The organism is Lactobacillus kullabergensis, assembly GCF_003151025.1.
GTDB classification, from domain to species: domain Bacteria; phylum Bacillota; class Bacilli; order Lactobacillales; family Lactobacillaceae; genus Lactobacillus; species Lactobacillus kullabergensis.
The window spans coordinates 1-230686 of record NZ_CP029477.1 but is presented as its reverse complement, the minus strand read 5'-3'; the positions used below and the strand labels follow the sequence as shown (position 1 = coordinate 230686).

General features: G+C 36.4%; 209 protein-coding genes, 4 tRNA genes, 3 rRNA genes, 3 pseudogenes, 2 riboswitches and 1 other annotated feature (1 of these 222 cut by a window edge). Of the genes and pseudogenes, 81 read left to right on the top strand and 138 right to left on the bottom strand.

Annotated elements, in window-relative coordinates; genetic code table 11:
- A protein-coding gene (gene helD, locus DKL58_RS01090) for an RNA polymerase recycling motor HelD (protein ID WP_109585784.1) crosses the window boundary here: on the bottom strand, positions 1–1798 show its 5' portion. Its footprint begins 497 nt before the window's first position; 1798 of the gene's 2295 nt are visible here — the first part of the coding sequence; the start codon lies at positions 1796–1798; its stop codon lies beyond the left edge, outside the window.
- 203 nt (positions 1799–2001) lie between these two features.
- Here helD and DKL58_RS01085 point away from each other — a divergent pair, with 203 nt between their 5' ends.
- Genes DKL58_RS01085 through DKL58_RS01075 form a run of 3 tightly spaced genes read left to right on the top strand, consistent with a single transcriptional unit; the run spans position 2002 to position 4220 of the window.
- Complete coding sequence (locus tag DKL58_RS01085; RefSeq protein WP_109585783.1) at positions 2002–2670, top strand: M57 family metalloprotease; 669 nt, start codon at positions 2002–2004, stop codon at positions 2668–2670.
- A 24-nt stretch (positions 2671–2694) separates the two neighbouring features.
- The gene (locus DKL58_RS01080; protein ID WP_109585782.1) at positions 2695–3339 is read left to right on the top strand and encodes a histidine phosphatase family protein; all 645 of its coding nucleotides are present in this window, start codon (positions 2695–2697) and stop codon (positions 3337–3339) included.
- A gap of 26 nt (positions 3340–3365) precedes the next feature.
- Positions 3366–4220, top strand: coding sequence for a class I SAM-dependent methyltransferase (locus DKL58_RS01075; protein ID WP_239386398.1), 855 nt, complete (start codon positions 3366–3368; stop codon positions 4218–4220).
- 73 nt (positions 4221–4293) lie between these two features.
- Here DKL58_RS01075 and DKL58_RS01070 read toward each other — a convergent pair whose 3' ends face one another.
- From DKL58_RS01070 to DKL58_RS01030, 9 genes are all read right to left on the bottom strand, one after another.
- A complete protein-coding gene (locus DKL58_RS01070; RefSeq protein ID WP_109586979.1) occupies positions 4294–5466 on the bottom strand; it encodes an ABC transporter substrate-binding protein in 1173 nt (390 codons plus the stop codon).
- 388 nt (positions 5467–5854) lie between these two features.
- Positions 5855–6565, bottom strand: a complete 711-nt coding sequence (locus tag DKL58_RS01065; protein WP_034979002.1) for an ABC transporter ATP-binding protein — start codon at positions 6563–6565, stop codon at positions 5855–5857.
- On the bottom strand, positions 6566–7348 hold the full coding sequence (locus tag DKL58_RS01060) for an ABC transporter ATP-binding protein (protein ID WP_109585781.1): 783 nt from the start codon (positions 7346–7348) through the stop codon (positions 6566–6568). It abuts the gene before it with no gap.
- 2 nt (positions 7349–7350) lie between these two features.
- Positions 7351–8307 (bottom strand): branched-chain amino acid ABC transporter permease, encoded by a 957-nt coding sequence (locus DKL58_RS01055; RefSeq protein WP_109585780.1) that lies wholly within the window; start codon positions 8305–8307, stop codon positions 7351–7353.
- Positions 8308–8315: 8 nt separating this feature from the next.
- On the bottom strand, positions 8316–9194 hold the full coding sequence (locus tag DKL58_RS01050; RefSeq protein WP_034979008.1) for a branched-chain amino acid ABC transporter permease: 879 nt from the start codon (positions 9192–9194) through the stop codon (positions 8316–8318).
- Positions 9195–9221: 27 nt separating this feature from the next.
- Positions 9222–10424, bottom strand: a complete 1203-nt coding sequence (locus tag DKL58_RS01045) for an ABC transporter substrate-binding protein (protein WP_109585779.1) — start codon at positions 10422–10424, stop codon at positions 9222–9224.
- Between the two features lie 413 nt (positions 10425–10837).
- Complete coding sequence (locus DKL58_RS01040) at positions 10838–12304, bottom strand: hypothetical protein (protein ID WP_109585778.1); 1467 nt, start codon at positions 12302–12304, stop codon at positions 10838–10840.
- 504 nt (positions 12305–12808) lie between these two features.
- Complete coding sequence (locus DKL58_RS01035; RefSeq protein WP_109585777.1) at positions 12809–13336, bottom strand: Rgg family transcriptional regulator; 528 nt, start codon at positions 13334–13336, stop codon at positions 12809–12811.
- 1095 nt (positions 13337–14431) lie between these two features.
- On the bottom strand, positions 14432–15286 hold the full coding sequence (locus DKL58_RS01030) for a helix-turn-helix domain-containing protein (RefSeq protein ID WP_109585776.1): 855 nt from the start codon (positions 15284–15286) through the stop codon (positions 14432–14434).
- A 126-nt stretch (positions 15287–15412) separates the two neighbouring features.
- Between DKL58_RS01030 and DKL58_RS01025 the strand changes: the two genes are divergently transcribed.
- The 4 genes from DKL58_RS01025 (at position 15413) to DKL58_RS01015 (ending at position 17993) form a co-directional block, all read left to right on the top strand.
- Entirely contained in the window at positions 15413–16669 is a 1257-nt protein-coding gene (locus DKL58_RS01025; RefSeq protein WP_109585775.1) for an MFS transporter, read from the top strand.
- 539 nt (positions 16670–17208) lie between these two features.
- Positions 17209–17382 (top strand): hypothetical protein, encoded by a 174-nt coding sequence (locus DKL58_RS09505; protein WP_162542308.1) that lies wholly within the window; start codon positions 17209–17211, stop codon positions 17380–17382.
- The gene (locus DKL58_RS01020; RefSeq protein WP_109585774.1) at positions 17366–17641 is read left to right on the top strand and encodes a hypothetical protein; all 276 of its coding nucleotides are present in this window, start codon (positions 17366–17368) and stop codon (positions 17639–17641) included. The genes DKL58_RS09505 and DKL58_RS01020 overlap by 17 nt, the downstream gene beginning before the upstream one ends.
- A 97-nt stretch (positions 17642–17738) precedes the next feature.
- Positions 17739–17993 carry a hypothetical protein gene (locus DKL58_RS01015; protein ID WP_109585773.1) on the top strand — a complete coding sequence of 85 codons (255 nt, stop codon included), beginning with the start codon at positions 17739–17741 and terminating at the stop codon, positions 17991–17993.
- Positions 17994–18116: 123 nt separating this feature from the next.
- On the opposite strand, the gene DKL58_RS01010 is transcribed toward DKL58_RS01015, so the two are convergent.
- Positions 18117–18965, bottom strand: a complete 849-nt coding sequence (locus DKL58_RS01010; protein ID WP_109585772.1) for a helix-turn-helix domain-containing protein — start codon at positions 18963–18965, stop codon at positions 18117–18119.
- A gap of 96 nt (positions 18966–19061) precedes the next feature.
- On the opposite strand from DKL58_RS01010, the gene DKL58_RS09500 reads away from it, so the two are divergent.
- The gene (locus tag DKL58_RS09500; protein WP_162542307.1) at positions 19062–19232 is read left to right on the top strand and encodes a hypothetical protein; all 171 of its coding nucleotides are present in this window, start codon (positions 19062–19064) and stop codon (positions 19230–19232) included.
- A 324-nt stretch (positions 19233–19556) separates the two neighbouring features.
- On the opposite strand, the gene DKL58_RS01005 is transcribed toward DKL58_RS09500, so the two are convergent.
- The 5 genes from DKL58_RS01005 to DKL58_RS00985 form a co-directional block, all read right to left on the bottom strand.
- Entirely contained in the window at positions 19557–21371 is a 1815-nt protein-coding gene (locus DKL58_RS01005) for an FtsX-like permease family protein (RefSeq protein WP_109585771.1), read from the bottom strand.
- Positions 21372–21423: 52 nt separating this feature from the next.
- Positions 21424–23229, bottom strand: a complete 1806-nt coding sequence (locus DKL58_RS01000; RefSeq protein ID WP_109585770.1) for an FtsX-like permease family protein — start codon at positions 23227–23229, stop codon at positions 21424–21426.
- Positions 23230–23240: 11 nt separating this feature from the next.
- On the bottom strand, positions 23241–23990 hold the full coding sequence (locus DKL58_RS00995; protein ID WP_045927439.1) for an ABC transporter ATP-binding protein: 750 nt from the start codon (positions 23988–23990) through the stop codon (positions 23241–23243).
- Positions 23991–24170: 180 nt separating this feature from the next.
- On the bottom strand, positions 24171–24785 hold the full coding sequence (locus DKL58_RS00990) for an ECF transporter S component (protein ID WP_109585769.1): 615 nt from the start codon (positions 24783–24785) through the stop codon (positions 24171–24173).
- Between the two features lie 109 nt (positions 24786–24894).
- Positions 24895–25704, bottom strand: a complete 810-nt coding sequence (locus DKL58_RS00985; protein WP_109585768.1) for a DUF4931 domain-containing protein — start codon at positions 25702–25704, stop codon at positions 24895–24897.
- Positions 25705–25816: 112 nt separating this feature from the next.
- Here DKL58_RS00985 and DKL58_RS00980 point away from each other — a divergent pair, with 112 nt between their 5' ends.
- Positions 25817–27028, top strand: coding sequence for a L,D-transpeptidase family protein (locus tag DKL58_RS00980; RefSeq protein ID WP_109586977.1), 1212 nt, complete (start codon positions 25817–25819; stop codon positions 27026–27028).
- Between the two features lie 139 nt (positions 27029–27167).
- Here DKL58_RS00980 and DKL58_RS00975 read toward each other — a convergent pair whose 3' ends face one another.
- Positions 27168–29699: a M1 family metallopeptidase gene (locus DKL58_RS00975; RefSeq protein WP_109585767.1), complete on the bottom strand. Its 2532-nt coding sequence runs from the start codon at positions 29697–29699 to the stop codon at positions 27168–27170.
- A 219-nt stretch (positions 29700–29918) separates the two neighbouring features.
- Here DKL58_RS00975 and DKL58_RS09590 point away from each other — a divergent pair, with 219 nt between their 5' ends.
- The 3 genes from DKL58_RS09590 to DKL58_RS00960 all read left to right on the top strand — a co-directional run bounded on the left by DKL58_RS09590 (position 29919) and on the right by DKL58_RS00960 (position 32460).
- Complete coding sequence (locus DKL58_RS09590) at positions 29919–30914, top strand: SLAP domain-containing protein (protein ID WP_239386396.1); 996 nt, start codon at positions 29919–29921, stop codon at positions 30912–30914.
- Positions 30915–30934: 20 nt separating this feature from the next.
- On the top strand, positions 30935–31915 hold the full coding sequence (locus DKL58_RS00965; RefSeq protein ID WP_109585766.1) for an SLAP domain-containing protein: 981 nt from the start codon (positions 30935–30937) through the stop codon (positions 31913–31915).
- 179 nt (positions 31916–32094) lie between these two features.
- Positions 32095–32460 (top strand): aggregation-promoting factor C-terminal-like domain-containing protein, encoded by a 366-nt coding sequence (locus DKL58_RS00960; protein WP_034980791.1) that lies wholly within the window; start codon positions 32095–32097, stop codon positions 32458–32460.
- A 105-nt stretch (positions 32461–32565) separates the two neighbouring features.
- On the opposite strand, the gene DKL58_RS00955 is transcribed toward DKL58_RS00960, so the two are convergent.
- From DKL58_RS00955 to DKL58_RS00885, 15 genes are all read right to left on the bottom strand, one after another.
- The gene (locus DKL58_RS00955; RefSeq protein ID WP_239386394.1) at positions 32566–33051 is read right to left on the bottom strand and encodes a PTS sugar transporter subunit IIB; all 486 of its coding nucleotides are present in this window, start codon (positions 33049–33051) and stop codon (positions 32566–32568) included.
- 106 nt (positions 33052–33157) lie between these two features.
- The gene (locus tag DKL58_RS00950; protein WP_109585764.1) at positions 33158–34063 is read right to left on the bottom strand and encodes a serine hydrolase domain-containing protein; all 906 of its coding nucleotides are present in this window, start codon (positions 34061–34063) and stop codon (positions 33158–33160) included.
- Positions 34064–34074: 11 nt separating this feature from the next.
- Complete coding sequence (locus tag DKL58_RS00945; protein WP_420812272.1) at positions 34075–34902, bottom strand: PTS system mannose/fructose/sorbose family transporter subunit IID; 828 nt, start codon at positions 34900–34902, stop codon at positions 34075–34077.
- Positions 34889–35656 carry a PTS mannose/fructose/sorbose/N-acetylgalactosamine transporter subunit IIC gene (locus DKL58_RS00940; protein ID WP_109585762.1) on the bottom strand — a complete coding sequence of 256 codons (768 nt, stop codon included), beginning with the start codon at positions 35654–35656 and terminating at the stop codon, positions 34889–34891. Before DKL58_RS00940 ends, DKL58_RS00945 begins: the two co-directional genes overlap by 14 nt.
- Before the next feature lie 12 nt (positions 35657–35668).
- Entirely contained in the window at positions 35669–36133 is a 465-nt protein-coding gene (locus tag DKL58_RS00935; protein WP_109585761.1) for a PTS sugar transporter subunit IIB, read from the bottom strand.
- 15 nt (positions 36134–36148) lie between these two features.
- A complete protein-coding gene (locus DKL58_RS00930; protein WP_109585760.1) occupies positions 36149–36556 on the bottom strand; it encodes a PTS sugar transporter subunit IIA in 408 nt (135 codons plus the stop codon).
- A 191-nt stretch (positions 36557–36747) separates the two neighbouring features.
- Complete coding sequence (locus DKL58_RS00925; protein ID WP_109585759.1) at positions 36748–39297, bottom strand: sigma 54-interacting transcriptional regulator; 2550 nt, start codon at positions 39295–39297, stop codon at positions 36748–36750.
- 125 nt (positions 39298–39422) lie between these two features.
- On the bottom strand, positions 39423–39956 hold the full coding sequence (locus DKL58_RS00920; protein ID WP_109585758.1) for a hypothetical protein: 534 nt from the start codon (positions 39954–39956) through the stop codon (positions 39423–39425).
- Positions 39957–40138: 182 nt separating this feature from the next.
- Complete coding sequence (locus tag DKL58_RS00915) at positions 40139–40402, bottom strand: hypothetical protein (RefSeq protein ID WP_045927426.1); 264 nt, start codon at positions 40400–40402, stop codon at positions 40139–40141.
- A gap of 176 nt (positions 40403–40578) precedes the next feature.
- Positions 40579–41397, bottom strand: coding sequence for an alpha/beta hydrolase (locus DKL58_RS00910; protein WP_109585757.1), 819 nt, complete (start codon positions 41395–41397; stop codon positions 40579–40581).
- Entirely contained in the window at positions 41384–42154 is a 771-nt protein-coding gene (locus tag DKL58_RS00905) for a YibE/F family protein (protein WP_109585756.1), read from the bottom strand. The genes DKL58_RS00910 and DKL58_RS00905 overlap by 14 nt, the downstream gene beginning before the upstream one ends.
- Positions 42151–43266 carry a YibE/F family protein gene (locus DKL58_RS00900; protein WP_109585755.1) on the bottom strand — a complete coding sequence of 372 codons (1116 nt, stop codon included), beginning with the start codon at positions 43264–43266 and terminating at the stop codon, positions 42151–42153. Before DKL58_RS00900 ends, DKL58_RS00905 begins: the two co-directional genes overlap by 4 nt.
- A gap of 133 nt (positions 43267–43399) precedes the next feature.
- A complete protein-coding gene (locus tag DKL58_RS00895; RefSeq protein ID WP_034980808.1) occupies positions 43400–44179 on the bottom strand; it encodes a MerR family transcriptional regulator in 780 nt (259 codons plus the stop codon).
- A gap of 26 nt (positions 44180–44205) precedes the next feature.
- A complete protein-coding gene (locus DKL58_RS00890) occupies positions 44206–45291 on the bottom strand; it encodes a D-alanine--D-alanine ligase family protein (protein WP_045927421.1) in 1086 nt (361 codons plus the stop codon).
- A 153-nt stretch (positions 45292–45444) separates the two neighbouring features.
- Positions 45445–46482, bottom strand: a complete 1038-nt coding sequence (locus DKL58_RS00885; RefSeq protein ID WP_109585754.1) for a helveticin J family class III bacteriocin — start codon at positions 46480–46482, stop codon at positions 45445–45447.
- A gap of 133 nt (positions 46483–46615) precedes the next feature.
- Between DKL58_RS00885 and DKL58_RS00880 the strand changes: the two genes are divergently transcribed.
- Positions 46616–47614 carry a CAP domain-containing protein gene (locus tag DKL58_RS00880; protein WP_109585753.1) on the top strand — a complete coding sequence of 333 codons (999 nt, stop codon included), beginning with the start codon at positions 46616–46618 and terminating at the stop codon, positions 47612–47614.
- Positions 47615–47680: 66 nt separating this feature from the next.
- Here the strand turns inward: DKL58_RS00880 and DKL58_RS00875 are convergent, their stop codons facing one another.
- The 7 genes from DKL58_RS00875 to DKL58_RS00850 all read right to left on the bottom strand — a co-directional run bounded on the left by DKL58_RS00875 (position 47681) and on the right by DKL58_RS00850 (position 52503).
- Positions 47681–48154 carry a nucleoside 2-deoxyribosyltransferase gene (locus DKL58_RS00875; RefSeq protein ID WP_045927419.1) on the bottom strand — a complete coding sequence of 158 codons (474 nt, stop codon included), beginning with the start codon at positions 48152–48154 and terminating at the stop codon, positions 47681–47683.
- Positions 48155–48200: 46 nt separating this feature from the next.
- Positions 48201–48881: a hypothetical protein gene (locus DKL58_RS00870; RefSeq protein ID WP_239386392.1), complete on the bottom strand. Its 681-nt coding sequence runs from the start codon at positions 48879–48881 to the stop codon at positions 48201–48203.
- A 22-nt stretch (positions 48882–48903) separates the two neighbouring features.
- A complete protein-coding gene (locus DKL58_RS09585; protein WP_239386390.1) occupies positions 48904–49053 on the bottom strand; it encodes a hypothetical protein in 150 nt (49 codons plus the stop codon).
- A complete protein-coding gene (locus DKL58_RS00865; RefSeq protein ID WP_109585751.1) occupies positions 49043–49726 on the bottom strand; it encodes a TetR/AcrR family transcriptional regulator in 684 nt (227 codons plus the stop codon). The genes DKL58_RS09585 and DKL58_RS00865 overlap by 11 nt, the downstream gene beginning before the upstream one ends.
- Before the next feature lie 140 nt (positions 49727–49866).
- Positions 49867–50847, bottom strand: a complete 981-nt coding sequence (locus DKL58_RS00860; RefSeq protein WP_045927416.1) for a ribose-phosphate diphosphokinase — start codon at positions 50845–50847, stop codon at positions 49867–49869.
- 157 nt (positions 50848–51004) lie between these two features.
- On the bottom strand, positions 51005–51661 hold the full coding sequence (locus DKL58_RS00855; RefSeq protein WP_109585750.1) for an alpha/beta fold hydrolase: 657 nt from the start codon (positions 51659–51661) through the stop codon (positions 51005–51007).
- Positions 51658–52503: a glycosyltransferase family A protein gene (locus DKL58_RS00850; protein WP_109585749.1), complete on the bottom strand. Its 846-nt coding sequence runs from the start codon at positions 52501–52503 to the stop codon at positions 51658–51660. The genes DKL58_RS00855 and DKL58_RS00850 overlap by 4 nt, the downstream gene beginning before the upstream one ends.
- 138 nt (positions 52504–52641) lie before the next feature.
- On the opposite strand from DKL58_RS00850, the gene DKL58_RS00845 reads away from it, so the two are divergent.
- Positions 52642–53610, top strand: a complete 969-nt coding sequence (locus DKL58_RS00845; RefSeq protein WP_109585748.1) for a DUF1002 domain-containing protein — start codon at positions 52642–52644, stop codon at positions 53608–53610.
- Between the two features lie 5 nt (positions 53611–53615).
- Here the strand turns inward: DKL58_RS00845 and DKL58_RS00840 are convergent, their stop codons facing one another.
- Positions 53616–54416 (bottom strand): ribonuclease H family protein, encoded by an 801-nt coding sequence (locus tag DKL58_RS00840; protein ID WP_109585747.1) that lies wholly within the window; start codon positions 54414–54416, stop codon positions 53616–53618.
- Between the two features lie 69 nt (positions 54417–54485).
- Here DKL58_RS00840 and DKL58_RS00835 point away from each other — a divergent pair, with 69 nt between their 5' ends.
- Both DKL58_RS00835 and cls read left to right on the top strand, forming a co-directional pair.
- Positions 54486–55418 carry an alpha/beta hydrolase gene (locus tag DKL58_RS00835; RefSeq protein WP_109585746.1) on the top strand — a complete coding sequence of 311 codons (933 nt, stop codon included), beginning with the start codon at positions 54486–54488 and terminating at the stop codon, positions 55416–55418.
- Between the two features lie 17 nt (positions 55419–55435).
- Positions 55436–56899, top strand: coding sequence for a cardiolipin synthase (cls, locus tag DKL58_RS00830; RefSeq protein ID WP_420812273.1), 1464 nt, complete (start codon positions 55436–55438; stop codon positions 56897–56899).
- 51 nt (positions 56900–56950) lie between these two features.
- On the opposite strand, the gene DKL58_RS00825 is transcribed toward cls, so the two are convergent.
- Entirely contained in the window at positions 56951–57592 is a 642-nt protein-coding gene (locus DKL58_RS00825) for a nitroreductase family protein (RefSeq protein ID WP_034980832.1), read from the bottom strand.
- A gap of 134 nt (positions 57593–57726) precedes the next feature.
- Here DKL58_RS00825 and DKL58_RS00820 point away from each other — a divergent pair, with 134 nt between their 5' ends.
- Positions 57727–58029 (top strand): nucleoside triphosphate pyrophosphohydrolase, encoded by a 303-nt coding sequence (locus DKL58_RS00820; RefSeq protein WP_034980833.1) that lies wholly within the window; start codon positions 57727–57729, stop codon positions 58027–58029.
- 31 nt (positions 58030–58060) lie between these two features.
- Here the strand turns inward: DKL58_RS00820 and DKL58_RS00815 are convergent, their stop codons facing one another.
- The gene (locus DKL58_RS00815) at positions 58061–58537 is read right to left on the bottom strand and encodes a hypothetical protein (protein ID WP_045927409.1); all 477 of its coding nucleotides are present in this window, start codon (positions 58535–58537) and stop codon (positions 58061–58063) included.
- Between the two features lie 122 nt (positions 58538–58659).
- Positions 58660–58901: a binding site (T-box leader), on the top strand.
- A 60-nt stretch (positions 58902–58961) separates the two neighbouring features.
- On the opposite strand from DKL58_RS00815, the gene asnA reads away from it, so the two are divergent.
- From asnA to DKL58_RS00800, 3 genes are all read left to right on the top strand, one after another.
- Complete coding sequence (gene asnA / locus DKL58_RS00810) at positions 58962–59975, top strand: aspartate--ammonia ligase (RefSeq protein WP_109585744.1); 1014 nt, start codon at positions 58962–58964, stop codon at positions 59973–59975.
- A 125-nt stretch (positions 59976–60100) separates the two neighbouring features.
- On the top strand, positions 60101–60805 hold the full coding sequence (locus DKL58_RS00805; protein ID WP_109585743.1) for an NAD-dependent protein deacylase: 705 nt from the start codon (positions 60101–60103) through the stop codon (positions 60803–60805).
- Between the two features lie 130 nt (positions 60806–60935).
- Positions 60936–61715 (top strand): TerC family protein, encoded by a 780-nt coding sequence (locus tag DKL58_RS00800; RefSeq protein WP_109585742.1) that lies wholly within the window; start codon positions 60936–60938, stop codon positions 61713–61715.
- Here DKL58_RS00800 and DKL58_RS00795 read toward each other — a convergent pair.
- Positions 61710–62069 (bottom strand): DUF488 domain-containing protein, encoded by a 360-nt coding sequence (locus DKL58_RS00795; RefSeq protein ID WP_109585741.1) that lies wholly within the window; start codon positions 62067–62069, stop codon positions 61710–61712. The two genes, DKL58_RS00800 and DKL58_RS00795, sit on opposite strands and share 6 nt — an antisense overlap.
- A gap of 44 nt (positions 62070–62113) precedes the next feature.
- Between DKL58_RS00795 and DKL58_RS00790 the strand changes: the two genes are divergently transcribed.
- From DKL58_RS00790 to DKL58_RS00780, 3 genes are all read left to right on the top strand, one after another.
- Positions 62114–62746, top strand: coding sequence for a DNA-3-methyladenine glycosylase (locus tag DKL58_RS00790; RefSeq protein ID WP_109585740.1), 633 nt, complete (start codon positions 62114–62116; stop codon positions 62744–62746).
- Positions 62747–62875: 129 nt separating this feature from the next.
- A riboswitch (Lysine riboswitch) is annotated at positions 62876–63052 on the top strand.
- A gap of 108 nt (positions 63053–63160) precedes the next feature.
- Positions 63161–64786, top strand: a complete 1626-nt coding sequence (locus DKL58_RS00785; RefSeq protein ID WP_109585739.1) for an ABC transporter substrate-binding protein/permease — start codon at positions 63161–63163, stop codon at positions 64784–64786.
- Entirely contained in the window at positions 64786–65535 is a 750-nt protein-coding gene (locus DKL58_RS00780) for an amino acid ABC transporter ATP-binding protein (protein WP_109585738.1), read from the top strand. Before DKL58_RS00785 ends, DKL58_RS00780 begins: the two co-directional genes overlap by 1 nt.
- A gap of 63 nt (positions 65536–65598) precedes the next feature.
- On the opposite strand, the gene DKL58_RS00775 is transcribed toward DKL58_RS00780, so the two are convergent.
- Both DKL58_RS00775 and DKL58_RS00770 read right to left on the bottom strand, forming a co-directional pair.
- A complete protein-coding gene (locus DKL58_RS00775; RefSeq protein ID WP_109585737.1) occupies positions 65599–66516 on the bottom strand; it encodes an alpha/beta fold hydrolase in 918 nt (305 codons plus the stop codon).
- A 266-nt stretch (positions 66517–66782) separates the two neighbouring features.
- Positions 66783–67154 carry a hypothetical protein gene (locus DKL58_RS00770; RefSeq protein ID WP_109585736.1) on the bottom strand — a complete coding sequence of 124 codons (372 nt, stop codon included), beginning with the start codon at positions 67152–67154 and terminating at the stop codon, positions 66783–66785.
- Positions 67155–67534: 380 nt separating this feature from the next.
- Between DKL58_RS00770 and DKL58_RS00765 the strand changes: the two genes are divergently transcribed.
- Positions 67535–67846 (top strand): hypothetical protein, encoded by a 312-nt coding sequence (locus DKL58_RS00765; protein ID WP_109585735.1) that lies wholly within the window; start codon positions 67535–67537, stop codon positions 67844–67846.
- 148 nt (positions 67847–67994) lie between these two features.
- Here the strand turns inward: DKL58_RS00765 and DKL58_RS00760 are convergent, their stop codons facing one another.
- A complete protein-coding gene (locus DKL58_RS00760) occupies positions 67995–69317 on the bottom strand; it encodes a replication-associated recombination protein A (protein WP_109585734.1) in 1323 nt (440 codons plus the stop codon).
- Between the two features lie 160 nt (positions 69318–69477).
- Here DKL58_RS00760 and DKL58_RS00755 point away from each other — a divergent pair, with 160 nt between their 5' ends.
- The 3 genes from DKL58_RS00755 (at position 69478) to DKL58_RS00745 (ending at position 73769) form a co-directional block, all read left to right on the top strand.
- Positions 69478–71001, top strand: coding sequence for an SLAP domain-containing protein (locus DKL58_RS00755; RefSeq protein ID WP_109585733.1), 1524 nt, complete (start codon positions 69478–69480; stop codon positions 70999–71001).
- 196 nt (positions 71002–71197) lie between these two features.
- Positions 71198–72721: an SLAP domain-containing protein gene (locus DKL58_RS00750; RefSeq protein ID WP_109585732.1), complete on the top strand. Its 1524-nt coding sequence runs from the start codon at positions 71198–71200 to the stop codon at positions 72719–72721.
- Positions 72722–72923: 202 nt separating this feature from the next.
- Positions 72924–73769 carry a hypothetical protein gene (locus DKL58_RS00745; protein WP_109585731.1) on the top strand — a complete coding sequence of 282 codons (846 nt, stop codon included), beginning with the start codon at positions 72924–72926 and terminating at the stop codon, positions 73767–73769.
- 67 nt (positions 73770–73836) lie between these two features.
- Here the strand turns inward: DKL58_RS00745 and DKL58_RS00740 are convergent, their stop codons facing one another.
- Positions 73837–75843 carry a BspA family leucine-rich repeat surface protein gene (locus DKL58_RS00740; protein WP_162542306.1) on the bottom strand — a complete coding sequence of 669 codons (2007 nt, stop codon included), beginning with the start codon at positions 75841–75843 and terminating at the stop codon, positions 73837–73839.
- 210 nt (positions 75844–76053) lie between these two features.
- On the opposite strand from DKL58_RS00740, the gene DKL58_RS00735 reads away from it, so the two are divergent.
- On the top strand, positions 76054–77574 hold the full coding sequence (locus DKL58_RS00735) for an SLAP domain-containing protein (protein WP_109585729.1): 1521 nt from the start codon (positions 76054–76056) through the stop codon (positions 77572–77574).
- A 65-nt stretch (positions 77575–77639) separates the two neighbouring features.
- On the opposite strand, the gene DKL58_RS00730 is transcribed toward DKL58_RS00735, so the two are convergent.
- Entirely contained in the window at positions 77640–79481 is a 1842-nt protein-coding gene (locus tag DKL58_RS00730) for a BspA family leucine-rich repeat surface protein (protein WP_109585728.1), read from the bottom strand.
- 178 nt (positions 79482–79659) lie between these two features.
- Between DKL58_RS00730 and DKL58_RS00725 the strand changes: the two genes are divergently transcribed.
- Positions 79660–81183 (top strand): SLAP domain-containing protein, encoded by a 1524-nt coding sequence (locus DKL58_RS00725; RefSeq protein WP_109585727.1) that lies wholly within the window; start codon positions 79660–79662, stop codon positions 81181–81183.
- Between the two features lie 69 nt (positions 81184–81252).
- On the opposite strand, the gene DKL58_RS00720 is transcribed toward DKL58_RS00725, so the two are convergent.
- The 4 genes from DKL58_RS00720 to DKL58_RS00705 form a co-directional block, all read right to left on the bottom strand.
- Positions 81253–83211 carry a BspA family leucine-rich repeat surface protein gene (locus DKL58_RS00720; RefSeq protein ID WP_162542305.1) on the bottom strand — a complete coding sequence of 653 codons (1959 nt, stop codon included), beginning with the start codon at positions 83209–83211 and terminating at the stop codon, positions 81253–81255.
- A gap of 47 nt (positions 83212–83258) precedes the next feature.
- Positions 83259–84176: an HNH endonuclease gene (locus DKL58_RS00715; RefSeq protein WP_109585725.1), complete on the bottom strand. Its 918-nt coding sequence runs from the start codon at positions 84174–84176 to the stop codon at positions 83259–83261.
- Positions 84177–84296: 120 nt separating this feature from the next.
- Entirely contained in the window at positions 84297–84437 is a 141-nt protein-coding gene (locus DKL58_RS09550) for a hypothetical protein (protein WP_090094091.1), read from the bottom strand.
- Between the two features lie 178 nt (positions 84438–84615).
- A complete protein-coding gene (locus DKL58_RS00705) occupies positions 84616–84975 on the bottom strand; it encodes an iron-sulfur cluster biosynthesis family protein (RefSeq protein WP_045927390.1) in 360 nt (119 codons plus the stop codon).
- A 189-nt stretch (positions 84976–85164) separates the two neighbouring features.
- Here DKL58_RS00705 and DKL58_RS00700 point away from each other — a divergent pair, with 189 nt between their 5' ends.
- The 3 genes from DKL58_RS00700 (at position 85165) to htpX (ending at position 87849) form a co-directional block, all read left to right on the top strand.
- Positions 85165–86265 carry an SLC13 family permease gene (locus DKL58_RS00700; RefSeq protein ID WP_109585724.1) on the top strand — a complete coding sequence of 367 codons (1101 nt, stop codon included), beginning with the start codon at positions 85165–85167 and terminating at the stop codon, positions 86263–86265.
- Between the two features lie 109 nt (positions 86266–86374).
- Complete coding sequence (locus DKL58_RS00695) at positions 86375–86935, top strand: LemA family protein (RefSeq protein ID WP_034980895.1); 561 nt, start codon at positions 86375–86377, stop codon at positions 86933–86935.
- Positions 86936–86952: 17 nt separating this feature from the next.
- The gene (gene htpX, locus DKL58_RS00690; RefSeq protein ID WP_109585723.1) at positions 86953–87849 is read left to right on the top strand and encodes a zinc metalloprotease HtpX; all 897 of its coding nucleotides are present in this window, start codon (positions 86953–86955) and stop codon (positions 87847–87849) included.
- 35 nt (positions 87850–87884) lie between these two features.
- On the opposite strand, the gene DKL58_RS00685 is transcribed toward htpX, so the two are convergent.
- Positions 87885–88823, bottom strand: coding sequence for an AraC family transcriptional regulator (locus DKL58_RS00685; RefSeq protein WP_109585722.1), 939 nt, complete (start codon positions 88821–88823; stop codon positions 87885–87887).
- A 141-nt stretch (positions 88824–88964) separates the two neighbouring features.
- A riboswitch (TPP riboswitch) is annotated at positions 88965–89055 on the top strand.
- 39 nt (positions 89056–89094) lie between these two features.
- Here DKL58_RS00685 and DKL58_RS00680 point away from each other — a divergent pair.
- Together DKL58_RS00680 and DKL58_RS00675 are read left to right on the top strand one after the other, a co-directional pair.
- The gene (locus DKL58_RS00680) at positions 89095–90453 is read left to right on the top strand and encodes an ATP-binding cassette domain-containing protein (RefSeq protein WP_109586975.1); all 1359 of its coding nucleotides are present in this window, start codon (positions 89095–89097) and stop codon (positions 90451–90453) included.
- A 9-nt stretch (positions 90454–90462) separates the two neighbouring features.
- Positions 90463–91116: an energy-coupling factor transporter transmembrane component T family protein gene (locus DKL58_RS00675; RefSeq protein WP_109585721.1), complete on the top strand. Its 654-nt coding sequence runs from the start codon at positions 90463–90465 to the stop codon at positions 91114–91116.
- A gap of 39 nt (positions 91117–91155) precedes the next feature.
- Here DKL58_RS00675 and DKL58_RS00670 read toward each other — a convergent pair whose 3' ends face one another.
- From DKL58_RS00670 to yycF, 8 genes are all read right to left on the bottom strand, one after another.
- Positions 91156–92571, bottom strand: coding sequence for a glycoside hydrolase family 32 protein (locus DKL58_RS00670; protein WP_109585720.1), 1416 nt, complete (start codon positions 92569–92571; stop codon positions 91156–91158).
- A gap of 358 nt (positions 92572–92929) precedes the next feature.
- Positions 92930–93409: a 23S rRNA (pseudouridine(1915)-N(3))-methyltransferase RlmH gene (gene rlmH / locus DKL58_RS00665; RefSeq protein WP_046331446.1), complete on the bottom strand. Its 480-nt coding sequence runs from the start codon at positions 93407–93409 to the stop codon at positions 92930–92932.
- Between the two features lie 491 nt (positions 93410–93900).
- A complete protein-coding gene (locus tag DKL58_RS00660; protein WP_046331445.1) occupies positions 93901–95109 on the bottom strand; it encodes a S1C family serine protease in 1209 nt (402 codons plus the stop codon).
- Positions 95110–95172: 63 nt separating this feature from the next.
- Positions 95173–95970, bottom strand: a complete 798-nt coding sequence (locus DKL58_RS00655) for an MBL fold metallo-hydrolase (protein ID WP_109585719.1) — start codon at positions 95968–95970, stop codon at positions 95173–95175.
- A 14-nt stretch (positions 95971–95984) separates the two neighbouring features.
- Positions 95985–96812, bottom strand: a complete 828-nt coding sequence (locus DKL58_RS00650) for a two-component system regulatory protein YycI (RefSeq protein ID WP_109585718.1) — start codon at positions 96810–96812, stop codon at positions 95985–95987.
- Between the two features lies 1 nt (position 96813).
- On the bottom strand, positions 96814–98148 hold the full coding sequence (locus DKL58_RS00645; protein ID WP_109585717.1) for a hypothetical protein: 1335 nt from the start codon (positions 98146–98148) through the stop codon (positions 96814–96816).
- Positions 98138–99991, bottom strand: coding sequence for a cell wall metabolism sensor histidine kinase WalK (gene walK, locus DKL58_RS00640; protein WP_045927378.1), 1854 nt, complete (start codon positions 99989–99991; stop codon positions 98138–98140). The genes DKL58_RS00645 and walK overlap by 11 nt, the downstream gene beginning before the upstream one ends.
- Before the next feature lie 61 nt (positions 99992–100052).
- On the bottom strand, positions 100053–100769 hold the full coding sequence (gene yycF / locus DKL58_RS00635) for a response regulator YycF (protein ID WP_109585716.1): 717 nt from the start codon (positions 100767–100769) through the stop codon (positions 100053–100055).
- A 140-nt stretch (positions 100770–100909) separates the two neighbouring features.
- Here yycF and DKL58_RS00630 point away from each other — a divergent pair.
- Positions 100910–100982 (top strand) — tRNA-Lys (locus DKL58_RS00630).
- A gap of 360 nt (positions 100983–101342) precedes the next feature.
- A tRNA-Lys gene (locus DKL58_RS00625) sits at positions 101343–101418 on the top strand.
- A 73-nt stretch (positions 101419–101491) separates the two neighbouring features.
- On the opposite strand, the gene DKL58_RS00620 is transcribed toward DKL58_RS00625, so the two are convergent.
- Positions 101492–102001: a zeta toxin family protein gene (locus DKL58_RS00620; RefSeq protein ID WP_109585715.1), complete on the bottom strand. Its 510-nt coding sequence runs from the start codon at positions 101999–102001 to the stop codon at positions 101492–101494.
- Positions 102002–102130: 129 nt separating this feature from the next.
- On the opposite strand from DKL58_RS00620, the gene DKL58_RS00615 reads away from it, so the two are divergent.
- The 8 genes from DKL58_RS00615 to DKL58_RS00580 all read left to right on the top strand — a co-directional run bounded on the left by DKL58_RS00615 (position 102131) and on the right by DKL58_RS00580 (position 109511).
- Positions 102131–103006 (top strand): alpha/beta hydrolase, encoded by an 876-nt coding sequence (locus tag DKL58_RS00615; RefSeq protein WP_109585714.1) that lies wholly within the window; start codon positions 102131–102133, stop codon positions 103004–103006.
- A gap of 88 nt (positions 103007–103094) precedes the next feature.
- Complete coding sequence (locus tag DKL58_RS00610; protein ID WP_109585713.1) at positions 103095–104180, top strand: DUF4097 family beta strand repeat-containing protein; 1086 nt, start codon at positions 103095–103097, stop codon at positions 104178–104180.
- Positions 104181–104266: 86 nt separating this feature from the next.
- Positions 104267–105672, top strand: a protein-coding gene (locus tag DKL58_RS00605) for an IS3 family transposase (protein ID WP_369792500.1) whose coding sequence is annotated in 2 segments (ribosomal slippage) — positions 104267–104750 and positions 104750–105672 — 1407 coding nt in all. Because the reading frame shifts where the segments join, the coding sequence is not laid out codon by codon here.
- A 157-nt stretch (positions 105673–105829) separates the two neighbouring features.
- Positions 105830–106153 carry a PadR family transcriptional regulator gene (locus DKL58_RS00600; RefSeq protein WP_034980930.1) on the top strand — a complete coding sequence of 108 codons (324 nt, stop codon included), beginning with the start codon at positions 105830–105832 and terminating at the stop codon, positions 106151–106153.
- On the top strand, positions 106137–106781 hold the full coding sequence (locus DKL58_RS00595; RefSeq protein WP_109585712.1) for a DUF1700 domain-containing protein: 645 nt from the start codon (positions 106137–106139) through the stop codon (positions 106779–106781). The genes DKL58_RS00600 and DKL58_RS00595 overlap by 17 nt, the downstream gene beginning before the upstream one ends.
- A 2-nt stretch (positions 106782–106783) precedes the next feature.
- Positions 106784–107593, top strand: a complete 810-nt coding sequence (locus DKL58_RS00590) for a DUF4097 family beta strand repeat-containing protein (protein WP_034980931.1) — start codon at positions 106784–106786, stop codon at positions 107591–107593.
- An 87-nt stretch (positions 107594–107680) separates the two neighbouring features.
- Positions 107681–108571, top strand: a complete 891-nt coding sequence (locus tag DKL58_RS00585; RefSeq protein WP_109585711.1) for a DUF4097 family beta strand repeat-containing protein — start codon at positions 107681–107683, stop codon at positions 108569–108571.
- A gap of 205 nt (positions 108572–108776) precedes the next feature.
- Positions 108777–109511, top strand: a complete 735-nt coding sequence (locus tag DKL58_RS00580; RefSeq protein WP_045927372.1) for a DUF4097 family beta strand repeat-containing protein — start codon at positions 108777–108779, stop codon at positions 109509–109511.
- 53 nt (positions 109512–109564) lie between these two features.
- Here DKL58_RS00580 and DKL58_RS00575 read toward each other — a convergent pair whose 3' ends face one another.
- Positions 109565–110284 carry a GntR family transcriptional regulator gene (locus DKL58_RS00575; protein WP_045927371.1) on the bottom strand — a complete coding sequence of 240 codons (720 nt, stop codon included), beginning with the start codon at positions 110282–110284 and terminating at the stop codon, positions 109565–109567.
- Between the two features lie 128 nt (positions 110285–110412).
- Positions 110413–111120, bottom strand: coding sequence for a deoxyribose-phosphate aldolase (deoC, locus tag DKL58_RS00570; RefSeq protein WP_045927370.1), 708 nt, complete (start codon positions 111118–111120; stop codon positions 110413–110415).
- Between the two features lie 160 nt (positions 111121–111280).
- Between deoC and DKL58_RS00565 the strand changes: the two genes are divergently transcribed.
- The 11 genes from DKL58_RS00565 to DKL58_RS09580 all read left to right on the top strand — a co-directional run bounded on the left by DKL58_RS00565 (position 111281) and on the right by DKL58_RS09580 (position 118463).
- A complete protein-coding gene (locus tag DKL58_RS00565; RefSeq protein ID WP_045927369.1) occupies positions 111281–111694 on the top strand; it encodes a PTS sugar transporter subunit IIA in 414 nt (137 codons plus the stop codon).
- 24 nt (positions 111695–111718) lie between these two features.
- Positions 111719–112213: a PTS sugar transporter subunit IIB gene (locus DKL58_RS00560; protein WP_045927368.1), complete on the top strand. Its 495-nt coding sequence runs from the start codon at positions 111719–111721 to the stop codon at positions 112211–112213.
- An 18-nt stretch (positions 112214–112231) separates the two neighbouring features.
- Positions 112232–113077 carry a PTS mannose/fructose/sorbose/N-acetylgalactosamine transporter subunit IIC gene (locus tag DKL58_RS00555; RefSeq protein WP_109585710.1) on the top strand — a complete coding sequence of 282 codons (846 nt, stop codon included), beginning with the start codon at positions 112232–112234 and terminating at the stop codon, positions 113075–113077.
- Positions 113078–113092: 15 nt separating this feature from the next.
- On the top strand, positions 113093–113929 hold the full coding sequence (locus DKL58_RS00550; RefSeq protein WP_045927366.1) for a PTS system mannose/fructose/sorbose family transporter subunit IID: 837 nt from the start codon (positions 113093–113095) through the stop codon (positions 113927–113929).
- A gap of 229 nt (positions 113930–114158) precedes the next feature.
- On the top strand, positions 114159–114923 hold the full coding sequence (locus DKL58_RS00545; protein WP_109585709.1) for a lysophospholipid acyltransferase family protein: 765 nt from the start codon (positions 114159–114161) through the stop codon (positions 114921–114923).
- A 10-nt stretch (positions 114924–114933) separates the two neighbouring features.
- Positions 114934–115773: a glycosyltransferase gene (locus tag DKL58_RS00540; RefSeq protein ID WP_109585708.1), complete on the top strand. Its 840-nt coding sequence runs from the start codon at positions 114934–114936 to the stop codon at positions 115771–115773.
- Positions 115774–115793: 20 nt separating this feature from the next.
- Positions 115794–116741, top strand: coding sequence for a glycosyltransferase family 8 protein (locus DKL58_RS00535; protein ID WP_109585707.1), 948 nt, complete (start codon positions 115794–115796; stop codon positions 116739–116741).
- Entirely contained in the window at positions 116738–117619 is an 882-nt protein-coding gene (locus tag DKL58_RS00530; RefSeq protein WP_109585706.1) for a lysophospholipid acyltransferase family protein, read from the top strand. Before DKL58_RS00535 ends, DKL58_RS00530 begins: the two co-directional genes overlap by 4 nt.
- 76 nt (positions 117620–117695) lie before the next feature.
- On the top strand, positions 117696–117926 hold the full coding sequence (locus tag DKL58_RS00525) for a cytochrome b5 domain-containing protein (RefSeq protein ID WP_034981697.1): 231 nt from the start codon (positions 117696–117698) through the stop codon (positions 117924–117926).
- Between the two features lie 166 nt (positions 117927–118092).
- Positions 118093–118326 (top strand): type II toxin-antitoxin system prevent-host-death family antitoxin, encoded by a 234-nt coding sequence (locus DKL58_RS00520; protein WP_109585705.1) that lies wholly within the window; start codon positions 118093–118095, stop codon positions 118324–118326.
- Complete coding sequence (locus DKL58_RS09580; RefSeq protein ID WP_239386387.1) at positions 118326–118463, top strand: hypothetical protein; 138 nt, start codon at positions 118326–118328, stop codon at positions 118461–118463. Before DKL58_RS00520 ends, DKL58_RS09580 begins: the two co-directional genes overlap by 1 nt.
- 291 nt (positions 118464–118754) lie before the next feature.
- On the opposite strand, the gene DKL58_RS00510 is transcribed toward DKL58_RS09580, so the two are convergent.
- From DKL58_RS00510 to DKL58_RS00455, 12 genes are all read right to left on the bottom strand, one after another.
- Positions 118755–119780 (bottom strand): alpha-L-fucosidase, encoded by a 1026-nt coding sequence (locus DKL58_RS00510; protein WP_109585704.1) that lies wholly within the window; start codon positions 119778–119780, stop codon positions 118755–118757.
- Positions 119781–119930: 150 nt separating this feature from the next.
- Positions 119931–120689 (bottom strand): type I 3-dehydroquinate dehydratase, encoded by a 759-nt coding sequence (aroD, locus tag DKL58_RS00505; RefSeq protein ID WP_109585703.1) that lies wholly within the window; start codon positions 120687–120689, stop codon positions 119931–119933.
- A gap of 15 nt (positions 120690–120704) precedes the next feature.
- Positions 120705–121619 (bottom strand): shikimate dehydrogenase, encoded by a 915-nt coding sequence (locus DKL58_RS00500; protein WP_109585702.1) that lies wholly within the window; start codon positions 121617–121619, stop codon positions 120705–120707.
- A 46-nt stretch (positions 121620–121665) separates the two neighbouring features.
- On the bottom strand, positions 121666–123435 hold the full coding sequence (locus tag DKL58_RS00495) for an FAD-dependent oxidoreductase (RefSeq protein WP_109585701.1): 1770 nt from the start codon (positions 123433–123435) through the stop codon (positions 121666–121668).
- 21 nt (positions 123436–123456) lie between these two features.
- Positions 123457–124656 (bottom strand): MFS transporter, encoded by a 1200-nt coding sequence (locus tag DKL58_RS00490; protein WP_109585700.1) that lies wholly within the window; start codon positions 124654–124656, stop codon positions 123457–123459.
- A 300-nt stretch (positions 124657–124956) separates the two neighbouring features.
- Positions 124957–125406: a hotdog domain-containing protein gene (locus DKL58_RS00485; protein ID WP_109585699.1), complete on the bottom strand. Its 450-nt coding sequence runs from the start codon at positions 125404–125406 to the stop codon at positions 124957–124959.
- Positions 125396–126925 (bottom strand): AMP-binding protein, encoded by a 1530-nt coding sequence (locus tag DKL58_RS00480; protein WP_109585698.1) that lies wholly within the window; start codon positions 126923–126925, stop codon positions 125396–125398. Before DKL58_RS00480 ends, DKL58_RS00485 begins: the two co-directional genes overlap by 11 nt.
- Before the next feature lie 9 nt (positions 126926–126934).
- Positions 126935–127858: an electron transfer flavoprotein subunit alpha/FixB family protein gene (locus DKL58_RS00475; protein ID WP_109585697.1), complete on the bottom strand. Its 924-nt coding sequence runs from the start codon at positions 127856–127858 to the stop codon at positions 126935–126937.
- Positions 127859–127862: 4 nt separating this feature from the next.
- Positions 127863–128603 carry an adenine nucleotide alpha hydrolase family protein gene (locus DKL58_RS00470; RefSeq protein WP_109585696.1) on the bottom strand — a complete coding sequence of 247 codons (741 nt, stop codon included), beginning with the start codon at positions 128601–128603 and terminating at the stop codon, positions 127863–127865.
- A gap of 12 nt (positions 128604–128615) precedes the next feature.
- On the bottom strand, positions 128616–129761 hold the full coding sequence (locus DKL58_RS00465) for an acyl-CoA dehydrogenase family protein (protein WP_109585695.1): 1146 nt from the start codon (positions 129759–129761) through the stop codon (positions 128616–128618).
- An 8-nt stretch (positions 129762–129769) separates the two neighbouring features.
- Positions 129770–131014, bottom strand: a complete 1245-nt coding sequence (locus tag DKL58_RS00460; RefSeq protein WP_109585694.1) for a CaiB/BaiF CoA transferase family protein — start codon at positions 131012–131014, stop codon at positions 129770–129772.
- Positions 131015–131116: 102 nt separating this feature from the next.
- On the bottom strand, positions 131117–132367 hold the full coding sequence (locus DKL58_RS00455; protein ID WP_199699932.1) for an acyl-CoA dehydrogenase family protein: 1251 nt from the start codon (positions 132365–132367) through the stop codon (positions 131117–131119).
- Between the two features lie 361 nt (positions 132368–132728).
- On the opposite strand from DKL58_RS00455, the gene DKL58_RS00450 reads away from it, so the two are divergent.
- From DKL58_RS00450 to DKL58_RS00440, 3 genes are read left to right on the top strand one after another with little or no spacing between them, the layout of a single operon-like run.
- The gene (locus DKL58_RS00450) at positions 132729–133643 is read left to right on the top strand and encodes a LysR family transcriptional regulator (protein ID WP_109585693.1); all 915 of its coding nucleotides are present in this window, start codon (positions 132729–132731) and stop codon (positions 133641–133643) included.
- 23 nt (positions 133644–133666) lie between these two features.
- A complete protein-coding gene (locus DKL58_RS00445; protein WP_109585692.1) occupies positions 133667–134662 on the top strand; it encodes a nitronate monooxygenase in 996 nt (331 codons plus the stop codon).
- 10 nt (positions 134663–134672) lie between these two features.
- On the top strand, positions 134673–135494 hold the full coding sequence (locus DKL58_RS00440; protein ID WP_109585691.1) for a triphosphoribosyl-dephospho-CoA synthase: 822 nt from the start codon (positions 134673–134675) through the stop codon (positions 135492–135494).
- Between the two features lie 43 nt (positions 135495–135537).
- Here DKL58_RS00440 and DKL58_RS00435 read toward each other — a convergent pair whose 3' ends face one another.
- Entirely contained in the window at positions 135538–137418 is a 1881-nt protein-coding gene (locus DKL58_RS00435; RefSeq protein ID WP_109586974.1) for a flavocytochrome c, read from the bottom strand.
- A 118-nt stretch (positions 137419–137536) separates the two neighbouring features.
- Between DKL58_RS00435 and DKL58_RS00430 the strand changes: the two genes are divergently transcribed.
- Positions 137537–138463 carry a LysR family transcriptional regulator gene (locus tag DKL58_RS00430; protein ID WP_109585690.1) on the top strand — a complete coding sequence of 309 codons (927 nt, stop codon included), beginning with the start codon at positions 137537–137539 and terminating at the stop codon, positions 138461–138463.
- 59 nt (positions 138464–138522) lie between these two features.
- Here DKL58_RS00430 and DKL58_RS00425 read toward each other — a convergent pair.
- The 4 genes from DKL58_RS00425 to DKL58_RS00410 form a co-directional block, all read right to left on the bottom strand.
- Positions 138523–138595, bottom strand: a tRNA-Asn gene (locus tag DKL58_RS00425).
- A 10-nt stretch (positions 138596–138605) separates the two neighbouring features.
- Positions 138606–138722, bottom strand: a 5S ribosomal RNA gene (gene rrf / locus DKL58_RS00420).
- A 78-nt stretch (positions 138723–138800) separates the two neighbouring features.
- Positions 138801–141709: ribosomal RNA gene (locus tag DKL58_RS00415) — 23S ribosomal RNA — on the bottom strand.
- 216 nt (positions 141710–141925) lie between these two features.
- A 16S ribosomal RNA gene (locus DKL58_RS00410) occupies positions 141926–143491 on the bottom strand.
- Together the 16S, 23S and 5S rRNA genes with 1 tRNA gene alongside form the textbook arrangement of a ribosomal RNA operon.
- 664 nt (positions 143492–144155) lie before the next feature.
- Here DKL58_RS00410 and DKL58_RS00405 point away from each other — a divergent pair.
- Positions 144156–145283 (top strand): serine hydrolase domain-containing protein, encoded by a 1128-nt coding sequence (locus DKL58_RS00405; protein WP_045927334.1) that lies wholly within the window; start codon positions 144156–144158, stop codon positions 145281–145283.
- Positions 145284–145463: 180 nt separating this feature from the next.
- On the opposite strand, the gene DKL58_RS00400 is transcribed toward DKL58_RS00405, so the two are convergent.
- Both DKL58_RS00400 and DKL58_RS00395 read right to left on the bottom strand, forming a co-directional pair.
- Positions 145464–148304, bottom strand: coding sequence for a DEAD/DEAH box helicase (locus DKL58_RS00400; protein ID WP_109585689.1), 2841 nt, complete (start codon positions 148302–148304; stop codon positions 145464–145466).
- A 73-nt stretch (positions 148305–148377) separates the two neighbouring features.
- A complete protein-coding gene (locus DKL58_RS00395; protein ID WP_109585688.1) occupies positions 148378–149205 on the bottom strand; it encodes an exodeoxyribonuclease III in 828 nt (275 codons plus the stop codon).
- 326 nt (positions 149206–149531) lie between these two features.
- On the opposite strand from DKL58_RS00395, the gene DKL58_RS00390 reads away from it, so the two are divergent.
- Together DKL58_RS00390 and DKL58_RS00385 are read left to right on the top strand one after the other, a co-directional pair.
- Complete coding sequence (locus DKL58_RS00390) at positions 149532–150542, top strand: D-2-hydroxyacid dehydrogenase (RefSeq protein ID WP_034978727.1); 1011 nt, start codon at positions 149532–149534, stop codon at positions 150540–150542.
- A gap of 107 nt (positions 150543–150649) precedes the next feature.
- On the top strand, positions 150650–152044 hold the full coding sequence (locus DKL58_RS00385; RefSeq protein ID WP_338034133.1) for an IS3 family transposase: 1395 nt from the start codon (positions 150650–150652) through the stop codon (positions 152042–152044).
- 67 nt (positions 152045–152111) lie between these two features.
- On the opposite strand, the gene proC is transcribed toward DKL58_RS00385, so the two are convergent.
- The 3 genes from proC to DKL58_RS00370 form a co-directional block, all read right to left on the bottom strand.
- The gene (gene proC, locus DKL58_RS00380) at positions 152112–152879 is read right to left on the bottom strand and encodes a pyrroline-5-carboxylate reductase (RefSeq protein WP_162542304.1); all 768 of its coding nucleotides are present in this window, start codon (positions 152877–152879) and stop codon (positions 152112–152114) included.
- Between the two features lie 13 nt (positions 152880–152892).
- Positions 152893–153756, bottom strand: coding sequence for an aldo/keto reductase (locus DKL58_RS00375; RefSeq protein ID WP_109585686.1), 864 nt, complete (start codon positions 153754–153756; stop codon positions 152893–152895).
- Positions 153757–153820: 64 nt separating this feature from the next.
- Positions 153821–154531, bottom strand: coding sequence for a YjjG family noncanonical pyrimidine nucleotidase (locus DKL58_RS00370; protein WP_109585685.1), 711 nt, complete (start codon positions 154529–154531; stop codon positions 153821–153823).
- Between the two features lie 638 nt (positions 154532–155169).
- On the opposite strand from DKL58_RS00370, the gene nrdJ reads away from it, so the two are divergent.
- From nrdJ to DKL58_RS00340, 5 genes are all read left to right on the top strand, one after another.
- A complete protein-coding gene (nrdJ, locus tag DKL58_RS00360; protein WP_109585683.1) occupies positions 155170–157404 on the top strand; it encodes a ribonucleoside-triphosphate reductase, adenosylcobalamin-dependent in 2235 nt (744 codons plus the stop codon).
- Positions 157405–157427: 23 nt separating this feature from the next.
- Positions 157428–157814, top strand: coding sequence for a DUF4430 domain-containing protein (locus tag DKL58_RS00355; RefSeq protein ID WP_109585682.1), 387 nt, complete (start codon positions 157428–157430; stop codon positions 157812–157814).
- 75 nt (positions 157815–157889) lie between these two features.
- Positions 157890–158282: a DUF4430 domain-containing protein gene (locus DKL58_RS00350; protein ID WP_109585681.1), complete on the top strand. Its 393-nt coding sequence runs from the start codon at positions 157890–157892 to the stop codon at positions 158280–158282.
- Between the two features lie 8 nt (positions 158283–158290).
- On the top strand, positions 158291–158809 hold the full coding sequence (locus tag DKL58_RS00345) for an ECF transporter S component (protein WP_045927323.1): 519 nt from the start codon (positions 158291–158293) through the stop codon (positions 158807–158809).
- The gene (locus DKL58_RS00340) at positions 158806–159348 is read left to right on the top strand and encodes a cob(I)yrinic acid a,c-diamide adenosyltransferase (protein ID WP_046331384.1); all 543 of its coding nucleotides are present in this window, start codon (positions 158806–158808) and stop codon (positions 159346–159348) included. Before DKL58_RS00345 ends, DKL58_RS00340 begins: the two co-directional genes overlap by 4 nt.
- 76 nt (positions 159349–159424) lie before the next feature.
- Here the strand turns inward: DKL58_RS00340 and DKL58_RS00335 are convergent, their stop codons facing one another.
- Complete coding sequence (locus DKL58_RS00335) at positions 159425–160288, bottom strand: NAD(P)-dependent oxidoreductase (protein WP_109585680.1); 864 nt, start codon at positions 160286–160288, stop codon at positions 159425–159427.
- A gap of 446 nt (positions 160289–160734) precedes the next feature.
- On the opposite strand from DKL58_RS00335, the gene DKL58_RS00330 reads away from it, so the two are divergent.
- Positions 160735–162480: a 1-deoxy-D-xylulose-5-phosphate synthase gene (locus DKL58_RS00330; RefSeq protein WP_109585679.1), complete on the top strand. Its 1746-nt coding sequence runs from the start codon at positions 160735–160737 to the stop codon at positions 162478–162480.
- 36 nt (positions 162481–162516) lie between these two features.
- A complete protein-coding gene (locus DKL58_RS00325; protein ID WP_109585678.1) occupies positions 162517–163383 on the top strand; it encodes an alpha/beta hydrolase in 867 nt (288 codons plus the stop codon).
- A gap of 5 nt (positions 163384–163388) precedes the next feature.
- On the opposite strand, the gene DKL58_RS00320 is transcribed toward DKL58_RS00325, so the two are convergent.
- Positions 163389–163742 (bottom strand): MerR family transcriptional regulator, encoded by a 354-nt coding sequence (locus DKL58_RS00320; RefSeq protein WP_045927319.1) that lies wholly within the window; start codon positions 163740–163742, stop codon positions 163389–163391.
- Positions 163743–164032: 290 nt separating this feature from the next.
- On the opposite strand from DKL58_RS00320, the gene DKL58_RS00315 reads away from it, so the two are divergent.
- A complete protein-coding gene (locus DKL58_RS00315; RefSeq protein WP_109585677.1) occupies positions 164033–164911 on the top strand; it encodes a LysR family transcriptional regulator in 879 nt (292 codons plus the stop codon).
- A gap of 87 nt (positions 164912–164998) precedes the next feature.
- Here the strand turns inward: DKL58_RS00315 and DKL58_RS00310 are convergent, their stop codons facing one another.
- The 8 genes from DKL58_RS00310 to DKL58_RS00275 form a co-directional block, all read right to left on the bottom strand.
- Entirely contained in the window at positions 164999–165778 is a 780-nt protein-coding gene (locus DKL58_RS00310; RefSeq protein WP_162542361.1) for an ABC-2 family transporter protein, read from the bottom strand.
- The gene (locus tag DKL58_RS00305) at positions 165778–166548 is read right to left on the bottom strand and encodes an ABC transporter permease (RefSeq protein ID WP_109585675.1); all 771 of its coding nucleotides are present in this window, start codon (positions 166546–166548) and stop codon (positions 165778–165780) included. Before DKL58_RS00305 ends, DKL58_RS00310 begins: the two co-directional genes overlap by 1 nt.
- Positions 166545–167492: an ABC transporter ATP-binding protein gene (locus DKL58_RS00300; RefSeq protein WP_109585674.1), complete on the bottom strand. Its 948-nt coding sequence runs from the start codon at positions 167490–167492 to the stop codon at positions 166545–166547. Before DKL58_RS00300 ends, DKL58_RS00305 begins: the two co-directional genes overlap by 4 nt.
- Before the next feature lie 132 nt (positions 167493–167624).
- Positions 167625–168518, bottom strand: a complete 894-nt coding sequence (locus tag DKL58_RS00295) for an EamA family transporter (RefSeq protein ID WP_109585673.1) — start codon at positions 168516–168518, stop codon at positions 167625–167627.
- 280 nt (positions 168519–168798) lie between these two features.
- Positions 168799–170022 carry an ABC transporter permease gene (locus DKL58_RS00290; RefSeq protein ID WP_109585672.1) on the bottom strand — a complete coding sequence of 408 codons (1224 nt, stop codon included), beginning with the start codon at positions 170020–170022 and terminating at the stop codon, positions 168799–168801.
- Complete coding sequence (locus tag DKL58_RS00285; protein ID WP_109585671.1) at positions 170015–170911, bottom strand: ABC transporter ATP-binding protein; 897 nt, start codon at positions 170909–170911, stop codon at positions 170015–170017. Before DKL58_RS00285 ends, DKL58_RS00290 begins: the two co-directional genes overlap by 8 nt.
- A 211-nt stretch (positions 170912–171122) precedes the next feature.
- Positions 171123–171800 carry an NAD(P)H-binding protein gene (locus tag DKL58_RS00280; RefSeq protein ID WP_109585670.1) on the bottom strand — a complete coding sequence of 226 codons (678 nt, stop codon included), beginning with the start codon at positions 171798–171800 and terminating at the stop codon, positions 171123–171125.
- A gap of 159 nt (positions 171801–171959) precedes the next feature.
- Positions 171960–173939 carry a PTS sugar transporter subunit IIABC gene (locus tag DKL58_RS00275; RefSeq protein WP_109585669.1) on the bottom strand — a complete coding sequence of 660 codons (1980 nt, stop codon included), beginning with the start codon at positions 173937–173939 and terminating at the stop codon, positions 171960–171962.
- 207 nt (positions 173940–174146) lie between these two features.
- Between DKL58_RS00275 and treR the strand changes: the two genes are divergently transcribed.
- Together treR and treC are read left to right on the top strand one after the other, a co-directional pair.
- On the top strand, positions 174147–174878 hold the full coding sequence (treR, locus tag DKL58_RS00270; RefSeq protein ID WP_162542303.1) for a trehalose operon repressor: 732 nt from the start codon (positions 174147–174149) through the stop codon (positions 174876–174878).
- Positions 174875–176527, top strand: coding sequence for an alpha,alpha-phosphotrehalase (gene treC, locus DKL58_RS00265; RefSeq protein ID WP_109585667.1), 1653 nt, complete (start codon positions 174875–174877; stop codon positions 176525–176527). The genes treR and treC overlap by 4 nt, the downstream gene beginning before the upstream one ends.
- A 54-nt stretch (positions 176528–176581) precedes the next feature.
- On the opposite strand, the gene DKL58_RS00260 is transcribed toward treC, so the two are convergent.
- A complete protein-coding gene (locus DKL58_RS00260; RefSeq protein WP_109585666.1) occupies positions 176582–177475 on the bottom strand; it encodes a LysR family transcriptional regulator in 894 nt (297 codons plus the stop codon).
- Positions 177476–177590: 115 nt separating this feature from the next.
- Here DKL58_RS00260 and DKL58_RS00255 point away from each other — a divergent pair, with 115 nt between their 5' ends.
- On the top strand, positions 177591–178133 hold the full coding sequence (locus DKL58_RS00255) for a PAS domain-containing protein (protein WP_109585665.1): 543 nt from the start codon (positions 177591–177593) through the stop codon (positions 178131–178133).
- Between the two features lie 72 nt (positions 178134–178205).
- Here the strand turns inward: DKL58_RS00255 and DKL58_RS00250 are convergent, their stop codons facing one another.
- Positions 178206–179051: a LysR family transcriptional regulator gene (locus tag DKL58_RS00250; RefSeq protein ID WP_109585664.1), complete on the bottom strand. Its 846-nt coding sequence runs from the start codon at positions 179049–179051 to the stop codon at positions 178206–178208.
- Between the two features lie 115 nt (positions 179052–179166).
- On the opposite strand from DKL58_RS00250, the gene DKL58_RS00245 reads away from it, so the two are divergent.
- The 4 genes and pseudogenes from DKL58_RS00245 to DKL58_RS09570 all read left to right on the top strand — a co-directional run bounded on the left by DKL58_RS00245 (position 179167) and on the right by DKL58_RS09570 (position 183601).
- Positions 179167–179952, top strand: a complete 786-nt coding sequence (locus DKL58_RS00245) for an SDR family NAD(P)-dependent oxidoreductase (protein ID WP_109585663.1) — start codon at positions 179167–179169, stop codon at positions 179950–179952.
- Positions 179953–179970: 18 nt separating this feature from the next.
- Entirely contained in the window at positions 179971–181776 is a 1806-nt protein-coding gene (locus DKL58_RS00240) for an FAD-dependent oxidoreductase (protein ID WP_109585662.1), read from the top strand.
- 13 nt (positions 181777–181789) lie between these two features.
- Positions 181790–183154, top strand: a pseudogene (locus tag DKL58_RS09575) (FAD-binding protein); the annotation flags it as partial.
- Positions 183155–183367: 213 nt separating this feature from the next.
- Positions 183368–183601: an FMN-binding protein gene (locus DKL58_RS09570; protein WP_275425098.1), complete on the top strand. Its 234-nt coding sequence runs from the start codon at positions 183368–183370 to the stop codon at positions 183599–183601.
- Positions 183602–184353: 752 nt separating this feature from the next.
- Here the strand turns inward: DKL58_RS09570 and DKL58_RS00225 are convergent.
- Both DKL58_RS00225 and DKL58_RS00220 read right to left on the bottom strand, forming a co-directional pair.
- The gene (locus DKL58_RS00225) at positions 184354–184620 is read right to left on the bottom strand and encodes a DUF2087 domain-containing protein (RefSeq protein WP_162542302.1); all 267 of its coding nucleotides are present in this window, start codon (positions 184618–184620) and stop codon (positions 184354–184356) included.
- On the bottom strand, positions 184610–186208 hold the full coding sequence (locus DKL58_RS00220) for an ABC transporter ATP-binding protein (RefSeq protein WP_109585658.1): 1599 nt from the start codon (positions 186206–186208) through the stop codon (positions 184610–184612). The genes DKL58_RS00225 and DKL58_RS00220 overlap by 11 nt, the downstream gene beginning before the upstream one ends.
- Positions 186209–186347: 139 nt before the next feature.
- On the opposite strand from DKL58_RS00220, the gene DKL58_RS00215 reads away from it, so the two are divergent.
- On the top strand, positions 186348–187193 hold the full coding sequence (locus DKL58_RS00215) for a helix-turn-helix domain-containing protein (protein WP_109585657.1): 846 nt from the start codon (positions 186348–186350) through the stop codon (positions 187191–187193).
- Here DKL58_RS00215 and DKL58_RS00210 read toward each other — a convergent pair.
- From DKL58_RS00210 to DKL58_RS00150, 13 genes and pseudogenes are all read right to left on the bottom strand, one after another.
- Complete coding sequence (locus DKL58_RS00210; protein ID WP_109585656.1) at positions 187190–188059, bottom strand: ABC transporter ATP-binding protein; 870 nt, start codon at positions 188057–188059, stop codon at positions 187190–187192. The two genes, DKL58_RS00215 and DKL58_RS00210, sit on opposite strands and share 4 nt — an antisense overlap.
- A 1-nt stretch (position 188060) precedes the next feature.
- A complete protein-coding gene (locus tag DKL58_RS00205; RefSeq protein ID WP_109585655.1) occupies positions 188061–189323 on the bottom strand; it encodes a tellurium resistance protein TerC in 1263 nt (420 codons plus the stop codon).
- Positions 189320–190438, bottom strand: coding sequence for an ABC transporter permease (locus tag DKL58_RS00200; protein WP_109585654.1), 1119 nt, complete (start codon positions 190436–190438; stop codon positions 189320–189322). Before DKL58_RS00200 ends, DKL58_RS00205 begins: the two co-directional genes overlap by 4 nt.
- A 410-nt stretch (positions 190439–190848) precedes the next feature.
- A pseudogene (locus DKL58_RS00195) lies at positions 190849–192335 on the bottom strand (glycoside hydrolase family 1 protein).
- A 17-nt stretch (positions 192336–192352) separates the two neighbouring features.
- Positions 192353–193786 (bottom strand): PTS transporter subunit EIIC, encoded by a 1434-nt coding sequence (locus DKL58_RS00190; RefSeq protein WP_109585653.1) that lies wholly within the window; start codon positions 193784–193786, stop codon positions 192353–192355.
- Positions 193787–193895: 109 nt separating this feature from the next.
- Positions 193896–194705, bottom strand: coding sequence for a PRD domain-containing protein (locus tag DKL58_RS00185; protein ID WP_109585652.1), 810 nt, complete (start codon positions 194703–194705; stop codon positions 193896–193898).
- Between the two features lie 8 nt (positions 194706–194713).
- Positions 194714–195193: a PTS sugar transporter subunit IIA gene (locus DKL58_RS00180; RefSeq protein ID WP_109585651.1), complete on the bottom strand. Its 480-nt coding sequence runs from the start codon at positions 195191–195193 to the stop codon at positions 194714–194716.
- A gap of 50 nt (positions 195194–195243) precedes the next feature.
- Complete coding sequence (locus DKL58_RS00175) at positions 195244–195954, bottom strand: SDR family NAD(P)-dependent oxidoreductase (RefSeq protein WP_109585650.1); 711 nt, start codon at positions 195952–195954, stop codon at positions 195244–195246.
- 180 nt (positions 195955–196134) lie between these two features.
- Positions 196135–197715 (bottom strand): ATP-binding cassette domain-containing protein, encoded by a 1581-nt coding sequence (locus DKL58_RS00170; protein WP_109585649.1) that lies wholly within the window; start codon positions 197713–197715, stop codon positions 196135–196137.
- A gap of 187 nt (positions 197716–197902) precedes the next feature.
- Positions 197903–198361, bottom strand: a complete 459-nt coding sequence (locus tag DKL58_RS00165) for a hypothetical protein (RefSeq protein ID WP_109585648.1) — start codon at positions 198359–198361, stop codon at positions 197903–197905.
- Positions 198348–198563, bottom strand: a complete 216-nt coding sequence (locus DKL58_RS00160; RefSeq protein WP_109585647.1) for a helix-turn-helix transcriptional regulator — start codon at positions 198561–198563, stop codon at positions 198348–198350. Before DKL58_RS00160 ends, DKL58_RS00165 begins: the two co-directional genes overlap by 14 nt.
- A gap of 125 nt (positions 198564–198688) precedes the next feature.
- Positions 198689–199645, bottom strand: a complete 957-nt coding sequence (locus DKL58_RS00155; RefSeq protein ID WP_109585646.1) for an NAD(P)-dependent oxidoreductase — start codon at positions 199643–199645, stop codon at positions 198689–198691.
- Between the two features lie 292 nt (positions 199646–199937).
- Positions 199938–200156: a hypothetical protein gene (locus tag DKL58_RS00150; RefSeq protein WP_162542301.1), complete on the bottom strand. Its 219-nt coding sequence runs from the start codon at positions 200154–200156 to the stop codon at positions 199938–199940.
- A 281-nt stretch (positions 200157–200437) separates the two neighbouring features.
- Between DKL58_RS00150 and DKL58_RS00145 the strand changes: the two genes are divergently transcribed.
- Positions 200438–200986 (top strand): hypothetical protein, encoded by a 549-nt coding sequence (locus DKL58_RS00145; RefSeq protein WP_109585645.1) that lies wholly within the window; start codon positions 200438–200440, stop codon positions 200984–200986.
- An 83-nt stretch (positions 200987–201069) separates the two neighbouring features.
- On the opposite strand, the gene DKL58_RS00140 is transcribed toward DKL58_RS00145, so the two are convergent.
- From DKL58_RS00140 to DKL58_RS00080, 12 genes and pseudogenes are all read right to left on the bottom strand, one after another.
- On the bottom strand, positions 201070–201789 hold the full coding sequence (locus DKL58_RS00140) for a MurR/RpiR family transcriptional regulator (RefSeq protein WP_109585644.1): 720 nt from the start codon (positions 201787–201789) through the stop codon (positions 201070–201072).
- A gap of 27 nt (positions 201790–201816) precedes the next feature.
- The gene (celB, locus tag DKL58_RS00135; RefSeq protein ID WP_034978658.1) at positions 201817–203121 is read right to left on the bottom strand and encodes a PTS cellobiose transporter subunit IIC; all 1305 of its coding nucleotides are present in this window, start codon (positions 203119–203121) and stop codon (positions 201817–201819) included.
- A gap of 537 nt (positions 203122–203658) precedes the next feature.
- Positions 203659–204582, bottom strand: coding sequence for a type II toxin-antitoxin system antitoxin SocA domain-containing protein (locus DKL58_RS00130; protein WP_109585643.1), 924 nt, complete (start codon positions 204580–204582; stop codon positions 203659–203661).
- 13 nt (positions 204583–204595) lie between these two features.
- Entirely contained in the window at positions 204596–204886 is a 291-nt protein-coding gene (locus DKL58_RS00125) for a type II toxin-antitoxin system MqsR family toxin (protein ID WP_109585642.1), read from the bottom strand.
- Positions 204887–205168: 282 nt separating this feature from the next.
- The gene (locus DKL58_RS00120; RefSeq protein ID WP_109585641.1) at positions 205169–205441 is read right to left on the bottom strand and encodes a hypothetical protein; all 273 of its coding nucleotides are present in this window, start codon (positions 205439–205441) and stop codon (positions 205169–205171) included.
- 140 nt (positions 205442–205581) lie between these two features.
- A pseudogene (locus tag DKL58_RS00115) lies at positions 205582–206088 on the bottom strand (ATP-binding cassette domain-containing protein); the annotation flags it as partial.
- Between the two features lie 64 nt (positions 206089–206152).
- Positions 206153–207205, bottom strand: coding sequence for a Fic family protein (locus DKL58_RS00110; protein ID WP_233560877.1), 1053 nt, complete (start codon positions 207203–207205; stop codon positions 206153–206155).
- Positions 207206–207688: 483 nt separating this feature from the next.
- Positions 207689–208105, bottom strand: coding sequence for a very short patch repair endonuclease (locus DKL58_RS00105; protein WP_109585640.1), 417 nt, complete (start codon positions 208103–208105; stop codon positions 207689–207691).
- Between the two features lie 121 nt (positions 208106–208226).
- Complete coding sequence (locus DKL58_RS00100; protein ID WP_109585639.1) at positions 208227–209366, bottom strand: DNA cytosine methyltransferase; 1140 nt, start codon at positions 209364–209366, stop codon at positions 208227–208229.
- A gap of 95 nt (positions 209367–209461) precedes the next feature.
- Complete coding sequence (locus tag DKL58_RS00095; RefSeq protein WP_109585638.1) at positions 209462–211318, bottom strand: Z1 domain-containing protein; 1857 nt, start codon at positions 211316–211318, stop codon at positions 209462–209464.
- A 2-nt stretch (positions 211319–211320) separates the two neighbouring features.
- Positions 211321–212526 carry a restriction endonuclease PLD domain-containing protein gene (locus tag DKL58_RS00090; RefSeq protein WP_109585637.1) on the bottom strand — a complete coding sequence of 402 codons (1206 nt, stop codon included), beginning with the start codon at positions 212524–212526 and terminating at the stop codon, positions 211321–211323.
- A gap of 965 nt (positions 212527–213491) precedes the next feature.
- Positions 213492–213564 (bottom strand) — tRNA-Thr (locus DKL58_RS00080).
- Between the two features lie 154 nt (positions 213565–213718).
- Between DKL58_RS00080 and DKL58_RS00075 the strand changes: the two genes are divergently transcribed.
- Together DKL58_RS00075 and DKL58_RS00070 are read left to right on the top strand one after the other, a co-directional pair.
- Complete coding sequence (locus DKL58_RS00075; protein WP_109585636.1) at positions 213719–214420, top strand: MgtC/SapB family protein; 702 nt, start codon at positions 213719–213721, stop codon at positions 214418–214420.
- A gap of 117 nt (positions 214421–214537) precedes the next feature.
- Positions 214538–215737 carry a DUF2974 domain-containing protein gene (locus tag DKL58_RS00070; protein ID WP_109585635.1) on the top strand — a complete coding sequence of 400 codons (1200 nt, stop codon included), beginning with the start codon at positions 214538–214540 and terminating at the stop codon, positions 215735–215737.
- A gap of 77 nt (positions 215738–215814) precedes the next feature.
- Here the strand turns inward: DKL58_RS00070 and DKL58_RS00065 are convergent, their stop codons facing one another.
- The 13 genes from DKL58_RS00065 to dnaA all read right to left on the bottom strand — a co-directional run bounded on the left by DKL58_RS00065 (position 215815) and on the right by dnaA (position 230336).
- Positions 215815–215973: a CsbD family protein gene (locus tag DKL58_RS00065; RefSeq protein WP_109585634.1), complete on the bottom strand. Its 159-nt coding sequence runs from the start codon at positions 215971–215973 to the stop codon at positions 215815–215817.
- A gap of 167 nt (positions 215974–216140) precedes the next feature.
- A complete protein-coding gene (gene dnaB / locus DKL58_RS00060; RefSeq protein WP_109585633.1) occupies positions 216141–217520 on the bottom strand; it encodes a replicative DNA helicase in 1380 nt (459 codons plus the stop codon).
- A 36-nt stretch (positions 217521–217556) separates the two neighbouring features.
- Positions 217557–218012: a 50S ribosomal protein L9 gene (gene rplI / locus DKL58_RS00055; protein WP_034978644.1), complete on the bottom strand. Its 456-nt coding sequence runs from the start codon at positions 218010–218012 to the stop codon at positions 217557–217559.
- A 12-nt stretch (positions 218013–218024) separates the two neighbouring features.
- Positions 218025–220046, bottom strand: a complete 2022-nt coding sequence (locus DKL58_RS00050; RefSeq protein ID WP_109585632.1) for a DHH family phosphoesterase — start codon at positions 220044–220046, stop codon at positions 218025–218027.
- 251 nt (positions 220047–220297) lie between these two features.
- Positions 220298–220540, bottom strand: coding sequence for a 30S ribosomal protein S18 (gene rpsR / locus DKL58_RS00045; protein ID WP_034978630.1), 243 nt, complete (start codon positions 220538–220540; stop codon positions 220298–220300).
- A 22-nt stretch (positions 220541–220562) separates the two neighbouring features.
- Positions 220563–221084, bottom strand: a complete 522-nt coding sequence (gene ssb, locus DKL58_RS00040; protein WP_045927255.1) for a single-stranded DNA-binding protein — start codon at positions 221082–221084, stop codon at positions 220563–220565.
- A gap of 54 nt (positions 221085–221138) precedes the next feature.
- Positions 221139–221432 carry a 30S ribosomal protein S6 gene (rpsF, locus tag DKL58_RS00035; protein WP_034978626.1) on the bottom strand — a complete coding sequence of 98 codons (294 nt, stop codon included), beginning with the start codon at positions 221430–221432 and terminating at the stop codon, positions 221139–221141.
- A 201-nt stretch (positions 221433–221633) separates the two neighbouring features.
- Positions 221634–224120: a DNA gyrase subunit A gene (gene gyrA / locus DKL58_RS00030; RefSeq protein ID WP_109585631.1), complete on the bottom strand. Its 2487-nt coding sequence runs from the start codon at positions 224118–224120 to the stop codon at positions 221634–221636.
- A 9-nt stretch (positions 224121–224129) separates the two neighbouring features.
- On the bottom strand, positions 224130–226094 hold the full coding sequence (gene gyrB / locus DKL58_RS00025) for a DNA topoisomerase (ATP-hydrolyzing) subunit B (protein ID WP_045927253.1): 1965 nt from the start codon (positions 226092–226094) through the stop codon (positions 224130–224132).
- Entirely contained in the window at positions 226084–227223 is a 1140-nt protein-coding gene (gene recF, locus DKL58_RS00020; RefSeq protein WP_109585630.1) for a DNA replication/repair protein RecF, read from the bottom strand. Before recF ends, gyrB begins: the two co-directional genes overlap by 11 nt.
- Positions 227224–227228: 5 nt before the next feature.
- Positions 227229–227438 (bottom strand): S4 domain-containing protein YaaA, encoded by a 210-nt coding sequence (gene yaaA / locus DKL58_RS00015; protein ID WP_109585629.1) that lies wholly within the window; start codon positions 227436–227438, stop codon positions 227229–227231.
- A 227-nt stretch (positions 227439–227665) separates the two neighbouring features.
- The gene (gene dnaN / locus DKL58_RS00010; RefSeq protein ID WP_109585628.1) at positions 227666–228796 is read right to left on the bottom strand and encodes a DNA polymerase III subunit beta; all 1131 of its coding nucleotides are present in this window, start codon (positions 228794–228796) and stop codon (positions 227666–227668) included.
- A 172-nt stretch (positions 228797–228968) separates the two neighbouring features.
- Positions 228969–230336, bottom strand: coding sequence for a chromosomal replication initiator protein DnaA (dnaA, locus tag DKL58_RS00005; protein WP_109585627.1), 1368 nt, complete (start codon positions 230334–230336; stop codon positions 228969–228971).
- Between the last annotated feature and the right edge of the window lie 350 nt (positions 230337–230686).

Here is a 230686-nt window from a genome sequence, read left to right as displayed (position 1 = left end):
GATAAGATTTGGTTAACTGTACAACATCAGTTTTTTCAGGATCAAATAAACCACTGATCTGCTTAAGCAGACTTCTACTTTCATCTTTGGTAAAAATAGCCTGGTTTAAATCACCCAACATCGTGAATTTAGCCCGAGGAAAATTATATTTCAGATAGCACAGCTGAAACGGCGTATAATCTTGAATCTCGTCAATAAAAGCGTAACGCATTTCAAAATCTACATGACGACCTGTGATCAGATCATAAAGGTACAAGTAGGCCGAAACATCATTCATATGAATATAATGCTTCATAAAACTTTGCTTAACTTCTTCGATGTGTTTTTGCCAATTTGCTTCTTCAATTCGCCATTTACTTAGGTCAGTCATTTTAGGAACAGCACGTAAAAAGTTCAAATATTGTGCACGCATATTAATAAAATTATTCCGTCTAATTTGCTGGAAAACTTTATCAAGTGCCTTCACGACAATTTTACGGCTGAGGAATTTTTCTTCTTTTTCCTCTGATTCAAACTCCTGGTCTGGACGATCATATAAAGCATTCAGCTGCTCTTGACTGAGATTTTGGATGGCATCAGACACCCAGGCCTTTTTAGTTTCGCTGTTAATCTTGCGATTGAGTGATTTTATTAATCCTTCTCGCGTAGCATCAATTCTATTGCTCAAATTATAATTGGAATTAAATGAATAATAGAGTTCACTGATTTTTTCTTTTGTAAAAAATGGTTTCTTTTTATTGCGGAAGTAAATATTTTTAAAAATTACACCTCGATTATTGAGGTGTTTAGCATAATGGTGCAGCAAATTAAAGAAATTTGTAGAATCTTTAAATTGACTAATTGCAGAATCAGCTTTGCTGTCTTCAAATTGATCAAATAAATTTTCAACAGTCATTCCAGGCAATCGTCTTGCTACAAATTGCCAGTATGTCATTTGTACCATATTTTGTTCACCCATCTCGGGCAAAACATTTTTGATATAATCATTAAACAATTGATTAGGACTAAACATGATGACATCACTACTGGTAAGGTTGCCGCGATAGCGATATAGCAGATAGGCAATCCTCTGTAATATTGCAGAAGTTTTACCAGAGCCTGCCGCTCCTTGAACAAACAATAAGTCTGCACTGGTGTTCCTAATGATTTTGTTCTGCTCACGCTGAATCGTTGTCACAATTGATTTCATTTGCGTGCCGGATTTTTCACCTAAAACTTCCAGCAGCATCTGATCACCAATAGACTCATTGGTGTCAAACATGTTAATAATCTTGCCATTTTCAATTATGAACTGCCGCTTTTTGGTCATATCAACGGTAATTTCACCTTCAGGCGACATATAAGAAACCTTACCAATCTTGCCATCATAATAAATTGATGAAATTGGTGCACGCCAATCATAAATTAAAAAATGATTATTTTTGTCTGCAAAAGAACCCAGACCAATATAAATAGTTTCCGGTTTTTCATTGGTTTCTTTAAAATCTACTCTGGCAAAATATGGCTTTTGCTCTAATTTTTGAACAGTGCTTAGTTGCTTTGCGGCATGCTGCCAAGCATTTTGACGTTCATCAAGCAACTGCTGTTGCTGGTGAATAGACAAAGCAGTTTCCATAGATGTTGAATAGCCGTCATAATCTAATTTTACATCATCAAAAAAGTGTGAATTAAGATCTTGGGCCTCTCCTTCAGCGGACTTAATTGACGAGGACAACTCGGCTTTTTTAGCCCGTATCATTTTTAAAATCTTATCAAGATGCTTTTGCTCAAATTCTCTATCATCCATCGCTTTTGTCATAAACTCACCTAATTTTCCAAAACTTGCATTCTATTTTACCATGAAATCGGTTTATATTAAAACCTTGGATTCGTTTTTTGCTAAACAGTGAAATATGTCAAAATTTCCAGATAACGATTATAATTTTATGTGTTAAAGTCAGTAAATTATGAAACTTTTTCTACTTTTCCTTTATAATGTAAAGTAATGGAGTTGATTAAGGTATGAAAAGATTTTGTCATTTTTTATCAAAATTAGCATGTGCGCTGGTTGTAACTTTTACAATTGAAAGTACAGTTGCTCCGATTGCTGAAAATTCAGTATTCAGTTGGCCTTCTCAGACTGTTTATGCCAAGAAAACTGCTAAAAAGGCAAAAAAAGCTAAAAAGAAAACAAAGAAAACTAAAAAGACCAAGAAAAAGAATACAGCTGCTATAGCTTCTTCTTGGCACTGGAAAAAGCCTAAAGCTTCTGTTTATATAGATCTTGATAATAATGAAGAATTAATTTCAGCTACTAAAGACGCAATTGATGCATGGAATGATACCAAAGCCTTTACTTTTACTGAAACCAAAAGCAAGAAAAAAGCTAATATTGTAATTGAACAGGTTTACAGCCCAAATACTAATTATGCGGGGTATACTACTTTTCATTATTACGTGAAAACCGGAATCATGTATTCCGCAGTTACCAGGTTAAATATTTATTATTTACAGAATTTTTCACCATATAGTTATACTTACCAACGTATTTTAAATACTGTCGAACATGAATTGGGACATGCAATCGGTTTAAAACATAATAATGGAGTGTCTGTAATGTATCCTACCGGTTCTTTGTATCCAATTGAGCCTGTCGACGTTGAAAATGTTCAAAAATTATACAAAGAATAAAATATTAGATTTGTGAGGAGTAAAATGAAAAGAATATATATAGTGCGTCACGGTGAAACCTTTATTAACCGCTATAACAAGATGCAAGGCTGGTGTGATACGCCACTAACAGAAAAAGGAATAGCAGGTGCTGACCAAGTTGGTGAAGCTTTAAAAAATGTGCCTTTTGATATTGCATTATCAAGTGATATGAAAAGAGCCAGCGACACTTGTGACATCATTATTAAACACAATGTTAACCGTGATGAAATTCAACATATCGCAACTCCTTTTTTCCGTGAACATTTTTACGGCTATTTTGAGGGTATGGATTCAGATGCTGCTTGGCAAATGATCAGTGGTCCTCACGGTTATAAAAGCCATGCTGAAATGCTCAAAAATGAATCATTAGACACAGTGAAAGACTGGATTAAAGAAGCTGATCCTTTTCATGACGCAGAAAATGCAAAAGAGTATTGGGATAGAATAAATAAGGGATTTAAATTAATCGGTCAATTAGATGGGGCTGAAAATATTTTGCTCGTAACTCACGGTTTTACCATTCATAGTATTGCCGATCGTTACAGCGATTTTGATATTAAAGAGCGACCTCGTAATGCTTCAATTACAGTGATGAATATGACAGAGCAAGAGAAGAAAATTGTTTCTTATGACAAATTAAAGCTCTGATGCCTCAATTAACAGGAGAATATTTTATGAAATCAAAAAATGATATGTCTGACGTTGCTGACAACTTAAATAACTGGAATGATCGCGCTGTTGTACATGCAAATGGTGGCTATGGCGATCTTACTCAGTTTGCTAAAAACCAAAATGCTATCACTACAACTGTTAAACGTGATTTGGACGTACTCAAACCATTTTTGACTCATAATTCAGTTGAAAATAAGCGGCTACTTCATTTGCAATGCCATATTGGAGATGATACGCTCAGTTGGGCGCGCTTAGGAGCTAAAGACGTTTACGGTCTGGACTTTTCACCTGCTGCCCTAAAGTATGCACGCAAGTTGGCTCAAGAGGCTAACACATCAATTACTTACGTTGAAGGTGATGCTCGCTATGCCGCAGAAGCTATCCCGGAAAAATTAGGACAATTTGACATAATTGTGACTAGTGCAGGTACAATTACTTGGCTGCCAGAATTAAAATCATGGGCAAAATCTATTGGTCAACTCCTTGCTCCTGGTGGAATATTCATGATTCGTGACAATCACCCTTTGTTATTTGCACTTGATAATGCCGGGTTAGAAATTAAGCTGGGTTACTTTAGCGGCACTGAGATTACTTATCAATCAGATGCTTCATATACACCAAACTCTAATGGGAAAATAAAGCATCAGACAAACCATAATTGGGCTCATGATTTTGCAGAAATTATTAATTCATTAATTGCTGCTGGTTTAACTATTAAAAACGTAGGAGAGCATAAAATTAGTGATTGGAAGTCTTTGCCATCACTAATCTATGATAAAAGCCAAGAAGGTTGGACACTTCCAGCTGATTCACCACAGATTCCATTGACTTTTTCAGTAGTTGCACAAAAATTGTAAAATCAGTATTAATACAATCAAAAAGGTTAGCTTTGCTAGCAAAGCTAACCTTTTTATTCCCTAAAAATAAGTCTTATTCAATTTTAAAAGTTTTACCCACTTTACCATTAATTAATTCTTCTACAGCAATTGGTTTTTCAGGATTATGATCTTTATCTACAGTGATTTTCCCAGTTACGCCAGTAAAATCTTTAATTTGTTCCAGACCCTTCGTGATTTTTGCAGAATCATCAGATTTTTCATTTTCAATTGCTTCTTTAATCATATATACCGCATCATACGCTAAAGCAGAAAAAGTTGGTGCTTCTTCATGGTAACGGTTCTTGAAATCACGCATAAATTTAGAAGCAGTTGGATCCTTGGCAGCTACCTGTGTTGAAAAGGGCGTGGTATAGTAGATTTTACTTGCATTTTTAGCACCAGCAATCTGTACTAGCTTCGGATCAGCCATACCATCACTACCGACAATGGGTGCCTTAATTCCAATTTGACGCGCTTGCTTAATTATTAAGCCAACTTCAGTGTAGTAGCCGGGAACGTAGATAGCATCGACTTTCTTAGCTTTAAACGAAGTTAATACAGCGTTAAAATCTTTGTCACCCTCTGAAAATGTCTGACTATCAACTATCTTGCCTTTATATGTTTTCTTAAATGCTTTAGCAAGACCGTTACCATAGTCACTTGAATTGTCAGTATAGACAGCCACTCTTTTTGCCTTAATGTTATTCATTACGAATTTGGCTGCACTACCACCTTGAAAATTATTTTGGTAACATGCTCTAAAAACAAATGGCTGAACTTTACCGTTCTTTTGTAAAGTGTAATTTGGATCTGTCGCTGAAGGACTGACACTTGGTACCTTAGCTTTAGTAATATTAGGAATTTCAGCTGTGCCGGCATTAGTAGTTGCTGGTCCTACAATAGCCGCTACCTTTTCTTTTGTAGCTAATTGAGCTGCAACTGAGGCAGAAGTAGAAATAGCAGTTTTATTGTCACGCATAATTAGTTTGATTTTTTTCTTACGACCATTAACATCAATGCCGCCTTTTTTATTAATTTCACTAACTGCTAATTGAATACCTTGCTTTTGAGCGTTGCCATAACCAGCTGCAGCTCCAGACAACTCCATGTTGACGCCAATTTTGACTGAATCTTTATCTTGCTTAGTTCCATCCCCACTACTGCTTTTAGCAACAGTACAGCCTGCCAGCATAAAAACTGCCATGCCAGTGATTACAACATTCATTACCTTTTTAATACCGCTAATATTATCCATCATCTTGTTCCTTCTAACTATTCTTTCTATTCTTTAACTAAAATTGACCACAAAAAAGCCTCATTCAAATCAATGAATGAGGCTTAAATTATCAATTAGTTAAACCCCAATCATTGGCACGCAAACTAGGGCTTAACTACTTTAAATTACATCACGTAATTCATGTATGTTAAGTCCTGCGTTCCAACAACAAGGCAACTAAATCCTGAGTTTGAAAAATATTCATATTATTTTTTTGATTAACATATTTCGTTTCCATCGTAATTACCTCCTCAGAATTTTATGTAAACCCTACAGTTTTCACTATGTGACTCAACAATGAATTAACATCATTGCCATTACAACAACTTGATTACCACTAACCACCAAAATATACTTTCTGTACTTCTGGGTTTGCCAACAATTCTTGACCAGTACCACTTAATTGCACTACTCCTGTCGCCAATACATAACCACGATCGGCAATAGATAGAGCTTGTTTAGCATTTTGTTCTATCAACAAAATAGTTGTACCTTTTTCGTTTAGTTCTTTAATAATTTTAAATATTTCTTGAATATACAGGGGTGACAAACCCATTGATGGTTCATCAAGCAGCAACAATTTTGGCTTTGCCATTAAGGCACGACCCATGGCCAACATTTGCTGCTCACCACCTGACAAGGTAGCTGCATCCTGATTACGTCTTTTTTGCAAAATTGGAAAGCGTTCAAAAATATCTTTGTAGGTTTTTGAAACTTCATCATGATTCTTTTGCAAAAACGCACCCATCTGCAGATTCTCCATTACGGTCATCCCGGCAAAAATATGCCGACCTTCTGCTACTTGGGAGATACCCGCGCTGACAATTTGCGGAGCACTTTTGTGATCTATTTCTTCACCAAGGTAAAAAATTTGACCACTTTTGGGTTTCAACAAGCCAGAAATTGTCTTAACAATAGTTGACTTACCAGCTCCATTAGCTCCGATTAGGGTTACGATTTCACCTTGGTTAATTTCAAAACTGACATTCTTAACAGCTTGAATAACACCATAATTTACAGACAGGTCACGAACTTCTAACATTGCCATCTAGTCATCACCCTCTCCTAGATATGCTTCAACAACTTTAGGATTTGCCTTAATTTCTTCAGGAGATCCGGTAGCCAATATCTCGCCTTGATCAAGTACATAAATTCTTTCAGCCAGGTTCATAACTAAAGACATGTCATGCTCAATTAACAAAACTGTGATCTGAAATTCTTTTTGAATATATTTAATAAGATTAGTCAAATCCGCTGTTTCTTCTGGGTTCATACCAGCAGCAGGTTCATCAAGGAAAAGAATCTGCGGGTGAGTAGCCAAAGCACGTACTATTTCCAAGCGTCTTTGCGTTCCGTAGGGCAAATTCTTAGCCAAAGTTTGTTCATTATCCGTTAAATCAAAGATTGCTAATAGCTTTTGCGCAGCTTCCTTCATTTCCTTTTCCGTTTTATAAAAACTGGGTAAACGAAAAACTGTTGTTAAAAAGTTTTCTTTATATTCATTTGTCATTGCAGTTAGGACATTATCCATAACAGTTAAGTCTTTAAATAAGCGAATATTTTGAAATGTACGGGATAAACCTAAGTCTGCAATTTGTACAGCACTTTTATGCGTTAAATCATAATTTTGATCATCAACTTGCAAGTTGATCTTTCCACTAGTGACTTGCACCATTCCAGTTAGCAAGTTGAACAAAGTAGTTTTACCGGCACCATTAGGACCAATCAAGGCAACTAGTTCGTGCTTATCAAGATGAAGTGAAACATCATTAACAGCAGTCAACCCACCAAACTTGCGCACTACGTGGTCAACATCTAATAAGTGTGACATATCTAGCTCCTTTCCTTTTTGCCAAAATGGCGGGTTAAATTTTTAAGGGAGACTTCCCAGTTACCTAAAAGTCCTGATGGTTTGAAAATCATGATTAGTATCAGGACTATAGCATAGATCACCATTCTTAACGCACCGAAACTTTGTAAAACGGTATCTAAAACGCCTAAAACAATTGCTGCAACAAACGTGCCAGTCATACTGCCAACACCACCCAAAACAACAATGACTAAGATAGAGATAGATTCCATAATACCAAAGTTTGAAGGTGATATTGTTTGCAAGAATGAAGCATGAAGACTGCCAGCTATTGCAGCAGTTGCGCCACCTAGAACGAAAGCTGCCAGCTTCCATTTAGTAGTATTAATTCCCATTGCTTCAGCAGCAATTTCGTCTTCACGAACTGCTTTAATTGCCCGACCATTTTTTGAACGAATGAAGTTGGTCAAAATGATTGTGGTCACACAAACCAAGATATAAACAGTTGGCCATGAGCATAACTGAGGAATATTGTATAACCCTGCCGCTCCACCAGTAATTTTCAAATTATTAATGACATTGCGGATAATTTCAGCTGCTCCTAGAGTTGCGATTGCTAAATAGTCACCCTTTAAACGAATGAAAGTTGCCGTACCAATAACTGCAGCAATTACAATTGCTATCAGCACACCTACGAGCATTGAGATTAAAAAGCCAGCTTCGCTACTCATGCGTTGAGTAATAATCGCGGTAGCGTATGCGCCAATTGCCATGAAACCGGCATGACCCAGAGAAAATTGACCACTAAAACCGATAATCAGGTTCAAGCCGGTAGCTAAGATAATATTTATTCCAATCGTGACCAGCATATTTTCAATAAAATCATCTATCACGCCAACCATAATCAACGCATTGATTAAGTAAAAGCCGCCTACCATTAATAACAGCCACGACAAAATGTATTTCCAATTAGATTTCATTTTGCCACCTACACCTTCTCTTTAGCATTTTTGCCAAAAATACCAGCAGGTAAGAAAAGCAAAATGACTATTAATACTAGATAAACAACTGAGTCTTTATATGCCGACAAACCGATAGACTGGAAAAATGTTTCCAAGATACCGATTAAGAAGCCACCAATAGAAGCTCCTGGCACTGAGCCGATTCCACCAAGCACAGCAGCCACAAAGGCTTTAATTCCTGGTGTCATCCCCATTAAAGGATCAATTTGGTTATAATACATTCCAATTAATATACCTGCGGCACCGGCTAAAGCCGAACCTAAAGCAAAGGTAAATGAAATCGTATGATTAACATTAACACCAACTAGTTCAGCCGCAGCAGGATCTACGGATACTGCACGCATTGCCCGACCCATTTTGGTCTTTTGAATAATGACCTGCAATGAAACCATCAAGATTAAAGCAGTAGCCAAAATCAAAATCTGAACATTTGAAATTTGCACTCCACCGATATTGTAATTAACCTGTTCAATTACTTGGGGGAAGCTGCGAGCATTTGATCCTACAAAGTATGACATGCCATTTTCCAGTAAAAACGATACGCCGATAGCCGTAATCAGTACAGCTATACGAGGCGACTTACGTAGTGGCCGGTAAGCAAAATACTCAATCACTACGCCTGAAACTGCACCAATAATCATTGCAGAAAGCAGTGCTGTAATAAAGTTAAAATGCCAAGCATTAATCACATAGTAGGCAAAGAATGCACCTAGCATATAAATATCGCCGTGAGCAAAGTTAATTAAATTAATAATGCCATAAACCATGCTGTAGCCTAAAGCCAACAGGGCATAAATCGAACCCAGTGACAAGGCGTTAATGATTTGCTGTAAAACTGTTTGCAAATTTAAGCACTCCTTTCATTTTCTTATTTACTCAACACGGAATGAGTCGTTTACTTTACCGTTAGTCAATTTTTCAATAGCAATTGGCATTTCTGGATTGTGGAATTTGTCCATGGTAATTCTGCCAGTAACACCGTCAAAGTCTTTAATCTTAGCTAGACCTTCAGTAATTTTAACCGAATCATCTGATTTTTGTTCTTCAATAGCAGTTTTTACTAAGTAAACTGCATCGTATGCTAATGCTGAAAATGTAGGTGCATCTGCATGGTAGCGAGCTTTATATGCTTTGATAAACTTAGCAGCTTTTGAATCTGGATTCTTGGCAGCTACATTAGTTGAAAATGGTGTAGTGTAGTAAATATTGGTTGCATTTTTAGCACCTGATATTTGAACAAGTTTAGGGTCACACATACCGTCACCACCAACGATTGGAGCTTTAATACCCATTTGCCGTGCTTGTTTGATGATCAAACCCAACTCTGTGTAGTAGCCCGGTACATAAATAGCATCGATTTTCTTAGATTTAAATGAAGTTAAAACAGCATTGAAATCTTTATCACCTGCAGAATAAGTTTGACTATCAACTATCTTGCCTTTATAAGTATCTTTGAAGGCTTTTGCTAAACCAGTACCATAATCACTGGAGTTATCAGCATAAACTGCTACTCGTTTGGCTTTCAATTTGTCGGTGACAAATTTAGCAGCGCTCTTTCCTTGGAAAGTATCCTGGAAACAAGCTCTAAAGACGTAAGGCTGAACCTTGCCATTTTTCTGTCTGGTATAGTTTGGATCTGTTGCAGATGGACTAATGCCAGGAACAGAAGCCTTGGTAATATTAGGAATTTCGGCTGTTCCACAATTAGTAGTAGCTGGCCCAATAACTGCAGCCACTTTATCCTTAGTTGCCAGTTGTGCAGCAACCGAAGCCGAGGTAGCAATTGCGGATTTATTATCACGGATAAGCAATTTAAGCTTCTTTTTATGCCCGTTGACGTTAATTCCACCGGCTTTATTAATTTCAGAAGCTGCTAATACTATACCTTGCTTTTCAGCACTGCCATATCCAGCAGCAGTACCAGACAGCTCAATGTTAATACCAACCTTGACAACATCTTTATCTTGGTGTGTACCCTTGCTCCCCCCACTTTTTGCAACTGAACAACCAGCTAGTGCCAAGCCGGCCATTCCCACTGTCAGAACACGCAACAATCTTTTTGAAAATTTACCCATCATTTTCTCCTTTTCAATAGTCTGGTAACTAAAAACCTCATTCATTTAATGAATGAGGCTTAGATCAGTTATTAGATAAGCCCCATTCATTAAGACGCAAACAAGGGCTTTTCATGTAAAATCACTAAAAGTAATTTAATCATGCTAAGTCCTAGACGACAACAACAAGGCAATTAAACTCTGGGCAATAATATTTTTAATGTTAGTTCGTTTACTTAAATATTTAGCTTTCATTAAAATCGCCTCCCAAAATTTAATTTAATACTTAGAATTATAAAAAAATAACATTAGCATGTCAAGAAATTTTTGTAATTATTTTTATCAAAGTTCTAAGTATTTTTTATTAATTCTATTGTTTTCACAGGAAAAACAAACGCACGCTGTTAAAGCGTGCGTTTTACTAATTAGATTTTTTAAAATACTGCTTTTTTCCGCCAAAATGCAACAATGAAGTATAAAACGAAATAACTTATAATCATGAGCACCATTGGCAGCCAAACTTCATAATATGCTGTTGGCAAAACCTGATTAAAAAATCTCAAGCCAAACAAAACATCAAAGACCCCAAATATTGCGGGAATAAAGAATAAAAGTCCGGTTTTGCTCTGCCATGTTCTTTGAGCCAGCCTCTCATTTACTAATTTCTGATCTCGTTTAGCAGCTTTGACTACTATCATCAAAACGGCAATCATGCTTGCACCAAACACAAATGCCAGTGAGTAGCCCAAGATCTTCATTTCTTTACTCATCCCCAGTGCCAGCTGATAAGAAGCAGCCTTCGAGCTGCTGTAGAGGCGACTATAGACGACACTACTTTGAGCCCGTTTATGTTCAATTTTTAGTAAAAATGGCCAGTCTCTATCAAAACTGTTTAGCTGCACCAAAGTCAGATATTTAGTTTTACCTTTAACATTATTTAATTCTGCAGCTGAACGAAGTGCAATTGTTTTATTTGTTTGACTGCTATTAGGAACGAGTTCGCGGAAACTGTCATCTGCTAGAGAATTTTTATTCAATTGGTCTAACTTAATAGATTTGACTTGAAAATTGCGTCGGCCGGTGCTTTTCACGTACTTAATTGGATTATCTGCCAATTCATTATGAACAAAATAAAAGTGTCTTTTTGTTTCTTTATAATGATAAGTTTGTTGCTTCTTAATTTTTAGTTGCGCCACATCGTTTTTAATATTGGCGGTGTTGCTGGCAATTACACCATCATAATAAGTTCCCCTTTTAATATCTTGGGGAAAAGCATTAACGTCATGGCCTAAAGCAAGAGCGCCCATAGTCAAGGCAAAGAGTATGGAAATGATAGTAAAAACGCTGGCATAATGGTAAAGTCCCTGCTGCGTTTTTCCTTTAGTTAACTTAATTTTGTTAAACCAATTTGCTGGCACCAAGCTTAATAACGAGTGACAAAGCAAATAAGTACCTGACACAATTGTGATAAATGCCGGCAATAAAGGATTAAACAGATTTTGGACGGGAAAATTCAATATGAAATAGCCGCCACCTATTAGAGCTAGTCCAGCTGCCAGTGCAATTATTTCTAGCCACTTCTGTTTATGAAAAGCAGGAATATCTTCTTTTTCTAAACTGTTTAAAATAGTTCTGGTTAAATTATAAGTTACTATTATGCCACCAACAATTATTAGAACCGCCAGTAACATAGCCACTTGCATGCCTGAATTTATCCGCAGAAAACTGTTAATGACGTTAAAATTCGGCACATTTGGTTTTATTAAACCGCTAAATAACTTAATAATTAAGGAAGCTAAATCCAAGCCTAAAATAGTGCCGGCGATTATCATCAAACCGCCAATAATAAGTGTCACACAAAGTTCTATTAGTCCAATGCGCATATTTTTTAATTTTTGCATCAAGATCACCAAACTTCCTGTTTAGCTCCTTCAAGCAGACCACCTTTTAACTTAATTATAGTTAGCGCTGTCATTTTTTAAATGCCCTGAACAGTTTCTTGAACATATTTTAATATTTGCTTTTTAAACCATTATTCTTTTTTAAATATTGTTTTTTGTTAGTGTCGATTCCCTCCAGCTTGATTGCCATTTTTAAAACATTTTTCCTATCATCTTCCTTTATAATTTTTTTCCGGTCTAAACTTTATAAATAATCCATCTACAAATGCTTCATAAATATGATCATCTACTTTAGACATAATTTTTAAATCTTCGCTTAACTTACAAAACATTTTTCCCATGTTTCTAATTAATCTAAATTGAGCCCAATAAGAATTAATTTATGTAATAAATTTTCAATTTTCTTACTCCTTTCTATTTACTTCTAGTTTATTACGATTTTATATAAGCATATAAAAAATGTCATATTTAACTCTTACTGGTTTAATATGACATTTAAAAATTTTATTTATTAGCAATCATTAGTTCTTCAAGTTCTTTACCATAACTGGGCATACCAGCAATTTTCACACTTGCAGTTATTGTTTGTACTTTATCAAGATACTTGGGATCTTGGTCATAATGATATTTGATTATATTCTCATAAGCTGGAGCAATAGTCTTATAAAAAAATATATCTGGTTTTGTTTTGATTTGTTTTTCACTACTAATATAAAATTCTGTTTCTTCAAATCTTTTGTTACGAATACACAAAATCATCATATTAATAATTATAGACAAAACTAACTTTTGAATATCTATGCTACTTGAACCAATAAACTGACGTATTACTCTTTTTGAAATCAATAAATTACTATCTAAATCATAAAAACTCATAAGGTTGCAGTACAATCTTAAACTATCAGAATTAAAATGAGAAACATCAAACGTTCTTTCTTTCAATCTATCTATAACGCCACTATCAATACTGGAAATTAATCCAAAAATATTTAAACAAAAAAACTTAAAGTGCGAATAATATTTATAAACCATGATTTTCTTTTCCTTTCAAAAAACCTTCGTTATTTATATAAATAATATAATTGCCTTTTTATTTTTATTAATAAAACTGTCATATTTGACGCAAATAAGGTGGATATGACAAATCCAAAAGCTAACAGAATTTATTTCCTATCGACTTTCACCTATACCAAAGCAACTTAACATAATGCCATTATTATTATCAGCATCGTGTCTACATATGAATTAAGCAAGCAAAAAGGCAAGAAATTTTCATGAAATTTCTTGCCTTTTATTAAAAGTTAAAACTTTAAAACTATTTATTCGGCTCCGATAATTTCGGCCCAGCTAGATACTTGATATCTGAGGCTTTAAAGAAACATCTAGGATTATCTGCCTGCTGATAATATAGCTCCTCTTTTTTGCTATCTGGATTAATTATTTTAACAGCCGTACTTACTGATATGCTTGTTCCTTTTCGAAGGAGTGTACCCGTAAATGCTTTGCCATCTTTATCATAATATTTTACTACAACATTAGCATGTCTATAACAAGGTACGGGCTTGATTACATGATTAATAGAAGGATAGCCTATAGCAACTAATAGATAATCAATCTAATAAAAAAGCGACAGCCACTATCTGACTATTACTCCTTCTTATCTTGATTTTATATTCTCTTTGGCACGTAACAAATAAAACATTGCCGTGCATGGCAATGTTTTTAATACTATTGGTTATCACACAATTATTTACTTTCGTGTGATTTTTTACAGGAAATTAGTTCTTTTCTAAATAAAGTTATATTTGAAAAAACCATAGTGGGCTGGTTCTAAATAATTTCGTTATATCGATATGTCGATTTCTCCTTTCTAACGTTTTTTAATTGTATTACTTTATAAAGTGATGATTTTAAATTCTATCAGCACTCCATTTGTAATTACCTGATGTTTATTTTTCGTCGTTTTTTTTTCATCCTTGTTACTCAGCTGTGAATGATAACGACCCAACCAAAAGTTGATGTACTTCATCTCCTCTGTTTTAAACTTTGTAGCTTAAGTATATTTTCAATTTAACAGAAGATAATAAAAAAGTCGTATTTGAATTTTAAATATCAAATACGACTTTTTTAATTTTTACCATATTTATCAAGAATATCTTTCATATCTTTACTATACTCCGGCATGCCTAACGAACTAATGTGATCAATTGCCATTCGAGCTTTATTTAAATACTCATCTTTTCTTCCATAGTGATAATTCACTATATTTTTAAGTATAAAAATGCAGTTTTTATAAAAAAACAAGTTCGGTTTAGTACTAATTTGATCAGCTGCCTGAATAAAGAATTTTGTTTCTTCATATCTACTTTTCTCAATACACATAATTAACATGTTTATCGCTATTCCTAATATTGTTTCTTGAACATTCGAACTTCCAGAATGGCGAAACTGTGTGATCACTCGCCGACTTATTAACAAGTTGCTATCGAGATCATAAAATGGCATCAAGTTACAATACAAATCTAATTTATTTTCGTCAAAATTAGAAATATTAAAAATCTTTTCTTTCAACTTAATTCGTTCTTTTTCATCAAGATCTTCTACGTGATTACCAACTAACGCTATTAGTGCATCTATAAATAGCAACTGATCTTCTTTATCAACTATTTCGCTATTTGCAATGACATTTTTAATATCCTTAAGCTGATCCTTATCATTATGATAAAACGCTTCATTAATTGCCTCGCCAATGTCTCTGTTTTCGTCATATTTTACTTTATCTTCTTGACTAAGCTTGCCAAAAAATTCCCACAATTTAATGTTATTAGCACGCAGTAATGCAATCAAATCCTCAGCTGTAATTCTGTGCTGATCTTTTTCAACTTTTGAATAATATGATGTACTAATCGTATTACCAGCCCATTCTTTTTGAGTTTTCAAACTCTCAATTCGATATTGCTTTAGCAATTGTCCTATTGTCATTAGTGATCCTCCTTAATTTCATTCAAATTTGGCGTTTAACATTCAAATACGACATTTTTGATATTCCTTATTATAACCACGTTATAACTTAATATATAAATTATTTAATTTAGGAGTTATAAAATTATGGACATTTTTATAAAGAACAAGGATTATAGAAAATTTACAATCGCCAGTTTTTTATCTGGTGCAGGCAATATTTTGTTTTACTTAGCACTTATTACTTATGCAAGTAAATTAAGAAATTACGCCTTGGCTATTTCATTGATTTCAATTTCAGAATCAGTACCTCAAATTTTTCAAGTTTTTAGTGGATATTTAGCTGATCGTACAAAAAACAAATTCAAGCTAATGGTTTGGTTAGCTGCTATACGCTTTGGACTCTATCTAATCGTCGGATTACTTTTCGCTAGTGGATTTGCTGGCTGGAACCTTGTTTTAACTGTTATTGGCATTAACTTAGTATCGGATATTGCTGGCTCATACTCTGGTGGCCTTCAAACGCCTCTAATTGTTAACATTGTCGGAAATGATGAAGTTGCTGAAGCCGAAGGATTTGTTAGTGGAATCAACGGTATTATCAATATGATTGCACAATTCATTGGTTCTGGTTTATTACTTTTCATGTCTTATTCCAGCCTAGCAATCTTCAATGCCTTAACATTTCTAGCGGCAGGTGCCCTTTTTGCCAGCGTCGGTCGTAATTATTACAAAACTCGTCCCCAAGAAGAAACTACTTCAGTTAATGAAGAAGGGTTCTTTAAAACAATTGCTTTATCATTCAAACAAGTAAAAAAAGCAAGGGGATTGTTATCAGTCGTTCTAGTAATTGCTTTATTAAATGGAGTTTTAGGAACAATTGAACCTTTAATTTCAATCGTAATCGCCGGCAATAAGTCTTCTATGGTCATTGGAACATACAGTTTTACGATTGCCCTAATAGGAGCTGTAATGACTGCTGGTATGGCACTTGGTAGCATTGTAGGCACAAAATTATTCAAGAACATGTCATTATTCACTATCGCAATTATTTCAACAGCTTTAAGTATCGCAGTTATTGGTACAATGCTTATTAAAAATATTTTCATTTGTCTGCCTGTCATGGCAAGCCTTGCAATATTTATTGGTACGGCTAGCCCTAAATTAACACAGTGGCTTGTTGAAGCAGTCGATCAAAACATTTTGTCATCAACTATGGGAATGCTTAACACGATTTTAATAGTGACTGCGCCAGTTATGACAACTATTTTTACTACAATTACTGCTTCGTTCGGCATTACTATCGCATTAACACTATTATGTATAACTTGTTTAATTATTTTAGTAGCAATAGTTGGGGTAGCCTATTCTACTAATAAAAATGCAGCTATTAATGAGGCATAACTGGAAACAAATTTATTACATTTACCTGTCCTTAATTTATGCCAAAGTAAAATAATTCCATATATATCAAAGCAACTTAATATAATGCAATAAAAGAGCCAGTTAAAAAAATGAACACTGGTGGCCAAAAACCTTTAAATAATTGGGCATAAGATCTCCAGACATGTTAAAATCGCCTCTAACTGGTTTATAATTATTCGCTAACAATAGAGAGCTTAACGTTTAAAAGTAATGTATTCAAAATTATTTTGACAATAATTGCACCTACTATAATGATGATTTCTACTGTATTTTTAAAATAGCAATCAATATTTCAAATGACTTGTAAGAGTCATTTTTATTTTGTCTTTTAGTTATTAATCTTTGAAAAATTTGATAATTTTATATTATCAAGCACAAATTAACTGGATATTTAACGAACTATATGTTTATATATACATGATTTTTTTAATATTATTTATTGACAAATCTTAATACCGAACTATGGTTTTAATATCAATGTCGATATTGACCAAAAATATTATGAAAGGCGTACTATTATGAAAAGTACCATTAAAAAATTGGGAATTTCTCATGCAGCAGCAAGTTTTACAGGAACGACTATGGCAACAACTGTAGTAAATACATTTGCTGCTACGGATAACTCCGTAAGTACTTCCAATGAAAATCAAAATGACAGTTTATATGCGGCATTGTATGGGTTCATTAACTAAAGATCAACAAGATGAGTTTGATCAAATTGTTAATGGTACTGGACTTAATGAGGAGCAACAGAATACTCTCTTACAAGACAAAATTACTGAACAAAACAATAATCTGACGCGTAGTTTAAAGTTAGAAACAATTAAAAAAATTGCCAAATATGTTGCTAAAATTACTGGTAACAGTTTAAAAGCTAAATCACTAAAAGCTTTTATAAACTTTCTAACTAATTATGAAGGTAAAGCTGAAGACGGTTACGGTATGCACTAATTCATTATCTTCACTTTAACAGCACAGTCGCTTACTGGACTGCACGAACAATCGTATTTATTTATCTTTAAAATAATTTAAAAGGTGTGACTATAACATGAATACTACTTTAGTAATAATAATTATTTTAGCTTTAGAGCTTCTGCCAATTGATACTTGGCTTATTAAATATAATATGGTGATTGCTAAACCTATATTTTTTAGTTTAGCGTTGATTGCCGTGTTTGTTCTCTCTCTAGTAGGCTTTTCAAAAGCTTTTCATTGGTATGATTATCTAATAGCGGTTATTGCATGTATTTATGAGTGGATAATATTCTTCAGAAATGCCAAAAAATCAGCAAAAGCAAACTAATTAGTTGTGCTAAAGATGATAGATTTCAATTTTATCTTGTTTAGATAAATTAAACATAAAAATACTCCCAAATTTGTCCTAAATTTGGGGGTTACTTCAAAATCAAACATGACTTTTTTAAGTTTATTTATTTGCAACTAAAAGCTCTTCTAACTCCTTACCATAATCTGGCATTCCCGCTAATTTGATACTTTCAATTATTATCTCTGTTTCATCCAGATATTTTTGATCATGATTATCTTGATATTTAACTATATTATAAAATGCTGGTATCAGCAGCTTATAAAAGAATACCTCCGGTTTTGTTTTTATTTGATCCGCATAATTAACAAATGACTCAGTTTCTTCAAATCGCTTATTTCTAATGCAAAAAATCAGCATATTGATAATGATAGCCAAAATTTTTTCTTGTATTCTGACACTGCTTGATCCAACAAGCTGTTTTATTATCCTTTTAGATAGCAATAAGTTGCTATTCAAATCATAAAAGCTCATGAAATTACAGTACATAATTAATCCATCTTCATCAAAATTAGAAATATTAAAAATTTTTTCTTTCATTCTGTCTATAACTTCTTTATCTAGCATTGTAAGGTCTTTACTAATTACCGCAATATAGGCATCAATAAGAAGTAATTCATCATCTTTATTAGGCAATTCACCTTCAGCAACTACATCTCGTATTTGTTGCAACTCTTTTTTGGAATTTTGGTAATATGCTTCATTAATAAGTCGATTTATTTCTAATTCTTGTTGATTAATCGACTTATCTTTTTGATTTAATTTACTGAAAAAATCAATCACTGGAATTTGATTAGAATGTAGCAGTTCAATTAAATCTTCGGCAGAAATTCGACTTAAATTTTTCTCTACTTTCGCATAGAATGAAGGGCTTATCACATCTTTTGCCCATTGTTTCTGTGTTTTTCTTTGATTTATCCGATAATCTTTTAGCAACTCCCCAATTGTCATTTTTATTCCTTCTAACTTTAAACTGTCAAATATGACATTCCTCTCTTTTTCATTATAACCAAAATATATCGTTAAGTTATGAAGAGAGTTAAAAATGTGACCATCTTTTTAAAGAATAAAAACTACAGAAAATTTACCACCATAGCTGGTACAATCAACGTTAATTATGCCCTGTACGGTGTTTTAGGATTTAGTGCAATCGTCTTCACTGTTACTTTAACTGTAATGATAAAAGTCAACAAAACAAAACAAGCCGAAATTGCATAAAAATTTACTGATGTTTTTACCTAAAAAATCCAGATCAATCCAACATTAAATAATGGAACCTATACCAATTTTTTGCATACTAGGGATAAAAGCGTCTCCCCAATTAAGATTTTGTGAAATTAAAGTCTTTTTTACCGGGTAATTTTGCACAATTTGAACAATTAAAAAAATCGTATCCAAAAGGACACGACTAGACGAAAAAAATAAGCATTAGTCCAAGCGACTTCTGCTTATTTTTTCATGAGATGTTGCGTGAATTCCCACCAATTAAAGAGTTACTATTTTGATTTTGAAAATTTATTTCAAAATCCAGTTTTTTTATAATTATTTATTTGTGAGTACAATTTTTTCATATAACGTAATTGTTAACAAGTAATAACCCAGATAAAGCACAATAAATATTGTGAATGGAATCCAGATATTATGGTATGGAGATATCAGCAATGTTTTAAACAGTTGTAAGCCACAAAGGACATCTACTATGCCTAAAGTAGCAGGCATGGTGAACAAAGTACCAATTTCTTTTCTGATTGAACTGCGCAATAATTGTGGCCTAACTCCAATTTCATGTAGCATCTGGTAGCGCATTTTGTCACTAGCGGCACCACTTAAAACTTTAAACATTAACGTTGAAGCGAGCATAGTCAGAAATGCTATTCCTAAGAAAAAGCCCATAAATTCAAACGCACTGGTAAAGCCAATCATATTATTATAGTTATATGATTTTGAAGAAAGGTAAATATCCTGGTAATTGCGATTTTCCTTCAGTTGCTCTTTTTGAATTTGTTTAATCACTGGAAAATCATGGGCAAAGTCTTTGACATTAATATAACTGACGAATTTTTTCTGACCATTAAGTGTATTCCATCTTTGCTGTGAAACTAGTTTAATTTTCTTAGGAATGCCGTTAGGCACCATTTGGCTAAAAATGCTGTTGGCAGCTGTTTCCGGTTTATCCAGTTCGGCAGTAACCAGTGTTTTCACTTTATATGTAGGTAAATTGTCTTGATTGTTATGAAAATAGATTTCTATTTCTTTCAGCGGCTGTTTTTCAAATTCCGCGCGGTTAAAGTAAAGATGCATCCCCTTTTCTTTGTAGTGATAAGTCTGCTTATTAGTAATAGTTAATTTTGCTTCTGCTTTTTTAACTGCTGGCGCCTGACTAACAATTGTAGCATCATAATAAAAGCTTTTTTGCGTCTCATCCTTCATGGAGCCAAAATTAAGTCCCACGGTAATTGCACCTAAAGCCAAGGCAAACAGAATTGAAATCATAGTTAATATCTTGGTGTAGCTTTGCAAACGAAATTTCAACTGACCAAGAGTAAATTCATTAATACCACGATATGAAAAAGATTTTTTATTAAGTAAATAATTAATTATAGCTGTAAAGACGCCATTAAAGACGAAGAAAGAGCCAGCAATAATTGTTACTAAGGCGGTGGGAATAAGAAAGTAAATATATCTGGTGGACAGAGTCATTACATAGTAACCGACTGCCAGCAAAAGCACACCGCAAATTGCTTCAATTCCCCGCAAAAGTGGATGATGATTAAGATTAATTGGAGTTTGATCTTCGTGTAAAAGATCAATTACTGGAGTATGTGTAAGTTTGTGCACATTGCTCAGTGCACCCAAGAGAAAAATAATAACAAAGAAAAGCAAAGTCCCTATTATTGCGCTGGGTAATATTGCCTTAAAGTGAATAATTTCCAGCCCTAGTTTACCTATCAGCACCTTGGTAACTATAGTGGTCAACCCAAGCCCCAGTAGTATTCCCAGCAGAACTGCTAAAAAGCCGGTTAGCAGAGTTTCAGAAAAAATTAGTAAACCAATCCGCGTGCTTTTGGCTCCAAGCATCATATACATGCCATAGTCATGCTTACGCATACTTAACAAAAACGAATTGGCATAAACAAGATAAACCGATGTAATGATTACTAACAAAATAATGCCAAAGGTAAAAATATAAGTCAGGTATGCCGTTCTACCGTAGACATCTTTACTAATAAATACAGGGTTAGTAGCAATTGACAAGAACATGTAGAAAATCATGCTGGCAACAATTAAACCAGAAAATAATACCAGATAATCTTTTAGCCTATTTTTAATCCCCGTCACAGACAGTTTCCAAATCATTACTGCTCCTTTTCTTTAATTAAAAACAAGAATCTATTTACTGCTCCCAATTTTACTCACGTTCCAGAACAATTTTTTCATATAGTTTTACGGTTAATAAGTAATAAATCAGGTATAGCACGATAAAAATTGTAAAAGGAATCCATAAGTTCTGGTATGGGTGTGGCAAGAGCAATTTAAACAGCCTCAAGCCAAAGAGCACATCGATTACGCCTAATACGCCGGGCAGAAGAAACAGCACTCCAATCTCATTTTTAATAGATTGACGCAAAACTTTTGCCCTTGTGCCAATTTCAAATAACATTTGGTAGCGCACCTTGTCACTAGCTGCACCACTTAACACCTTGAACATCAGGGTTGAAGCCAGCATGGTTAGAAAGGCAATACCTAAAAAGAAGCCCATAAATTCAAAACCGCTGCTGAAATTCTTGATTAACTGGAAACTGCCCGCCTTGCTGGAAGTATAAATATACGAATAAGCAGGATTTTCCTTCAGTTGTTGTTTCTGCAATTTTAAGATGGTGGGGAAATCCTGATCAAAGTTTTTCACTTTTACAAAGCTGACAAACTTGTCTTGTCCTTTTTTTTCGGTCCATTTTTTTGGTGAAACCAGGCGAATGATTTTAGCAATACCATCAGGAACCATAGCACCAAAGGCATTATTAGCGTATGTTGCTGGGACGTCCAATTTCTCAGTGGGCAAATTGACCTTCTTGTATGCCGGTTTACCATTTTTCATGTAAAACTTGACGTTTTTGACCGGGTTATTGTTAAATTCACTGCGGTTAAAATACAAATATTTACCCTGCTCTTTATAATGATAGGTTTGCTCACGGGTAATAGTCAGCTTATTTTTAGCCTGCTCAACTTTGGGAGAGTCACTGATAATAGTAGTGTCGTAATAAAAATTGTCTTCAAGCTGCTCACTGAGCGTGCTGAAGTTAAGCCCTACAGTAATCGCTCCAAGTGCCAGGGCAAAAAGCAGTGAAACAACTGTCAAAATTCGCGTATAATCATGCAATCGAAATTTCAACTGGCCTAGAGTAAATACCCGGATGCCATGATAGGAAAAGCTTCTGCGGTTAAGCAAAAATCCGATTAAGGCGCCGAAAAAAGCGTTAAATGTGAAATAGGAACCAGCGACTATTGTCACCAACGCTGCTGGAATAATAAATAAAATAGCACCGCCTGGAAGACCCAAAATAAAGTAGCCTGCAGCTAAAAGTAACAGACCCAGTATTCCTTGAATCCAGTGCAAGACCGGCCGGTGTTTGTAAGCAACTGGCTTTTGGTCATCGCGTAATAGTTCAATTACTGGCGTCTTGGTTAATTTACGGACATTTTTCAAAGCTCCGAATAAGAACATGATAATGAAGAAGATAATCGTCCAAATGATAGCGTTTGGTAAAACAACAGCAAAATGTTTTACCGTCAAGCCTAAGCGAGATATCAACAGCTGTGACACTATTGCAGTCAGGCCAAACCCGAGCACAATACCCACTAGTGTAGCTAAAATGCCAGTTATTAGAGTTTCCAAAAAAATTAATAACCCAATTTTGGTACTCTTAGCTCCCAGCATCATATACATGCCGTAATCGTGTTTGCGCATGCTCAACAAAAAAGAATTGGCATAAACAAGGTAAACCATAGTAATGATTATCAGCAAGATAATACCAAAGGCAAAAGTGAACCGAACATAGTTACTTGGTGCTGAAATATCATTTTTGATAAAAGTGGGGTTAATTGTGATTGTAAGGAACATGTAAAAGATCATGCTGGCAACAACCAAGCCGGAAAATAAAACCGCATAATCTTTAAAACGACTTTTGATTCCCGTTAAGGACAACTTCCAAACCATTTTAGTTCTCCTTATTCGTCAGTATCTAAGTGGTCGATTAATAGATGGTAAAATTCTTGTCTGGACTGACCGTTTTTCAACATTTGCTCACCAATCTTGCCGTCTTTAATAAATAAAATGCGACTGGCAAAGCTGGCAGCAAACGGATCGTGCGTAACCATCAGAGTGGTAATACCATCGTTATGATTCAAATCTGCCATAGTATAGAGCAATTCGCGAGCGCTCTTTGAATCTAAGGCACCCGTCGGCTCATCGGCAAGCAAAATTGCAGGTTCATGTACTAATGCTCTGGCAGCTGCCACTCTCTGTTTTTGCCCACCTGATACTTCAGCGGGATACTTCGGCAGGATTTCTTTGATGCCTAGTCTAGTTGCAATTTTATCAACCAGGGGATCAATTTTTCTGGGAGAAATACCCCTTAAACTTAAAGGCAAGGCAATATTCTCCCGATTAGTTAAATTTTCCAGCAAATTAAAGTCCTGAAAAATAAAGCCGATTTGCTTACTTCTAAAGTCAGCTAATTGATTGGCATTTAAAGTGCTGTTATCCTCATGGTTAATAAAAACATTGCCTGTTGTCGGTTTGTCCAAAGTTGACAAAATGTTAAGCAAAGTTGTTTTACCGGAACCAGAGGCGCCCATAATGGCTACAAATTCACCTGAATTAACCGCGAAATTAATGCCTTTGAGAGCTTGGTACTGCTTTTCGCCCCGCTTGCCGTATGTCTTAGTAACTTGATCTACTCGTAAAATTTCAGTCATTTGTAAGATCCTCTTCGCAATACTTCTGTACTATTTATCTAATACACTAATTGTATTTCTAACTTTTGTCAATAAAAAAATAAGCCTTTCCGAGTTAGAAAGACTTATCTGCATACTTTTTCCTTGTTTTTAGCGATCAATTAAGAATATTAAGTTTTTCTTAAAAACACTTCTATTCTCTTAGCCCACTCTGCGCAGCACCTTGTTGAGTGGCGTCACAATAATTGGCGTCACAATTGCAGTAAATACTGCCTCAACCAGACCATTCAGACCTAGGGCAATTATTAACGCTGTAATTAAAGGCGTCCCCTGAGCAAAGCTGCCCAAATGGCCTAGCAGTTTGGCAGAGTTGCCCATGAAAACTAGACTGGTTAATAGAATTACAAAAACAGTGTTAGTTAAAGAAGTCACTGCACCTGCAAATGTGTAGCTTAATTCTTTAATGCTATTTTTCTTTTTAGCAGTTAGTTTCCCAATCAGTCCTGGAAAAAGACCCGCCAAAACACTAGGAATTACGGCAATCGCAAAGTTTTGAAAGAGCATTAAGCTGACAATATCCCCAGGTTGCGTATATGCCTGTACCATACGGGCAATACCCCAGAAAATACCAAAAAATGTGCCGGCAATTGGTCCCATAAGCAAAGAATAAATGGAAACAGTCAAAGGAATAGTAGTTATAGCCGGCAAAGTTGGCAATATGCGAATATAACCGATATTAGGAATGAAAGTTTGCAATAAAAAGATTGCGACAAATATGGCAGTAATAGCCAGGTTCTTAGTTTCTTTTCTGCGCATTTGCGTCCTCCTTAAAAAAAACACCTTGCTATTATATTGCTTAGAATTATTTGTCGCAAATATTATCTCTGCTAAGTATTAGTTTTAACAATAATTACTTCAATAAAAGCTATATTTTAAATCCTTTCTCTAAAACTGATCCAGACTCAAAAAAGCGCTTGAATTTTTCAGCTTCTGTAAGTAATTTTTCCCGATTATCTACCTGTGAAAGCTTATAGCCGACAAAATATGGCGAAGCTGTGTAGCGCAAAATCAATTTCGCACAAATACCCTGATCAAAACGCGGATAAAAGAACAAATTGTAGGAGTCACAGCGACCATTGGACAAAACTTCCAGCATGTATTTAGCACCACTTTGAATCCAGTCAGACCAGTCATCAATACTTTTTTCGTCAAGCAGATTAAAATCTAATTCGATATAGCCTTGAATCGGATGGGTGCCAACGTTAACCTCTAGCCCGCTTTTGTTAAAAATACTAATGCCTTCAAAATTATTGGGCTGAAGATACTTATAACCGTTCATCTTTTTCAAGCCAACGATTTGCATGTGCGGGTGCTCAAGTGAACCTCCAGAATTTTTGCCAAAATTCTTGTACCATAATACCGATCCGAACTCAGGTGAATCATTCATTTGCTTAAAACATGACAGTGAAAAGCGCATCAAAGCCCGATTATATTCAGGTGAATAGGTAGTGATATCTCCCGCATGTTTATTAGATTCAATCAAAACTGTTTGAACAGTATCCAGCAATGTCGGATATTTATTAGCTAGCCAGATCATCCCTCCCTGCCTTTTTATAATATTAGTCAATTCCGCCACATTACAAAAGGGACAACCAGAATTGTTTTTCACTTTACGGTAAGAATTAGGCTTTTCTTTAGCTATGTTAACATCAAACACTAATGGGTCATTTTCCATTGGGCAATCCCTCCTAAAAAATTTTCTTAAATCTTGCATTTTACTAGAGCCGCAATAGATGGTAAACTGTAACCGCAATTATTTTTTAAAAAATTACAACGGTGGTAGAACTATGCAATCAAAAAGAAATTTAAAAAAATACAATAACCGCAATAATATGTTTCTGATTATTATCGGAATAGTTCTGATTTTAGCAGTTATATTTGGCGTGGTTCTATATAATAATCACGTTGAATCGCAAAAGCAGGCTAAAGCATTCGCTATTAATCATTTTAACCCTAATGTTAATATTTATGGAGTCGAAGTTGGAAACTTAACAATTAATAAAGCAACAACCAAGATTAATCGGAAAGCCAACAATATCGTTTCCTTGGAAAATGGTAAAGTTGCAATTGAACGCGATCCAAGCATTGATACGATTAAGAAAAAGGAAGTTGCGAATTACTTCAAAAAGCAACATACTACAATGCCAGATAAACAAAATTATGAATACCGCAATACTGACTTAGACGCTGCCAATAAAAAAATGCAGGCTGTGAGTCACGCTGTGGTCAATTACCATGTAGCCGGCAAAGATTATCAGCTTAAAGCTCAAAGTCTGATTAATCAGGCAATTTACAAAAAAGGCAAATATTCATTTCTTAATTCAGAAAATTTAACGGCGAAACTCAATAAAATTGATCAGGAAGTTGCAACCATCCACCAAAACTACAAGTTCGCTGTGCCTAAGGGCAACAAAGTTGCAGGTAAGAAAATCACAATCAAAAACCAAAGCTACGGCTGGGGCGTTCACGTCAAAAAGGCCCAAGCTGCTGTTGAACAAGCATTTTTAAACGGGACTAAAAATCTTGATGGTAAAGATTACATCTATGGTCTGGGTTATAGTACTTATGGTTTAGGCTATGGTAAAAACAATCATGGCATAGGAAATAACTATATTGTTGTTTCACTTAAAAAGCAGGAAATGTGGATTGTAAAAAATGGCAAATTAGTCGTACATTTGAATGACATTGTCACTGGTACGAGAGATGGCGTTAAGGGTAACAGTACCCCTCAAGGTGTTTGGTATATTCACTATAAGCAAGGTCATGCTGTATTGCGCGGACGCAATAACGACGGGTCTAAATATGCTTCACCAGTCAGATACTGGATGCCGTTTACTTTAAGTGGTTGCGGCTTCCATGATGCCAGCTGGCGCGGCGATTGGAGTAAAAAAGCATATTTACGTGGGGGTTCTCACGGCTGCGTTAATATTAAGCCTAGAGAAATAAAACAAGTTTGGCATAATGTAAGCAAGCATGAACCGGTAATTGTATATGATTAAGTAATTTAATAAGAAATTAAAGGACAAAAATTTAAAAAACTTGTCCTTTTTGTTATGCAAAAACCTGTTAACTTAATATCAAGTTCACACTCGCTTTAGTTAACAGGTTTTGCAATTTTAAATATTAAATAATTTTTACTTATAAAGCTTCCTTAACAGCCTGATTGACAGCATCCTTTTCAGCATTAATCACGTCAACCTTGGACTCGATATTCTTGGTATCCATTCTGATCTCACGACCAAGACCCGGCTGATCAACCTTTGGCTCAAAGAATTCTTTGAATTCTTCCAGTCTCTTTTCAGTATGGAAAATGTTTGAAGCCACAGTAATATAAGTGGTAAATTCCATATCACCACCGACTGTTTTTTCCAGCCATGACCATTGGTCCCGTAACCAGTCCCAAGCAAATTGTTCGCCTTTTGGATTAGCCAAGACATTCGCAAACCAAGAACGCAAATCTTGTGGCTTAACGACTGCAGCATTCTCAAAATTCTCAATAAGTTTCTTGATTTCAGATGGATTCTTGGTGTTGGTAATAGCATCAGTAAGATCGTCCTTATAGTTAGGATCGATGGCAGCTTGATATTCTTTCAGCAAACGATCAACTAATCCTGGTTCATTATAATTCCTAACTTCATTCATTAAAACATACGGCCGAACTGAAGCATCAATTTCGTTTAAGTTTTGATCGTGCTCAACAAAAATTTGGTGACCATCTTTTATCACAGCAGGATTTTCGGCATACAAAGCTAAGGCTATTTCTAGTGGTCGAATCCTCTTATCATCATCTGTATTAGAATCTTTTTCTTGCCAGCCTAAACGTTCAACTTGCTTTTGGGCTAATTTATTAACAAATGCCTTCAAATCTTTTTCTTGAGCTGAATCAGGTGTAACAAATTTAAATAATGAACGGATACTAGATAACAAGGCACTAATGACAATGTATGATTTAGAATCCGCAAATTTCGGCAGCAACGGTACAATTTCAGCGTATGAAATTTGCTTACCTTCTGCTAAAAGTCCCAAATCTTGCAATAATTGCAACTGATCTACCGGTTTAAGCTGCTTAAATTCAGCCATAATATCGTTCATCAAGGTTTCATCATAATTGACAATAAAGTGTGAACTATTGCCTACGTTTACACGCAAAGCGTGACCAGCTGCACTGCGTAATTCTTGGTAATCTCCCAGATCCAGTTCTCGTTCAGACATAATCTGCGGTGCCTCAAAGTTTGCGTTCAAAGGAATAGCCCACTTGCGCCCAACTTCTTTGCCTTCACCAACGAAGAACTGCTTTTGGCTCAAAACCAGATGACCAGCTGAATTCACTTTTGCGGAAACTACAGGGTAACCAGGTTGATCAAGCCAAGTATGCATGATTTTACCAATATCTAAATCGGTGGCAGTCGAAAGAGCATTCCATAAGTCATCACCCGTAGCGTTGCCATATTGGTGTTGCTCGAAGTAGTACTTAAGGCCCTTACGCAAAGCATCATCTCCTAAGAGTGCTCGTACCATAACCAGCATCCTTGAACCTTTAGCGTAAACAATTGCACTATCAAAAATCGAATCAATATCAGCTGGATGTTCCACATCAACGTGAACGGATTGGACACCATCAGTGGCATCACGTTTTAAAGCTGCTGGCACTTCCGAAATTTGGTAAAGATTATCCCAAACATGCCAACTCGGCTCCAAAGCATCAACTGAAACATATTCCATCATATTGGCAAAACTCTCATTGAGCCATAAGTCGTCCCACCACTTCATAGTAACCAAATCACCAAACCATTGGTGCGCTAATTCGTGAGTGATGACAGTTGCTACATACGCCTTTTGATAAGGAGTAGCATTATCAGGATCAAGCAAAATTGCGACTTCACGGTATGTGACTAAGCCCCAGTTTTCCATTGCTCCGGCAGAAAAGTCAGGCAGCGCCAATTGCCAAGAATGTGGCAGCGGGTACTTGGTTTGGTAAAATTCTTCGTAAAATTCAATTGCCCTTTTTGCGATATCCAAAGCAAAGTCTAATTCCTTAGCTTGATGTGCTTTAGTCGCAAAAACTCCTACTTTAACGCCGTCTTTGGTTTCGGTGATCTTTGATTGTAATTCACCAAAAGCAAAGGCAATCAAGTAGCTGGACATTCTAACGGTTTGCTCGAAGTAGTGCACACCATCTTCAACTTTAACTTCTGGCATGTTGGCAATCGTAGTTTCACCTTCATGCTCATCATACTTAAGTGCTAAAGAAAAAGTGGCCTTGGCTTCCGGCTCATCAACACAGGGGAAAGCCTGACGTGCAGCAGTTGTTTCAAATTGAGTACCGATAATCTGTTTTTGAACACCATCAACTTGATAGTATGACGGATAAATTCCCATCATAGAATCAGTCAGCGGTGCAGAATACTTAATCTCAACTGTGACTTTGCCGGTTTGACCCAGTTCAATAGCAATTGCTTCTTTGTCCTCATTGACAGTGAATGGCACATCCTTGCCTGCACTGGTAACAGAAGCAATTTTCATATACTTCTGATTAATTAAAATAGTATTTTCAAGTGCCTCACCTGTCATTGTTGAAGTACCGTTAATAGTTTTCTGTGCCCGATTAATGTCTATGAACAAATCATAGTGTTCAGGGTGAAAAGTTTCATAAAAATGTTTAGCAGCCATATTTACCTCCTAAAATAATAGTTATTATCAATTTTAACAGACATATATGGAAATAACATTAAAATTTAATTGCAGCTAAGACTTGCTTTTCACATAATAATTACCATTACGGTACTTTTGTGTAGTATACTGATTGAAAAAGATAGCATTTTACTCCCAGTTCGGTTAGGTGCCTTTCTGCCTGTGAAACAATTAATTTTTTATTATAAGGAGTAAAGAATGAAAAAGAATAAACGCATAATCTTTGCGACAATTGCCGCGTTAAGTCTGGCTGCACCAATGGCAGCAGTCTTTAATTTTGACAATGTTCAAACTGTTTCTGCTAATCATCAAGGAACCAAAGTTTGGTTGCAATACGGTACTTTAAAGTACGCTTTAAAAGGACCATCTGGTCGAGTTTATCCTGCTGGTACTAAAGTAGTACGTGAACTCAGTAACGACAATATTCCACCAACTTCTCTTCCAAGTGAACCATTCTATTTAACACTTGTTATTGGTGGTATTCCTGGCAACCAACTGTTACAAGACGTTGGTGGCGGACAAATTGCTGAGGCTTATGTTAATTATGAAGATTGGCATGAAATTGATTATCCATCAGATTATACTGTATTAGTACAAAATACCGAAGATTATACTGATTTGAAATCGAGTGATTTTCACCCTGTTGATAGTAGCAATCCTGATGTTCCATGTGCAAATACTGATAGCCTTGAAGTAGCATATCATGAGTTAACAAAGGTTTCTAGCAAGTTACCTTCTTCAGGTAAAGATCGTAATGTTGTCTATAACTTTACAGATCGCTATTTGGCAGCTAAAGCTATGGAGGTTTCACAATCAACTGTTGATGCTTTAACTAAAGAAATCAATGATGCTCTTGCTAACTACAAAAAGACTGGTCACCTCGTAAGTGGTAATTCAGATTCTGGCAATAACAGCAACTCTGGCTCATCTAATTCTTCTAACAGTAATGGCGGATCAACTAGTGGCAACACTAATTCATCTGGCTCATCTACTTCCAAGAAATCTAAGTCACGAGTAGTAAGATTGCGTAAAGCATCTTACCGCTATACTCACAAGGGTAAACGTGTATCTAAGAAACTGCTCAAGAAAGGTTCATATGTCAAGATTAACGGCAAGACCTACCGCATTAAAGGCAAAAAATACTACCGTATTGGCAAAAACCGGTACATCCGTAAGGTCAACGTTGCTAAATAATAATTATAAGGAGTGAAAAAATGAAGAAGAATAAACTATGCCAAAAATTAGCAATTGCTTTTTGCGGTGTGGCTCTAACTACCGTTGGCGCAGCTGTTATCGTTAGTGACACTGTCCACACTATCAATGCTACACCCAACCATAAAGGCTTTAATAACTGGATTCAATACGGCACGCTCAAATATGCTTTAAAAGGACCTTCCGGTAGGGTCTATCCTGCTGGCACCAAAGTTGCAAGATACATGGGGAACCTTACTAAGCCTAGTAAGCTTTCCTACCCTGCGCTACCATTTGCACTATCATTAAGTATCACCTCATCCCCAATAGGTATTACCCAATTTGGCGGCGGTGATATTGCCGAGGCTTATGTTAATTTAGAGGATTGGCAAGAAATTGACGACCCTGACGTAGATAGTTTTGGCACTGATATCGTTGAAAGTACTTTCGACAAGACAGACCTTGCATCTCGTGATTTTCATCCTGTAGATAGTAATAATCCTGATGTGCCAGTGGCAAATGTTGACGAATTAAATAAAGCATTCGACAAATATATAGGCAATCATTATGATTGGAAACATATGTCAGCTCAAGATAATAAATGGGGTGACACAATCAATAATAGATATTTTGCAGCTAAAGCCATGGGTGTTCCACAATCAACTGTCGATGCTCTTGCCAAAGAGATTAATGATGCAGTTGCTAATTACAAGAAAACCGGTCACCTCGTAAGTGGTGATACAAGTTCTAATAATGCAGGTAATTCTAATTCATCAAATAGCACCGCTAAACCTTCCACTTCAAGCACTTCTAAGTCACGAGTAGTAAGATTGCGTAAGGCATCTTACCGCTATACTCACAAGGGTAAACGTGTATCCAAGAAGTTAATTAAGAAAGGCTCATATGTCAAGATTAACGGCAAGACCTACCGCATTAAAGACAAAAAATACTACCGCATTGCTAAAAATCGCTATATTCGCGCCGTCAATGTTGTAAAAAAGTAAAATTTAAATAAAGCAGACTACTACTATAGTTAGGCTGCTTTTATTTTTCAATAGTGGCAAAATTATTAAATTTTTAAAAAATATTGTAAGAGTTGCGTGTTCTTTCTGTAACAACAATGACACATTGACTGTGTATTATTATCCATAGAATTAATATAGTTAATTGTGGGGATTGAAATATATTGAAGAACAGTAAAAGTTTAATACTTAAGTTAATTACAGCACTGGCGCTTTCATTTAGTTTTGTCACTGCTATAAATATAGAAACAAACAATAATAATTCGTGTACACAAACAGTACAAGCCGCTCGTAAGAAGTCAAAAGCTGAACGCGCAGCTAAGAGATGGATTGCCATGCGTGAATCAGGTGGTAATTATTACGCACGCAATGGTGTTTGTTATGGTAAATACCAACTTAACATTGCTTACCTAAACGGTAATTACTCTAAAAAGAACCAAGAAAGAACTGCTGACACATACGTTTACGGTCGTTATGGTTCATGGGTTAACGCCAAGAACTTTTGGTTAGCCCACCACTGGTATTAATAAATATCTCTTTAATGCATTATCCCATTAAAAAACGCAACCTAACTAATTGCTAGGTTGCGTTTTTATTTGTGGTAATTCAATGATTTAAGTTTTACACAGTTGTTAATTTATTTTCATTTTTTTGATATCTTTTTTGGATGAGTTGGGAGTTAACTGAGAAACAAATTGAAATGGCAATTTTATTATTTGCTTGATATATTCAAGATCTATATCATCCACTTTGACACAAGTATCCAGTTGCTTTTGCTTATTATTGTGCTTATTTACTGATAAAAGACCATAATTACCAATATTAATTACATCAATTTTTGGTACATTTTGAGCAATGCTTAGTGCATCTTTAAAGTTTTCTACTACTACCATTATGACCTGAGATTCAGATTTAGGACTGTCAAGAAATTTAATTGATTTAGACAGATTTTGTAAATCGAATCTAATATTTGAGGGTACAGCTAATTTCATAGATATTGTTTGCAGATAATTATTAGCGGCTTTGTCATTGGCAACCAAAATCCTCTTTATACCCAATGCCTTAGACCAAACCATTGCAACTTGTCCATGAATTAAACGCTCGTCAATTCTTAGCATTTTGATCATCTAAAAATACACTTTCTTCTCAAACCTATAACCCCAACAAAAAACGTCTATTAGATAGCTTTTGCTAACAATAAGACGTTATTAAAAAATTGTCAAATTAACCTTTAACCAACGGTTGTATTAAATGTTCCCAGACCTCAGGAAATAGCTTTTTTTGTTCAAGAGATTGAATGCTAACAACTAATTGATTTTGCGGCAATACTATAATGAATTGACCTAATTTGCCATCAGCTCGAAAAGACCGGTAATCAGGATTAATCCAATACTGATAACCATAGCCAAAGTGGGTTCTGCCCTTAGCATCTGGTACCTGATTACTTGTAGCAGCTTCCAAATACTGTGAATTAAGTATTTGCTTACCTTGCCATTTTCCTTTATGCAATAAAAACAATCCTATTTTTGACATTTCATCAATTGTGAGCATCAGAGAATGTGCACCCATTGTATGCCCCATTGGGCAACTCAGCCAATCTGGGTTACCTATGCCTATTGGTTCAAAAAAGCGTGGCTTTAGATAATTGACCAGAGTAGCTCCAGTGGCAGATTCAACAATACAACTAAGAATGTAGCTATTAAAAGTAGAATATAAAAAGTCTTTTCCTGGTTCATGTACAAATTCTGCATGAGTAAAATAATACCGAATCCAGTCTTTTACCTGATAGCGTTCGGGATCATCTGCAAAAAACAGTGGATCTTTCAGACCAGCAGTCATTGTTAATAAATCTCGTATTGTAACTTTTTTAATGTTGGGATCAAGTAAAGAAAAATTTATCTGCGGAAAAAATTGATAAATTGGAGCTGTTAATTTCAGTAAGTTTTCCTGGCAAGCCAGTCCTACACCGATAGAAGTTATACTCTTCGAAACAGAGTAGACATTTAAACGTGTAATTGGATCTACTGCCCTTTTTTCAGCAATTAACTGGTCATTTTGATATATTTGAGCGTTGATAATTCGATAATGTTTAATTTGGCTATATTGCAAAAAATCATTTAAAACTGTCATGATTAGCCCCCTTATGCTTGTAAAATACCAAAGAACGCTGCTACAACGCTTATTAATATTATCCAAAGCAGAATAGTATTTACTTTATGGCCCTTTTTAATTGCCCAATAAACAATACCTGTTGCAATCGCTCCCAACATATCGGGCATTATACCGTCTAAAACCGACATCAATTTGATAGCAGATTTGCCCGTACCAATAGTTAAGCCTGTTTTTACTGTAACCATTGAGGCTATCATAGCTCCAATAACTAACAATCCTAAAGTAGCAGCTCCTTGAAATACCTTATCGGTGATGCCCATTTTTTCAAATTTATTCAGAGCTTTCATACCTGACTGATATCCCCAATGAACACCATAGTACCTTACTAAGACATTTGGAATATTAAAAATTAGCAAGAACAATATAGGTGCAAACAAATTACCTGTTAATGCTAATGAACATGCAATTCCTCCAGCGAGTGGCCGCAAAGTACCCCAAAAGACAGAATCCCCTATTCCAGCAAGTGGACCCATAAGAGAAGCTTTAACCGAGTTAATAGATGATTCATCAAAATCAGGATCATTTGCATTTTCTTCTTCCATTGCTGCAGTAATACCGAAAACGAATGGCCCGAGCATTGGCGTAGTATTGAAGAATTCAGCGTGTCTTTTCAATGCTGCAGCTAACCGATCTTTTTCCGGATAGAGCTTTTTCAAAGCTGGACCTAAAGCATATTGTACCCCTTGACTCATTTGCCGTTCATAGTTAAAAGCTGCGTTAATTGTAAAAGATCTCCAAAAGATCTTATTAATATCGTGTTTGGTTAATTTCTTTTTGTTTGTATCAGAAGTCATCATCATTATCCTCCATATTAATTGAAGCAGGTTGATTGGTATTTCTATTAACAATGTTCAAAGCTACTATAACTATCCCTATTAAGGCAACACCTAATACTGGAACTTTTAGATAAGCTGCTAAAACAAAACCTAATAATAAATATGGCGCTACCTTCTTATTAATAAGCATGCTTGCTAAGAGAGCAAAGCCAAGAGCCGGTAATATGCCAGCGGCAATATTCATTCCGTCGATAATAAATTTTGGAATAATTGCTAAAAATGATTTAACAACTCCACTACCTTCATAAAAACAAATAGCTAAAATTAGAGACATTAATATGTCATATGACAGGAAACTAATCATATGCATTCTATCAACGCCAGCTACATCGCCTTTAGCTGCATAATCATCAGACTTATGTAAGAAGAAAACACGCACGGTTAGATAATAAAAATTTTTCAATAACAGAGCTACAGTAGCAATTGGTATCGCCAGTGCCAAGGCTGCTGCCGCGCCTGAACCAGTTTTAATTGCAAAAGCTGTTCCTAAAATACCCCCAGCTGTTATTTCTGGTGGTAGAGCAGCGCCAATAGTGATATTACCCATAAAAGCAAGCTCTAAAGTCGCTCCTACAATTAATCCAGTATGTAAATCACCAAGAACCAACCCAACGAGAGGACCCATTACAATTGGTCTTTGGATCATTGAATTACCTACGCCACATTCTAGATAGCCGATAAAAGCTACAACAAAAATTAAAAATGCTTGTAACATTCCTTTCTCCTCCTATTTAAATAAAATCTTCTTAGGATCACTCGGGACTGCTTGAATATTAACCTCCTTACCCGCTGAAGATATTTCTCTAAGAATTTGCTCATCATGTTCTGTTACATTTACCATTTTCGATAACGGATGAGTTCCTGGTAAGGCCTTTGTTCCTCCCAAATTGATAGCGGTAATTTGAGGCACTTTTTTTGCTAATATCACAGCAGTTTCAATCGTTGGTACAACAATCAGCAACCGGTATTTGTCAGTTTTGCCCGAATTGATTGCCTCAATTGCATCATTTACGCTTTTGAATACCAACTTTACCCCTTGAGGTTTTCCTAACCGCAAAGTGGATTTGCGCAAGTCGTCTTTAACTACTTCATCATCTGCAATTAAAATACAATTTGGTTGTAATTGAGAACACCAAGAAAAAACTACCTGCCCATGTAATAAACGGTGATCAACTCGTAATAATAAAATCATTTATCTACTTCTCCTTTAAAAATCTTCCTCAGTTTCATTCACGGCAGAATTTTTACTTGGCAAAAGAAGGCGAACAGTATCTTTACTTGTATTTACTAGTTTCTGAATTTGATCAACAGTACATTTAGTATCCAGCAAAACCAAACTCAAAACCAAAGCGGTATTCATCCCACTAATTAAATAAATATTTTTTGAAACTAATTTTTCAAGTGCCAGACGATTTACACTGCCACCAAGTAAGTCAGTCACTACAATAAACTGTTCCTTTTCTTGAGCCAATTTCTGCAAAAACTCTGTTAGATCTGGACCATTTGGCAAATACGAATCAAAAGCAATTAGGTTAGGCTGTTCTCCTGCCAGTAATTCAATTGTATTTTTCATCCCACTTGCTAATTTTCCATGACTTAATAAATATATTTTCACTTACTTGTGCCTTTCTTTAGAAAATGTCTAATATAACAAAGCTTTACTAATAAATAATTTTTCACCTGTTTACTCTTCCTCCCCCTTTCCTTTTCACTTTACTACTAGCAAAAACAATGCCAAGCCTATGGATTGCCCATAAATCAACAAAATAAAAATAGTGCTTAAGTTTCCCTTAAGCACTACCTACTTTAAAGATAGTCTTCTAACAGCTCAAAAATTAATGAAATTTCAAATTTATTAATTTTGATATTGTACTTCATTTCAATTGGTTTAAATATTGTACTCGAAATAGAAGCAAATTCTTTTTCCTTATCATTTTTAAAAATTATATCATTGCTTTTTTCTTTACTTTCACTCAGTAAAATTCTTTCAATCATTAAAGAAAGATGCATGTATAGATTTAACTTAATTTTGCCACTAAACTTTACACCATAGTATGTTTGATATTTAGCCACCACAGTTTGGACTTCATTAATGACAGTATTGGGATTGAGAAACTGCAGCCTTTCTTTTATACCCTGAATTGTGAGAAACTTTAAAAATCTTTCAAGTAAATTATCTACATTTTTGCTTTTTTCTCCTGAATTTAATAAATAATTTTTTAGATCTGCAAAACCCTTCTGATCCAATATATTGTATATATTAATTAAGGGCAGATCTAGATTGATATTAAAATCTGTAGTAGTGATAATTAATTGTGTATTTTTAAAAAAGCTTTTATCGTTATTATCAATGAGTTCACGCAACTTTCGATAGTCCATCGTTATAATTTGTTTATTGGTTGATAGAGTTTTATTTATAATATCTTTAATTGCTTGTGACATACCGGCACCCGATAAACATGAAACTATGATATTATCTTTATCTGAAAGTCCTTCAAAATATTGGACTCCCATATAGTTCCCATAATTTTTTGCTTTTTCAGTAATTTCTTTAAATGTTTCTCCACGTTGCACCCTAATAGCAACATCAAGTGCCGAAGCTGTAGTCAAATTATTAATCACTAATAATTTCTTATTAGAAGAATGTTTTATTTTAACAAACATCTGATTTAAAGAACCCATATCAAACAATAAAATGATTCCATGATCATTTGCTTTTTGGATTTGTAAATATTCTTTTACACACTTATTAATGTTGTCTACAGTGGCATCGATTGGCATATCAAAAGCCTCAAAAATATAATTTCCTGCCAGACTGTTGACAATTTTTTGGATACTTGTTGCCGTTGACTCACCGTGTGCCAGCAATATGCAAGTATAATTAATACCTTCTACTTTTTCTATTAAATCAGCAAATAGCAGTAGGAACCAAAGATAATAACTATCTGCAACTTTAGGATTTATCTTAGCTAATAATTGTTGATAAACATAAAACGAACGCGGATAATTCTGCTCTAAAAGTTTCTTTAATTCATTCGTGTGTTTTAAACTATGTTCCTGGATGCTGGCTAAACTAAACGCAAAAATTAACGCTTTAAATTCATTTTGAGTTAACTTAAGTTTTAAACCATATTTGTCAGTAATAGTTGTCTTAATAATTTTGCCAATATCTTTTCCAATTGATTCTTTCATATCGGTACTAAGGGGATGTGAGAGAGAACGAAGTGCACGTAATATTATTAACTTGCAGTCACTAATGGGAAAGTCCTTAGAAATTGCTTCTATCAGCTCATTTTGAAGATTTTGCAGACTATCTTCCAGATGATTAGTCATTTGTAACAATTCAGTAATATTAAATTCACTATCAATTGGAACTAGATAATTATGAGAAGACGGATATTCTATTGGAATAGTCTCTTTTTTAGGAGAAGTAGTATATCCTTGTGAACAAATAAGCTTTATTTTATTTTCTAATGAGCCAATATTTCCTGGAAAACTTTGGCTGGATAAATTTACTAATAGCTCATCTGGTACTAAAAATCTACGCTGAGTTTCTACTGCTTCATGTTTGAAGCATTGAATAGCAATCGCAATTCTTTCTATAATCGGACGATCAATAAAATCAGGTAAAACGATATGTAATGGTATTCTACGCAAAAATGTTTTTAGTAAATACTTGTCCAAATTTTCAGTTGTAGCGAATATTAATTTTATATTTACCTTATGAGGCTGATTCACTTCACCTAGAGGATAAAACGTCCCATTATCAAAAAGAGAAAATAGTTTTTCTTGATCTGATTTTGATAAGCGGTGTACTTCATCTAAAAAGAGATATCCATTATCGGCTTTGTCCAGAAGTCCTAATTTATCTTCTTCAGCACCTGTAAAAGCTCCTTTTTTGTATCCAAATAAAACGGACGACAGTAGTTCAGGATTATTAGCGTAATCTGCAGTATTCAAAGTGACAAACTTGCCTTTATTCTTTACTTTTCCAAGCTCTACTGCTTCTTGATAAGTCTTTTTAGCCATCAAGCTCTTTCCCGTTCCACTTGATCCAGTAATCAGTATTGGTAAACCATTGGGCGGATACAATATAGCCTGTTTAAGTGCACTAATTGCTTTTTTTAAACTGCCATTATAGCCAATAATTTGACTGAAGGCACTAGGCTTTTCTTTAATTCTCCAATAAACAGGCCGAGTCCCGTATTTTTCAACTAACTGTTTTTTATATAGTTGAGCCAAGTATCCACTTACAACACTTCTACTTAAACCTATTTTGGCAGCAATCTGTGAAGTAGTTAGCTTTTCACTTTTATCTTCTTTCAAAAATCTATATAAATGCTCTATTGCTTTCATATGTTCTCCCTTTTTGAACACTATTTAATTTTTTAAGCACTATTTACATCCACAAATTTATGCTTATTATAAATAATTAATTGCAATTGTGCATTAGTATACCAAAGCATTAGCTAAAATAACTTTTATTTTTTATTCTCTTCAACTATTTTCTTAATTTTTGCAAAGCGTTCATCCCACTCGTTAACAATTAAATCATCATATTCCTGCTTTAATAAAAAGTTGAGCAAGTCTTTTTTATCAGGCCGGTCTAAAAACAGGTAGCTTTGCGGAATAACAATCTGGGGCAAAACAGTGCGCAACTGGTTAAGTGAAATCTTTTTAACAGCACAAGATTTTAAAATTGGAATAATACAACCATCATCTTTAGGCATAAAATAGTCATAAATTTCGTCATAATCATCATTTTGAATTTCTCGGCCTATCTGAGCTAATGCCTTCGCATTGTTGCGAATCAAAGGGGCGCATTTGATAAATAACTGAATTCCGCCATTATTGCCTGTTGTATAAACAAAGGCTTGAAAACTATCTTTAAAAAATCTCTTGCGGTATTCAATTATTTTTTGTCCCGTTAAAATTTCTTTGACATACTCCTTATGCAGAGAAATTAGTAAAGTAGGTAAAAACGGATCATAGACTTCATCTTCTATCTGACACATTAATTATTTTCCTTTTCTTTGTTCTTAATTGTGCAAATACTTATGTTTATCATAAATATCTTCGGTTAAACAAGCAACTGAATATTTAAAATACCAGATTATAAAAACTGAATTATTTTAGACACAAAAAAAGCTGAGCTGCACTTCAACCATTGAAGTACAGCCCAGCTTTTCTAATCATCTTACGCTCTGTGTCTTAATAAATGAGCCTTTGCGGGTTCACCTTTTAACCAAGTAGCAAAGAATGCATAGCCGAAGACCATCAAAGCAACTACAGCTGCCAAAATAATCATATTATTATCGTTCAGCGAAATTGTCTGTTCCTCTTCTAGCAGATTCTTTGACTCATTAACTTGATTGCATAATCCAAAGAATAACATGATTAGACTGCTTAGAGTTAGTAAGCCATTAACTGCCGTTAAAATTTTTATTTTCGTTAACTTCAAAAAATCATGTCCTTTCTTTCGATTTAAATACCAGCATTATATACCCTTTAAAAATAAATGCAAGGCCTTTGCTTAAAATAATTTAATTTTTTTGTTTCTAATATGAATATTATTATAATTTTATAATCAAATCTTCTAAAACCCGAACAAAAAGGAGTACAGCATCTGTACCCCTTTTATTGCCATTCACTTGCCAGCCATTCCTGTGCCAGTTCGAACCAGTGGGCAGCGTGTGGATTCTCTTGCCATTCTCTACCCTTAACCACCATATCTTTACGAGCTAAAGAAAAGCCGTGACCACCACGATTGAATATATGGGCTTCACAGGGAACCTTCTTGTTATGCAAGGCTTCCACATATTCAAACGTATTAGTTACAAGTACAACTGGATCATCCCAGGCATGGAAGATAAAAGTTGCCGGAGTATTTGCAGTTACACCTAATGAACTATCCTTAATAAATTCATCTTGGGGTACTTTATCTTGTTCATCTTCTGGAATGTCAAAGCCAATTTTAGTCAGATTAATTAAAGGATAACCCAAAATAGTCTTATTAGGCAGAACTTCCGCACTTTTAAAACCAAACTCTTTTTGATATTTTGCAGAGTTAGCCATACTGTTGGCAAAACTGGCAACGTGGCCACCAGCAGAGAAGCCGATTGTGACTATTTTATCTGGATCAATCTGATAGTCTTGCGCATGCTCACGAAAGTATTTAACAGTGCTTAAGACATCAAGCCCGGCATCCGGATAAATGTCACCTTCGTCTTGCACGAGGTTGTATTCCATGACCACACTGTTAAAGCCGCAATTATTGAAAGCCAGGGCAACCGGCTCTCCCTCTCTTTTAGACAAATGGTCAAAACTGCCACCTGGAACTACTATCGCCAAAGGGTGTTTTGGAGTTACCAATTCACCAATTGAACCCAAGGTGTATGTGTGCAGATTGAACTTGCGCTGGTTAAAATTAGTTAACGTTAAATCATTTACTTTCATTTTCTTCCCCCACTTTTACCATGTTTTTTGCTAAAAAGGTTGTTGCTAATGGTACTGTTAATAATACACCAATTAGAGAGTACATTATAATCAAAGCCTCATTGACAAACATTTTTTCGTTTAATACCTCACCTAACGTATAATTCAAGCGAATATACCATAAGAATAATGAAAGAAAGCTGCCAAACATCCCAAATAAAATGGTATTCATAGCAGTCCCTAGGACATCGTTGCCGATTTTAGCACCACTGGCCTTGAGCTCTTCATACGAAATTTCTGGATTATGCTTTTTAATTTCTAAAAGTCCTGAACTCATAGCAACAGCGGATTCGGCTACAGCACCCAGCGTTGAAAAGATAGCTACCGCAACTGCAATTAAAGGATAGCTTAACCCCGGCATCTGGGACAATCCTACCAAAATTTCACCTGCTTCAGGTCCAAGACCAGCAGCTTGCGCCAACCATTCAAAACCCATAATTATTACACTAGTTGCCAGGCACACAATTAGTGAAGAATAAAAAGAGTTTTTAGCAACTTGATAATCATGCGTTCCTAAGAAAATAATGGTTACCAGTTTTAACGGGACAAAAATTAAAATCAGAAGTGGAATATTAATCCCCCAGGAAATCAGAATAGCAACTAAAATTAATAAGAAAGTATTGATTAAAACACTAAAAAAACTGCGAATCCCTGTTTCACCGCCAACAACAGTCATCAAGATTGCAAGCACAATTAGTAAGGCAGTTAAGGTACTCATTTTTTAATCCCCGCTTTCCGCTTTTTTTCTTCTAAAAACAGCAGGCTGCAACCCGTGGCAAATACCACCGTCAAAACAATCCCAATTGCGGAAATGATACTTTGTGTGACACCGAGGGAAAGGGTAAAGCCAAAAGTGGAACGCAAGCTGTTGTTATCTCGTAAATAGATAATCGTCATTGGCAATTCTTCTGACATAAAGATTAATACCAAAACGTTAATCAGTGGTCCCATTATTTCTTGTCCCATTGTGCGTCCGCTTTGAATTAACTGCTTGGCAGTTAAATCGACCTTAGTCTGGATCAATTCATAAAGACTGGAAATAATATCGGTGGCTTCGTCCATCACGGCTCCTAAAATTCCCAGTAATGTTTGTGCTAAAAAGATGCCACGAGGATCCTGAGTAGCATAATCTCCTGTTTCATATTTAATTTCCGATTCTCCTGTCAAACGCATAATTAAGTAGCATAATGCAAAAGAAACAAAAGTGCCTAGAATTGTTGCCAACCAAGTTGCTAGCATCTTGCGGTTAAAGCCTTGGACAACTAATAAACTAAAGAATGAAAAAACAATATCGGCTAAGCCAAATAATAAAACGATATAGGAGCCATTTAGCTTGATATCCAGCATAATCACAAGGTAGAAAATTACCCAGCTGAGTATCATCGATGCAATTAAACTAAACGACTTTTTACCTGAGACTGCCACCATCAGCGTGGACATTACTGTCATTGCCAAAACCAAAACCCAGTCTCGTTTAGGATCCTGAATAACCGGTTCACCGTGTTTGACACTGACAAATAATCGCTGACCTGCACGAAACTTTTGGGTAACTAACTGTGATGGATAATACATGTTAGTGGTTTCGTAGGTTTGACCTTTAAACTTACCAGACAAGACTTTTAAATGAAGAACTTGTTTTCTGGTTTCATCCTTGTTGCCATAAACATCTGTACTTTTTTCTTCCAAAGTATCCTTAATCTTACTGTCGGTAATTACAGCCACATCGTTTTTAGAATAAATATCTGTTGCAAAATAGGTGCAGGTAGTTAAAATTAACCCCACAACTGCTATTAACACCGCAAATAAGTAGCGCTTTTTAATTTTTTTCAATCAAATCATTCCAATCGATTTATACTTACCTACTGTAACTTAAAAACAGTTATCAGACATTAATTTTAAGCTAAATTTGTAAAATTTAAATATTATAAAAACGACTTTTAACCAAAAGTCGTTCTTTATGTGCCTACATATCTAAGAATCGCTGCCACCAGTGTGTTTTTTCCGGTTCAATCTGCATATCCGCTAACGTGCGGTGGGCATTGGCGTTTGCACTTTTTTCAGCATTTTCCTTAGCTTTGGCCAAAATCTCTTCATGCATCTGTTCACTTGATTTTCCTTCATCCTGCGCCACCTGAGCCCGTTTTTCGGCTGCGGTTAGAGGCTTCGTCTCTGGCATTTCCTGCACATCAGTTATGTCATCACCGTTATCGGTAACAATTCCTGAAATATCCGGTAACACGCTGAAATCTTCTTCAGCACTAGTTTTTTTAGCTGCAGGCTGCTGTAATTGCTTTTGTTTTTTGAGCAGCTCTTTATTCTGCTTTTCAATATGGTTCAATTGCTTTTGCAAGTTGCTCAGCGCTATATTTTGCTGACCAATAGTTTGTTGCAAAGCATTCAGTAATTTCACCATCTGGGAAGTAGACATTACCTCCTGCTTTTTACCATTATCCATATGCTGAGGCTTGTCTTTTTTGTCAGTAACAGCAAAAACCTGCTGTGCGGCTTCTTGCAATGTTAATCCATTATCCCGGGCTAATTGGTGAAAATCTTCGAGATCCTGCACATCCTGCTTACTGTATAAGCGCGCATTTTGCTTAGTCCGTGCATAGTAATCCGGTTTACCAGTAACTTTTTCTACAATTAAAGAATATTTACGTAAAGTTGCAACACTAATGTGCAATTTCTTAGCCGTCGCAGAAGGCGCGGTTAATTCTTCAAAATTATGCTTATCTTCACTCATTAGATATACTCCCCAGCACAATCAAATTAACCAATTTTGTGTAACAAGTTTTTCTTATGATCAAAACGCTCCTGCGCTTTGACAATCAAACGGGTAATTAATTCCGAATAAGAAATTCCTGCCTCTTCAAAAAGTTTGGGATACATACTAATATTAGTAAACCCGGGCAAGGCATTAACTTCCGTTAAGATTACTTTATGATCACTTTCACGCAAAGTAGAATCTACACGGGCTAAGCCACTGCATTCTGTGACTTGATAAACTTTTAAGGCGTTCGCTCTAACCTTATCTACAATTTCTTGAGGTAATTTAGCAGGAATTTGCAAAGTAGTAGTTGAATCATCATCATATTTATTTTCATAACTGTAAAAAGTACCTGCCGCATTAATGATTTGTCCTACACCGGAAACAATCGGCTTATCATTACCTAAAACAGCAGTTTCAACTTCTGTACCGTGAATGGTTTCTTCAATTAAGACCTTATCATCGTATCTAAAAGCATCAGCCAGAGCCTCATCAAATTCTTTTTTATTAGTCACATGATGAACACCAACTGAAGAGCCTTGATTTGACGGCTTAACAAAAAGATCACTGCCCAGTTTTGCACTCACTTTGTCATAATCACGTTTAGCATTATTAGCATCTTCATATTCAAAACGCTTAATTGCGATCCAATCAGCTACAGGAACACCAACTCGCTGTGCTAAAATCTTGGTAAATTCCTTATCCATGGTCACGGCAGAAGCCAGGACATCGTCACCAACAAAGGGCTTGTTTAAGATTCTGAACAGTCCTTGCAGACAACCGTCTTCACCTAAATTGCCGTGAACAATCGGAAAGAAAACATCAATTTCCGGTAAATTCTTTAGTTGAATTAAATTTGAAATGTTGGCTACTTCATGCGGATTCTCAATAGTATATCTTGGATCCTTTAAGACTTTAAAAGAGTCTTCTTCACTGGCCAAATAGCCGTCATTGGTAATCCAAATTGGGTGGACGTCAAACTTATCTTGATCGATCGCATTATAAATGTTGTGGCCAGACATAATTGAGACTTCGTATTCAGATGAATTACCGCCAAAAATTAAACCAACTTGTGTTTTCTTAGTCATTATTTTTACCTCTTAGTCATTGTTTCTAACTTTTAATTATACGGCAAGAAAAACCCGAAGAGCTGTAAATTAGACAATTTTTTAGGAATATTTTTTATTATAAGCAAAAAGTCTTGTATAAAGCAAAATCATAAAGCAAAAATTTACACTATATTAAAAATTGCTATTCGAATCCCAAGTTATTTCATAAAGTTGATTGATTTTGGTTGGATATTTGCCCAAAGCGGTGGGATCAAAAGACTGATGATAGGCTACGGTTAAGTAAAGATCATTAACGGTAGCCAGTTGAATGCCCTCAAGCTCAGTATAATAGCCCGGAATTTCCAGTTTACTTTCATTGGCTAAATTTACCAACTCCCAAAATGCAGGATCAGCTTCTCCCCAAGGAATTTTAACAATTTTTCTATTTTGACCGAGCCTGTCGTCCGCAAATTGACTGGAAACATAGATTGTGCGGTTGTTGTCAATAGCAAAGCCTTGCAGCGAACCAACTAACCCAGCTCGTCCATAAAATTGTGGTATTTTAAAAGCGGCTATACTTTTTATTGTTCTGATATCAACGTATTTGCTTGCAGTTGCAGCTTCATCAAGCGCCTTATTAATTTCTGCTAAATAATAGAGTGCAAAATAACCGGTATAGTCGTTATCACCGTATGCAAGCAGAAAATAACGCAAATCTGGTGAAACTGCAGCTTCTACGCGGGAAAATTGATTGCCTGCACAGCCTATGCCTAAATCAGCTCCTGCATAATTTAAATTTGATAATCTTGGTTGCAATTTGGTATTAGCCGTAATCTTAAAATAATGCGGAATTTTTATGCACGCAATTTGTTTAGACCAAGTCGACCAGATGGGGTTTAAGTCGTTTGGCTTTGTGCCAACGAACCACTGCCCTGGTCTTCCAGCATACTCCAGCGTCTGAGTATGACCTGCAGCGGTGCCGGTTAAATGCAAAACTGGAATTTGCTTATTAAAAGAAACATTGTTGCCATTTTTGCCGCGATAAACAAAGTTGTCTCCTGCTACGTGTTGCAAAACATAAGTATTACCGTCAATAATGCTGGTTTTCTGGACTACTACTTGGCGCAAGTCCTTATCTACTGGTCCAGTTACCCCATCCCAATCGTCCAACTTGCTTAACAGAGCAATTTTGACGTTTTGTGCTGCCTGCATCTTTTCATTATTAGCCAAGATCGTCATTTCCTCACTAAATTTTTCCAAAAACTCAATCAATTTATTAAATATAATTATTATTTTAAAAATAAAATTCTACTCGGTTTTATTTTGCCTTATAATTTAGGCTAAAGAAAGGAGAGCATCTTGAATGATTAAAAAATTTTACACTGCCCTCTTCTGTTTGCTTTTCATTTTTCCTTTTAGCAATACGCAAGTTTTCGCTGCAGAACTTACTCCAAGTGAAATCAAGGAAGTGAGTCGTTTGCAGCAGGAATATGCACAACTTGATAACACTACTTATAACCATAATAACCTTTATTTAAACAAGCCGCAGTTTAAAACTAAATTTAAGGCGGGCACACTTGTGCCGGACTATCTTAACAGTCAATTGGCATATACAAACTATTATAGAAAATTATTCAATTTGGCTCCCGTTAAAGAAAATTTTCAAGATAATATTGCTGCGCAAAAAACTGCTGCCGTTTTAGCCGCTCTCGATGCTAACCCGATGATCAATCAACATAATTTACCTTATGAAAAAAGACCGAAAATAATTAATAAAACTACTTGGCAATTAGCCCGCAACATTTCCAGCAAGGCCAATCTTAATTTTAATACCAGTGACCAGACTGCAGGTGAAGTTATCACTGACTTAATTACTGATCGGTACAACTTGACCGGTGCTGACACCGGTCACCGTGCATGGCTGTTATCAACGCGGTTAACTACAACAGGCGCAGGTGCAGCTTATGGCAAAAACGGGTATCGCTATTCTGTGCAAAAAGTTTTTAACCCCGCTGATGTCTTTCGTACTCCCAGTCGAGAAACCGTAATTTATCCCAATAGGGGCGTCTTTCCCATTGAGCTTTTACAAGGTAAAAATATTGCCTGGTCAATTTATTTCTCTAATAAAATTTATGCAGACACACCAAAAATTACCATTACTGATAAAGATACTGGCAGAACTTATCAAGCAGAAAATGTACGTAATTACAGTCATACAGGCTATGGCAATTTTGAAACTATTATTACCTACTATCCAGGCTCAATTCCACTAGTTCTCGGTCACGAGTATGAAGTAAAAATCACGGGTTTAACTAGTTACACCTTTAAGCTGTTTCAACTTCAAAACAAGTCAATAGAATAATAAAAACCTCGAAGAATTATTTTCCTTCGAGGTTTCGTATGTTTTATTATGTGAACTGAGTTAATTTTAAATATAGTTGGCTACGGCAGCTAATAAATCTTTTTCATTATTAACAATGGTGCCATTAAGTTTAATTAGACCAGTAGTATACAAGTTGACATAATGAAATTGGTTTTCGGCAATCTGGGTTAAAGCTTGTAACTTCTTTTGGTTAGTAGCACCCTGCTGGCGAGTATCTGTATATAAACCAATTATCGGGATTTCTTTTGCATAAGCTACACCTATTTCACTAGCTACCCCATTATCAATGCTGAGGCCGTCAAGAACGGCAATCATTAAATCGCTATTAAGCAGTTTTTCAGTATCGGCTTGAGCAATCATTTTAGAATCAGCATAAGCTTGTTTATCATTAATTGATGCATTTTCCTGGGGCAAATATAGATCAATTGCATCATCTATTTGACGAATTTTAGCCGCCAATTGCGCATTGTAATTAATTTCTGCTTGTGAAAACAGAGCATTTGCAAAATAAATTTTCATATATGTTTCCTTTAAAAAAACGATTAATTATTTTAAAACAGAGAGCCTAATTGTTTGGAGAGCTAATTTCCCACGGAATTGCACTTAAAATATAAAGAACAACTCCTACAATAACAAAGTCCAAAAAGATACTGCTGCTTATTTCTAACACAAAACCTAATACAGCTAAACCTTCAACATTAAAAATTACTGGAATAATAGCCAATATGCCTGCAATTAATATTAACCAAAAACCTGCCCACATACCACATGCGGTAACTTCGTGAGTCAGCATTTTTGAATTGAAAAATAATTTCATATCACTTATTAATGAACGTAAACTAATAACAGCCATTATCAGGATAATTACATTAACAATTAATAAGATAAAAGCAATATTGCCTCCAAGAGTGATTGTGTTCAGATTAAAAGTATCGATTACATCAAATGGAGCATTGTTTTCCTGCTCCTTTAATTTTTCTTGTACTAACTGGGCATCACTGGATGCACCTTGATCAATGTTTAAATCAATGTCATGTAAAATTTGCTTGGCCAATTTCATATTACTAAACTTGAACCAGGGGGTTCCCAAAGTATAGTCAATAATATGGTCAGCAATTGGTTGAGTTTGCTTAGTAGTTAGCAGATTAGCGTTCCCATTTTTATTAGCTCCAATTGTTTCTGCTAATGCATCAAAATGCTTGTTTATTTGCCTGACTACTACAGCTTCATTACTACTGTTTCTCATTTGTCCCTTCATAAAAAAGGGATTAAGGAAAGTCACGGTAATCATGGTTAGCGATACAATCAGAAAGATGATAAAGGACAGAACCTGTTTGTATTGGTTGTTCTGTTCCTGACTTATTCTGTGCAAACCATCTCGCGCGCCATTTGCCATATTTTTCCTTTCTAACAGACAATCTCCTTGTCTTCATCAAACATCGTATCTATTGCATGATGAATGGTCTTAATATCAGTAGATTCAATAATCTCATGACCTTCTTTAAGCGCCTTTTCAATAGTTGGTTTTGAAGAATGTAAAAAACAGTACATAAATGCTTTGGTACCATAATCAGCTATTTCTTCAGGAGAAACTTCATATTCTTTATTATCATAATAAAGACGGCTCACACCAGTTACGGCAAAGGCAATCCCCATCCGCACTTCTTTTGGCTCAAAGTCAAAATGATTAAACAACTGCTTTTCTTTTAACCAGTCGTTGATAGTTTTACTCCAAAAGTCCAGCGATTCGTTACTCTTAAACACCTCAGTAATAATACGTTTAAGACCTTCATCATAAATTCCCAGCATTTCAATTGCATAAATAAAAGCTTTGGTGCGAGCACATACTTCGTCTTCTTTATTAACACTAAACTTCTGCACTTGCTTGTCTAGTGTATTGAGAATGTTCCGAACTACATCAGCAATCAAGTTTGATTTATGTGGATAGTATGACTGCAACAATGACTTGGAAATGCCAGACTTTTCTGCAATCATTTGAAATGAAACACTGTCCATACCATTTTCTCTAATTAAGTGAAAAGTATTACTTAAAATTGTACGTCTTCTTTTATAATTTTTACGTCGTGCCATAATGTTTTCTCAGCTCCTATACATTTTGCCTCCATTATACCAATGATATAGAATAAATAAACAAAAAGGCACTGGTATATTATTGGCTGATAGTTTTTACTAAAGAAACATATACTAAAAGTAAGCCATTTAATATGTAATTACTTTAATTTACTTTCACTTAACAAATGCATTGAGCGGTCATTATATACATAATTAATTCCCCGCGCTAAAAGCAAATCTACTGAAATACGGACCATTCTATCTGGATAATGGCTGTGTTTAATTGTATCAGTTACCACTATCTGTTCAATTGGCAACTCATTCAGAACTTCAGTTGCATTTTGTGATAATAATGCGTGTGTTGAAGCAACATAAACTTTCTTGGCGCCTGCCGCTAGAACTGACTTAGTTGAAGAAGAAATACGTGACCCCGTATCAATTAAATCATCTACAATAATACATTTTTTGTCTTTAACATCACCAATCATGTCATGTACATCTGCGTCATAACGTGCACGGCGCTGATCAACAATCGCAATTGGAGCATCAAAGCACTGACCAAAATTACGAGCAAGTTTAGCCCCAGAATGATCTGGAGAAACAACCACAATATCGTCTTCTTCTTTAGTAGCAATACCGTTATCAATAAAGTATTGTGCTAAAAGCGGCATAGCATGCAAATGATCAACCGGCACATTATAAAAGCCTTGAATTTGCGAAGCATGCAAATCAAGAGCAATTAAGTGATCCAGACCAGTAATTTGTAATAAATTAGCTATAAGCTTAGCAGTTATTGGTTCCCGCGAACGAGTTTTGGTATCTGAACGTGAATAAGCCAGGTATGGCACTACTACATTGATTCTGTGTGCTGAAGCACGATGCAATGCGTCTAAAACAATTTCCAATTCCATAAAGTTTTCATTTACGGGATCCTGAATTGACTGAATAACGAAAACGTCACATCCTCTGACACTTTCGCCAATATTAACTTGAATTTCACCGTCACTAAAATGTTGCACAGCAGTTTCAATTAACGGCTTTTTCAAAATTTGCGCAATTTTCTCATTTAATGCGGGATTTCCGCCTAACCCAATCAGCTTCATCGGGTGCAATATTTGAAGAAGTTCTTCCTTGTTCATGACTACCTCGTTTTTTAAAAATTACAATCTTTGCAAGTCTATTATAACCAAAAAAGTCCTCAGTGCCTAGAAAAGTAATAATTCAAACAAAAAGCCGAAAGTATTATCGGCTGTTAAATATTAAGTTTGAAGTAAAAGTCTTCTTGAATTAAATAAACTATTTAAAAAAGTCTTCCATTAAGTTTAGCAATTTAAAACTCTTAACTGCATAACTTTCATGCTTTTGTCTAGGCATAATCAGAAGCTGTCCTTGAGGAATAATTTGACTGTACCAGCGAACATGTTCCACTTTAACCCAGTCTTTTTCTCCCACGACGCAATAAGTCGGTATCTTAATTGCCTTCAAACTGTCAACAGACATGAAACTTTCCGACAATTCCACCTTACTATCACGGTTCATGCGCAAGAAACGCAGAAAGCCTTCAGTCAAATAATGATATGATTTGATACCATTGCCGTTCACAAAGACACCAGCTACCATGAGCTTTTTAAAGATATTTTGATCCTGACTTGCAAGCATCATTGCTACCAAACCGCCTGCATCAAAGCCAAAACAATAGCAACCCCGGATATTCACTTGCTTAATAAAAGCAGCCAGATCTTCAACTTCAGTTTGATAGTGCTCAGCAGGCTCTCCCTGACTGAGGCCATGACCTCTCATATCCAGAACATAAACCGTATAGTAAAGAGAAAGCGGGGCAACAATTTGGTCAAACATGCCACCATCTAAATGGTGTCCATGTAATAAAAGCAGCGGGGCACCCTTGCCTAACTTACTGTAATAAAGTTCGTTACCATTAACTTTTTCTCTCATCTTTGGTCTCTTTCGCTAGCCTCTACCAAATTTTGATTAGAACTTTTTTCTTTCTTATGTTCATGCCACAAGCTGCGGACAATGATCTTAGCAATAATATAGTTAGCCTTAAAATTATCAGGAATCATTTTGGCGTTAAAGTGATGAACCATGCTGTCCTTACGCTGCCAATAATGGTATATAGGTTTACTATCACAATAAAAGCCTTCTGTTAAAGCCAAATATTGCACATTAAATATCTGATCTTCCATGAATGCCAAATTTTCCATGAAGTGAAGATGATTCCTCCGCACGACAGATAATTTATAGCCCTTGTTCCAGGTATAGCCTTTGACTGGAGTAGACAGGCAATGATTATCACACAAAGAGCCTAATGGGTTGCTGATTAACTGGTAAGTTCTAGCCTTGCCCTTCATACCCTGGACAATTTTTTTGGTAACAGGGATTGAGCCTGGTTTCGTTTCGTAGTCAAGCCAAAAGCCACAGGAAACCATTGCCGCATCCGGATGGTTGTGAAAAGCATTTACAAAAAATGCTGTATAATCGGAATCTACCCAGTCATCACCATCATGAAATGTAAAATATGGCGTATCGACATTGGCAATACCGACATTACGTGCATCAGACAAGCCACCATTGTGCTTGTTTATTATCTTAAAGTAACGGAATCTTTCACGATAGCTTTCTGCTATTTTTCGCGTATTATCCGTTGAACCATCATTGACAATTAACAACTTAAAATTCGGATCATCTTGCTTAGCTAAATGTTCAAGTGCCCGATCTAAATATTTTTCAACATTGTAAATTGGCATAATGACAGTTAATTCAGGTTGCTGAATCATAGCTTCCTCCTTTAACTTGTTATTATACCATCTTAAATATTAAAAATATCGTAAAGTAAGTAGTACATAACTATAATTTAACCTTTTGTTTTTAGCATTTAGTATAATTAGGAACAGTCAAAAGGAGTTAATTTTTTTATGAAAAAAGCAAAAACAATTTCAACTATTATTACACTGTTATTTTTTAGTTTGCTTATGTGCGGCGCTGTCACACAAACTGTTAAAGCAGATGAATTGCCAGTTGTTTGCCTTGGGACTTCTTTGACTGCTTCCCAAAGAAGCGGTACACTGAAAACACTCAGCGAACCGCTAAATGGCAGTAGTTACCAAACAATTACCATTACTGGTGAAGATTTAGTCAAATACCTTAATCCTTCAGGTGCAAACTTTACCACCCACTCTGGTGTCTGGTCCAGTGCCATGATTGAAAAAGAAGCACAAGGTAGTGGTATTAACGTCCATATTCTTGACTATCAAGGCCGCAACAATATCACAACAATTACAGCTGACCAATACAAAAATGCAGCTTTAACTGCCGGTATCTCTGATGCCAATATTTATGTTACCAGTGCCGTGCCAATTGATGGCTCCGGTGCTTTAGCAGGTGTTTATGCTGCCTGCAACAAAACTGGAGAAAATCTAAATCAAAACCAAGTGAATGCGGCACAAGACGAAATGAATACCTTAAGTAAAATTACTAAGGAAAATCAGGATAAAAGCGGTTATAGCGATGCACAATTAAATAATGCAGTCGCCGGCGCTAAACAGGAAATGGGTAAAATCGGCAACAATGTGTCAGACAGTCAAATTCATGATATTGTAAACAATCAGATCAATATTAATCATCTTGGTGACGTCATTAATAATAATCAAAAACAGCAAATTATTAATGTCTTAATTGAAGTCCGTGATTCCGGTGCTTTAAAAAATCACAAATTTAAGGATCAGGCTGATGCTTTGTCCAAAAACATCAAGAAGAATGCCAAAGGAATCTTCGATAAAATAAACACTCCAGAAAATCGTAACTGGTTTGAACAAATTTGGCATAATATTACTTCATTTTTCAGCAATCTTTTTAGTGGCCTGATTATTGTTAATTTTAATTAATTTAATTACATTTGGTCCATAAATTTGTTTAATGTATGATCAACAAATTCATTACCGCGATTATTGGCGTGTCCTTTAGTCCATTCGAATTTAGCTTGAGGAAATTTATTTAAAAGCTGCTCCAGCTCCTGCCAACACTCAAGGTTGGCAATTGCACCTTTTGTACTTTTGGTCCAGCCTCGTTTTTTCCAATTTTTAAGCCAGCCTTTAGTAATTGGATTTAAAACGTATTGTGAATCTAGCACAAATAATAATGGTCTTTCATTAAAGCCCAACTCGAGCAATTTTTTGAGCGCTTCTGTTAAAGCTGTTAGTTCCATCTTATTATTAGTAGCCCCAAATTCACCGTTTGAATCATAAGTAGATTTTTTATCACCCTGATCTTGCCATTCTATTAGATAAGCCCATGCAGCTTTATCAGTTTCTCGCACATGACCACCCTTAAAATTACCGGTGTTGCGGGTACCGCCGTCAGTATAAATAGTGGCAAAATAATTGCCGGAATCTGCTGGAAGTAATTGATCAGTTGCTTTTGTCACTTTTTGTGTATTGTCAATGGCAGGATTTTGCTTGATTTTGCGACTTTCTTTTTGAATCTTGGCAATGGCTTTTTGTAATGAATCCTCGTCTTTTTGAAAAACTTGATGAACTGTTTTGCGATCCCAATCTAAATATTCAGTGGCGTCAGTTATTTTGGTAAAGGATTTGTATTCAGCACCAGAATAGCCTTCAACTTGTTTCCGGGCCTCATCCCAGGTGCGATAAACGCCTGGCTTGTGGCCTTTTTTTACTGCATAAAATTTCATATGTCCCCCCATCACTAAAATTCCCAGTCAATGCTAAAATATAAGTAGTTCTATTTTTAAGGTGGTATTATGTTCTTCAATACTAAAAAATACAAGGAAGAAGTGGAGAAAAACCACAAGCGCGACCTTGCAAAGGAACCAAGCAGACTAAGCATGGTTTTCTTGGCTGCCTTGGCAACTTTTGCACCTACACGTATTTTCTTGCGTTTGCACAAAAAGGGAATCGAAGATGACGCCACTATTGAACCAAAAAAAGGCAACTTTGACCAGGTACCTATAATTTATTTTCATGGCTTTCGCGGCGGTGACTACACTACAAAGGTAATGGTCAAGCAGGCACTTGCCGATAAAGGCAATCCCAAATATCTCAAAGTTACTGTTGATTTACTGGGAAACTTTAAGTTAGAAGGGACTTGGACTGGTGATCCCAATCCAATAGTGCAAGTTGTTTTTCGCCAGAGACTCGTTGGTGTGTATGCAATTGACTACTACCTGCGTTTTACACTGCCCTTTTTAGCTCAAAGGTACCACTTTTCGCATTATTCAGCAATTGCACATTCATTGGCATGTCCCTGCATAGTACGGACTGAAATGCGTGAATATCGGAAGAAAAATTTCCCTCATTTAGTCAAATGTGCGTTTATCGCAGGTCCTTTTGACGGTGTTGTTTATTTAGGAGATATCCCAAATGTAAATGCCTTTAACCAAAAAGGTCGTCCAGCTGTAGTTAATCTGCACTATCTGTATCTGTTGCTCAGACGCAAACGGTTTAATCCTAATATTTCAGTATTAAATATTTATGGTAATGTTTTGGATAACACTAATAGTGACAAATTTATTTCCGTCACTTCTGCTAAAAGCATCCGCTATATTCTGGCTCCTTATGCTAAATCTTATCATGAAGTTGAAATTCGCGGTAAAAAATACGCTGAACACAGCTGGATGCACGATAATCCATTTGTAATCGACATTATTGATAAGTTTATTGGCATTAAGAAGTAATTTGATTTTTGGAGGAAATACGTGTGATTCTGCTCCGCGACATAGGACGTATCATCATTATTACTAATACTATTCTAGCCTTTTATATCGTCTTTCATAGAAGACGTTCTGTCTCAACTACTTGGGCCTGGCTGATTATTCTGCTGGTTTTCCCAGTTTTAGGGATGATCATTTACGGCTTTTTTGGTCGGGGAATTTCACAGGAAAATATTTTTGCCATTAACAAGCAACATCATATTGGGTTGCGGAATGTGCAAAAATCTATTACTGCTGCACCTAAGAAAATTAGTACATCTGATACATCAAATAAAGCCAAAATGGTGGTACATTTTTTTGATCATGATGGCGAATCACCATTGAGTAAAAACAATCATGTTAAGCTCTATACCGACGGCAAAATAATGTTTCATGACATGATGGCTGACATTAAAAACGCTAAACAATCAGTAAATGTTGAATTTTATACCTTTTATAATGATGAAATCGGCAACGATTTTCTAAATTTACTGATTAAAAAGGCGCAAGAAGGCGTATCTGTTCGTTTGCTCTATGATGCCTGGGGTTCAATGGGTGCAACTAAAGCCTGGTTTGATCAATTAAGAAAAGCTGGTGGCGTAGTCCTGCCCTTTATTACCTCACGCAACATGATTACGCGGTACCGGATTAACTACCATTTGCACCGCAAAATTGTGGTAGTTGATGGCAAAACATCTTGGACTGGCGGCTTTAATATCGGTGACCAGTATCTGAGTCGCAAGAAAAAATTTGGTTATTGGCGTGACAGCCAAGTGAGGATTGTCGGATCTGCTTCTTTATTATTGCAAGAGCGGTTTGTGATGGATTGGAATGCCTCTATTCAAAAAGAAAATCAGGTTATTGCTTTCAATACTATCCTTTTCCCCAACTTGGATGAAAACGAGATTCATCCTGGTGATGTAGCAACACAAATAGTTTCAGACGGACCTGACCGCTATAATGCTAATATGCGTAATGGTATTATGCGGCTGATGTCTTTAGCAAAAAAACGTCTCTGGATTCAGACACCATATTTAATTCCTGATGATGCAATGTTTGCCACTTTGCAAACAATTGCCCAGTCAGGAGTAGATTTACGGATTATGATACCGTGTAAACCAGACCACCCATTTATTTACCGCGCTACCCAATGGTATGCCAATGAATTATCCCGTTATGGCATTAAAATTTATATTTACAACAAAGGTTTTATTCATGCCAAAACAATTGTAGTAGACGATACTTTTTCTACAGTGGGGTCAATGAATCAGGATTACCGCTCATATGATCTTAATTTTGAAGATGTTGCAGTTTTTTATGATAAAAATTTCACTCGTGAAGTTGCCAAATCATTTGAAGACGATATGAAAGTTTCTTCATTATTGACTCCTGAGGATATTGCCAAACAGGGTCGCTGGCTTAAGATTTTGCAAAGTTTTTCACGGATGCTTTCGCCAATTTTATAAATAACAAAAAGCCTTCCAAGACGGAAGGCTTTTAAAATGCGCTCTTATTATTTATTCCGCAAAGTGATAAACAGTTTCAGCTGGGTAGCGAGTTGTTTTAGCCATAGTTTCTTCAGTTTCATTGCTCTTGCCAATTACTATTGCCATTACTGGTAAGTAGCGTTTTGGCTCCAAGTTAAAGGTTCTGGCAATTTTAGATTCATCATAGCCAGCAATTGGGTTAGTGTCGTAACCATGGTTGCGAGCAACAAGCATAAACTGCATAGCAGCAAGTGAGCAAGACCTAATGGAATCAATTGCACAAGAATAATATGTGCCATTTTCATAAGATGGCAAAAAGGTTCTTAAGACTTCGTCTAATTTTTCCTTAGTGATGTTGCCTGTCTCATATTCTTTAGTCCAATTTTCACGATACTTTTTATAAGCATAAACATCGGCAAAGACTTGCACAACTGCGGCACAGCTGTCCATCTGGGGATCGTTAAATCTCAGCATGTATTTCTTAACTTTAGCAATAGTTTCCGGGGTGTCTGCTACTTCAAAGTGCCAACCTTGCAAATTGCAACCGGAAGGAGCAGTTACTGTTTCTTCAAACATTTCTTTAAATTCTGAACGCGGAATTTTAACACTTTTATCAAAGTGACGTACAGAATGACGGTTTTGTACAACGTCATTAAAATCGTTATTACGCATATTTTCACACTTTCTAATATAAATATATCTCTACTTTCTAATTTTACTACATTTTGTTATCTTCTTCACATAATTTTTTGAAAAATTAGCAGTATAATAAAATTTAAATATTATAAGTAAGGAAGGTCATAAAAATGAAAAAATTAGTTAGAGACAAAATACCGGAATTTGCGCACTATGCTACTTATCGTGAACTTAGTCACGCAGAAATTGAGCCAGCTTTAAAGAAAAAATTAATTGAAGAAACTAATGAAGTTCTGGCTGCTAAAACTGAAACTAATTTAATTGAGGAATTAGGTGATGTTTATGAAGTCATTTTGGCATACCTCAAATTTAAAAATGTTGATCAAGCGACTTTTTTAAAACAAGTAAAAGAAAAGCGCGCCCTTAAGGGTGGCTTTACCAAATATCTAGAAATGAACTGGGAAGAAAAATAAGTTCAATAAAAAAGCCACGTTAATGTGTGGCTTAAAAAATATCTTGAATTTCAATCCGAATATCATGGTGAATATGATTTTTAAGTGCTTCGACAATTTGTGCTACGCCGTATGAAAAACGAAGGTAATATTGTCTGTTTTTCTGGGTTGTTAAAATACAAATTACCTGCTTTTTCTTAGGATTAGGCACTTTAATTAAAGTGACCATCGCAATCTCTGAATATGAGACGGTCCGCCGAAAATAACCAGAAACAACAGCTCTTTTAGGTGCAAAACCCGTAAAGCCGTCAATAATACCAATCAGCAAGAAGATTGCCAGAAAAATACTGAGACCCGGATCGCCCTTTTCAATTAATTGCCAGGCAAAACCGATCCAAATAAAAATTACGGCCCAAATAACTGAAGACGAGCGATAATGTCCCTTTAAGTCAATATTTGCCTGCCAGTACCAACTATAACAAGTGTAGCCTAGAAGCAAGGCATCCAAAATCAGATAAAAAACTACCATATAACTCTCCTCAATTGTATTTTCATCTATTATAACAGATTGACAGTCTTTAGATATTTTATTCAACATTAATGATATTTTACTTGCATTTTTATTAAAATCATGATTAAATTATTATCAAATTAAATGCAATGAAAAAGACGAGTAGATAACTTACCTCTTTAAGTGAATCGGTGATAGTGGAAAGCCGGTAGACCCTGGGTTATTGAAAAACACTTTTAGCAGCACGCTGAAATTTTTGTAAAAGTAGGTTGTGTCGTCTCCAGTACGTTACCACGCTGGTGAAGCATGATAGTGCTTCATGAGTTGGCCCTATATTTGGGCAATTAAGGTGGTACCGCGGAAAAAGCCTTTCGTCCTTGTTTTTATTAAAAACGGGATAAAGGGCTTTTTCTTTTCCTTAAATTTACAGGAGGTCAAAACAATGACTTTAATTTTACCCGAAGATTATCATCCAACTCTCACAATTCGCGATACCGAAGCAGCAATTGTTTATATTCGTGAAGAATTTCAAAAGGTTTTAGCTAAAAAATTACATTTGCAACGAATGTCTGCCCCCCTGTTCGTCGAAAAGCATACTGGGCTTAATGATAACTTAAATGGCGTTGAGCGTCCAGTTGCTTTTGATGCCAAGGATTTACCAACAGATGACACACTCGAAATAGTGCATTCACTTGCCAAATGGAAAAGAATGGCACTGAAGAAATATGGCTTTAGCATGCATGAAGGACTTTTTACTAACATGAACGCCATTCGCCGCGATGAAGATTTAGATAACTTTCATTCAATTTATGTTGACCAATGGGATTGGGAAAAAATCATTGCCAAAGAGGAGAGAACGATAGAAACTCTTAAAAGTACCATTACCAAGATTTTTGCTGCAATTAAAGAAATTGAAGCTGGCTGTGCTTTCCGCTATCCTGCTTCTACTTATCGTTTGCCAGAAAAACTTTACTTTATTACTACACAAGAATTAGAAGATCGCTGGCCGGACATCAGCCCTGAAGAAAGAGAAAACAAAATAACTGCTGAAGAAAAGGCTGTCTTTATAATGAAAGTCGGCGATAAACTGAAGAGAAGCGGCAAGCCACACGATGGTCGTGCACCCGATTATGATGACTGGGAATTAAACGGTGACCTGATTTTCTGGTATGAACCGTTAAAGCAAAAAATCGAAATTTCTTCGATGGGGATTCGCGTTAGTCCTGAAAGCCTGCACGAACAACTGAAGAAGGCTGATTGCCTTGATCGTGAAAAACTGGAATTTCACCGCATGTTGCTTGATGGAGAATTACCTTATACCATTGGTGGTGGAATTGGTCAATCTCGCTTATGTATGCTTTTGCTTGGCAAAGCTCATATCGGTGAAGTTCAAGCCAGTGTCTGGCCTCACGATATGATTACTAAATGCAAAGAACATGACATTCAAATTCTATAATAAATGAAGAAAACCATACAGTTAAAAAGAAACTGCATGGTTTTTTATTGCAATAACCCTATATGTTAGACAAAATCTTGTAGTAAACTAGCAGTAGCAGAATTAGTTTTAAGAAAGGCAAAATTATGATTGATGCAAATGAAATAGCTGAGTTAAAAAATGATATTGATCAGGCACGCCACATTACTTTTCTGACTGGTGCCGGAGTTTCAACTCATTCTGGTATTCCTGATTATCGCTCTAAAAACGGTATTTATGATGGCGTCTCTGAAAGTCCGGAAACGATTTTAAGTGAGGAAACACTTTATCAGCGACCAGAATTCTTCTACAAATTTGTGATGGATAATATGTATTTCCCTGAAGCCAAGCCAAATGAAATACACCAGAAAATTGCCGAGATTTGCAACGAAAAAGGCGATCTAATTACACAAAATGTTGATGGCTTGGATACCAAAGCCGGCAATAAACACGTGACCGAATTTCATGGCTGTCTTTATAATATTTACTGCACTAAGTGCCATAAACCAGTTTCATACGCTGAATATGCTAAATCTTACCGTCATGAAAATTGTGGTGGCATTATCAGACCAGGAATTGTTTTATATGGTGAAGCCATTAACGGAGACAGTTTAGCCAAATCTGTCAATGCAATGCAAAATTCTGACCTCGTAATTATTTCAGGCACCAGTTTTGTGGTATATCCTTTTGCTCAGCTTTTATCTTACAGGCAAGCTGGAGCGAAAGTTTGGGCAATTAATAAAACTGCCATCCCGGCAGAAGGCATTTCCTCTATTATTGCGGATGCACTAAATGTTTTTAAACAGCTTTAACTAGTTTTTAAAAAGAAAGCCCTTTAAACCAGCAGAATTACTTTTTTACCCGGATGCTATAAATCACTTGTGCTAAAATACGACACAGTAATCAAAAATAAATCTGGACTAGAAAAGAGCTTTTAATTAAATGGCAATTTTTAAAATGTATGCTCCCTTTTTCAGTGGAAGTAATTGGATTCACGTACTGACCAGTGGCAAAGATTGGCTCGTCATCTTAACCCTGATTCTAATGGAATGCTTGCTTTCTGTTGATAATGCAGTTGTTTTGGCAGCTCAAACCAAGATTTTGCCTGACAAGAAACAACAGGAAAAGTCATTATTCTATGGTCTTTGGGGCGCATACATTTTTCGCTTCATTGTGATTGGCATTGGTACTTATCTGATCAATTTTTGGGAAATTAAATTAGCAGGAAGTCTCTATCTTTTCTATTTATCGTTCAAGTTTTTTTACGAGCAAAAGCATCCCCAAAAAAGAGCAGTCAACACAAAAATTACAACTGAAAAAAGTCCCAACCATGCTTCCAAAAAGGGCAAACATTTTTTGTCGCTTTTCTGGCGGACCGTTATTTCAATTGAAGCAATGGATATCGTATTTTCAATTGATTCAGTTTTAGCTGCCCTAGCGGTTTCCAATAATCCGGTAGTAGTATTAATTGGTGGCATGATTGGTATCTTATGTATGCGCGGTGTTGCCGAAATCATAATCAAATTGATGGACATTATTCCTGAACTGCAACCGATGGCTTACGTTTTAATTGCTATCATTGCTCTTAAACTTTTATTGTCTTTACCACCGCTACATTACGAACTGCCTAATACAACTTTTGCCTTTATTGTGTTCGGTATTCTTCTCTTAACTATTGCTTTTCATTTTATACGAGCAAAAAAGAAAAGACGGAAACTATAATCTTTGTTCAACGTATTCTTTGAGCACAACTGCCTGGTTGTGCTCTTTATTCTTTGCACCATAAAGAAAAAGGACATCTTGTTTTGCAAGCTCAGCTTTAACCTGAGCGACAAAATTGGCAGTCACAGGATTGTGTTCTAATTCAGCAACGTACTTTTGCCTAAACTCAGGATATTTAGTATCATCGTGATTGAACCACTTACGCAATTCGGTGCTGGGACCAATTTCTTTGACCCACTCATCCAAATTAGCATCTTTTTTGCTTTTGCCTCGTGGCCACAGACGATCAACTAAAATGCGGTAGCCAGCAGGCTGCTCATGTTCGTAAATGCGTACTAATTTTATCTTTGTCATTGTAATATCTCCTTTTAGTTTAAGTTTACTACACGGAAGAAAAAATGAATTATTCAACTTATTTCTCTAATAAATCAACTGCTGCCATTACTAAAGATTTGATTGGCAGACCATTAACATATAATGATGGCCAGAATATAATGGGTGGCTATATTGTAGAGGCTGAAGCTTACTTAGGCGTTAAAGACCGGGCAGCACATTCTTATGGCGGTCATCGCAGCCCGGCTAATGAGGGCCTTTATCGTAAAGGTGGAACTATCTACATTTACGCCCAAAGACAGTATTTCTTTTTCGATGTCGCAACACAAGAATATAATGAGCCGCAAGGAGTTTTAATTAGAGCCATCGAACCAGTCTGGGGCATAGAGCAGATGATTAAAAATCGTGCCGGCAAAAATGGGGTGCTTTTAACTAATGGTCCTGCGAAAATGATGCAGGCTTTTGGTATTCACAGTAAAAAGTGGAATTTACACCTCTTATCTGACTCTCCATTTAAAATTGATTTAGATGATAATCATAAAAAGTGGGCTAAGGAAATTAAAACCAGTGCCAGAATTGGCGTGAGTCAATCCGAATTAGAATGGGCCAATAAAAAATTACGTTATTATACAGCAGGTAATCCCTATGTTTCCAGAATGAAAAAAAGTGCTTATCAAAAGGATAATGGCTGGCAGTGAGAGCAGGATCACCGTGCCCTTTTAAAATAGTAAAAGATAATAAATGAGATAATTATAAAATATTTTTTAAATAAAATTATTGACAAGTTACTCTTAATAGCCTATTATTTTTCTAAGTTAAATAATTTCCAATGCAATAGAGGTCGCGGTCGTTACGAAACTAATCTGAGTGAGCGAACACTTTGAAGATTAGCGTAAGAATTACCGCCGAAACAAGAATGTTGTTCGTTTCAATCTTCTTGTTGGGCTGCAAGAGAATATTTTGCAGACTGTCCCGGTTAGTCCCCGGGGAGCGCTATATGATTTGTTTAAAAAATAGATTATAACCTCGTTGTTTTGTGTAACAGCGAGGTTTTTATTTACGCTTTTATTGTATTGGCTTTATTTGAAACATATTTTGTGGAGGTTTTCAAAATGAAGTCAAGATTTAAGTGGTTGGCTACCTTAGTTGCCTTATTCACTTGTTTGGGCATTGGGGCTAATTTTAGTCTAAATGAAGTTAACGCCAAAAAGGACGATGGTACGCTAAAAGTCGCCATGGAAGCTAATTATCAGCCGTACAATTGGACACAGACTAATAATGCCAATGGTGCTGTGCCAATTGAAGGGTCGAAAGAATACGCCAATGGCTATGACGTTAAAATTGCCAAAATTATTGGTCAAAAATTACATAGAAAAGTAGAAGTTGTTAAGACCGAATGGGATGGTTTACTCCCCGCTTTGACCAGTGGCAAAGCTGATTTGATTATCGCTGGGATGAGCCCAACAGCTGAACGTGAAAAGGCCATTAATTTCTCTAAGCCATATAGAAACAGTACTTTTGTGGTAATTACCAAGATTAACAGCAGATATGCCAACGCTAAAAAGCTGACCGACTTTAAGGGTGCCAAATTAACAGCGCAGCAAGGTACTTTCCACTATGATTTAATCAAGCAGTTAAAAGGTGCTAAGAGACAACCGGCTATGCGTGATTTTGCGGCAATGCGGCAAAGTTTAATTTCAGGTACCATTGACGGCTATGTTGCCGAAGACACTGAATCAACTTCCTTTAAGATGGTTGACCCTGACATTAAGTCAATTCCTGTCAGCAAAATGGCTGGTTTTCACGCTACTAAGGAAGAATCTGTTACCTCAATCGGAATTGCCAAACCTAACAAGGCGCTGCTCAAGAGTGTCAACCAAATTTTAGCTGCTATTCCTCAAGCAAAAAGGGTTAGGTTAATGACTGAAGCTGTTAAGCAGCAGCCTAAAACTGATAATGATAAAAAAGGTAAAAAGGCTAAGTCAGAACCTTGGTTAGTATCTATGTGGCGCCAATATGGCGGCATGATCTTAAATGGTATCGGCATGACGCTTCTTCTGGCTTCTGTAGGTACCATAGCAGGCTTCTTTATTGGATTGGCCGTTGGTATTGTGAGAACTATTCCTACACCAACAACCGGTGGTAAAAGATGGCTGCTCAAGTTTGTCAACTGGTTGCTTTCAGTTTATATTGAAATTTTCCGGGGTACGCCAATGATGGTTCAAGCTGCTGTTATTTACTATGGTATTGCCCAATTCTGGCACCTGAACATTGACAGAACGGTCGCCGCACTAATCATTGTTTCCATTAACACTGGAGCATATTTAGCCGAAATTATTCGGGGAGGAATTATTTCTACACCCGAAGGTCAATTTGAAGCAGCCAGCGCGTTGGGAATGACTCATAATCAAAGAATGTGGCATATTATTTTGCCACAGGCAATCAAGAACTGCTTGCCTTCAATTACTAACGAATTTATTGTTAACATCAAAGATACCTCAGTTTTGAGTATCATCTCAGTATCCGAGTTGTTCTTCGTCGGTTCAACGATTGCGAGTCAGACATTTAAGTTCTTCCCAACTTATTTGACAATTTCTGCTATCTACCTCATCTTGACCTTTACCATTACGAGAATTTTCAATTTAATTGAAAAACACCTCCAAGGAAGCAAGAATTACAACTTAATGGCAAACCAAGTTCAAGTTGGCACACCAAAAGACATGGAGGCTAAGAACTAATGACTGAATCAAACGAAACTATTTTAAGTTTAAAGCACATCAAGAAAACATTTGGTGAACACCAAGTGTTAAAAGATATCTCTTTTGACATTAATAAAGGTGAAATTGCCACCATTATCGGTCCTTCAGGTGGCGGTAAATCAACTACTTTGCGCTGTATCAACCTGCTTGAAGAACCTACTGCTGGTGAAGTTGATTTTCATGGTGAAAATGTTTTGGCACCAAACTACAATCGCAATATTTATCGTGCCAAAGTCGGCATGGTTTTCCAACAATTTGACTTGTTTGAAAATAAGAACGTTTTAGCTAATTGTATGATAGGTCAAGAATTAGTATTGAAACGGTCAAAAGACGAGGCGCGTAAAATTGCACTTGCTAATCTGAAAAAAGTAGGTATGGAGCAATACGTTAATGCTCGTCCCAGCCAACTTTCAGGTGGACAACAACAACGGGTTGCGATTGCCCGCGCTATCTGCATGGATCCTGAAATTCTGTTATTTGATGAGCCTACTAGTGCTTTGGATCCAGAAATGGTCGGTGAAGTTTTAAGCGTTATGAAGAACCTGGCCACTACAGGTTTAACGATGATTATCGTAACGCACGAAATGGCATTTGCTAAAGAAATTTCTGATCAAATGTTTTTCATTAGCGATGGAATAATTACTGAACAAGGTAAACCTGATCAATTATTCAATCACCCGCAAAATGAAAAAACCGCGAAGTTTTTAAGTAATTTTCAGAATAACTAATAAAGTCTAATTAAACAAAAAAACTGGTAAACTCACCTTGTTAATAATGTGAATTGCCAGTTTTTAGTTTGCTTGTGAATCTAAAAGCATAATAATTTCCTGATTAAATTTAGTTGGCTCCTCCCACTGCGGGAAATGACCAGAATGGTCAAACCAAATCAATTTGCACGGACTAGTAATTTTAGCAGCATATTCTGCAGTTAACTGCGAGGACACATGGTGGTCATGCCTGCCCTCACAGAAAGTAATGGGAATGGCAAAATGCACGATATTTTCAAAATTAACGTCCATCAGTTCTTCCCAGAAATATTGAATTGACTGCTTCGAGCCCTGCAAACGATGAATTAAGTCTTTAAAAGAATAATCTTTAGCCGATATAAACGGCCAAATTAATTTACGGTAGTTTTTAGCGCCATAGATTGAGCCGCCATAAGCCACAATCATTTTAGTTAATTTCAGGCTGGCTTTAGTTGGTTCGTGTACAAAATTAAGTTGATCAAGTTTGGCAGTATTTTTCATTTTTGTTCGTAAAAAAGCTTTTTGTAAGTCAATATTCCTTTTCATATTAACTACTTGACCAATTCCGATATATTGCGTAACCAGGTCTGGATACATTTGAATAAAATAGAGTCCTAAAACCGTACCCCAAGAATGACCCATGATAATCAATTTATCTTGTTTTAACCGTTTTAATAAATAAAGCACAAACTGATGAATATCTTCCACCATGGTATTAATAGATAAGTTTTCTTCAGGTGAGAATTTGTAATACGACAGACCGCTGCCTCTTTGTTCCAGATTGACAAAGATAAAGTGATCTTCTAGTTCACTATTAAACTTTTTAGTCAAAGGAATGCAGGCATCTCCCGGTCCACCGTGCAAATATAAAATGATTGGTCTCCGGCCTTGCTTTGAACTAATTGAAAAATAAAGTTTAGTGCCGTTAATTATGACGTTTTCTATTACTGATGTGCTACTCATTTTTTGCCTATATTCATATAATCACTTGTTATTATGCATACACTGCTACTTTATTTAAGTATATTATTAATGTCTCTGCTTTGTAAATTGCAAATTATATTTACAAGACTGAAGTAATTTTTATCAAAAGAGTCTACTCTAAACTAAAGAAAAAGCTATCTGAAGAGCGACCTGAGGAAACAGTATATATCAAAAGTCTGACGAACTTTACGCTAGAAAAAAGTACCAAGCATTTTAATAGCCTGGTACTCAAATCATGTTAAATTCTAATCATTTTTATCTTCAACTTTGTAAAATTTAACTCGATTGATTAAATAGTCAAGTAAGAACACACAGATTAAATTTAAGACAATAATCAAGAGTATCAATAACGGGTGGTCTTCTTTCTCATCTGTCATATTCAACAAATATAAAGTTTCAAAACTAATAGGTACGCCTTGTAATGCCAAACAGTAAATTAAATCATTTTCGACTTGGTCAATAAATGTATCTTCTTTTACTTCAAACCAAGCTGTAGCAATTATTGTCATGATGAACGCACTAATTGACCATATTAAGTTAAAATTCGGCTTATCGGAGAAAAAAAGCGCCATTCCAAATGGACACAACAATAGTAAACCAGCTCTTGCTAATTTCATTTTCATCTCATTTCCTATAATCTTTCTTTTTTAAATTATTTTAATTATTATATAATTATAAATGAAATATAATTTTAATCAACAGTATAATCAGTAATTACGATTAAATCATAAAAAATAATAAGTACTGCGCTTATTCTTATAATATTTGGCAATAAATTTAATTTATTTTTAATTACTCGCTTTACATCTTAATAGTTATGTACTAACCTATAAGTTATTATTATCATAGGTATAACTGAAATTTTAAGTTAAATTAAAACTGCTTTTTTATCTGAAAAAAAATTCAGAGAGACATAGAAAAGTTGGTATCTGTGAAAAATTTAATATTGCTTTGTGCATAATAAATCTTGGCAATATCATGATTGGAGCTATTAATAATGTTCAAAAACCAGACTACGATGAAAGAACAACTGCTAATAGATCATGGCTATAAATATTTATGGTTTATTGTATTAGGCGCATTCTTATTGGTTTTAATCTTACCGTTTTTCAAATCTGTTGATTTAAGCGTTGGCGCCTTAGGTCTTCTACTATCAGCTTTGGCGGAAGTATTGACAACATTTTTTCAACACAAACATATTACCTTTATTATAAGTTTGGTTTTAGGTTGGCTATTAGCTCTAATAATTAGTGTTATTCTATTTTTTTACATTATGTGGGCTTCAGGCAACATGCTTTTCGTTAAATAATTAGTTTAAATAAATATCGCCACAAAAAAGAAAGAGCACGAAAACAGGCAAACCACTTAAATTGTGATTTGCCCGCTTTTTAGTTAATGCTCAAATAGCAGTGTCCCGGTAATTAAAACTAATGAGGTTAGACTTTAAAAGCTGCGCGCTAATCATCGTGTTCTCTGTGCCATTCTTTAATCTGCTCCAATCTCTTTTTAAAGCGGTCTTCATGACCCTGCGAGGTTGGCAAATAATATTCATGTCCCTCTAAACTCGGTGGCATAGTTTTCATTGTCGTTAACTTGTCTTTAGCATAATGTGCGAGCTGGTAACCTTTACCATAGCCCAAATTTTTCATTAACTTAGTCGGGGCATTGCGAATTTGCAAAGGTACTGGTTCATCAATAGTCTTCTTAACATCTTCTTCAGCGGCTAATCTAGCTTTATAAACTGCGTTTGATTTCGGAGCAAGCGACAGATAAATCACAGCTTCTGTCAAATGCACATCACATTCCGGCATCCCTATAAATTGACAAGCCTGAAAGACGTTGACCGCCACATTTAGTGCATTAGTATCAGCCAAGCCAATGTCTTCACTGGCAAAGCGTACTAGTCTGCGTGCAATATAAAGCGGATCTTCTCCCCCTTCAAGCATCCGCGACAACCAATAGATTGCTGCATCTACATCGCTGTTACGCATTGATTTATGTAAAGCAGAAATAATATTGTAGTGTTCTTCCCCGTCTTTATCATACAAGACTGACTTTTGCGTGATTAATTGTCCCAGACTATCCATAGTCACAGCAATCGTATTGCCAGTTTTATGACCGTTTAAAACTGCCATCTCCAGCGTGTTTAAAGCTGTTCTGGCGTCACCGTTGGCAAATTTTGCAATGGCTTTAATCTCCTGCTCACTGATTTTGACGGTTAACTTGCCAAAACCGTTAGGGTTGCGCAAAGCATTTTGCAATAACTTGATAATATCTTTGACTTCAAGCGGTTTTAAGACAAAAACCTTGCAGCGTGAAAGCAGCGCCGAGTTAACTTCAAAGGAAGGATTTTCGGTCGTGGCGCCAATTAACGTGATGCTGCCACGTTCAACATAGGGTAAAAAAGCATCTTGTTGTGCTTTATTAAAGCGATGGATTTCATCTACAAATACCAGCGTTTTTTGCCCCACTTCGTGTTCTGCTTCAGCCTGCTTCATAATTTTGCGAATTTTAGTAATGCTGCTGTCAACCGCACTAAAATTAAAAAAGCTCGCTTGACTCTGCCGGGCAATTATTTCAGCCAAAGTCGTTTTACCGACTCCCGGTGGTCCCCAAAAAATCATTGAGGAAACCTGGTCATTATCAATGATTTCCCGCAATATTTTCCCCGGTCCCAGCAGCTGTTCTTGTCCTACAAACTGATCTAGATTTTGGGGACGTACGCGGTTAGCCAATGGTTCATTTTGCCCACTGTTTGCAAATAATGATTCTTGCTTCATCATTACATCTTCTTTATTTACTTCTTAACACTTACTACCCTAATTATACAAGCATTTGTCCGCCAGCAAAAATAATCGAACGCTTGTTTGAGATAAATTTATTAACTAGTTTAAGTTATAATTATATTGGGTACAAAGTCACACATAATGAGGTAAAAATATGAAATTTTTCAAGAAATTTGGTCTTGGCATAGCCGCAGCCGTATTAACAATTAGTCCGCTGCTGCCAAGTCTAAATCATATTCAAACAGTGCAAGCTGCGCCAAAAACACAAAAACTAGCTAAAAACAGAATTACCTTAGTCAATGACGCACCCGTATATAATCAATATGGTCAAAGACTTAAAGCAAGAAAAAACGGAGATCTATCTAAAATTGAAGCAGATGTGAATGGATTCTGTTATGTTTCTTCTTTTGATATCGACTCCTTAGATTATTACGGCACAATAATGATTAATGGGCAAAAATACTATAAAATTGGTCAAGGAGAATATATTAATGACGGTGATGTCAATAACGTTAACGGCAAAAGCTCTAAGACCGGTAAGCTGGTTTTGAATCACAGATCTGCAATCTATACTAAAACCGGTAAACTAAAAGGCAAGATTCTACCAGTTAAATCAGTCATTAACTATCAGGGTCAGGTTAAGCAAACTCAATCCAAGCAAAAATATTATTTTGCAAAATTTAACGTTTCTGAGCAAAAACCAACCTTTTATTACCTGCAGGCAGAAACAGTTAACGGTAAAGACTGTTATGCCATAGGGAAAAATCGTTATATTAGAGCAAATAACGTTGATAGTATAGATGGGTATCCTCTTATGTATAATGGCGTTACCTATGCCACTGTTCTCAAAAAGACGACAACTCAAACATTAACCAATGATTCTACTAAGCACGTTCTAAAAAAGGGGCAAAAAATTAAAGTTGATTTAGCGGTTGAACCTTGGGCAGAAGACTTTGAAGGCTATATCTATCGCCTGCACGATTATCCTAACGAATATGTTGCTCAAAACTACATTAAATTAAGAAACTATTTGCCAACATCAAGTTACGATGAACTTACATTCACCTATGTAAGGCCTAATACTACGACAAATACTAAATTCTATAATTTTGACGGTACTCCAACAGGTATCAGTTACAGGAACCGTAAGCAAAACCCCTTGACCGTTGATGGTCTTTATTACTTATGGGTACCTAGCGAAAACAAAGCAGAACTGTTTTATCACTTTTTAACCTACAGAATAGACAGAAACTATTTTGTTAATAACGACGGCACTGACCTTAAAAAACCAGAGTTTGATAAAAACAATAAACTAATTGAATCGACAGAAGATAAGATGCGTTATACTAACAGCTTTGTCAAAGCTAGTGATGTTACTTTTGCCAGTGGAATTAAACTATCCCCTCTCAATACTGCTAAAAATGCTGAGAACGATCAAAAAGTAGCAACAGATAAGGATAAGCAAGAATTACAAAGAAAATTTGAGGAAAATAAGAATAACAAGAATGTTAAGTGTGAGCAACAAAGTGCAGTAAATAATTATAATAATGCTTTGATGATTGCTTCTTCTATTTTACAATCTCCAAAAGCAACGATTGCACAAGTAAAACAGGCAATTTGGCTACTTGACACAACCAAAATTCAATTAAGTACTTTAAACTTTGCCGAATGGAGTTAAATTAAAAAATAGAGTTAGTCCACCAAACAAGAGTGGTTTAACTCTATTTTTATTGCTTAATTTGAAAACTAACTAAATCACGCGAAAATATTGAAAGACACACAAAAGTTCTAACAATTTATATAATAAAACCATTTTAAATATCAGTTTAGGGTACAATGATATTAACTTAAGCGATTTTTTGTGAGGTCATAAAATGAAATTTTTCAAGAAAGTTGGCATTGGCTTAACAGCCCTGGCTCTATCCACCACTCTATTTTTACCATATACCGCTAACTGCCAAACAGTAGAGGCTGCTCAGAAAACCAAAGGAAAAGTCATGCTGCTTGAGAGCGATTATGTTTACAACCCGTCAGGCCATAAAATAAAATTGAAGCAAAATCGGGGTACACATAGCTATAACATTCCTAACGGCTTTAGCGCTGATCCCAAGGGCTATTTAACTACAGAAATGATAGTTTATGATGATGACAGTAGAACCAGTTATCCCTACTACGGCACTAAAAAAATTAACGGACAAAAATTTTACCACTTAGGGCATAACTATTACATTAATAGTGCTAATGTTTTAAAAGTCAATGGACGCAATATCACACAAGGCAAATTGACTATCAAACACGATGCACTGATTTACACCAAGACTGGCAAAACAACGGGAAATAAATTAAGAACTAATACAGTTGTTAAGTACCAAGGAAAAGCTAAGTCTGCTACTAAAACACCCAAATATTTTTACTACCTTAATGATGTCGCAAGGTACTTCCAACCCAAATACGTACCTGCCCACAAAATAAAAGGAAAATATTTTTACTCTTTAGGACATAATAGTTACATTAAAGCAGCCAACGTCGGCTATATTAACGGTCACATTGCTCGCTACAACGGCGTTTCGTCAGCAACTGTTCTTAAGAACACCGCCAGCATAACGGTAAATTATTCTGCCGTTAAACGTAAACTGAAAAAAGGACAGAAGATTAAACTTGATTTAACTGTTATTCCTTACCAAAATGATGGCTTTGAGGGTTATCTTTACAGACTGCACGACTATCCGGATGAATATGTTGATGAGGACGATGTTAAATTGAAAAAGAATTTGCCTATCATTGACTATCGCGACTTAGTTTATACTTACGTTACGCCAGTGACAGATAACAGCGTTGAACTTTATGACACATCTGGCAAGACAATTGGTAAACGTATTATAAAGCCGCAATACAGTAATCTTACAGTTGATGGCTTAATGTACCTCTGGGTACCTGAGGAAAATAAGGCGGAACTGTTTTATCATTGTTTAAATTACAGTGACGCTAGTGTGATTGATGCCAACCAACCAAACCCGGTGCCAAATTCAGAGCCAACTTACCCTGCAAAAAAGCAAGCACTAATCTATGGCAATAACTTTATTAAGGTGAACGATGTGAAATACGTCAGCGGGTTAAAGTTAAAAGCACTGAATACGATTGAGCAAGCTGAAAATGGGCAAAAAATTGCGACAGGAGCTGACAAACAGGAACTGCTCACACTTTTTAATGAAGGAAAAGATCTAGCACAAAATAGCGCTTATCATGATCTTATGTCTAATTATGATTGTGCCTTAAGAAACGCTTCTGCTATGTTAAGGTCTGATAAGGCAACTGTCACACAGGTAGATGAGGCTGTCTGGTATGTAAAAACCGCTAAAGAGCAGCTGACAACTATGTCTACTCCGCCGGGTGATTAAATGGCTACTGGCCGGAGCAATATTAGTTTTACAAAAATAGTCCAAGCAAATATAATAGACAATATGTAGAGTCTGGCGAAAACTAGACTATCAGTTTAATGCCGATTTATTAGTTATTAAAAAACAGCTATCAACTGACAAAACGTGATGACCAGCCTAGCGATAAAGGTTATTGAAATCAAATTTAAAGGAGTAAACCAAAGTGAAATTACATAAAAATATTATTGTTACAGCTGTCGCGGGTATTACCGTTTTAGCGCCAGTTATTAGTCAAACTTCAGCTGTTTTAGCAGATGTGGCTGCAACTAACGAAACAAATACAAATACTAATACCAACACTAATACAAATAATCCAGACACAAGTGCAACAGATAAAACTGAAACTCCTGTAGCTGAACCAATTTCGCAACCTATCCAAGATACCCACGTATTAATATCAGAAATATCTTGCCCTGTAGCTGAACCAATTTCGCAACCTATCCAAGATAATGATCCCGAACCAAAGACCAATATCCACAAAACTAAGAAAACTTGGTCAAAACGCCACCAAAAAGCAAATAATTATTTCAATAAGAACGTCAAGAAGGGGCAGAAGTTAACGAATAAGACTAAAAAATTAGCCCTTTACAAGAAGATCTTGAAGCATTTTAAAAATTATAAGTCTAAGTATGCCAAGACTTTCAAGAAATATCTTAATGCAGAAATTAAATGGTTAAACAGACAGATTAAATTGGAAAATGTTCCTACTACTAAACCATCAGGCGATTTAAAGCCACAACCTGTACAAAAGCCAAAGAAAGCAAAAGCACCTACAAATGATCATGGTGGGTGGTCTGACACTATTATTTATAAGATTTATTTGCAAGATTATAAATATTATAAGAAATATCCTACACTTTATAAAAAAGATGTAAAAAATGATATTAAAGCTTTGAAGAAACGAGGCTACAAGTTTAATGCTGATTTGTCTGATAAAGGTCATCAAGCACATAATAAGAAACTGGCAAAACGTGATTCTCAATTAATGGATGAAGGCAAATTAAAATAATCTTCAGTGTCCTCACTAATAGAACAAAAGACTAATTCGCAGTTAAAGCGAACTAGTCTTTTTTATATTATTTAAGTTTGAACCCTTTAGGCAGCTGGGGCTTTTTGCCATTATACATGACATAGGTTTCTTTAGGACTCTTTTTAGCCGAATGGTTATACAGCTTTAGCAATTGTTTTGCAGTATATTTTTTGCCTTTAGGTTTTCTAATTGTCCCTTTACCCACTGCTTGGATATGTTTAAAGCCTTTGCCTACTCCCGAACTCTTACGTAAGCGGTAATGCCCAAGCTTGACAACAAAACCTTTAGGATTACCAGCATTGAGCAAAATCTGACTGTTATGAATGTTAAAATGGCTTAAATCAACTCCAACTAATTTTTTATCGTTTTCAAACATTATAGTTGAAGATTTTAATTTCGGTAAATGCCAGCCACTTAAATTCACATACATCAGATTAGTACAATCATTAAACATCCCAGTCGTACTAGTAACATTAGTCATTTTGAAATGCGAAAGATCTGTGCTAACCAAACTCTTATTATCAATAAACATATAAGTCATGTCTTTAACATTCTCAGTGTTCCAGCCATCCAAGTTCAAATTGGTTAAAGAATAATCTCCAGTAAACATCCCCCACATGGTGGTAACTTTGGCAGTATTTAAATGACTTAAATCTAGACTTTCTATATTAGGATCTTCCGCAAACATTTCCCGCATATTAGTTACATTTGATGTATCTAAATGATTTAAATTTATACTTTTTAAATTAGGATTTTTTGCAAACATTTCCCGCATATTGGTTGCATTTGACGTATCTAAATGATTCAAATTTATACTCTTTAGATTAGGATTTTTCGCAAACATTCCTCTCATGTTTTTAACATTATGAGTATCAAGTTTGGCTAGATTTAATTGCTCTATCTGTGAAAAGCCTTCGAACATGTATGACATGTTTGTGACATTCGCCGTATGCAATTTGCTCAAGTCAACATCCGTTAAATTAGGACAGTCAGCAAACATATACGACATATCTTTTGCCTTATTGGTGTCCCAATTGTCTAAAACTAATTTTGTTATTTTGCTTGAAGCAAACATATTTGACATCTTGACAACGTTACTGGTATCTAATGAACTAAGATCCAGGGTCTTTACCCCAGTTGTTCCTGAGAACATGTATTCCATGTCTGTAACTTTACTAGTATTGAGTTTGGCAAAATCTAAATTAGAAATATCAGCCCGCTCAAACATTCCTGACATATCAGTCACATTGCTTGTATCAAGGTCAGCAAAATTAAGATTTTGAAGTTTGGTTAGACTAAACATATTACTCATTTCAGTAACGCGACTGGTGTTAAAACTACTCAAGTTAATGCTTTTGGCAGTGCAACCATTAAACATATAATCCATTTTAATGACATTACTAGTATTAAAACCTGTCAAGTTAATGTTTTCAGCAGTGCAATTACTAAACATATAATTCATGTTAGTGACATTGCTAGTATTAAAACTGCTCAAATCTAGCGTTGATAGTCCTGTAGACTCAAACATTCTACTCATATCAGTTACTTTATCAGTTTGAAAGTGACTTAAATCAAGCTCAGTCAGAGCCTGATCCATATCAAACAAGCCACTCATGTCAGTGACTTCACTGGTGTCAACTAAGTCCAGTCCCTTAATGTCTTTCAAATTATTTAGCTCGCTAAACTTATATTTTGAATCTGCAGGAAGTTTTACGGGGGAGGCAAAAACAATATGGGTAATATTATTCCCCCAACTCCATTCTTCATTAAACGGGCGACTCGAAAGAGTGCTATTTTTCTGAGTTCCTTTAATTGTCAGGGTTCTGGTAACAATATCATAATTCCAGCTGCAGTCGCCATCTTTGCCTGACCAAATACCTGGTATTTCTTGAATATCATTATTCACTTGATCGCTAGCATCAGGTTTATTAGTTGCAGCAGAAACCGGCTTAACAGCAGCTGCCATTAAGTTCAGACCACAAAAAGCAAGACTGCTGCTAATACCAACTTTTTTAACTAAACCTAAAATTTGTCTTGAATGGTTATGATTCATTATCATGACCTCCTTTTCATTAACTTAATTATAAGCCGTTTCAAATCCAAAATATTGCAAAATATAGTTTTCCTAGTTGCAAAAAATAATGAAAGCCAGGCAAAATCCATTAAATTTACCAGATAAAATAAATTTGAGTTTCATTTTGGGTTACGATAACATTAAATTATAAGCTCATTTTTGTAAGGTCATAATTTGCGAGGTCATAATATGAAACGTTTTAAGAAAATTTGTATTGGACTAACAGCCTTATTATTAACTGCTGGTCCATTATTGCCAAATATCACCAATTCCCAAACAGTAGAAGCTGCTCGGAAAGCCAAAGGAGAAGTTACGCTGCTTAAAAACGATTATGTTTACAATCCGTCAGGTCATAAAATAAAATTGAATATTTCTCACGGCTTTACCGTTCCTGAAGGCTTTAGCGCTGATTCCAAGGGCTACGTGATTACTGACATGGAAATTGATGAATATAGCGATGGCAGAACCAGTTATTCTTACTATGGTACTAAAAAAATTAACGGGCAAAAATTTTACAACCTTGGTCATAACTATTACGTTAAAAATGCCGATATTTTAGAAGTAAAAGGCCATAATATTAAAAAAGGCAAACTAGTATTAAGTCACAATTCATTGATTTACACCAAGACTGGCAAAGCAACTGGTAAGAAATTAAGAACTGATGCAATTGTCAAGTATCAAGGAAAAGCTAAGACTGCTACTAAAACACCCAAATACTTTTATTATCTTAATGATTTAGACAGATACTTCAAGCCCAGATATATACCTACTCATAAAATTAAAGGGAAATATTATTACTCTTTAGGACATAATCGCTACATTAAGGCAGCTAATGTCGGCTACATTAACGGTCACATTGCTCGCTACAATGGTGTTTCGTCAGCGACTGTCCTTAGGAACACCTCCAGCACAACGGTAAATTATTCTGCTGCAAAGCGGAAACTGAAAAAAGGACAAAAGATTAAACTTGATTTAACTGTTATTCCATACGAAATTGATGGCTTTGAGGGTTATATATACAGATTGCACGATCACCCAGATGAATATGTTTCAGAATACGAAGTTAAACTGAAAAGGAACCTGCCTATTATTGATTACAGTGACTTAGTCTACACTTATGTCACCCCATTAGCAGGCAACAGCGTTGAACTTTATGATACTTCCGGTAAGGCAACTGGCAAGCATATCATGAAGCCGACACATAGTAATCTGACGGTTGATGGCTTAATGTACTTGTGGATTCCTGAGAAAAACAAGGCGGAACTGTTTTATCACTGCCTAAATTACAGCGATACTAATGTGATTGATGACAAGCAACCAAATCCGATACCAGATCAAGATTCAGTAACCCACAATAATAATCCAAAATTAAACTATGGCAATAACTTTATCAAAGTCAGCGATGTTAAATACGTCAGCGGGTTAAAGCTGAAAGCACTTAATACGATTGAGCAGGCCAAAAATGATCAAAGAATTGCAACGACTGCTGACAAGCAAGAATTACTAGCACTTTTTAATGAGGGCAAAGATTTAGATCAAAACGCTAAATATGATACGGATCTAATGAATAATTATGATAGCTCCTTAAGTAATGCCTCTGCCATAATAAGATCTGATAAGGCAACTATCGCCCAAGTTGCTGAAGCTGTCTGGTATGTTAAAACGGCAAAAGAGCAGCTGACAACTATGTCTGTTCCTCAGGGCGATTAAATCTTTTAGACTAATAGAAAAAGGCTAATTCGTTTTTAATTACGAACTAGCCTTTTTTGTCTTATCTATTTGAGATTGAACCCTTTAGGCAGCTGGGGCTTTTTGCCATTATACATGACATAAGTTTCCTTGGGACTCTTTTTAGCCGAATGGTTATACAGTTTTAGCAATTGCTTTTCAGTATACTTCTTGCCCTGAGGCTTGGCAATTGTGCCTTTGCCAACAGCTTGGATATGTTTAAAACCTTGACCTACTCCTGAACTCTTACGTAAGCGGTAATGCCCAAGCTTGACAACAAAGCCTTTGGGATTGCCAGCATTTTTCAAAACCTGACTATTATGGATATTAAAATGACTTAAATCAACTCCAGCGAGCTTCTGATCATTAGTAAACATTTCCGTTGAATCATACACTTTTGGTAACCGCCAGCCATGCAAATCAACAAAAACAAGATTATCACAGTTCATAAACATTTCGCTGACCCTAGTAACTTGGCGTGTATCCCAAGTATGCAGGTCAAGCTGCTCCAGACTTTTTGCACCTTTAAACATCCTAAGCATATCAGTAACTTTGGCAGTATTGAAGTGCCTCAAGTCAATGTCTTTTAGACTGCTGTCACCACTGAACATATAATTCATCCAGCGTACGTTCTTGGTGTTCCAGCCCGTTAAATTGAGTTTGGTCAAAGAGCTGTCTCCAGAAAACAGCGAGATCATATTAGTAACGCTGCTGGTATCAAAACTACTTAAATCTAAACTAGTAACAGCTGGATTGTCTGCGAACATTTCTCTCATATCTTCAACTTTACTCGTATCAAAGTGACTGAAATTTAGCTGATCCAAATGAGCGAATTTTGCAAACATCCCCGCCATATCTGTAACATTACCAGTATTAAAGCCACTTAAGTCAAGTTTAGTTAAGTTAGAACACCCTTGAAACATATTTTTCATACTGGTGACTTTTTTGGTGTCCCAATTAGCCAAGTTTAAGTGAATAACTTTACTGCCCGAAAACATTTCCGCCATATTAGTCACTTGACTGGTAGCAAAATTACTCAGATCAAGACTTGACAAATTTTGGGTACTGGAAAACATATCGGACATATTATTAACTTTTCTGGTATCAAAGTGCTTAAGATTTAGTTCAGGAACTTTTATTCCAGCAAACATACCAGCCATGTTAGTGACATTACTAGTATCAAAATTAGCCAGATTAAGTTCTGCCACATCGCTATCCGCAAACATCTCTGCCATATTGGTCACTCGGCTGGTAGCAAAACTACTCAGATTAAGACGTCGCATCGGACTGTTTCTAAACATACCACCCATATTAGTGACTTTGCTGGTATTAAAACCGCTCAAATCTACTTCTGCTAGTGCTGTGCTGTCAAACATTCGTTCCATACTAGTCACTTGGCTGGTGTCAAAGTGACTCACATCAGCTTTAGTTAGAGCTTTGTCATTAGTAAAAAGCAAAGCCATATTTGTCACTTGACTAGTATCAACTTTGTCGAGGCCCGTAATATCCTCCAAATACTCAAGACCGGAAAACTTTTCTGCCGAATTCGGAGCCATTTGAACCGGTGTTTCAAACACAATATGTTCAATATTGCCAGACCATTTAAACTGCTTTAAAAATGGTGTGCTGGATAATTGACTGCTCTTTTGCGCGCCACTAATCCGCAGAGTTCTACTAATAACGTCGTATTGCCATGTGCAGCTGCCATCAGTGCCAGTCCAAAGACCGGCATCAGATGGCAAACCTGTCGCACTATTTGGGACAACAGCAGGAGTTTCTGTTACAGCAGCTACATTTACGTTTACTCGCACCGTTACGACTAAACCTAATGCCATTGTTGCAATACCTATCCCAGTTTTTTTAAACTTGATTAAATTGGGTAATTTCATCTTGACGCCTCTTTTCTCTTATTCTAATTATAAGGGTATTTTACTTAAAACTAATTAATAATTTAAAACTTAAGTTAAACTTTGCCAGACTGTTATTCTTTTACTGTAAGACATGTATTGCTGCACCTATATTAGGTTATAATAAATTTAACAGAAAGAATTAGTAAGGAGGTAAATCATGAAATTAACCAAAAAAATCTGTTTGGCGATCACGGCTTTGGCATTGGTCGTCACACCTTTTTTAGCAAATTGCAATCAAATACAGACAGTTGCAGCTACCAAAAGCAGTAAAAAGACCGCAAAGGGTAAAATTACTTTAATCTATGGTGCCCATCTTTATAATAAATATGGGCATAAAATTAAAAACAAGAACAAATATCTGCCCTATGCTCAAGATGATGCCAGTGGTTATAAGTATATCTATAGCTTTAATGCAGATGTTATGAAATACTACGGCACTAGAAAAATTAAGGACCAAAAATTCTATAATATTGGTAATGGTTGCTACATTAATGCCGCAGATGTCATGGAAGTTAACGGTAAAAACAGCAAAAAGGGCAAATTGGTTTTATTAAAAAAATCAGCTGTATATACTAAAGCCGGTAACAAGACTGGCCACACTTTACCTAAGCGAGCTATCGTTAAATATCAAGGCAAAGTTAAGCAAGTTAAAGCAAAACCGAAATACTATTATACTAAATACTTTAACTCAGATAACAATGAGCATATTTTCTATCTGCCACTCACAAAAATTAAAGGGAAAAATTATTATGCCATTGGTAAAAATCGCTATGTCAAAGCCTATAATGTTGCAAGTTTAGATGGTTATCCTTTAACTTACAATGGGGTTACAACGGCCACCGTTCTTAGAAAGACAGCCACTCAGACTTTAAACGAAATGAAAACCAAACATATTTTAAAAAAGGGGCAGAAAATAAAAGTTGACTTAGCCGTTGAACCTTGGGCAGAAGATTTTGAAGGCTATATTTTCCGCCTGCATAATCATCATGATGAATACATAGATGAAAACTGTATCAACCTGAGAAATTACTTACCAACGACCGACTACTCTGATTTAACCTATAGTTTTGTTACTGCAAAGACTACTGCAAACGTTAAGCTTTATGACGCCACAGGAAAACCCGTTGGGATTAGTTTTAACACTGCAAAGCAGTCTGACTTTAATGTTGACGGCTTATTCTATATTTGGAATACGGCTACAAACAAAGCTGAGTTGTATTACCACCTTCTGAGTAACAATTTAGATAGAAAAGCCCTTATCAATAATGATGGCACACAATTAAAGGCCCCGGCGACTGACAAAAAATATGGTCCGATCATTCTCACCACTAATGAAAAAATAATAGCAGCTAACAGTTTCGTCAAAGCAAGTGATGTGAAATTTTGCAGGGGCATAAAACTTTCTCCTGTAAACACTTCATTAGCAGCTGAGCAGAAACAAAAAGTAGCAACCGACAGCGATAAAGTGAAGCTCCAGAAAGACTTTGATTCTGGACAGCAAACTATTAATGAGAGTGTTCACTATGATGGACTTATGCAGAGCTATGACTATGCTTTAGCTAATGCTGCTGTCGTCTTACGGTCGAGCAAAGCAACGCTGGCACAAGTAGATCAGGCAATCTGGCTGTTAAAAACCACTAAAACACAGATAAAAACTTTAAACTTCCCTGAATTTGCCTAAAGTTTACTAGAAAGACAAACTAAAAAGGATTAGTTCTGAAATGAGCTAATCCTTTTATTTTACTTAAGATCAAAAATGAAATGATTTTGGTAACTGTGGTTTTTTACCGTTATACATGACATAGGTTTCTCTAGGGCTCTTTTTGGCAGAGTGATTATACAGCTTAAATAATTGCTTTGCAGTATATTTTTTGCCTTTCGGTTTTCTAATTGTACCTTTACCTACAGCCTGAATGTGTCTAAATCCTTGGCCTACACCTGAACTTTTACGCAAACGGTAGTGGCCCAGCTTCACAGCAAACCCTTTAGGATTGCCTGCCTGATTTAAAATCCTGCTGTTATGAATATTAAAATTAGTCAGATCAACCCCTGCTAATTTCTTGTCCTGCATAAACATATCTGTCGAATCAGTCAGTTTAGGCATGTGCCAGCCATGTAAATTAACTTTAGTCAGATTAGGACATTGAGCAAACATCTCACTTACTTCAGTTAATTTACGGGTGTTCCAATTATGTAAATCAACAGTTTTGAGACTCCGATCATTTTTAAACATCTCATAAGCTTCAGTGAGACTATTAGTTTTAAGATGACTTAAATTAATATTGACCAGCTGCGGGTCGTTTTTAAACATGCGACTCATACTCCTGACCCGTTTGGTATTCCAGCCTTTCAAATTAACCGTCTTTAAATTGTCATCATCACTAAACATTTCAGACAAATTTTTATTGGACTTAGTATTAAAATGGCTTAAATCTAAGCTGGTAATTTTTTTCATACCAGAAAACATATAGCTGGTGCTAGTGACCTTGCTGGTATCAAAATTACTAATATCAAAATCAATTAAATTTTCAGCACCCTCAAACATGCCAAACATATCAGTTACCTTGCTGGTATTAAAGTGCTTAATATCCAAGCTGACCATATTTTTTAATCGTGCAAACATAGTGCTCATATCAGTAACATTAGCAGTATCCCAGCCCGTTAAATTAAGTTGTTTTAATGCTGTATCGTTTGAAAACATGCCTGACATATTAGTTACTTTACTAGTATCAAAATTACTCAAATCCAAATTGGTCAAATTGGAATCTCCAAAAAACATAGCTTTCATATTTTGAACATTACTAGTATTAAAATTGCTCAAGTTTAGAGTTGTTATGTCCATACTATGAGAAAACATATTGCTCATGTCCGTTACGTTTTTGGTATTAAAGCCTGAGCAGTCAATCAGTTTAGCCAGACAATTATTGAACATTCCGCTCATATTTTGTACTTTACTGGTATCAAAGCTATCTACATTGATCGTTTCTGCCTTGGAACTGGAAAACATATTTGCCATATCGGTTACTTTGCTAGTATTAAAGTTTTTTAAATCCAGCTTTTTAAAATTGGCCGCCGCAAACATGCTGTTCATAGTGGTTACATTTGCGGTATTCAATTTACTCAAATCTATTACTATGGCAGTAGCATTATCCATACCTAATTTAAAGAACATGTTACTCATATCTGTAGCTTTACTGGTATCAAAATTACTAATATCTAAACTATTAAGGTTCATATCACCGGCAAATAAACCAGACATATCGGTTACCTCACTGGTATCAGCGTTCTCTAAACCCTTAATATCAGACAAATATCTCAAATTGGCAAATTTTTCTTTTGAATTTGCAGGTAACTTAAACGGATTTTCAAAAACGATATGTTCAATACTTCCAGCCCATTTGAATTCTTTAGTAAAAGGTGTGCTTGACAATTGTGCTCCTTTAGCGCCGCTAACAGTCAGCGTATTGGTAAGGACATCATATTGCCACGTGCAGCTGCCATCAGTGCCAGTCCAAAAGCCCAGCTGATTATTGCTAGTACTGGCTGCATTCGGTGTTATTTTTGCAGTTTGATCTTTAGCAGCAGGTGTTGCAGAAGCTGCCAAAACATTTTGCACCAGATTAGCGCCACTCATCATGCCCAAGACTATGGCAGCCATACTGATACCCATTTTTGCTAAAATATTTTGCTTGAATTTAGTTAACTTCATTTTCTGACCTCCTTTTCCTCTTAATTTCATTGTAAGCCTTTTAAAAATTAAATAATATCTTCTTTTGCGTTTACTTGCGCTAGTTTCCAGCCAGTCATAAAATGCTGCTCGCGCAAAGAACGCAAGTCAGAATAATCGCTCTCCAAGCTATCAATTGCATCCTGCAATTTTTTGTTTTGCTTACGGATCTGGTCAAGTTCAGGATCATTAACAACGCCCTTCAGGTGCATTTTAGCGGCTAATTCGCGTCGTCTTTCCTCAAATTCACCCTTCAATGTAGCAAGAGCGTCTTCATATTTGACCAGTTTTTGGTTAACTTCAGGAATTTCATTATTCAAACTGACAAATAATTTGTAGGGCATGTTGGACTTAATACGGTTGCATTCCGTGCAAGATAAAATCAGGTTGTCAAAATCATTATTATGTGACAGTGAAACCGGATCTTTGTGATCGACGCTGCGGCCGCGCCTGCCGCAATATTGGCAGCGGTAATGGTACTTGGCCCGAATACGCTCACGGTCAATATAATCCACTTCATTGAGCTTAAAGTCGACGTTTAAGCCTAATTTACTTAGGTTTTCGGCAAAAGTAAACTCGTTGCTGGGCACAAAGTCAGTTTGGCCTGTCTCGCTGTCAATTACTGCCTGGTTAAAATCATGTGTTGCTAGTTGCTGCTGAGCCAATTCATTGCCGTCATAATCCTGAATGAAGGCCTCATAGCGCTTGCGCATGTCATTTTTAGCAACCAAAAATGTTGAATTATCTGCGACTTCACCTTTTCCTACAAAAGTAAACAATAAGCATTGCGCAAAAACTTTAACCGCAATATTGGCAAAGTCTTCCGGCTTTTCTCCTCTTTGAATGCATAGATCGCAAATACTAGTCAGTTTAGGATTAATCAGACCCGTTTGTTTAAAATGTTTGGCATTTATGCGCAATCCACACGCACTGCATTGAAACTTCACTTTTAAGCTTTCTCCTTAGAGCAAAATGTATGTATCATTAATCTAATTCTACTCAATTTAGAGCAATAAAAAAAGGCGGACGAAAGTTTCATCCACCCTTTAGTCTTGTTTAAAAACAAACTATTTATTTTCGTCTGCTTTGGCCTTGTTCAAGAAAGCAACAACTGCTGCCACGTGCGCAACACGTTTCTTGCCGTTCTTCTTGTTCTTAGGTCTTTGGTTTGGTTCACAACCAGTGTTGTAATTTTCACCTTTACGCATAGTACTATACTTCCTTTCAAGATTTTCGAAAATCTTATATAGTTTAACACTTAGGGCTTTTTGAAGCAAGATGCGCTCATACTGAACCGTTCTGTTTTGCCATTTAAAATAAAAAGCGCTCCATTCTGGAACGCTAAAAATAAAGTTATTTTTGAGTACATATTATTAGTTAAACACACTAATTATTTTCACTAACTGTCATGGCAGCATCAATTACGCCACTGTCATCGGCTAAACTAATGGCCGCATTCTTTTCATCTACTACCAAATCGTTGCCTAAATATTGCATTTCTGCAGGACTGGTGTATAAATTTAAGCCAATATTATTTTCAACTTTAAGTGAAAAGTCTGGGTCTTGCTGATCCAAGACTACAAATTGAAAACGAGTCCCGGCAGCACAGCTACCGGCAATGTTAGAATATTTGTTGGAACCGTCATTTAATGAAAGCAAAACAACTTGTCCGTCTTTCACACTTTTCTTGATTTTCTCAGCTGCACCTGCTTTAACATTCATTTTAACTGATTCGGAATTACTCATTTTAATATTTCCTCCTAATCCTTAGCAATTTTCTCCAGTATAGGATATATTAAGTTATAGTGTCAAAAATTATGTTTATAGTAAAAGTGCTTTTCACCATGAAAAATTTATTATTGCGTATAACAGAAAAAAAGGTCAAAATGTATATAGCGATTATAGATGATTATAACTTGTGAAAGGGGACATTTTATGACCGTCTTGAAAAAGGTTTTTAGTGATAAAATCCTGCAGATTACTTTTGTAATAACGATTATCAGTCTTTTTTTTGCTAGACCGCGGCTTGAGGATATCAACTTACATACGATTTTTTCAGTCGCCGCGATGCTAATCATTATTCAAATATACGCTTACTTGCACGTTCTGGACGTGTTGGCGTATAAACTGACCAGTATTGCCGACAATATGCAGAAATTAAACATCTTGTTTACGCTTCTAGCGATTATTGCTGGGATGTTTCTTGGCAATGACATAACAGCGCTTACATTGATTCCCCTGTATTTAAATATTGCCAAAAGATGTGACTTGCCACAAATTTTGCCTGTCACTTTAATTGGTATGGGTGCAAATATTGGGGCTGCTTTTACTCCTTGGGGTAATCCCCATAATATCTTTTTGGTCAGTAAATATTCTGTTAATGCCCTGCAGTTTTTCTCCTGGTCTTTGCCCTATTTATTAATGGCTTTATTCATTACGTTTATTATTTTTTACTTTATCCCTCGTAAAAAAATTCCCAGACAAGATATTAAACAGATCAATATCAGTTTAAGACCTACAATCATTACTACGGCAGTATTTGCATTATTTTTCTTAGGTGTATTTAAGGTCATTAATGTGGTAATTCCGATGATTGTTGCAATTATCTTAGCCTTATTAATCAATCCCAGAATTTTGCTTAAAGTAGATTTTGCTCTGCTATTAACCTTTACCTGTTTCTTCATCTTCATTAGTGATATTCAACAGATCCCGCTGATTGTCAGCATCATACATACGATGATTAATTCGGAAAGCTCAACTTACTTCACTTCGATTATCTCCAGTCAGATTATCAGCAATGTGCCTGCGACTATTTTAGTTGGTAAGTTTACTCCTTACGCTGAAGCGTTATTTTTAGGTTCTAACATTGGCGGCTTTGGCTCTCCTATCGGTTCAATGGCCAATATGCTGGTCTTAAAAACTTTTACTCAAAATGCGACAGTTTCCAGAAGCGAATTTTTTAAGAAATGGTCTGTAATGCAGTTTATTGGTCTGATTGTTTTAACCGTTGTGGGCTGGGGACTTTTATTAATTTAAGATACAATTTAGTAAAGCTTTGCTAATGAAAGATAGTATAAGCTTCTTTTTTATATTCAAAAGGTCCTTAATCAGTTATAATTAAGAGATACATATAAGGAGGAATACTATGAATAGTTTAACTTGGGTAATTGTAATTATTGTTGTTTTATTAATTGCACTTTATATTACAGTTTACAACAGTTTACAAAAAGCCAAAGTATACACCGATGAATCTTGGAGTCAGATTGATGTACAACTGAAGCGGCGTAACGACTTGATTCCCAACCTAGTCGAAACAACTAAGGGCTACGCCAAACATGAAAAAGAAACATTGGAAAATGTTGTTCAGTTGCGTAATCAGTTAACTAATATTCCCAGCGATGATCACGCTCAAACTTTAAAAGTTTCCAATCAGATTTCTGATGCCCTTAAATCAATTTTTGCCTTATCAGAAAACTATCCTGACCTTAAAGCCAACCAAAACTTCTTGAAACTGCAAGAAGAATTGACTAACACAGAAAACAAAATTGCCTATTCGAGACAACTTTACAATTCATCTGCTGCACTTTACGACCAAAAGTTGTTAACTTTCCCATCTAACATTGTTGCTCACATTCACGGTTTTAAGAAAGTTGACTACTTACAAACTAATGAATCGGAAAAAGAAGTACCTAAAGTTAAATTTTAAATACCAGGTCAGTTTTTATGTTATTTCAACAAATTGCCAGCAATAAACGTAAAACCGTTGGGATTATGGGATTATTTGTCATTATTTTAGCACTTGTAGGGGCAGGACTGGGTTATCTTTTTGGTGATCGTCCTGTTTTAGGATTAATTATTGCTGTGATTTTTAGTCTAATCTACATGCTAATTGTCTTGCCTAACCCGGCTAATATGGTTATGAGTCTTAACCACGCTCAAGAAGTCCATGAACAAGATAATCCGGAATTGTGGCATGTTGTACAAGATATGGCACTGGTCGGTCGGGTACCAATGCCTCGAGTTTTTATTATTGATGATCCCAGTCCTAATGCTTTTGCGACTGGACGCGATCCCAACCACTCTGCTGTGGCAGTTACTCAAGGTTTACTTGACATGATGAGCCGCGAAGAACTGGAAGGCGTTTTAGGTCATGAGATTTCGCACATTAGAAACTATGATATTTTAGTTTCTACTATTGCCGCAGTATTAGTTGGTGTCATTTCTTATTTATCAGGTATTGCCAGTCGTTATATTTGGTGGATTGATGATGATCGCGACAGTGATAACGACAGTGGTGGTACTATTGTTGTTATTTTTAAGATCGTGGCTATTGTATTTGTGTTAATTCTGGGTCCTATTTGTGCCAGTTTAGCGCAAATGGCATTATCGCGAAATCGTGAATATCTGGCTGATGCCTCTTCAGTAGAATTAACCCGCAACCCACAAGGATTGATTTCTGCTTTAGAAAAGATTGACGGTTCTGAGCCAATGAAGAAAGCCGACCCCAGCAGTGCCGGCATGTATATTGAAGATCCTGTACGCAAAAAGCGCAGTTTTGCTCATTTATTTGACAGTCACCCGCCAACAGCTGACAGGATCAAACGCTTAGAAAAAATGTAATAAAATAAAGCAACCTTTTTAGTCAAGGTTGCTTTTTATTTTAAGTTGATGTTTGCCTGTCTAAATAATTCAGCTCGCATTTGGACTGGCGTTTCATGATAATATTCACTGAATTTTTTATAAAAGAAGGACTTGCCACTATAACCTACCCGTGCAATTATTTCTTTGACGGAAATATCTGGTCGTGCAAGCAAATTGCGCGCCTCTTGCATACGCCTTTCATCAACATGCTCTACGAAGCTTTTACCAGTTTTTTGTTTAACCAAACTTGAAAAATAATTAGGATTGAAACCAAAATGTTTGGCTGCTTCATTAAGCGTTATGTCAGTAAAATGCGCATCAATATAATTTTCTAAATCAGTCTGAACAAATTGGTGATCAGTCACAGGACCTGTCACTAAGTCTTGATTTCTAATTGCGGCAATTAAAAGCAAGTTTAGTTCTGCCAAGATCACATTGTGAGTATACAAATCCTGATTAAGATATTCATCAATTATTTTTTTTAGCGCATTGGCAGATTTAGACAAAAGTGTACTGTTTAAAAATAATAAGCGCCTTTGATTGTAAGCGTCAGTAATTTCCTTAAACACCTTTTTTTCACGATGACTCATGGCAGAATAGCTTCCGAGAAAATCCAGCATCTTGAAATTATGGTCAAATTCTAACTTAACTAATATGTCGTTTTCTCCCTGCCGCAATATTTCATAATCACTTTTTCTCTGTAAAAATACGATATTGCCGGCTTTAAGCAAGAAATCCTCATCATTGATTCTGGCTTTTACCGAGCCCTGAGCTTCATATAATATAGTTGAAGCTGTAGTTTGGTAGCGATGAACCCCAGTATTACGATTTTCCAAAAACGCTCTAAATAAATCAAAATTATCATTTTTGGGTTTGATTCTTACCTCATTAGTGTCAGACTTAGTTGAATCCAAAATGCTGGCTAAATATTGTTCAAGTTTAACAGCTGCCATTATTTCACCTTCTTATGCAAATTTTAAAATATATAGATTTATTATATAGCAAAATTTCATCTTACTAATAGAATTTTGATATTTAGATTAAGGAGAGAATACTTGTGTATGTAGACATCTATTTTTCTTTTATGTATAATAAATTTAACATCGGGGTGCCCTAGAGGCTGAGAACAGACCCGTCGAACCTGCTATGGATAATGCCAGCGAAGGGAAAACGAAAGATTTTACATCGTCAGGCCTTATCCTGACGATTTTTTTGGTAACTAAAATGATTAAATTAAACAACCTGACTTTTTCATATGATAAGCAAAATAAAATATTAACAGATATTAATCTCACTATTCCCACTGGTGAACTTTCACTATTGGTTGGTCCAACCGGCTGTGGCAAATCTACATTATTAAAAATTCTAGCAAATTTATATCCTGAGTTTGCGGGCCAATTAAGAGGCAGCGTTAATTTAGGCGGACTAAAATCGGCTATGATGTTTCAAAATGCCAGTGAACAGTTTACGATGACAACACCGCGAGAAGAAATAATTTTTGCACTTGAAAATCTTTGTCTTAATAAAACGCAGTATACAAAACGCTTGAATGAAGCTGTTCAGTTCACACAGATTGATTATTTGCTTGATCAAAAAATTAATACAATGTCTGGCGGCGAGCAGCAAAGAGTTGCTTTAGCTGTACTTGTTGCGATGAATGTCGATCTTTTTTTACTTGATGAACCCTTTGCCAGCTGTGATCCAGCTGCTCGCAAATTCTTAATTGCTAAATTAGCTCACCTGCGTGATCAAGGGAAAACAATTATTTTAAGTGATCACGTATTAACTGACTATGAAGGCCATTGCGATAATCTGTTTCAATTTCAAGGTAAAGATTTGGTGCAACTTTCTGCTAATGAAAAAGAAAAACTGCTGCAAAAAAATACGGAATCCGTTTCTTATACTTTTGCCATCCCTAACGATGACAAAGAAATTTGTTTTAAACTCAAAAATACAGAGATTACACAAAATCGTTTGCTTTTACAGCAGGAACATTTAAATATCTTTTCTGGTAAAACCACTCTTATTACTGGAGCGAACGGGGTTGGCAAAACGTCTCTTTTTAATGCACTGACCAAAATGATCCCATATGCAGGCAGTTTAACTTATCACAAGCAGGAAATCAGTAAATTATCAGCTCGCAAGTATCTCCTTAAAGTGGGGCAAATTTTTCAAAATGCGACCGATCAATTTATCAACGTTTCTGTTGCGGATGAAATCAATTTAAGCAAAAAGCAGCGAACCAACAATTATTTCACTGATGACAAAATAAATGAGGCTTTAATCTCCCTTAAACTTGATTCACTGCTTGACCACGTGGTTTATTCATTATCTGGCGGGCAACAAAAGAAACTGCAAATTTTACTAATGTTGATCTCCGATCAGGATGTATTGCTAATTGATGAGCCCCTTAATGGCCTGGATGCGGACTCTGCTAACAAAGTAATGGCTTTATTAAAAGAAAGTCAGAAAGCACGCAGTCAAACGCTTTTAATTATTAGTCATGAACTAAGGAATCTGGCAGATTGGTGTGACTATCACCTCAGCTTTAAAGACCAGCATTTAACTTATGTGAATAAATGAGGTGTAATTATGAATCCCAGTTTTAAATTTTTTCTAGCACTGATAATTTCTATAGAAATATCTCTTAAATCAAGCTTGTTAACCAATCTTTTAATCATCTTTTTTACCATAATTTATCTAATCTACAAACACATCAAAGTAAAGAACCTGCTTTTAACGTTATTAATGCCCTTAATTGCTGCATTTACGGTTTTTGCTACTTTATATTGGTTTGCACCTCAGCCTAATTTGCAAAATGCACTGAGTTTATCCAGTCGGATTTACGTCTATACCCTGACTATCTACTGTGTATCAATAGGAACTACTGCCACGGAATTAGCACGCTCTTTTGAGCAAAATTTCCATTTACCCAGCAAGTTTGCCTATGGAGTTTTAGCCGCTCTTAACATCGTCCCCAGAATGAAGGAAGCCGTTAAACAAATACGCACTGCCGGCATGATGAGGGGAGTTTATTTAAGCTTTTGGTCACCTGTTTTATATTTTAAAGCTATTCTTGTTGCGCTTAATTCGGCAGAAAATTTAGCACAGGGCATGGCTTCTCACGGCTACCGTGAGAGCGCTCGACGCTCAGTTATCGTGCCTGTTCCTGTTCAAAAAAGTGATTGGCTTAAATTGATTGTTATTCTGTTTTTAGTTAACCTGGCATTATTTACCTTAAAATAAAAAAACGGACCTGCGTGTCCGCTTTTTCTTTGGCCTAATTTATTTTGCCATAGTATAGCCTGTGACATTTATTTTGACTGACTGATCTGCATTGACGAAAATCTGAGGTTTTTCAGAAGTATAATACCGTTCTGAAAATACCAGCTCACCGTCATTTAAGAAAAATTCAATTGAACTGGTATCAATAAATACCCGGATTTTCAGATTGGACTTTGGTCTTAATCTACCATAGCGTCGAGAATCATCTATGGGTTTATCAGCTCGAGTTAAAACCACTTCGTTATTCCCTTTGTTCCAAGTGAGTGTTACTAAATCTTCCTGCTTATTTTTGAGTATAAAATTAATCTCACTGCCAGACCAATCTTCAGTTTCAGCTGTCAAAAGCATTTCCAGATGCTGCGGATCAGAAACATTAATCTGCTTTAACGAAGTCATCAACTTTTCATCAATTACTTTTTCTTGCCGCAGCTGTTTTAATTCTTTAACCGGCTTCATATATAGCTGATTATTCTTTAAAGTTAGTTCTCTGGGCAAGGTTAAAGCACCACACCAGCCATCAGCCTGTTCAGGAAAGTCAGCATGCCACATATCAAGCCAGCCAAAGACAATGCGCCGGTTATCGGGTGTTAACATGGTTTGCGCTGCGTAAAAGTCGTGGCCATGATCAAGTTCTTGAAACACTCCGTGTTCAAACTGATTTTGACGATAATCCATCTTGCCGATGAAATATCCCGTTTGGTAAAGATTAAGATACTTTTTACCCTTTGCTGCAATTCCCTGCGGTGAACATAAGAGAACACCTTGCCCATTTAGTGAAAAAAGATCCGGACACTCCCAGGTATATCCTTCATTATCTCTTTCCTGAGAAACTGCAATTGGTCCTAAATATTCCCAGTGCAATAAATCAGTTGACTTATAAGTAATTGCACGACCCAATCCTGCCTTATCTTGACTGCCAACAATAATATAATATGAATCCCCATGTTGCCATACTTTCGGATCACGAAAGTGCTGTGAGTTATCAGTCGGTGGTACGGCAATCACTGGATTACCACTGTATTTTGTAAAATGAATACCATCATCACTGTATGCAACATTTTGCGTTTGGCAAAAATGGCTGTGATCATTCACATCATAATAATGATTGCCAGTATAGATCAGATATAAACGATCATCTTTTGCAATCGCACTGCCGGAATAACAGCCATTGTCATCTTCAGGACTGTCTGGTGTCAGCGCTATTGGCAGTTCTTCCCAGTGAATCAAATCTTGACTGCGATAGTGTCCCCAATGCATCGGTCCTCTTTCAGATGAATAGGGATAATACTGGTAAAAAATATGATAGTAGCCTTGATAATACGAAAAGCCATTGGGATCATTCATCCATCCGGAAGGCGTAGAAACGTGGTAATTAAGACGATAACGTTCATTAGTAATTTTTGCTGGAACTCGCATTTTTGTTTCTTCCTTATTTTGATAAATTTTAGTTCGCTTACTTGTTTAATTGCAAAATTAAATAGCCGTGATTTACTTCTGTATCCTTGTTCTTGATGGCAAAGCCATTTTTATATTCAGGGAATAATACCATGACAGCAGTTTGCTTACCAGCTGCTTAAATAGCTTTAAATCCATCTATGCCTGTGGGTCAACTGCTGCAATTCTTGACCATCTTTTACCAAAATTGTGAAGCCGTAGCCGTTAAAACTTGTGCTTCTTCAGCAACTTCACGGATTCCAATTTTTTTCATACTAAAATTCCATCCTAAATATATTTTAAAAATCAATCCTATACACTTTTTAAAATGCCATTTGGTTTACTTATGATACGGGCTGCCACTGTTAATCATAAATGCGCGATAGATTTGTTCAATCAAAACTACCCGCATCAACTGGTGTGGCAAAGTCAATTCGCCAAAACTCAGCAGATCATTGGCCCGCTTGTTTACTTCCGGGCTGGTGCCCAAACTGCCTCCAATTACAAAAGTCAAATCCGAATGTCCGTAGGTGGCCAGATCCTTTAGTTCCCGCGCGAATTTTTCACTGCTTCTCTGCTTTCCCTTTATTGCAGTCACAAAAACATATTCTTTATCCTTGATTTTACTCAGGATTCTTTTTCCTTCTATTTCTTTAACGCTATTTTGTTCTGCTTGACTAAACTTTTCCGGTGCCTTCTCATCGGCCACCTCAACCACCTGCACTTTAGCAAACCTACTCAGCCTTTTTTGATATTCAGCGATTGCATCTTTAAAATATTTTTCTTTTAACTTGCCTACACAAACAATTTTAATATTCATAATAGCTATTTTATCCCCCAATTCCCAAAGTTTCCACTTGCTTTTTCCACAACTGTGTAAAGCTCAAAACTACATTTTGTGGTTTTGACCTTTAGTAAGCGAACAAATTGTGTTTTGAAAATTTTTTGGTATTTATCATCCTTAATTTACCCACATACAGATTTTTCATAGTTGCTTTTCACAAACTTTTGGACCTCAAATACTGCTGTTAAGCCTTGAACAACTGTTTGTACTAATTAAATTTCACTATTATTTACACACAATTCACAGGTTATCCACAATTTATCCCAACCGTTTTTTCGCATTTTATGCACAATCCACAAAGTTATCCACAATTGTCAACAAGATTTTTAGCTATGTTTTTTGCTTGACAGCAATAAATTTCGAACTTTTTTATGTTTCCCAGTATTAATGTTAAGAAAAAGACTATACTTATGTTTGAAATCGCATAGTATAGCCTTTTTATCACTTAATTCTAGAATATTATTTGCTTAATCAGATTGTAATTTTACGCGTAAATTAATCTCTTTGCCGTTACGGTTAATGGTCAAATTGATGGTATCTCCGACTTTGTGATTATACAAAATACTGTGTAACGAAGCTACATCTGACACAGATTTGTTGTCAACTTTGATAATTACATCACCAGTTTTAATTCCTGCCGCAGACGCTGCACTGTGCTTAGAAACAGAAGCAATGTAAATACCATTTTTCAGATTGGACTTAATGTTAAGTTGCTTTCTGTTACTGTAAGGTATGCCTTGCAAAGCAATCACTTTAACACCTAGTTGAGGACGGACAATCTTGCCTTTTTTAACCAGTTGATTAACTATAGTTACCACTTCATTGGACGGAATGGCAAAACCCATGCCTTCAACTGATGTACCGTCACTTGATTGCGAAAGCTTCATTGAGTTGATACCAATCACTTGCCCCGCAGAATTGACTAGGGCACCACCCGAATTACCCGGATTAATAGCGGCATCCGTTTGAATAACCGTCTGCTGATTAGCAGAAGAAGTAGTGATACTTCGTGCCGGAGCCGAAACTATTCCTTGAGTAACCGTAGAAGCGTATTCGCTGCCAAGAGGAGAACCAACTGCAATTACCGTTTGACCAGCCTGTAAACTCTTAGAATCGCCAAATTCAGCTGTTTGAGTTACATAGCTGCTATCAATGGAAAGAACAGCCAAGTCCGTTGTAGCATCCGTACCCACAATACGTGCATTAACTGTTTTGCCATTGGACAGCATGACTTGCACTTTGTCACTGCCAGAAACAACGTGATTATTAGTTACAATATAGCCTTTATTGCCAGATCTCTGGTAGATTACACCTGAGCCCTCGCTATAGGTCTGCAATTTCCCCTTGCCTTTATTGTCATTATCGTCATCGCCAAAAATATCGAAAATCGAGTTGCTGCTGCTTGATTGCCGTTTCATATTAATAACTGAAACCACAGCACCTTTGACATCATTATAAGCCGGCGTCATTGTTCCGCTGGTTTTGGCACTATTTCTGGAAGTCTTGGCACTATTTGAACTAATACTAGTTTCAGCATTATTATTCATATTAGCGTTATTAATTTGATCTAAGGCCACATATGAAGCACCACCACCGATTAATCCGGCAACAACACCAACAATAGCAGTTTTCATAAAACCATGTTGCTGATGACCAGAGTTTTGATTATTCATCATTTAATCTCCTTTACACATCTTTTTACTATACTAACAAATCTTGAAAAAAGATAAAAAGTTTCCTTAAATTTGTACTAAATTAGTTGGCTGGATCGGATCGGTCAGAACAATTTTAACATCACTCGGCAAGTTAGCATCCCCGTCAACCATTATTTTTTTAGCAGCATTATAAGCCAATTTTGCTGTATTATTATGCTGACTTCTATGTGCTAAAAAAATGTGTTCGGTTTTACTTGTCACCACATCGAGCAAAGCCTGCCCGGCATCATCATTTGATAAGTGACCAACATCTGACAGAATACGTTGCTTTAAGCCCCAGGAATACGGGCCATTACGCAACATCATGTCGTCATAATTAAATTCCATGAGATAGGCATCCGCATCCTCGATCACGCTTTTTACTTTACGAGAGACATAGCCGGTATCTGTCAAAAAAGCGATGCGCTTACCACCACTGGTGAAAACGTAATATTGCGGCTGGGCCGCATCGTGACTAGTCGCAAATGCTGTCACATCCAAATCGCCAAAAGTCTTGGTTTGCCCCGGCTCAATAATATTAATTTGTTCAACCGGTATTTGCCCAATTTTTTGTGTTTCAGTTAAATATTCCCAAGTACCACTGTTGGCAAAAGCCGCAATTTGAGGGTAGCGACGCATTAAAACTCCCAGTCCTTTGCTGTGATCTGAATGATCATGACTTAAAAAGACCATGTCAATGTCTTTAATGTCAACGCCAACTTCACTCAATAAAGTCTTAATTTTTTTACCTGATAAACCTGCATCCATTAAAATTTTATGCTGACCAGTTTCAATTAAGCTGGTGTTACCAGTCGAACCGCTGGCTAAAACAGAAACCTGCACCGCATTATCCCTTCCTAATTTTTCTGTACATTAACATTATATGAGCTACCTTGCAAGATTTGTGCTGTAAATGCATTAACTCTTTTAACAGTGATGTTCTTAGTCGTCTTATTTTCAACTTGAATTAGCCATGTAGGCAGCAAAATTGTACTGCCGCGAACATCGGTTAATTTAGAATAGCCTAAACTAACTCGCATTACCCGCGAATTGTTGGCAATTTCCCTGTCAGTATACATTGCCTTAACAGCGTGCCAAGCACTAATAATTAATTGCGGTTCACGAACTGCTTTAATAGGACCCATATAGGAAATAGTATAGTTAATAATTTGATCATTGCGCACATTAATTGTTAATTGAGCATCACTGTCGTAAATGCGACCATAAGCGGTATTTTGCACATAGCAATATGTATTGTCACCAGACATGCTGGGTTCAAACTTAAAAGTTTTACCATAGGGTACATTTTTAGGATCGTTTTTAAAATCTTCCAGCTGCTGCATATTATTTTTGCGGTTGCCACTAAGTAGAATCATGGACTTAGGTGTCCCAGTTAAAGAATTGTCACTTTTGGAATAATGGGTTGTAACTTGTGTAAGACTACTGCTTTTACCAGAAAGATAATCACGCTTTTTAACAGCTAAATAATAACCAGATTGTTGCTTATGTGAAATATGCAGGGGCACGTCAATTCCGTCAGCTCGCATCTCGGCACGAATGCTTGTTGTAGTAGAACCGGAAGTATTGCTCAAGCTAATAGGCGAACGCCAAATTTCAATTCCTAAATAAATATCGATTAACAAGAAAATGACGAAAAATAACCATTCTATTCTTTTACGGTCCATCTTATTTCCCCTCTTCCGTTAATGTCTGCCTATATTTATTCAGAGCCAGAAAATCTATTTTCTCCCATTCGGCTAAACTCTTCCACTCATCATATGCTTTAACATAATATCCCGGTACCAGGTTAACCAAGTGGTCGTGCGAATTATCCTTTTCAACCTTAAAAGCCACTATTATACGTTGAATTTCATCTTTTCTCATACCGGCATTTACTAATCTTTGCATCACTGCTGTACTTGTCGGCAAAGTTTTCGTCTGACCATCAAAAGGTATTGGTATTTGCAAATCTGTATTGTTAAAATCAACTTTTACTGTATCTTCAGTGAAAGTGGTTGCAACCTGTGGACTGCTTTCATCCCAAAAGACTGGTATGCCTTCAATATAGTTAATATAGCTTATAGAATCATTCACAGTATCAAAGTAACGCAAATCCTGCTCGCTTAAACCTAGTTTATGAACAAAATCTACGCTCTCTAGAAGCTGATCATTAAGGGATATGCCTTTACGCTTCTCATACCGAGTATAGTGAAAATCATGTCGTTCAGTTTTAGCCTTAGGAGCTCGTAAATTGGTATAGTAATTAAGCGAGTACGTAGTCCAGCCTTTTTTATTAGAGCGGGTTGTCACGTTAGTAGTACCAAGGAGCCGAGAGACAAAATACGAATCAGTTTGGGTATTAGTAAGATAGCTGTATATTTTCCAATGGTCTTGCTTAGTAAAGAATACCTCATAACAATTTTTTAGACGTACAAACTCTACTGGAACTCTGCCTTGAGCTCTGCTGGCATAATTGCGTAGTTTAGAAAAATTGCCTTTAATTAAATGAACCCGGTAAACGGTATAAGTCTTATCATTTCCAAGGTAAAGGTAATTATTGCTGTCTGTCACAAAGACGCGTCGAAATTGTACATCATCTTTTTTAACGCTTTTCCTAGTAAACAGATTGATGCTAACTTCTTTAGGAAAGCTTAGCTGAATACAATTTTCATCATGCAGCATTTTTTCATACTGCGTTTTCCCAGTGCTAATTTTATTAATACTACGGTATCTTACCCCTTTTATTTCTTTGACAAATTCCAGGGGCAAATTCTTTTTAGCATCATATAAACGATATAACTGACCGTTTCTAAATCCATAAGAATTAGTGGGGATATACAGGTTGGAAGCAATGCGGTCACGCCTGTTTTTTGTTTGTTCAGTTACTCTGTTTGTTTGATTAATATGATTAAAATACTGGTCATTAGTCATGATAAAAATCCAGAGAACGATTGAGAGAACGAAAACAGCCACCGTCCCCAGTAAAAGCAACGCATCGCCGAGCTTAAATTTAGACTTCATCCCAATCATCCCCTTCGCTCATTGGTTCATAAGGCAGTGCAATATAAAAAGTAGAGCCGTTGCCTTCACTACTATTGGCCCAAATATGACCGTGATGTTCTTCCACAATTTCTTTAGCAATCGCAAGACCTAGACCAGTGCCGCCTTGAGCTCGAGAACGGGCTTTGTCAACACGGTAAAAGCGATCAAAGATTTTAGTCAGATCTTCACGTGGAATGCCTAAACCTTGATCAGCAATACTGAGAACAATCCGCTTTTGTTCAGAATGAAGTTTAACTGTGATTGTCCCGCCATTAGGTGAATATTTAATTGCATTATTCATAATATTATCAATTACTTGAGCAAACTTATCAGTATCGATTTCTACCCACAATGCCTGTGTGCCCAACTCACGCTTAATAGTATATTTTTTGTTTTCTTTTTTATCCGTTTTGACAATCATGTCAAAGCGATCAAGGATATGAGCTACAAAGTCATTAAAGTTAACCCATTCCACATCAACTTTAGAAACTCCTCTGTCCATGCGCGACAAGCTGAGAAGTTCACTAATCATTCGGATCATGCGCTCGGTTTCTTCTTGCGTTACCTGTAAAAATTTAGGAGCAACATTGGGATCTTTCCAGGCCCCTTCATTTAAAGTTTCAATGTACGCGTGCAGACTAGTAAGCGGGGTACGCAACTCATGAGAGACATTAGAGACAAACTGCTTTTGTGAATTTTCATTTTTCTGTTGTTCAGTAATATCGTGCAAAACACAAACACTACCGGAAACAAAACCTGTCACCCTTTTAATAAGAGAAAAGCTGGCATGTAAAATGACTTCGTCGCGTGTTCCCTGACCGATTGTAATCACAATTCCCTTTTGGCTGCCGATTAAATCCTGCGAAGATTCTTTCAGACCTAGAACTTGAGCAATTGGCTTATTAATAATTTTATCTTCTGTTTGATTCAAAAAGTTGAGCGCCATCTGGTTAACAACGTTAACATTACCGTGCCTGTCAGTAGCAAGAACGCCATCACTCATATGGGACAAGACGCTGTCCAGTCTGCGCTGCTCACTTTCAGATTCTTCTTGTGAACGTTCAATTCTGACAGATAATGTGTTAAAAGCCTGCCCCAATTGACCCAACTCATCATTTGAATAGATCTTTACTTGGCTTGAATAGTCACCGTCAGCAATACTAAGAGCCTGCTTTTGCATTTCCTCAATCGGTTTAGTAATCGCATGGGAAACAACTAGCGATAAAATGGCACCCATTACCGCCGCAATTAAAGAAGTAACTAAGAACATCAGTGAAATATTACGCAAGTCATTGAAAACTCCCTGCATCGACGCGCGCACATAAATCGCACCAACAGTATTAGCGGAACCGTTGCCAGCATTCAAAGGAGTAACCTGCACCATATAATCGCCGTGATTATTAACTACTTTAGTTGCCTGCCTGCCAGTGGAAGTTACCTGCTTTACCAGCGTATTATTGACTCGCTGACCAATCCGGTTTTTATCATTTAAATTTGAAACCGCACGAATGATATCCTTATTGTCTACAACAATAATTTCACTAATTGTGCCAATACCATTGCTATAATCATTGACAATCCTGTTTAAATTACTGTCAGTATGCTTATTGTCTTTCAATAATTGTGTTGACAATTGGTTTGATACAATGGGCAAAACCTGAATTGAAGATTGAAAATTTTCAATACTGTTTTGCTCTAATTGGCGCGTAAAATAAGCACCAATAACCTCAATTGTGGCAATGATCATGGCCATAAATACAATGGCTAAAGTAGTATTAATAGAAATAGTTAAATGTTTAAACTTATTCTTGATTTTTTTCATAATTTTACAAAATTAAATAAAAAGAAAGCCACGCTTGCTAAACATTGCGGGGCTTTCTTTGCTAGTCTTCATTAGGCTGTTTTACGTAATAGCCAACACCACGCCGAGTTACTAAAATCTGCGGCTGGATTGGATTATCTTCAATTTTTTCACGCAAACGGTGTACAGTAACATCGACTGTCCGGACATCACCAAAGTAGTCATAGCCCCAAACAGTCTGTAAAAGATGCTCCCTGGTCATTACCTGATCCATATGCTGTGCTAAATAATAGAGCAACTCAAATTCACGGTGAGTCAGCTCAATCTTTTTGCCTTCTTTTTCAACAATATAAGCGTCTGGCATAATAACCAGATTGCCGATGGTAATATTTTTCGTGGAACTGGCATCGCTAGCACTTTCATCTTTTTTGACGATATTGCGCCGACGCAAATTAGCCTTCACCCGCGCTACTAATTCACGGTTAGAAAAAGGCTTAGTCACATAATCGTCTGCGCCCATTTCCAGACCTAAAACTTTATCAATTTCAGTGTCTTTTGCTGTCACCATGATGATAGGCATATCATGAGTTTGTCTTACTTCACGTGCTACATCTAAACCGTCTTTTTTGGGTAGCATCAAGTCTAAAATCATTAAGTCAGGATTATATTCGTCAACTTTCTTGATAGCCTCTTCGCCATCATACGCAGTGTCGACGTCAAACCCTTCTTTTGTCAAATTAAATTTAATAATATCAGAAATTGGTTTTTCATCATCAACAACGAGAATTCTCTTTGACATCGAAAAGCCCCCTTTTGTGATCATTATACTGGTTTTTAGTTTATTAGCCAAAAAAGTCACCAAAATTTAATAAAAAAACTTGCATTTCAGTGAAAATAATAGCATAATAGTCTCCGTTGGTTATTTGTAATAACGCTTATGGGTGGCTAGCTCAGCTGGCAGAGCAACGGACTCTTAATCCGTGGGTCCAGGGTTCGAACCCCTGGCCACCCATTGATAATTAAAGGTAGTAATCACTTGGTTGCTACCTTTTTTGTTTGTCAAAAGACCTTAAACCTTTATATAATATCAGATCAGTTTCATTTGTCAATTCTATTATATTTGTTATTGTTTTAAACAATTAATCCAGCACTTTTTCAGCAAAAGCATTGATTCAACAGTATTTTATCTACTCACTTTACTTTTGCAAAACCTCATGAAATTAACAAATAAAAGCAACAAACTATAGCTTTATAACTACAAATTCTGCCCTAAGCAAATGTTAAGCAGAATTCTTTATACTTTTTTATACAAAAGCCTTGTCAAAAGCCGAATTAATTGTTATCATAATTAACTGTCAACAGAAATGGTGACGGGTGGCTAGCTCAGTTGGCAGAGCAACGGACTCTTAATCCGTGGGTCCAGGGTTCGAGCCCCTGGCCACCCACCATAATAAAAATAGCACTGCAAGTAGTCGGTGCTTTTTTTATTGCTTTTAAAAAATTCAGCTTGAAGGAGACTTTCTAGTCCCCTTTTTTGTTTTCATAATCTGCAATATCCGTTAGAACTTGTTCTGCCAGTTCTTTGACAGTGGCACTTGTCAGCTTGCGCTCTTTTTCGCCAAGTGTATCTTGTTCAAGCCACCATTTCTCGAGAGTCTCAAGCGGAAAAGGACTTTCTTTTTCTTTATTATTTTTTACAGTTTGCGCAAAAGAAATATCTAAGTAATAAACAAATGCTCCTGCACCAAATTCATGAATTATTTTAGTTAAAGTTGTGCCATAAATCCTTTTGGGCAGTATCCCTTCCAATATAACTATAGGGTAGTATTGTTTGCCCCATTCAATCATTAATTCTATCAGACTGGCAGTTGGTGCCGTCTCTTTTTCCTTAACATGCAAAATATCAAGGCGCAATAAATCTTCATGTAAAAGCAAACATCTTTGGTAGCCAAAATGATTTTGCAAACAATTGGCTAAGACAGTTTTGCCACTGCCTGAATTTCCTCTAATTAAAATAAAAATTGGTGTCATTGCATCTTTTTCCTTTCAATACGAGTGTCTAAAAAGCTAACGCTATTATTAAGCTTTTACATTTTTAATATTAGAATAATACACATAAGATATAATTAATACATTAAATTAGCAAAGTAGGCAATATTAATGAAGAAAAAATGGTTAATAGGAGTAAGCATTTTAGGCTTACTCTTAGTTACAATTTTCCTGTTTCACACTTATGAACAAAAAAGTTCGCATACGGCTACGGAAGAAGTCAATTCTGGCAATACGAAAAAAGCTTATTTTAAAGCTACTCCTACCATTTATTTACATGGCTATGGTGCTGGTGCTCGCTCGAGTGCAGGAATGATTGCATATGCCGAACAGCATAATGATGCACACAAGGTATTAACAGCTAAAATTTCTCCTGCAGGTAAGGTTGAATTACAGGGAAATTGGCCCCGCAAAACTAAAAGACCGCTTATTCAAGTAATTTTGCAAGATAATAAAAACAGCAACTATTACACAACGCGAGAGTGGTTTCACAACCTGATATTATGTTTAAAACAAAAATACCATATTAAGCAATATAATACCGTAGCTCATTCTATGGGAAATATCATGACTCTCTCTTATCAGTTAAAATACGGACAGGATCGCAATTTGCCTCGATTAAAAAAGCAGGTCAATCTTGGTGCGCCATTTAATGGTATTATTGGTTTAGATGAGAAGCCCAATCACAATTATCTGCTTAAAAATGGGAAACCAAAATATATGACCCAATCCTATCAGTATTTTTTAACGCATCGTCATAACTTTCCAAACAATGTATCAGTGTTGAATATTTTTGGCAATAAAGAAAATGGTACCAATTCTGATGATGACGTCAGTTGCGTTTCAGCCCAATCTTTACGATATTTGTTGCGTGGCAAAGTAAATTACCATGAAATTGAAATTAAAGGTGCAGGTGGACAACACAGTAAATTGCACGACAATTCCAAAGTAGATCAGATTATCGGTCAGTTTCTGTGGGCTAAATAGTTGTTATAAACAATTTTAATATTTTTTTCATAAATTATAGCGTATAATAAAAAGAAAAAAGATATTTTATAGTGACAGGAGAAACAGGATGACTCCACTAATCGAAAATTTCATCTCCAAATTGGCTCTGAATTTGACGTCTTTATCTACATCAGAACAAAAATATACACTTGACTTCTACCGTGATTTTCTGCTGGACGGTGATTTTCAAACAAAAGAAGAAATAGTTAAAGAACTAGGTACGCCAGATGACCTGGCAAAAGAAATCAAGCAGGATTATGTTAAATTTTTAACAGCAGTTACTGCCTCTGCTAATGACCCCCATGCCAGTGATAATTACTTTAATGGCTTGCGTGTCAAAAGATATCCCCGCAGAAAGCGTACCATTGCCCTTGAAAACTTCAATCAAGTAAAATTGGCAGTTAAGACTACAGATGTAATTATTCATCAAGGTAGTCAATTTCAAATAACCGTAGCAGATTACAGTAGCAGACCCATAGAAACTAATTTAGTCAAGCAAACGTTGGTTGTTAAAGAGACTCCTATCGAGCAAAAAAACAGTGTAATCATGTTCAATAGGCTCACGGCTGTCAGTCGCGTGGAAATCACTGTTCCTAAATTAGATTCTTTAACTAAAATTAGCGGACAAAGTCATAATGGTGACATCATGTTGCAAAATCTAAAACTAAAAAGCATCGTACTTAACCTTCATAATGGTGACATATACATCAATAATGTCAGAGTTTCAGATGAATTTATTTTTGCCGGCCAGAACGCTGATTGCTTTGTTACTCAGTCAAAAATTGCTCAGTTATCCAGTAAAGTTCAAAACGGAGACGGCAGTTTTAAACGCAGCATCCTTAAGCAAATAATTACCCAAACAGATGATGGAGATATAGAAATTAACCAATGCCATGCTAACATCAGTTTACAAGCACAGGATGGAGATGTTCTGATCAGGAAAAGCCAGCTAACCGATCAAAATATTGTTAAGAGTACGAATGGCGATTTGAAGTTAGGTCAACTTGCCCATGACATCAGTGTGCAACTTAAAGTAAACGGTGGCGACATTATTTATCGTAATTCCAGTATTGGCAATAGTTTTAACAGTCAAAGTATGCAAAGTGACTCGTTAATAGCAACCTTAAGGGATGGAGATATAATCATTAAATAAAAGTAGGACGCAGCTGATGTGACCCCCGAGATTGAAGTGCTCCATAATAGTTAGACATTAATCTGACTATTAGGAGCACTTTTTTCATGACTAAATATTCAACTACTTTGAAAATGGAAATTTGCAGTAAATACTTATCCCACCAAACCTCTTTAGCTAAACTAGAACGCGAATACGGCATTGATCATACCGAGATTAGGGCCTGGGCAGAACGTGCCCGTAAACATGGCTTAGCCGCTTTAAAGGTTACTCACACCCGACAAACTTATTTGCCTGAATTCAAGCTAAATGTGGTACGCTTCTATCATGAACATCACATGGGAGTACTCCAGGTAGCTGCAGTTTTTAATCTTTCGCGGTCAGTAGTAAGACAATGGCTGGCGGCTTATCAGGCTGCAGGCTACTCTGGGCTGCTCCCAAAATCCAAGGGGAGACCACCAACCATGACTAAAAAGAAGCGTCAGAAGAAGCTTAAACCCACTAAGAAGCTAACCGAAGTAGAACAATTGCGTCGTCAGGTTGCTGAGCTAGAGGCACAAAAAGCCGACTTAGAATTGGATAACTTAATCCTAAAAAAAGTGGCTGCCCGATATCCACGCTCACCAACCGGCAAAAAACCAGAATAGTCGTGGAGATTCGGGCTGAGCGACCTGAGGTGCCGTTAAAGCTTTTGCTTGCCAAGCTGCACCTTAACCGCAAAACTTATTACGACAACCGCAGTCACCGATTGAACCGATTAGATAAATACGCTGCTGTTAAAGGCGTAATCAAGTCTATCTTCTACCAAGAAAGTGATGAGACTTACGGTTATCGACGTATGCATGGTGCACTCTTAGATCAAGGCTTTAGCTATGCGCCCAATACCGTGCGCAAGCTGATGCGGCAGCTGGGACTAAAGACCAGAGTCTACAGTAGGCGCACTGCACGCTACAGTTCTTATGCGGGCCCTGCAGGCGTAATCAAGGAAAACATTTTAAAGCAGCGGTTTAATGAAACCAGACCCTACCACGTCTTACACACGGATATTACCGAATACAAGCTGACCACAGGCAAAAAGGTTTATATTTCACCGGTCATTGATGAGGCCTCACTGGAAATACTGGCTTGTCAAGTCAGCTATTCGCCTAACATGAAGCTGGTTTATGATATGCTGGCAGAGCTTAAGCACAAGCTGCCTAAAACAGCCCAGCCTATTTTGCATTCAGATCAGGGTTTTCAATACCGCCACAGCGGCTATCAGACCAAACTAAGACAGATGAAGATTAAGCAAAGCATGTCGCGCAAGGGTAATTGCCACGATAATGCACCGGGAGAAACCATCTTCAACCTAATGAAACGGGAGAAGCTCAACCGCATTAAGATCAGTTCACTAGCAGAAATGCGGGAAGTACTGCATGATTACGTTTACTGGTTCAATCATATTAGAAGATCAAACAAACTAAAATACACGACCCCGATCAAATATCGAAATCGTGCATTGAGTCTTGCGTAATATTAAAATGTCTAACTTTTTAGTTGCACTTCAGATTAAGACAATTTCGGGGGTCTTATTTTTGTATTATTTATGGAAAATTTAGGTTCAGTACTTGCTAATTTCTTAAATCTAAATTAAAATATTATATATCATATAATATTAGGGGAGGCAAAGCATGGCAATCCAAATACCGACTCGTTTGCTAGATGGTGCGGTTTTAGCTTTTCTAAAACAAGATGATCTGTATGGCTACGCTTTGACACAAAATGTGCAAAAGATTTTTTCTATCTCCGAGTCAACTATCTATCCAGTTTTACGCAGACTAAAAAAGAATAACTGCTTAACAACTTATGATGAGCCTTATCAAGGACGCAACCGACGTTACTATCACATTACTGATGAAGGCCTCACACTGCTAAATACAATTCAAGATGAATGGCAAGATTTTAGTGCAAGAGTTAATCAAGTATTAGGAGGGCAAAATGACCAAAGTAATTGATGATTATATTTCCGAACTAGAACAAAACTTAGCTGATTTGCCTGAAAAAGATCGCGAAGATGTTGTCGAATTTTACCACGAATTTTTATTGGACGGCGACTTCATCAGACGTTCTACCATCGAAGCTGAACTAGGAACACCCAAACAATTATCAATCAACATTTTAGCCGATTATTCAAGCAAAGATGATTCTGTTTCTCCAAGGAAGGAGACTCCGAAGTCAAACTTAAAGGCCAGCTGGTACATTTTATTAGGAATTTGTGCTGCTCCAATTGGCATCCCACTCGTTTTAGCAATTTTATTCGTGCTCTTCTTTATACTCGCAGTTTTCTTTGGCTTATTTTTTACTATAATAGCCTTTTTGTTTAAATTCTTTGTCGGTGGTGGCTTAAACTTTCTTAAGTCATTAACCCTGCTATTCACTCACAACTGGCCAGTCGGCTGTCTTTACTTGGGTAAATCCTTAATTTGCATTGGCATTATTCTTTTATTACTCCCATTCATTATCAAATTAGGCAAAATTTTAATTGCCAAGTGTACCCAGTTTATGCGTAACCTTGGTAAAAATATTTTAAAGAAAAATTATTTTCAAACTAATACCGGAAAAAATACAGATAAGGAAAAATAAAAATGAAAAAGTTTTATAAAATTTGTGGGCTAATCTTTGGACTGCTATTACTTATTGGGCTGATCCTACTAGTCGTATTTAGATTAAATGATAACCCGTCACATGATTATAATGGTAAACACGCTCATTATAATGAAAGCAAAACTTTTTACGTGAACAAGTTCGACAATATTAAGTTAGCCTGTTACAGACCTGATATCCGAATTTCACTTAAGGATATTAACAAGTTTAAAGTGGTTGTTAGAGGGGGGCACGGTGCAGACATCAAAAAAATAAAAACTAAAGTTGATCATAATATGCTCACTATTTCGGATCAGCCTGAACATGATTATAACGATGGTTATTATAGCGTTGATGTTTATGTTCCTGCTAAAAGCGCCATAAAAAAGATAACTGGTTTTTGTGAAGAGGGTGATTTTTATATCAATAGTTTAAACGTTCCCCGCATCAATTTGACAATAGAAGATGGCGACGTTTTGATTAATAAGCTTACTGCGAAAAGCCTTGACCTAAATTCAAATGACGGTGACCTCAAAGTAAACCAGTCGACTTTTTCACGTAGTTCACTAAAACTAAATGATGGCGATGTTAAGATTAGCGACTCTCAAATACTAAATAACAGCTCAATTATATTGAATGACGGCGACTTTTCAATGTCAAACGCGCCTAAGATTAACTATGTATTGACAAATCACTCGGATGATAAAATCATTTTTAAAGGTTCTTACCATTCCAATCATTTTGCAAAAAAAGTTAAAAATAAACCCGTATTAAAAGTTACTAGTATGGATGGCGATATTCTAATTAATTAGTGGGCAAGTAAACTTTACTTAGATGTTTTCTTGGTTAGTAATACCCATTTTAAAATTAAAAACTTATCTAAAACAAGGAGAATCAAAATGAAAAAGTTTTACCTAATCAGTGTTGCCATCATTACTATCGGTATAATTTTGCTTGGTATTGGTGAAACTAACGGTGGCAGAGAAGATATCAATAATATCCATTCAGGCATAACAACCAATATTGAAAACTTTTTTAATCGTAATCAAACTCACGCATACTCACAACATGTACCAGCAAAATCCCGTACTTTCAACGTAGGCAAGTTCTCTAAAATTAATATTGACGCTGAAGAACCCAACATCCAAATTGCTAAAGGAGACAACTTCCAAATTAAAGTTAGTGGTCCTAATGTAAAAAAGATCAGTACCAAGGTTCATGGCGAGAAACTGACCATTTCAGACAATGGTGCTTATGAGGATGGTACTTATAAGGTAATTGTCACTGTTCCAGAAGCAGACTCGCTAAAAGAAATAACTGGATCATGTTCTGAGGGCAATGTTCATTTAGCTGATTTGACAGTTGCCAGCATCAATTTACAATCAGAAGATGGCAATATTACTACAGATAGTATTAAAACGCAGGAAGCCAACTTTGACCTTGATAATGGCGATTTGAAAATCTCCAATTCAACATTAACAAGCAGTTTCCTCAACATGAGTGAAGGCGACCTGATTGTTACCAGTAGTCACTTTAAAATCAAGGCTACCTTAGGTGACGGTGATGCTAAGATAAATAATTCTAATTTACTTGACAACAGCTCATTTAATTTGAGTGAAGGAGATTTCCAAATGAGCAGACCGCCTAAGATCAGTTACCAGTTGGCAACTTCTTCAGAGGATGAGCTTATATTTCACGGTAATAACTATCACAGACATTTTGCTAGAAAATTAAGGGATGCACCTCTACTCAAAGTTTCTTGTGGTGATGGTGACATTCTCATAAATTAACTTCTATACATCTTGCAACTGATTAACCCACATAAAGCAAAAGACTGGGATTGATTTTTAAAATTAATCCTAGTCTTTTTAAATGGTTATTTTAGCTGACTAAATCTAATACTTTATTTTTTTATTGCTTCACTGAAGCTAGCGTGATATCATAAGATAAAGAAAAAATTAAATTCATGTTAAAAAGATAAGAGACAGCTTAATCATGAAAATATATATTGACGGAGACTTCGACAAAGAATTTGAAGCTCATGATGAAAAAGTAGAATCGCAAGAAATTGATTTAGAAAATTTTATTAACATAGATGCCGAAATAGCCACCGCTAGTGTCACTATTCAAGTGGGCGCTGGTTTTCATATATCAACTCATGACATTAATCCTAATCGAATAAAAATTCGTGTGGCAGAGCAAACTCTTTTTATTCGTGAACGAAAGCCTCATTTTCACAAAAAAGTTTATATTAGCAGAATTAAACCTAAAATAACAATTACAGTACCGCAAGCTGCAGAACTCAATGAAGTCCAGCTAAATAATTTTGCTGGCAGCATTGATCTAGCTGGACTTAACATGCAGCAACTTGAAGTCAGAGCAAATGCCGGTTCCTTAAAATTACAGGACGTCACGATCCAAAATAAAGCCGAAATGGTGCTAGACGCTGGCAGTTTATCCATCAATCACTGTAAGATGAATTCTCATGCAAATTTGGCTGCCGGAACTATCAGGGTCACAAGCTTGCAAGGGAAAAACCACTTTAAACTAGCCGCTGGTTCACTAAAAATGATAGATGATGAAGAGCATAAGACAGATTACGATTTATTCGCCACTTTAGGCTCGATCTACTTTCACGGCAGTAGAATGGGCAAGCATTTTTACAAGCATGAAGGTAGTGCCAATCAATTAACTGCTATCAGCTCGGTTGGCTCAATCAAAATTCAATAAAAGAAGTCTTACTTCGACTTGCACAGGCAAAGTAAGACTTTTTATATATCAAATTAACGCTGGACATCTATTATAAATGAATTAATGTCTCCGCGGTATTTAGCGATTGAGTACTCAATGGGCTGCTCATCCCTTGTCAGTCCTTGAGTGTGAAAGTAAAAAATCGGCTTATGGACTGCAATATTTAATAAGTTGGCGGTAGTTTCCTCAGCTTCCATTACTTCCAATTTTCTAATTACTCGGGTGACTTTTAAATGGTATTTTTCAAGTGTGCTGTATAAAGAATCTTGGGCAAAATTATAATTAATCAACTCAGGTATCCTCTGTTTAGGCACATAAGTTGTAACTAAAACAATCGGTTGATCATTAGCATAGCGCAGCCGCACTAATTTAAAAACTGGTGCTTTCTCAGGCAGCTGTAAATTTTTGCATACTTCGGGTGTAGCTTTTTCTTCATCAAAATAAAGCAGATTGGTTTTAGGGTAGATGCCTTTGGCACTCATTTCTGCGCTATAGCTTTCAATCAAATGGGTAAATTCCTGCTCGATTTTAACTTTTTTAACCAGGGTGCCCCTTTTACGACGCCGCTCTAAATAACCTTGATTGACCAGCAATGAGATCGCTTGCCTCATTGTTGGTCGACTTACCTGATATTTATCCGCTAATTCAGTTTCTGGAGGAATAATTGTATTTTGCGCATAAATGCCAGTTTGAATTTTATTCAAAAGATCGTTGGCAATTACTTGATATTTAGGAAGTTCTTTTTTTACCAATTAGTTCCACCACTTTCATCTTGTTAATTATACCATTATAAGAATACTATACCATGCCAAAAACCGGTGTAAAGAGCTAAATAATCCCTACTTACACCGGCTTTTTTGACACTATTTTTTATTTACACTTAAATTTCAATTGAGTTAATGCCGTCTTTTTCAAACCGCTGTTTAAGAGTTTCAATAATCTTTACGCCCGAGCTCGTGCCTATCCGTTCTGCTCCGGCTGCAATCATTGCTAAAAAATCATCGGTATTGCGAATTCCACCTGCAGCTTTGACTTTAACATTCGAACCAACATTTTCTTTCATCAGTTTTACATCTTCTACTTTTGCGCCAGCGGTGCCAAAGCCAGTTGAAGTTTTGACAAAATCTGGTTTCACCTTTTTAGCAATCAAGGCCAGCTGTTTAATTTCAGCTTTAGTCAAGTAGCAGGTTTCAAAAATGACCTTACATGGCACATCGTGATCATGGCAAAGTTTAACCATTTGAGTCATTTCATCTTCAATATAAGACCAATTATGAACCCGCACTTGCGTTAAATTAACAACATAATCGATTTCATTGGCACCGTTTTGTAACGCATCTTTAGTTTCTGCCAATTTACAAGTTATTGTAGTTTGTCCCAAAGGAAAGCTAATTGCAGCTCCTGTATCAATATCTGTCCCCTTTAGTTGCTGGGCACAAAATTCAGATTGAACCTCATTAATTGCTACCATCTTAAAATGATATTTTTTAGCTTCATCACAAAGCTTTTTCATGTCTTCTTCAGTCGCATCCGCATGTAAGTTAGTATGATCAATTAGTCGTGCAAAGTCATCTATTGTGTATTTCATTGTTATTCTCCTTTTTGTATTTACATAAACTGATTTTAACCACAGAAAGTTATAATGTCAACCGCTTACTTTTTATTTAAAAATAGTGTTTGACTTATATAAAGCGATTACATATAATTGTGTTGTAAATTAATATGTATTTACAAAAGGAGTGATTTTAGTGAAAATATTATTAACTTCACACGGACATCTAGCACAAGGCATCGCTTCTGGCTTTGAATTTATTGCCGGCAAATCAGACCATATCATGACACTTGAATTAGATGAAAAAGGAATTGGTTCATATTGCGACCGTCTACAAGAGCTGCTTGACGGTGAGACAGAACCAGTCTTAATTCTGGCAGATTTAAAAGGTGGAACTCCATACAATGAGTCCTATAAGTACTACTTGGCTCATACAGAAAAAACCCGGGTAGTCAGTGGTCTGAACCTACCAATGCTTTTAGAACTTGTCCCTCAGTTATCTGACAATACAACGCTTGATGAAGCCGTACAGACAGTTCTACAGGCAGGAACCAATGGTATTGAAGTTGCTCAAGACCAGCAAGATGATGATGACGATATTGAATTTTAAAAAAATAAGAAAGGTGTATTAATAATGAGTATTTCAGTAGTAAGAATTGATGATCGGGTAATCCACGGCCAAACTATGACCCGTTGGACAAAAGCACGTCCTGTGGACGGCATTTTAGTTGTCGGTGATAATATTGCCCATGACAAGTTACGCCGCAAGGTCTTAAAAGCTGCTGCTAACGATTTAAAAGTTGGTATTTATACGGTTGCTGAAGCTGGCGACAAAATTAAAAAAGGAATTGAGTCTAAGAAGAAATTCTTCTTAATCAGTGACTCTCCCAAGACTTTTGCCCAAATGGCAGACATGGGAATTGATTTTGGCAAAGTATTAAATGTTGGCCCGATGAATACCCGTCCAGGAACTAAGGTGCTCGGACGGACTGTAGCCATTGATCAGGATGACTATAACGCTTTTGAAGATATTGCTAAACATGGCATTGATATTCAATTTCAGCTATTACCTGATGATGAAATTAAGCCTTGGTCAACCATGAAAAAGAAATATGATTCTATGTCCTAATTTTTGGAGGCAATAAAAATGAATAATTTATTTTTTCCCGCACTTTTAACAGGAATTTTCTGTTACCTGGGAGCGATTGAAACCCCTTGGCTATTTGGTATGTCTGGGGGATTCTACATTGTTGGTAGACCTTTAGTAGCCGGTCTACTGGTCGGCCTGGCCTTTGGTGACATTAAAAATGGTATTTTATGTGGCTTAGCTGTCCAAGCGGTTTTCATCGCCAACCTGTCAACTGGAGGTGCTACTAACAGTGAAATTACTTATGCAGCTTATGGCGGAATTGGCTTAGCCATGGCGACCACTAAAAATCCTGCAATCGCTGTTACCTTATCTATTCTCATTGGTCAGACATTTGGCTTAATTTTCTATAACGGCAGAATGGCCCTTTACTCTTTCTGGAATACCCGTGCCGAAAACGCCGCTCATAATAATGATGACCGTGGTATTGTCCTGAACCATTTAGTTTATTCGCAAATCACTACCTTCCTTTTACGTGCTGTACCAGTTTTTCTGGCAATTTACTATGGTAAAGGTTTAGTCAATTGGCTAATCGACAGCATTCCTGCTATTGTAACCCACATTATTCAGGTTTTGGGCGGCGTTTTGCCAGCCTTGGGTATTGCCATGTTAATGAGCATAGTGATCAAAAACAAATCACACTTTATTTTCTTCTTTGTCGGCTTTGTTTTACTTGCTTTTGCCAAATTAAGCATGATTGCAATTGTCTTTATTTCTGCTTTAGTCGCATATTTGTATTACATGTCAACTGGTAAAAGCACTACTCCTACTGCTACTAGCTCTGCAAATAATGCAGAACAGGCGGTTGATAATGATGACGAATATGAAGATGAAGACTTATTTTAAAGAGAGGTGTTAAAAATGGCTACAAAAGAAAATAATACTGAACCACAAAAGCTACTAACAAAACATGAACTTAATCAAATATGGTATAGGTGGGGTTTTACACACCTCAGTTCGATGAGTTATGAAAAGTTGCAGGGACACGCTTGGGCATATTCTTATTTACCATTTGCGCGCAAATATTATAAAAATGATCCTGAGAAAAAGAGACGCTTGCTTGAGCGTCATTCCATGTTTTACAATACCGAACCGCAAACAGGTCAAATTATTAATGGGATTGTTGCTTCTTTGGAAGAGCAAATTGCTTTGGGCAACGATGTTTCAGAAGAAATGCCCGTTAACATTAAAGCTACTTTAATGGGTCCTTTGGCCGGTATTGGTGATTCAATTATTCAAGGCATTATCGTTCCTATTTTGTTATCAATTGCAATGAGCTTGGCTAAAGGCGGCAGTCCCGTCGGACCTTTATTTTACATTATTGCTTATGGCATAATCGGACCCACAATTTCCTATATTGCCTTTCACAGCGGTTATAAATTGGGTGTTGGTGCAATCGACACTATTGTGGGCGAAAATTCCAAGAGAATTACTGATGCGTTTAACATCTTAGGCGTAATGGTCGTAGGAGCTTTAGCTGCAAATACAATTGTTCTCAAAACTGTGGCTAAAATTCCTTTGGGAGGCAAATCGCAACCTTTACAAACAGTCCTAGACGGTATCTTTCCAGGACTTTTACCACTAGCTATGGTTATTTTAGGCTGGTGGCTTGTTTCTAGTAAACAAATGACAGCTACTAAAGTAATTATCATCATGGTTGTGATTGTAACTATCGGCTGTTTGATTGGGTTATTTTAATAAAAGTTCATTTTTACTCTGCTTTTTGGCAGATAATAGAGTACACTTTGATTAGTGTGCTCTTTTTATATATAATTACTTAAAATTACAAAAAATCATTTTTTATTTCTATATATGTTGATAGATTAAATGGCAGTTTATACTATTTTATCAAGCTTTTTAGCAACCTTTTTAATCTTAAGCAATTCATGATAAAATTACTTATTGACTTTATTGAAAGAAGGGTTCGATGGGTAAGCGAAAATACTTCTATCATCATTTAACAGATGATTTGATAGTTAGCCTGAACCAAGATTATCATTTACCAAATAGTTATGCTATTTTTCCGAAGTCATTAAGTGGGAAAATCTGGTCCAAGTTTGTACGCCCTTTAGGATATCTAATTAGTATGGTCTATATTAATTTAATCCTGAGAGTACGAATAATTGGTAAGGAAAAGTTGCAAGCTACAAACGATCAGGGGTATTTTATCTATGGTAATCATACCCAAACTTTTGGCGATGTGGTTTTGCCGCTCAGCATTGTTCCTGCAAAAAAATATTATGCTATTGCAGCACAATCAAATTGGGGCATCCCTGTTTTAGGCAAACTGGTTTTACCATATTTCGGACTTCCTGTTGGTCAAAACTTAGAACAATCCGCAAAATTGATTAAAGCAATCACTACTGTTATTAAAGCCAAAAAAGTAGTCGTCATTTATCCTGAATCACATGTTTGGCCTTATTACACTAAAATCAGGCCTTTTCCAGTGAACAGCATGCATTTCCCTGTTGCACTTGACTCTGCCAGCTTTACTATGACTACAACTTATTCTAAGCCCAAGTGGGGTAAGAAACCGCAGATAACCGTCTATATAGATGGACCTTTCTTTCCAGATAATCATCTTACTAAAAAGCAGGCGCAAGAAAAGCTGCATCAGCAGATTTATCAGACAATGCAAAAACGAGCCTTAACAAGTAATTTCGAATATTATATGTATCAGAAAATAAATTAAGGAGTTCTCAATGAATATTCTTTTTTGTGGCGATCATAACGCCGAAGATGGTATTCTTATCGCTACGCTTTCATTAATAAAAAATAGTGGCGCAAAGGAGCTCCATATCTACATTCTAACAATGTACACTCAAAGCTATCACAAGAAATTTAAGCCTTTCAGCAAACATGCAGCAGACTATTTAAAAGGCCTTTTGGTGAAGCAAAATCCGCATAATACGTTAAAATTAATGGACTGCACGGGGCTATTTGTCAGAGAGCCGCTAATTGCTAACATGAGTACCCATTTTACTCCTTACGCTATGCTCAGGCTCTTCGCTGACGAAATACCCCAGCTGCCAAATAAAATACTTTACCTCGACGCTGATGTAATAGTCAGGCGAAGCCTCGTTAGCTTTTACCAACAAGATTTATCCGGTTTTGAGTTTGCGGGTGTCCTAGATTATTGGGGGAGGTTCTTTTTTCACAATTTTCATGAACACAAAGTTTTTGACTATATTAATTCCGGCGTTTTGTTACTTAACCTGCCAGAAATTAGAAAAACAAAATTATTCGCTAGAATTAGGCACCTTCTGCAGACTAGAACGGTATTAATGCCTGATCAAACTGCAATTAACCGTTATGCCAGAAATAAGAAAATTGTCCCACGTCGTTATAATGAACAGTATAAATTACAGTCGGACACTGTAATTCAGCATTTTACTACCAGTTTCCGTTTTTGGCCTGTGTTTCATACCCTGACAGTTAAGCCGTGGGATGTTAAGCGGGTACATACAGTGCTAAAATTGCACGAATATGACGACATTCTGAATTACTATCTCAATGTGAAAAGTAATTTAGTACAAAAATAATGTTTGGAGAAAATAAATATATGACAATTCCAGTTTTTTATGCAATTAGTGATGATTTTACAAAATACGCAGCAGTTTCGCTGAACTCTTTAGTAAAGAATGCCGCTACTGATAAAGATTATACAGTTTATTTTTTAAGTCAGGATTTATCAGCGCAGCACAGACAGGACCTACAAGAAATAGGTTCTTCTAATGTTCATGTTAAATTCTTTAAGATTAACGATGAAATAGTTGCACCAATTCAAAATCGTACGGAAAACTATTTACGAGCTGACTTCTTTACAATGTCAATTTTTTACCGCTTATTTATTCCCGATCTGTTTCCCCAATATGATAAGGCAATTTACATCGACAGTGACACAATCGTAAATGATGATATTGGTAAATTGTACGATACAGAACTTGGCAATCACCTCTTTGCAGCTTGTACTGATTCCTCCATTCAATTTGTAACAAAAATGGTTGCCTATATTAAAGAAGTATTAGTTCTTGATCCTAAAAAATACATTAATTCCGGGATGCTGGTTTTAAACTGTAAAGCCTTTCGCGATGAAAATTTCATTGACCATTTCATGCGTTTACTCAGCAAATATCATTTTGACTGTATTGCCCCTGATCAAGATTATTTAAATGAAATTGGCGATAAGAGAATTTTACATTTAGATCCCAAATGGGATGCCATGCCAAATGATAATACTGAGCCTTTAACTAATCCCAGCCTGATTCACTACAACCTTTTCTTTAAACCATGGCATTTTAAAAACGTTCAATATGAAGAATATTTCTGGAAGAATGCAAAAGAAACTAAGTTTTATAATGATCTGTTGACTGAACTAAATACTTACACTGATAAGCAACGTGATGAAGACCGGCATAAATTAGATCACATGCTGGCTAAAGAAGATAAAACTATTAATGACCCATATAATTGGGCTAATGTGAAAAAGCAAGGACCTGTCAGTTTATGATTATAGGCGACAATCGTGAACAAGTTATTCAAAACATTAAAGAAGCAGTTAATAGTGGCAAGTGGGATGCCAAAGTTGAAGTTGGTGACCCTGTTCTTTCAATAAAGGAAAGCAAAGGACTAGTCAATGCTTTTTGGCGAGAGCAAAAAACTTTTAAGGGAAAAGTTAATAATCGGATTGGCCACTTGCTTTTCAATTCTTTGATGCACGTTCTTACATCGTCCACGACATTTACCGGTCTGGAAAATTTAGCTAATTTGCCACAAGGCGGAGCGATTATTACCGCCAATCATTTTAACCAAATTGACTCTTTACCCATTAAGCATTTAGCAAATAAAACCCACCATTCCTTAACTATAGCTATTGAAGATACCAACTTAAAACTACCGGGAATATTACGTTACCTAATGAATTATGTGGGCACAATTCCTTTAATAGAAACCCCTAGCTATGTTGGTAACGAATTTCCGCGTCACCTGCATGATGCGTTAGAACAAAACAGTTGGGTTTTAATTTATCCTGAGCAGGAAATGTGGTGGAATTACCGCAAGCCCCGCGAATTAAAACGAGGCGCCTATTACTTTGCTGCCAAACAAAATGTGCCGGTTATTTCAACTTTTATTGAAATTCAGACAACTGACAAATTAGAAAAAGACCACCCTGATTTTTACCAAACTAAATATGTAGTTCACGTTTTGCCGCCTATTTTCCCTGATGTTAAACTGAATGCCAATAAAAATTCTAAGCAGATGATGAAGCGCGATTACCAGCAAAAAGTGGCTGCTTATGAAAAGTCTTACCAGCGTAAGTTAGATTCGGCTTTTACCCCTTGGGATATTGCTGGCTGGCGTTTTAACTATCAAAAAAAATCAAAGTAAAAGTTAGACTTGTTGATTCTTTGAGCTATAATAAAGGTGACAATAAGTAAGTGTATTTGGAAAGGGGATATTTCCAATGGAGAAGTTTACAAAAGAATCTTTAGCAAAATATGATGGTAAAAATGGCAACCCAGCTTATGTCGCTATTAAAGGTGTTGTTTATGATGTCACTGGCAATCCACACTGGACTGATGGCGAACACCATGGCAATTTAGCTGGTCGTGACCTGACTGTTGCAATTGGACAATCACCTCATGGTGAAAGTGTCTTAGGCAACCTGAAAAAAGTCGGTACCTACGAAGATTAATTAGATAATATAAATAAAAAGAAAAGAATCAAGCAGCTAATAAACTGCTTGGTTCTTTTCTTTTACCTTTTTTGCCAATCTGATCTTGGTTTACTTTATTGCTCATTATTATACTGTAAATTATTAGAAAAATAATGTACAATATTTGTCAAAGGAAGTGATGCTCATGTTACAAATTCGACCTGTTTCAGAATTAAGAAATTACAATAAAGTCCTTGACAAAGTTAAAAAAGATAATCCAGTTTTTCTTACCAAAAACGGCTATGGCAAATTTGCTCTCATAGATATTGGGGACTATGATGAATTTACTGCTGCTCTTGAGCTGGTAACTAAGCTGAAAAAAGCTGAAAAGTCAAAGCATTATAATTTTGATGAAATTAAAGGAAAACTATTCAGCTAATGTTCTCATTAAAATTATCTAGCCCTTCTAAAGAATATTTTGAAAACCTAAAAACATACTTATTGGCTAAGTTTGGTGAAAAAGTAAAAAAAGAAGTTTTGGCTAGGGAAGAAGAAAAACTGGATAATTTAAAGTAATTTCCATATCTGGGCATTAAAGCAGCTAAGTTTTCTGAATTACTTAATGGTTATTATGTTCTAATTGATAAATATGAATATATCTTCTACCGTGTAGATGAAAAAGAGAAAATAATTTATATCGAACTTATATTAAGTACCAAAGAAGACCTCATTAAAAAAATCCAAAATTACTTTCATTAATTAAGGCGCATCCCTTTACGATGCGCCTCTTTTGTAGTCTTAAACCACAATATTCCAATTTCTATTTAGTAAAAGCCAAAAAATCAATGATGAATTATTGAATTTTTATTATTTCTCAGCCAATTTCGCTGCAGCTGCAATACTTTGCTGTGCGGGCAAGGGAATCCTTCCTAAACCATCAAGCCCAATATTTAATAAATAATTTATTCCTAAGCTATTTAAATATTTGCGGTTGTGATAAATAGTTGCAGGAGATTTCCAATTTTGATCGCGATAAGAAAAGCCCCAAGAATCATTAGTGGTACCGGCTGACTCATATAAACCATATGGTGAAGGTTTAAGGCCATTGAGTGAGTTAAAATTAATATCTTTTTGCTCCTCTTCTTTTTCACTTGGAATTTCATTGTCACCAAGGGAAACATAATCATATTTGCCATTACCAAGACGTGAATTTATTAGACAATTTGGCTGCAATTTTTTCACTGTCTCATAAATTTCCTGACTCTGGCTTGCAGTTAATGTCATCGGTACATCAAACCAGGCAACAGCTATCTCCCCATAATTACTCATTATTTCCTTAATCTGGGGCAGAATTTTGTCTGTAAAGCATTGATTATAATTCTTATTTTTCTGAGGAAAGTCCCAGCTATTGTCCCAAGTAGTGCCAGAGGATTCAATATCATTTGATAGGTAGCCTCCCCCATTTGGTTCATGCCAATCTAAGTCTTGGGAATAATAAAGACCCAGCTTTAAGCCGAATTTTTGGCAAGCTGCTGCAAACTCACCGATTACATCTCGCTGAAATGGGGTTGCATCAAACACATTATAAGGATCTACTTGTGAATGATACATTGCAAAGCCATCATGGTGTTTGGTTGTAACTACCAAATATTTCATACCACATTTTTTAGCAAAAGCTACGATTTTGTCGGCATCAAAATATATGGGGTTAAAAGCGGCAGCAAGCTGGCGATACTTTGCAACAGGTATTTGCAGTTTAGACTGAATCCATTCAGCGTAATTACTTGCAGATTTTCCCTCATACTCACCAGCAAGAAGTGAATATAAACCCCAGTGAATCATCATGCCGTATTTAGCATTTTTAAACCATTCAATATTCTTGTTTGCAGTCATACATTTCTCCATTACTAAACTTACGCTGGAAATACATAGTGTCGTCAATAAAAGTTTAACACTTATTTTTCGAATAAATTTGATTTAACCAAAAAAGAGTTAGCCTTAATACTTAAAGCTAACTCAAAATATCTATTATCTTAATAAAATTTACTGTATTGCCAAGTAGTTTTCCGCGTTACGCAAATCCTCAATTGACAACTGACCAGGTGCAGAAGTTTGACCAACAGCGCCAAAGGACAGACTTGAACCGAAAACCTGACCTGCTACTCTAGTGACTTTACCAATATCGCCCATAGCCATAGTAATCAGGGGATTAGCAATTTCTTTGTTCATTTCTGTCGTTGCAGTTAAAAGAGTTAAAACGTCAGAGGCACTATGAGGCATGCAGGCTAATTTAGGGACATCTGCACCAAGCTGCGCCATTTTTCGTAAACGAAATTCGATTACATCTTTAGCTGGCACCTTTTCAAAATCATGGTTACTCATAATTACCACAACATTGTAGTTATGAGCTAAAGTCACTAAAGATTTTATTCTTTTTTCGTCATGAAAAAGTTCAATATCAACAGCATCACCCAGCCTGTTAGTAATTACATATTCTACTAAATTTAAATACTGATCCTCGTCGAGTTGACAAACTCCACCTTCATTTTTGGTACGAAAAGTAACTAAAACTGGTAACTCGCCCACTTCTTGGCGCAATTTCTTGGCAGTAGTATTTAGTGTGTTAAAATCCTTAATTCCTGCAGCATAATAATCAATACGCCATTCCATTAAATCTGGTTTGGCAGCCTTAATCTTCTTAGCTGAAGCTATGATCTCTTTTTCAGTTGAACCGACATTAGGCACAGCAATTTTAGGCAGACCTGCACCTAAAACAATATTTCTAATCTTGACAGTAGCCATTATTCAATACCTCAACTAATTATTATCATCTGAAAATATAATTTCACGGATATAATCAGTTGGCATATCTTTACCTGTCCATAACTTAAATGAGGCTGCACCCTGATCAATCATCATGCCGATGCCATCAAAAACATGCTTAACTCCAGCTTTTTGAGCCACTTTCATTAATTTGGTAGTTCTAGGAGCATAAACTGTGTCAAACACCACCATATCTTCATGGAACCAGGAAGGATCTGAAACTAGCGTCTTATCCTCAAGCGGCTTCATACCAACGCTGGTCGCGTCACAATAAATATCGCTTTCTGCAATTGATTGTTTAAATGCTTCCTGATCAGTCAGCTCAGTTAAAGAAACCTGGCAATCAGTTTTTTCTTGAATAGTTTTGACGTTCTTTTCAGCTTGAGCCCATTTATCGTCTTTAATATTAAAAATTCTGATTTCTTTAGCACCATCTAAAGCCGATTGAACAGCTATTGGGGTTGCAGCACCGCCGGCACCAGTCAAAGTCATCACTTTGCCTTTAATGTCAATGCCTTCATCCTTAAGCGACTGGACAAAGCCAATGCCGTCGGTAGTGTAGCCAGTCAAAACACCATGATCGTTCACAATAGTATTAACCGCATCACACATTTCAGAAGCTGGCGATAATTTATCAAGGTACTGGATTACCTCTTTTTTATTGGGCATCGAAACGTTTGAGCCACGCATATCTAAAGTGCGGATAGCGTCAACTGCACCTTTTAATTTATCATTGCCAATTTCAAAACAGAGATAAGTATAATTCAAGCCCAACTTAGCAAAAGCATTATTGTGCATAGTTGGTGACATTGAATGCCGAATAGGATATGCCATTAAGCCAATTAAGTAGGTATGACCATCGAGCCAGCCAGTAATCGGACCATTAACACCAGTAATTTTATTAGCCATTATATTTCTCCTTTATTAAATTTAAAAATAAAATAATTAATCAAAGTTAATTTTTAGAGGCACCAGACACTGTATCAGTTGAATTGGATGCAGTCTCTGCCAGCTTTTGATAGTTAGCATTATCAGCGGCCTCAGTTCCGGCCACAAAACCTGAAGCATAGGACCAAGAATTCATCATACTTGGCATCGAATCATGACCATTAGCACCGCCAACAATCTCACCGGCAGCATAGAAATTGTCTAGTGCTTCAAAGTCTTGGTCTAAAAGCTGCATATGCTGGTTAGTTTCATAGCCACCAAGGGTGGTACAAAAACGTAATTTCTGCTCAATCACAAAGTAGGTATTGCCTTCATATTTATGCATAAACTGAGAAGGACGACCAAACTCAGGGTCATTACCTGAAGCAACGTATTTATCGTAGTCAGTTAAGGTCTTCTTGAGGTTTTCATAGTCAATGCCAGCTTTTTTAGCCACTGTTTGCAAATCTCCGCTTACTAAAATCGGACTCTTCTTGCCATCAAGATCAAAGAAACCTTGCACTTCATCTTTGCTAAAGCCATATTTAAGTAGCAATTCATAGAATCTGTTCCATGTTCTTTCATCCATCACTACAAAAGCAATTTTATCCTTTTGCTCTGCAATGGCATCCCGAAAATGAGTATACGGGGCTGATTCATTTACAATTCGCTTACCACTAGTATTAACAAAAATAGCACCCATATCAGTCGCTTCTTTTGTTGAATAAGTTGTTAATTTGGCAATGCCAGGTTCAACTTCTAAACCATGGGGGTAAACTTTATACCAATCAAGATTGCGTGTAGCCAGATTCATATTTTTAGCAAAATCGAAATAATCACCAGTAGAAGTCATTGGACCGTAATAAGGAATATTGGTCTTGTGCTTAAGGTAATCACGCGCGCCCCAGCCACCAGCTGCCATAACTAAGGACTTAAAGTTTACTGTAACTGTTTCATGTTTGCTTTCAGCAACTAATGAGACAAGCTGGCCCCGTTTATTTTTATTAAGTTGTTCCACCCGAGTTTCAAGTAAAATTTTGCCACCCTTTTTGGTAAAGGCATTTGCCACTTTAGTTATCAATTCATAAGAACTTTCAGTTGGCATTTCAATTTGCCGGTCAACGGAATGCTCAATAGTCTGTGTTTCAGCTTTTTGATAAGTAAGGTCTGCAAATTCAGTGATAAAATCAACTGCTTTACCAATATTTTGAGCAAGTATATTTGAAAGTAGTGGATAATTAGTCCCCCGACATTCACGGACAATATCTTGGACTAAAAGCTGTGGAGAATCTTTTTTAGCTTCCTCGCCAAATAAAGCAGCTGCTAGTTTTGAACCAGTACCAACCACATTTGAACCATTAAGAATTGTAGCTCCACCAAGATAGCCATTCTTTTCAATTAAAAGAACATTTTTACCCATTGATAGTGCCCGAGAGGCTGCCATCAAGCCAGCCATACCTGAACCAATTACAGCTACATCAACATCATAAGTTACATCTTGATGTGACTTATCACTAGACTTAGCAACAATATTTACACCATTTTCTTTTAAAGCTTTTTTTCCAGAATCAAGCATGGCTTGTGTCATAATCGAAGCACCAGAAATAGCATCGACATCAAAACTTTGATTATTAATAATATTCTTTTTTAATTTACCTACCACCTGGTTAAAAATACCTGGGGTTTCTGCAGTTTTTGTTATATTAATATCTGCAATTTGATTATTTTCAACTTTGATGTCAAAGTCGATTTGACCATTTCTTCCTTCTGCCGTTGCTTTAATTATTTTTTCTGACATAACTCCACCTTCTGCTTTATATTAATTTTTGATGTTGAAATTTTTACCACGACTAATTAAGACAACACACAGAACTACAGAAATAATCGTTATCACTGTAGTTATCCAAAATACCATTAGTGTACTTGCAGCATTGGCCTTTAACACAAATGCAGCTACAAGTGGTGCCACGAAGTAAACCACGGCTGGTGCAAAACTGTAGTATGATGTGATCTTTCCGTGACTTTGGGGGAAATAAGAAGTTAAAACTGAAAGTCCAACTTGCCATACTCCTCCTGCAGTAAAGAAGCCAACAGCTAATGCGCCTATTTCCCCAGCTAATAGGGATGGCTTTAAGACCATAAACAGCAGACCAAGAGCAGTAATAGCTGAATATACCATAATTAAATTCAATCTTTTTACCTTAGTAACCAAAGCTGATGTAACAAACACAGATATTAAGGAAGCAATTGAATACCATGATACAAGTTGATTGGCATTAGCAGCAGATTCATTTAAAACATACTGTCCGTAGTAAGGAGCATAGAGTGAAAAAATATAAAATGTGAAGCAAAGCGTAAAGCCCAACCCAATGATCATTAGCCCATCAACAGCCAATTTAGGTTGGTTTTGACCACTTACGCTGGTTTCTGGTTTTTCTACTGTTTCAGTAGTCTCTTTTGCCTCAGCTTGAGGAGCAAAGGCCGTCTTCATTGTGTATACAACATCTAGTAAAATGATAATGACTAATATAAACGCTGTAATCTTTGGGTTTTTAATTAGTTTTACACAAAAAGGAAACAGCATCTGCATCACTTGCATTGCGGCTTTAACAAATGAATTCATTGTAGCTGTTTTATCTGGAAAAGCATCTGCAAGTGCAGGGTAACCGGCTGTGTCACCAAATGAATTAGTTGCCCCGAAAAACATTGCCGCTAAGCCGGCAACCCAGACATTGTTAGCAAAAACAGCGCCAAGAAGGAAGATTGCGTCACTGAGCAATGCAATTAACAAAGTTCTTTTTCGGCCTATCTTATCTGAAATAGCACCAGCAAATAAAATTGTAATAATTCTGCCTAAGCCCACCATTGCGATTACCAGTGAAACTTGGGTCGCACTGGCATTCCAGGAATGTGCCAGGATTTCTCTATATTGACTAATAAATAAGGTAGCTGCTCCTACAACCGCAAAATGGATGTACACGGAGGCAGCAACGCCAACATACTTTTTTTCTTTTTTCATAGCTTTACCTTTCAAAGTTAAGATTTGCTAATAATTTCATAAATAAATATATCTTATTAAAATGGATATGAATAATTATTTATGATTGCGCAATTATAAATAATACCTATAATCACAAGCACTGGTATATCAATGCTTTATTGCTTTATAAAAAAGTTAGAATCTAGATTTTGTTGTTTACTTTAAAATTAATAGCTTTAACTCGGCTCATCATTTATTAAATAATTTAATACTTAAATAGTTAAAATTAATATTTATGCTAATAAAAAATTAAACTAGGACCCCAACTCAAAAACAATCCTATTTAATGCCAAATCTCTTTTTGACTGACTCAATATATTCTTTTTCTTCTGCATCAGTAACATGGTACTGCTCAATAGAACCTGAGATCGGCTCCAAGCTTGCATTAACTGCAACATAGGTAAATACCGCTTCACCGATTAATTCCGAACTTAAATTATCAAGAGAAATTCTATTCACTTCCGCATAAATAGTCATTGTCTTTGCTGTCGTTTTTAATAAAGTTACGCAAAAGCAAATATGATCACCGGCATAACTTTTTTTGTGAAAAATAAATTTATCTATTCGTCCAGTTAACGTACGTGTATGACAATATGAATTTGCAAACAAGCCCATTGCTGAGTCTGCATTATCTAAGAGCGTACCACCATGAGTAATTTCCATATGGTTAAGCATCCTTGGAGTTACAAAATAATCTGCCATTTGACGTTTAAAAAATTTATTCTTCATTTACTTTTTTACCTTCCAGCCAATTTTTTAAAAGATACTTCTTTATTTTGCCATTTGACGTTTTTGGTAATGAATCAACAACCCATAACTTTTCAGGCCATAATTTCTTATCAACGTGCTGCTTTTCTAATTCTGAAATCAGCTCCGCTTTGGTTAATACTTTTTGGCCATGATTTAGAACAATAAAGGCACCAATTCTCTGTCCTAAACGGACGTCTGGGACTCCTAAAACGGCTACTTCTTCAATATTTTGGCAACCCTTGATCTTGTCTTCTACCATATGAGCGGAAATATTTTCACCACCACGAATAATTTTATCGCTATTGCGTCCATCTATTTCCAATAAGTTATCTTCATTATAATGGCCAACATCTCCAGTAACAAACCATTCACCGTCAAATGCTTTAGCTGTTTTTTCAGGATCAGCCAAATAACACTTAAAAATTATCGGTCCTGCAACTTCAATTTGTCCTTGCTTGTTGCTATCTGTAATTATATTTTTGTTCTTTACAAGTCTGACTTTAATATTGGTCATTGGCTTGACTGCCGTTGTCATTGCACCTTTACTTAAATAATAATCTTGAGGAGTATAACTAAATGGAACGGCTTCTGTCAGACCATAACAGTTGTAAAGGGGAATATTTCTTTTTTTAGCCTGAACTAAAATGCTTTCTTTAATTTTGTCACCACCACAAATGAGCATCCGCAGCTTACCCAAATTTTGAACTTTAAATAGCAGATCATACATAATTGTAGGCAAACTATCAATATATGTAATTGGTTCTTCTTCAAGCATTTTTGCCACTTGTTCAATATTATAATGTTTAATTATTGCCAAGTGACTTCCTGCCATAATCGTTGAAATTAAGCCATGATGAAATCCAATTGCATGATACATCCCCGAAAGAATTAAAGTCATATCATTTTTAGTAATGCTAAAAGCATCATTATATGCACTTTCTGCACTAATAATATTTTTATTGGTTAAAACTACACCTTTATAAAGTCCACTAGTACCCGAAGTATTGAGAACCAGTGCAGGAGTATCTGATCCGTCACCTCCAATAAATTCAGATGGTAAATGCTTTTTTCTGGTAAAGAATACTAGGTCCGCGATTTTTTTAGTCTGATAATTATCCAAATTAGCAATATTACTAAGAGTGTCACGACCACGCACGGATTTTTGCGAAATGATAGCATATGGCTTAAACCTGTTAATCATGCTATTAATCTCATCAATATCAAAATGCGGGTTTAGTGGATTAATAACCACTCCCATTTTGATACATGCAATAACCGTTACAATATTTGCTAGATCCAGTTCGAACTGAATTGCAATTAAATCACCTTTCTTGATGCCATTATTCCGAAGCAACTCCATCTGCTTATTGGCTAAAAAATCTATTTCTTGATAACTGTATTTACGACCATCTTCAGTGACAAAAGTACTTTGAGCACTTTGCTTTAAGCGCTCCTGCCATAAATCATTTAAGGTTTGCACCTTTTTGCTAGAAGTCATTTTTTTACCTTACAAAAGCTCATTTAATTGCTTTATTACTTGGTTAGCATCCCCAACAATGCCATAATTTGCTAATTTAAAAATTGGTGCTGCTTCATCAGTATTGACAGCAATGACACATTTTGATTTAGTCATTCCCGCAGTGTGCTGGACAGCTCCCGAAATGCCAAAAGCATAGTAAACATCTGGTGCAACAGACAAATTCGATATTCCAATCATGCGGTTCTTATCAATCCAGCCTTGATCTGTAACTGCCTTAGTTGCCCCCACGCTGGCATTTAATTTTTGGGCTAAAGTAGCTAACGGTTTAAATTTATCTGGAGAACCCAGACCTTTACCACCAGCTACAATCACTTTTGCATATGCCAAATCATTGTCAGAGTTAGCTTCGGGTACATATGCGGCTGCATTAGTTCCTGCACATTCCCAGTCAATTATGTCAACTTCATTCTTACTATGGCTTACGACACCATTGCAAGAAAGAGATATTACCGCCTTGTCATCAAGTGTGACTTTTCTTAAGGCTTGTGTTTTGCCGATATCCTGATTAACTATTATATGATCTTGATCACAGCAAATATCTTTGGCATTATAAATAAATGGGACATTTAGTACAGCAGCTAATTGACTGCCAAGACTATTACCTAAATTACTCTTATCAAATACTATTAAACTATTTGCCTTATCGACAAAAATTTTTCTAAGGGTATTAGTCACATCTGGCAAGTTTGTCACACTAAAATTCTCATTTTGGTATATGGTAGTCTTGACTCCTGAAGAAGCATATTTATCCTTAATTTCAGTAGCATGATTACTGAAAACCAGTACTTCTTTCTTACCTTTAAAATTGCTGTCAAGACCTGCTAAGTTATTACTGTTATGACCTTCATCAATATTCTTATCTTCTAACTGAATATAATAAATTGGTACCATTTTTCTACCTCAACATCCCATTTTGCTTAAGTATTTCAACCAGTTTTTGCGTAGCTTTAGGATCTTGCTCCAGATTGAAAATAGTTTTTTCATTTTTAACTGGTTTAGCTACAATTTCACTTGTAACGCCTTCATCGCTAGTTTTAAAACTTACGTTATTAATACTTGAATTTATTGCTGTACTTAACGACGTGAAACTAGCAAGGCGTGGCACATTGATTGAATCTAACGTGGCAATTACAGCTGGCAAGACACATTGCCCGGTAATTTTGCCTTTTTCAAGTTTCATTTCATAATTGAGGGAAGTATCAATCATAGAAACATAGTCATAAAATGCTATTCCTAATCCTGCAGCAATAGCAGCCGGAAAAGCTGAAGATGTTGTTTTTCCTGTTAAAATCAAGTCGTAATTTTCATTATTTTCTTTTAAGTAATGGACAAATTCACTTGCAATTTTATTTTGCAGTAAAGGATCATTGATATTACCCGCTGAAATTTTAGTAGCTGTTGATGCTCCCATAGCCAGTGCTTCATGCAAAATCCGTTCGGCTGCTTCTCCCTGTTCAAACGTATAAACATCAATAGCACCGTTTTTTAACTCTGTTAATTGCAGGGCAAACTCTAGGGCACTTTTATCTTCTTCACTCAGAAATAAATTTTCTGGATGATAAGTTACTTTGTTCTTATGAGAAGTATAAGTTTTAGGATTATCTGCTTCAGCTTTGGCAATTAATGCGATTTTCATTATAGTAGCCTCCTAGTCCAGATATTTTTTGCTAACTTCACGTGCAATTGTCATTCTCTGAATTTCATTAGTTCCTTCCAGAATTTGAAATCCTTTGACATCACGCATTAGCTTTTCAACCGGATAAGCTCGGGTATAACCGTAACCACCAAGAATCTGAACTGCATCAGAAGTTACTTTTTGTGCTACATCAGTCACATAAAGCTTGGTCATTGCACCTTCTTGACGTACAGATAAATCTTTATCCATCATTTTCATTGTGTTGTTGACTAATAAGCGGGCTGTTTCTACTGCCGTTGCCATATTAGCAAGCATATTTTGCACAGATTCAAATTGAGAAATCGGTTGATTAAATTGTTCACGCTGATTGGCATATTTGGCAGCTTCATTAAGTGCCCGTTGCATAACACCAACGGTCAAAGTAGAAACATAAGCACGTGAGAGGTTAAGGCTGTTTAACGCAATATTAATCCCTCTTCCTTCTTGGCCAATCAGATTTTCGGCTGGCACGTGTACATTTTTAAATCCTAACGGTACTGTATTTGATAAACGCAGTCCCATTTTATCTTCATGCTTTCCTACCCAAATACCTGGCGTATTTTTATCAATCATGAAAGCAGATAAGCCATGATTACCATTATTAGAAGTTCTAAAAATTCCAATAAAAATATCTGCAATTCCACCATTAGTAGCAAAAGCTTTATTTCCGTTTAAAATATATTCATTGCCTTGCCGAACAGCTGTTGCTTTCACAGAACCTGCGTCAGAACCAGCATCAGCTTCTGACATTGTAAAGGCAGCAAAACGACCAGGTCTGATGACATCGGCAAATCTTTGTGCTTGTTCTTCAGTACCAGCTAACATTACGCACCGCAGTGCAACAAATGAAGTAATTAAAGTCAGTGCATAACCTGCATCATATTCAGCCAGTTTTTCAAAAACGAGGGCAGAATCTTCATAAGAAAGGCCAGCACCACCATATTCCCTAGGGATCTCAAGCATATGAAGGCCAATTTTAATTGCAGGCTCAAACAAGCTGGAAGGACAATCACCTTTTAAATCGTATTTCTTAATAATTTCAGGGGTTAGATACCGATCACCAAATTCTTGTGCTAAATGAATATATTCTTTTTGTGCTTGTGTATAAAGTAATGTCATTTTAATACCTATTTAATTGGGTCTCCTATATGACGCAGGCCACTGGCAGCACCACTGGCAAACATCTCACTGATTTTTTCATCACTGTAGCCTAACTCATCTTTGAGTACTTCGCGTGTATCAGATCCCTGAGCACGAGAAGGAGTTAGCGTAGGCTTGCCTTGAGACGAAAAGCGTACTGGATTAGTGGGAATAAATCTCTTATTTCCGGATGGAAATTCCATCAGTCTAATTTCATCATTATCCAAAGCCTCAGGATCTTGGTATATTTCCGTTGGTATCTGACAAGCTTCAAGTGGTAAGTCTTCCTTATTAAAGAGGTCTATCCAATACTGCAACGGTTTTTTCTTAAAAGCGTCTTCTAAAATGGCAATCACTTCATTGCTGGTACCATTAGCATTCAAAGTGTCCATTTTGTTATATCTTTCATCGCCTTTTTCATCATCACGACCAATGTCATGCATTACTTTGTCAAAATCACGGTCATATTCAGGAACACATAGTACGAACCAGCGATCATCAGAAGTTTTATAGGTATCATTAAATGGATTAGTAACCTCTTTACGACTCTTAGGATATACATTGCCATATTGTGCAGAAACCATAGCGATATTTTGCATAAAAATCGCTGCGTGATTCAAGTTAACAACAACCTTATCACCCTTCCCGGTTCTTTGGGCTCTCAGTAAAGCTGCACAAATACCTGCTGCCAAGGTCATTGATACTTGGAAATCACCATAGCCATTTACTGGATTATATGGATTCCCTCCTTTATCTACCGTTGTTCCTTGAACTCCACCACGTGCTTGATAAGCAGTTGCATCATAGCCAGCAGAATCTTTTTTAGGGCCAAATTCACCATAGCCGCGATCTTGTGCAAACACTAATTTAGGAAATTCTTTATGCAGTCCTTCCCAAGTGATTCCCATATGAGCTAAGCTCTTTGTCCTCACAGATGTTAAAAATACATCTGCGGTTTTTAATAAGTCTTTAAAGGCTTGCATCCCTGCAGGAGTTTTCATGTTCAAAGTGATGAATCTTTTATTCATATTAGAAACATCAAAGCCCAAATTTTCATCATCTTCATACTTCATGCCAAAAACTGCACCTTGGGTCCGTCCAGCATCACCTTTAGGAGCTTCAACTTTAATTACATCAGCTCCCCATTCGCCAAGGACTCGTCCTACGGTTGGAGCTGCCAAAAATTGTGTGAGATCAATAACTCTTATTCCTGATAATATTTCGTTAGCCATCTTTTTCTCCAAAACTATATACAACAAAGAGGATTGAACCTTGCAAAGTAAGTTTTAGATTCAGCCCTCCCTGATTTACTCAAATTAATTTAATTGATTGCCTTAAAGACTTGTTATTGGTGTATTGCCACCGTCTTTAATTAATAAACGACCTGCAGTTAATCTTTGAACGGAACGAGGTCCTTCTTCTAACCACATAGCACGACAATCACGGTAAAGTCTTTCAGCAGGTCCATAAGGATTGTCCTGGAAGTAGCCAATACCACCGAAAATTTCAAGCATGTAATCAGAAACTAATTTGACAGTATTGATGCTTTCCAGTTTGGCTAGAGAAGCTTTCTTAGTAATATCCTTTCCTTCGTCATAATCTTTTGCCAAGTCCCATAGCATTAATCTAAGAGCATGAATGCGTGCCCCCATGTCAGCAATTTCAAAAATGATTGATTGCCGTTTACACAGTGGCTTACCAAAAGTTACACGATCCTTAGAATAAGCAATGGACATTTCTAACATCCGTTGAGCCATACCTAAGTTGGAGTCAGCAATATGGGCACGAGAAAGTGAAAGCGAAGAAATAGCTACTTTCATACCCTCTCCTCTCTTGCCAAGCATATACTTATCAGGTACTCTCATATTAGTGAACTTCAAATCAGCGTGTCCAGCACCACGACAGCCCATCATTAAAGGCATTTCGTTGGATTCAAATCCCGGTGTATTTGTTGGAACAAAGAAAGCTGATAATCTTTCATCTCCTTCTTTATCTGGGTCAGTAACTACAATTAAGTAGGTAAAGTCTGCAACATCTGCATGAGAAATCAATGTTTTTTCACCGTTGATTACCCAGTCATCGCCGTCCTTAACAGCTAAAGTATGAAGGTCTGCTCCAGTACCACCACTCTTTTCGGTTAAAGCAAAATTAGCATAGATTGATTTGTCTTGGAACTTGTTCATATACTTATCTTTAAGTTCTTGACTACCAAAATTATCCAAAATCCGCCAGTTCATATCTGAAGCATGGTGCAAGTGCATTCTAATTCCACCCTGAGTTCTTGAAAATTCCTCTTGAACTTGCAGAATTTGTTTTTCACTAAGACCCCAGCCGCCGTATTCTTTAGGCAGTGCAAAACGATATAAATCATGCTTAATTGCAATTGGGAAAAAGTCTTGCGGAAACTTGCGATTTTCTTCTATGTATGGGGTCATCCTGTCAAACTCGTTTTGTGCCAAGTGGCGAATTTCTTTTAAGTAGTTTTCAAAGTCTTCTTCAGGCATTGATTCACCCGGTTTAGTTTTGTGCATAATTGGAGTTTCTTCATATGCTGGTAATACATGCAACTTCTTTTGTTCTGTCATAATACAATCTCCTTTTTAACTTTTAGTAAATGCTTCTGAAAGCGTTTTTCTATCAACAGTTGTATTATGTTTTAAAAAGTTTAGATTGTAAAATTGATAACAAAGTCATAACTATTAATTTTATAAATACCTTTATGGCTAAATATATTAAAAAAGGCGGGATTCTTAGCATTATTAACTGTACAAATTAAAAAGACTCACCAAATATCGGGAGTCAAATCACTATAAAATCAACACTAATAAACTAATATTAATTTTATCAATATTATTATAAATAATTTTTGTAAGCGTTTTATCAAAAATAGGTATAGCATTTATTTATATAGGTATTGAATATTAAAATAATTTTTGAGGTAATATCATGAATCTAAATCAACTTTACTATTTTCGTGAATTGGCAGATCAAAAACAATACACTAAAGCAGCAGATAGCTTATTTATCAGTCAGCCTACCCTCTCAGTATCGATTAAACAACTTGAAAAAGAATTACACTGCAAACTGTTTAAACACAACGGTCATTACGTGCAATTAACTGAATATGGACGTATCTTTTACGATACTGTTACCAAGTCTTTAGACTCTTTAGATCGTGGTAAAAAGAAAATTGAACAGCGTATCAGTCAGGATGAAGGCAATATCCATATTGCTGGTATACCCACTGCAATTGGAACTATTTTGCCTAACTTAACTAAGGAATATCAACAAGAAAGTAATATTTCACCTCATTTTATATACCACGATAACCCTTCATATCAGATTTGCGAAGGCATCAAAAATGGCTGGTATGATATTGGAATTTCCTCATTCGTACCAGAATTTAGTTATTTTACTTATATTCCCCTTTACACTGAAGAAATCATTGCCATTGTTTCAAAGGAAAATAACCTGGCAAAAATAAATGAAATCTCGCCCGAAGAATTACAAGGTGAGTCAATTATTACCTACTCTAAAAAAATTCAGATTGGAAAAGACATCACTAATGCTTTACTGGCCAATGCCTCTGATCTGAATATTACGAACAGGCTTCATGATGAGCTGGCAATTGCAGGACAAGTTTTGACCAACGATATCGTTGGTGTAGTGGCAAAAACTATTTATTTGAGCGGTTTCGACATCCACATCATCAAGCTTGACTTGCCCAAAAATACTCGTCAGGTTTACCTGGTGTATGATTCAAGTCAAAACTTTTCACCAGAAATAGTTGATTTTATTGACTTTCTTAAAAGTCATAAACCAGATATTCAGAAAATTGTCGATAGTATTCCTGTCAAATAAGATTTTAAAAAGGTATAAAACTAATGAATAAAATTTGTCAATTATTGGGAACAAATTACCCTATTGTTCACGAACCTATCCACACCTTAACAGATGGCAAACTAGTTGCTGCTATTTCAGAATCTGGTGCTCTGGGCATCTTAGGTATTAATGCAGGATATAAGGTTAGAAGTGACGCAACTTCAAGCGCTTCTATTTCTAATTCAAATAAAATAGGTACTATTAGCAACAATTCTTTGCTTGATGCCATGACAGAAAGAAACTTAATGAATGAGCAAATTGATCAAACTCTGTCTAATACCTTTAGGCCTTTTGGAGTGGAAATTGCCAGCACCTCATCTAACCCGGAAGATGATCATAGAGCAACCGAATTAGTAGAATTAATGCGTAAAAGAAGGTTGACTGTTGCACTGTTTGAAGATTTTGGTAAAGTTGCATCTAAAGCATGGGTAAATTTGTTACATAATAATGGCATTAAAATTATGCAAATTATTAATAAAATTAATGATATTAGTGCAGCTCAAAGTAATGGTATTGACATTTTAATCTGCAAAAGTAACACCGAGCTGGCAAGTTTTGTTCATCAAGCAGGAAAAACACCAGTTTTAGCTGGGTATGATACTACTAACTCGCATGTTTTGAAAGACGCATTAAGAAAAGGTGCACAAGGAGTTTTTCTTAAGACAGTTTTTGCACTTGCTAAAGAAGCTCCAACTTCACCAATAATCAAAGACAAAATTATAAATGCGCAAGCCCAAGAATTAATTAGTTTTAAAATGAACTCGCGGACTATCTATTCTTTGACTGGAAAATTGCCCCAAAAACTGGCAAAACTAACACAGGATAACGAAGACGGGAAGCAAATTTTTACTGCTGCAGACGGTTATCAGGGATTAATAAACGGTATGGCAGAAGGTAATCTTGAAATAGGGTATACTGATATTGCAGCAGACAGTTATAACATCAAAACTATTAAAACTGCTCACCAAATTATTGCAGAATTAACTAATAACAATTAAATTTATACATATGACTAATTCAATTACAAAAAATGCTCTACGCTCACTCTTATATGAAGTTGTTACCGCACCAAAACCTGGTTTAGTAGACCCTATCAGCCAAGGCCCGCATCCCGATATGAATATTTATACTTTTATTGACAGCAGTTTAAGTTTAGAGGAATATTTTGCTGCTGCTGTTGAAATTGGGCAAAACTTTCAGTCGACTGATTTAACGCAAATGTTTCAGCAATTAAGACAAAGAGGCATTACTGCTGAAAAAGAAATGTTTGCTGCAACGCACGGCGCTAATACACATAAGGGGGCAATTTTTGCTCTAGGCATTTTTGTTTGTGCTGAAAGCTACAGTATGACAAACAATACTGAACTATTTCTGACTATCAGCAAGATGTGTAAAGGACTTGTACAGCATGATCTGATTCAAAATAATGAGTTAAAAACAGCAGGTGAAAAAGAGTTTGAACAGTATCATATTGGCGGGGCTCGTGCTCAAGCTGAACGAGGCTATCCCATTGTACGTGAAGTAGCTTTACCTTTTTTAAAAAACAATAAGGGAACGTTCCAAACGAGATTCCTTGATACTTTAATGAAAATAGCAACAGTTACGGTTGACAGTAATTTGATTAAGCGAGCTGGAAATTATAATGTAACTAACTGGCTACATCAAATGGCCACAAAATACCTAGATTTAGGTGGTTATGCTTCTCCAGCTGGGAAAAAATGTCTGCAAAAATTAAATGATGACTGTCTAGAACACAATTATAGTTTAGGCGGCTGTGCAGATTTGTTAATTGTTACCATTTTTGTAGCTCTAGAACGTGGATACATATAAAAAAGGAAGGCACGAGCCTTCCTTTTTAAAATCAAAATAATATTTATTCCTTTGATGCACCTGTCACTGCATCATTATCTGCAATTTCACTGCAGGCATTGTCAGCAGCAATCCGACCAAAAGTAAAGATATCAGCTAGTGAATTACCACCTAGACGATTACCGGCATGTAATCCACCGGCAACTTCCCCTGCTGCATAAAGACCGGTAATTACTTGATCATCTTTATCTAATACCTGTGCTTTCGGATTGATCTTCAAGCCGCCCATTGTATGGTGAATAGCCGGCTTACGCGGGGTAGCGTAAAACGGCGCAACTTCACATTTAAGGTTAAACGCACTCTTACCAAATTCTGGATCATTACCTGCATCAACATATGAATTATATTTTTTAATAGTATCGACCAAAGTAGCAGGATCCATATCGGCTTTTTCAGCTAATTCTTCTAATGTATCAGCTTTTAAAAGAGTGCCCGCCTTAACTTGAGCTTCGAGTGATTCTTCTGTGGTGTTGTAGGCTGTCTTTTTAATTTTATCGTCTGCAATTAAATAAAATAAAGTTCCATTAGCAATTGCAGCTTTAGCTAAAGTGTCACGCTCAGCGAACTCGTTTACAAAACGTTCACCTTTTTGATTGACCATAATAAAGTTTTCGGGTGGAGTTTGAATACCAGTAAATAATTCACCAGTCTTAGGATCAGAAACTGGCATTAATTGAATAAAGCCCATACCCACTAAATCAGCACCAGCCTCTTGACCTAAGGCAATGCCGTCACCAGTAATTGCTGGCGAATTAGTAGTAGCAATATCATCATCAATGTGTTTCCAATAAGTGTTATAATTTTGCACCATTTTAGTGTTTGCACCAAAACCGCCAGAAGTTAAAATCACTTTTTGCGCATGAATGGTAACTTTACTGCCATCACTACTTTGAGCTATAACACCAGTGACTTTACCATTTTCAATAATTAAATGTTGGGCGCGGGTTTCAGTTAAAACTGTAGCACCATGAGCTTTTACCCAATCACCCAAAACGTGAATAAAGGCATAGCCCATAGGCTCAACTGGCTTATGACCGCGACGCCATAAAGCACCAACCGGCATAGTAACATCAGAGCGATCAAACTTTACGCCTAAATCAGTCAACCACTTAACTGAATCAAGTACGTTATTGACAAGCTCAGTAACCAAAGCATAATTACCATGAATTTCATTACCATTTAGGTCAGTTCTTTTACCACCTAAATAAGTTTGTATTTCATGCAACAATACTGAATCAAACAAATAATTTTTACCAGAATCTACATAAGCCTTAATTTGCTTTTGCAGTTCTTTAAAGTCATCACGATATTCTGGATCAATTTCATCAATTGGAGTTGCAGCTAATTTTTCCAAACTTTCTTTTTCACCCGGCAAAGCTTTAAATTGATTTTGCCACTCAGGTTCAGCAGCATTTAAAGGTCCACCCGCTCTGGTGGTATTACCACCAATTTGAGGGAATTTTTCCAGTACAATTGTTTTTTTACCATTTTGAATTGTTCTAGCAGCTGCAGTCAGACCAGCACCACCGGCACCAATAACTACAACGTCAGTTTGGTATTCTCTGTCAGAAGCATTAGCAGTTTTTGGCTTTGGTCTGTTAAGCCATTCTTGTGCATCTCCACCAGCTTTTGTAATCGCCTGAGCCACACCATCTATCACGCCATGACTGGAAATTGTAGCTCCACTAACAGCATCAACATTTAAGGTTTGATTAGCAATAATTTGCTTGGGCAGACGTTTAAAGACCTCATCTGCTACTCCAGCAGTTTCGCCACTGGAATCAATATTTATTTCCTTGATTTTGTCTTCAGAAAGTTTCACCTTCATAGGCATAAAACTAGAACCATGACCCTTAGCTTTTACTTCATAAGTTCCTGATTTCATCATTAATATACTTCCTTTCTTTCAGTGCTCATTAGTTAAATTTTACTAACTTTTCTGATTAAAATGAAATAGTTTTCTAGTAAACGGGCTATAATAAAATTGTTATTGGAGGCAAAATATGAATAATTCTGAAACTGTCTTACATTTTATTGATGTGCTATTAAAAGAAAGTAATTTTACTAGAGCGGCTAGTGAACTATATATATCACAGCCATATTTGACTCAACTAATTAAGCGAATTGAACATAAATTGGGAACTGAAATAATTAATCGTGAGACTATCCCATTTACATTAACGGAAGCTGGGGTAATTTATTACAATTATCTGGAAACAAAAATTAGTAACAAGCAAAAGTTAGCTGAACAGTTAATTCCCTATGCATCACCGAATAAAGAATTAATCCGGATCGGAGTTTTAGAAAGCCTGGGGACATTTTTATTGCCAGAGCTTTTACCTCACTTTATGTTTACACATCCAAATATTAAAATTCAGCTATCAGAAAACTTTCCTAGAGTAAGTGAAGCTCATCTTTTACATGAGCAAATTGATTGTTATCTGGGTCAAACACCTGAGTCTCTTAATCAAGGATTGGATTTTTATGTTAACGGTGGAGAAAACTATTTTGTAATCATTTCACCAAGATCAAAATACTTTAAAAAAGGTCGATTTATACTTGAGCCAAATGAATATGATATTAAAGACATTTTACAAGAGCCGTTCGTTGTTAGTTCAAGCAATTCTGCAATCCGTCATCAAGTTAATGGTGCATTTCAGAAATTTCATATCAAACCTAATATTATATTGGAAAGCAGCAGTATTATTACTGCAACTAATTTAGCAATAAAAGGAGTAGGACTAACTATTTCAGCTGCCAGCATTATCAAGCGAATGGCTCAAACACCTATTAACTTACTTCCAGTTGATCATAATTTGATTCAAATTAAATATTTTATTGCAGTTAAACATGGGCAAAAACTGAAACCCGGACTTAAGAATTTAATTTCAGCATTTAAGAAACTAAAGATTGAACCAAATATAAGTTAATTATTAAATTTAAGCACAAAAAAAGAGAACCCGCAGGTCCTCTTTTCTCTCTTTGCTCGCTCCGGCTGTCAGACTCGAACTGACGACATCTTGATTAACAGTCAAGCGCTCTACCAACTGAGCTAAGCCGGATTGCTAAAAAGCACGGCAGCGTCCTACCCTCGCAGGCAGTCTCCCACCAACTACTCTCGGCGTGAAGAAGCTTAACTGCTGTGTTCGGCATGGTTACAGGTGTTTCCTTCTTGCTCTTGCCACCGTACTTTTTCTCTCTCTTTGAGCTTCTACGCTCAAAACTAAATATAATCCTCTTTTCAAAAACCTTGATTGCCTTCAAGCTCTGGTCAAGTCCTCGACTGATTAGTACTGGTCCGCTCCAAGCCTCGCGGCTCTTCCACTCCCAGCCTATCTACCTCTTAGTCTTTGAGGTGTCTTACTACTTGCGTATGGGAAATCTCATCTTGAGGGGGGCTTCGCACTTAGATGCTTTCAGCGCTTATCCCGGCCATACTTAGCTACCCAGCGATGCCTTTGGCAAGACAACTGGTACACCAGCGGTATGTCCATCCCGGTCCTCTCGTACTAAGGACAGCTCCTCGCAAATTTCCTACGCCCACGACGGATAGGGACCGAACTGTCTCACGACGTTCTGAACCCAGCTCGCGTGCCGCTTTAATGGGCGAACAGCCCAACCCTTGGGACCGACTTCAGCCCCAGGATGCGACGAGCCGACATCGAGGTGCCAAACCTCCCCGTCGATGTGAACTCTTGGGGGAGATAAGCCTGTTATCCCCAGGGTAGCTTTTATCCGTTGAGTGATGGCCCTTCCATGCGGTGCCACCAGATCACTAAGCCCGACTTTCGTCCCTGCTCGAGTTGTCGCTCTCGCAGTCAAGCTCCCTTATACCTTTGCACTCTGTGAATGATTTCCAACCATTCTGAGGGAACCTTTGGGCGCCTCCGTTACGCTTTAGGAGGCGACCGCCCCAGTCAAACTGCCCGTCTGACACTGTCCCATGCCTCGCTTAGAGGCCCTGGTTAGAGCAGCCATCAAACAAGGGTAGTATCCCAACATTGCCTCCGATAACACTGGCGTGCTATCTTCTCCGGCTCCTACCTATCCTGTACATGTTTAACAGCTGCCCAATATCAAATTGCAGTAAAGCTCCATGGGGTCTTTCCGTCCTGTCGCGGGTAACCCGCATCTTCACGGGTATTATAATTTCACCGAGTCTCTCGTTGAGACAGTGCCCAAATCATTACACCTTTCGTGCAGGTCGGAACTTACCCGACAAGGAATTTCGCTACCTTAGGACCGTTATAGTTACGGCCGCCGTTTACTGGGGCTTCAGTTCGCTGCTTCGCTTGCGCTAACAGCTCTCCTTAACCTTCCAGCACCGGGCAGGTGTCAGCCCCTATACGTCGTCTTACGACTTGGCAGAGACCTGTGTTTTTGATAAACAGTTGTTTGGGCCTATTCACTGCGGCTGGCTTTTGCACCAGCACCCCTTCTCCCGAAGTTACGGGGCGATTTTGCCGAGTTCCTTAACGAGAGTTCTCTCGCTCACCTGAGTGTTCTCCACTCGACTACCTGTGTCGGTTTGCGGTACGGGTACGCAGCTTCTCGCTAGAAGCTTTTCTTGGCAGTGTGACGCTTGAACCTTCGCTACTTTGATTTCGCTCCTCATCACGCCTTGTGCTTTTCGGCAACAAGCATTTGACTCATTACCACACTTAACGCTTGAACATGGCTTCCAGCGCCATGCGTTCTTTGCCTCCTGCGTCCCTCCTTCGCTGTTAACGAAGCTGCGCAGTACAGGAATTTCTACCTGTTGTCCATCGACTACGCCTTTCGGCCTTGCCTTAGGTCCCGACTTACCCTGGGCGGACGAGCCTGCCCCAGGAAACCTTAGTCTTTCGGCGGACAGGATTCTCACCTGTCTTGCGCTACTCATACCGGCATTCTCACTTCTAAACGCTCCACTTATCTTCTCAGTTAAGCTTCGCCGCATTTAGAACGCTCTCCTACCACGTGCATTCCTGCACATCCACAGTTTCGGTACTATGCTTAGCCCCGGTAAATTTTCGGCGCAGCGTCACTCGACTAGTGAGCTATTACGCACTCTTTTAATGATGGCTGCTTCTGAGCCAACATCCTAGTTGTCTACGCAACTCCACATCCTTTTCCACTTAGCATAGATTTGGGGACCTTAACTGGTGATCTGGGCTGTTTCCCTTTCGACTACGGATCTTATCACTCGCAGTCTGACTCCAGTGCCCCGATCTCTGGAATTCGCAGTTTATCTGAATTCAGTAACCCCTGACGGGCCCTTCGTCCAAACAGTGCTCTACCTCCATGATCGTCCTGGCACCAGGCTAGCCCTAAAGCTATTTCGGAGAGAACCAGCTATCTCCAAGTTCGTTTGGAATTTCACCGCTACCCGCAACTCATCCCCGCAATTTTTAACTTACGTGGGTTCGGTCCTCCAGTGCGCTTTACCGCACCTTCAACCTGGTCATGGGTAGGTCACTTGGTTTCGGGTCTACGTCAGCTAACTGCTGCGCCCTCTTCAGACTCGCTTTCGCTCCGGCTCCGTCTTTTCTGACTTAACCTCGCTAGCTAACGTAACTCGCCGGTTCATTCTACAAAAGGCACGCCATCACCCTTTAATGGGCTTTGACTATTTGTAGGCACACGGTTTCAGGTTCTCTTTCACTCCCCTCCCGGGGTTCTTTTCACCTTTCCCTCACGGTACTGGTTCACTATCGGTCACAATGTAGTATTTAGCCTTGCGAGATGGTCCTCGCTGCTTCAATCGGGATTCCTCGTGTCCCGACCTACTCAGGATCCTGCTCGGCGCGCTCCGGATTTCGCTTACGGGGCTCTCACCCTCTCTGGCTTACCTTCCCAGATAATTCTGCTATCCTTTGCGCTGCCTTATTGCAGTCCTACAACCCCAAATGATAAATCATCTGGTTTGGGCTCTTTCCTCTTCGCTCGCCGCTACTAAGGAAATCGATTTTTCTTTCTCTTCCTGCAGCTACTTAGATGTTTCAGTTCGCTGCGTCTTGCCCCATACGGCTATTTGTTCACCGCCTGGTAATGCATCTGCATGCATTGGGTTCCCCCATTCGGATGTCTCCGGATCGCTGCGTACTTACCGCTCCCCGAAGCCTTTCGTGGTTCGTCACGTCCTTCTTCGCCTCATTGTGCCTAGGCATTCACCGTGCGCCCTTCTTTACTTGACCTTACTCAAGATACTCTCTCGGTCGCTCTTTGGCAATCTCTTCTCTTTTGATTGTTTCTCGGTTTTTTCTTGGATTATATTCAGTTTTCAATGTACTAACTCGTTTGAGGTATTACCCTCAAAACTAAACAATGTCTTCCCTACTCATGTGCTTCCGTGCGCTCGCCGGACTTCTCTTAGCATTCCTGCTCTCCGTCTCGGCTTGCTCTTTCCTTAGAAAGGAGGTGATCCAGCCGCAGGTTCTCCTACGGCTACCTTGTTACGACTTCACCCTAATCATCTGTCCTGCCTTAGACGGCTGACTCCTTTGCAGGTTATCCTACCGGCTTTGGGCATTACAGACTCTCATGGTGTGACGGGCGGTGTGTACAAGGCCCGGGAACGTATTCACCGCGGCGTGCTGATCCGCGATTACTAGCGATTCCAGCTTCATGCACTCGAGTTGCAGAGTGCAATCCGAACTGAGATTAGCTTTCAGAGATTCGCTTGCCTTTGCAGGTTCGCTGCTCGTTGTACTAACCATTGTAGCACGTGTGTAGCCCAGGTCATAAGGGGCATGATGACTTGACGTCGTCCCCACCTTCCTCCGGTTTGTCACCGGCAGTCTCATTAGAGTGCCCAACTTAATGCTGGCAACTAATAATAAGGGTTGCGCTCGTTGCGGGACTTAACCCAACATCTCACGACACGAGCTGACGACAGCCATGCACCACCTGTCTTAGCGTTCCCGAAGGAAACATCCTATCTCTAGGACTGGCACTAGATGTCAAGACCTGGTAAGGTTCTTCGCGTTGCTTCGAATTAAACCACATGCTCCACCGCTTGTGCGGGCCCCCGTCAATTCCTTTGAGTTTTAACCTTGCGGTCGTACTCCCCAGGCGGAGTGCTTAATGCGTTAGCTGCAGCACTGAGAGGCGGAAACCTCCCAACACTTAGCACTCATCGTTTACGGCATGGACTACCAGGGTATCTAATCCTGTTCGCTACCCATGCTTTCGAACCTCAGCGTCAGTTACAGACCAGAGAGCCGCCTTCGCCACTGGTGTTCTTCCATATATCTACGCATTCCACCGCTACACATGGAGTTCCACTCTCCTCTTCTGCACTCAAGAAAAATAGTTTCAGCTGCAGTTCCCCAGTTAAGCTGAGGGCTTTCACAGCTGACTTATTCTCCCGCCTGCGTTCGCTTTACGCCCAATAAATCCGGACAACGCTTGCCACCTACGTATTACCGCGGCTGCTGGCACGTAGTTAGCCGTGACTTTCTGGTTGATTACCGTCAAACAGAGACCAGTTGCTTTCCCTGTCCTTCTTCACCAACAACAGAGCTTTACGATCCGAAAACCTTCTTCACTCACGCGGCGTTGCTCCATCAGACTTGCGTCCATTGTGGAAGATTCCCTACTGCTGCCTCCCGTAGGAGTTTGGGCCGTGTCTCAGTCCCAATGTGGCCGGTCAGTCTCTCAACTCGGCTATGCATCATCGCCTTGGTAGGCCGTTACCTTGCCAACTAGCTAATGCACCGCGGGCCCATCCTGTAGTGACAGCTTTAAAGCCGCCTTTCCCAGCTTGAGCATGCGCTCTTGCTGCTTATTTGGTATTAGCACCTGTTTCCAAGTGGTATCCCAAGCTATAGGGCAGGTTGCCCACGTGTTACTCACCCATCCGCCGCTCGCGCTCTTGACTTCCTACCGAAGTATTCCGTTAAGATTGCTCGCTCGACTTGCATGTATTAGGCACGCCGCCAGCGTTCGTCCTGAGCCAGGATCAAACTCTCATTTTTTTAATGTTTGTTTGAATGTTTGCTCATTCGTTCCAAGATTCGCATCTCGGATTTATTTGCTTGCGAAATTGACTTCGCTCTTTTGTTTTGGGTTCTGTTAAACCCGCACATTTTTGCGAAAACATTGTTCAGTTTTCAAGGTACTACCTGCTGCCTTCTTTAAAACAGCTTTTTTATTTTCCCAGATTCAGCCGCTTTTGTCAAGCACTTTTTTCTGGGAGCTTTTTGCCGTCTTGCCCGACAGCGTTTATTATCTTACTAAAGCAGCTCGCTTTTGTCAACTGCTTTTGCTCGATTTTTTGTGTTGCCTCTTAGGCCTCTTGCCTTGCGGCTCATTGCCCGACGACAGTTATTAATACTAGCAATTATTTTTATCTTTTGCAAGTCTTTTTTATCATTTTTTCTGTTAAAACCAAAAAGCCTTAACTATCTGGCACTTTTAAGAAAAAGTAAAACCTCTTTTTCCAAATATTTCATTCGCATTACCCTTGGTATTCTTTTGTGAGAGTTTTAAATGGTTAAAAGCACCACTTTTCAATGTCATAATAAAACAAAGTATTTTCAGACGAATTACAAACGTTATCTAAATTTAATCTTTTCGTATTCCCCAAATTAATTTTAAAGTCTTATAATACTACTATATTTTAAGGAGAAAAGAATTATTTTGAAGCATAAATTTATTACAATTGTGGCTTCCCTAGTTATTGCTGCCTCACCTTTAGTTACTGCAACCAGTCAGGTTAGTGCAGCAACTGCCACTAATAATAAGCAGACTGAAATGTACAATTTTGTTAGAGATACTTTTAAAAAGCACAATGTTCGTGGCATAGTCACAGTAGTACAAAACGGGGTTCCACAAACAATCAGCTACGGTTATGCCTGGTATGGCAAAAGAATTGGTAATGGCAGCAGCAAAATTGTTTATCCCACCGCTTCACTGCAAAAAGTAATTACTGGTGCAATGATAGTTCAACTAATTAATGAAACCAAGGGCACCAAAGACGAATTTACTCAATACACCAAAATATCTCGCTGGTACCCTAACCTCAAGAATGCCGATAATATTACTGTAGGAAATCTGCTGACCCATACTTCTGGAATTATGGCTACTAAAACAGAAATAGACAGAGGCTATAATTATTCAGAAGACAATGCTATTAACTGGGTGGTTAATAATATCAATGCCTCAGCATCTGACATAATAGGTAATTATCACTACAATAATAGTAACTATATTTTACTCACCGGTATCATTAGGCAAGTTACAGGCAAGTCTTACGAAGATAACTTGCAAACCCGCATTATTGATAAGCTAAATTTGAAAAATACTTATCTTTACCAAAACATCCCTAAGAAAATGACTGATCCAATTTCATACTATTCAAATGGGAGTAAGAACTATCAAAAAGCAACTTATCTCAAAAAAAGCTTGGTTTCACAAATTCCTGGTGCTGGCAATCTTTTTACTACCACAGCAGAATATTACAAGATTCAGGTGGGCTTAACAGACGGCACAGTTTTAAATAAAGATGATTTCTATTATTTGACTCACCTAAAAAGCAAAGTAGTTAACTATTCAGGTGGAATGTACCTATACAATAATGATAATATTAGAAACGCCTATGGCAGCTTTAAGGGACAGCATTTTGGCACCTGGGTGCAGCTAACTGCTGATAATCAAAATGGAATTGTTATGTTTTTAAATCAAACTAACGATAATGAAAATGATCAAAAAGATGTAGGATACGAAATCCTGAAACGTATCAAACCTAATACTTTTGTAGAGCGCTAGGTTTTTATCAAAAAATTAGCTAAAGTGATTTCCTACTTACATATCAAAAGGACTAATAAATCAGCATTTATCAACGTGATTTGTTGGTCCTTTGTTTTGTAATAATCCTTTTAATATTTAAAAATATTACTTTCTTTGCTAACTCAAAAAGTCTAAGAAGTTCAACTCTTAGACTTTTTCTTATTCATCAAATAGTAGCTCATACATTTTTGTACTCAATGGCTTTTCTAGCAGCAAGTTCATCCCTACCGCAGCTTTTTTCTTTGGCCCCAGTAATTCTTCCTTGACCGTATCCTTTTGAATATCTACCTGTCCTAAATAGTAAAATTGCTTGCCAATCGCATCGCTCTTCTTAACAAAAAGCAACAGCTTCATCTGCGGAGTATTAAGCAGTCTCTGAACTTCATCTGATTCTAGATGACGGGGCGATCTCGTATACCAGCGCAAACAGCGACCGTCTTCTAGCGTATTATGGTACAAAGCATTGCGCTTTTTAGTCGAATCTTTTTGATAAGTAATAAAAATAGGCGTTTCGTTTTCGTCTACACGATAGCCATACATAGGTGCGGAAACATCTTTGGGCCAGTTTAACAACCGACAAACATCTTTACGATCATATTGCTGGTAAAGGGTAAATTGTTTGTGATTGTCATAGTCTTGATTAAGTGCCAAACCCGTTTTAATCACATCTCTAAATAATTTCCTAAAAGTTTCATTTTGGTTAAGAGATTGTGCCAATATTGGTGCTAATGAATAGTCAAACAAATCAATTTTGACTATAAGAGGTTGACCGCCATACTGGTCTTTTTTCGTTGTCTTGCCTTGTTTGATGTCAAAAAAGTTCAAAGAAAGAATATCTTCTACTGAAGTCAGGACCTTTTCATTAACGTAAGCACCATAATCATGCAAGACTTGCTCAAATTCTTCTTGACTAACCTGGTCTTTTTCTAAAAGCAGCTGCAATAGTATTAGTTCATGTGGTCTTTTCCCATTTAATAATTCCTTGGTAACAAAAGACAAAACGCCATCTTCATAATCACTTAGCTTCACAGGTTCACCCATTTTAATCAAGAAGTCGCCATAATGTTTAAGACTATGGTTATTCGCAAAAACCATAGGTGAGGTTGAACCATAACGATAAAAATCAAATAACAGAGGCGGACGTCCTATTTTTTGCGCTAGTTCTTGATAAGACTCACGTAATTCTTTGATGCTGTCCAATTTAATCTTATCAAGTGAAGCCAAAATTTGGGCAGAAGCAATTTGACTGAAGTTAATTGTTGAAACATCAATAAAGCTGGGAAGCATGCTTTCCTCGCGAGCCTTATCTTGCGAACGACTGTCATCCTGATTCAAAGCGATCGGAATCAGATAATTATTTTTGTAGTTACCAATAAAGTCAATGACAGTCACATAATCTTTACCAGGATATTTACGCAAGCCGCGACCCAGCTGCTGGATAAAAACAATGCTGGACTGCGTATTACGGAGCATAATAATCTGATTTAAAGCCGGAATATCAATTCCTTCATTAAAGAGGTCAACGGTAATAATGTAATCAATTTTGCCCTGTTCCAGTTGCCTGACTACTTGCAGCCTTCTTTTTTCACTATCTTCATTAGTTAAAGCAACTGCTGGATGCTTACGTTCTGAAAAAGCCTGCGCTAATTTACGCGCTTCTTCTTGGCGACTGCAAAAAACCAGCCCTTTGGCTTGTGAACCGCAGTAGCCATAGTAATCCAACTGTTTTAAAACATAATCAACACGCTCTGGCGCAAGCAGTCTGCGCAAGTTAGTAGTTTCGTCAATCGTTGCACCATCTACTTCATAGTCCTCAACGCCAACATAATGAAAAGGTGCAAGCATCTTTTCTTCCAGTGCTTCACGCAAACGGATCTCATAGGCTAAATTATAATCAAATAAGCGGTAAACATCCTGATCATCCATTCTTTCCGGCGTAGCAGTCATCCCCAGCCAAAATTGTGGCTTGAATTTGGCAAAAATACGCTGATAACTTGGTGCAGCCGCCCGATGAGCCTCATCAATCAAAATGTAATCGAAAGTTGTTGCCTCCAAGCTGTCAAGTATATCTGTCTGGCTTAAAGTTTGCACTGTAGCAAAAACATATTTGCAGTCAATCTGATGCTTATGTCCTGTTAATAGCCCATAATCAGATGACTGGCCACCAATCACTTGGTAAAAACTTTTTAAAGCCTTTTTGGCAATTTGCTCGCGGTGGACAACATAAAGAAATTTATGAGGCTTAAAGTCTTTGACTGCAAATGCTCCCAAATACGTTTTGCCTGTTCCTGTTGCTGAAACTACTAGACCACGTTTTTGCCCATTATCAATTAGTCCCTTTAATTCATGCAAAGCCTCTTCTTGCATTTCATTAGGTACAATTTTAGCTTTTTCATTTAACTGAGCCCCTGATTGCGACTGTGGTTTTACCCAATTTTGTTCATATTCTGCTATCCAACTTTCAGATAAGGGCATACTGTTTCTTTTTAATTCATGTAACTGCTGGGCAATCTGCACAGTTAATGTAGCATTATTCTTTGAGCTAATCTTCAAAGCCCACTCACAGTTACTGAGCAAAGCTGCCCGGGTAAAATTAGCGCTGCCGATAACTAAAGTCTGCCAATCTTCGTGTTCAAAAAGATAGCCTTTAGCATGAAAACCGTTTTTAGAGGTGATTTTAACGCTTAAATTGGGAATTTTTAACAATTCACGGAAAACTTTAGGGTTGTTAAATCCTAAGTAGTCACCTGTAATTAAAGTACCCGTAATATTTCTTTTAGCCAAATCAGCCATGACTACTTTAAACGGAACAAGCATATCTTGAGTAATAAAAGCCACTGCCCAGGTAAAACTTTGGCAGCTAAGAAGCTCTTGACGCAGCGTCAGCCAGATATTCTCCTGTTTGTTATTTTGCAACAGTTTTGGTCCTAATAATTCATGTCCTGGATAGCTGGGATCATACAAACCGTTAAGAATGGCATCCTGCAAAGGCTCATTCATTCAACATCACCTCAAAGCTATTTTACACAAAAGAAAAAGAAACCCAACCCTTTGGATCTCTTTTTATTACTATTTATAAATCTATTTCCAATAAAATTGGGCAGTGATCGGCGCGCTCCCCAGTATCCATCATCTCGGAACGCTTGACCTTATCAGCAATTCTATTGCTTGTCAGCCAATAATCAATTCTCCAGCCTGAATTATTAGCCTTAGCAGTCCTTACACGTTGAGCCCACCAAGAGTAAACTCCCTCAACGTTGCCATTTATTTTTCTAAAGGTATCGGTGAAGCCGGCCTTAAGCATTTTAGTAAAATCTGCTCGCTCTTCATCTGTAAAACCGGCAGAATGATGGTTTGTATCCGGATGTTTCAGGTCAATTTCATGGTGGGCACAATTATAATCTCCACTAGCTAATACCGGTTTTTCCTGATCCAACTTTTGCAAATACGCGATATATTTTTCATCCCATACTTGCCGTTCACTCAAGCGCTTTAGACCATTACCTGAGTTTGGCGTATAAACTTGGGTCACAAAATACTCAGGAAACTCCAACGTAATAATTCTGCCTTCATGATCCATCGGTTCTGGTGCCCCAATCAGGGGATAAGTTACTTTGGGCTTGAGTTCTTTTTTATACAAAAACATAGTACCAGCATAACCTTTACGGGCCGGTTCTTCTGATGAGCGCCATACTATATCATATTCTGGACACTCTTGAGCTAATATTGCCAAATGTTTTTTGGTAGGTCCTGTCGAGCGCAACTTTGTTTCTTGAATTGCGACAATATCTGCATTTTGAGCATGTATTTTTTCTAAAACCTGGCGTGTTGCCACTGCACGCGAGGAAGTTCCTGTTAAAGCTGCATTAAGTGAATCAATATTCCACGAAATTAAGATCATTTTCTTCTCCTTATTAATCATTTCTTTCATTATATAGTTTTTTCACAGGGACTCAAAATTTCTATGATTCTTAGCAGTATTATTTTTTACCAACTTGCACGTAATTCCATTAAATTTGCTGTTATTTTTTTCACTACCTTAGCAAAAAATATTTGTAATTTTCTTATTTTGCTATAATCCCTTTTGCAGCATAAATGTAAGCGATTACCGACATAGCAGTATTTTTTAAAAAATAATTTTTTCACATTTTTATATTTTTCAATCACGTTAAGCAAGTGTATAATAGCACAAGAGACAACAATAATAATCTTTGGAGGTTAGATTTTATGACTAAAATTTATGCTTACGCCATTCGTAAAGATGAAGAACCATATGTACATGAATGGAAGGAAGCTCACAAGGATGTTGATGTTGATTTCACTGATCAACTTCTCACCCCTGAAACGGCTGAATTAGCTAAAGGTGCTGATGGTGTTGTAACTTACCAGCAACTGGATTACAAGGCTGATACTATTGAGGCTTTAGACAAATTAGGTATTCACAACTGGTCAATCCGTAACGTTGGTATTGACAATATTGACCTAAAGAAAGCTAAGGAATTAGGCTTTAAGATCACTAATGTTCCGGTATACTCACCAGATGCCATCGCTGAACACGCTGCTATTCAAGCTGCCAGAGTTTTGCGCCAAGACAAGGTTATGGACGAAAAAGTTGCTAAGCATGATCTGCGCTGGGCACCTACAATTGGTCGCGAAGTACGTGACCAAACTGTTGGTGTTGTAGGTACTGGTCATATTGGTCAAGTATTCATGAGAATTATGGAAGGCTTTGGCGCTAAGGTTATTGCCTACGATATCTTCAAGAACCCAGAATTAGAAAAGAAGGGTTACTACGTTGATGACTTAGATGAACTTTACGCTAAGTCTGACGTTATTTCACTTCACGTTCCTGATACTCCAGAAAATGTTCACATGATTAACGATGATTCAATTAAGAAGATGAAGGATGGCGTTGTTATTGTCAACGTTTCCCGTGGACCATTAGTTGATACGGATGCAATTGTTCGTGGTCTTGACTCAGGTAAAGTTTTTGGCTTCGTAATGGATACTTACGAAAATGAAGTTGGTATTTTCAACAGTGACTTCAGTGGTAAGGACTTTCCTGACAAACGTTTAGCTGACTTGATTGCACGGCCAAATGTTTTGGTAACTCCACATACAGCCTTTTACACTACTCATGCTGTTCGTAACATGGTTATCAAGGCTTTCGACAACAACTTGAAGCTAATTAAGGGTGAAAAAGCTGATACTCCAGTTGATTTAGACAAAGAGTTTTAGTCTCTAAACTTATTTTCCCTTCTTAAATACACTTTATTGTCAAAAAAGACATCAGATAAAATTGTGATATGACCCCCAAATTTAGGACAAATTTGGGGGTCATTTTTATGTCCAAATTATCTAAACAAGATAAAGTTGAAATCTATCATCTTTGGCACGATTATCAAATCAGCCCTGCTGAGCTAAGTCAGCGTTATCGTGTTGGCAAGACTAATATTAATTACTTGTTAGCTTTAATTGGCCGTCACGGTCTAGCTATTTTAGATCAGCCTTTCACTGCTTATACAAGTAATTTTAAGGAGCAAGCTCTTAGGCGAATCATAGTTGAACATGAGCCTGCCCGTCGAGTATCTATTGACTTGGGCTTAAAAAGTAGTGGCATGTTGTCTAATTGGCTGCGCGAATATCGTAAAAATGGGTATAATATCGTTAACAAGCAGAGAGGACGACCGCCCCATGACCAAAAGAGAACAGCTGATCAAACAGGAAAATCATCGGCTCAAGCAAGAGAACGACCGCTTACGCCAGCAGAACTTAAAGCTGAAAATCGAGAACGAATTCGTAAAAAAATTGAGCGTCTTAGTCGACCAGCGGACCAAGAACCGCAAGCCGCGGAAATAGCCCAGGCAGTTACCCAACTAAGGCGCGAGCTTAAAGTCAGCGTAACTTTTATTCTTGATGCCATTAATGCCAATCCCAATCTGCCGCACTTATCCCGTAGTAATTACTACTACACTTTAAAGAAGAAGGACAAAGAGCGGGATAATCGAGAAATAATGGCAGAAATCAAAACTATCTATGAAGAACACAAGCACCGCTATGGCTATCGCCGCATTACTGCAGAACTTAGGCGTCGCGGTTTATTAGTCAACCATAAAAAGGTGCAGCGCTTAATGAACAAGCTGAAACTGTTTGGCATAGTCAGTAAACGCTGGCACAAATACAGCAGCTATCGCGGCACTCAGGGTCCGATTAAGCCTGACCTGATTAAACGCAGCTTCAGTGCGGTTTATCCCAATCACAAATGGTATTCAGATGTGACGGAGTTTAAGCTCAAGGGGCAAAAGACCTATTTATCACCGATCATTGATGGCTGCACTCAAGAGATTGTTTCCTATACCATTTCCCGCAGCCCTAATCTTAAGCAGACCATGGATATGTTAAGAAAGGCCTGGGACAAGCATCCGGCACTGAATGGCTTGATCTTTCACACTGATCAAGGCTGGCAATACCAAAACGGCCAGTTTCAAGCATGGCTCAAAAATCGTGGCATTAGCCAATCAATGTCACGCAAGGGCAATTCGCTTGATGATGGGTTAATGGAAGGCTTCTTCGGCATACTCAAACGAGAAATGTTTTATGGCTTTGAAAAACAGTTTAAAAATCTCACTGAACTGGAAGATGCGATTAGAGACTACATTGAGTATTACAATCAGAATAGAATCAAAATCAAACTAAAAGGACTAACTCCGCTTGAATATCGGAAGCTAGTCCTCAGTTAGCAGCTAATATAAAGTGTCCTAAATTTAGGGTTCACATCATTATCTGGTGTCTTTTTAATTGATTATTTTAATTAGCAGAAGTGTTTACCGCCTGAATTAGCGCGTTTCTAAAGCCTTCCTCTTCCAGTTTAGTTACACCCCTAATTGTCGAACCGCCCGGCGTTGTAACTTCATCTTTTAACTCTTCGGGCAATTTTTTACTAATGAGTGCCAACTTACTAGTACCTAAAAGCATCTGGTTAATTATTTCGTATGATTCGGCTCGGTTAACTCCATTCTGTACTGCGGCATCACTGAGAGCTTCAACCATTAGATCAACGTAAGCAGGCGTGCAACCAGCTACAGTACCATAAATGCCTAGTAGTTTTTCAGGCACAACGTAAACTGCTCCCATTTGGGTAAAAATATTTTTGACAGTAGTGATTACTGCCGGCTTTTCATCAGGTATAAAGCTGGCAACTGTAATACCTGCACCGATTTGTACCGGTGTATTGGGCACTATTTTGGCAAAAGAAGTTTCTGCTGGCAGCTTTTGATTAATTTGAGTCAGATCACCACCGCCAGTTGACAGGATAATGCCGTGATATTTTTGACCTAAATTTTTGATGATTGTTTCAGTGGCAGATCCGCCTACCGCTACTATAACTGCTTGACAATCATTAAAGTCCTCATAATTATTAATCAAGCTTAAGTGACGTTCAGCTGCCATTTTTTGCGCAGTGTGATGGCGTCCACCGTCAAAAACATAAATGTCTTCACTAGGATTTTGGGCATTCAACAAGCCCTCAATAATTGCAGAGCCAATTTTACCAGCTCCAATAAAGCCAATTTTCATCAACAAGCACCTTTTAAAAATCTGTTTGATCTGGATCATTTGCTACTTGAGCTGCTCCATGCAAACCATCAAGTTTTGCCATATCAGCCTCAGTAATAGTAAAGTCAAAGACCCGCAAATTAGCTTCAAGGCGCTCGCGATGAACTGATTTTGGTAGTGGAACGAAACCATGTTGCAACGACCAGCGTAATAAAACTTGTGCTGGACTCTTATCATAATGCTGCGCAATAGAAACTACCGTGTCATTAGCAAACAAACCACCTCTACCTAGTGGTGAATATGCTTCGCTCAGAATACCAAGTTCTTTATTATAAGCCGTCACGTCTTCTTCCATATCACTAGGGTTAAGATAAATTTGATTAACGGCAGGACGAATCTTAGCAGTTTTCAGAAGTTCATCTAAGTGCTTACGCCTAAAGTTAGAAACGCCAATTGCGCGAATTTTTCCTGCTTGAACTGCCTCTTCCATTGCCTGCCAGCTTTCCGCATTCAATTCAGCCCAGTGATCACGCACCGGAGCCGGATTAGGCCAATGGATTAAGTACAAATCAAGATAATCTAAATCCAGTTTAGTTAAACTTTCATCAATTGCTGCTTTAGTTTTCTGGTAACCGTGATGATCATTCCACAACTTAGTCGTCACAAATAAGTCACGCCTGTTAACTCCACTTCGTTTAATGCCCCGGCCAATGCTTTCCTCATTGCCGTAGGCAGCAGCAGTATCAATTAAACGATAACCGAGACTCAGCGCATCCTCAACGGTTTTTTGAGCAACTTCACCATCAGGAGTTTGCCAAGTTCCCAGTCCGATAGCTGGAATTTTGACGCCATTATTTAATTCATAAGTGTCATTTAAAGATTGAATTTTGCTAGTCATAATTTTTCACCTCTCACCACTATTATACCGAACTGAGCTATACTTCTACAGCAAAAGATAGCAATTATTGCGGCTGTTTTTGAAAGTCGCTTTTGAGTAAAGTTACAAATTGCGGATAAGTAGTTACTTCATACAGCGGATGCAGATTCATCTTATTCTTGCGCCTGCGATGGTTATACCAAATACTGTCAAAACCATAGTTTTCTGCTCCTAATATGTCTGACTGCAGTCCGTCACCAAAAAAGACAGTATCTGCTGGACCAATATTAGTATGAGCAAAAAAGTAATCAAAAATACGGGTATCAGGCTTAGAAAAACCAGCTTCTTCAGATGTCACAATTAAAGAAAAATAATCCTTAATCCCCGCTAATTCCAAGCGATGCCTTTGCATGAAGGTCTCACCGTTGCTTAAAACCGTTAAGCAATAATTTTGTTTACGGGCATACCGCAAAGTATCCATAACTCCCGGCAGCAACTTGTACGACTCACCAAAATAAGAACGATATTCATTCATTATTGTTAAGCCATCAACTGCAATGCCCAAATTTTCTTTAATAAAATTGGTAAAAGCCATTCTACTCAGCTGATCATAATTGATCTTGCCTTGTTCCAGCTTACGCCACAGTCCTTGATTATATGCATGGTAATCACGTTGCATCTCATCAGTTAACTGCCAATGATGTGCTTTAAAGAGACTATGCAAAGCAAAGCTTTCCGTGGTAGCAAAGTCAATCAAAGTATCATCAACATCAAAAATTATTTGTTTATAACGCAAGCAATTTCTTCCTCTCCAAATATTCCTAAGAATATAATGCGTATTCACTAAAAATAGTGTGGAGATTCATTATAACAATATTTCACTGATAAAGGACATAATTAACTATTTTTAAATTTTGCTTACATTGCTACTGCTATTTCACAAAATAAGATATAATATCCTTTAATTTAAGCAAAAGGGGTGATTGGGCATGTTTACATTATTAGTGATTTTGTTTCTCATTTGGCTTTTGGTCAAAATGGGAATTGGGATTGTCAAAATCCTATTTTTCCTTTTAGCTTGTGCTCTTGCTTTCTTTTTCTTAATTCACTTATTCATTCCTGCAATTATTTTTCTGGGCTTAATCTTCCTTTTCTTCGCAGCAGTCAGGCATTAGTTTTACTTTAAAAAAATAAAGATATATTCAAGCATAATAAGTATTAGATTCAACTTATTGTGCTTTTTTCTTGCTTTGAATTCTATATATTTTTTTATTAGTCCCAATAACCTACTCGGACATCAAGTTAAGACTTTTGTTCGTGTTTAGATGCAATCTTTGCTCTAGAAAATACAAGATATTGTGGTATAGTTCTAATTGTAGCCATAGATGATGTGTCTGTGGAACAATTTATCAATTTTAAGGAGTAACTTTGAACATGAAAAATACGAGCATAACCTTAGATCAGGGTTACATTGATCAAGTGAAACAAAATGTCACTCCCCATTGGGGAGAGCTTGGCTGGGTTACTTATAAAAGGACCTATGCCAGATGGCTTCCTGAAAAAAATCGTTCCGAAAATTGGGACGAAACGGTTAAACGCGTAATCGAGGGCAACATTAATTTGGATCCCCGTCTCAAAGATTCTCCTGCAACAGAAGTAGTTGATGAACTAACAAACGAGGCTAAGGATTTATTTAAACTGGTTTACGGTTTAGGTGCAACACCTTCTGGAAGAAACCTGTGGGTTTCTGGTACAGACTACCAAAAGCGCAATGGTGACTCTCTGAATAATTGCTGGTTCATTGCTATTCGGCCGCAAAAATATGGTGACAGTCATATAGTGCCAGATTATTTAGGCCAAGAACAAGAAGCCGTTTCAATGCCCTTTTCATTTCTTTTTGACCAATTAATGAAAGGCGGCGGCGTTGGCTTTTCTGTTGTGAAAGACAATATTAAAAAGATTCCTGCAGTTGATAATAAAATCGACTTGGCAGTCGTAATTGACAAAAAGAGTGCTTCATACGCAGATTCAGTTAAGTTGGGTGCGACTGACAAAGCTGAATGGGCTAAGCAAAATGAAGATAAGTCAGATTATATTTATTACAACTTGCCTGATACCCGCGAGGGCTGGATTTTAGCAAACGCTCGTCTAATTGATATGCACTTTAATCAAACCAATTCTGAAAATAAGACCAAACTGGTACTCGATATCAGCAGAATTCGTCCTTACGGAGCTAAAATTCACGGTTTTGGCGGCACTGCTTCTGGACCAATGCCATTGGTGGAAATGCTTTTTGATATTAACAACATCATTAATAACCGTGTTAACAGCAACTTAACCTCTGTTGATTGTACTGATATCTGCAATTTGATTGGTAAAACTGTTGTTGCCGGCAATGTCAGAAGGTCAGCAGAGCTCGCTTTAGGTACGAATACTGACCAAGACTTTATCACGATGAAACAAGATAAAGATAAACTCTACCACCACCGCTGGGCCTCAAATAACAGTGTAGCTATTGACTCTAACTTTAATGAATACGAACCAATCGCAAACGGTATCAGGGAAAACGGTGAACCCGGAATAGTTAACCTTGACTTATCTCGTAATTATGGCCGGATTATTGACGGCTATCAAAAAGATATTGATGGTGACGTTGAAGGTACTAACCCTTGCGGAGAAATTTCCTTGGGTAATGGTGAACCATGCAACCTGTTTGAAGTATTTCCATATATTGCAGAACAAGAAAATTGGGATCTGAAAGACGTTTTCAGATTAGCAACTCGTTTCGCTAAGCGGGTAACCTTCAGTGACTATGACTGGGAAATTTCCCGTAACATCATTTATAAGAACCGGAGAATTGGTGTTTCCATGTCAGGTATCCAAGACTGGCTGTTAAACGATTTGGGTCACCGCGTTGTTACCGGCTTTGAAGACAGTATTGATGAAGAAACTGGTGCAAAAATCAAGAAACCAATTTACGATCCTCAAGGAATTAAAATGGTTACTGAAGCTTACCAAGCCGTCATCGATGCTGATAAAGAATACAGTAAGACTTTGAATTGTAATGAATCAATAAAGCACACAACTGTTAAGCCTTCAGGTACTGTTGCCAAACTGGCTGGAGCTTCTGAGGGAATGCACTTCCACTATGCCGGTTACCTCATTCAAAGAATCAGATTCCAAGCTTCTGATCCGCTGCTCAAAGCACTTGACGCTTGCGGTTACTATTCAGAACCAGATATATACTCACCAAACACGACTTGTGTTGAATTTCCATTACGTGCTGCTCACGCTGATAGTAAAAACTTCGCTTCAGCTGGCACAGTTTCAATTGAAGAACAGTTTGCAACGCAAGCATTCCTGCAAACTTACTGGTCAGATAATGCAGTCAGCTGTACCGTTACTTTCCAAAGCGACGAAGGCGACAAGATTACTTCACTCTTTAAACAATACCGACATGTAATTAAGTCAACTTCACTGTTGCCATACTATGGTGGTTCGCTCAAGCAAGCGCCAAAAGAGCCGATCGATAAAGAAAAATACGAAGAAAGAAAAGCCCAGATTACCGGTGATGTCGCTCAAGTCTTTGCTGAGCAAAATGATGATCAAAAAGACTTGGAGTTAGTTGACCAAACTGACTGTGAATCCGGTGCATGTCCTGTTAAATAATTTAAGTAGGCGAATTTATAATTATGAAAAAAAGCAAGCTGCCAATAATTGCTAGTGTTGCAACCATTTTTGCCTTTACTTTATCCGGTTGCCAGAACAATCAGACCCAGCAAAAACCTAAAGCAAATAATAATATTTCTGTTAGCTATGTTTTAGCTACGAAAAAAGATACAGAAAAAAAGACAGTTAAAGTACCTAAAAAGTCTACTGTTATGACTGGTCTAAAAAAGGCCTGGAAAGTAGACAGCAATAAAGGGTTCATTACTGCAATTGATGGTAAAAAGCAAAATGCCAAAAAGAAAATATACTGGACTTACACCGTTAACGGAAAATACGCTACCAAAGGTGCTAACCAGCAAAAAGTCGCAAGTAACGATAAAGTAAAATTAACTTTAGCAAAAATGAAATAAAAAAGTCCGTGCAAGCGACTAAGTACGAAATATTTTAGTGCTTGCACAAAAAATTTATAGATTGGGAGTTTTTATATGAAAAAAAGCAAATTATCTGTTTTAACCGGAATTGCCACTATTTTTACCTTTACGTTTGCAGGTCTTGAAACAACCCAAAACGTCCAACAGGTTGATGCCAGCAGCAAGATTAAAGTCACTTATACTCTGAAAGTACACAACAAGACTTACAAAAAGAAGACTGTTAAATTGCCTAAGCACTCAACAGTAATGCGCGGTTTAAAGAAATGCTGGAAAGTAAAGAGTACGAATGGTTTTATTACTTCTATTGCTGGCAAGAGCCAAAAACCAAGTAAAAAAATCTATTGGACCTACAGAATTAATGGTAAGTTCGCCCAAAAAGGCGCAGCAATTCAAAAATTGGCAAACAAAGACAAGGTTAAATTTACTTTAGCAAAAACTAACTTCTAAAGTTTGCTATGGTACGTAATTCAACCAAGAAGTTAGCATTACTAGCGATTTTAACCGCCATGTGCGTGGCACTAAGAATTTTTAAGATTATACCTGTACCTAATGTCCAGCCAGTGACTGATATCTTAATGATTGTAACTTTAAATATTGGTTTTGGTTTTGGATTTGCCTTAGCTCTTTTAACCATGGTCGTCTCCAACATTTACTTAGGCTTTGGCATCTGGACTGTATCACAGGTTTTAGCTTACGGCGGTTGCGTTTTAACCGTTGCTTTGCTAGGTAAATTTACACCGCTTAAGAAACACTTTACTTTACAATTAATTCTCGCCGTTTTTCTTGGCTGGGAATATGGCTGCTTTGTCGACTTCGGTATGTCTATTTTTGGTGGTTTTAACGCCTTTTTAGCATATTGGGCCGGCAGTCTAGTCTTTGACACTTATCATGCAATTGGTGATTTAGTATTTTATCCCATTTTATACAAACCACTAAACATTGCTCTAGATCATTATAAACGGAGGCTGTTATGACAATTAAAATTTATACCAAGGTCGGCGATCAAGGTTTCACTAAACAGGTTACCGGTAAAATGGTTCCTAAATATGATTTGCAAATTGTCGCCGTTGGTGATATTGATGAGCTTGATTCATATCTCGGAGTTGTAATTGCCAACTTGTCTGCCAAATGTCAAAAATTGCATGATCCTTTACAGAATCTGCAACGTGACCTATATGAGCTTGAAAGTGATATTGTTGTCAAAAGGCATGAAGAAATTACGACAGAAAAAGTGGAGAATTTAGAAAAAGAAATCGACAACCTCAATGAACAAATTCCTAAAACAACCCATTTCATTCTACCTGGCGGTTCGGTTACTGCTACACATCTGCATTATGCACGTACAGTGGCCAGACGAGCAGAACGCTCAATGGCTAAGTTGAACGCTGAGGAGCAAAAACTTGCTCCTGCTTGTTTAAAATATATCAATCGCCTGTCAGATTATCTTTTTATCTTAGCGCGCTACGCCAACGTCTTAGATGGTGTGCCAGAGGTCAAAAGTAAAATCAAATAATCTTACTCATATTAAAAAAGCGGAGTAGTTTCAATTACGAAACTATTCCGTTTTTAGTTTATTTAAAATTAATACTTTACTGCCACCACAGTTTGATCAATCCCTGTGTACCTAGGTCGCCTAAATGCTTTTCATCAACCAAAATCTCATATAACTTTTTAGCTTCTTCAGTAGCAGGTAATTCAATTTTCATTTCTTTAGCTGTCTCTAAAGCAATGCGTAAATCTTTCAAAAAATGTTTACTGAAAAAGCCTGGGGTATAGTCACCTTTTAAAACTCTCGGACCGTAATTACTTAGACTCCAGTTAGCAGCACTACCCGCACCGACGGTTTTGAGAACTGTTTCTAGGTCAAGGCCGGCCTTTTTGGCATAAACAAGCATTTCTGTCATACCAGTCATCGTACCTGCAATCATAATTTGGTTTGCCATTTTGGTATTCTGACCTGCACCAGCTGGTCCAAAATAGTGAACTTGCTTGCCGAAATCCTTAAAAACAGGTTCCAAGTTTTGATAAGCAGATTCATCTCCACCAACCATGATGGTCAAGGTACCATTTTTAGCGCCCAGGTCACCACCAGAAACAGGAGCATCCAGTACTTTAGCACCCTGCTTTTCACCTGCAGCAAATATTTTTTGGGCTAAAGCCGGTTTTGAAGTTGTCATATCAACCAGGTTTTTGCCTTTGACATCCGCCTGCAAAATGCCATTATCGCCAAAATAAACCTGTTCAACATCTTTCGGAAAGCCCACAATTGTAAAAATCGTGTCTGCATGTTCAACAACAGCTTTAGGATTTTCACACCAAGTGGCACCTTGAGCAACTAAATTATCCGTCTTGCTTTTTGTCCGGTTATAGACCCATAACTGATGACCGGCTTTCAACAAATTAAGACAAATTGCATTGCCCATTACGCCAGTGCCAATAAAACCTATTTTCATCATCAACATCTCCCTTATAAAAACGTTTTCTCGACAACTTAATCATACCACTAACTTATCTTTAATAAGCAAGTTTTTTATTTATTTAGGTTTTCGTTAACAAATATTTTGGCCTGGGTACCATATTCCGGCATCGCCCAACAATGTAAAATTTTTAACTGCCTTTTTACCTATTAGCAAATTGCTTTTCAAATCATAAATCAGGATTAAATCAATTGCAAATGCACCTAGTAATTATAGTTTAAACGGTGCCATATCATTTTTAAATAAAAAATTTTAGTTTGCTATTTGACTTAACCTTAACATTAAGTACTACAATTTTAATAATTATAAAATTTTATGTTGCAGGTGAGAGCAATTCACACAATTGCTAGCTCACTCTTACAGGAAAGTATTTTATAATTATTAATAAAGATTGAATAAATTAGTGCAGGAGGCACTTGATAATGAACAAACATGAAGATTTTTTACTAAACCACATTGCCGGACCCAAAGATTTGAAAAAATTCAGTATTTCCGAAATGGAACAGTTAGCCCAGGAAATCAGAACATTAATCTTAGAAAAAGATGCGGCTGAAGGCGGGCATCTTGGTCCCGACTTAGGAATTGTGGAGGCCACAATTGCCTACCATTATGTCTTTAATGCACCCGAAGACAAAATTATTTGGGACGTTTCGCACCAAACATATCCTCATAAAATGTTAACTGGACGGGCACAGGCCTGGCTTGATCCCGACCACTATGAAGATGTCACTCCGTATTCTAATCCGGACGAAAGTCCTTATGATTATTATTCAATCGGTCATACTTCAACATCTATTGCGCTAGCAACAGGTATGGCTAAGGCCCGCGATTTAATGGGCAAGCATGAAAACATCATGGCTTTAATTGGTGATGGCTCGATGACTGGCGGACTGGCCTTTGAAGGCTTAAACAATGCTGCAATTGAAAAACATAACTTGGTAGTTGTAGTTAATGATAATCAATGGTCAATTGATGAAAATGTTGGTGGCTTAGTGACAGCTCTAAAGAAATTACGTGATTCAAACGGCCAGACTGCCGAAAATCCGTTTACAGCTATGGGCTTTGATTACCGCTATGTCGCAGACGGCAATAACCTGACTGATATGATTGCCGCTTTTAAAGCAGTTAAAGATGTTGATCATCCCATTTTATTACACATTAATACGTTGAAGGGCAAGGGCTATGAGCCCGCAGTTTCTGATGAAGAAGCTCACCACTGGGTATCACCGTTTAATTTACAAAATGATCAACCACTTGCTCCAGAAAGTCAGGAACCTACGCCTAATTCAGTGGCGCTTGACGTGATTAAAGATGAGATTAAAGCAGGAAAGAATGTCATGGCGATAGATGCAGCCATTCCGGGTGTCTTTGACCTGGAAGAGTTCAAAAAAGAATTTCCCGATCATTACACGGACGTGGGCATTGCTGAACAAGAGTCTGTTGCTTTTGCCACGGGGTTTGCCAAAGAAGGTGGGATTCCAGTTCTAATGGAAAATTCTACTTTCTTACAGCGTGCTTTTGACCAACTTTCTCACGATACGGCTGCCAACGACCTACCAGTTGTAATGCTAGTAGCTGGCGGGCGAATTTCTAACCAATCAAAAACGCACTTGGGAATCTTTGACCAAGTAATGGTTTCTAACTTACCTAATTGGATTTATCTTGCTCCTACTACACTAGAAGAAGAAAAAGCAATGATTAAGTGGGCCATTAAACAAAGAAAACACCCAGTTGCTATTAAAATGCCGGCCAATGTGCCAGATGCAGACGAACAAACTGTAGCAACCAATTACTCAGAAATTAAATATCGGGTTAAACCAGGTAAAGATGTGGCTGTCATAGCATTAGGTGACTTTTATCAATTAGGAAAAGACGTGGCAACTAAGTTAGGAGCTAGCCTAGTTAATCCACTCTCTGCCAATATTTTGGACAAACAAGCACTGGACCAGTTAGCAGCTAATCACCAAGTAATTGTTACTCTTGAAGATAACTCTCTAGATGGTGGTTTTGGGCAAAAAGTGGCTTCTTATCTGGGTAAAGAAAAAGTTAAAGTGCTCAATTACGGCCAAAAGCGCGTTTATACTGACCAAACTCCAGTTAAAGAAATTTACCAGCAAAATCATTTAACTACTGAGCAAATTGTGGCGGATGTGCAACAGAATTTATAAACTGCAAACTATGGCTACAGTAGGAGCTGATTAATAATGACCAGAAAACATAAAACTATCATAGCAGGCACATTGCTATTAGTGTTATTGCTACTTGCGGTTTACATCTTCAAAAACAACTACCAGAAAGAAAATGGTGCCAGCATTCGCATCGATACGCCAACACTTTTTGTACATGGCTGGGGCAGCAGTTACCATGCTGAAGAAAGCATGGTCGCTTATGCCCAAAAACAGCATGCTACTAATTCTGTTATTCGTGCCGATGTTAGCTCTAATGGTAAAGTCACCGTAATAGGGACAATAAAAAAGCGGGCCAAAAACCCGGTAGTTGAAGTCAACCTCCAAAATAATAAGAGCATTTTTGCTGGAACAAATAATCAAATTGCTGCCATGAACAAAAGCAGCAATTATATTAAAGATGTAATTAATGCACTGCAAAAAAGATACCGTTTTAACCGCATTAATTTAGTAGGTCACTCAATGGGTAATTTACAGATTGCCTTTTACTTGCGCAATAATGCCACTAATTCGCACATGCCTCACCTAAATAAACAGGTTTCAATTGCCGGCCATTATAACGGTTATATTGGAGAACAAGGGGCACCAAATAAAACTGTCTTAAATCGCGCTGGCAAACCGCAAAAAATGAGTGCAGGCTACCGCGGACTTCTAAGTTTGAGAAAAAAATTTCCTCAAAATACTGACGTCTTGAATATCTATGGTGATATGGGGTCTGGCAGTGATGGTGACGTTACCGTTAACTCTGCCCGTTCCTACCGTTATTTAGTCAGTAAACGCGCCCGTTCATATCAGGAAAAAGAAATTAGAGGTTCTCGCGCTCAACACAGTAAACTACACGAAAATACTAAGGTTGACCGTTTATTAGTTAACTTTCTCTGGTAATTAGCTTATTGTATTTTACCTTGGTCGTATAAACTAATCTTATTTTTCAAACGAACAATAGTAGCCTGAATGTTCTGATCTTGCTTTTCTAACCTATGCAATTCTTTGACTAAAATTTGCCGTCTGGGTTTCTTAGTATCACTGCCCTGCTGCATCAATTTAGTATATTCCAGCAAATCATTAACTGGAATTTTAACTTGACGCATGCACTTAATAAAACTAATCCAGGTAAGATCTTTTTCCTCATAGTTTCTAACTCCGTGCTCTTTTTTGACTTCAGGTATCAGACCCATTTTTTCATAATACCTGAGTGTTACAGGGGTTAATTCTACCTTTTCTGCTACTTCTGATATTTTCATTATTGTTCCTCTTTTCGATAATTAAACTTAGATCTAAGTTTAAGTCTTATCTAAAAAAATATTGAGTTAAACACAGCGATTGTTCTTGCTTGTTTTATCTAATATTGATTGAAAAGTAACCTATAGTTAATAGTTATAGGCGCTTTTTATCTTTCGATTTTACCGATTAGTTAAAATTTTAGTCATACTACTTTTTTATGTAAAATACTTTTTAAACATGATCTTGTATAACTTGTTTGCATTAAAGGGACTTTTTAGCGGCAAAAACAATTTAGCAAGGAGAAGATAATATGGAACTAAGAGTTTTAAATTACTTTGTAGCCGTGGCACAAGAAGGCAATATGACCCGTGCTGCCAGAAAGCTGCTTATCTCCCAGCCAGCTTTATCAAGGCAAATTGCTGAACTAGAAGCTGAACTTGGCGTTAAATTGTTTAGCCGTAAGTCGCGGCATTTAGCTTTAACTCCAGCAGGTCATTATTTACTTGAACAGGCACAGGAAATTTTAGACTTATCTGCTAAAACCAAAAGAAATCTAACAAAAGCTTCTTTTGTTAGTGGCGACTTGACCATCGCTGCGGGAGAAAGCCTCGGGATGCAGCGGGTCATGAATGTGGTCAGCGCAATTATTAAAGAGCATCCTTCTGTTAAAATTCACTTATTAAGTGGGGACTACAGTTATGCCGAACGCAAGCTAGATAACGGGACGGTTGACTTTGCAGTCATTATCGGAAACGTTCCTTTAGCTAATTACGCCTCTTTAACCTTACCCGAAAGAGATACTTGGGGGATTTTAATGCCCGCTAATGATCCTTTAGCGCAAAAAGCAGTGATCAAACCAGTAGATTTACAAGGACGTTCTTTATTAAATTCACAGCAAGCGCAAAAAATGCACCTTTTTCAAAACTGGCTAGGAAATTATTATGATTCAGTCAATTTTATTGGCAGTTATAATTTAAATTTTAACGGTACTTTGATGGTTAAGAATCATGCCGCATTAATGCTTACTTTAGATAAATTAGCTGATACGTCTAAAGATTCGGGCATTACGTTTAGAAAATTACAGCCAGAGCTACAGCAAGCTATCAGGGTGGTTTGGAAACACGGTGTTAATTTATCACCAGTCGCAGAATTATTTTTAAAATTACTGCAGGAATCAATTTTTAAGTAATAATACTTAATGCCAAGAAAATGAAAAGAAAAAGAATATCATAGACTTTAAAAGCCCTGTAGCCATAAGCTACAGAGCTTTTTAGTGTTAACTGCCAGTACTTTGGTATTTTTGTAAAAACACTCGCCATAACTGATAAATTACGATAAAAAAGAATATACAGGCGCCAGGTATTAGTAACAGCCATATCCACTCATGTTTAACTGCAATTTTTTCTTGTGGAATTGAAGCAACCCAGCCAATTGGCAAGATAAAGGTCATAATTAGCCTTAAAGCCGACGAATAGATCGCTAACGGATATTTACTCATGTCAAAAAAGTCAAATGTTGTTTCTGCCAAGTTGGCTAAACCATTAGAAAGTAGTGCAACGATATTACCTAATACAGCTAGTCCTAAGAAGATGAGCGAAGTAAAAAGTGAGATAAAAATAAACATGACCGTGATATACCATGGATTATGCAACTGCATATCCACAATTATTAACAGCAACAGCGCAACAATTAAATCGCCCCACGCATCTTCATCGACTCGTTCATTAACAAGCTGAAATAAAGGATTGACGGGTTTAATTAAGATTGTATCTAAGCGGCCGTCATGAATATAGTCTGAAATATTGAGCGCATTGATAAAAAAGCAGCGAAAAATAGCAAAAGCTAAAGTTGCCAAGGCATAAGTTAAAAGTAGCTGTGCAAAACTATAGCCTTTAATGCGGGGCACAATATTAAAAATAAATCTTAAAGCGAGGATATTAAGCACATTTTGAATGATCATCCCTGCTAGCGCAAAATAAAAGTCCAGGTCATAAACAGCAAGTGATTTTAAATTTACTTTTAAATAAGTACTTAATAATTTTAAATATCTCATTATTACCCTCCTTGAATCACAGTTGAAACAACGGAGCGCTTAAACAAGAATTTAAAAAGCACGTTGAACAGGATAATGTAGAAAAGCTGGATCAAAACTACTTGAATAAATAAACTCCACGATGGCTTTTGCGCCAGCATTCCCACTGCACCAAATGAATACTGAAATGGTAAAAAAGATGCCAGCTTTTTAATTATTGCAGGATAAAAATTGGCAGGAAAAATATTGCCAGCTAATACCAATAGTATTGCTTCTTTAAAAGTGGAGATGCCCCAAATACTATAGGTATAAAAAGAAAATGTTCCCAGGAGTAGTTCCAGCTCAAAATATAATAGATAAGCTAAAATTGCTGTCACTAAGACCATTAAAATTGTGCTCAATGCAATTTGAAAATTCAGAATCCATAAACAAACTAATAAATCCACTGTACCAATCACTGCAAATTTGACAACTGAATAGCCAATGCTTTCCCACAGTAGCTGCGTTGCAAATGCTACTGGTTTTAACAGGTCAAGTGCAATATCACCAGAACGAACTTTATCATTCACATCGTAGCTGGTTTTAGGAAAAAGCACGGTCAAAAGCTGCATTAATACCAAATAACTAATTGTTTGTTTAAATTCACCGTTTGGCTTGCCAGTTAGAACAGCTTGCCACAAAAAATACTGTACGGTAAGCGAAATTAAAGATGAAAACAGCCAGAAAATCAAAGCATATTTTGAGGCTAGACCTTTTTTTATTCCTATTTTAATGAGCATTAGCCTATATTTCATTGCTGCACCTCCTGCTGTTTGAGGTGCGCCAATAAATATGCCAATTTATTGCTCTTAACTTCAATATTGGCAACTGGGATGCGGGCAGTAATTGTACTTAACACTTCTTTCAGATTTTCTTGCTTAATGCCTGCAATCTGGTATGAACCGTTTTTAAGCTGCATCATGTTGGGCCACTGCTTTATTAAATCAGCGCTCAATTTATCTGCACTAGTAAAAGTGACTGTTGCAGGTACATTTAATTCTGCCAGTTCTTGACTACTTTGGTCTAATACCAGCTGACCATTATTCAAGATTAAAATGCGCGAGCATACCTCGGCTACTTCATCGAGATCATGTGAAGTGAAAATGATCGTTTTATCAGTTAATTGTTGTAAAAATTCCGTGATACTATTTTTTGTCAGAACGTCAAGACCGATTGTAGGTTCATCTAAAATAATCAGTTCAGGATCGTGAATAAGAGCTGCAATAAATTCAGCCTTCATCCTTTGACCCAAACTAAGGGTGCGCACCGGTTGCGTTAAAAACTCGGTAGCCTGCAACATCCGCGCTAACTTTGTTACCCGTTTGGTAAAAATATCCTCCGGTACTTGATATATTTCACGGTTGAGTTTAAAAGTGTCCATTGCGGGTAGGTCCCAGCGCAATTGGCTTCTTTGCCCGAATACTACTCCTATTTTAACCGCATTTTTTTGTCTATTATTAAGCGGATCTCTGTCAAAAGTCTTGACACTGCCGCCATCAGGCTGCAAAATACCTAAAATCATTTTGATCAAAGTCGACTTGCCGGAACCATTCAGCCCCACTAAGCCAACATGATCTCCTTGATGAATTTCTAGAGAGACATTTTTTAATGCATAAAAAGTACTATATTTTTTGTGAAACAGCTTAGCAGCTTTCACTTTGCGATATCGTTTCGTCAGGTTCTTGGTTTCAATTATCATTAATATTCCCCAATACTTAATTTAAAGTGCTGGTTTCTTCCCCAAATAGAAACCAACATTTACCTTGAACCGACGTTTCCAAGTCATAGCGCCATTATAGCGCTTAATTTTTATTTTTCCAAACTCTTGCAGTTACTTTGAAAATAAAGCCAAGATAAAAATGGCCACAATTACCAAAATATCTGCAAATTTCATCTTTTCTTTAAGGAAAATATCACCAAAGATGACGCTGTATAAAGAGGTCATGTTTAAAAAGATCCAGGCAATGCTTGAGTTTGGTGAAGACGTTGCCAAAGTATAAGTTACTTGCGCTAAAAGCGTTAGAACCGCCCGGGAACCATAAATTAGATAAACCTTGCCTTTGAGATTTTCAGCGCTGATTTTGAGAGTTTTGTTTTTATAAATAAAAGTAATTAAGGTAATTAAGCAGCGCACATAAATTGTCATGATAGTAAAAAAGACCAGATCAATCGGTTTGATTAGGCCTTTAGTTAATAACGGCGAAAGTGCCGCTTGAATAATCAACAAGGGCGCAATCACAACAAAAGTTGTTAATAAGTTTTTTAAATTTAAATTATTGTGGCGCTGCTCGAAAACAATATAAATAACCACGATCACAGTGGAAATAATAGAAACTAAATATGAAGATTTGCTAAAGTAACCCATAGTCAGCAAGATGGCCAAAGGAATAAAAAGATCGGTCACCTTGCTCAAAAGCACAGACTGCATAATTGAAACTTTTTTGAACACATAGCTGTAACCATAGGCAACTATCTGCGCCAAAAAAGCATATAAAAGGACTTTAATAAGATAGTTATTGGTTATTCTGGGACTAGGAAAACTGTGCAGGACGTAAATCAGGAAGAAAGTCACTAAAACCGAACTGCAAATATTATTTAAAAAGTTCACATCAATTGAGCTTTGCTTCCGATACCCCATTTGATAACGGTCAATAACTGATATTATTCCCCTGGAAAATGATGAAATGGTGGCAAAAATAATCAACCAAATATTACTGATAATCATGCTTCCTCCGAATGACAAATTTTGTTTAAAACTATTACTAATATTTTGGTCTTTGCAGCCACAATTAAAAAGTCAGAGAAATATTTATTATCAGTAACTATGAGTTGTTCAGTTACTAAAATCCAGCCATTGGACATACAAAGTTTAAATGTATTCAAATGATATCCACTAACGACTAATCATAAAAATACAGTATTTGGTTTGAATAGTACTTTATTATACATCAAGTTTAACATTCAAAAAAGACTAGGATTTTTTCACCCCAGTCTTTTTATATTATTTACGCTTTACTATATGCCAGTCCTCGTTTTAGTCTCTTCCAAAAACTGGTATCTTCTGTTTGTAAAATTACGCCTTGATAAATTTTACTAATGTATACTGTTAAAGCAACAATACTTACTATTAAAATTACCAACGACAAAATAACTTCCATATTACCAACGTGGCCATTAATTATACGAATCGGCATCATGAATGAGGAAAAGAATGGCACGTAAGATAATACTTGTGGCAGAATCTGTTCTGGGTTAGTAATAAGCGCAAACGACAGGAAAAATGCAATGAGGGAAAGCATCGTAGTACCTTGAGCAGCCTTCGAAGAATCTTCCGGCTTAGCTACTAAAGCTCCTGAAAAGGCTGCTAATATCGTATAAATAATTACACCAAGAATCAGAAAAATGAGATTGACATTTAACAAATTGCCCAAAATTTTATTTATTACTACTTGATTGTTATGCATAAAAGAAGCCGTAATTTTTGCATGCAATGCCCAACGGTAAGTTGCCCAGCCGCCAACAATATAAATGATGAGCTGAGTAAAAATTACGCCGAAAATACCCAAAATTTTGCCTAAAAAATATTTTGCAGCAGTTGTACTGGAAAAAATGATTTCCATAATCTTCGTGCCCTTTTCAGAGGCTATTTCTTGAGCTGTAATGCTACTGTAGGACATCAAAACCATGTAAACGACCATAATCACAATAATCAAAGACACCATTTTAACCAATTTATCACCCTGATGATTTTTCTGGAGCACTTCGCGATATTTAGGTTGCTGCTGTAAGGCTTTAATTTGACGTGGCGCCAATTGCGCCTGCTGCAAATTAAGCTGACTCTGCAAGACTTGTAAATAGCTTTTTACTTTGGGTTTCAATTCATCATCAATAGGTGACGCTCCGTGATAAATGGCCTTAACCTGGTTTTTTTGCGTTTCAAATACCAAGTAACCATCAACTTTTTCTTTTTTGACAGCCTTTTTAGCGGATTTGGCGGTTTTAATTTTAGCATCAACATATTTATCATTATTTTTAATAAAGTTTTGGCGAATTTGCTCATTGGAACTGATAACTGCAATCTGACTGTCTGGACCAGAACTAGCACCGATAGCTCCTCCTAAGGCACTACAGCCAATTATGAAAAACGGTCCCAAAATCAAAAGCAGAAAAGACCAAGATTTAACTTGGTGCCAATAAGTTTGCAGCGTTACGGTCCATAACTTATTCATGTTGTTCACCAGCTTCCATTCTAAATATTTCGTCAAGTGTTGGTGGTTGTTGCCGAAACTCTTCAACATATTCGCCGTTTGTCAATGCGTCAAAGACTTCCGCACCACTATTTTCATCGTCAATCCGCAAAAGATATTGGCCATGCGCTTTCTTTTCCACTTTTTTAACGTGAGGGAGCTGCTGTAATTCTGCAAGCGACTTAGTAGTTTTACAGTAAATTTCTGTTTTACCAAATGAGTCACGAACAGCGTCAACTGTACCACTTAAAACAACTTGTCCCTTTTTCAACATGATCAAACTATCACAGATTTCTTCAACGTTTGACATATCGTGACTTGAAAAGATAATTGCTGCATTATTCTTTTTAGCATCTAAAACTGCGTTTTTAAGCAAATCTGCATTTACCGGATCTAACCCACTAAATGGTTCATCCAAAATAATTAATTGGGGTTGATGAATTAAGGTACAAATTAATTGCACCTTCTGTTGATTACCTTTTGAAAGTGTTTTTATTTTGTCACTTTTCTTGCCCTGGACATCAAAGCGTTTCAGCCAATCATCGATTTGTGGTTTTATCTCTTTTGCGGGGCGGCTTTTTAACTGCGCTAAATAAACAATTTGTTGCTCAATAGTCATTTTGGGTAGTAAACTGCGTTCTTCCGGCAAGTAGCCTACCGTATCAAAAGTTTTTTCAGTAATGGGCTGATCTTCCCAGGTGATTTTTCCGTTGTAATGAAGAAAATTTAAAATACTGTGAAAAGTGGTGGTTTTCCCTGCACCATTTTGACCAATTAAACCCATAATTTCACCAGGCTGAATGGTAAAGTTGACATCTTTAAGAGCCTGAAAATCACCAAAGCGCTTACTTAAATGTTCTACTTTTAGCATAGCTCCCTCCTTTTTCAATAAAAATCTGACTAAATATTACTACAATACATAATTTTACCCTATGCCATATTACAAAAGCAATATGCCTTTAATTTAATCAGGGAAAAGGAGGAATATTTTCACACATGATTTATTTCAAAATAAAAGGCTAATAAATCATGTTAATGAAACATTAATTTATTAGCCTGTTAAAGTTGATGCTCATATATTTTTAGTGGAAGTTTGTAATTGCCTGTGCAATAGGTACTGAGCCATTAGCAATATCAAATTCCTTTTGGTGTAATTTTCCCGTTAAAATAATGTCAGCAACGGTTTGGGCCACATCTTGACGAGTAATTGTCATATCTGCAATAGAATCAGTAAAATGACTTGCTACTTTAATTTTCCCTGTTGCCTTTTGATTAGTCAGTGCAACTGGTCGTAAAATTGTGTAGTCCAGTGAGCTGTGTAACAACCATTGATCAGCATAATATTTTGCCGCATAGTAATAATTTTGTGGTCCTGCTGCTGGTGCATTATCCGACCAAAAACTGCGATCGTCAGATTTAATCGCACTAATCATGATAAAACGCTGAATGTCAGTTTCTTTTGCAGCGTTAATTGCTTTGACTGCACCGTCAAGATCAATCATCATTGTTGCATCAGCACCTGTTTTGCCACCTGAACCAGCCGCAAACACTACTGTATCGACCGTCTGCATGGCTTTTGCCAATTCTTTTTGCGACCCTGCTAGATCAATAAAAGCAGTAGTAATTCCCTTTTCTTGATATGCTTTTTCCTGCTCATGGGAGCGCAAGCCTGCAATGACCTGGCAATTCGTACTTTCTTGTAGAATTTTTACCAATAATTGCCCAATCTGTCCGTGAGCACCAATTATCAGAACTTTCATTTTCAATCACTCCATCCACAATAATTCATTTTATTATAGTTTAACCGAATATTTCAAAATACATTATAAAAGGGCTCTTGACTAATCACTATTAGTTTTAGAACCCTTTTATATAATTCAATATTTTTTAAAAATTAATCTATTAAACAACCCCACCTATTATAAATCAGCTAAATTCTTCTTCTTGGGAGCATTCTTAGGACTATCAGCGTCATTCTCCTTATAACCGAAGAAGTATGTCAAAGCAAAAGCAGCGACAATAGTCACAATAGAAGCAATCCAGAAGTTCAGCAGGTTATTAGGATTGCCTTGTCCGGCTTTAGGAACAAAGGATGGGAATCCAATCAAACTGCCAGTAAAGCCATACATATCAACTTTAAGCAGACCGTTTACCAATCCGCCAATGGCAGCACCAAGACTGGAAGTCATGAATACACGACCATACTTTAAGTTAACACCGTACATTGCCGGCTCAGTAATACCGACAGCGGCGGAAATAGCAGCACTTAAAGATAAGCCCTTTAAGTCAGGATTGTGCTTAGTCTTAAACCAAACTGCAAGGGCGCCAGCACCTTGTGCAATCATCGTTACTGAAACGATACCGTTTAAGATACTGTGTCCAGTAGCTGCTATATCATTCGCAATAATTGGCACTACTGCCCAGTGCAGTCCGAAGATAACGAGTATCTGGTAAAGACCACCGATGATTAAACCAGAAAGTGCAGTGTTGACTGTCAGTAGCCATTGCAATACTTTGGCAATTCCCGTAGAAATAAATGAAATTACAGGACCCACAATAATTAAGACCGTCATCCCTACTAGAAAGATTTCTACTAGAGGAGTAAAAATTTGTCTTAGTGTGACTGGCATCCACTTCTTAATCCACGGTTCAATTTTAGCAGCCATCCAAGCCGCAAAAATCATTGGGAAAATTGAATAAGTATATTGTGGAATATGAATTGGAATACCGAAGAAGTTGGCATTAATACCAACGCCAGCTAAGTAGTAACTGAATTTGCCGCTGGCATAAATTTTTACTAAATCAGGGTAAATCAGAAAACCGCCAATAATAGAAACAACTACTGGATTAGAGCCTAATCTTTGAGCAGCAGTAAAGCCAACAATTAAAGGCAAGAAGTAAAACGATGCATCCCCCATCGCATTAATAATAGTGTAAGTTGGAGAAGCCGTAGACATGTGGCAAAAGTTAGTCAAGATGTTAAGAATACCTTTTAACATACCGCTGGCGGCCAGCAAACCAATTACAGGCATCATAGAACCGGTAATTACGCCTATTAACTGGAAGAAGCCATTTTTAATCTTGCCACCGATAGATTGGTCAGCCTCTGGGACTGGAGCAGTAGGTGTAGTCTCCCCTTGTCCGGCATATTCAGGCCCGAGTATCTTAATTAGTTCATCGTAAACATCTTCTACCGTTTGCCCAATAACTATTTGATATTGGTTATTAGCACGGGTAACATCTATTACACCTTTAATATTATTAACCTCGTCATCCTGCGGAATACTATCATCATTTAAGGTAAAGCGCAGACGGGTAAAGCAGTGCATAACGCTTTTAACATTATCAGCGCCACCAACAGCCTTAACAATTTCACGCGCTGTAGTTTGGTATTTATTTTCTTTTTTGTTAGCTGCAGCTGGTGCTGATTTAGTTTGCTTCAAAGTGATAGTGGCTACAGGTTCACCAGCAGGCTTAGTGCCAAGAGCAAGATCGATACCAGCTAAAACATCAGCGGTATTAGTAACTGCCAAAATCACTGTATCGTCTTTTTGAGCATTTTTAATCGCTTGCAGATCCATTGTCCCCAGTTGCTGGCCAGCTTTTACTTCAGAGCCAGCTGCCACTTGCCAGTCAAATGGTTTGCCATCAAGTTCAACGGTATCTATACCCAGGTGAATCATCAATTCCACACCCTCTGCTGTTTGCAAGCCGAGTGCGTGTTTAGTTTCAGCAACCATTACCACTTTACCCGTTACTGGTGAAACTATTTTCCCAGAACTAGGTTTAACAGCAAAGCCTTCACCTAATTTTTTCTGGGAAAAAACCGGATCATTAACATCACTGAGATTAATGACCTGACCAGCAACAGGTGCCAGTATTTTAATCGTACTACTCATATTTTAGCCTCCAGAAAATTACAACATAAAAGGTCGTCATATATATTGATAACGCTTTCCTTAAAATTATAGTTCTTGTATAGACAAGTGTCAATAAATTGCTTATTATGTTGCTGTATTAAATATTTTTTTATTTTTTATTGGTCTAGACAGGTAAAAAATAAATGTAAGGTGGTATGATTAGTGTTAAAAGGTGGATAACTAATAATGAGAGCTAAATATTTACAAATAGCAGCGGATCTAACAAATAAAATAAAGCACAAGCAATATGTTGCCGGTGATTTTTTACCGAGTGAGCCTGCTCTGTCAGAGCTTTATAACGTTTCACGTGAAACAATTAGAAAAGCTTTAAACGAGCTCTTGGATGCCGGTATAATTCAAAAAATAAAAGGAAAGGGCTCAGTAGTTATTAACGCAGCTCGAATTGCCTTTCCGATTTCTAATATCGAATCTTTTGATGAACTGAACAAGCAAAAGCAAATGAATGCTGCAACTAAAATATTGGAATTAAAAGATGCACAGATGCCTTTTATAATCCGTAAGCATTTATCCTTAACAGAAACTGCCGCAACCTATGTAGCCCGTTTACGGTTAATTAATCATGAGCCAATAGTGGTTGACGAAGATTATATTTTAAAAAAATATGTACCTGACATATCACTTGAACAGGCTAAAAGTTCCTTATACCACTATTTTGAACATGATTTAGGACTTGAAATCGATTATGCAAGTAAAACTATTACCGTAGAACCGGCAAGTAAAGATGTAATGGAGCAGTTGCATCTTACCGATACTAACTTAGTGGTAGTAGTCCGTAGTTTAACTTATTTAAAGGATACTTCTTTTTTTCAGTACACTATTTCTCAACACCGACCTGATAAATTCAAATTTGTAGACTTCGCCCACAGAAAAGCTAAAAATGGAGGACTTATATTATGAGTTTAGCTGACAAAGTGATTTATCAAATTTATCCTAAATCTTTTTACGACAGTGACGGTGATGGTATCGGAGATTTAAGGGGAATTATCGAGAAAATCCCCTACTTAAAAAAACTAAATATCGATATGATCTGGTTTAATCCCTTTTTTGTATCTCCTCAAAACGATAATGGCTATGACATCGCAAATTATTACAAAATTGATCCATTATTTGGCACAATGGCCGATTTCGAAGAGTTAGTCGCAAAGCTGGCTCAAAATCACATTGGTGTAATGCTCGATATGGTTTTAAATCATTGTTCCACTGATCACATTTGGTTCAAAAAAGCTTTGGCCGGAGACAAATATTATCAAAAATTTTTCTACATCAGAGAGCCCAAACCAGATGGCAGCTTACCTAACAATTGGACATCTAAGTTTGGTGGGCCAGCTTGGGCCCCATTTGGCAAGACCGGCAAGTATTATCTTCATTTATATGACAAAACTCAAGCTGACCTCGACTGGCATAACCCTGCAGTTAGGAAGGAACTATTTAAGGTCGTTAATTTTTGGCGTGACAAAGGGGTTAAAGGTTTTCGCTTTGACGTGATTAATGTTATTGGTAAAGACGAAAAACTCACTGATGCGCCTAAAAACACTGCTAGCAAGTTAATGTATACAGACCAGCCGATAGTGCACCAATACCTAAAAGAATTAAATCAAAAAACTTTTGGTCAGGAGCCAGATGCAATTACCGTGGGAGAAATGTCCTCAACAACTGTTGCCAGTTCCGTTGCTTATACTAAAAAAGGTAATCACGAATTATCAATGGTTTTCACATTTCATCACCTAAAAGTTGATTATCAAAATGGTCAGAAATGGACCAAAATACCTTTTGACTTTTCCGCTTTAAAAAATGCTCTTAATAAATGGCAGATTGGAATGAGTCAAGGTGGTGGCTGGAATGCCCTGTTTTGGAATAATCACGACCAGCCATGGGCGCTGAGTCGTTTTGGTGATCCCATTTACTTTCGGGAAAAATCCGCTGAAATGCTGGCTACCGTAATGCACTTGTTACGCGGTACCCCTTATATTTATCAGGGCGAAGAAATCGGCATGATCAATCCCAATTATCAGAAGATCACGGATTATGTCGATGTCGAAACACTCAATGCTTATGATGAGCTTAAAAAGCAAGGCTTAAGTGACCCTGAAGCACTGGCAATTATTCAGGCAAAGTCTCGCGATAATAGCAGAACGCCAATGCATTGGGATAACACCGTTAACGCAGGCTTTACTACTGGAAACCCTTGGCTAAAACCAAAAGATCAAGAACAAATTAACGTGGCGGCTGAACTTGATCATGGTGAAATTTTCCCCTATTATCAAAAGCTGATTTACCTAAGAAAGCATTACCCCATTATTGCCAAGGGAAGCTATGAACCGATTGACTTGAACCACCCACAAGTTTTTGCTTATTGCAGGCTTTACCGAGGACAAACCTTACTTGTAATTAACAACTTTTATGGGCAAAAAGTGATGTACGGTTTACCCGCTTCTTATCAAGGGCAAAAAGCACAAACTTTAATTAGCAACTATAATAAAAATTTACAAGAGGTGCCTAAAACTTTAGCTTTACAACCCTATGAATCACTGGCTTTATTAATATAGCTTAATGCAAAAAGAAAGACTGACCTGTCAGCCTTTCTTTTTATATTTTCTGTACTAGTTAAAATCAAATTCGAATTCTTGAATGAACTTGATAAACTGATAAACAACTCTTTTTTCATTATTTTTCTGCGTAATGGCTACTAAATCGACTTGTGGATCCCAATCAAGCGGAACATAAATCAAGCCGTGATCAAGTTCAGGATAAATACAATAGAGACCTAATCCCAAGCCTTGTTTTGCCTTAAGCAATACATTTAAAGAAGATATTTCATCCGCATAAGTAATGATTAAGTTTTTATTCAAATGAATAATTTTGTTTTGAAGATTAATAATATCCTGTGCTGCCCATCTGTTATCTAAAAATAGCAATTTTTCATCTTGTAAATCGGTCAGTTTGACCATTGTTTTTTTACTCAAAGGGTTATTTCGAGGCATAATTGCCTTAAAGGGCTCTGATTCTATCGGATAAATTTTTACGTTACTTAAATCTTTTGCTTCTAACCCTGTCGTCAACATAATATCCAAATCGTTAGAAACTAATTTCTGTTTTAATTCGTTGCGGTTTAAATTTACCAATTCAAATTTAACTTGTGGAAACTTTATTTGAAATTGTTTTATCCACAGGGGAATATATTTATCATTAAATGGATTATATGAATAGCCAAAATTTATTTGCAAGCTTTCTTTTTTATCTTTTTCTTGAATATCCTGTACCGCAGAATAATAGTTATTAATTAATGGTCTAATTTTTTGATAAAAGTCTTTACCATTTTTTGTCACATTAACGTAGCGCTTATTGCGGTTAAACAACTTGACACCGACTTCATCTTCAATAGCATTTATATCATGCGTAACGGTTGGTTGCGTAGCATGAATTGCTTTAGCCGTTTTAGTGAAATTTTTTGTTTCTACTAAATTAACAAAAGTAACTAATTTTTTAATATCCATATGTATCTCTTATAATCTATTTCTATTATTAATAACTGATATTAATTTCACTTATAAGTATAAATAAAATATACTATTTTTGTAAACGGCTTATACAACAAATAAGGAGATTAAAATGGTTAAACATACAGAAGAAGCTACAAGTTCATGGATTACAGAAACTGCTACAAAAGTTAAGGCTGCTAAAGGTTCAGATTATGTAGAATTGGATCAAGGTCTGTTAACAGTTGATCAAATAGATGCACTACTCAACTGCCTACCACTTGAATTAATTACTATTGATAAAGATGATCGCTATGTATATTGCAACAACGAAATTCCTAAGAAAATGCTGCTTTCACCACGGTGGCCAGAAAAACTGGGACAAACTTTATCAGAAGTTCACAAAAAAGCTTCAATGCCCCATGTTCAAGAAATAATGGATTATGCCAAGACAGGTAAGACCTATAAGCTTATCAAGCCAAGTGCTGATGAGTACATGGTTGCTTCCTTTAAGAATATGACTGATAAAAATGAGCAATATGCTGGAGTCACAGAATGGATTGTTGATTTATTGCCAATCATTAACTGGTACTTAAAGCAAACTGGTCAAAAACTGATTCCTGATGAAAATAAAAAGGCAACCGATGTAGATTCTGGAGCTTCAATGCAAGCATAAATTATTAAATCCTCCAATATAATATTGGAGGATTTTTCTATAATTCATTTTGCAGGAAATCAATAAATTGTTTTACCACCTGCCTTTTATTATTTTTTTAACGACAGCCCCATAGCTAATAGTTGGACTTAAGGCCAATGGCACTTTTCTTAGTTGTTCATCAAAATCTGTATAAATAAATTTCAAACCTATTGTTATTCCTTGTAAAGCACTAACTAAAATCAGAGCACCAGCCAAATCATTTGTAAATGTTACGTTTAGGTTTGTATTTTCATTAATAATTTTATTCTGTAAATTAATCATTTCAATTCCAGTTAAGTCATTGTCAACAAAAATCAGATTCTGCATAGTAAAGTCTGTAATAGAAAGCTCAGATTTATTGGACAGAGAATTATTATATGGCACAATGGCAAAAAATTTATCTTTAAGTAAAGGGTAAAATTGTATATTTTTAAGATCTGATGCATCCCCTTTGCTTGTCAAAAACAAGTCAATATTTTCATTTTCCAAATATTGTTTTAACTTATTATGATCTAAAATCGTTATATTAAATTTGGTTTTAGGATATTGTATATTAAATTTTTTTATCCATTTTGGGATATTATTCAGATTATATGGTGTTACTGTACAGCCAATATTAATAATATCTGCTTCTTTTTCTTCATTAGATCGTATACTTTGAAGGGCTAAATAATACTTATTTATTAATGGCTTAACTTGATTATAAAAAATAAGTCCATTTTTAGTTGGTACTACATGCCGTTTATTTCGTACAAACAATTTTTGACCAGTTTCATCTTCTATTGACTTAATAATATAACTAACACTTGGCTGAGTAAGATTTAAATTCTGGGCAGTTCGTGTAAAGTTTTCAGTTTCTACCAAATTTACGAAAATTCTCAATTTATTAATATCCATAATCAATTTTCCTTATTTACCATAAAAGATTTCTATTTCTATTATAGAATTAATTCCATATAATTAATACTGTAAGCGCTACTTTTAGTTTTTTTGCGAAAGGAAGTAGATAATTATGGATTTTGGTTTAAAGAATAAAGTTGTTGTAATTACTGGATCAACCGGTGGAGTTGGTCAATCTCTGGTAAAAGAATTTGCAAAAGAAGGGGCAAAACTCTCCATTTCTTCAACTAGTCAAGAAAAATTAGATAAATTTGTGCCTAATTTAGATATTGATTCAGATCATTTGTTAACGTCAATAGTTGACGTAACCAAAGAAGATCAGGTTAAACAATTCATTTCAAAAACAATTAAGCATTATGGTAGTTTAGATGTTTTAGTACCCAATGCCGGTGATGAAGGCAAGTCCTTGCCAATTGAAAAGCAAACTTATGAAAATTTTGAGCATACTTTTGCAGTTAATGTTTTTGGAGTCATGTACTGTATGAAATATGCAGCACCACAAATGATTAAACAAAATTCAGGACATATCGTCGTAATAGCGTCAAACGGGTCAATGGTTGGAGCGCCGGCTATGTCACAATATTGTTCTTCTAAGCATGCAACACTTGGTTTAGTTAAAAGTGTCGCGTTGGAACTTGGTTCTCATGGCATTAATGTTAATGCAGTATCACCTGGAGCTATTGATACTGATATGATGAAAAGAATCGAAAAAATGGCTTTTCCTAATCTTACCCATGAAGAAGTATACAAGAAATATGCAGCCGCTTATCTCGATGATCGTTATGCTAGTCCGAAAGAAGTAGCTGATGTAGCGATCTTTTTAGCATCTGATCAAGCAAGTCATATCAATGGCGGTGCAGTACGAATCGATAATGGCATGGAAAGTACAAGCAGATAAATTTAAGGAGGTAAAACTATGAGTCAATATAGCGCAGAAGAAAAAGGCTTTCACGGCATAATTAAAGCTGTGATTGACGTTGATGAAAATAAAAACAAAATTAAGCAGATTTGGGCTGAAAATGTTACGCCGAATACGGTAGGTGCAGCGGGAATTGCAACTTGGCTGGAAAAAGCCAATGAAGAAAATTCCGTTGAAGTTGACGCAATTTCAGGTGCTTCAATTTCAACCGGTGCTTTAAGAAAGGCTGCTATCAAGGCTGCTAATGAAGCAGGAATAAAGACAAAAGCCGATGTAGATGCTGTATCGGGTGCCTCGCAACCTGATTCTCACACAAAAGAAAACGGTATTCCTGAGATTGCAAATTATCCGTTACTTAAAGAAACAGTTACCGATTATGATATCGACGAATATGACGGTGAATATGACTTAATTGTTGTTGGCTCCGGTGGTGCCGGTTTAGCCGCTGCTGCTACAGCCGCAGAAAATCACGCTTCTGTGATGGTAATTGAAAAGCAAGGCATCGCTGGTGGTACAACTAACTATTCCGGAGGTGTCATTCAAGCAGCGGGTACGGAATTACAAAAAGAATCTACTAAATATCAAAATGATTCTCCTGAAAATCATGAGCAGGAATATTTAAAAGCAGGTGAAGGTCGTGTTTACCAAGATTTAGTACATGATTTTACCCAAAACTCTCCGAAAAATATTGAGTGGCTGGCCAATATGGGCATTAAATGGACGAATGTCTATGGCCACTCTGAGATTCCTTATGCTAAAGACCATTTTGCGGATCGAATTCATGTTTATGAAAATGGCGGTGCCAGTGGCAACGGTATTATTTTAACCCAACATCTCCTCAAATATGCTTTAAAACAAGGAGCAGAAATTACTTATAATACTGCTGTAATAGGATTAATTACGGCTGGAGACGGCACTGAGCGCAAGGTGATCGGTGTTGTTACTGAAGGAAGAGACCATCAGCTTAAATATCTAAAAGCAAGACGCGGCGTCATTTTAGCAACAGCCTCGATTGACCAAAATGTAGCATTAGCTAAGGACTTGAGTCCTCAACATTATGAAGACGTTAAAGCTCATCATTGCTGGTCTGTCTTAACAGATCAAGGTGACGGCATTGTGATGGGCATGGCAATTGGCGCAGCCGTTACCGGCTTTGGCGGAACAATTGATTTTGATGCCAGAACTGGCAATGGTACTGATGACCGTGTTCCTACAATCCCTTCAATTTTTGTTAATGGCAATGGCTTAAGATTTGTTAACGAAGATGCAACTTATGCTTATGAATTCCGGGCAATTTTCAACGAGGAAAAGCAACTAGACAAACCAACTTATCAGATTTTTGGTGCAGATTCTATTAATGAAAAAACTAGTCCATGGAACCCAGAATCATTAGAGAGCGATGTCAAAAGCGGTTTAGTAGTCAAAGCCGATTCACTCGAAGAATTAGCAGACAAAATTAATGTTCCTAAAGCAAACCTGGTTAACAGCGTTAATACTTGGAATAAAAATACCGCTAATGGCGCAGATCCCGAATACAACAGAACAAATGGTGTAAGACCATTTTCCGGACCTTACTACGCATACCGCAACACGCCAGGCAATTTAGGCGCTTTAGGTGGACTAAAGATTAATAAGAAATGCAACGTACTTGATGTTTATAATCAACCTATTACGGGTTTGTACGCAGCAGGACTCAATGCTGGCGGCTGGCTTGGTTCATACTACCCTGGTTCTGGGACAGCCATCGGTGGCATCGTTCATCAAGGCCGGCGTGCAGCAAAGTCAGTTTTAGGGTTAGAATAAAGGATTTTAAAAAATGCTAACAACACGAATTAACAATTTTAAATGGCAGGCTGATTTCGATGTTATAGTTATTGGTTTTGGAGGAGCAGGCGCTACTGCCGCAAGGTTTGCTGCTGACAACAATTGCAAAGTGCTTTTAACAGATGTTGCACCCGTTGGCCACGAAGGTGGTAATACTCGTTATTGTGGACAAATGATTGCAGGTACTAAAAGCAAATCTTCTTATCAAAAATACTATTCCAAAATGACAGCACCCTTTGATCTTAATCAAAAAATCATAGATACTTTTGTTGATGGCGTAGCTGATATGCCTAATTACTTAAAAAAATACCTTCATGTTGAACCTTTCAGCTTTTTAGCACATCCAGACAGACCAGCAGTTCAATCGGTCAAAGGAGATTTCCCTGATTATCCTGACTATCCGGGAGCTTCCGACTATGACTTATACACTGTACATGATGGGTAGCAAATTGAAGACGGAGCTTTGTGGAAAGTACTCAGAAATGAGGTCATGAAACGCCTTGATCATATTACCATTTGGTATGAATCTCCGGCTATTCACTTAATGCAAGACTCAACCGGCAAAGTCATAGGAGCAGTAATCAACAGACATGGACAAGAAGTATACGTCCACGCCAAAAAAGGTGTTGTTCTCACAGCCGGCGGCTTTGAAAACGATCCTGAACGAATTCAGGATTACCTAGGCGTTCCTAAGATGGTACCAATGGGTACCTTATATAATAAGGGAGATTCTATCAATTTAAGTATTGAAGCTGGTGCTGATCAATGGCATACCAGTGTTTACAATGGCGGTGGTTTATATCATGGGTTGACTTATGCAGTTGCAAATGGCCAGCGGGGCATTTTATCATACACTTGGCCAGAACTATACACAGGCAGCATTTTCGTTGTAGGTAATGATGGCACACGTTACTTTGCAGAAGACCAGCATTCTAAAGCCGGCTATCTGTTTATTCATGGCTTTGGCAGACACCCATATCTGACTACACAATCTTGGATTATTTTTGACCAAAAGCAAAAAGCCAAATTGGAACAAATACAGGATAGTGCATTACAATCTGCTTTAAATAAAGCAATTGCAGCATCCTCTGCTAGTGAACTTGCTGCAAAACTTAATTTTGATTCAACCATTTTTACTAACACAGTTAAGGACTTTAACGAACTTGCTAAATTAGGTAAAGATTATTCATTTAGCAGAAATGGCCAAACAATGACCCCACTTGCTGATGGACAAATATACGCAATTAAGTTGCAACCTGCAGCTTTAAACACTCAGGGTGGTCCACGCAGAAACGAAAAGGCTGAAGTTTTAAAGCCAGATGGTTCGGCAATCAAGGGCTTATATAGTGCTGGCGAAGCCGGTAGTATAACCACTAATCAATATCAAGCTGGTCAAGATGTTGCAGAGTTGTTGATATTTGGTAAAATTGCTGGAGAAAATGTCGCCCAAGAACCAGTAGAAAAAGCGGATAGTGTTGCTCCACTCGACCCTAAAATTCTAGCTAGTGATGAACAAACAGAAAATTACCAACTTGGTGCCAATCAGTTTCTGGGTAAAAGTGATCAAGGCATGGGAAATGAATTCGTAGTCAAAGTAACCATGGATAAAAATAACCAAAATATCCAAGATATCAATGTAATCAAACAAAGTGAAACTAAGGAAATTGGTCAAAAAATCATTAAACCTTTGCTTCACAACATTATTGAATCTAATTCAACCAATGTTGATGCGGTTTCTGGGGCTTCACTGACTTCGAAAGCTGTTAAAAGCGCTGTAGATGATGCATTAGCAAAAATTAAATAATATAATTTCTTTATAAATTCTAAAAATTAAAATAACCACTTTTACTTCAATTAAAAGTAAAGTGGTTATTTTGATATTAGCTAGCAAGCATAAGCACTTTACAACTACGGCCATTACCCTCTTTAAATGATTGTATGAAGTTTATTCATCTAGTAATTTAAATAGTCTGCTTCTAAGCTTACTTGTTTGGACTGACCATGAATAATGTCTTTGATATTTTTCTCTGCATAATCAAAGCGTGAATGATCGAAAAATTCATAGCCATTTTTTTGAAAATTACCAGGGTGATATTTACCTGCCAAATCGTATATACCGTTAAATTTAATTTTGCTTATTTTTCATTACACCATTGTCATATAGTGTATCTTTAATCCAGTCACTCATCGCTGCCCTACCAAATTTCCATAATTTCTTTAACTTCCTCTGGGTCTGGGTTAAGAACTCCATCTGATACGCTTTCAACATCTTTTTTAATTGGGTCCTAACCTTCTAGATGACTAGCTTCAATAACTCCTCTTAGCTCAAAATACATAGCTTTATCAGACACATAAACGCCCTGAATAGTTTGTTTTTCATCGTTAATATCAAGTTTATATTCTTTGGACTGTAACATATTTAATAGATCGCCAGCTCTTTAATTTAAATAGATTGCAAAAGCATTAAGCACTCTTACTGACTAGTTTTCAGATGATTTAGCTACATTAATATCCCAAAATTTATCCTTCAATTGCTGACATACATTATTTGTTTTTTTAATTTTCTTCATTTAGCCAGTAAATTCGACCATCATCCGTTCTCTTTAAAAGATGATTTTCAATTAAATCTCGCCTTCTGGTAACATAATCAGCCACATAACGCATTAAAATTAAATTTACTTCCTGCTCAGAATATTTTTTTGCTGGTTCAAATTTAGTTGCCAAATATTGTATAATCAACAGCCGGTTTTTAGCCTTACCAGGCCAAACTTTAACAACTCCATCATTATCAACATAGCGCATTAATACTTCTTTATTCTTCATTTTTTCCATTTAAATTAATTATCCGATCAAACAACGACTTTTCAGCGGCAGAAATTTTATGAGCCACTTCAATTACTGCCAAATTAGGCTTTTTTAATAACGTTTTATGAATTGCAAGTGACAGTTCCGGATCGAGGGCACTAGTAGCTTCATCAGCGAGCAATACTGGCCGTTCAGAGAGAAAAGCACGTGCAATTTCAATTCTTTGGATTTGTCCTCCGGATAAATTTGCCCCCTTTTCACCAACCTGATAATCCCAGCCTTTTTCATCCACGAGTTCAGTTAGTCCCGCCGATTCAACTGCTTTAGCCAAACTTTCTGGAGAAGCCTTCCGCCCCAGTAAAATATTAAACTTAATTGTATCATCAAAGATAAACGGCTTTTGGTTAACGTAACTGAAATTATCGTGGGCTTTGGTCCAGTTGCCAGTGACATCTTCACCATCAATATAAACATGACCTTCACTAGGTTTAATTTTACCTAACATTAAATTTAACAACGTAGTCTTTCCCCAACCACTAGGTGCCATGAGCAAGATTTTTTCATTAGGTGCTACAGCAAGATTAAGATGAGTGAAAATTTCTCTGCCACCTTGACTGTATGTTGCATCTTCAACTTTCAAACCAGTAAATTTACCAGTTTTTGCATTTTTAGTACTGTCAGCTGAAAAAGACAGAGCCTGCTCTACTTTATCCCACATTGGTTTAGTAGACTTGATTGCATTCAATTGTTCAAAAATATTAACTATCGGGTTAATAAATTGATTGGATAGTTGCACTATCATAATTAAGGTACCAACGCCAATCTGTCCTTGCAGCATTAAGATGGCACCTACTAGAAACGGCAGTATAAAGCTAAAAATATCTGCAAAAGCCATAATGACTTCTCCTGCTGCAGCTTGTGTGAAGTTTAAGTTCTTTAATGCTTCTTCCATTCTTTTGGCACTATTAACCACTTTACTAATAGTCGAACTTTGGGCATCGTATAAGCCGACAGTCTGTGCTCCGTTTAACCCGTCATTTACACTCTGAGTGTATGCGACGTTATTTGTCTCCCAAACTTTTGCTTTTGTTTGAATTGTTTTGGTAAAAGCCCTTTGCACTAGTCCAGGAATTAAAGTAGTTACCATAAAAATTAAAGTTAAAATCCAGGAATTGATTAAACCAACTACTACTGATAGCAAAAAAGAAACTAATTCTGCAATGATCATTAGTTCATTTGTAGTCTTAGACGTCTCAATCTGTTTAAGATCGTTGGTCATCAGACTTAAACCATCCTTTTGTGAATCACTGCGTTGTTCAATCAGATAGCTCATCGTTTTGTCTTTAAGATAAACATTGACATCTTGAATAATAGCGCACTTGATATAACGGTACACAAAATTAGACAACATAATAATTAAGATTGTTGCGGCACCAATGCCAGCAATTCTAATTAAATTGCCGCTGTCGCCTTGACGATATTGCGCTGCATTTAACATGATCTTAGTGACATATGCAATTACCACATTGCCAAATGCCATTACTATTGCTAAAAGTGTGTAGGCAACGAGTTTCCATTTAGGTGCAAATTTTAATGAAGATTGCATTTTTCTACTCCTTCTTTATTATTAAAACGGTTAAAATATTTTTTGCTTAAACATATTAAAGCATGAATTATTTTTCTGGCTTTTTTATTTCTCATATATGAGAAAAAAGTGCATAATATCTTAAAAAGGACGAAATAACATGCAGTCAGGAATTGAATTTAAACAATTAAGGAAAAAACAGCATATTACGCTTAAAGAAGCAGCTAAAGGCATTTGTTCCATTCAAATGCTTTCTCGCTGGGAAAATAATCAAGGACACATGGATTTTAACCGGGTGTTAAAACTGTGCGAAAGAATTAGTTTATCCGCAACTGAATATATTGCGCTTGCTAAACTCGACCCGAAGGATCATATTGCACTTATTTTAGAAGAATCTTGGAATAACCACGACAAAAACTATTTGAAAAAACTGGCTCAAGCGGCATTAAATAAATATCAGTCAAGTCAAGATCCTTTTGACCTTGACTATGCAGCAATCGCCTGCAGTTTGTATTATAAAACTTCACAACACAACATCTTTCCTGTAGCCCAGCAAATCGAATTAAACCATCAGTTAAGTAAAATAACTGTTTGGGGCCATGAATTTCTTTCACTGTTTGCCAATGTTATACCTATTATTAGTCCTAGAATTATTTACCAAATCTCTGTTCAGGTTATCAGCAATATTTCTTTTATTAAAAAGGCAGGAGAAGGTACATTTCATTTTGGTATAGCAGCTCTATTTGAAGCTGTAATTGGTTTAATTACAAATAGTCAGTTTAAATTTGCAGACCAACTACTTACACGAATAAACCAGATTGACTTACCAGATAACGAAATGTTGTTAATTGTTGGGCGCAAATTTTTAAATGCAATTCTTACATTTCACAATACTGCCAATGATGAAGCAGCTGTCTCAATCATTCATTTTTTAACTAATATGGACATGCAAACTACGGCTGCTTATTTTCTGCAAATATTAAATCAGGTTAAAGCTTTAAACTAATCATAAAATTTATTAAATAAGTCTTCGATATCAATTCTTTCAACTGCGTATTGAATATCAGCTCTAACTAAGCTGGCTATAAGTTGCGTCAGCTTATCCTGCTCAATTTTTTCTAGAGGAACTAATATCAGGTTATTAGGCAAAGTTTCGTAATCATAATTAGCTAGCAACTTAGTCGTTTCAGGGGTAGACTGCATCTTTAAATACCGTTTATTTTGCTTTTTATTGTCTAGATCTTCGATGATGTGTCCTTTACCCATAAACAAGACCCTGTCAGCATATTGCTGCAAGTTAGACAAAAGGTGTGAAGCCATAATGATCAACTTGTTTTCATCCTTTAGTTTAAGAAGCATCTGGGAAATTAAAGCCACGTTCTGCGGATCAAGTCCATTCATTACTTCATCTAACAGCATTACAGGGGAATCAGTTGCTACTACCATTGCAAAACAAAGTCGCTGTTTCATCCCCAAAGAATAAGTCTGCACCTTCTTATCCACATAATTTCCCATTTGCAAGTCATTAATGACCTGCCCGACTGATTTGACAGAATTGTGCCAAAGATCAGCGTATAAATTAAGATGATCTCGTCCAGTCATAAAGGGAAACAGGTCGCTTTGTTCAGGAAACGAGCAGATTTCCTGGTGTAATTTAATCGTGTCTTTTTGTGTTTGATAACGTGTATTTTCATATTCAACAAACCCTTTTTGCGGCGTCAGATTATGCAAAATAACGTTGATCAAGGTCGACTTCCCCGTACCGTTAGGCGCTACGAGACCAACGATCTCGCCCTGCTTAAATTCCAAGTTAACGTCGTCTAAAACAACGTTCTTACCAAATGCCAATGTGACATCTTTTATTTTTAACATTTTAATCACCTCGTCTAACTAAAGGGATGCTTTTAATTTGCGTGAACAAAAACAGTAAAATTTCAATGACAAGTGCCAGACAAATGAGTGGCCCTAAGCCAGCAGTAAAGCCCCATCCGGGTGCATCCATCAAATAAGCCAAGTTGCCAGTAATACTGTCACCGATAGAAAAATAAGTCATAGGCCATTTTTCCAAAAACGGGTAAACAAAACCCATGCCCAACGAGAAGTAAAGCATCTTCGCACTGATAGCAAATAAACTGCTAAGCATGCCGGCAACATATTCGTTACGCAAAACGATTGATAGCAGAATTGTCAACCTGATAAAGATAAACGAAATAATGATTGCAAAAATGATAAACTGCAAATAATACATACCTAGTGTTTCAGTCCTAAAGGTTGCTTTGAAGTTTATTTTGCCTAAATAATCAACAGTATTTAGTCTTAATGATCCCAAACCATATCTAGGTGCTATACAAAGAAGAGCAATTATCCCAGCTACTACAAAGTCAAGCAAAACCCCTACTTCAACAACTCCAGTTTTCAACCATAAAATGGTACGTTTACTTAAAGGAATATTTTCCAAGACCGTATAATATTTCCTGTCATTAGTCACAATGTCTGCAGCAAAGAAACAAACTATCACTACCATTATTAAGACTGCCCAGCCAGAAAGTGAGTTTTGAATTACTTGTAAGGCTGTGCGTTCTTCCAAAATATTTTTATTCAGCTCTGTTTGCTTATCCTTTTTACCGGCTAAAAGTGCGTTATACAAGTGATACGTCCGTTGATAGCCAAAATGACCATCCTGCTTAAAATTATCATTTTGATTGTACGCAGCTGGATACAAAAAGTTTTGGTTACCCTCTACAAAGATTAACTCGTCAATATATTGATAACGAGCACTGGCGTTTTTAGCATAAGCATCCCAGTCTTTTTTCTTTATAGCAAGCAATATTTTTTTATCATAAGATAAGACCTGTGGGTAAGTACTGACAGCGTCCACTGCCCCTTTGCTAGGAATAGAATAATAACCTGGCTTCTTGGAATAAGCAATCTCTTGCATAGCCACTTTTAAAAAGGCCGTGTCATCAATATATTCCTTTCTGATAGGCTTGGCATCGACCTGTTCAATTACTTGACGGTTAGGCACACTGACCAGACTAAAATATAAAGACATAATCACAGTAGCAATAAACAATCCAATATTTTTGGGATTAACCAAAAAAGCCTTCAACTGAAAGAGGAAATAACGCCATTTCATCGTGCAATACCTCCTTTATTAACCAAGTGTCTGAACCAGATGATCAAAATAAATGACCAAACTAATAGGATACAGCCGCTGGTGACTAAGTTTAGCCCTGCAAATCCTGTTTTACTTGCCACAGTGCCATTAAGCACATCATTAACATTTAAATATGCAGATGGCAGCCAAGCAATAAATTTAAGCATTTTGGCAGGCAAATACGTTAATACATATAGAGCAATACCAATAAAGGTAGTAAGGTATACATTTTTAGTCAACTGGTTAAGAAGTAAAGTTAAACTGGTCACAAATACTACCAATACTGCGGTATAAAGTAAAAAGAGCAAACAATCCAACCAGACTGGGATTGCTATTATTTTATTAAAGTAAAAAACATTAGGATAATTTAAACTGCGAAAGCCATTTCGTAAGCCAGAAAAAAGATATGCACCAACTAATCCAATAAGTAAAGGACCCAAGGTTAAAGCCAAATTGATCATGGTTTTGCCTTTAACCTCATCTTCTACACGATAAGGGATATTGCGTAAAACCGTCTTATGATCCAACTTAACCATCCACACATCATTAGAAATAAGCAAAATATAAAAGAAAATAAAAATAGCCACAAAATTGAGAATATAGATTAAATAAGTTGCTGATGCCTTTGAATTCATAACTGCAGGTATATGATGACGATAAAGATATTTATACGTAACTAATCTTTGATGCAATTGATATTTGGGCGGAACGTTCAATGTACTGGCTCCCAGATAATTATTCCGGTAGCCATCTAACATGGTTTGAAATAACGTGATCGACCCGTCTAGATAAGTTTGTGGATCACTTAAAACTTCCCCATTTTGCAAACTGAAAATACAACCTTCTTGAGCATTTAAATTGTCATAAGTCTCTTTATATTCTTGTTTACGTAATAGACTGCTGTCAAAATAACTGATATTAACCTCAAGAGAATCATAGTATGAGCGCCACTGACGGTAGTTATCTCCCAAGTTTTGAGCTTCAACCACTAGTACAAAGAGAACCATGAATAAAACCAAAGCGCCCATTAACAGAATATTTTTCTTTGATTTGCGTGCAATATTAAAATTTGCCTTAAAATAAGTTCCTTTCATGAAAATTCCTGCCTGACTCACTAAAAATGAAAAGTAATTAACAATGATTTTATCATATTTTGATTAGCTTTATTATAGCTAAAAATAAAGACTTCATTATGTTGCAAATATATTTTCAATTATATAGTTTGCTTATTTTTAAAACAAAAACTTATCTAGTTTTTTAATTATAAATCAAGTAAAAAAAGCTACTGAACTAAAGTTTTAAGACGTAATCCAGAAGTTTTTAATGTTCAATTGTAGTAATACAATATTTAATTAAGTGTCAGTAAATACTGTGATTTTAAATTTTATATGCAAAAAAAGCTGATAATTGTCGCTTTACCCGACATTTATCAGCTTTCTTACATTAGTATTGGTAAACAAAACAATTAAGAGCTAACACAAAACTAATTTTCCTGAATTAAATTTTATTTAAGTGATTGGCCATTCGTTTCTATTACATTTTTATACCAATATGCCGATTTTTTAAGCATCCGTTTATATGTTCCTTTTCCATCATTATGCTTATCTACATAAATTAAGCCATATCGCTTATCCATTTCACCAGTACCTGCAGAAACTAGGTCTATACAACCCCACATTGTATATCCCATTAAATCAACACCATCTTTTTCAACTGCGTCAAGCATCGATTTTAAGTTCATTTTTAAATATTTAATTCTATAATCATCTTCAATTTTTCCATTTTCATTTATTTTATCAATAGCACCTAAACCATTTTCAACAATCCATAATGGCTTATGATACCTATCATATAATGTATTTAAAGCTATTCTGAGCGAGTTGGGATCTAAAGCCCAGCCCCAGTCATTTGTTTCAAGATATGGATTTTTCACACCAGCTTGTAAATTAGCTGAAAAGTCTGTCTCTCCAATATGATTAGTAACTGTATTTGAAGTGTAACAAGAAAAGCTTAAGAAATCGGCTCTAAAATGATTAATTAACTCGTAATCTTTAGGAGTATCATTTAATTTTATATGCTTCTCTTATATTCTTGAAGCTTATAATCAGAGTAAAAGCCTCCAGTTTGGACGTCAGCATAGAACAATGTATCTTGCATCATTTTCATTGCTGCTAACTGGTCGTTAGGATCTGAAGTTAATGCATATACTGGACTATATGCTACCATTTCTCCGACCTTCAGTTCTGGATCAATTTCATGAGCCATTTTGACAGTCATAGCACTAGCAACAAATTGATTATGTGCAGCTTGAGCTCTTTTCTCTTTTGAACCATCAATTAATCCACCTGCTAAGAATGGATTTACATCCATACAATTAATTTCGTTGAATGTTAGCCAATATTTGACTCTATCATGATATCTATTAATTACTAACTCAGCATATCTCATAAACAGTTCAATTAGCTTTCTACTTTCCCAACCATTATATTTAATTGCTAAGTGTAATGGTGTTTCATAATGAGAAAGAGTTACCAAAGGCTCTATATTATATTTTTTTAGTTCATTAAAGACTTTATCATAAAATTCAAGTCCTTTTTGATTCGGCTTTTTTTCCTCTCCGGTAGGAAATATTCTTGACCAATTGATACTCATACGGAAAGTTTTAAAACCTATTTCAGCAAAAAGCTTTATATCTTCCTTGTAATGATGATAAAAGTCTGATGCTTCATGACTTGGATAGTAATATTTTTGTTCAATAACAGCTGGTACTGTTCCCTCAGGTACAACTCTTTGTCCTGAACCAAATAAGAAGTCCTTAGCGCCTGTTGCACCTGTTTTCAAATTTTTCCAAGTTACCTTTCTAGGCTTTCCATAAGAGCCATTAGTCATTACATCTGCAGTACTTAAACCTTTGCCATCTTCTAAATATGCTCCTTCATATTGGTTAGCAGCTGTTGCACCACCCCATAAAAAGTTCTGATTAAATCCCATAATAGTCTCCTTAATTATTAAGAATTAAATAAAGCATTATTTTTTATAGTAACACTTTTTGAAGCGTCATTTTCTGGAACTTTGAATAGAATATAGGTTGCTATAAACGTTACAATCATTGAAACAAAAACACTGACAATTCCCCATACAAGATTCATTGCATTTGGTCCTATAAGACAAGCAAGACCAATGGGACCACCATTACCTGCCATAGCATAAGCCTTTACTTGCATCAAGCCACCAAAAATGCCACCAGCAAAACTACCTATCATGGAACCATATAACGGTGTTTTATATTTTGCACTGATGCCAAAAAGTGCCGGTTCAGTAATTCCCCCAGCAAACATAGTAAAAGCACATGAAAAGGCATTAGATCTTAATACTTTATTGTTTTTGGCTTTAACACCTACAGCTAAACAAGTGGCTCCTTGTGCAAAATTACTTACAAACATACCAATTGTAGTTATAGGCTCATATCCTAAAGTAGCAAACGCTTGAACTGAATAAGGATTAAGAACAGTATGCATACCTGTCATAACCATCAAAGGATAGATTGCTGCAAAAATTCCTATTCCTAAAAAGCCTGTCGTAGAATAAAGCCATAGAATTCCTTTCATTAGCCAATTTCCAATAAAATAACCAATAGGTCCAATAATCCATAATGTTAAAGGAGCAGCAATCATAATCGTTAAAAATGGAACTAAAATTGACTTTAATACATTAGGAACAAACCTTTTTAAATATCTCTCAATATAAGACATAACAAATACAGCTAGAATTGTCGGAAATAATGAGAATGTGTAGTTGGCCTTGAATATTGGAATATTAAATAATGAAATTGCATCACCTTTAGCAACGCTTTGTATAAAGGCGGGAGAAATTAAAACTGCTCCTAATAGCATACCAATTGGTTCGCTTGTACCAAACTTTTTAGCTGAAGTTGAGCCTACAAATATTGGCAAAAAGTAAAATCCTGCATCACTAATAAAATTTAAGACAAAATACGTTGGGTTCTTTGTACTCATTACATTTAATGTCGTTAGCAGTAATAGCAAGACTTTAATCATTCCCGTTCCCATAAGAATTGGAATGACAGGAACAATACAACCAGATAAAATATCTAAAAAGCTGCTAAATGAAAATTTACCCTTACTCTTCTTTTTTTCTTGAGTATTATTAGAGCTGTTATCAGTAGCTGGCTTTAAATGGTTTTCTTCAATTATCTGATTATATGCAGTCTCAACATCTTGTCCTATAATAATTTGAAATTGTTCACCTGACCACTGCGTACCAACTACTTTATCTAATTGCTCTATCTTTTTTTGCTGAACTAAACTTTTATCTTTTAAGTTAAAACGTAATCTTGTTACACAATGAGTGAAAAAAACAATATTGTCTTTTCCTCCAAGTAACTCAACAATATGAATAGAAATATCATTATACTTAGTCATTTAAAATTCTCCTTTTCTATAAAAAAACCCTTGATAAACAAAGCAAAAGTATTAACCATACAATTGTTCATTCATCAAGGGTTATGCCTAAAACAAGTTACAATCCCTATCATGATCTTAATCTATTAATATGTAATATAAGATATAGTTTTTCTTCATCAGACAAAACTATGTCTTGATGAGTTAAATAGTCTGAAATTTTTTCCACACATTTAAAAGTATCCGGATATTCTTTAGTTACCGATTTAAACATACTTTTATTAACTGATGAAATATTTTTATGATCACCTTTATTTTTTAGCAGATACTGTAAATGTGTGACAAATCTAGAATAATTAAAACCAGTTTTATCAATATACAGCTTGAAATATCTTGAAACTATATCCACTATATCAGAAATAATAATGTGGTCATTATTATGACTACTAGTATCAATGGCTTGAGCATTAATAAAATGTAACGCAATATTGCATGCTTCATCTCTTGGTAAAAGAACTGACAAATCTTTACTGATGATATGAAGTGCTTTTTCTCCTAATTCATATTCTTTAGGATATAAATTTTGGATATCATATTTTAATGGTGCTGGTAATATCATTCCCTTCTTTACTAACTTAATTGTAAAATTAATATGATCTGCAAGAGTAAAAACTAGGTTTGAGCTTATTGGCTTATCGATATTTGTGCGTACCATGTCAACGACTTTAATTGATACGTTCATTACTTGTTCAGGTATTGTATTTATCAATTCTAGATATGATGGCTCAATATCATAAAACGTTCTTTCTATCTTAGAAAGATCATCAATTTTATAAGGGGTTTTCGGGTATCCTATGCCCTTTCCTATAGCTATTAATTCCTTATTATTGTTATCTAGACAAATTGCAATATTATTATTAACCTTTTTAATTACTTGCATAAGAGGTCCTATCCTTTGATAATTACACCAACTGAATCTCCTACTCGTACGTTCTCTTTTACATTAATAGAAATATGGTAAGACTTTGAATTTGTAATAACCATTGGTGTGATCAAGTTATATCCCATGTTAGTTATAACCTCTTGGTTTACACGAATAATCGGATCTCCAATATTTACCACATCACCTTGACTAACAAGTTTTTCAAAACCCTTACCATTTAAATTTACCGTATCCACTCCTATATGTATCAATACTTCAGCACCATTTTTAGCAGTTATTCCAATAGCGTGAAGAGTGGATGGAATTAAGGTAACTTTACCCTCACATGGCGAAAATATTGTAGATTCAGTAAATTTGAATGCAATGCCAGGTCCCATCATTTGACTGGCAAACACTTTATCTGGGACTTCTTTTAGCGAAACAACTTTTCCATTAACAGGAGAAAACAGCTCAATCTTTTTTTTAAACATATTTTTAAATTCCATCTGTACCTCCTTAATTAAGTCTTTTACTTTAAAGTAGCACTTTTTGAAAGCTAAATTTTTAGTTTAGTTATTTTATACATCTTTTCTAAAAACTTGTTTTGTAAGTCAATGTTATCAACTCTAACGTCATAATTAGTTTCTTTTAAATGATAAAAATACTTGCCTGAAGCCGCATTGTTATTTAATGTTGCCAAATATACTTGCGTTGAATAACCCTGAATTAAGCTGTCTGTTGCTTGTGATCCTCCCATTCTTGTTGGTACCCAACCCGGATCTACAGTAGTAACAATAGTATTTTTATGAAGCCGTGCTATACTTTTAGCCAACAAAAGTACCTGCAACTTAGAAGAAGAGTAGTCCGTGTCTTTCTCTATTTGGTCAATTACCAAGCTCGCACCTAAATGCATGTTAGATGAAGTAAATATTATTTTCTTAGGAATTCTGATTAATGAGGACATTATATAAGGTGCTAAAACATTCACTTTAAAAATAAGCTCATTATTCGAACTATACACACCTGCATTATGAATAATAGTATTTAGTTGACCCAATTTATTTATTTCTTTTGAAAGTCTAATTACTTCTGACCTTTTTCCTAAATCACCTATTAAAACATTTTTTGCTTGTGGTAATTTATTTTTTAAATAAATTGCTTTTTCTTTATTTCGAGCATGTAAATAAACATCATTACCATTTTCAATCAATTTTCTAGCTGTTAAAAAGCCTATCCCAGTAGTAGAACCTGTTACCAAAATTTTCATATTATAAACTCTTTTTATATAAAAAAAGGAAGCATCACCTCTAAGAGACTATATAACTAAGTCTTTTACAAGGTTACACTTCCGAAGAATAATGATCCTTTATCTATATAGATTATAAGATAATTTATCTATTTCCGCAATATAAATTACAAAAATATATTTCTATGGTAGTTTTATAGTTTAATGATTGCCAACATAATCATTAAAATCAATTACAGCATCATAACGTTTTAATTCTGCCGGTTCATAGTGGTGAATAACCTCAATGAAAGTAAAGTCTGAGTCAAACAAGTAGTCATGAATTGCCTGAGAAGTTGCCTTATCTAATGAGGCATTGACTTCGTCCAGTAATAAAATTGGTCGTTTGGCTAAGATAGCCCTTGCCAGTTCAATTCGCGCTAATTGCCCGCCAGATAATTGATCCGCATTATCACCTAATTGATAGTCAAAGCCTTTTTCTTTAACCAGCTGTCCCAGTTCTAAATGATTACAAACTTCCGTGACTTCTTCTAAGGGGAGGTCTGTACCCAAAGTAAGGTTAAACCATAATGAGTCGGCAAAGATGACCGCGCTTTGACTTGAATAGGCAAACAGGTTAGTAAAAGAGCCCGGTTGTACTGCTTTTTGATTAAGCAACTCTTCTTGTGCTTGGCCGTAATCGCCATACATTAAATATTGGAGCATGGTGGATTTACCAGAACCAGACGGTCCAATGACCGCAACCTTTTGTCCTTTTGAAACTGCAAAATTAATTTGACTAGCTAATTCTTTATCCTGCCGTTTTAAAGTCAGATTTTTCACTTCTAATTGCTTAAAGTCATCAGTAGCAACACCGTTTTGCGGCTTTTGCTCACCTTTAGCAATAAACTGATTGATCTTGTTAACGATACCCTTAGTGGTAGATAAATTGTTTCGTTCATTTAAAATTTGCAAGATAGGATTAACAAAAGAATTAGAAAGCTGAGTGATCGCAAATAATGCTCCTAATGTTATTTGACCATTGACTACCAATAATGTCCCAAAAGCAAATGGTAGTAAAAATGCACTGGCAATCGCAATAATATTAAGGTAGGTATTAGTATTATTATTCAGCACATTCATTTTGGCCAGTTTTTCTTCCAGACGTTCAATCGCACGCTTATTTTGCTTAACAGCATTGTCTTGCTTGCCGTATAAATTAAAAGTTCCAGTACCAGCTAAAATATTTTTGGTTTGGCTGACATACTTGTCGTTAGCCTTAGTCCAATCACCTGAAGCCTTTTGAATTGGTTTTTGGAAAAAGTTGGACACAACTGTAGGGATTGCTGAGCCCACGAAATAAATCAAGGTAACAAACCAATTTAAATATAAAGCATAACCCAGCGCCAAAATAACGGTATAAGTATAGATCAGAATTTCAATTTCAGCTTCATAACGATTAGTTTCTAATAACTTAAAGTCGTTAGTTAAAAAACCTAAATTAGCACTATCTTCTTCTTTATTTAGCAGCATCCCTTTCAGCACTTTAGTTCTCAGCTTAGTGTTAATCTGCTTAACTGCATCGGTTTTTAAGTAATTAAATAGTAAGCCTGAAATTAAGATTAAAGTCAGCGCTACTATGATCTGCGTCACTAAAGAAGGTAAGACTGAAAATTGTCTCTTAGTTGCCATATTGATCAAATTGCTAAGCATATATGCAGCAAAGATATTTAAAGTACTGTATATCAAACCGAAAACATTGAGCCAAAAGAATTTTAAATGTGAATAGTTATGGTAAATCATTATTTTTCTCCCTCAGTTTTGTTAATAATTTTCTCATTCATTAAAGATGATAAATTAATTAAACTTGAGAAGAGCCGTGATTACAATACTATTTGACTAAGAGGTCACTATCAGAAATGTAAGTGGGACAAATTTTATACTAAAATGCAAAGTTGCTTAGATATTATTTAGCAGTATTTATGTCTCATCAGTTTCTAAGTTCATTGGTAATACCTAAAATCATTTCAATTAATAATAATAAGTTCCATAAGACGCTTAAAGTAGCAGCAATGGTTGTCAATATTATGACCGGTGTCGTAAAGCCTTGAGCTTCATACATGAACGCTGCGCTAGTTATAAAAACCAGGCTCAGAATATAAATTAACCAGTTAGCTATTTTATACATTTGGTGATCGGTTTTCACTGCAATAAACTCATCACGCTCGTCTTCATCATCTTTATCTGTACCCACAGTTTTGGCTTTATAATAAAGATAAAAAGCAAAACTAATAGCAAAAACTGCATAAATAATATTTTTCGGTATATCGGTTTGCCTGCGGTGCTGCAGAACCTCTAAACTGATCAGTACCAGCTCAAGAAGTGCTAAAAATGTAAAAAAGCATGCTGCGAAATAATATTTGATCTTTCTTTTCTTATTCTTCTTCATTTTCTATATATTCCTGTAAACAAAATAAGGTTTCAATATCGGTCCTAAAAACTTGCGCTAGTTTATACGCCAAGATGAGTGAGGGCTTGTATTTACCCTTTTCTACTGAGATAATCGTTCGTTCGGTGACGCCCACTTTAGCGGCAAGTTCACGTTGCGTTAAGTGCAGCTTTTTTCTATTTTCCTTAACTAAATTTTTGATAATCTCACCTTCTTAACAATATGAAGTTTGCTTCATGTAGTTAACTTCATATTTTATTACAGTAAAAGAAAAAAGCCAAGTAAAAACCTGGTTTTTATTCATGATTATTTTTACTAATTAAAAAATTACTTATTAACTTGATTTAATGGTTTATGATCCCGTAAATATGAAATGAGATTTTGTGAAGCCTCAGCAGCAATATTCGTGCGGGCAGATAGTGTTCCTGAACCTGCATGAGGTGACAAAATCACATTATCTAGTTCACATAAAGCTTGTGGTACTTCAGGTTCAGTTTCATATACGTCTAAACCTGCTCCAGCAATGTCACCGTTCTGCAATGCGGCAATTAAATCATTTTGTTTAATCAGCTTACCTCGGGCGACATTGATAATATAAGCTGTCTTTTTCATTTGCTTAAATACTTGAGCATCGAAAACGCCAGTCGTGGAAGGAGTTGCCGGGGCGTGCAGGGTAATCACATCTGCTGTTTTAACAAGAGTAGCAAAATCGACATAATGAACATTCTTTTTTGCTTCTTCTTGAGAACTTAGCTGATGTCTGTTATGGTAGATGACTTTCATGCCAAAGACTTGGGCGTACTTGGCTACTTCAGAACCGATACGCCCCATACCGTAAATACCAAGCGTTTTTCCCTGGAGTCCCGTCCCCATATTTTCCGGTTTAGAAACATCAACCCATTTTTCAGCGCGAATGGTTTTATCATAAAAATGCAAACGTCTCATAGTTGCTAGAATTAGGGCAAAAGTCATTTCAGCGGTGGGAATAAGAACGCTTTTAGGACAATTGGCAACAACAATTCCTTTTTGCTTTGCATAGTCAATGTCAATTTTGTCATAGCCAACGCCACTAGCAGAAATAATTTTCAAGTTAGTGCCGGCATCAATTAATTCACGGTCAGCCTGTGTCCCCATGAGTATCAGACCTTCATACTCAGATAGGTGTGCTAAAACCCAGGCTCTACCTTCTTTTTCTGGTTTACGGGTCACAGCAAAGTTTTTTCTTAACTCCGTTAAACCAGCTTCTGGCATTCTCCCTGTTACCAAAACTTTTATGTTACTCATATTCTAACCCTCCTTTGGTTTGTAAGCTTTTTTCTCTTACTTAATTATTATCTAAAAACCTTAAATTGAACTATCTTAGTGTGGTTCACGTTAATGCTAATTATACTTTAGTATTTTTCTTTCATCAAAAAAGCCTGACAGTATTTAATTCTTGTCAGGTAATTTTTCTGATTTGTTTTCTGTTATATTTATTACTTGCAGTGACGCTTTTTTGGAGATGTGCGCAGGATTTCTAAAAAAGACTACCTATTAACTTGACCAATTTTTGCAGTGCAGTATTCTATTTTCCATTTTATTTATCTTGCGTTAACTTAAGAATTGCACTGACGGCTGATGCTGCAATAGCTGCTACAATCAACCAGCCAAGGGCATTTCGCGGTCTGTTATAGGTAATAATCGGTCCCATACTCCACAACTGATTTTTAGCGATGGCTACCGCAAAAATACCAATCACGACAAGCCACAAAACAATTGCTAACACCATAGTTAGTCTTTGAATATTTTTCATCATTATTTTCTCCCGCCTAAAAATTATTTTGACTATTTTTCTAGCATCACGTACTGGACTTATATCTGTTTTAGCACAAAGCAGGAGTTAATTTTCTTAAAAAATACTTAATTTATAGTATATAAATTTTTGCTTGTTTGCCTAAATCTATATTCAACTTACTAACAGAATGATCCATTGCGCACATAAATGAGCTGGTCAAAGCTAAAAAAATATCAGTACTATTTTTTATTATTAATGGGCAGTATATAATGGGCAGTAGTAGTAATAAATGGGAGGTAAAAATGAAATTTAAGAAAAAAATCATTACATTATTAGCACTAATTAGTGTGGTTGCCGGTTTTGGCATTGCGCATAGTTCTGTAAGTTCTGTACAAGCAAAAACCAATATAACCACTTTTCCCAAAAAGATGCGTGGAACTTGGTACGCTTATTTCAATAAGAAGAAAATCTTGAAAAAGACTTTTACTAAAAATAAGGAAATCACTTACGATACAAAAGGCAAACACATACGCTACTTACACAAACAACCTAAGGTTTTTCCTGAATCCAGTAAAAAGAATAAAAACTGGATTTATCGTTCTGAAACCACAAAAGTTAAAGGTCATACGTGGTACGGCATAAACAGGATAACCATGCAACCAGACTCAACAGGTGAATACTACAGCGTAGCCAAGTTAAAAGGAAATTCGGTTTTGGGATATGCTATCGCACATGGAGACACTTTTGAAAGTGAAGACGTTCATTGGTATCGCAGCCCTAAATTAGCTAAAAAGTTCAAGAAAACTCACTATAAAGACTTTGACTTTAAAATCGTCTATAATTTAGATTAATGATTTAAAACTACTAACAAAAACAGTTAGAAGTAATTCCTGTGTTATTATTTCTAACTGTTTTATTATGTTTAATATCAAATTTATTGTCCTGTAGTGTTTAGAGCTCGCGATAATCGTTCAAGCAAATATACAACTGGAACCTGAGTAGTTAAATTAATAGTTTGACCGATAATTTTAAATTCTAGATGATAAGCAAAGTTTAAATCCGACAAATGCGCAATCGTATTATCTTCATTATTAGTAATACTGACAATTGTTGCACCTAATTGCCGAAAATTTTTTACCTGATCAATAGTCGGCTGACCCTCACCACTTACTGAGAGCACAATAACAGTTTTACCATGAAATAAATCCCGGCTCAGCTCTACTGGATAATAGGGATCACCAATTGCAAAAGCATTTCGCCCATTATTAACAAACTGGCGGGCACCATATTCACACAAGTCACCAGAGGATCCTATTCCAAAAAAGATAAAATCTTTTGTCTTGCTTGCAATTTTTTTGAAATCAGCAATCTTTTGGTCATAATCGGTTAAAAAATCTTGCGAAAAATAATATTGTGCCTGATAAGTAATATCATCAACTACTTTATTTCTGTTCAACTCTTCTTTAATTTCATTTTGTAAATCGTAATAATGTTTATAGCCCAAAGCTTTTAAGGTTCGTACTACAGAAGCAGGTGAAACGGACAGAATACCAGCAAGCTCACGTAAAGTAATATCTTTTACTTTCCTTTTATTAGCTACAATATAATTGTATATTTGCAATTGTGTTGCTGTCAGTTTCTGCTTTGTATGCATTTTTATACCTCAATTTAGATTTTTAATTTAAGCCTTTGCCTGCTCCATTTCTTTTTCAGCTTTTAGTTTAGCATTATCCATACTCTTAAAGAAGCCATAATATATCAATGTATCCATTACGATGTTAAACAATTGCATCACTCCGCCGGAAATATGTCCCGTGGAAAGAATTCCGGATAAAATTGGCGGTGTTGTCCAAGGTGGATATATTCCAATCGTTTTAGCTACCCAGCCCATTTTCATTGCAGTGTAAGTTGCAATAATATTGGCCATTGGCGCTAAGATAAATGGAATAATGATACGATAATTTAATACAATAGGTGTACCAAAGACCACCGGCTCGTTAATGTTAAAAATAGCTGGACCGATTGAAATTTTCCCCAGTGCCTTCATTTCCTGGTCTTTAGCAACAAAAACCATTAAAATAACAAAACCGAGTGTAGCACCACAACCACCTATTCGGACAAAATTATCAAAAAAAGTTTTGGTAATAATATTAGGAAGAGGCTTGTTGGCCTTAAAAGCCGTGTAGTTTACGCTTAATGCAGCATATAATACTGGATCAATAACACCAGAAATTGCGTTAGCACCATGAATACCAAAGAACCATAGTATACATACTACTAATTCAATTACGATCGCACCGCCTAAAGTATTGGTGACTTTGCTCATTGGTGCTTGTAAGAAGAAAGTAATTACATTTGGGATGCTCTTCATTGGAGTAGCTTCAACTCCAAGTCTGATTAACCAAACTACAAATAATGAGATTGCTCCCGGAAATAGTGCAGCAAATGAATTGCTTACGGCTGGCGGGACAGAATCTGGCATTTTAAAGACCAAATTTTTATGCATCAACCAAACATACAAGTCAGTAACAAATAACCCAACTAGCAATGCGGTAAATAACCCTGATGAATCAAATTGATTCAGAGGGATTAGCAATCCGCCATCTTTTCCAACTTGCATTGGAATTGTTAAGATAAAAGCTCCTATCGCTACAATCATTGCTGAAAATGGATCAATATTTTTATAGCTTCTAGCCAAACTGTATGAAATACCGGCTACAGCCACTAACCCCATAATATGAAATGACGCATTGGTAATATACTGTACTACATTAGACCAATTTGGACCAAAAATACTGGCCATAAAGTCCAAATAGCCTTTAACGGGAAACTGACCAATAATCATAAAAATTGAACCAATAATGATCATTGGTACAGCAGCTGTCATCCCATCACGCAACGCTACCATGTGTCTGGCACTAGATATTTTGTTAAAAAAAGGAATCAATTTTTCATTAAGAAAATTATTTTCTTTTTTCTCAGACATTTTCCTCACTCCTACTACTAGTTTAAAAGCAATTGTGCAATCGCTTACATATAAATATAATCATTTTGTTTCAAAAAGTCAACTTTTTTATGAAACATGTTTCAAAAAGGCTCTAAAAATTTAATAATTATGTCTCGCAAAAAAATATAGAGTTTAAATGAATGATATTATATTTTCACTATTAAGCATGCTTGAAATTTTAATTTTTTCTAATTCGTTTTTGGTGGCTTTATTTCCTATGAACTGCAGCTGTAGCCACCGGCTGTTTAACAACTTTTTAAGACCAAAAAATCTGTTTTTTTACATTGCTTAAAGCTCTTCTGCCTTCTACAGCAATTTTTGCACAAGACTAATTTATTCATATTATAGTATTGGATATAAAAAAGAGGACTTGTAAACAAGACCTCTTCTCCGAATTTCAAGTAGCCGTTTTTAAGGCGGTTAGCTCAGTCATATGTTAAGCAAAAGACTGATACTACAACTCAATAAATGCATTGAGCCCCAAATTAGGACACTTATTATTTGTTTTTTCTTAAACTATTCTTCTACTCCTCGTTTAAACGAATCAAAAATCAACTGATCTTTAATTATCCGTCGATCTGGAGTTAAATCCCATGGTGATCCAGGTCGATGAGTCTTCTTACTTAATCGAGCAGCATTGTAATTAATGTAATCCTCATTAACCTTATCTAATAAATCGACAATCTCACTATCTTTAGAAACCTGGTTATAGTCATCCATGGCCTCTTTGTCTGGTTTACCAATATCTAAAACACGCTTACCATTAAACTTTTTATGTACTTCAGTTATTACTGGACCATATTGTAAATGAATAATAGGAGAAGAAAACAGTCTACTTCTAGTTTTAGCTAAAAATCTACCATATGCAAAATAGAGAAGCTTATTGACTTTCATTTGCGTTAATGGATCAATATTCAAATCATTATCCCGCTCAAAATAATTTTCAACTCGAAACCAATTGGCTAACTGCACAGCAGTGAATCTAGGCTGCTCAGTTTGTGATTCCACAACACTATCACTATGGTTCAAATAAGAATTAACCTTTGCTATCAATTCATCAGAATATTTATTCTTCTCATCAGAAATATATTGTTTAAGTACATTATCGCTTTTTATGAGAGCTTTTAACAACCTATTATTAGCCTTTGTTGGAAATGCACCCGCTTCGTAAAGAGCAATCGTATTTGGACTCAATCCGGTTAACTCTGCTAAATTACGTTGTGTTAAACCAACTTTAGCTCGATATTGTTTTATTTTTTTTGGTGACAATAAACCCATTTCGTCACGATATTTTTGACGGGCAATTTCAGCAGCTTGATCATCTAATGCTTTATCTGGAATCAGTTCATTGGTTTTACTGTCAAAGAAAGCTGGTGCTTTTACTGTATACTTATGTCCATTAATAGTATAAATAGTAGTGAAGTCCTTTTGGTAAGCCATATAAACCCCTCCTTTAATAATTAAGATGGAAACTAATAAATACTACTTTTTGATTATCTTCAGTAAACACAAATTTTATATAGTAAGCTTGTCCATCGCTAGTTTTAAATACCCAGACAAATTGTAATGGATTACTTCTATTCGGTTCATGTTTAACAAAATCACTGATCGATAACTGTTTAACTATTTCTTTCGCCAAAGTTACTGAAACTGGCATTGCCATTTTGTCTCTTCTTCGGACCATTTGAAAATGATCATGCTTCACAAGGAATTTTAGCCTTGCTAATGCCTCAGCAACTTCCATTACAAACCTCCAAATATCATTTCTACATTATTATAGCATCTACTACTAATCAGTAGCAACTAGCAAATATTATACTTTGTAGTTCTATACAGGTTCGAAAAAAAGAGGAGATAGAGACAACGTTGCCATATCTCTTCTACGACTCTATAATTTATCCTGTTGGCGACCTCAACTTCAACTTTAAGTATAAAGAAAAAGCAGATAAAAGTATCGTCATACTTCTATCTGCTTCCTACTTTAGGATGTTTGACAAAGCGCCGTTATATTTATAATCAATACTACTTAACAAGAAGCATTATTTTTTCTTTTCTTCAAAAAACGAGTTATTTCTGTATATATAGCAATGACCATAACTACAGATACATAAATCGTACCCAACATGATTTCTGTGAACCAAAAATCCTTTATTGCGCTTGCCTCATGGACTCCAAAAATCATTGTGCCAAAACTATAATATGCAGAAAAAAGTGTGATCAAAATCAGTCCGACCACTATAATCAGTAATAAACTTGTTAGCCAATCTAAAAACTTTTTAATAGAATTCAAACTTGTCACACCTTCCATTTCGCTAGAGTATATAGCAAATACTTACTTAAAATAGTTTAATTTCAAAGTTTGCTGCTGCTCTTAATTTCGACTTTGCTTACTAAAATACTTTAATTGTAGCAAAATGCGCTTTTTAGACCAAATCGAATTTAGATATAAGCCTCTTTTTGTAAATTATACATATTGTGATAATCAGCATTATTCCTGATTAATTTTTCGTGTGCATCAAAGCCCAGAACTCTGCCATTTTGTAAAAAGAGAATCTTATCCGCATATTTCACGGCTGACAAGCGATGAGTTACAAAAATAATTGTTTTGCCTTTGTTTTCTGCCAAAAAATGCTGGTAAATTTCATTTTCACTTTTTGCATCCAAAGCCGCAGTAGGTTCATCTAATAACTCCACTTGAGCATTAGTATACATGTCCCGTGCAAGTGCTATTCTTTGCCACTGTCCTCCTGAAAGTTCTGTACCATTGGCAAATTCCTTACTTAAAATTGTATTTAAGTCGATCTTTTTATCTTTAAGCAATGCTTCTAAAACTGCCTTCTTCATCGCAGCTTTAATTCTTGCGTTATCGCCTGGACGAAAAACTGCTACATTGTCGGCCAAACTCAACTTAAATTTGGAATAGTCCTGAAAAGTTGCAGATAAATTTTATCGGTAATTTGCGGTGCAAAGTAATTAAATTTTGCACCGATTGTTTGTTTATTACACTGCTTTAGTCATTGGCAATATAGCGACTTGCTTTTCCTTTGCCTACTAAACCTATTTTTCCTTCTTTGCGCAACCTAGCTAAAGCATGTTTAATAGTACTTTCACCATATTGAGGCACTAAATTCATTAGTTCCTGTCTAGATAGCGGTTTTAAACTATTAATAATTTTACTCAATAGCAATAATTCCGGATTCTTTTCCGTATCACTAGTGATGTCAATTCGTGAATCTAATTCACGGTAAGCTTGCAAAACGATACTCAAAAAGTAGTCAACATATGGTCCATAATTGTTTTCATTATTAATCCATGCTTTACCTGAACTTTCTAGCAAAGTCCAGTAATATTGCGCCTTGGTTTTTTCAATTAAACGTTCCAAACTAATATACTTACCAACTCCGAAACCTAATTGTTGTAATTCAAGTAACATTAACAAGCGTGACATTCTGCCATTGCCATCTCTAAATGGGTGAATTGATACAAAGTCCAACATAAATGCTGCCACTAGTATTAATGGTGGGAGGGAATTATCACAAATTGCATTATTATAGGTTTCACATAAACTTTGGACTAATTCAGGTGTGATATATGCTGGTGGTGGAGTAAAGCGAGTTTCTTTATGACCATCTGCAAAGGTAGTAATAATTTCATTATCAATGTCCTTAAATTGACCGCCCCAGTTGCTTTCAGTAAAATCGAACAATTGTTTATGCAATGCCAATATATTATTAGGCGTAATCTTGATATATTTATAATTATCATGAATTACTGCTAAAACATCACGATAGCCAGAGATCTCTTCTTCACTCCGATTTTTCGGAGTCGTTTTTTGCTTCATTAATTTCTTAAGCCGTGCATCACTTGTTGCAATTCCTTCAATTCGATTTGATGAGTCTGTACTCTCAATCTTTGCGACCACTAACAGCTTATTCATTATGTCTTTCGCTTTTAAGGAGATATGATCCGTTTTACCTTTCAACTCATAGATCAGATTTAGTTTTTCAATCATCTTCGTGGTTACTTTCAAACCATTTAAAGTTTGATAATCAAAAACTTTCAAAATATTACGCCTCCTTTATAAACTAGTTTCTTTTCACATATTCTATACCAAGTATCAGTGTATTTAAAAATTTATCAGTGCAAAATTTAATTATTTTGCACCGTAAATTTGTTTATTACACCGAAAAACATTTATTACTACACAAAAAATTAGCCATAACTTATCTGCGTAAAATGCTGATAAGTCAAGGCTAATAATTTAAGTAATTCTTCTAAGCACTGACAAGAAACACATATATTCACATTAATTTATATAAAATTTAACTGTATATTATTTAAATTTTTTGCTTATTGAAATTTGGGTAACTCCCAAAAAATATTTATGGCATTAAATAAAATTATCGGTCAAATTACTATGAGAAAGTTAAAAATAATCTAGAAATTCAATGGTTACAATAGATGATCTGATGGAATACTTAGTTTATATAATGATACAAGTCTATTAAATGGCTAAATTATTAATATTAGCATCAACGACAATAACTTATCTTTTACAATGCCAAATAACTAATTCACTATAATACTCCGGATTTTTTAAAACCTTTTTAGACCAAAAACGTAAAACTTTCCAACCCATTTTTTCAAGTTTTCTATTAACTTGTAAATCATGTTTACGATTATACTCAATTTTTCTTACCCAATAATCTTTATTTCTATGGAGATATTTTTTTGACTCGGGCCAATTATAACCATGCCAAAATTCTCCATCTACGAAAACAGCAACTTTATATTTAGTAATTGCAATATCTGGTTTACCAGGTAGCGACTTATAGTTTTTTCTATATCTAATACCTTTATGCCATAAATTCTTAGCTAAAATAATTTCATCCTTGCCGCTATTAGAATGGACTTTAGCCATTCTTTTACTGGTTTTAGAATCAGTATTAAATTTATATTTCATACTCACAATAAATAATAAAGATAATAAAAACGATGTATTTGAACTTTGTTAATACCCTCAATTTGACCTAATTTTAGGAAATACATCACTTTTCAAATATATAATGCATTTTAATTTAATGTTACTGATCCAAGCCTTTTAAAACTATACCATTAGAGCCAAGCAAATTATTTAATTGCAATTTTTCTGTTGGTTCAACCCAATCATAATCGATACCAGCAAAAGTTTTTAACACAGCTTTAAGAACTACTTTTGCTCCACGTGGAGGTACTGCCATCCCAATTTGTTTTCTTACCGATTCTTTATTTCCTATAAATTTAAAATTATCAGGAAATGTTTGTAGTCTAGCCCTTTCTCTATTTGTTAAAGCTCTATTTTCCTTCCAATGATACATATGAGTACCACCTCCACCTGAGCCAGTTACTGTATAAGCAGGTTTATTATGATCAAGTCTCTTATAAATACTTGACAATTTTGCCCCTTTTACATGAAGTTTCAATTCCTCAGGTATACCTATATACCAAGCATTTTCGCCTTCTGGAATGTAGGATAATCTTTCAGCCACTCTTTTTGTAGTTTTAGGTATTTCATTATTTGGGGCATTTTTAGGAATAGGTGGATCTTCAATAGCTTTTTGAGCAGTTTCTTGATCTTCAGAATTAGGCGTGGTTGGAGCTGGTACGTGGAAATGTATGCCCTTATAATAAAGATCATTTCTCACACCTACAATAATAATACGGTGGCGCATTTGTGGAACACCATATTCTTCAAATTTATACAAATTTGGAACAATATGATAACCGGTTTCTACAAATTCTTTAAGAATTTGAATTAATGCATGACCCTCATTAGCACTTGAAAGTCCACCAACATTCTCAGCCACAAAAACTTTAGGATGATAAGCTTTCATTGCCTTTACACCATATGAATAAAGTGGACCATAAACACCATTTAATCCCTTTTGCTTTCCAACACTTGAATAATCATTACAAGGGAAGCCGAACATTAAAGAATCTATGTCTGGAAGTTTTTCTTTATCACCAATTGGAAATTTGGACACATCTTCACAATATACCGTTTTATCATTGAGATTATTTAAAATATTAAGCTTATAGGTATCCACAGTATCTCTGTCAAAATCATTAGCCCATTGCTCTTTAAAACCCCACTGTTCGCCACTTTCATCAGTAAACCTTGCTAATTTCGCTCCCAAGGCTATACCACCTGGTCCGCTAAAAAGTTCACCATTTTTAAAAATCATACTTATAGACCTTTCTATCGAACATATATTTGCGCTTATCCATATGCAAGTATTATAACAAAACTAACACAAAATGCAGCTCAAAACTAATCTTTTTAAATTACGTAAAAATTCTTTGTTTTTGGTAATTTGATGTTAGGTATCCATAGATCTTTATGCCCTGGCCACTTCAGCTTAGAATCATGTCCATTTACTTGATATAAAGTTAATACAAAGAACTTATCAAAAGCATTAGTAGTTTTCCAATCATTAGGTGATAACAATGCTCTTTTGCCATATGTAATATTTCTATTTCTACGAACAATCAACATCCCTTTAGCAAGAGGATCATTATCTATCTCCGTTTGCATCATTGCTTGATAACCCTTTATATCAAAATTATCAGCTTCAAAATGGCCTAATAATCCAATTAACATTTTCAAAGAAACTTGAGCAGGTTCATCATCATCTTTAAATCGCTCAACAATTTTTGTAATTTCAGAATACGTTTTATTAACTGGATTTGCTGGAAAGTAATTTGTGCCACCAACTAAAATGTTTAAGAGTGATTTGTCTAATACATTCATTCTTGTAGGACGTAAATTACCAGCATAACTTATAGAAGGCTTTCTATTTTGCTCAATTTGCTGAATAATCGCATCATTAGTGTCATTGATTTGAACAAATAGATTATAAAGCTCCTCTGGAATAAATAAACTCGCTAAGCCTTTATCACGATCATAACCAAATATTCTGCTTTGTTGCCACATTGTATCTGCTTGTGGTATTTTTGTGCTTCTAGTGTAATAAAAAGTATTCAATTTATCAAAAGTTACACCCCTACCCAGACTATTGCCACCAATAATAAAATTACAACCTAATTTACAATCCTCTGGATCATCACTACTTCTACTATTCAAAACAATAATCTTGTATTTGCGTTTCTTGAGCATATCAAAAACTTTTAATTTTACTTCTTCAAAGCTGGCTTTAGTAGATTTACTGGGTGAAATAGAATCATATTCTTTTTTTAATTCATCTTGAAATTCTTTATTATTATGATTATAAGTTGCCTCAGCAATAGCTGTTTCAAATTCTCTTCTAACCAGTTGATGCACATCTTGTCTAGAGCTAGGCTGTACTAAGCAATTGGAAACCTTTGACCCGGTTAATAACAATTGAGCTGAAACAACTAAGTGTCTGATCACTACTTTATATGCAATACTTTCGCTATCACCTTCACTATCAATAAATCTCACAAAATTAGGAGTTTTGTCTTTAGGAAAGAAGAAATCTCCTCCTAAATATTCCTTACCAGGTTTAAAGTAATAAGTAAACATTGGTTTCCAACCAGAAACCTCAGATTGTAATAGTATTGATTGTGGCGTTCCAGTCATTTGTAAATAAATACTACTTGTTGATAGATCTCGTATTTCTCTTAAATACTTATTAATAGTAGATATATCATGCTTATTAATCTTAGTATTTAAAGAAGAAGAATCTGCTTCATCATCAACAATAAAAAGAGGATTGCCTTTAAGATCATCAATATTTTTAAGTTTATTAGTCCATTCTTTAAGGATTTTGCTATTCTTTTTCAAAACTACAATGACAGGTTTAAAACCATGATTTCTAAACTTTTGCTCATCATTTTCACTACATACAATAAAACCATTTGTTTTTTCTAAATCTCTTTGGGTTCTTTCATATGTTTGCTGTTGAAGTGCTACATTATCAGTAGTTAATAATATAAAGAACTGAAAACCACATTTAACTGCTTTACACATTACGCCAAAGACTTGTCCTGTTTTTCCTGACTGAACATTTCCAAATAATAATCCCATCTTATGAGAGCAAAAATCAAATTTACTCAAATATTTGTCACCTATAATTTCTGCAGTATTTTTAATTGAATCAGCCTGAGCTATATTTTTTTCTCTAATTTTATTCAAATAAGTAACTAGATAATCCATTATTAACTCTCCAAATTATTACTAAAAGTAGCATACCATACATCCAAAGCTTTATATTTTGGTGGAATTTTTTTGTTTAATCTACCTTTTGCAGTAAGACGATAAACTTTTCCTAAGTGTTTCATATTAGTTTTATGTAATTCAAGAACACTCATATGGGCTTTATTTAACATTTCAACTGTAACCATACCATCGTGATTTTTATCGTCTTCCGCATTATCATAAGCTTTCAATAAACCTGTAGCTACCAAACGTCCTTTAATCCATCTTCCTAAAATTCTATCTGAACCATATGCACTCAGCTGCTTATGATTGTCACTAGTCGTGTGCGCTTCAAACATGTAATTATCATCTGTAATAATAAAAAATGGAGCTTTTCTAGGATAGTAGTCTTTGTCTATTAAACTAACGTCACAAGTAATTTGTACTTCAAACCAATTTCTAGGGTCACGTTTATGTGTTTTACTGTTTAATCTTCCCTTTCCATAACAAACATTTATATTTGAATGAGAATAGCTTCCTCGATCTTTATTAAAGCGATCTGCATAACGTGGCGCTTTAATTGGTATTTTTAATACTTTTTCTTCAACATTATCTTTCGTATGAGCAATCGCATTTTCAGTTAAAGTTTCAACACCTTCTATACCATCTAGCAAAACAATCTTTTCATGAATTTTTTTAAATCTAGTATCTGCATCATTTGCTGAAATAGTGCATTGGACCAATTTTTCGAGATGTTCAGCAAATAATTTATTTTCAGCTGGATCGTCAATAATAGTGGCTAATTCATACTGTCTTTGAGTACCAGTAGATGGAGCAATGGCTCCAAGATTAGCGGAACCTATAATAGTTTTAATTATTTTATTATTCCTCCAAAAAGTATAAACTTTGCCATGATAATTCATATTGTTAACTAATAATATTCGTCCAATTCTTTCTTTTTCCCATACTTTTGTAATACTCATCATTTTTATGTATACGCTCTCAGGTATACCATCAACAGAATACATGCCACCAATTAGAGTTATCTTCTTTATATGATATTTATGAACCCATTCATTTAACATATCTAGTCCTAAAGTTGAAAAATAACCTACTGCTATCTTAACTTCATCTGAGCTAGATAGATTCTTTTCAATATTATATTTAATAGTTTTTTCTTCAGACACCCTTAAAGGTGCTACATTTGTAAATAAAGCATTATCCATTCATATCACCATATTTTTTTACTATACTCATTCATATTAAAGATTGTATAAAATCATAAAACAAACAAATTTAGCATATCCTAACCAACTATTAACTAAATTTATAAAATCTATTTTTTTAGATGCATATATATATAAAAAATGAATTTTATTTGCTAAAAAATATTCTTTCAACATATGCATAATCTTTAAAATTTTTCTTCCTTTATCTAGACCTTACCTAAAGATCATAGTATCTTTTTAAAACCCTTCTTCTGAGTTTTTTTGTCTTCCTTCTTAATTACTGATCATTCTTATAGCACGTTTTAAGTCGCTATTCATTTGTTCAAGTTTCGCTGCCATACCCTAAACGTTTTTAGTTATTTCAATAGTTTTCCCATCTATGACTCTTACTACTGAAAATTGCTAGATTCTAATTTTATATAATTTAATTGTAGCATTTAAAATCTACTGTACACAAAAAACGGGTAAAACCCGCTATAGCAATCTCTATTTTGAAATCGAAATTATGTCAGAAATCACCAAGGCTAATACGATTATTCAGAAATTGATTAGAGCAATTATTCAAGAATTTGTTAAAATACGAATAATTGACAGGGAGATAGAGCAAATAAAATCGGATAAAAAATATGGAAAGGTATTTTGATTCCAAAAAAACTATAGGTGGTTTTCCTCTCCCCTTATCAAGTGATTCAAAAGTAGCATATACAGATTCTTTATTATTAAAGCTAGTTCATTTCTTCTATAATCATGATGTAGAATGTGGTTAATTTACAACACTTTATAACCTTTTGCCAAACAGATGCCACATTAATAATTCTGTGTGGCAATTTTTGTGGTCAAATTAATTATTCATAACTATTTTTAAAACTACACAAGTATTCAAAAGTAACAAAAAAGCCTATCATATCAAACTCTTTCGAACTTAAATGATAGACTTAAAAACTTGTAAGTTGCTTAACTAATGCTGACTAGAGGATTCGAACCTCCGACCTCATCATTACTAATGACGTGCTCTGCCAACTGAGCTAAGTCAGCATTGTCATATCTCGACAACGATATTAATTAAAACATATTCTAAAAGTTTACGCAAGCATTTTTTGACTTTTTCCCAGTTTTTGTGATAACTGTCATTTGACGCGCTTTTTTAAGAGTATAATATAAGAATAGATTTAGAAATGGAGTGGATGTAATGGCAAATTTAGCATCGATTAGCGCAGAACTCCCATGGCTATTAAGAATTGTGGTAGCTTCTTTGTGCGGAGCGTTGATCGGTTATGAACGTGCGATTCAAAGAAAAAGTGCCGGAGTGCGGACACATATTGTAGTTGCCTTTTCTTCCGCGCTATTTATGATAGTTTCAAAGTATGGTTTTGGCGATTTATTAAAAATGTCAGACGTTGCTTTGGACCCATCCAGAATTGCTGCGCAAATAGTTTCAGGTATTTCATTTATTGGTGCCGGAACGATTTTAATTAAAAAGCAACAGATTTCCGGTTTAACAACTGCTGCTGGTATCTGGGCAACAGCTGCTATCGGGATGGCAATTGGTTCTGGTTTATACTTTATTGGCATATTAGCAACTGCCTTGCTCTTTGTTATCCAGATGATGTTTCACGATGATACCATAATTGATAAAATCATCATGCATATCAGGTTTAATATCCAGATAGAAGCCGTTAATAAGCCTGATATCCTGCACATAATTGAAAAGGAGCTTGAGACAAATCATGTTGAAAATGTTTCCGTAAAAATACTTTTTGTCAGCGATGAAAGAATCATCTTTTTTGTAGATGGTATTATTAACAATAATATTGATGAAAATGATATCATTATGGCTCTGCGCAAGTATCCTGACATCAAGCGCATCAGTTATGCCAGTATAGATAAATAAAGCAAGTTACTTTTTAAGCAATAGTTAATTCTATTGTTTTTTTTGCATAATTTTTATCTTAACTGAGCAAACTCACTACAATATTGATATAAACTTTTTTGTGAAAGGAGAATTTATATGGCTGGACCACTTGATTATTTACGCTGGCGTGGTGACTTAAGCTTTTCAGAAAAACCATTCAACAGTGTTGATGCTTCGCTATTGTCATCCATAGCTTATTTACCAGCTGATAGTTCTGCCACTGGTCATACTTTAGGAGAGGTAGCTGAAAAACTGTATAAGCTGCCCTCTTTTCAACATCAAATGTATGCCGAAACTGCAACCGAGGTTATGTTATTACCAGAAAGTCCTAGAATTGGCAACATTAAAATTCTGGACTGGACTGATAGGCTGGAAAAAGAACCGCATCCCTTGCAATTTACTGCTGTCACCTTTTTTATTGATTCAAACACCATAGCTATTGCTTTTCGGGGAACCGACGGCACCATGATCGGTCTAAATGAAGATATGGGCATGAATTATTTACCGGAAATTTATGGTCAAGAAGTGGCCGCTAAATATCTTACTGAAATTGCACATAAGTTTAGTGACCAACAGATTTACCTCTTAGGTCATTCAAAAGGAGGCAATTTTGCTCAATTTGCTTTAAGTGCAGTTAGCCCTGAAATACAAAAACAGGTAATAAAAGCGATTAGTTTTGACGGGCCGGGCTTTTTCCATAAAGTGTACACGAGTCCCGGCTTCACTGCTTCTATGCCTAAAATGAAAACCTACATCCCTCAAGGCTCAATATTTGGTGCAATGCTGGATCATCCTGAACAAGTATTGGTTGTTAAAAGTACTGTGCCTATGCGCAACCAACATGATCCGCGCCGCTGGTCAGTAGGGCGCGATAGTTTTACCCTGGCTGACGGATTATCGTCAGGCAGTCGCGTTATCAGACATGCTCTTATTAATTTTAATAATTCAATCCCTGATCAAGAAAGAAGCGATGCTTTTTCTGATCTTTTCGAGGCATTTGAAAATTACGATATTGATGAATTACACCAGCTAACCAGTAATAAAATAGTAGGAACTTATCGCTTTGGCCGCGCCTTTTTATCCCTGGAATCCGAAGAAAGAAAATTGCTGACACAGGTACTAAGTAACATCTGGAATTCATATAAAAAGAATATGACTCTGCCTTTGATGAACAGCAACTATGAACTTTATCCTAAAAGTAATGATTCTAATAAAGCTCCAGTCTTTTATGAATTTTACGATCCGGAACGTCCCAATATCAAGTTGCCAAAAAGCATCCAGCGTAAATTACGGTAAATTGTTTCATGTGTAACCCAAAAAAGAGGCTGAGAAAACATTTAGTTTTCCAGCCTCTTTTTTTGTTAATTAAACAATTATTTTTTCATTTTATCCTTAACGTCATCAACTTTGTCTTTGACGTTTTCAGTAGCTTCTTGAGCTTTGTCTTTGACATCACCAGCAGCTTGTTGAACTTTGCCTTTGACTTCTTTAGCTTTACCAGCTACCTTGTCTTTAAAACCTTTATCAGCCATTTTAATCGGTCCTTTCTCAAAAATTAGCAAAATTTTGCTATTCACACCTTAATAGTACAATTTAGTAGAAATATTGTCATTAAAAACGCCTTATTTTTTGTTTAAATATAGTATAAAACAAAAAGCCATAGTGTTTCTCTTCAAAACACCGTGGCTTTTATTAATTTCTATTCGTTAGGCTGATCATGACTATAATCGAGGTTCGAAAAGCGATTATAGGGTTTAGAAAACATTAATTTCACTGTGCCCCTGCTACCAGAACGGTTCTTTTCAATGATAACTTCCACTTCACCGTTATCATCTTCAGCTGATACCTCTTTATTTTCTTCGCCCTCTTCTTCATCACGGTAATAATCATCACGATAAAGAAAGGAGACAATATCGGCATCCTGCTCAATTGAACCTGACTCACGAATATCGGACAAAACTGGTCTTTTATCCTGTCTCTGTTCAACTGAACGCGATAATTGCGATAAGGCAATAACCGGCACATGAAGTTCTTTAGCCAGTTTCTTCAATTGCCGTGAAATAGCGGAAACCTCCTGCTGGCGTGATTCACTGTGCGGACCTTCAATCAACTGCAAGTAGTCAATGACAATTAAGCCTAAATTGCCTTTTTCTTTAGCTAAGCGGCGAGATTGAGCCCTGATTTCACTCATCTTAATACCTGGAGTGTCATCAATATAAATATTAGCTGTTGCTAAAGAACCCGATGCCGCAACCAGCTTAGGCCACTCATCTTCGTCCAGTTGGCCAGTCCGCAAGTGCTGCGAATTAATTAATCCTTCTGAAGCCAGCATTCTTTGCACTAACTGTTCTCCACTCATTTCCAAGGAAAACATTGCCACAGTTTTATCAGTATGCAAACCAACATACTGGGCAACATTAAGCGCAAAGGAAGTCTTTCCCACTCCGGGACGAGCAGCCACAATTACCAGTTCATCATCATGAAAACCCGTAGTCATTTTATCCAGCTCGACAAAACCAGTAGGCAAACCGGTAACCATATTGCCATCTTCAGGAATATTGTTAATTTCATCAATCGTGGAATTAACAATATCCTTGATGTTACGAAAACCATTCGCATTATTTTCCGATGAGACATTCATAATCTCGCTTTCGGCGTTATCTAAAATATCAGTAACATCATCGGAGTCTTGCATTGCATTCGTAATAATTTTTTGACTGGCAGAAATAAGCCGCCGCAATAATGCTTTGCGGTGTACAATTTTAGCATAATAAGTGACATGAGCAGCCGTCGGAGTCGCCATGGCCAGCTCAGAAACATAAGCAATGCCGCCAATATCATCAAGCTGATTTTTCTTAGTCAGTTCATCCTGCAGCGTTAACGGATCAATTGCATCCTCACGGTCAGATAAATCAAGCATAGCCTGGAAAACCAACTGATTTGCTCTCTTATAAAAATCATCCGGCTGAACCTCAGCACTGGCATCAGCTATTGCAGCAGGATCTATAAAAATTGCACCCAGAACCGCTTTTTCAGCTTCATCGTCATGCGGTATCTGCTGTGAGACAATATTATCCATTAATCACGCCCACTTTTTTCAGAATTCAACTAAAGGCTAATCCTGTTCAGTAACATGGACGCGGATTTTGCCTTCTACGCCCTTAAATAACTTAACTGGTACATTGGTGTAGCCCAACGATTTAATTGGTTCAGGCAGGTTTAATTTGCGTTTATCAATCTTAATACCAAATTGCTTTTCTAAGCCCTCGACAATTTTTTTACCAGAAATCGAGCCAAATAATCTAGAATCTGAACCGGCCTTAGACTTAAAGTTAACTACTGTTTCATCCTTATCTAGTTCGGTCTTAATTTTTTCAGCTTCAGCTTTTTCAGCTTCATAAGTCGCTTTTTCGTTAGCAGCAACTCTTTCCAAAGTATGCATATTTGCTTTAGTAGCAGCTTTGGCTAATCCCCTCTTAAATAAAAAGTTTTGGGCATAACCATCAGGAACATTTTTAACTTCACCGCGTTTACCCCGGCCTTTAACATCTTTAGTAAAAATAACTTTCATTGTGCTCTCCTTTTATTCATTTTCTTGTTCATAAGTATCTACCGCATCCATCAATTTGGCAAGTGCCTCTTTAACAGATATCCCTTTAATTTGGGTAGCTGCATTAGACAAATGGCCACCGCCGCCAAGTTTCTCCATAATTACCTGGACATTAATATCACCCATTGAACGGGCAGATATACCAATTGTATCCTTATTCCGCCTGGTGATTGCAAAGCTGGCTTCGACATTTTCTAAATCAAGAGCCGTATCTGCTGCTTGAGCCGTGATAATAGGATCAATTTCCTTGTCATCTGGACCGCATAAAACAGCCATTTTGGGCTTGATCATCTTTAAGCTGCTGACCAAACGAGCACGTTCCAGAAAACTGTCAATATCTTCCTTCAGCAGTTCACTGACACCCATTGTGCTTGCACCAATCGAACGCAAGTAACTGGCAGCATCAAAGGTTCGGGTACCAGTACGCAAAGAGAATTCTTTGGAATCAACTGTAATTCCCGCCAGCATTGCTGTAGCGTCAAGGTCGGTTAAAACCCGCTTACCTGAACTTGGCTGTTGGTACTCTACCATTTCAGTTACCAATTCACAGGCAGATGAGGCATAAGGTTCAACGTATGTCAGCATTGGATTCTCAGGGAATTCTTCACCACGACGGTGATGATCGATGACAATAATTCTATTTCTTAATTGCTCATATAATTCTTTGGAATAAGTAATAGAATATTTTGAATGGTCAACCATAACCAACATAGACTTGTCAGTCAATGCTTCTAACGCATCCCCAGGTGCGATAAAAATATCATTATCTCCCTTTACTTTTTCCATTTTAGCAACTAAGCGGCTGACATCATAATTGGTCTTATTGATATCTAAGACAAAATTTGCCTTTACATGATGCAAACGGGCAATTTTAACAACGCCAATACCGCTACCGACCGAATCCATGTCAGGGCTGGCATGACCAACTACAAAAACGCGGTCTGCTTCTTTGAACAGCTCACTAATCGCCTGTGAAACCATCCTTGCTCTAACTCTGGTTCTCTTTTCCATCGGATTCGATTTACCACCATAGAAACGAGCTGCTTTACCGGGTTGACTAAGAACAACTTGGTCCCCGCCTCTGCCTAACGCCAAGTCAAGGTTAGACTGCGCTTGGTCAGCTAATTCAGTAATTAAGCTGCTGCCAAAAGCAATTCCAATTGACAAAGTTAACGGTGTATTGTTACGACTTGTTTCTAAACGCATTTTATCCAAAACAGAAAACTTATCTTTTTCCATTTTAGCTAAATCTTGCATATGGAGTAATAATAAAAAGTGATCTTCATCAATGCGTTTAAGGTAAGCGTTAAAGTTTTTAGCATAATCACTCAGAGTATTCTGGACATATGCACTAGTAGCAGTCAATTCCTGGTCATGCATGGTTTCACTCAACTCATCGTAATTATCAATAAAAATCTGTCCAATAGCTAATAATTCGTTTTTATATCGTTTTTCTATTTTGGCGTAACGCGTAATATCCAGTAAATAAACCACGCCCAGGTTGTCTTGGATAACCATCTCAAATTGATGACCATCCCAATTAACTACATGGTTTTCAGCAGTTTTAGCCTTTAAGGATTCATTAATTAACTTATCCAGTTCAGGATCAACGGATGCAATTGTATGTCCAATCAGGTCTTCATTTTTTAAATAAAGCTGCAGGTACGGATTGGCCCATTGAATTTGCCGATCCTTATCATAAAGTAAAATGCCCAGGGGCATCTTAATCATTGCTTCTTGCTCGCTACGCTTAATCCGATAAGATAAACTAACAGCAAAATTGTTTGCATTACCAGCTAAGATATATGCACCATAACCGACGCATGCCACAGTTAAAATAAAGATCAATACCATAGCCAAGCCAAATAATGGGTTCATGATCATCGCCACGATACTGCCCAAAAGCGATAGCGCTAAGATAATAATGACTGAAGCCGTCAGCCTAGAATCTTTAATAAAAGCAGGAAATTCAAGCTTACGTAAAAAATCTTTCATGTAAGGTCCTTCCTAAAATAATGTATAATACATCATTATTATTATACATTGTATTCTCTGGATAAGAAACTAGGCAATATTCAGGTTTTAACTATCCTCTTACTTGCAAAAATTACACTCTTTATACTGTTGCTATGATATTTCATTTTAAATCTTACGAAGCAAAAAGCACCAAGCCATTATCAGCTTGATGCTTTTATCTTTTTCACTTTACAACCAATATTAGTGCAAAGCTATTTTTTATTTAGTTACTAGTCTTCAGTAACAAATGGCAACAAGCCCATAATGCGAGCTCTTTCAATTGCCTTAGCTACCTTACGTTGATTCTTAGCGCTGGTGCCAGTGACACGACGTGGTAAGATTTTACCTCTTTCAGAGATAAAACGTTTCAACAAATCAACGTCCTTGTAGTCAACGTAATCAATATGGTTGGCAGCAATGTAGTCAACCTTACGACGACGATGAGCGCCGCCGCTTCTTCTTTGTTGAGCCATATCCTAGATCCTTTCTGTTAATTTAGAATGGTAAATCATCATCAGAAATATCAATGGTATCACCTGAACCTGCAAATGGATCCTGAGTATCATCTGGTCCATTATTAGCGGAGTTATTCTGGTTAGATGCTCCCATGTTAGGGGTATTATTAGTATTCTGATTACCAAAATTGCCATTATTATTTGGTGTATAACCACCATTTTGACCACGGGCTTCACGATCTTTACGTGATTCAAGCAATGCAAAGTTGTCAACGACAACTTCTGTTACATATACTCTTTGCCCATCTTTATTATCGTAACTTCTGGTTTGAATTCGGCCATCAATACCAACAAGTGAACCTTTAGACGTAAAATTACAGAAATTTTCCGCAGCTTTGCGCCAAATGACACAACTGATAAAATCTGCACCTCTCTCGCCTTGTGCGTTTGTATATTGACGATCTACAGCAAGAGTAAACGTAGCAACCGAGATTCCGCTCCCAGTAGTACGCAATTCAGGATCACGTGTTAAACGGCCAACAAGTACAACTCGATTAATCATACTTTAGGTCCTTCCTTTCCTAAATCACGAAAACGATAAAGTTTTTGTTATTAATTATCCAACTTTAACGGTCATTGAACGTAAAACAGCAGTATCAATCTTGGACAAACGGTCAAATTCGTTAACTGCGTCAGCATTATCAGCAGTGAAAGTCATAACGTGATATAATCCCTCACGATATTTATTAATTTCATATGCGAAATGACGCTTTTCCCAGTCTTTTGACTCAACCATCGTACCACCGTTATCAGTAATAACCTTATCATAGTTTTCAACTAATGCCTTTTTTGATTCTTCATCAATGTCAGGCTTGATAATATAAGTTATTTCGTACTTAGTAGTTGTCATACTAGTGCACCTCCTTCTGGACTAAATGGTTCTTGCTAAAAATCAAGAACAAGGAGTAATTTTATTACTCGCAATCTCTAATTCTAGCACATAAACAAAAAATTACCAAACTATCTTCACGTGATCCAATAAGAAATTTTTATTTCTTACTAGTAAGTACGTAAAATAATCTGATAATTTTTAAAAGTTTTGATTTAGTAATTAATCTTGCTCTTCGTCAGTTTCTTCTGATGCTGCTACTTCCTGGTCTTCTTCAGCAGGAACAATTGCAAGACTGGCAACTTTATTGTTGTCATTAACTTTAATCAAGCGTACACCGAGAGTGCTGCGACCTGTTTGAGAGACGTCATTTGTCTTGAAGCGAATCATGATGCCATCATCAGTGATAACCATAATATCCTGACTGCCATCAATCACTGTTACTCCTGACAATGGACCATTTTTCTCGGTAATATTTGCGGTTTTAATACCTTTACCGCCACGACCCTTTGTTGGATATTCAGAAGCCGCTGTTCTCTTGCCATAACCTTTTTCAGAAATGACCAAAACTTCATCACTATTCTTAACGACCCCAGAACCAACAACATAATCATTTCCGCGCAAATTAATTCCGCGAACACCGGCAGCAGTTCGACCCATAGATCTAACAGTTTTTTCATTAAAGCGTACTGCATAACCTAAGTGAGTGCCGATTAAAATATCCTGACTGCCATCTGTAGCCAAAACATTATTCAACTCGTCGCCATCGCGCAATGTCAATGCAATTAGGCCGCTGTTGCGAATATTGCCGAATTCACTGACATGTGTACGTTTGACCGTTCCCATCTTCGTAATAAAAAACAGATACTGGTCATCGGCATCTTCAGGAATATTGACAATCGTCTGGATCTTCTCGCCCTTTTCCAGTTGTAACAAGTTGACTATTGGCAATCCTTTGGCAGTACGGCCAAATTCTGGAATTTCATAGGCTTTCTTAGAATAAACTTTGCCCTTGTTGGTAAAGAACAGCAACGTATCATGCGTGCTTGAGTAAATTAGGTTGGCAATAAAGTCACCATCTTTAACGCCCATGCCTTTAATACCTTTACCGCCACGATTTTGGGTCTTGAATTCAGTAATTGGCATCCGCTTAATGTAGCCGCTATGGGTTAAAGTTAATAAAACATCTTGTTTTTCAATTAAATCTTCATCTTCAATTGAAACAACTTCACTGGCGCCAATTTTAGTCCGGCGAGCATCGCCAAAGCGCTTTTGAATATCCAGCAGTTCATTATAAATGATTTCATTAATTCGCTCTGGTTTTGCCAAAATATCTTTATAATCAGCAATCTTGGCTTGTAGTTCTTTGTATTCAGCCTCAACCTTGTCACGTTCCAGTCCGGTTAACCGTACCAGTCTCATGTCTAAAATAGCTTGTGACTGCTTGTCATCAAGACCAAAACGACTGATTAAAGCAGCTTTTGCAATATCACTTGATTGACTCTGACGAATTATATGGACAATTTCGTCAATATGATCAAGAGCAATCTGCAGACCCTCAAGAATATGAGCCCGGGCTTCAGCCTTTTCCAACTCAAACTTAGTTCTGCGAGTAACAACATCTTCTTGGTGTTCCAAGTAATATTGCAACATTTGCTTGAGGCTGAGAAAGTGCGGTGCACCATCGACGATTGCTACCATATTCATGCCAAAATTAGCCTGCATTTGGGTCAGCTTAAACAAGTTATTCAAAACCACACTGGCACTGGCATCACGGCGAATATCAATAGTAATTCTCATCCCCGTTTGATCTGATTCATCACGCACACCGGTAATGCCATCAATTGTCTTCGCACGCGCTAAATCAGCAATTTTCTTAACCAGTTCTGCTTTATTGACCAAGTATGGTATTTCAGTAACAGCTATTCTTTCACGGCCACTTTTTTCAGTTTCGATATTAGTATTAGCACGAACAACGATATTGCCACGACCAGTTTCATAGGCGCGATAAATGCCACCGCGACCCATGATAGTACCACCTGTAGGAAAATCTGGACCCGGGATTGCCTTCATTAGTTCTTTAGTAGTGACATCAGGATTGTTCATTAGCATGTGCAGTCCCTTAATCACTTCTGATAAATTGTGCGGCGGAATGTTGGTAGTCATACCAACCGCAATACCACTAGTACCGTTAACTAATAAGTTTGGTATTCTAGCCGGCAGAACTACTGGTTCATTTTCAGAATCATCATAATTACGTTGCCAATCAACAGTGTTTTTATTGATATCGCGCAGCATTTCAACCGCAATTTTGCTCATGCGCGCCTCAGTATAACGCATTGCGGCCGGCTCATCACCATCAACTGAACCAAAGTTGCCGTGACCATCGACAAGCATATAGCGGTAGCTGAAATCTTGTGCCATATGAGCCATCGCTAAATAAATTGAGGAATCACCGTGAGGATGAAACTTACCCATAACTTCCCCAACGATTCTGGCTGATTTTTTGTATGGTTTATCTGGTGTAACTCCTAGTTCACTCATGCCATATAGAATCCGGCGTTGAACCGGCTTCAAGCCATCGCGTACATCGGGTAAAGCCCTTGCCACAATAACGGACATGGCATAATCCAGGAATGAACTATTCATTACGCTGGTCAAATCAACGTTTCTTATTCTGTGATCCTGACCTTGATTGTCGTTATCCATTTAAACCTCCTATGCATCCAAGTTTTCAACGTATTTAGCGTTAGTTTCAATAAAATTGCGCCGCGGTCCTACTTCATTGCCCATTAACAATTCAAACACCTCATCGGCATTTTTAGCATATTCTGGGCTGACACGATCGAGTCTTCTATTTTCAGGATTCATGGTTGTATCCCACAGTTGTTCCGGATCCATTTCACCTAGTCCCTTATAACGCTGTACCAGTGGCTTAGGACTTGGTTGTAAACTCCCCAAATAGTCATGCAATTCTTCATCGGTATCTAAATATCTGACGACTTTGCCTTGGCGCACTTGATATAGAGGCGGACGTGCAATATAAACGTAGCCTTTTTCAATCATCGGACGCATGTAGTTATAAAAGAGGGTTAAGAGCAAGGTACGAATATGGGCCCCATCGACATCGGCATCTGTCATAATGATTAACTTATGATAACGAGCCTTAGAAACATCAAAGTCTGCACCAAAACCGGTACCTAAAGCTGTAAAAAGTGACCGAATTTCTTGGTTAGCCAAAATACGATCCATTGAAGCTTTTTCAACGTTCAGAATTTTACCTCTAATTGGCAAAATTGCCTGAGTTAATCTTGAACGTCCTTGTTTAGCTGAACCACCGGCAGAATTACCCTCAACTATGAATAATTCAGAAATGCTGGGGTCATTACTTGTGTTGTCAGCTAACTTACCAGGCAGATTGGCAATTTCCAGTCCTGATTTTTTACGTGTAACCTCACGAGCGCGTTTAGCAGCTGTCCGAGCACGTTCAGCTAACTGGGCCTTTTCAACAATTTTGCGACCAACCTGCGGATTTTCCATTAAGAAACGGTTGAAGGTTTCCGAAAACGCGTGATCAACAGCTGTTCGAGCGTCTGAATTTCCTAATTTAGTCTTGGTCTGACCTTCAAATTGGGGGTTAGGGTGTTTAACAGAAACTACAGCGGTCATTCCTTCCCGAATATCCTCTCCGGAAAGATTATCATCACTATCCTTTAATAGCTTAGTCTTATGAGCATAATCATTAACTACCCTAGTTAATGCTGTCTTAAATCCTGCCTCGTGCATTCCGCCTTCATAAGTATGAATGTTGTTGGCAAAGGTCATTAACGTTGTTTTATATCCTTTTGTATATTGCAAAGATACTTCAACGTTAATATCGTTGTCGTTACCTTCGACATAGATTGGTTCATCGAATAATACTTCTGTATCACGGTTTAAGAATGACACATATTCCTGAATACCACCTTCATAGTGGTAAACATCGGTTTCTGCGCTATCTTTTCTTTTGTCAGTAAAGGTTAACTTCAACCCTTTGTTTAAAAAAGCCAATTCACGAATGCGATTTTTGAGAATTTTATCATCAAAAGAAGTGGTTTCAGTAAAAATATCTGGATCTGGGAAAAAGTGTACTATAGTACCATGTTCAGATAAGGGCACGCTTCCAATCATTTTCATTTCATCAACTACGCGACCACGACTGAAGTCAATAAAATACTTTTTCCCGTCACGCATTGTTGTAACGTCAAGTTTAGTTGACAATGCATTGACAACAGAAGCACCAACCCCGTGCAAACCGCCAGATACTTTGTAGCCGCCACCACCAAATTTACCGCCTGCATGCAAGACAGTAAAAACAGTTTCAAGAGCTGGCCGCCCAGTTTTCTTTTCAATATCTACCGGAATACCACGTCCATCATCCTGAACAGTGACACTGCCATCTTCATTAATAGTAACTTCAATCTTACTGGCAAAACCGGCTAGACTTTCATCGATACCATTATCAATTATTTCCCATACTAAATGGTGTAATCCCTGAGAACTGGTTGAGCCAATATACATTCCTGGACGTTTACGAACTGCTTCAAGTCCGCCTAAGACTTGAATCTGACTGGCATTATATTTATCGGCTTCTTTTTCGTATTGCTTAATTTGATTAAGATTTTCTTTGTTATTATCTGCCATGCAATTTCCCCTCTTCTAAATAAATTTGTCCAGATTTTATGCGGTATATTTTCGGCTTTTTAATTATTTCCCAGGAAATACCCTCAAGATCTGTTGTTGTAATAAATGTTTGCGTTTTGCCGTGGATGTAGTTAAGTAGAGCACTTTGACGGTTATGATCAAGCTCACTCATTACATCATCGAGTAGTAATAATGGATACTCGTCAGTTATCTGGTGCACAAGTTGTATTTCTGCTAGTTTGATGCTAAGTGCTATAGTTCTTTGTTGTCCTTGGGAACCATACAAATGTGCATTTTTTCCATCAAGCTCAAATTCAATGTCATCTCTGTGAGGTCCACTCAATGTCGTACCTTTGAGAATTTCAACCTTTTTATTTTTCTGAAAATTATTTAATACTTTATGGTAAACTTCTTCGACACTGTCTTTTGCAGAAATTTCCTTTACTGATGGTCGATAAGTTACCTCCAATTTCTCTGCGCTGGTACTAATATGCGCGTATGCGTCTCTAGCATATTGGTCTAGGTAATTTAAAAATTGAAAACGGCGAACAATTACTTCTGCAGCCACACCTGCCAGCTGATCTGATAAGACTTCTAAAAACATAGTGTCACGGGCTTCGCCTTTGGCTAACTGCTTTAAATAATTGTTTTTTTGCTGCAAAACCTGCTTATACTTGCCCGCAAAATAGAGATATTCTGCACTAATTTGACCAAACTCTTGATCCATAAAGCGTCGTCTTAAATTAGGAGCACCCTTAATCAGGTCTAAATCTTCCGGAGAAAATAAAATAGCATTCAGCTCGCCAACATATTTAGATAATTTTGCTTGTTCAACTCGATTAACCCAAACTTTTTTGCCCTTGGTAGTAATTAGAACCCGTAAGGACAAATCAACTTGACTTTTATAAATGTGCCCGGAAACATTGGCATAATCTTTACCAAAAGCAATTAGTTCTTTGTCATTACTTGTCCGGTGAGACCGTGTTAAAGCCAAAAAATAGATTGCTTCAAGCAGATTAGTTTTGCCTTGAGCATTTTGTCCTATAAAAATATTGACATTAGGATCAAAATCAACCTCAAATTGTTGTAAATTGCGGTAATTTTGGGCAATAAAATGCTTGAGATACATTAAAGCTACCGCAATTCGTAAGTTTCTTGATTAACTTCAAGCTTATCGCCAGGACGTAACTTCTTACCCCGTCGATTTTCCTTTATTCCGTTTAATAAAACAGGATTATCCTGCAAATACCACTTAGCCTGACCACCAGAAGAAATGATACTTTCTTTTTTTAAAAATTGACCCAGAGTAATATATTCACTCGTTAACTTTATTTCTTTGATCATAACCACCTTCGCCACTTTAAATACCTATAATAAGTATATTCGTTTCACAAACAAAAAACAACTAAAAGCCCATATAAAGCCATATAAACGGATTTTTCCAAAATAAACAATTCATAGTGATCGACATTAAAAATAAACCAGCAAGCTTTTTCGGTTGATTACAAAAATTTGACTACAAAAAAAGTCATCAAATGATGACTTTTTATCTTTTGTAGTTTTGACAATGATTAAAATGTTCTAACTGGTGTAATTAATTGAACAAAATCAATATCAGTTTTATCTGGATTGACAGTAAATGGACGCAGTGGTTGCGTGAAATCCATAATGACAGAATCTGTTACTGAAGCTTTTAGTGCGTCTCGCAGGTAATCCGGGTTGAACGAAATCTTTAGATTGTTACCATCTAGTTTCTTAAAACTAACGTCTTCTTCCACATTACCAATTTCTGCTGACTCACCGGACAATTTTGCACTTTGTTTTTCGGTATCTAGCGTTAAATCGACCACATTATTGCGTCCTGCATGTGTCAACAGACTTGCCCGGTCTAATGCACTCGAAAGTTCCATTAAATCAAATTCTACAGTTGTTGTACTGTCAGTCGGAATTAAGCGCTCAGTATCAGGATAACTACCTTCAAGTAAGCGTGAATAAAACAGAATGTTGCCAATCTCAAAAAGTACTTGATTTTCACCAGGACAAACTTTAATTTCCGGATCGGTTTCACCAATAATTCGTGCTAATTCAAGTAAACTTTTTCCAGGTATAATCAGATCCGTTTTAGCTTGCGGTCCATTTTCCAAAGTCAATGCTCGACTAGATAATCTGTGTGAGTCTGTTGCTACAGCATGGATTTTGTCTGGACTAAAAGTAAAGTGTACTCCAGTTAACACTAAACGGCTTTCCTGTGTCGCAACTGCAAATTGGGTTTCGTTGATTATTTCACGAAAAGTTTTCCCCGAAATAACAAAAGAGGACTCGTCTGGAATTTCCGGTAATCTTGGATAGTTATTGGCATCTAAACCATTGATAGTAAATTCACTGTTTTCAGAAATAATTTGTGTTTGAAAACTTTCTTTAACTTCTAATGAAAATTCCTTTCCTGGCAACCGTCTGATAATTTCACTGAAAAAACGAGCTGGTAAAACGATTGAACCTGTTGATACGACTGTTAAATCTTCACTTACCGGTATTTTAATCTCGATTGAAATATCAGTGTCACTGCCTGTTAGAAGTAATTCATCTTCAGTTAAATTAATTTTAATTCCACTAAGAATAGGAATAGTTGCTCTTGAAGAAATTGCGTGCATTACATTGTTTAAATTGTCTAAGAAAAGATTTCTGTTTACTGTAAATTTCATTTGGTGCCTCCTGTTATTTTGTCTGTTTCCTTTATATTAATTATATATTTAATTAGTAGTATTAGTAGGTCCTGTGATTTCTGTTGAAAAGTTACACAGTTCTTAAAATAACGTAATTATTACGGTTAAGAAGATGTGAACAAGTTCGTTACTTATCCACAATTAATAACTTTTAGCGATCGAGCATTTGTTTTAAATCAAATACTGCAGTTTTGATATCAGCATTTGTTTTAATTTCCCGACTGATTTTTTCGTAAGCATGCATCACTGTTGTATGATCTTTGCCACCGAATTCCTGTCCGATTTTGGGAAGACTGGAATCTGTCAATTCGCGTGACAAATACATTGCAATTTGTCTGGGAACAACGATCTGTCTAACGCGCTTTTTTCCTTTCAATTCATAGGTTGAAGTCTGGAAATAGTTAGCAACGACTTCTTGAATTTTAGAAATTTGCAGTCCCTGATTCTTTTGAACTAGTTTGAGATCTGCCAAGGCTTCTCTAGCCAAATTAACATTGATATCTTCATGTTCAATTGTGGCATGTGCCTGAACTTTTACCAGAGCCCCTTCAAGTTCACGAATATTAGTATCAACTTGGGAAGCTATATAGTCGAGTGTATTATCATCTATTATTAGATTCTCAGCCTCTGCTTTTTTACGTAAAATCGCGATGCGCGTTTCCAAATCAGGTGGGGTAATTTCAACTTGCAAACCCCAAGTAAATCTTGATACCAGTCTTTCTGATAGGTCAGGAATTTCAGTAGGAAGGCGATCACTCGTCATGACTATTTGCTTTTGATCATTGTAGAGAGTCTCAAAAGTATGGAAAAATTCTTCTTGAATACCCTCTTTTTTAGCGAAAAACTGAATATCATCTACAAGCAACAAATCGCAAGTGCGATATTTTGCACGAAATTGATCTTGAGTTTTGTTTTTGATTGAGTTTATAAAATCATTAACAAAAGTTTCGCTTTGAATATAAACGACTTTGGCATTGGGACGCTCTGCCAGCATTTGATGTCCGATAGCTTGCATCAAGTGCGTCTTTCCAAGCCCTACGCCACCAAAAATAAAAAGAGGGTTGTAAAAACTGCCCGGACTGTCAGCAACTGCCAAGGCTGCACCTGCAGCCAATTTATTGCCTTCACCCTGAACAAAATTGTCGAACGTGTACTTTTCGTTAAGCTTAAGATTACGGACAAATGCATTTTCCATTTGCGGTCGTGCATTTTCTGACATTGACTCTGTTTTTGGCTTAGGTGTTACCAGTCGTTCACTGCTTTTGTCACCTTCAATTTGAAAAACAGGCATGACTTCAATATTAGCGTAACCGTAGGCAGATTGAATTAATTGTGAAGCCAAATTTTTTTCCCAATACCCCTTGGTTACGGGATTTTGCACGGCAATTTTTAGTTCATGAGTTTCCTTATTATAGGAAATTGGTCTTGTATTTTTAAACCATGCGTTATAAGCAACTTCATTAAAATGTTCACGCATCTCGCTATTAAAATGATGCCAAAATTTATTAATGTCAAACAAAATAATTCCCTCCGCATACGTTAAGCAAAACTTATTTTACCATCTAATAAAAATGTTTTCCACAAGTGCACAAAAAGAATTCAGAATTAACAAGCTGTGGATATAATTTACAGAAAAACACACAAAAACTAAGTAAATTTAAAATACTTTTTGCTTATTTACATAAGAGACTGTGGAAATCTTTTGCTATAACAGCAGTATTTTTAACAAAGTGTGAAACATAATATCCACATGGTGTGTAAAACTTTTTAAACAGGTTGTAGATTGTGGATAAAGTTGTGTAAAATACTGTGACTTTGATTTTGTGGATAATTATTTAGTAAAAACTTTAAACAAAAAAAGTATTTCTT

Coding starts and splice junctions, on each gene's coding strand:
- DKL58_RS01085 (WP_109585783.1), top strand. CDS start 2,002: ATGAAAAGATTTTGTCATTTTTTATCAAAATTAGCATGTGCGCTGGTT.
- DKL58_RS01080 (WP_109585782.1), top strand. CDS start 2,695: ATGAAAAGAATATATATAGTGCGTCACGGTGAAACCTTTATTAACCGC.
- DKL58_RS01075 (WP_239386398.1), top strand. CDS start 3,366: ATGAAATCAAAAAATGATATGTCTGACGTTGCTGACAACTTAAATAAC.
- DKL58_RS01070 (WP_109586979.1), bottom strand. CDS start 5,466: ATGAATGTTGTAATCACTGGCATGGCAGTTTTTATGCTGGCAGGCTGT.
- DKL58_RS01065 (WP_034979002.1), bottom strand. CDS start 6,565: ATGGCAATGTTAGAAGTTCGTGACCTGTCTGTAAATTATGGTGTTATT.
- DKL58_RS01060 (WP_109585781.1), bottom strand. CDS start 7,348: ATGTCACACTTATTAGATGTTGACCACGTAGTGCGCAAGTTTGGTGGG.
- DKL58_RS01055 (WP_109585780.1), bottom strand. CDS start 8,307: ATGAAATCTAATTGGAAATACATTTTGTCGTGGCTGTTATTAATGGTA.
- DKL58_RS01045 (WP_109585779.1), bottom strand. CDS start 10,424: ATGGGTAAATTTTCAAAAAGATTGTTGCGTGTTCTGACAGTGGGAATG.
- DKL58_RS01040 (WP_109585778.1), bottom strand. CDS start 12,304: ATGCAAAAATTAAAAAATATGCGCATTGGACTAATAGAACTTTGTGTG.
- DKL58_RS01035 (WP_109585777.1), bottom strand. CDS start 13,336: ATGGTTTATAAATATTATTCGCACTTTAAGTTTTTTTGTTTAAATATT.
- DKL58_RS01030 (WP_109585776.1), bottom strand. CDS start 15,286: ATGACAATAGGACAATTGCTAAAGCAATATCGAATTGAGAGTTTGAAA.
- DKL58_RS01025 (WP_109585775.1), top strand. CDS start 15,413: ATGGACATTTTTATAAAGAACAAGGATTATAGAAAATTTACAATCGCC.
- DKL58_RS09505 (WP_162542308.1), top strand. CDS start 17,209: ATGAAAAGTACCATTAAAAAATTGGGAATTTCTCATGCAGCAGCAAGT.
- DKL58_RS01020 (WP_109585774.1), top strand. CDS start 17,366: ATGGGTTCATTAACTAAAGATCAACAAGATGAGTTTGATCAAATTGTT.
- DKL58_RS01015 (WP_109585773.1), top strand. CDS start 17,739: ATGAATACTACTTTAGTAATAATAATTATTTTAGCTTTAGAGCTTCTG.
- DKL58_RS01010 (WP_109585772.1), bottom strand. CDS start 18,965: ATGACAATTGGGGAGTTGCTAAAAGATTATCGGATAAATCAAAGAAAA.
- DKL58_RS01005 (WP_109585771.1), bottom strand. CDS start 21,371: ATGATTTGGAAACTGTCTGTGACGGGGATTAAAAATAGGCTAAAAGAT.
- DKL58_RS01000 (WP_109585770.1), bottom strand. CDS start 23,229: ATGGTTTGGAAGTTGTCCTTAACGGGAATCAAAAGTCGTTTTAAAGAT.
- DKL58_RS00995 (WP_045927439.1), bottom strand. CDS start 23,990: ATGACTGAAATTTTACGAGTAGATCAAGTTACTAAGACATACGGCAAG.
- DKL58_RS00990 (WP_109585769.1), bottom strand. CDS start 24,785: ATGCGCAGAAAAGAAACTAAGAACCTGGCTATTACTGCCATATTTGTC.
- DKL58_RS00985 (WP_109585768.1), bottom strand. CDS start 25,704: ATGGAAAATGACCCATTAGTGTTTGATGTTAACATAGCTAAAGAAAAG.
- DKL58_RS00980 (WP_109586977.1), top strand. CDS start 25,817: ATGCAATCAAAAAGAAATTTAAAAAAATACAATAACCGCAATAATATG.
- DKL58_RS00975 (WP_109585767.1), bottom strand. CDS start 29,699: ATGGCTGCTAAACATTTTTATGAAACTTTTCACCCTGAACACTATGAT.
- DKL58_RS09590 (WP_239386396.1), top strand. CDS start 29,919: ATGAAAAAGAATAAACGCATAATCTTTGCGACAATTGCCGCGTTAAGT.
- DKL58_RS00965 (WP_109585766.1), top strand. CDS start 30,935: ATGAAGAAGAATAAACTATGCCAAAAATTAGCAATTGCTTTTTGCGGT.
- DKL58_RS00955 (WP_239386394.1), bottom strand. CDS start 33,051: ATGCTAAGAATTGACGAGCGTTTAATTCATGGACAAGTTGCAATGGTT.
- DKL58_RS00950 (WP_109585764.1), bottom strand. CDS start 34,063: ATGACAGTTTTAAATGATTTTTTGCAATATAGCCAAATTAAACATTAT.
- DKL58_RS00945 (WP_420812272.1), bottom strand. CDS start 34,902: ATGATGACTTCTGATACAAACAAAAAGAAATTAACCAAACACGATATT.
- DKL58_RS00940 (WP_109585762.1), bottom strand. CDS start 35,656: ATGTTACAAGCATTTTTAATTTTTGTTGTAGCTTTTATCGGCTATCTA.
- DKL58_RS00935 (WP_109585761.1), bottom strand. CDS start 36,133: ATGATTTTATTATTACGAGTTGATCACCGTTTATTACATGGGCAGGTA.
- DKL58_RS00925 (WP_109585759.1), bottom strand. CDS start 39,297: ATGAAAGCAATAGAGCATTTATATAGATTTTTGAAAGAAGATAAAAGT.
- DKL58_RS00920 (WP_109585758.1), bottom strand. CDS start 39,956: ATGTGTCAGATAGAAGATGAAGTCTATGATCCGTTTTTACCTACTTTA.
- DKL58_RS00910 (WP_109585757.1), bottom strand. CDS start 41,397: ATGAAAGTAAATGATTTAACGTTAACTAATTTTAACCAGCGCAAGTTC.
- DKL58_RS00905 (WP_109585756.1), bottom strand. CDS start 42,154: ATGAGTACCTTAACTGCCTTACTAATTGTGCTTGCAATCTTGATGACT.
- DKL58_RS00895 (WP_034980808.1), bottom strand. CDS start 44,179: ATGAGTGAAGATAAGCATAATTTTGAAGAATTAACCGCGCCTTCTGCG.
- DKL58_RS00890 (WP_045927421.1), bottom strand. CDS start 45,291: ATGACTAAGAAAACACAAGTTGGTTTAATTTTTGGCGGTAATTCATCT.
- DKL58_RS00880 (WP_109585753.1), top strand. CDS start 46,616: ATGATTAAAAAATTTTACACTGCCCTCTTCTGTTTGCTTTTCATTTTT.
- DKL58_RS00875 (WP_045927419.1), bottom strand. CDS start 48,154: ATGAAAATTTATTTTGCAAATGCTCTGTTTTCACAAGCAGAAATTAAT.
- DKL58_RS00870 (WP_239386392.1), bottom strand. CDS start 48,881: ATGAGAAACAGTAGTAATGAAGCTGTAGTAGTCAGGCAAATAAACAAG.
- DKL58_RS00865 (WP_109585751.1), bottom strand. CDS start 49,726: ATGGCACGACGTAAAAATTATAAAAGAAGACGTACAATTTTAAGTAAT.
- DKL58_RS00860 (WP_045927416.1), bottom strand. CDS start 50,847: ATGAACAAGGAAGAACTTCTTCAAATATTGCACCCGATGAAGCTGATT.
- DKL58_RS00855 (WP_109585750.1), bottom strand. CDS start 51,661: ATGAGAGAAAAAGTTAATGGTAACGAACTTTATTACAGTAAGTTAGGC.
- DKL58_RS00850 (WP_109585749.1), bottom strand. CDS start 52,503: ATGATTCAGCAACCTGAATTAACTGTCATTATGCCAATTTACAATGTT.
- DKL58_RS00845 (WP_109585748.1), top strand. CDS start 52,642: ATGAAAAAAGCAAAAACAATTTCAACTATTATTACACTGTTATTTTTT.
- DKL58_RS00840 (WP_109585747.1), bottom strand. CDS start 54,416: ATGAAATTTTATGCAGTAAAAAAAGGCCACAAGCCAGGCGTTTATCGC.
- DKL58_RS00835 (WP_109585746.1), top strand. CDS start 54,486: ATGTTCTTCAATACTAAAAAATACAAGGAAGAAGTGGAGAAAAACCAC.
- DKL58_RS00825 (WP_034980832.1), bottom strand. CDS start 57,592: ATGCGTAATAACGATTTTAATGACGTTGTACAAAACCGTCATTCTGTA.
- DKL58_RS00820 (WP_034980833.1), top strand. CDS start 57,727: ATGAAAAAATTAGTTAGAGACAAAATACCGGAATTTGCGCACTATGCT.
- DKL58_RS00815 (WP_045927409.1), bottom strand. CDS start 58,537: ATGGTAGTTTTTTATCTGATTTTGGATGCCTTGCTTCTAGGCTACACT.
- asnA (WP_109585744.1), top strand. CDS start 58,962: ATGACTTTAATTTTACCCGAAGATTATCATCCAACTCTCACAATTCGC.
- DKL58_RS00805 (WP_109585743.1), top strand. CDS start 60,101: ATGATTGATGCAAATGAAATAGCTGAGTTAAAAAATGATATTGATCAG.
- DKL58_RS00800 (WP_109585742.1), top strand. CDS start 60,936: ATGGCAATTTTTAAAATGTATGCTCCCTTTTTCAGTGGAAGTAATTGG.
- DKL58_RS00795 (WP_109585741.1), bottom strand. CDS start 62,069: ATGACAAAGATAAAATTAGTACGCATTTACGAACATGAGCAGCCTGCT.
- DKL58_RS00790 (WP_109585740.1), top strand. CDS start 62,114: ATGAATTATTCAACTTATTTCTCTAATAAATCAACTGCTGCCATTACT.
- DKL58_RS00785 (WP_109585739.1), top strand. CDS start 63,161: ATGAAGTCAAGATTTAAGTGGTTGGCTACCTTAGTTGCCTTATTCACT.
- DKL58_RS00780 (WP_109585738.1), top strand. CDS start 64,786: ATGACTGAATCAAACGAAACTATTTTAAGTTTAAAGCACATCAAGAAA.
- DKL58_RS00775 (WP_109585737.1), bottom strand. CDS start 66,516: ATGAGTAGCACATCAGTAATAGAAAACGTCATAATTAACGGCACTAAA.
- DKL58_RS00770 (WP_109585736.1), bottom strand. CDS start 67,154: ATGAAATTAGCAAGAGCTGGTTTACTATTGTTGTGTCCATTTGGAATG.
- DKL58_RS00765 (WP_109585735.1), top strand. CDS start 67,535: ATGTTCAAAAACCAGACTACGATGAAAGAACAACTGCTAATAGATCAT.
- DKL58_RS00760 (WP_109585734.1), bottom strand. CDS start 69,317: ATGAAGCAAGAATCATTATTTGCAAACAGTGGGCAAAATGAACCATTG.
- DKL58_RS00755 (WP_109585733.1), top strand. CDS start 69,478: ATGAAATTTTTCAAGAAATTTGGTCTTGGCATAGCCGCAGCCGTATTA.
- DKL58_RS00750 (WP_109585732.1), top strand. CDS start 71,198: ATGAAATTTTTCAAGAAAGTTGGCATTGGCTTAACAGCCCTGGCTCTA.
- DKL58_RS00740 (WP_162542306.1), bottom strand. CDS start 75,843: ATGAATCATAACCATTCAAGACAAATTTTAGGTTTAGTTAAAAAAGTT.
- DKL58_RS00735 (WP_109585729.1), top strand. CDS start 76,054: ATGAAACGTTTTAAGAAAATTTGTATTGGACTAACAGCCTTATTATTA.
- DKL58_RS00730 (WP_109585728.1), bottom strand. CDS start 79,481: ATGAAATTACCCAATTTAATCAAGTTTAAAAAAACTGGGATAGGTATT.
- DKL58_RS00725 (WP_109585727.1), top strand. CDS start 79,660: ATGAAATTAACCAAAAAAATCTGTTTGGCGATCACGGCTTTGGCATTG.
- DKL58_RS00720 (WP_162542305.1), bottom strand. CDS start 83,211: ATGAAGTTAACTAAATTCAAGCAAAATATTTTAGCAAAAATGGGTATC.
- DKL58_RS09550 (WP_090094091.1), bottom strand. CDS start 84,437: ATGCGTAAAGGTGAAAATTACAACACTGGTTGTGAACCAAACCAAAGA.
- DKL58_RS00705 (WP_045927390.1), bottom strand. CDS start 84,975: ATGAGTAATTCCGAATCAGTTAAAATGAATGTTAAAGCAGGTGCAGCT.
- DKL58_RS00700 (WP_109585724.1), top strand. CDS start 85,165: ATGACCGTCTTGAAAAAGGTTTTTAGTGATAAAATCCTGCAGATTACT.
- DKL58_RS00695 (WP_034980895.1), top strand. CDS start 86,375: ATGAATAGTTTAACTTGGGTAATTGTAATTATTGTTGTTTTATTAATT.
- htpX (WP_109585723.1), top strand. CDS start 86,953: ATGTTATTTCAACAAATTGCCAGCAATAAACGTAAAACCGTTGGGATT.
- DKL58_RS00685 (WP_109585722.1), bottom strand. CDS start 88,823: ATGGCAGCTGTTAAACTTGAACAATATTTAGCCAGCATTTTGGATTCA.
- DKL58_RS00680 (WP_109586975.1), top strand. CDS start 89,095: ATGATTAAATTAAACAACCTGACTTTTTCATATGATAAGCAAAATAAA.
- DKL58_RS00675 (WP_109585721.1), top strand. CDS start 90,463: ATGAATCCCAGTTTTAAATTTTTTCTAGCACTGATAATTTCTATAGAA.
- DKL58_RS00670 (WP_109585720.1), bottom strand. CDS start 92,571: ATGCGAGTTCCAGCAAAAATTACTAATGAACGTTATCGTCTTAATTAC.
- rlmH (WP_046331446.1), bottom strand. CDS start 93,409: ATGAATATTAAAATTGTTTGTGTAGGCAAGTTAAAAGAAAAATATTTT.
- DKL58_RS00660 (WP_046331445.1), bottom strand. CDS start 95,109: ATGATGAATAATCAAAACTCTGGTCATCAGCAACATGGTTTTATGAAA.
- DKL58_RS00650 (WP_109585718.1), bottom strand. CDS start 96,812: ATGGACCGTAAAAGAATAGAATGGTTATTTTTCGTCATTTTCTTGTTA.
- DKL58_RS00645 (WP_109585717.1), bottom strand. CDS start 98,148: ATGAAGTCTAAATTTAAGCTCGGCGATGCGTTGCTTTTACTGGGGACG.
- walK (WP_045927378.1), bottom strand. CDS start 99,991: ATGAAAAAAATCAAGAATAAGTTTAAACATTTAACTATTTCTATTAAT.
- yycF (WP_109585716.1), bottom strand. CDS start 100,769: ATGTCAAAGAGAATTCTCGTTGTTGATGATGAAAAACCAATTTCTGAT.
- DKL58_RS00620 (WP_109585715.1), bottom strand. CDS start 102,001: ATGACACCAATTTTTATTTTAATTAGAGGAAATTCAGGCAGTGGCAAA.
- DKL58_RS00615 (WP_109585714.1), top strand. CDS start 102,131: ATGAAGAAAAAATGGTTAATAGGAGTAAGCATTTTAGGCTTACTCTTA.
- DKL58_RS00610 (WP_109585713.1), top strand. CDS start 103,095: ATGACTCCACTAATCGAAAATTTCATCTCCAAATTGGCTCTGAATTTG.
- DKL58_RS00600 (WP_034980930.1), top strand. CDS start 105,830: ATGGCAATCCAAATACCGACTCGTTTGCTAGATGGTGCGGTTTTAGCT.
- DKL58_RS00595 (WP_109585712.1), top strand. CDS start 106,137: ATGACCAAAGTAATTGATGATTATATTTCCGAACTAGAACAAAACTTA.
- DKL58_RS00590 (WP_034980931.1), top strand. CDS start 106,784: ATGAAAAAGTTTTATAAAATTTGTGGGCTAATCTTTGGACTGCTATTA.
- DKL58_RS00585 (WP_109585711.1), top strand. CDS start 107,681: ATGAAAAAGTTTTACCTAATCAGTGTTGCCATCATTACTATCGGTATA.
- DKL58_RS00580 (WP_045927372.1), top strand. CDS start 108,777: ATGAAAATATATATTGACGGAGACTTCGACAAAGAATTTGAAGCTCAT.
- deoC (WP_045927370.1), bottom strand. CDS start 111,120: ATGAAATACACAATAGATGACTTTGCACGACTAATTGATCATACTAAC.
- DKL58_RS00560 (WP_045927368.1), top strand. CDS start 111,719: ATGAGTATTTCAGTAGTAAGAATTGATGATCGGGTAATCCACGGCCAA.
- DKL58_RS00555 (WP_109585710.1), top strand. CDS start 112,232: ATGAATAATTTATTTTTTCCCGCACTTTTAACAGGAATTTTCTGTTAC.
- DKL58_RS00550 (WP_045927366.1), top strand. CDS start 113,093: ATGGCTACAAAAGAAAATAATACTGAACCACAAAAGCTACTAACAAAA.
- DKL58_RS00545 (WP_109585709.1), top strand. CDS start 114,159: ATGGGTAAGCGAAAATACTTCTATCATCATTTAACAGATGATTTGATA.
- DKL58_RS00540 (WP_109585708.1), top strand. CDS start 114,934: ATGAATATTCTTTTTTGTGGCGATCATAACGCCGAAGATGGTATTCTT.
- DKL58_RS00535 (WP_109585707.1), top strand. CDS start 115,794: ATGACAATTCCAGTTTTTTATGCAATTAGTGATGATTTTACAAAATAC.
- DKL58_RS00530 (WP_109585706.1), top strand. CDS start 116,738: ATGATTATAGGCGACAATCGTGAACAAGTTATTCAAAACATTAAAGAA.
- DKL58_RS00525 (WP_034981697.1), top strand. CDS start 117,696: ATGGAGAAGTTTACAAAAGAATCTTTAGCAAAATATGATGGTAAAAAT.
- DKL58_RS00520 (WP_109585705.1), top strand. CDS start 118,093: ATGTTACAAATTCGACCTGTTTCAGAATTAAGAAATTACAATAAAGTC.
- DKL58_RS09580 (WP_239386387.1), top strand. CDS start 118,326: ATGTTCTCATTAAAATTATCTAGCCCTTCTAAAGAATATTTTGAAAAC.
- DKL58_RS00510 (WP_109585704.1), bottom strand. CDS start 119,780: ATGACTGCAAACAAGAATATTGAATGGTTTAAAAATGCTAAATACGGC.
- aroD (WP_109585703.1), bottom strand. CDS start 120,689: ATGGCTACTGTCAAGATTAGAAATATTGTTTTAGGTGCAGGTCTGCCT.
- DKL58_RS00500 (WP_109585702.1), bottom strand. CDS start 121,619: ATGGCTAATAAAATTACTGGTGTTAATGGTCCGATTACTGGCTGGCTC.
- DKL58_RS00495 (WP_109585701.1), bottom strand. CDS start 123,435: ATGTCAGAAAAAATAATTAAAGCAACGGCAGAAGGAAGAAATGGTCAA.
- DKL58_RS00490 (WP_109585700.1), bottom strand. CDS start 124,656: ATGAAAAAAGAAAAAAAGTATGTTGGCGTTGCTGCCTCCGTGTACATC.
- DKL58_RS00485 (WP_109585699.1), bottom strand. CDS start 125,406: ATGAAGAATAAATTTTTTAAACGTCAAATGGCAGATTATTTTGTAACT.
- DKL58_RS00480 (WP_109585698.1), bottom strand. CDS start 126,925: ATGACTTCTAGCAAAAAGGTGCAAACCTTAAATGATTTATGGCAGGAG.
- DKL58_RS00475 (WP_109585697.1), bottom strand. CDS start 127,858: ATGGTACCAATTTATTATATTCAGTTAGAAGATAAGAATATTGATGAA.
- DKL58_RS00470 (WP_109585696.1), bottom strand. CDS start 128,603: ATGAAAATCGCATTAATTGCCAAAGCTGAAGCAGATAATCCTAAAACT.
- DKL58_RS00465 (WP_109585695.1), bottom strand. CDS start 129,761: ATGACATTACTTTATACACAAGCACAAAAAGAATATATTCATTTAGCA.
- DKL58_RS00460 (WP_109585694.1), bottom strand. CDS start 131,014: ATGGCTAACGAAATATTATCAGGAATAAGAGTTATTGATCTCACACAA.
- DKL58_RS00455 (WP_199699932.1), bottom strand. CDS start 132,367: ATGACAGAACAAAAGAAGTTGCATGTATTACCAGCATATGAAGAAACT.
- DKL58_RS00450 (WP_109585693.1), top strand. CDS start 132,729: ATGAATCTAAATCAACTTTACTATTTTCGTGAATTGGCAGATCAAAAA.
- DKL58_RS00445 (WP_109585692.1), top strand. CDS start 133,667: ATGAATAAAATTTGTCAATTATTGGGAACAAATTACCCTATTGTTCAC.
- DKL58_RS00440 (WP_109585691.1), top strand. CDS start 134,673: ATGACTAATTCAATTACAAAAAATGCTCTACGCTCACTCTTATATGAA.
- DKL58_RS00435 (WP_109586974.1), bottom strand. CDS start 137,418: ATGAAATCAGGAACTTATGAAGTAAAAGCTAAGGGTCATGGTTCTAGT.
- DKL58_RS00430 (WP_109585690.1), top strand. CDS start 137,537: ATGAATAATTCTGAAACTGTCTTACATTTTATTGATGTGCTATTAAAA.
- DKL58_RS00400 (WP_109585689.1), bottom strand. CDS start 148,304: ATGAATGAGCCTTTGCAGGATGCCATTCTTAACGGTTTGTATGATCCC.
- DKL58_RS00395 (WP_109585688.1), bottom strand. CDS start 149,205: ATGATCTTAATTTCGTGGAATATTGATTCACTTAATGCAGCTTTAACA.
- DKL58_RS00390 (WP_034978727.1), top strand. CDS start 149,532: ATGACTAAAATTTATGCTTACGCCATTCGTAAAGATGAAGAACCATAT.
- DKL58_RS00385 (WP_338034133.1), top strand. CDS start 150,650: ATGTCCAAATTATCTAAACAAGATAAAGTTGAAATCTATCATCTTTGG.
- proC (WP_162542304.1), bottom strand. CDS start 152,879: ATGAAAATTGGCTTTATTGGAGCTGGTAAAATTGGCTCTGCAATTATT.
- DKL58_RS00375 (WP_109585686.1), bottom strand. CDS start 153,756: ATGACTAGCAAAATTCAATCTTTAAATGACACTTATGAATTAAATAAT.
- nrdJ (WP_109585683.1), top strand. CDS start 155,170: ATGAAAAATACGAGCATAACCTTAGATCAGGGTTACATTGATCAAGTG.
- DKL58_RS00355 (WP_109585682.1), top strand. CDS start 157,428: ATGAAAAAAAGCAAGCTGCCAATAATTGCTAGTGTTGCAACCATTTTT.
- DKL58_RS00350 (WP_109585681.1), top strand. CDS start 157,890: ATGAAAAAAAGCAAATTATCTGTTTTAACCGGAATTGCCACTATTTTT.
- DKL58_RS00345 (WP_045927323.1), top strand. CDS start 158,291: ATGGTACGTAATTCAACCAAGAAGTTAGCATTACTAGCGATTTTAACC.
- DKL58_RS00340 (WP_046331384.1), top strand. CDS start 158,806: ATGACAATTAAAATTTATACCAAGGTCGGCGATCAAGGTTTCACTAAA.
- DKL58_RS00335 (WP_109585680.1), bottom strand. CDS start 160,288: ATGAAAATAGGTTTTATTGGCACTGGCGTAATGGGCAATGCAATTTGT.
- DKL58_RS00330 (WP_109585679.1), top strand. CDS start 160,735: ATGAACAAACATGAAGATTTTTTACTAAACCACATTGCCGGACCCAAA.
- DKL58_RS00325 (WP_109585678.1), top strand. CDS start 162,517: ATGACCAGAAAACATAAAACTATCATAGCAGGCACATTGCTATTAGTG.
- DKL58_RS00320 (WP_045927319.1), bottom strand. CDS start 163,742: ATGAAAATATCAGAAGTAGCAGAAAAGGTAGAATTAACCCCTGTAACA.
- DKL58_RS00315 (WP_109585677.1), top strand. CDS start 164,033: ATGGAACTAAGAGTTTTAAATTACTTTGTAGCCGTGGCACAAGAAGGC.
- DKL58_RS00305 (WP_109585675.1), bottom strand. CDS start 166,548: ATGAAATATAGGCTAATGCTCATTAAAATAGGAATAAAAAAAGGTCTA.
- DKL58_RS00300 (WP_109585674.1), bottom strand. CDS start 167,492: ATGATAATTGAAACCAAGAACCTGACGAAACGATATCGCAAAGTGAAA.
- DKL58_RS00295 (WP_109585673.1), bottom strand. CDS start 168,518: ATGATTATCAGTAATATTTGGTTGATTATTTTTGCCACCATTTCATCA.
- DKL58_RS00290 (WP_109585672.1), bottom strand. CDS start 170,022: ATGAATAAGTTATGGACCGTAACGCTGCAAACTTATTGGCACCAAGTT.
- DKL58_RS00285 (WP_109585671.1), bottom strand. CDS start 170,911: ATGCTAAAAGTAGAACATTTAAGTAAGCGCTTTGGTGATTTTCAGGCT.
- DKL58_RS00280 (WP_109585670.1), bottom strand. CDS start 171,800: ATGAAAGTTCTGATAATTGGTGCTCACGGACAGATTGGGCAATTATTG.
- DKL58_RS00275 (WP_109585669.1), bottom strand. CDS start 173,939: ATGAGTAGTACGATTAAAATACTGGCACCTGTTGCTGGTCAGGTCATT.
- treR (WP_162542303.1), top strand. CDS start 174,147: ATGAGAGCTAAATATTTACAAATAGCAGCGGATCTAACAAATAAAATA.
- treC (WP_109585667.1), top strand. CDS start 174,875: ATGAGTTTAGCTGACAAAGTGATTTATCAAATTTATCCTAAATCTTTT.
- DKL58_RS00260 (WP_109585666.1), bottom strand. CDS start 177,475: ATGGATATTAAAAAATTAGTTACTTTTGTTAATTTAGTAGAAACAAAA.
- DKL58_RS00255 (WP_109585665.1), top strand. CDS start 177,591: ATGGTTAAACATACAGAAGAAGCTACAAGTTCATGGATTACAGAAACT.
- DKL58_RS00250 (WP_109585664.1), bottom strand. CDS start 179,051: ATGGATATTAATAAATTGAGAATTTTCGTAAATTTGGTAGAAACTGAA.
- DKL58_RS00245 (WP_109585663.1), top strand. CDS start 179,167: ATGGATTTTGGTTTAAAGAATAAAGTTGTTGTAATTACTGGATCAACC.
- DKL58_RS00240 (WP_109585662.1), top strand. CDS start 179,971: ATGAGTCAATATAGCGCAGAAGAAAAAGGCTTTCACGGCATAATTAAA.
- DKL58_RS09570 (WP_275425098.1), top strand. CDS start 183,368: ATGGGAAATGAATTCGTAGTCAAAGTAACCATGGATAAAAATAACCAA.
- DKL58_RS00225 (WP_162542302.1), bottom strand. CDS start 184,620: ATGAAGAATAAAGAAGTATTAATGCGCTATGTTGATAATGATGGAGTT.
- DKL58_RS00220 (WP_109585658.1), bottom strand. CDS start 186,208: ATGCAATCTTCATTAAAATTTGCACCTAAATGGAAACTCGTTGCCTAC.
- DKL58_RS00215 (WP_109585657.1), top strand. CDS start 186,348: ATGCAGTCAGGAATTGAATTTAAACAATTAAGGAAAAAACAGCATATT.
- DKL58_RS00210 (WP_109585656.1), bottom strand. CDS start 188,059: ATGTTAAAAATAAAAGATGTCACATTGGCATTTGGTAAGAACGTTGTT.
- DKL58_RS00205 (WP_109585655.1), bottom strand. CDS start 189,323: ATGAAATGGCGTTATTTCCTCTTTCAGTTGAAGGCTTTTTTGGTTAAT.
- DKL58_RS00200 (WP_109585654.1), bottom strand. CDS start 190,438: ATGAAAGGAACTTATTTTAAGGCAAATTTTAATATTGCACGCAAATCA.
- DKL58_RS00190 (WP_109585653.1), bottom strand. CDS start 193,786: ATGACTAAGTATAATGATATTTCTATTCATATTGTTGAGTTACTTGGA.
- DKL58_RS00185 (WP_109585652.1), bottom strand. CDS start 194,705: ATGCAAGTAATTAAAAAGGTTAATAATAATATTGCAATTTGTCTAGAT.
- DKL58_RS00180 (WP_109585651.1), bottom strand. CDS start 195,193: ATGGAATTTAAAAATATGTTTAAAAAAAAGATTGAGCTGTTTTCTCCT.
- DKL58_RS00175 (WP_109585650.1), bottom strand. CDS start 195,954: ATGAAAATTTTGGTAACAGGTTCTACTACTGGGATAGGCTTTTTAACA.
- DKL58_RS00170 (WP_109585649.1), bottom strand. CDS start 197,715: ATGATTTACCATAACTATTCACATTTAAAATTCTTTTGGCTCAATGTT.
- DKL58_RS00165 (WP_109585648.1), bottom strand. CDS start 198,361: ATGAAGAAGAATAAGAAAAGAAAGATCAAATATTATTTCGCAGCATGC.
- DKL58_RS00155 (WP_109585646.1), bottom strand. CDS start 199,645: ATGAGTAACATAAAAGTTTTGGTAACAGGGAGAATGCCAGAAGCTGGT.
- DKL58_RS00150 (WP_162542301.1), bottom strand. CDS start 200,156: ATGATGAAAAATATTCAAAGACTAACTATGGTGTTAGCAATTGTTTTG.
- DKL58_RS00145 (WP_109585645.1), top strand. CDS start 200,438: ATGAAATTTAAGAAAAAAATCATTACATTATTAGCACTAATTAGTGTG.
- DKL58_RS00140 (WP_109585644.1), bottom strand. CDS start 201,789: ATGCATACAAAGCAGAAACTGACAGCAACACAATTGCAAATATACAAT.
- celB (WP_034978658.1), bottom strand. CDS start 203,121: ATGTCTGAGAAAAAAGAAAATAATTTTCTTAATGAAAAATTGATTCCT.
- DKL58_RS00130 (WP_109585643.1), bottom strand. CDS start 204,582: ATGGCTTACCAAAAGGACTTCACTACTATTTATACTATTAATGGACAT.
- DKL58_RS00125 (WP_109585642.1), bottom strand. CDS start 204,886: ATGGAAGTTGCTGAGGCATTAGCAAGGCTAAAATTCCTTGTGAAGCAT.
- DKL58_RS00105 (WP_109585640.1), bottom strand. CDS start 208,105: ATGAAATATAAATTTAATACTGATTCTAAAACCAGTAAAAGAATGGCT.
- DKL58_RS00100 (WP_109585639.1), bottom strand. CDS start 209,366: ATGATTTTTAAAAATGGTGAACTTTTTAGCGGACCAGGTGGTATAGCC.
- DKL58_RS00095 (WP_109585638.1), bottom strand. CDS start 211,318: ATGGATTATCTAGTTACTTATTTGAATAAAATTAGAGAAAAAAATATA.
- DKL58_RS00090 (WP_109585637.1), bottom strand. CDS start 212,526: ATGGATAATGCTTTATTTACAAATGTAGCACCTTTAAGGGTGTCTGAA.
- DKL58_RS00075 (WP_109585636.1), top strand. CDS start 213,719: ATGGCAAATTTAGCATCGATTAGCGCAGAACTCCCATGGCTATTAAGA.
- DKL58_RS00070 (WP_109585635.1), top strand. CDS start 214,538: ATGGCTGGACCACTTGATTATTTACGCTGGCGTGGTGACTTAAGCTTT.
- DKL58_RS00065 (WP_109585634.1), bottom strand. CDS start 215,973: ATGGCTGATAAAGGTTTTAAAGACAAGGTAGCTGGTAAAGCTAAAGAA.
- dnaB (WP_109585633.1), bottom strand. CDS start 217,520: ATGGATAATATTGTCTCACAGCAGATACCGCATGACGATGAAGCTGAA.
- rplI (WP_034978644.1), bottom strand. CDS start 218,012: ATGAAAGTTATTTTTACTAAAGATGTTAAAGGCCGGGGTAAACGCGGT.
- DKL58_RS00050 (WP_109585632.1), bottom strand. CDS start 220,046: ATGAAAGATTTTTTACGTAAGCTTGAATTTCCTGCTTTTATTAAAGAT.
- rpsR (WP_034978630.1), bottom strand. CDS start 220,540: ATGGCTCAACAAAGAAGAAGCGGCGGCGCTCATCGTCGTCGTAAGGTT.
- ssb (WP_045927255.1), bottom strand. CDS start 221,084: ATGATTAATCGAGTTGTACTTGTTGGCCGTTTAACACGTGATCCTGAA.
- rpsF (WP_034978626.1), bottom strand. CDS start 221,432: ATGACAACTACTAAGTACGAAATAACTTATATTATCAAGCCTGACATT.
- gyrA (WP_109585631.1), bottom strand. CDS start 224,120: ATGGATAACGACAATCAAGGTCAGGATCACAGAATAAGAAACGTTGAT.
- gyrB (WP_045927253.1), bottom strand. CDS start 226,094: ATGGCAGATAATAACAAAGAAAATCTTAATCAAATTAAGCAATACGAA.
- recF (WP_109585630.1), bottom strand. CDS start 227,223: ATGTATCTCAAGCATTTTATTGCCCAAAATTACCGCAATTTACAACAA.
- yaaA (WP_109585629.1), bottom strand. CDS start 227,438: ATGATCAAAGAAATAAAGTTAACGAGTGAATATATTACTCTGGGTCAA.
- dnaN (WP_109585628.1), bottom strand. CDS start 228,796: ATGAAATTTACAGTAAACAGAAATCTTTTCTTAGACAATTTAAACAAT.